The sequence below is a fragment of the Halomonas elongata DSM 2581 genome (genome assembly GCF_000196875.2).
Taxonomy (GTDB): Bacteria; Pseudomonadota; Gammaproteobacteria; order Pseudomonadales; family Halomonadaceae; genus Halomonas; species Halomonas elongata.
Window position 1 is genome coordinate 2,268,439 of sequence record NC_014532.2, and the last position, 230,686, is coordinate 2,499,124.

The 230,686-nt window shown below is 63.1% G+C and carries 203 protein-coding genes and 4 tRNA genes (2 of these 207 running past the window's edge); 78 read left to right on the plus strand and 129 right to left on the minus strand.

Going from position 1 to position 230,686, the window contains the following annotated elements:
• The 5 genes from HELO_RS10675 to HELO_RS10695 form a co-directional block, all read left to right on the plus strand.
• Positions 1-790 carry the 3' portion of a C4-dicarboxylate TRAP transporter substrate-binding protein gene (locus tag HELO_RS10675; protein ID WP_013332692.1) on the plus strand. It extends 350 nt beyond the left edge of the window, so only the last 790 of its 1,140 coding nucleotides appear in the window; its start codon lies beyond the left edge, outside the window; it ends in the stop codon at positions 788-790.
• 66 nt (positions 791-856) lie between these two features.
• A complete protein-coding gene (locus HELO_RS10680) occupies positions 857-1,486 on the plus strand; it encodes a TetR/AcrR family transcriptional regulator (RefSeq protein ID WP_013332693.1) in 630 nt (209 codons plus the stop codon).
• On the plus strand, positions 1,483-2,007 hold the full coding sequence (locus HELO_RS10685) for a TRAP transporter small permease (RefSeq protein ID WP_013332694.1): 525 nt from the start codon (positions 1,483-1,485) through the stop codon (positions 2,005-2,007). The genes HELO_RS10680 and HELO_RS10685 overlap by 4 nt, the downstream gene beginning before the upstream one ends.
• Positions 2,008-2,016: 9 nt before the next feature.
• On the plus strand, positions 2,017-3,324 hold the full coding sequence (locus HELO_RS10690; protein ID WP_013332695.1) for a TRAP transporter large permease: 1,308 nt from the start codon (positions 2,017-2,019) through the stop codon (positions 3,322-3,324).
• Positions 3,325-3,365: 41 nt separating this feature from the next.
• A complete protein-coding gene (locus HELO_RS10695; RefSeq protein WP_013332696.1) occupies positions 3,366-4,610 on the plus strand; it encodes a metal-dependent hydrolase family protein in 1,245 nt (414 codons plus the stop codon).
• A gap of 87 nt (positions 4,611-4,697) precedes the next feature.
• Here HELO_RS10695 and HELO_RS10700 read toward each other — a convergent pair whose 3' ends face one another.
• The 14 genes from HELO_RS10700 to HELO_RS10765 all read right to left on the minus strand — a co-directional run bounded on the left by HELO_RS10700 (position 4,698) and on the right by HELO_RS10765 (position 19,114).
• On the minus strand, positions 4,698-6,899 hold the full coding sequence (locus HELO_RS10700; protein WP_013332697.1) for an OsmC domain/YcaO domain-containing protein: 2,202 nt from the start codon (positions 6,897-6,899) through the stop codon (positions 4,698-4,700).
• Between the two features lie 220 nt (positions 6,900-7,119).
• Complete coding sequence (locus HELO_RS10705; RefSeq protein ID WP_198410707.1) at positions 7,120-7,563, minus strand: hypothetical protein; 444 nt, start codon at positions 7,561-7,563, stop codon at positions 7,120-7,122.
• Positions 7,564-7,595: 32 nt separating this feature from the next.
• The gene (locus HELO_RS10710; RefSeq protein WP_041602083.1) at positions 7,596-8,486 is read right to left on the minus strand and encodes a hypothetical protein; all 891 of its coding nucleotides are present in this window, start codon (positions 8,484-8,486) and stop codon (positions 7,596-7,598) included.
• A gap of 82 nt (positions 8,487-8,568) precedes the next feature.
• Positions 8,569-9,747: a DUF4062 domain-containing protein gene (locus HELO_RS10715; protein ID WP_109637451.1), complete on the minus strand. Its 1,179-nt coding sequence runs from the start codon at positions 9,745-9,747 to the stop codon at positions 8,569-8,571.
• 28 nt (positions 9,748-9,775) lie between these two features.
• Positions 9,776-10,282: a GNAT family N-acetyltransferase gene (locus HELO_RS10720; protein ID WP_109637453.1), complete on the minus strand. Its 507-nt coding sequence runs from the start codon at positions 10,280-10,282 to the stop codon at positions 9,776-9,778.
• An 86-nt stretch (positions 10,283-10,368) separates the two neighbouring features.
• Positions 10,369-11,157 (minus strand): aminoglycoside nucleotidyltransferase ANT9, encoded by a 789-nt coding sequence (locus tag HELO_RS10725; protein WP_041602085.1) that lies wholly within the window; start codon positions 11,155-11,157, stop codon positions 10,369-10,371.
• A 77-nt stretch (positions 11,158-11,234) separates the two neighbouring features.
• A complete protein-coding gene (locus tag HELO_RS10730) occupies positions 11,235-11,867 on the minus strand; it encodes a hypothetical protein (RefSeq protein WP_041602086.1) in 633 nt (210 codons plus the stop codon).
• Positions 11,868-11,889: 22 nt separating this feature from the next.
• Entirely contained in the window at positions 11,890-13,083 is a 1,194-nt protein-coding gene (locus HELO_RS10735; RefSeq protein ID WP_109637455.1) for a DUF3800 domain-containing protein, read from the minus strand.
• 103 nt (positions 13,084-13,186) lie between these two features.
• Positions 13,187-13,801: a poly-gamma-glutamate hydrolase family protein gene (locus tag HELO_RS10740; protein WP_109637456.1), complete on the minus strand. Its 615-nt coding sequence runs from the start codon at positions 13,799-13,801 to the stop codon at positions 13,187-13,189.
• A gap of 591 nt (positions 13,802-14,392) precedes the next feature.
• Entirely contained in the window at positions 14,393-14,779 is a 387-nt protein-coding gene (locus tag HELO_RS10745) for a tautomerase family protein (RefSeq protein ID WP_013332698.1), read from the minus strand.
• A gap of 62 nt (positions 14,780-14,841) precedes the next feature.
• Positions 14,842-16,512: a dihydroxyacetone kinase subunit DhaK gene (locus HELO_RS10750; RefSeq protein ID WP_013332699.1), complete on the minus strand. Its 1,671-nt coding sequence runs from the start codon at positions 16,510-16,512 to the stop codon at positions 14,842-14,844.
• 57 nt (positions 16,513-16,569) lie between these two features.
• Positions 16,570-16,995 carry an N-acetyltransferase gene (locus tag HELO_RS10755; protein ID WP_013332700.1) on the minus strand — a complete coding sequence of 142 codons (426 nt, stop codon included), beginning with the start codon at positions 16,993-16,995 and terminating at the stop codon, positions 16,570-16,572.
• Positions 16,996-17,069: 74 nt separating this feature from the next.
• Positions 17,070-17,807 (minus strand): carbon-nitrogen hydrolase family protein, encoded by a 738-nt coding sequence (locus HELO_RS10760; RefSeq protein ID WP_041602087.1) that lies wholly within the window; start codon positions 17,805-17,807, stop codon positions 17,070-17,072.
• A gap of 431 nt (positions 17,808-18,238) precedes the next feature.
• Entirely contained in the window at positions 18,239-19,114 is an 876-nt protein-coding gene (locus tag HELO_RS10765; protein WP_109637458.1) for a LysR family transcriptional regulator, read from the minus strand.
• Between the two features lie 123 nt (positions 19,115-19,237).
• Between HELO_RS10765 and HELO_RS10770 the strand changes: the two genes are divergently transcribed.
• On the plus strand, positions 19,238-20,524 hold the full coding sequence (locus HELO_RS10770; protein ID WP_109637460.1) for an MFS transporter: 1,287 nt from the start codon (positions 19,238-19,240) through the stop codon (positions 20,522-20,524).
• Between the two features lie 101 nt (positions 20,525-20,625).
• On the opposite strand, the gene HELO_RS10775 is transcribed toward HELO_RS10770, so the two are convergent.
• The 6 genes from HELO_RS10775 to HELO_RS10800 all read right to left on the minus strand — a co-directional run bounded on the left by HELO_RS10775 (position 20,626) and on the right by HELO_RS10800 (position 26,507).
• Positions 20,626-22,143, minus strand: a complete 1,518-nt coding sequence (locus HELO_RS10775; protein WP_013332701.1) for a sodium:solute symporter family protein — start codon at positions 22,141-22,143, stop codon at positions 20,626-20,628.
• Positions 22,136-22,369 carry a hypothetical protein gene (locus HELO_RS10780; protein WP_013332702.1) on the minus strand — a complete coding sequence of 78 codons (234 nt, stop codon included), beginning with the start codon at positions 22,367-22,369 and terminating at the stop codon, positions 22,136-22,138. The genes HELO_RS10775 and HELO_RS10780 overlap by 8 nt, the downstream gene beginning before the upstream one ends.
• Before the next feature lie 48 nt (positions 22,370-22,417).
• Positions 22,418-23,815, minus strand: a complete 1,398-nt coding sequence (locus tag HELO_RS10785) for an amidase (RefSeq protein WP_013332703.1) — start codon at positions 23,813-23,815, stop codon at positions 22,418-22,420.
• A gap of 105 nt (positions 23,816-23,920) precedes the next feature.
• A complete protein-coding gene (locus HELO_RS10790; RefSeq protein ID WP_013332704.1) occupies positions 23,921-24,823 on the minus strand; it encodes a LysR family transcriptional regulator in 903 nt (300 codons plus the stop codon).
• Positions 24,824-24,826: 3 nt separating this feature from the next.
• Complete coding sequence (locus tag HELO_RS10795; RefSeq protein ID WP_013332705.1) at positions 24,827-25,309, minus strand: GNAT family N-acetyltransferase; 483 nt, start codon at positions 25,307-25,309, stop codon at positions 24,827-24,829.
• Between the two features lie 169 nt (positions 25,310-25,478).
• On the minus strand, positions 25,479-26,507 hold the full coding sequence (locus HELO_RS10800; RefSeq protein ID WP_013332706.1) for a GlxA family transcriptional regulator: 1,029 nt from the start codon (positions 26,505-26,507) through the stop codon (positions 25,479-25,481).
• A gap of 123 nt (positions 26,508-26,630) precedes the next feature.
• On the opposite strand from HELO_RS10800, the gene HELO_RS10805 reads away from it, so the two are divergent.
• Positions 26,631-27,710 carry a class I SAM-dependent methyltransferase gene (locus HELO_RS10805; protein ID WP_013332707.1) on the plus strand — a complete coding sequence of 360 codons (1,080 nt, stop codon included), beginning with the start codon at positions 26,631-26,633 and terminating at the stop codon, positions 27,708-27,710.
• Between the two features lie 47 nt (positions 27,711-27,757).
• On the opposite strand, the gene HELO_RS10810 is transcribed toward HELO_RS10805, so the two are convergent.
• Positions 27,758-28,234: a VOC family protein gene (locus tag HELO_RS10810; RefSeq protein WP_013332708.1), complete on the minus strand. Its 477-nt coding sequence runs from the start codon at positions 28,232-28,234 to the stop codon at positions 27,758-27,760.
• 62 nt (positions 28,235-28,296) lie between these two features.
• The gene (locus tag HELO_RS10815; protein ID WP_013332709.1) at positions 28,297-28,650 is read right to left on the minus strand and encodes a DUF1428 domain-containing protein; all 354 of its coding nucleotides are present in this window, start codon (positions 28,648-28,650) and stop codon (positions 28,297-28,299) included.
• A gap of 182 nt (positions 28,651-28,832) precedes the next feature.
• Between HELO_RS10815 and HELO_RS10820 the strand changes: the two genes are divergently transcribed.
• Together HELO_RS10820 and HELO_RS10825 are read left to right on the plus strand one after the other, a co-directional pair.
• A complete protein-coding gene (locus HELO_RS10820) occupies positions 28,833-29,738 on the plus strand; it encodes a cation diffusion facilitator family transporter (RefSeq protein WP_013332710.1) in 906 nt (301 codons plus the stop codon).
• A 64-nt stretch (positions 29,739-29,802) separates the two neighbouring features.
• The gene (locus HELO_RS10825; protein WP_013332711.1) at positions 29,803-30,216 is read left to right on the plus strand and encodes a RidA family protein; all 414 of its coding nucleotides are present in this window, start codon (positions 29,803-29,805) and stop codon (positions 30,214-30,216) included.
• Here the strand turns inward: HELO_RS10825 and HELO_RS10830 are convergent.
• Positions 30,203-30,802: a LysE family translocator gene (locus tag HELO_RS10830; RefSeq protein WP_013332712.1), complete on the minus strand. Its 600-nt coding sequence runs from the start codon at positions 30,800-30,802 to the stop codon at positions 30,203-30,205. The two genes, HELO_RS10825 and HELO_RS10830, sit on opposite strands and share 14 nt — an antisense overlap.
• Positions 30,803-30,901: 99 nt before the next feature.
• Here HELO_RS10830 and HELO_RS10835 point away from each other — a divergent pair, with 99 nt between their 5' ends.
• The 5 genes from HELO_RS10835 (at position 30,902) to kduD (ending at position 37,233) form a co-directional block, all read left to right on the plus strand.
• Complete coding sequence (locus HELO_RS10835) at positions 30,902-32,296, plus strand: aminotransferase-like domain-containing protein (protein ID WP_013332713.1); 1,395 nt, start codon at positions 30,902-30,904, stop codon at positions 32,294-32,296.
• A 223-nt stretch (positions 32,297-32,519) separates the two neighbouring features.
• The gene (locus HELO_RS10840) at positions 32,520-34,298 is read left to right on the plus strand and encodes a chloride channel protein (protein WP_013332714.1); all 1,779 of its coding nucleotides are present in this window, start codon (positions 32,520-32,522) and stop codon (positions 34,296-34,298) included.
• Positions 34,285-35,421 (plus strand): extracellular solute-binding protein, encoded by a 1,137-nt coding sequence (locus HELO_RS10845; RefSeq protein ID WP_232519593.1) that lies wholly within the window; start codon positions 34,285-34,287, stop codon positions 35,419-35,421. The genes HELO_RS10840 and HELO_RS10845 overlap by 14 nt, the downstream gene beginning before the upstream one ends.
• A 198-nt stretch (positions 35,422-35,619) precedes the next feature.
• The gene (gene kduI / locus HELO_RS10850) at positions 35,620-36,456 is read left to right on the plus strand and encodes a 5-dehydro-4-deoxy-D-glucuronate isomerase (protein ID WP_013332716.1); all 837 of its coding nucleotides are present in this window, start codon (positions 35,620-35,622) and stop codon (positions 36,454-36,456) included.
• Between the two features lie 18 nt (positions 36,457-36,474).
• The gene (kduD, locus tag HELO_RS10855) at positions 36,475-37,233 is read left to right on the plus strand and encodes a 2-dehydro-3-deoxy-D-gluconate 5-dehydrogenase KduD (protein ID WP_013332717.1); all 759 of its coding nucleotides are present in this window, start codon (positions 36,475-36,477) and stop codon (positions 37,231-37,233) included.
• A 70-nt stretch (positions 37,234-37,303) separates the two neighbouring features.
• On the opposite strand, the gene kdgR is transcribed toward kduD, so the two are convergent.
• Positions 37,304-38,113 (minus strand): DNA-binding transcriptional regulator KdgR, encoded by an 810-nt coding sequence (gene kdgR, locus HELO_RS10860; RefSeq protein WP_013332718.1) that lies wholly within the window; start codon positions 38,111-38,113, stop codon positions 37,304-37,306.
• Between the two features lie 285 nt (positions 38,114-38,398).
• On the opposite strand from kdgR, the gene HELO_RS19180 reads away from it, so the two are divergent.
• The 8 genes from HELO_RS19180 (at position 38,399) to HELO_RS10900 (ending at position 45,629) form a co-directional block, all read left to right on the plus strand.
• Positions 38,399-39,139: an oligogalacturonate-specific porin KdgM family protein gene (locus tag HELO_RS19180; protein ID WP_157953417.1), complete on the plus strand. Its 741-nt coding sequence runs from the start codon at positions 38,399-38,401 to the stop codon at positions 39,137-39,139.
• A 113-nt stretch (positions 39,140-39,252) separates the two neighbouring features.
• A complete protein-coding gene (locus HELO_RS10870) occupies positions 39,253-39,738 on the plus strand; it encodes a TRAP transporter small permease (RefSeq protein WP_041602092.1) in 486 nt (161 codons plus the stop codon).
• 2 nt (positions 39,739-39,740) lie between these two features.
• Positions 39,741-41,039, plus strand: coding sequence for a TRAP transporter large permease (locus HELO_RS10875; RefSeq protein WP_013332719.1), 1,299 nt, complete (start codon positions 39,741-39,743; stop codon positions 41,037-41,039).
• Between the two features lie 28 nt (positions 41,040-41,067).
• The gene (bglB, locus tag HELO_RS10880; RefSeq protein ID WP_013332720.1) at positions 41,068-42,207 is read left to right on the plus strand and encodes a beta-galactosidase BglB; all 1,140 of its coding nucleotides are present in this window, start codon (positions 41,068-41,070) and stop codon (positions 42,205-42,207) included.
• Positions 42,208-42,264: 57 nt separating this feature from the next.
• Positions 42,265-43,269 (plus strand): TRAP transporter substrate-binding protein, encoded by a 1,005-nt coding sequence (locus HELO_RS10885; protein WP_041602094.1) that lies wholly within the window; start codon positions 42,265-42,267, stop codon positions 43,267-43,269.
• 74 nt (positions 43,270-43,343) lie between these two features.
• Positions 43,344-44,180, plus strand: coding sequence for a sugar phosphate isomerase/epimerase family protein (locus tag HELO_RS10890; RefSeq protein ID WP_041602553.1), 837 nt, complete (start codon positions 43,344-43,346; stop codon positions 44,178-44,180).
• 123 nt (positions 44,181-44,303) lie between these two features.
• Complete coding sequence (locus tag HELO_RS10895) at positions 44,304-44,723, plus strand: secondary thiamine-phosphate synthase enzyme YjbQ (RefSeq protein WP_013332722.1); 420 nt, start codon at positions 44,304-44,306, stop codon at positions 44,721-44,723.
• Between the two features lie 189 nt (positions 44,724-44,912).
• Positions 44,913-45,629 (plus strand): lipopolysaccharide kinase InaA family protein, encoded by a 717-nt coding sequence (locus tag HELO_RS10900; protein WP_013332723.1) that lies wholly within the window; start codon positions 44,913-44,915, stop codon positions 45,627-45,629.
• A 36-nt stretch (positions 45,630-45,665) separates the two neighbouring features.
• On the opposite strand, the gene HELO_RS19400 is transcribed toward HELO_RS10900, so the two are convergent.
• Entirely contained in the window at positions 45,666-46,124 is a 459-nt protein-coding gene (locus HELO_RS19400) for a pilin (protein ID WP_013332724.1), read from the minus strand.
• Between the two features lie 260 nt (positions 46,125-46,384).
• On the opposite strand from HELO_RS19400, the gene pilB reads away from it, so the two are divergent.
• Both pilB and HELO_RS10915 read left to right on the plus strand, forming a co-directional pair.
• On the plus strand, positions 46,385-48,133 hold the full coding sequence (gene pilB, locus HELO_RS10910; protein ID WP_232519594.1) for a type IV-A pilus assembly ATPase PilB: 1,749 nt from the start codon (positions 46,385-46,387) through the stop codon (positions 48,131-48,133).
• A 22-nt stretch (positions 48,134-48,155) separates the two neighbouring features.
• Positions 48,156-49,382 (plus strand): type II secretion system F family protein, encoded by a 1,227-nt coding sequence (locus tag HELO_RS10915; protein WP_013332726.1) that lies wholly within the window; start codon positions 48,156-48,158, stop codon positions 49,380-49,382.
• A 38-nt stretch (positions 49,383-49,420) separates the two neighbouring features.
• Here HELO_RS10915 and HELO_RS10920 read toward each other — a convergent pair whose 3' ends face one another.
• Positions 49,421-50,089, minus strand: coding sequence for a TetR/AcrR family transcriptional regulator (locus HELO_RS10920; RefSeq protein WP_013332727.1), 669 nt, complete (start codon positions 50,087-50,089; stop codon positions 49,421-49,423).
• A gap of 293 nt (positions 50,090-50,382) precedes the next feature.
• Between HELO_RS10920 and lexA the strand changes: the two genes are divergently transcribed.
• On the plus strand, positions 50,383-51,048 hold the full coding sequence (lexA, locus tag HELO_RS10925) for a transcriptional repressor LexA (RefSeq protein WP_013332728.1): 666 nt from the start codon (positions 50,383-50,385) through the stop codon (positions 51,046-51,048).
• Between the two features lie 24 nt (positions 51,049-51,072).
• A complete protein-coding gene (gene dinB / locus HELO_RS10930) occupies positions 51,073-52,119 on the plus strand; it encodes a DNA polymerase IV (protein ID WP_013332729.1) in 1,047 nt (348 codons plus the stop codon).
• Between the two features lie 48 nt (positions 52,120-52,167).
• On the opposite strand, the gene purU is transcribed toward dinB, so the two are convergent.
• The gene (purU, locus tag HELO_RS10935; RefSeq protein ID WP_041602096.1) at positions 52,168-53,022 is read right to left on the minus strand and encodes a formyltetrahydrofolate deformylase; all 855 of its coding nucleotides are present in this window, start codon (positions 53,020-53,022) and stop codon (positions 52,168-52,170) included.
• Between the two features lie 228 nt (positions 53,023-53,250).
• On the opposite strand from purU, the gene HELO_RS10940 reads away from it, so the two are divergent.
• The gene (locus HELO_RS10940) at positions 53,251-54,837 is read left to right on the plus strand and encodes a ribonuclease J (protein WP_041602097.1); all 1,587 of its coding nucleotides are present in this window, start codon (positions 53,251-53,253) and stop codon (positions 54,835-54,837) included.
• Between the two features lie 117 nt (positions 54,838-54,954).
• On the opposite strand, the gene HELO_RS10945 is transcribed toward HELO_RS10940, so the two are convergent.
• The 6 genes from HELO_RS10945 to mobA all read right to left on the minus strand — a co-directional run bounded on the left by HELO_RS10945 (position 54,955) and on the right by mobA (position 59,007).
• On the minus strand, positions 54,955-55,254 hold the full coding sequence (locus HELO_RS10945) for an H-NS family histone-like protein (protein ID WP_013332732.1): 300 nt from the start codon (positions 55,252-55,254) through the stop codon (positions 54,955-54,957).
• 240 nt (positions 55,255-55,494) lie between these two features.
• The gene (gene moaA, locus HELO_RS10950; protein WP_013332733.1) at positions 55,495-56,487 is read right to left on the minus strand and encodes a GTP 3',8-cyclase MoaA; all 993 of its coding nucleotides are present in this window, start codon (positions 56,485-56,487) and stop codon (positions 55,495-55,497) included.
• Complete coding sequence (gene moaE, locus HELO_RS10955; RefSeq protein ID WP_013332734.1) at positions 56,484-56,939, minus strand: molybdopterin synthase catalytic subunit MoaE; 456 nt, start codon at positions 56,937-56,939, stop codon at positions 56,484-56,486. The genes moaA and moaE overlap by 4 nt, the downstream gene beginning before the upstream one ends.
• A 4-nt stretch (positions 56,940-56,943) precedes the next feature.
• Positions 56,944-57,753 (minus strand): cyclic pyranopterin monophosphate synthase MoaC, encoded by an 810-nt coding sequence (gene moaC, locus HELO_RS10960; RefSeq protein WP_041602098.1) that lies wholly within the window; start codon positions 57,751-57,753, stop codon positions 56,944-56,946.
• Positions 57,754-57,823: 70 nt separating this feature from the next.
• Positions 57,824-58,405 (minus strand): molybdopterin-guanine dinucleotide biosynthesis protein B, encoded by a 582-nt coding sequence (mobB, locus tag HELO_RS10965; protein ID WP_013332736.1) that lies wholly within the window; start codon positions 58,403-58,405, stop codon positions 57,824-57,826.
• On the minus strand, positions 58,402-59,007 hold the full coding sequence (gene mobA, locus HELO_RS10970) for a molybdenum cofactor guanylyltransferase MobA (protein WP_041602099.1): 606 nt from the start codon (positions 59,005-59,007) through the stop codon (positions 58,402-58,404). Before mobA ends, mobB begins: the two co-directional genes overlap by 4 nt.
• A 164-nt stretch (positions 59,008-59,171) precedes the next feature.
• On the opposite strand from mobA, the gene HELO_RS10975 reads away from it, so the two are divergent.
• Positions 59,172-59,774 carry a cupin domain-containing protein gene (locus tag HELO_RS10975; RefSeq protein ID WP_013332738.1) on the plus strand — a complete coding sequence of 201 codons (603 nt, stop codon included), beginning with the start codon at positions 59,172-59,174 and terminating at the stop codon, positions 59,772-59,774.
• A gap of 32 nt (positions 59,775-59,806) precedes the next feature.
• On the opposite strand, the gene HELO_RS10980 is transcribed toward HELO_RS10975, so the two are convergent.
• The 14 genes from HELO_RS10980 to HELO_RS11045 form a co-directional block, all read right to left on the minus strand.
• Positions 59,807-61,048: a uracil-xanthine permease family protein gene (locus HELO_RS10980; protein ID WP_013332739.1), complete on the minus strand. Its 1,242-nt coding sequence runs from the start codon at positions 61,046-61,048 to the stop codon at positions 59,807-59,809.
• Positions 61,049-61,106: 58 nt separating this feature from the next.
• Entirely contained in the window at positions 61,107-62,756 is a 1,650-nt protein-coding gene (locus HELO_RS10985) for a glycerol-3-phosphate dehydrogenase/oxidase (protein WP_013332740.1), read from the minus strand.
• Positions 62,757-62,880: 124 nt separating this feature from the next.
• Positions 62,881-64,617 carry an ABC transporter substrate-binding protein gene (locus tag HELO_RS10990; RefSeq protein ID WP_013332741.1) on the minus strand — a complete coding sequence of 579 codons (1,737 nt, stop codon included), beginning with the start codon at positions 64,615-64,617 and terminating at the stop codon, positions 62,881-62,883.
• Between the two features lie 79 nt (positions 64,618-64,696).
• Positions 64,697-64,969 (minus strand): DUF2160 domain-containing protein, encoded by a 273-nt coding sequence (locus HELO_RS10995; RefSeq protein ID WP_013332742.1) that lies wholly within the window; start codon positions 64,967-64,969, stop codon positions 64,697-64,699.
• Positions 64,970-64,980: 11 nt separating this feature from the next.
• Entirely contained in the window at positions 64,981-65,874 is an 894-nt protein-coding gene (locus tag HELO_RS11000) for a carbohydrate ABC transporter permease (RefSeq protein WP_013332743.1), read from the minus strand.
• Position 65,875: 1 nt separating this feature from the next.
• Complete coding sequence (locus tag HELO_RS11005; protein WP_013332744.1) at positions 65,876-66,757, minus strand: carbohydrate ABC transporter permease; 882 nt, start codon at positions 66,755-66,757, stop codon at positions 65,876-65,878.
• Positions 66,754-67,851, minus strand: a complete 1,098-nt coding sequence (locus HELO_RS11010; RefSeq protein WP_013332745.1) for an ABC transporter ATP-binding protein — start codon at positions 67,849-67,851, stop codon at positions 66,754-66,756. The genes HELO_RS11005 and HELO_RS11010 overlap by 4 nt, the downstream gene beginning before the upstream one ends.
• A gap of 2 nt (positions 67,852-67,853) precedes the next feature.
• Complete coding sequence (locus HELO_RS11015) at positions 67,854-68,942, minus strand: ABC transporter ATP-binding protein (protein WP_013332746.1); 1,089 nt, start codon at positions 68,940-68,942, stop codon at positions 67,854-67,856.
• A gap of 359 nt (positions 68,943-69,301) precedes the next feature.
• Positions 69,302-69,931, minus strand: a complete 630-nt coding sequence (gene upp, locus HELO_RS11020; RefSeq protein WP_013332747.1) for a uracil phosphoribosyltransferase — start codon at positions 69,929-69,931, stop codon at positions 69,302-69,304.
• Between the two features lie 120 nt (positions 69,932-70,051).
• Complete coding sequence (gene ung, locus HELO_RS11025; protein ID WP_013332748.1) at positions 70,052-70,735, minus strand: uracil-DNA glycosylase; 684 nt, start codon at positions 70,733-70,735, stop codon at positions 70,052-70,054.
• 3 nt (positions 70,736-70,738) lie between these two features.
• Positions 70,739-71,218, minus strand: a complete 480-nt coding sequence (gene gpt, locus HELO_RS11030) for a xanthine phosphoribosyltransferase (RefSeq protein WP_013332749.1) — start codon at positions 71,216-71,218, stop codon at positions 70,739-70,741.
• Between the two features lie 7 nt (positions 71,219-71,225).
• Positions 71,226-71,771: an adenine phosphoribosyltransferase gene (locus HELO_RS11035; RefSeq protein ID WP_013332750.1), complete on the minus strand. Its 546-nt coding sequence runs from the start codon at positions 71,769-71,771 to the stop codon at positions 71,226-71,228.
• Between the two features lie 22 nt (positions 71,772-71,793).
• Complete coding sequence (locus tag HELO_RS11040) at positions 71,794-73,098, minus strand: NCS2 family permease (RefSeq protein ID WP_013332751.1); 1,305 nt, start codon at positions 73,096-73,098, stop codon at positions 71,794-71,796.
• Between the two features lie 175 nt (positions 73,099-73,273).
• Positions 73,274-73,903, minus strand: a complete 630-nt coding sequence (locus tag HELO_RS11045; RefSeq protein WP_013332752.1) for a riboflavin synthase — start codon at positions 73,901-73,903, stop codon at positions 73,274-73,276.
• A gap of 439 nt (positions 73,904-74,342) precedes the next feature.
• Between HELO_RS11045 and HELO_RS11050 the strand changes: the two genes are divergently transcribed.
• The 4 genes from HELO_RS11050 (at position 74,343) to HELO_RS11065 (ending at position 77,483) form a co-directional block, all read left to right on the plus strand.
• Entirely contained in the window at positions 74,343-75,401 is a 1,059-nt protein-coding gene (locus HELO_RS11050; protein ID WP_013332753.1) for a methionine ABC transporter ATP-binding protein, read from the plus strand.
• The gene (locus HELO_RS11055; protein WP_013332754.1) at positions 75,382-76,035 is read left to right on the plus strand and encodes a methionine ABC transporter permease; all 654 of its coding nucleotides are present in this window, start codon (positions 75,382-75,384) and stop codon (positions 76,033-76,035) included. Before HELO_RS11050 ends, HELO_RS11055 begins: the two co-directional genes overlap by 20 nt.
• A gap of 117 nt (positions 76,036-76,152) precedes the next feature.
• On the plus strand, positions 76,153-76,941 hold the full coding sequence (locus tag HELO_RS11060; protein ID WP_013332755.1) for a MetQ/NlpA family ABC transporter substrate-binding protein: 789 nt from the start codon (positions 76,153-76,155) through the stop codon (positions 76,939-76,941).
• 89 nt (positions 76,942-77,030) lie between these two features.
• Positions 77,031-77,483: a GAF domain-containing protein gene (locus HELO_RS11065; protein ID WP_041602100.1), complete on the plus strand. Its 453-nt coding sequence runs from the start codon at positions 77,031-77,033 to the stop codon at positions 77,481-77,483.
• A 152-nt stretch (positions 77,484-77,635) separates the two neighbouring features.
• Here HELO_RS11065 and HELO_RS11070 read toward each other — a convergent pair.
• The 3 genes from HELO_RS11070 to glpK all read right to left on the minus strand — a co-directional run bounded on the left by HELO_RS11070 (position 77,636) and on the right by glpK (position 79,438).
• Positions 77,636-77,712, minus strand: a tRNA-Val gene (locus tag HELO_RS11070).
• Positions 77,713-77,745: 33 nt separating this feature from the next.
• A tRNA-Val gene (locus tag HELO_RS11075) sits at positions 77,746-77,822 on the minus strand.
• Between the two features lie 107 nt (positions 77,823-77,929).
• The gene (gene glpK, locus HELO_RS11080) at positions 77,930-79,438 is read right to left on the minus strand and encodes a glycerol kinase GlpK (RefSeq protein WP_013332757.1); all 1,509 of its coding nucleotides are present in this window, start codon (positions 79,436-79,438) and stop codon (positions 77,930-77,932) included.
• A 222-nt stretch (positions 79,439-79,660) separates the two neighbouring features.
• On the opposite strand from glpK, the gene HELO_RS11085 reads away from it, so the two are divergent.
• The gene (locus HELO_RS11085; protein WP_013332758.1) at positions 79,661-80,419 is read left to right on the plus strand and encodes a DeoR/GlpR family transcriptional regulator; all 759 of its coding nucleotides are present in this window, start codon (positions 79,661-79,663) and stop codon (positions 80,417-80,419) included.
• A 198-nt stretch (positions 80,420-80,617) separates the two neighbouring features.
• A complete protein-coding gene (gene glpD / locus HELO_RS11090) occupies positions 80,618-82,135 on the plus strand; it encodes a glycerol-3-phosphate dehydrogenase (RefSeq protein WP_041602555.1) in 1,518 nt (505 codons plus the stop codon).
• 170 nt (positions 82,136-82,305) lie between these two features.
• Here the strand turns inward: glpD and HELO_RS11095 are convergent, their stop codons facing one another.
• Complete coding sequence (locus HELO_RS11095) at positions 82,306-82,899, minus strand: histidine phosphatase family protein (RefSeq protein WP_041602101.1); 594 nt, start codon at positions 82,897-82,899, stop codon at positions 82,306-82,308.
• A gap of 107 nt (positions 82,900-83,006) precedes the next feature.
• Here HELO_RS11095 and phnD point away from each other — a divergent pair, with 107 nt between their 5' ends.
• The 5 genes from phnD (at position 83,007) to HELO_RS11120 (ending at position 87,689) form a co-directional block, all read left to right on the plus strand.
• A complete protein-coding gene (gene phnD, locus HELO_RS11100) occupies positions 83,007-83,999 on the plus strand; it encodes a phosphate/phosphite/phosphonate ABC transporter substrate-binding protein (RefSeq protein ID WP_013332761.1) in 993 nt (330 codons plus the stop codon).
• An 80-nt stretch (positions 84,000-84,079) separates the two neighbouring features.
• Complete coding sequence (gene phnC, locus HELO_RS11105; RefSeq protein WP_013332762.1) at positions 84,080-84,889, plus strand: phosphonate ABC transporter ATP-binding protein; 810 nt, start codon at positions 84,080-84,082, stop codon at positions 84,887-84,889.
• Positions 84,876-85,676, plus strand: coding sequence for a phosphonate ABC transporter, permease protein PhnE (gene phnE, locus HELO_RS11110; RefSeq protein WP_013332763.1), 801 nt, complete (start codon positions 84,876-84,878; stop codon positions 85,674-85,676). Before phnC ends, phnE (HELO_RS11110) begins: the two co-directional genes overlap by 14 nt.
• On the plus strand, positions 85,670-86,482 hold the full coding sequence (gene phnE / locus HELO_RS11115) for a phosphonate ABC transporter, permease protein PhnE (protein WP_013332764.1): 813 nt from the start codon (positions 85,670-85,672) through the stop codon (positions 86,480-86,482). Before phnE (HELO_RS11110) ends, phnE (HELO_RS11115) begins: the two co-directional genes overlap by 7 nt.
• A 142-nt stretch (positions 86,483-86,624) precedes the next feature.
• The gene (locus HELO_RS11120; RefSeq protein ID WP_013332765.1) at positions 86,625-87,689 is read left to right on the plus strand and encodes an endonuclease/exonuclease/phosphatase family protein; all 1,065 of its coding nucleotides are present in this window, start codon (positions 86,625-86,627) and stop codon (positions 87,687-87,689) included.
• Between the two features lie 102 nt (positions 87,690-87,791).
• Here the strand turns inward: HELO_RS11120 and ppc are convergent, their stop codons facing one another.
• The 5 genes from ppc to cysM are packed head-to-tail and all read right to left on the minus strand — an operon-like array spanning position 87,792 to position 95,951.
• Entirely contained in the window at positions 87,792-90,440 is a 2,649-nt protein-coding gene (ppc, locus tag HELO_RS11125; RefSeq protein ID WP_013332766.1) for a phosphoenolpyruvate carboxylase, read from the minus strand.
• Positions 90,437-91,327, minus strand: coding sequence for a nucleoside triphosphate pyrophosphohydrolase (gene mazG, locus HELO_RS11130; RefSeq protein WP_013332767.1), 891 nt, complete (start codon positions 91,325-91,327; stop codon positions 90,437-90,439). Before mazG ends, ppc begins: the two co-directional genes overlap by 4 nt.
• Positions 91,324-93,609 (minus strand): GTP diphosphokinase, encoded by a 2,286-nt coding sequence (relA, locus tag HELO_RS11135; protein WP_013332768.1) that lies wholly within the window; start codon positions 93,607-93,609, stop codon positions 91,324-91,326. Before relA ends, mazG begins: the two co-directional genes overlap by 4 nt.
• Complete coding sequence (locus HELO_RS11140; protein WP_013332769.1) at positions 93,602-95,053, minus strand: TRAM domain-containing protein; 1,452 nt, start codon at positions 95,051-95,053, stop codon at positions 93,602-93,604. Before HELO_RS11140 ends, relA begins: the two co-directional genes overlap by 8 nt.
• A gap of 1 nt (position 95,054) precedes the next feature.
• Positions 95,055-95,951, minus strand: a complete 897-nt coding sequence (gene cysM / locus HELO_RS11145) for a cysteine synthase CysM (protein ID WP_013332770.1) — start codon at positions 95,949-95,951, stop codon at positions 95,055-95,057.
• A 143-nt stretch (positions 95,952-96,094) separates the two neighbouring features.
• On the opposite strand from cysM, the gene HELO_RS11150 reads away from it, so the two are divergent.
• A complete protein-coding gene (locus HELO_RS11150) occupies positions 96,095-98,830 on the plus strand; it encodes a hybrid sensor histidine kinase/response regulator (protein ID WP_013332771.1) in 2,736 nt (911 codons plus the stop codon).
• Here HELO_RS11150 and acpS read toward each other — a convergent pair.
• From acpS to HELO_RS11195, 9 genes are all read right to left on the minus strand, one after another.
• Positions 98,770-99,147 (minus strand): holo-ACP synthase, encoded by a 378-nt coding sequence (acpS, locus tag HELO_RS11155; protein ID WP_013332772.1) that lies wholly within the window; start codon positions 99,145-99,147, stop codon positions 98,770-98,772. The genes HELO_RS11150 and acpS overlap by 61 nt on opposite strands.
• Positions 99,144-99,968: a pyridoxine 5'-phosphate synthase gene (gene pdxJ, locus HELO_RS11160; protein WP_013332773.1), complete on the minus strand. Its 825-nt coding sequence runs from the start codon at positions 99,966-99,968 to the stop codon at positions 99,144-99,146. The genes acpS and pdxJ overlap by 4 nt, the downstream gene beginning before the upstream one ends.
• 81 nt (positions 99,969-100,049) lie before the next feature.
• Positions 100,050-100,751 carry a DNA repair protein RecO gene (gene recO, locus HELO_RS11165; protein ID WP_013332774.1) on the minus strand — a complete coding sequence of 234 codons (702 nt, stop codon included), beginning with the start codon at positions 100,749-100,751 and terminating at the stop codon, positions 100,050-100,052.
• 81 nt (positions 100,752-100,832) lie between these two features.
• Entirely contained in the window at positions 100,833-101,732 is a 900-nt protein-coding gene (era, locus tag HELO_RS11170) for a GTPase Era (RefSeq protein ID WP_013332775.1), read from the minus strand.
• A complete protein-coding gene (rnc, locus tag HELO_RS11175; protein WP_013332776.1) occupies positions 101,729-102,418 on the minus strand; it encodes a ribonuclease III in 690 nt (229 codons plus the stop codon). Before rnc ends, era begins: the two co-directional genes overlap by 4 nt.
• Before the next feature lie 43 nt (positions 102,419-102,461).
• A complete protein-coding gene (lepB, locus tag HELO_RS11180; protein ID WP_013332777.1) occupies positions 102,462-103,268 on the minus strand; it encodes a signal peptidase I in 807 nt (268 codons plus the stop codon).
• A gap of 15 nt (positions 103,269-103,283) precedes the next feature.
• On the minus strand, positions 103,284-105,101 hold the full coding sequence (lepA, locus tag HELO_RS11185) for a translation elongation factor 4 (RefSeq protein ID WP_013332778.1): 1,818 nt from the start codon (positions 105,099-105,101) through the stop codon (positions 103,284-103,286).
• 253 nt (positions 105,102-105,354) lie between these two features.
• Positions 105,355-106,503 carry a DUF1501 domain-containing protein gene (locus HELO_RS11190; RefSeq protein ID WP_013332779.1) on the minus strand — a complete coding sequence of 383 codons (1,149 nt, stop codon included), beginning with the start codon at positions 106,501-106,503 and terminating at the stop codon, positions 105,355-105,357.
• 35 nt (positions 106,504-106,538) lie between these two features.
• Positions 106,539-107,948 carry a DUF1800 domain-containing protein gene (locus tag HELO_RS11195; protein WP_013332780.1) on the minus strand — a complete coding sequence of 470 codons (1,410 nt, stop codon included), beginning with the start codon at positions 107,946-107,948 and terminating at the stop codon, positions 106,539-106,541.
• Between the two features lie 258 nt (positions 107,949-108,206).
• Between HELO_RS11195 and HELO_RS11200 the strand changes: the two genes are divergently transcribed.
• Complete coding sequence (locus HELO_RS11200) at positions 108,207-108,653, plus strand: DUF2501 domain-containing protein (RefSeq protein ID WP_013332781.1); 447 nt, start codon at positions 108,207-108,209, stop codon at positions 108,651-108,653.
• A 289-nt stretch (positions 108,654-108,942) separates the two neighbouring features.
• Here the strand turns inward: HELO_RS11200 and HELO_RS11205 are convergent, their stop codons facing one another.
• From HELO_RS11205 to rpoE, 4 genes are all read right to left on the minus strand, one after another.
• Positions 108,943-110,367, minus strand: a complete 1,425-nt coding sequence (locus HELO_RS11205; protein WP_013332782.1) for a DegQ family serine endoprotease — start codon at positions 110,365-110,367, stop codon at positions 108,943-108,945.
• A gap of 173 nt (positions 110,368-110,540) precedes the next feature.
• Entirely contained in the window at positions 110,541-111,566 is a 1,026-nt protein-coding gene (locus HELO_RS11210) for a MucB/RseB C-terminal domain-containing protein (RefSeq protein ID WP_013332783.1), read from the minus strand.
• Positions 111,566-112,312, minus strand: a complete 747-nt coding sequence (locus tag HELO_RS11215) for a sigma-E factor negative regulatory protein (RefSeq protein WP_013332784.1) — start codon at positions 112,310-112,312, stop codon at positions 111,566-111,568. The genes HELO_RS11210 and HELO_RS11215 overlap by 1 nt, the downstream gene beginning before the upstream one ends.
• Before the next feature lie 191 nt (positions 112,313-112,503).
• Positions 112,504-113,112: an RNA polymerase sigma factor RpoE gene (gene rpoE / locus HELO_RS11220; RefSeq protein WP_013332785.1), complete on the minus strand. Its 609-nt coding sequence runs from the start codon at positions 113,110-113,112 to the stop codon at positions 112,504-112,506.
• Between the two features lie 327 nt (positions 113,113-113,439).
• Between rpoE and HELO_RS11225 the strand changes: the two genes are divergently transcribed.
• Positions 113,440-114,519, plus strand: a complete 1,080-nt coding sequence (locus HELO_RS11225; protein ID WP_013332786.1) for a 3-deoxy-7-phosphoheptulonate synthase — start codon at positions 113,440-113,442, stop codon at positions 114,517-114,519.
• Positions 114,520-114,583: 64 nt separating this feature from the next.
• On the opposite strand, the gene HELO_RS11230 is transcribed toward HELO_RS11225, so the two are convergent.
• The 3 genes from HELO_RS11230 to rhlB form a co-directional block, all read right to left on the minus strand.
• A complete protein-coding gene (locus tag HELO_RS11230; protein ID WP_013332787.1) occupies positions 114,584-115,432 on the minus strand; it encodes an Nmad3 family putative nucleotide modification protein in 849 nt (282 codons plus the stop codon).
• 36 nt (positions 115,433-115,468) lie between these two features.
• Positions 115,469-117,610, minus strand: a complete 2,142-nt coding sequence (gene dinG / locus HELO_RS11235) for an ATP-dependent DNA helicase DinG (RefSeq protein WP_013332788.1) — start codon at positions 117,608-117,610, stop codon at positions 115,469-115,471.
• A gap of 206 nt (positions 117,611-117,816) precedes the next feature.
• Entirely contained in the window at positions 117,817-119,091 is a 1,275-nt protein-coding gene (rhlB, locus tag HELO_RS11240; RefSeq protein WP_041602102.1) for an ATP-dependent RNA helicase RhlB, read from the minus strand.
• A 148-nt stretch (positions 119,092-119,239) separates the two neighbouring features.
• Between rhlB and HELO_RS11245 the strand changes: the two genes are divergently transcribed.
• The gene (locus HELO_RS11245; protein WP_013332790.1) at positions 119,240-119,488 is read left to right on the plus strand and encodes a hypothetical protein; all 249 of its coding nucleotides are present in this window, start codon (positions 119,240-119,242) and stop codon (positions 119,486-119,488) included.
• Between the two features lie 2 nt (positions 119,489-119,490).
• Positions 119,491-120,324 carry an exodeoxyribonuclease III gene (gene xthA, locus HELO_RS11250; RefSeq protein WP_013332791.1) on the plus strand — a complete coding sequence of 278 codons (834 nt, stop codon included), beginning with the start codon at positions 119,491-119,493 and terminating at the stop codon, positions 120,322-120,324.
• A gap of 47 nt (positions 120,325-120,371) precedes the next feature.
• On the opposite strand, the gene HELO_RS11255 is transcribed toward xthA, so the two are convergent.
• The 8 genes from HELO_RS11255 to HELO_RS11290 form a co-directional block, all read right to left on the minus strand.
• Positions 120,372-121,505 carry a tetratricopeptide repeat protein gene (locus tag HELO_RS11255; protein WP_013332792.1) on the minus strand — a complete coding sequence of 378 codons (1,134 nt, stop codon included), beginning with the start codon at positions 121,503-121,505 and terminating at the stop codon, positions 120,372-120,374.
• Between the two features lie 4 nt (positions 121,506-121,509).
• Positions 121,510-122,301 (minus strand): energy transducer TonB, encoded by a 792-nt coding sequence (locus HELO_RS11260; RefSeq protein ID WP_013332793.1) that lies wholly within the window; start codon positions 122,299-122,301, stop codon positions 121,510-121,512.
• Positions 122,301-122,705, minus strand: coding sequence for an ExbD/TolR family protein (locus HELO_RS11265; protein WP_013332794.1), 405 nt, complete (start codon positions 122,703-122,705; stop codon positions 122,301-122,303). The genes HELO_RS11260 and HELO_RS11265 overlap by 1 nt, the downstream gene beginning before the upstream one ends.
• Positions 122,698-123,234 (minus strand): MotA/TolQ/ExbB proton channel family protein, encoded by a 537-nt coding sequence (locus HELO_RS11270; protein WP_013332795.1) that lies wholly within the window; start codon positions 123,232-123,234, stop codon positions 122,698-122,700. Before HELO_RS11270 ends, HELO_RS11265 begins: the two co-directional genes overlap by 8 nt.
• Entirely contained in the window at positions 123,215-124,603 is a 1,389-nt protein-coding gene (locus tag HELO_RS11275) for a MotA/TolQ/ExbB proton channel family protein (RefSeq protein WP_013332796.1), read from the minus strand. Before HELO_RS11275 ends, HELO_RS11270 begins: the two co-directional genes overlap by 20 nt.
• Positions 124,600-125,367: a DUF3450 domain-containing protein gene (locus HELO_RS11280; RefSeq protein WP_013332797.1), complete on the minus strand. Its 768-nt coding sequence runs from the start codon at positions 125,365-125,367 to the stop codon at positions 124,600-124,602. The genes HELO_RS11275 and HELO_RS11280 overlap by 4 nt, the downstream gene beginning before the upstream one ends.
• A 168-nt stretch (positions 125,368-125,535) precedes the next feature.
• Positions 125,536-126,462 (minus strand): electron transfer flavoprotein subunit alpha/FixB family protein, encoded by a 927-nt coding sequence (locus HELO_RS11285; protein WP_013332798.1) that lies wholly within the window; start codon positions 126,460-126,462, stop codon positions 125,536-125,538.
• The gene (locus HELO_RS11290; protein ID WP_013332799.1) at positions 126,459-127,211 is read right to left on the minus strand and encodes an electron transfer flavoprotein subunit beta/FixA family protein; all 753 of its coding nucleotides are present in this window, start codon (positions 127,209-127,211) and stop codon (positions 126,459-126,461) included. The genes HELO_RS11285 and HELO_RS11290 overlap by 4 nt, the downstream gene beginning before the upstream one ends.
• Positions 127,212-127,600: 389 nt before the next feature.
• Between HELO_RS11290 and HELO_RS11295 the strand changes: the two genes are divergently transcribed.
• On the plus strand, positions 127,601-129,271 hold the full coding sequence (locus tag HELO_RS11295) for an electron transfer flavoprotein-ubiquinone oxidoreductase (RefSeq protein WP_013332800.1): 1,671 nt from the start codon (positions 127,601-127,603) through the stop codon (positions 129,269-129,271).
• Between the two features lie 51 nt (positions 129,272-129,322).
• Here HELO_RS11295 and HELO_RS11300 read toward each other — a convergent pair whose 3' ends face one another.
• Positions 129,323-129,667, minus strand: coding sequence for a glutaredoxin family protein (locus HELO_RS11300; protein ID WP_013332801.1), 345 nt, complete (start codon positions 129,665-129,667; stop codon positions 129,323-129,325).
• A gap of 23 nt (positions 129,668-129,690) precedes the next feature.
• Positions 129,691-131,892 carry a bifunctional 23S rRNA (guanine(2069)-N(7))-methyltransferase RlmK/23S rRNA (guanine(2445)-N(2))-methyltransferase RlmL gene (rlmKL, locus tag HELO_RS11305; RefSeq protein WP_041602103.1) on the minus strand — a complete coding sequence of 734 codons (2,202 nt, stop codon included), beginning with the start codon at positions 131,890-131,892 and terminating at the stop codon, positions 129,691-129,693.
• Between the two features lie 261 nt (positions 131,893-132,153).
• Here rlmKL and rmf point away from each other — a divergent pair, with 261 nt between their 5' ends.
• Positions 132,154-132,360, plus strand: coding sequence for a ribosome modulation factor (gene rmf / locus HELO_RS11310; RefSeq protein ID WP_082995084.1), 207 nt, complete (start codon positions 132,154-132,156; stop codon positions 132,358-132,360).
• Positions 132,361-132,427: 67 nt separating this feature from the next.
• Here the strand turns inward: rmf and HELO_RS11315 are convergent, their stop codons facing one another.
• On the minus strand, positions 132,428-133,456 hold the full coding sequence (locus HELO_RS11315; protein ID WP_013332803.1) for a quinone-dependent dihydroorotate dehydrogenase: 1,029 nt from the start codon (positions 133,454-133,456) through the stop codon (positions 132,428-132,430).
• A gap of 182 nt (positions 133,457-133,638) precedes the next feature.
• Here HELO_RS11315 and mgtE point away from each other — a divergent pair, with 182 nt between their 5' ends.
• On the plus strand, positions 133,639-134,991 hold the full coding sequence (gene mgtE, locus HELO_RS11320) for a magnesium transporter (protein ID WP_013332804.1): 1,353 nt from the start codon (positions 133,639-133,641) through the stop codon (positions 134,989-134,991).
• Positions 134,992-135,092: 101 nt separating this feature from the next.
• Here mgtE and HELO_RS11325 read toward each other — a convergent pair whose 3' ends face one another.
• From HELO_RS11325 to HELO_RS11340, 4 genes are all read right to left on the minus strand, one after another.
• Positions 135,093-139,934, minus strand: a complete 4,842-nt coding sequence (locus tag HELO_RS11325; RefSeq protein ID WP_013332805.1) for an NAD-glutamate dehydrogenase — start codon at positions 139,932-139,934, stop codon at positions 135,093-135,095.
• A gap of 175 nt (positions 139,935-140,109) precedes the next feature.
• Positions 140,110-141,216, minus strand: a complete 1,107-nt coding sequence (gene trmA / locus HELO_RS11330) for a tRNA (uridine(54)-C5)-methyltransferase TrmA (RefSeq protein ID WP_013332806.1) — start codon at positions 141,214-141,216, stop codon at positions 140,110-140,112.
• 76 nt (positions 141,217-141,292) lie between these two features.
• Positions 141,293-142,069, minus strand: a complete 777-nt coding sequence (gene murI, locus HELO_RS11335) for a glutamate racemase (protein ID WP_013332807.1) — start codon at positions 142,067-142,069, stop codon at positions 141,293-141,295.
• A gap of 152 nt (positions 142,070-142,221) precedes the next feature.
• Complete coding sequence (locus HELO_RS11340) at positions 142,222-142,767, minus strand: hemerythrin domain-containing protein (RefSeq protein WP_041602558.1); 546 nt, start codon at positions 142,765-142,767, stop codon at positions 142,222-142,224.
• 180 nt (positions 142,768-142,947) lie between these two features.
• Here HELO_RS11340 and HELO_RS11345 point away from each other — a divergent pair, with 180 nt between their 5' ends.
• Positions 142,948-144,288 carry a replication-associated recombination protein A gene (locus HELO_RS11345; RefSeq protein ID WP_013332809.1) on the plus strand — a complete coding sequence of 447 codons (1,341 nt, stop codon included), beginning with the start codon at positions 142,948-142,950 and terminating at the stop codon, positions 144,286-144,288.
• A 1-nt stretch (position 144,289) separates the two neighbouring features.
• Here the strand turns inward: HELO_RS11345 and HELO_RS11350 are convergent, their stop codons facing one another.
• A complete protein-coding gene (locus HELO_RS11350; RefSeq protein WP_013332810.1) occupies positions 144,290-145,672 on the minus strand; it encodes an aminotransferase-like domain-containing protein in 1,383 nt (460 codons plus the stop codon).
• A gap of 128 nt (positions 145,673-145,800) precedes the next feature.
• On the opposite strand from HELO_RS11350, the gene HELO_RS11355 reads away from it, so the two are divergent.
• Positions 145,801-147,000 (plus strand): MFS transporter, encoded by a 1,200-nt coding sequence (locus HELO_RS11355; RefSeq protein WP_013332811.1) that lies wholly within the window; start codon positions 145,801-145,803, stop codon positions 146,998-147,000.
• A gap of 39 nt (positions 147,001-147,039) precedes the next feature.
• On the opposite strand, the gene lolA is transcribed toward HELO_RS11355, so the two are convergent.
• Together lolA and HELO_RS11365 are read right to left on the minus strand one after the other, a co-directional pair.
• A complete protein-coding gene (gene lolA / locus HELO_RS11360; RefSeq protein ID WP_013332812.1) occupies positions 147,040-147,672 on the minus strand; it encodes an outer membrane lipoprotein chaperone LolA in 633 nt (210 codons plus the stop codon).
• Positions 147,673-147,783: 111 nt separating this feature from the next.
• Positions 147,784-151,002, minus strand: coding sequence for a DNA translocase FtsK (locus HELO_RS11365; protein ID WP_013332813.1), 3,219 nt, complete (start codon positions 151,000-151,002; stop codon positions 147,784-147,786).
• Between the two features lie 150 nt (positions 151,003-151,152).
• On the opposite strand from HELO_RS11365, the gene aat reads away from it, so the two are divergent.
• The 3 genes from aat to infA all read left to right on the plus strand — a co-directional run bounded on the left by aat (position 151,153) and on the right by infA (position 153,001).
• Positions 151,153-151,890 (plus strand): leucyl/phenylalanyl-tRNA--protein transferase, encoded by a 738-nt coding sequence (gene aat / locus HELO_RS11370; RefSeq protein ID WP_013332814.1) that lies wholly within the window; start codon positions 151,153-151,155, stop codon positions 151,888-151,890.
• A gap of 30 nt (positions 151,891-151,920) precedes the next feature.
• Positions 151,921-152,658: an arginyltransferase gene (locus tag HELO_RS11375; RefSeq protein ID WP_013332815.1), complete on the plus strand. Its 738-nt coding sequence runs from the start codon at positions 151,921-151,923 to the stop codon at positions 152,656-152,658.
• 124 nt (positions 152,659-152,782) lie between these two features.
• Complete coding sequence (gene infA, locus HELO_RS11380) at positions 152,783-153,001, plus strand: translation initiation factor IF-1 (protein WP_013332816.1); 219 nt, start codon at positions 152,783-152,785, stop codon at positions 152,999-153,001.
• A gap of 100 nt (positions 153,002-153,101) precedes the next feature.
• On the opposite strand, the gene clpA is transcribed toward infA, so the two are convergent.
• The 3 genes from clpA to HELO_RS11395 form a co-directional block, all read right to left on the minus strand.
• Positions 153,102-155,381, minus strand: coding sequence for an ATP-dependent Clp protease ATP-binding subunit ClpA (gene clpA / locus HELO_RS11385; protein WP_013332817.1), 2,280 nt, complete (start codon positions 155,379-155,381; stop codon positions 153,102-153,104).
• A 139-nt stretch (positions 155,382-155,520) separates the two neighbouring features.
• Positions 155,521-155,886 (minus strand): ATP-dependent Clp protease adapter ClpS, encoded by a 366-nt coding sequence (gene clpS / locus HELO_RS11390; protein ID WP_013332818.1) that lies wholly within the window; start codon positions 155,884-155,886, stop codon positions 155,521-155,523.
• Positions 155,887-156,243: 357 nt separating this feature from the next.
• Entirely contained in the window at positions 156,244-158,478 is a 2,235-nt protein-coding gene (locus tag HELO_RS11395; protein WP_013332819.1) for an NADP-dependent isocitrate dehydrogenase, read from the minus strand.
• Between the two features lie 279 nt (positions 158,479-158,757).
• Between HELO_RS11395 and HELO_RS11400 the strand changes: the two genes are divergently transcribed.
• The 10 genes from HELO_RS11400 to HELO_RS11445 all read left to right on the plus strand — a co-directional run bounded on the left by HELO_RS11400 (position 158,758) and on the right by HELO_RS11445 (position 168,201).
• A complete protein-coding gene (locus tag HELO_RS11400) occupies positions 158,758-159,345 on the plus strand; it encodes a pseudouridine synthase (RefSeq protein ID WP_109637466.1) in 588 nt (195 codons plus the stop codon).
• The gene (locus HELO_RS11405; RefSeq protein ID WP_041602104.1) at positions 159,342-159,791 is read left to right on the plus strand and encodes an NUDIX domain-containing protein; all 450 of its coding nucleotides are present in this window, start codon (positions 159,342-159,344) and stop codon (positions 159,789-159,791) included. Before HELO_RS11400 ends, HELO_RS11405 begins: the two co-directional genes overlap by 4 nt.
• Positions 159,792-159,988: 197 nt before the next feature.
• Entirely contained in the window at positions 159,989-161,101 is a 1,113-nt protein-coding gene (gene mnmA / locus HELO_RS11410; RefSeq protein WP_013332821.1) for a tRNA 2-thiouridine(34) synthase MnmA, read from the plus strand.
• Complete coding sequence (hflD, locus tag HELO_RS11415; RefSeq protein WP_013332822.1) at positions 161,098-161,736, plus strand: high frequency lysogenization protein HflD; 639 nt, start codon at positions 161,098-161,100, stop codon at positions 161,734-161,736. Before mnmA ends, hflD begins: the two co-directional genes overlap by 4 nt.
• Before the next feature lie 18 nt (positions 161,737-161,754).
• A complete protein-coding gene (gene purB / locus HELO_RS11420; RefSeq protein WP_013332823.1) occupies positions 161,755-163,125 on the plus strand; it encodes an adenylosuccinate lyase in 1,371 nt (456 codons plus the stop codon).
• A 113-nt stretch (positions 163,126-163,238) separates the two neighbouring features.
• Positions 163,239-164,414: a cupin domain-containing protein gene (locus HELO_RS11425; RefSeq protein WP_041602105.1), complete on the plus strand. Its 1,176-nt coding sequence runs from the start codon at positions 163,239-163,241 to the stop codon at positions 164,412-164,414.
• A gap of 4 nt (positions 164,415-164,418) precedes the next feature.
• The gene (locus tag HELO_RS11430; protein WP_013332825.1) at positions 164,419-164,853 is read left to right on the plus strand and encodes a GNAT family N-acetyltransferase; all 435 of its coding nucleotides are present in this window, start codon (positions 164,419-164,421) and stop codon (positions 164,851-164,853) included.
• 332 nt (positions 164,854-165,185) lie between these two features.
• The gene (locus tag HELO_RS11435) at positions 165,186-166,784 is read left to right on the plus strand and encodes an isocitrate lyase (protein WP_013332826.1); all 1,599 of its coding nucleotides are present in this window, start codon (positions 165,186-165,188) and stop codon (positions 166,782-166,784) included.
• Between the two features lie 456 nt (positions 166,785-167,240).
• Positions 167,241-167,441 (plus strand): hypothetical protein, encoded by a 201-nt coding sequence (locus tag HELO_RS11440; protein ID WP_013332827.1) that lies wholly within the window; start codon positions 167,241-167,243, stop codon positions 167,439-167,441.
• 292 nt (positions 167,442-167,733) lie between these two features.
• A complete protein-coding gene (locus HELO_RS11445) occupies positions 167,734-168,201 on the plus strand; it encodes an outer membrane lipoprotein (RefSeq protein ID WP_013332828.1) in 468 nt (155 codons plus the stop codon).
• 100 nt (positions 168,202-168,301) lie between these two features.
• Here HELO_RS11445 and HELO_RS11450 read toward each other — a convergent pair whose 3' ends face one another.
• Positions 168,302-168,583: a hypothetical protein gene (locus HELO_RS11450; protein WP_013332829.1), complete on the minus strand. Its 282-nt coding sequence runs from the start codon at positions 168,581-168,583 to the stop codon at positions 168,302-168,304.
• A 209-nt stretch (positions 168,584-168,792) separates the two neighbouring features.
• Here HELO_RS11450 and HELO_RS11455 point away from each other — a divergent pair, with 209 nt between their 5' ends.
• Positions 168,793-169,275, plus strand: coding sequence for an FKBP-type peptidyl-prolyl cis-trans isomerase (locus HELO_RS11455; RefSeq protein WP_013332830.1), 483 nt, complete (start codon positions 168,793-168,795; stop codon positions 169,273-169,275).
• A gap of 94 nt (positions 169,276-169,369) precedes the next feature.
• Here HELO_RS11455 and HELO_RS11460 read toward each other — a convergent pair whose 3' ends face one another.
• On the minus strand, positions 169,370-170,008 hold the full coding sequence (locus tag HELO_RS11460) for a CDP-alcohol phosphatidyltransferase family protein (protein ID WP_013332831.1): 639 nt from the start codon (positions 170,006-170,008) through the stop codon (positions 169,370-169,372).
• 128 nt (positions 170,009-170,136) lie between these two features.
• Between HELO_RS11460 and msrA the strand changes: the two genes are divergently transcribed.
• Entirely contained in the window at positions 170,137-170,760 is a 624-nt protein-coding gene (gene msrA, locus HELO_RS11465; RefSeq protein ID WP_013332832.1) for a peptide-methionine (S)-S-oxide reductase MsrA, read from the plus strand.
• On the opposite strand, the gene HELO_RS11470 is transcribed toward msrA, so the two are convergent.
• Positions 170,682-171,977, minus strand: a complete 1,296-nt coding sequence (locus HELO_RS11470; protein WP_013332833.1) for an MFS transporter — start codon at positions 171,975-171,977, stop codon at positions 170,682-170,684. The genes msrA and HELO_RS11470 overlap by 79 nt on opposite strands.
• Before the next feature lie 87 nt (positions 171,978-172,064).
• Here HELO_RS11470 and HELO_RS11475 point away from each other — a divergent pair, with 87 nt between their 5' ends.
• Complete coding sequence (locus tag HELO_RS11475; protein ID WP_013332834.1) at positions 172,065-172,943, plus strand: LysR family transcriptional regulator; 879 nt, start codon at positions 172,065-172,067, stop codon at positions 172,941-172,943.
• Positions 172,944-172,950: 7 nt separating this feature from the next.
• Here HELO_RS11475 and HELO_RS11480 read toward each other — a convergent pair whose 3' ends face one another.
• On the minus strand, positions 172,951-173,436 hold the full coding sequence (locus HELO_RS11480) for a C40 family peptidase (protein ID WP_013332835.1): 486 nt from the start codon (positions 173,434-173,436) through the stop codon (positions 172,951-172,953).
• A 467-nt stretch (positions 173,437-173,903) separates the two neighbouring features.
• Positions 173,904-176,363, minus strand: coding sequence for a DUF1266 domain-containing protein (locus HELO_RS11485; protein ID WP_013332836.1), 2,460 nt, complete (start codon positions 176,361-176,363; stop codon positions 173,904-173,906).
• Between the two features lie 197 nt (positions 176,364-176,560).
• On the opposite strand from HELO_RS11485, the gene HELO_RS11490 reads away from it, so the two are divergent.
• Together HELO_RS11490 and gabT are read left to right on the plus strand one after the other, a co-directional pair.
• Positions 176,561-178,006: an NAD-dependent succinate-semialdehyde dehydrogenase gene (locus HELO_RS11490; RefSeq protein WP_013332837.1), complete on the plus strand. Its 1,446-nt coding sequence runs from the start codon at positions 176,561-176,563 to the stop codon at positions 178,004-178,006.
• A 33-nt stretch (positions 178,007-178,039) separates the two neighbouring features.
• Complete coding sequence (gene gabT / locus HELO_RS11495; RefSeq protein ID WP_013332838.1) at positions 178,040-179,338, plus strand: 4-aminobutyrate--2-oxoglutarate transaminase; 1,299 nt, start codon at positions 178,040-178,042, stop codon at positions 179,336-179,338.
• Positions 179,339-179,433: 95 nt separating this feature from the next.
• On the opposite strand, the gene HELO_RS11500 is transcribed toward gabT, so the two are convergent.
• Positions 179,434-179,676: a GlsB/YeaQ/YmgE family stress response membrane protein gene (locus tag HELO_RS11500; protein WP_013332839.1), complete on the minus strand. Its 243-nt coding sequence runs from the start codon at positions 179,674-179,676 to the stop codon at positions 179,434-179,436.
• Between the two features lie 51 nt (positions 179,677-179,727).
• Positions 179,728-180,279, minus strand: a complete 552-nt coding sequence (locus HELO_RS11505) for a DUF924 family protein (protein ID WP_013332840.1) — start codon at positions 180,277-180,279, stop codon at positions 179,728-179,730.
• A 243-nt stretch (positions 180,280-180,522) separates the two neighbouring features.
• Here HELO_RS11505 and HELO_RS11510 point away from each other — a divergent pair, with 243 nt between their 5' ends.
• The 5 genes from HELO_RS11510 to HELO_RS11530 all read left to right on the plus strand — a co-directional run bounded on the left by HELO_RS11510 (position 180,523) and on the right by HELO_RS11530 (position 186,938).
• The gene (locus HELO_RS11510; protein WP_013332841.1) at positions 180,523-182,118 is read left to right on the plus strand and encodes a solute:sodium symporter family transporter; all 1,596 of its coding nucleotides are present in this window, start codon (positions 180,523-180,525) and stop codon (positions 182,116-182,118) included.
• A gap of 169 nt (positions 182,119-182,287) precedes the next feature.
• Positions 182,288-183,307: a GlxA family transcriptional regulator gene (locus tag HELO_RS11515; RefSeq protein ID WP_013332842.1), complete on the plus strand. Its 1,020-nt coding sequence runs from the start codon at positions 182,288-182,290 to the stop codon at positions 183,305-183,307.
• Positions 183,298-184,467 (plus strand): MFS transporter, encoded by a 1,170-nt coding sequence (locus HELO_RS11520; protein WP_013332843.1) that lies wholly within the window; start codon positions 183,298-183,300, stop codon positions 184,465-184,467. Before HELO_RS11515 ends, HELO_RS11520 begins: the two co-directional genes overlap by 10 nt.
• 27 nt (positions 184,468-184,494) lie before the next feature.
• Entirely contained in the window at positions 184,495-185,886 is a 1,392-nt protein-coding gene (locus HELO_RS11525) for a YcjX family GTP-binding protein (protein ID WP_013332844.1), read from the plus strand.
• Positions 185,883-186,938 (plus strand): TIGR01620 family protein, encoded by a 1,056-nt coding sequence (locus HELO_RS11530; RefSeq protein ID WP_013332845.1) that lies wholly within the window; start codon positions 185,883-185,885, stop codon positions 186,936-186,938. Before HELO_RS11525 ends, HELO_RS11530 begins: the two co-directional genes overlap by 4 nt.
• 21 nt (positions 186,939-186,959) lie before the next feature.
• On the opposite strand, the gene HELO_RS11535 is transcribed toward HELO_RS11530, so the two are convergent.
• The 14 genes from HELO_RS11535 to HELO_RS11600 all read right to left on the minus strand — a co-directional run bounded on the left by HELO_RS11535 (position 186,960) and on the right by HELO_RS11600 (position 204,510).
• On the minus strand, positions 186,960-188,198 hold the full coding sequence (locus HELO_RS11535; protein ID WP_013332846.1) for a YbiU family protein: 1,239 nt from the start codon (positions 188,196-188,198) through the stop codon (positions 186,960-186,962).
• A 13-nt stretch (positions 188,199-188,211) separates the two neighbouring features.
• Positions 188,212-189,333 (minus strand): ABC transporter ATP-binding protein, encoded by a 1,122-nt coding sequence (locus HELO_RS11540; RefSeq protein WP_013332847.1) that lies wholly within the window; start codon positions 189,331-189,333, stop codon positions 188,212-188,214.
• 19 nt (positions 189,334-189,352) lie between these two features.
• On the minus strand, positions 189,353-190,231 hold the full coding sequence (locus HELO_RS11545; RefSeq protein WP_013332848.1) for a carbohydrate ABC transporter permease: 879 nt from the start codon (positions 190,229-190,231) through the stop codon (positions 189,353-189,355).
• Positions 190,224-191,165, minus strand: coding sequence for a carbohydrate ABC transporter permease (locus tag HELO_RS11550; RefSeq protein WP_013332849.1), 942 nt, complete (start codon positions 191,163-191,165; stop codon positions 190,224-190,226). The genes HELO_RS11545 and HELO_RS11550 overlap by 8 nt, the downstream gene beginning before the upstream one ends.
• 59 nt (positions 191,166-191,224) lie before the next feature.
• Positions 191,225-192,502, minus strand: coding sequence for an ABC transporter substrate-binding protein (locus HELO_RS11555; RefSeq protein ID WP_013332850.1), 1,278 nt, complete (start codon positions 192,500-192,502; stop codon positions 191,225-191,227).
• A gap of 258 nt (positions 192,503-192,760) precedes the next feature.
• Positions 192,761-193,945, minus strand: coding sequence for an AGE family epimerase/isomerase (locus HELO_RS11560; protein ID WP_013332851.1), 1,185 nt, complete (start codon positions 193,943-193,945; stop codon positions 192,761-192,763).
• 135 nt (positions 193,946-194,080) lie between these two features.
• Positions 194,081-195,571: an ATP-binding protein gene (locus HELO_RS11565; RefSeq protein ID WP_013332852.1), complete on the minus strand. Its 1,491-nt coding sequence runs from the start codon at positions 195,569-195,571 to the stop codon at positions 194,081-194,083.
• The gene (locus HELO_RS11570; protein ID WP_013332853.1) at positions 195,568-196,293 is read right to left on the minus strand and encodes a response regulator; all 726 of its coding nucleotides are present in this window, start codon (positions 196,291-196,293) and stop codon (positions 195,568-195,570) included. The genes HELO_RS11565 and HELO_RS11570 overlap by 4 nt, the downstream gene beginning before the upstream one ends.
• Before the next feature lie 136 nt (positions 196,294-196,429).
• Positions 196,430-197,227, minus strand: a complete 798-nt coding sequence (locus HELO_RS11575) for a Cof-type HAD-IIB family hydrolase (protein ID WP_013332854.1) — start codon at positions 197,225-197,227, stop codon at positions 196,430-196,432.
• Between the two features lie 120 nt (positions 197,228-197,347).
• A complete protein-coding gene (nagE, locus tag HELO_RS11580) occupies positions 197,348-199,042 on the minus strand; it encodes an N-acetylglucosamine-specific PTS transporter subunit IIBC (protein ID WP_013332855.1) in 1,695 nt (564 codons plus the stop codon).
• Positions 199,039-201,579 (minus strand): phosphoenolpyruvate--protein phosphotransferase, encoded by a 2,541-nt coding sequence (ptsP, locus tag HELO_RS11585; RefSeq protein ID WP_013332856.1) that lies wholly within the window; start codon positions 201,577-201,579, stop codon positions 199,039-199,041. The genes nagE and ptsP overlap by 4 nt, the downstream gene beginning before the upstream one ends.
• Positions 201,580-201,618: 39 nt before the next feature.
• Positions 201,619-202,638 (minus strand): SIS domain-containing protein, encoded by a 1,020-nt coding sequence (locus HELO_RS11590; RefSeq protein ID WP_013332857.1) that lies wholly within the window; start codon positions 202,636-202,638, stop codon positions 201,619-201,621.
• Positions 202,622-203,743: an N-acetylglucosamine-6-phosphate deacetylase gene (nagA, locus tag HELO_RS11595; protein ID WP_013332858.1), complete on the minus strand. Its 1,122-nt coding sequence runs from the start codon at positions 203,741-203,743 to the stop codon at positions 202,622-202,624. Before nagA ends, HELO_RS11590 begins: the two co-directional genes overlap by 17 nt.
• A gap of 32 nt (positions 203,744-203,775) precedes the next feature.
• Positions 203,776-204,510: a GntR family transcriptional regulator gene (locus HELO_RS11600; RefSeq protein WP_013332859.1), complete on the minus strand. Its 735-nt coding sequence runs from the start codon at positions 204,508-204,510 to the stop codon at positions 203,776-203,778.
• A gap of 225 nt (positions 204,511-204,735) precedes the next feature.
• Between HELO_RS11600 and HELO_RS11605 the strand changes: the two genes are divergently transcribed.
• From HELO_RS11605 to HELO_RS11615, 3 genes are all read left to right on the plus strand, one after another.
• Positions 204,736-206,676: an exoribonuclease II gene (locus HELO_RS11605; protein ID WP_013332860.1), complete on the plus strand. Its 1,941-nt coding sequence runs from the start codon at positions 204,736-204,738 to the stop codon at positions 206,674-206,676.
• Positions 206,677-206,855: 179 nt separating this feature from the next.
• On the plus strand, positions 206,856-207,974 hold the full coding sequence (locus HELO_RS11610) for a glycosyltransferase family 4 protein (protein WP_013332861.1): 1,119 nt from the start codon (positions 206,856-206,858) through the stop codon (positions 207,972-207,974).
• A complete protein-coding gene (locus HELO_RS11615; protein ID WP_109637468.1) occupies positions 207,967-209,088 on the plus strand; it encodes a lysylphosphatidylglycerol synthase transmembrane domain-containing protein in 1,122 nt (373 codons plus the stop codon). Before HELO_RS11610 ends, HELO_RS11615 begins: the two co-directional genes overlap by 8 nt.
• Here the strand turns inward: HELO_RS11615 and HELO_RS11620 are convergent.
• The 10 genes from HELO_RS11620 to sdhC all read right to left on the minus strand — a co-directional run bounded on the left by HELO_RS11620 (position 209,003) and on the right by sdhC (position 222,534).
• Entirely contained in the window at positions 209,003-210,751 is a 1,749-nt protein-coding gene (locus HELO_RS11620) for a sodium:solute symporter family protein (protein ID WP_013332863.1), read from the minus strand. The genes HELO_RS11615 and HELO_RS11620 overlap by 86 nt on opposite strands.
• Positions 210,752-210,976: 225 nt before the next feature.
• On the minus strand, positions 210,977-211,849 hold the full coding sequence (gene sucD, locus HELO_RS11625) for a succinate--CoA ligase subunit alpha (RefSeq protein WP_013332864.1): 873 nt from the start codon (positions 211,847-211,849) through the stop codon (positions 210,977-210,979).
• Entirely contained in the window at positions 211,849-213,015 is a 1,167-nt protein-coding gene (gene sucC / locus HELO_RS11630) for an ADP-forming succinate--CoA ligase subunit beta (RefSeq protein ID WP_013332865.1), read from the minus strand. The genes sucD and sucC overlap by 1 nt, the downstream gene beginning before the upstream one ends.
• A gap of 138 nt (positions 213,016-213,153) precedes the next feature.
• Positions 213,154-214,593, minus strand: a complete 1,440-nt coding sequence (lpdA, locus tag HELO_RS11635) for a dihydrolipoyl dehydrogenase (RefSeq protein ID WP_013332866.1) — start codon at positions 214,591-214,593, stop codon at positions 213,154-213,156.
• Between the two features lie 48 nt (positions 214,594-214,641).
• Positions 214,642-216,225, minus strand: coding sequence for a 2-oxoglutarate dehydrogenase complex dihydrolipoyllysine-residue succinyltransferase (gene odhB, locus HELO_RS11640; protein WP_013332867.1), 1,584 nt, complete (start codon positions 216,223-216,225; stop codon positions 214,642-214,644).
• A 42-nt stretch (positions 216,226-216,267) separates the two neighbouring features.
• Entirely contained in the window at positions 216,268-219,099 is a 2,832-nt protein-coding gene (locus HELO_RS11645) for a 2-oxoglutarate dehydrogenase E1 component (RefSeq protein WP_013332868.1), read from the minus strand.
• A gap of 216 nt (positions 219,100-219,315) precedes the next feature.
• Complete coding sequence (locus HELO_RS11650; RefSeq protein ID WP_013332869.1) at positions 219,316-220,026, minus strand: succinate dehydrogenase iron-sulfur subunit; 711 nt, start codon at positions 220,024-220,026, stop codon at positions 219,316-219,318.
• A 13-nt stretch (positions 220,027-220,039) separates the two neighbouring features.
• Positions 220,040-221,812: a succinate dehydrogenase flavoprotein subunit gene (sdhA, locus tag HELO_RS11655; RefSeq protein WP_013332870.1), complete on the minus strand. Its 1,773-nt coding sequence runs from the start codon at positions 221,810-221,812 to the stop codon at positions 220,040-220,042.
• A gap of 3 nt (positions 221,813-221,815) precedes the next feature.
• Complete coding sequence (sdhD, locus tag HELO_RS11660; RefSeq protein ID WP_013332871.1) at positions 221,816-222,163, minus strand: succinate dehydrogenase, hydrophobic membrane anchor protein; 348 nt, start codon at positions 222,161-222,163, stop codon at positions 221,816-221,818.
• On the minus strand, positions 222,157-222,534 hold the full coding sequence (gene sdhC, locus HELO_RS11665; RefSeq protein WP_013332872.1) for a succinate dehydrogenase, cytochrome b556 subunit: 378 nt from the start codon (positions 222,532-222,534) through the stop codon (positions 222,157-222,159). Before sdhC ends, sdhD begins: the two co-directional genes overlap by 7 nt.
• A gap of 455 nt (positions 222,535-222,989) precedes the next feature.
• Between sdhC and gltA the strand changes: the two genes are divergently transcribed.
• The gene (gene gltA / locus HELO_RS11670; RefSeq protein ID WP_013332873.1) at positions 222,990-224,276 is read left to right on the plus strand and encodes a citrate synthase; all 1,287 of its coding nucleotides are present in this window, start codon (positions 222,990-222,992) and stop codon (positions 224,274-224,276) included.
• Between the two features lie 120 nt (positions 224,277-224,396).
• Positions 224,397-225,281, plus strand: a complete 885-nt coding sequence (locus HELO_RS11675) for an NAD(P)-dependent oxidoreductase (RefSeq protein WP_013332874.1) — start codon at positions 224,397-224,399, stop codon at positions 225,279-225,281.
• A 422-nt stretch (positions 225,282-225,703) separates the two neighbouring features.
• Here HELO_RS11675 and HELO_RS11680 read toward each other — a convergent pair.
• From HELO_RS11680 to HELO_RS11700, 5 genes are all read right to left on the minus strand, one after another.
• Positions 225,704-225,779 (minus strand) — tRNA-Glu (locus HELO_RS11680).
• Positions 225,780-225,802: 23 nt separating this feature from the next.
• Positions 225,803-225,878: transfer RNA gene (locus HELO_RS11685), tRNA-Ala, on the minus strand.
• Between the two features lie 157 nt (positions 225,879-226,035).
• Positions 226,036-227,514: a glutamate--tRNA ligase gene (gene gltX / locus HELO_RS11690; RefSeq protein ID WP_013332875.1), complete on the minus strand. Its 1,479-nt coding sequence runs from the start codon at positions 227,512-227,514 to the stop codon at positions 226,036-226,038.
• Between the two features lie 124 nt (positions 227,515-227,638).
• On the minus strand, positions 227,639-228,199 hold the full coding sequence (locus HELO_RS11695; protein ID WP_013332876.1) for a hypothetical protein: 561 nt from the start codon (positions 228,197-228,199) through the stop codon (positions 227,639-227,641).
• Between the two features lie 172 nt (positions 228,200-228,371).
• Positions 228,372-228,932, minus strand: coding sequence for a CBS domain-containing protein (locus HELO_RS11700; RefSeq protein WP_013332877.1), 561 nt, complete (start codon positions 228,930-228,932; stop codon positions 228,372-228,374).
• 873 nt (positions 228,933-229,805) lie between these two features.
• Here HELO_RS11700 and dusA point away from each other — a divergent pair.
• Positions 229,806-230,686, plus strand: the 5' portion of a protein-coding gene (gene dusA / locus HELO_RS11705; protein WP_013332878.1) for a tRNA dihydrouridine(20/20a) synthase DusA. It continues 130 nt past the right edge of the window; only the first 881 of its 1,011 coding nucleotides appear in the window; its start codon is at positions 229,806-229,808; its stop codon lies beyond the right edge, outside the window.

Here is a 230,686-nt window from a genome sequence, read left to right on the forward strand (position 1 = left end):
CCCACTGGTCGCCATCCTCGCGGTCACCGACTTCAGCACCCACAACCCTATCCAGCTCCAGGAGTGGGAAGACCTCGACATCGTCTATCTCGGCGCCTATACCACGCCGCCCTACGTGCTGTTCTGCCGCGAGCCGGTGCGTAATCTCGAGGAATTACAGGGCAAGCGCATCCGCACCGCCGGCTCCACCGTCTCGGCCTGGGTCGAGCAGGCCGGCGGCATCCCGGTCAACGTGCCCTCCAGCGAGATGTACACCGGGCTCGATCGCGGCTCGCTCGATTGCGCCACCAACGCCGCCAATGACCTGATCGATCGCTCTCTCTGGGAAGTTGCCGAGCACACTACCCTGCTGCCCACCGGCATGTATTGGTCCGGCCCGCAGTGGGGCTTCAACGAGGACTTCTGGTCCGGTCTGACCGATGATCAGCGTGATGTCTTCAAGCAGGCTTCCGCCAAGGCCATGACGCGCATGATCGTGCAGTACCTCGCGACCGCCGACGCCGCCCTGGAGGAAGCCCAGGAGAAAGGCAATCACGTCTACCAGCCCGAAGCAGATCTGATGAGCTCGGTGGATGACTTCCGAGAGCAGGCCCTGACCGATGTCTACGACATCGCCCGCGATAAATACGGTGTCGACGACCCCGAAGCACTCATCGACGACTTCCTGGCCACCTACCGGAAATGGCAGGAACTACTCGCCGACATCGACCGCAATGATGAAGCGGCCTTGGCCGAGCTCGCCATGCAGGAAATCTACAGCACCCTGCCAGACGACTACGGCATCTACTGAGTCGCCCGCCGACGGCCGCTCACGGTGTCATCATCCGACGAGCGGCCCCCCTTCCGAGAGGTCCCGATGAGCCAACGCCAGACCCAGGAACAGCGCTCCCGCCAGACCCAGGCCAAGATCATGCAGGCCACGCTGGAATGCGTGCTGAACCAGGGCATCCGCGCCACTTCCACGGTCGATGTGGCCCGCGCCGCCGGCGTATCCCGCGGCGCCCTGGTCCACCACTACCCGACCAAGGAATCGCTGATGCAGGCCGCGCTCGCCGACCTCCTCGAACGCGAGGTGGAAAGCGTGCGCGAACTGGCCCAGCGCCTGCGGGAAGGCGAGTTAGACGTGGACGGTCTGCTGCAGGCACTGCACGAGCACTTCAAGGGCGACCTGTTCATGGTCACCCTGGAATACCTCACCACCGCCCGCACCGATCCCGCCATCTTGAGCGTGCTGGAACCGCTGGCGGCACGCTTCAATGCATCGCTGGAGCAGATCTGGGAGCAGCTCGTCGCCAATGGCGCCCACGCCAGCGACGAGAATCGCGTCGCCCTGAACGCCACCCTGTGCATGATGCGCGGCATGGGCGCCCAGAGCATCTGGCGCGACGACCCGGCGCTCTACCGCGACATGCTGCTGTTCTGGAAGCGCATGCTGCTCGAGACCGGCTACATCGGTGTCTCTCTGAGCCCGGGAGATGCCACATGAACCGTCCCCCCACACTTCGTTCTCTCGCCCTGGGCATCGAAACCCTCAGCGACTGGATCAACCGCGCCACCCTGATACTGGGCGCCTTGTTCCTGATACTGATGGCCCTGCACGTGACCCTGGATGTCGCGCTGCGCTACTTCGTCGGGCGGTCGTTCCCCGGCACGCTGGAGATCGTCTCCTTCTACTACATGGTGGCGCTGGTGTTCCTGCCGCTGGCCTACACCGAGCGCATGGGCGAGCACATCAACGTCGACGTGCTGGTCGGCCGCTTCCCGCCCTCCGTGCAGCTCTCGCTCTACCTGTTCGCCGGCACCCTGGGTGTGATCTATTTCGCCATGCTCGGCTACCAGGGCTACCTGGACGCACTGGAGGCCACCGCGTCCCAGGAGACCGCCATGGCCAATTTCACCTTCTACCTGTGGCCCAGCCGCTGGGCGCTGCCGCTCGGCTTTGGCGCCATCTGCCTCGCCATCGTCGCCAACATGTTGAAAGCCATCCGCCTTCGCCAGGCGCTCTAGGAGCCTGCCATGAGTCATCTCGAGATCGGCGTGGCCGGCATCGTCGCCGCCCTCTCCCTGATCGCCCTGCGCGTGCCCATCGGTGTCGCCCTGGGGCTGGTCTCCATCGTCGGCATCGGCCAGCTGGTCAACATGCGCGTCGCCTGGGGCATGATCTCCGCCACCCCTTTCGACTTCGCCGGCACCTGGGAGCTGACCGCCGCACCCATGTTCCTGTTCATGGGCTACCTGTGCACCGCCACCCGCATGACCGAGGGCCTGTTCCAGGCCATGCGGCTCTATCTCGCGCGGCTGCCCGGCGGGCTCGCGGTCGCCAGCGTGATGGCCTCGGCCTTCTTCGCCGCGGCATCCGGATCCAGCGTGGCTACCTCCGCGGCCATGTCGCGCATCGCCGTGCCGGAGATGCTCAAACGGCACTACGACAAGGGCCTGGCCACCGGCACCGTGGCCGCCTCCGGCACCCTGGGCTCGCTGATCCCGCCCAGCGTGCTGCTGGTGCTCTACGGCGTCTACGCCCAGGTCTCGGTGGGCCAGCTGTTCATGGCCGGCTTCCTGCCCGGGCTGCTCTCGGCGCTGCTCTATATCCTGATGATCATGGCTCGGGTCAAGGCCAGGCCGGGGCTGGCCGGTCACGCTCAGGTCACCTCCACCTGGGACGAAAAGTGGCAGGCCTTCCGCCATATCTGGCCGCTGCCGCTGCTGATCAGCGCGGTGCTGGGCGGTATCTTCCTCGGCGTGTTCTCGCCCACCGAGGCCGGAGCGGTCGGCACCACCATCGCCGCGCTGATCGCCCTGGCGCGCCGTACCCTGACCTTCACGGCGATCCGCGAGGCCCTGGTGCGCACCGCCGTCAACACCGCCAGCATCTTCATCATCCTGATCGGCTCGCTGTTCTTCACCCGCTTCCTGGCCATGAGCGGCGTACCCGCCGCCTTCTCGGAGCTGATCCTCGGCGTCAGCACCGAGACCTGGTGGATCATCCTCGCCGTGGCGCTGATCTACCTGGTGCTCGGCATGTTCATCGACTCCATCGGCCTGATGCTGTTGACCCTGCCGCTGATCCTGCCGCTGGTAGAGGGCGCAGACCTCAACCTGGTGTGGTTCGGCATCATCGTGGTCAAGCTGCTGGAAGTCGGCCTGGTCACCCCACCGATCGGCCTCAACGTCTACGTGATCAAGGGCGCACTGGGCAAGAGCGTGACCCTGCCCGAGGTGTTCCGCGGCGTCAGCTGGTTCATCGCCATGGACATCGTCACCCTGCTGCTGATCGTGCTGATCCCGGCGCTCTCGCTCTATCTCCCCCAACAGATGCTGTGATCCGACACAGAACGCCAACAAACGCCCCGAGGAATTTGCCCATGACCACCACCCGCTTCATCAACGCCAACGTCATCGACACTCGCGCCGGTCGCGTGCTGCCCGGCCGCGAAGTGCGTATCCGGGACGGCCGCATCGTCGAGGTCAGCGACACCCCCCTCGTCGGCGAGGACGACCGCGTCATCGACGTGAACGGCCACTACCTGATGCCCGGCCTGGTGGATGCCCACGTCCACGTCACCGCCATCACGCCCAACTTCGCGCTGCTCGAGACGCTCTCGCCCTTCTATGTGGGCGCCAAGTCCAGCGAACTGTTGGAGGCGATGCTGATGCGCGGCTTTACCACCGTGCGCGACGCTGGCGGCGCCGACTACGGCCTGGCCAACGCCGTCGACGAGGACAGCCTGATCGGCCCGCGGCTGCTCTACTGCGGCAATGCCCTCTCGCAGACCGGCGGCCACGGCGACATGCGCGGCCCGGGCCAGCAGACCTTCGAGGGCTGCTTCTGCTGCGCCGGGCTTGGCCGGGTCTGCGACGGGGTCAGCGAGGTGCGTCGCGCGGCCCGCGACGAAATCCGCAAGGGCGCCACCCAGATCAAGATCATGGCCTCCGGCGGCGTATCCTCGCCCACCGACCGCATCGACAGCACCCAGTTCTCGTTGGAGGAGATCGACGCTATCGTCGAGGAAGCCACCGCCGCCAACATCCACACCATGGCCCACGCCTACACTGCCCGCGCTATCAACCGGCTGATCCCGCGGGGCGTGAAGACCATCGAGCACGGCAACCTGATGGACGAGGAGAGCTGCCGCCTGTTTCTGGAGCACAACGCCTACCTGACGCCGACGCTTGCCACCTACGACGCCCTGGCCAAGGAAGGCGTAGCGGCCGGCATGGCCGAGCACCTGCAGCGCAAGGTGTTCGACGTGCTGGAGGCCGGCGGCCGCGCGCTGGAGATGGCGCAGAGGCACGGCGTGAAGATGCTCTACGGATCCGACCTGCTCGGCCGCATGCAGCGCCACCAGCTCAACGAGTTTCACCTGCGCAAGGACGTGGTGCCCGCAGATGACTTGATCCGCGCCGCCACATGCAACGCCGCCGACGCCTTCGGCTACGTCGGTGACTTCGGCGAGGTCATCCCCGGCTCCCGTGCCGACCTGCTGGTGGTGCACGACAACCCACTGGAGGACATCACCACCCTCACCGATCCGGAGGCGCAACTGCTGATGATCATGAAGGGCGGCAAGGTCTATCGCGAGGGTAGCGTTGCCCTCACCTCAAGATAGGAACGCCCCAAACGCAAAGCCCCCGAGCCGGGTGTCCGGCTCAGGGGCTTTGCATCATGGGCGTTGATGAAGCTATCTAAATGAACATCAAGCCTCGGCGACCATCATCTCCGCCTTGGCGGCCCGGTGGGCATGCAGCTTCTTGTAGCTCTCGATCAAACGCTGGTGCCGCTCGAGGCCTTCCAGCCGCATATTGGTCGGCTCCAGGCCGTGGAAGCGCACCTCGCCGTTCACTGAGCCAACCACGGCTTGCATGGTCGCTTCGCCGAACATGCGCGTGAAGTTGTAGAGGTAGTCGTCCAGCTCGAGTTCGTCGTCCAGAGCGATTTCCAGCACCGCGTTCACCGCCTGGTAGAAGAGCCCACGCTCGACGGTGTTGTCGTTGAACTGCAGGAACATCTCGACCCGTTCCAGGGCTTCCTCGTGCTGGCCGAGCGCCAGGTTGATCAGCAGTTTCAGCTCGAGGATGGTGAGCTGTCCCCAGACGGTGTTCTCGTCGAACTCGATGCCGATCAGGGTGATGATGTCCTCGTGGTCATCGATCTGGGTCTCTTCCAGGCGCTCCAGCAGGTCGCCCAGTTGCTCGTCACTCAGCTCGTGGATGTGCAGGATATCCTCGCGGAACAACAGCGCCTTGTTGGTGTTGTCCCAGATCAGGTCCTCCACCGGGTAAACCTCGGAATACCCCGGCACCAGGATGCGGCACACCGGCGCGCCCAGGTCCTCATGGACAGCCATGTAGGCTTCCAGCCCCAGTTCCTCAAGGATACCGAACAGGCGCTCGGCCTCCTCCTCGTTCGTGCCCGAGAAATCCCACTCGACGAACTCGACATCGGCTCGGGCACTGAAGAAACGCCAGGAGACCAGCCCCGAGGAATCGATAAAGTGCTCGACGAAGTTGTTCGGCTCGGTGACAGCGAGCGAATTGAAGGTCGGCGGCATGAAGTCGTTCAGGCCTTCGAAGCTACGGCCCTGCAACAGTTCAGTCAGGCTGCGCTCCAGTGCCACCTCGAAGCTCGGATGCGCACCGAAGGACGCGAAGACCCCGCCCGTGCGCGGGTTCATCAGGGTGACGCACATGACCGGATACTGTCCGCCCAGGGAGGCATCCTTGACCAGCACCGGGAAGCCCTGCTTCTCCAGTGCCTCGACACCCTCGAGAATCTCGGGGTACTTGGCCAGCACTTCATGCGGCACGTCCGGCAGCGCGATCTCTTCCTCGATGATCTGCTTCTTCACCGCCCGCTCGAAGATCTCCGACAGGCACTGCACCTGCGCCTCATGCAGGGTGTTGCCGGCACTCATGCCATTACTGAGGTAGAGGTTTTCGATCAGGTTCGAGGGGAAGTAGATCACCTCGCCATCCGACTGGCGCACGAACGGCAGCGAGACGATGCCGCGCTCCACCTTGCCGGAATTGGTGTCGATCAGGTTTGAGCCGCGCAATTCGCCATCCGGGTCGTAGAACTCCCGGCAGTAGGCATCCAGGATGCCCTCCGGCAGCTCGTCGTTCGGTCCCGGCTGGAACCACTTCTCGTCGGGGTAGTGGACGAACTCGCTGTTGGCGATCTCCTCGCCGAAGAACTGATCGTTGTAGAAGAAGTTGCAGCTCAAGCGCTCGATGAACTCGCCCAGAGCCGAGCACAGCGCGCTCTCCTTGGTCGAACCCTTGCCGTTGGTGAAGCACATGTTGGAGTGGGCATCGCGAATGTGCAGCGACCACACATGCGGCACGATGTTGCGCCAGGAGGCGATCTCGATCTGCATGCCGAGTGACTCGAGAATGCTCGTCATGTTGGCGATGGTCTGCTCCAGCGGCAGATCCTTGCCCTCGATCCAGGTACTCGCGCCCTCCTCCGGCTCGGCCATCAACAGCGCTTGGGCATCCTCGTCCAGGTTCTCGACCGTCTCGATCTGGAACTCGGGCACGTTCTGCACCACTCGCTTGACCGAGCAGCGCTCGATGGAACGCATGATGCCCTGGCGATCCTTGTCGGACAGATCCTCCGGCAGCTCGACCTGGATCTTGAAGATCTGCTTGTAGCGGTTCTCCGGGTCGACGATGTTGTTCTGCGACAGCCGGATATTCTCGGTGGGAATATCGCGCGCATTGCAGTAGACCTTGACGAAATACGCCGCGCACATCGCCGACGACGCCAGGAAGTAATCGAAGGGGCCAGGCGCCGAGCCATCGCCCTTGTAGCGGATGGGCTGGTCGGAGATGACCGTGAAGTCATCGAACTTGGCCTCCAGCCGGAGGTTGTCGAGATAGTTGACCTTGATTTCCATTGACAAAGCACCGGATTCGTGGTTTCGGTCGGCCGTAGCGCGTAGGCCGCCATTATCCAGCTTTTGAGGCACCTCGTCTTGGGGCCGGAGCAAAAACCCACAAGGTGACGGGATATGCAGGCGGGTATGTTAGTGGTTATCGGGGTTACCAGGCTCTAACGTCTGGGCTCAGCCGCTGCTTTGGAGCGACAGCGGAAAACCGGTCGGCTGAAGCCCTTTGTTAACGATATAATGTCAAAATCTTTCGCAAAGTCAACCTTGCAATGGCTAGTAAAAAGACCGTCGTTGCTGAGATTGAGATAGCAGCAGTCAAAATCCCGCCGAGCGCCGCATCACCCATATTAGTTGGATTAAGGTAGAAAAAAATTACAGAGATTGAACATAAGATGCAGATTATCAATGATCCGTAAAAACGATGTTCTAGCATCCAATAGTAAGGCCACTCATAAAGGAGCTTATTTTCTTCTTCATCTCCAGGCCTAATAACTCCCATGCCAAGCTGATAGCTAATAGCTACAAAAGAGAATGGGAGCACACTAACAATATCAGGAATATTTGAACCCTCCTTTATTTCCGCTGTTATATTTACAAAAATTTCAGGATACTCGCTAAAAAAACAAAAAACCAAAACTCCAATCAAAAGCTCCGGAGAAATCAAAACCATTCTCTTTAGATCCACTATCTTTGAGACTATCATTAATGCTCCATGTGTCTTTCTTCCCGAATCCTCTCGAGGATTTCTACTGTTTTGCGATATAGATCTTCGGGCTCAGGATCCCTAACAAATGAGAAATTCCTTACGGTCTCTGATGTTCTAATAACAATGAAATCTTCGCCCTGCTTGCCTCTTACATACCCCTTTCCATAACCGTCTGCAGCCATCAAAATCGCAGCATCTCCAATGGGAAGAGGGTCAGGCTCGTAAGGCCTATCCACTGCCTGATCAAGCATTCCCTGCACATGCTCTGCTAGATCGGTGTCGATAGGCGTTCCATGCCCACTATCCTCTTCAACTTTCATTCGTTCCGTCCTCCGTTGCTCGAGATATTTTTTCAACTTTTCCCATAGCGGACCAAACATCGGATTTGGAGGCGAAACTGATGCAGATACGCGATAAATACCATCCAGCGATTGCAGCTTTCGCACAAAAGAACGAAGATCGGCTATCGGGTCTACAGCGCATTCTGCAAGCATTTGGTGATGAGAAGCATTAACCACTTCTGCCCATCGATTCATGAAAGCGGAATACTCGATTTGATTAGATATATGAAGAAAGGCCACCCCCTGGTATTCAGGCACATAGACGAAAGGGCTGGAGGCAATGGTGATGTTCGGCTCACTCTGCCGAACTTCTGTTCTTTTTTCCGGATCAACCACAGATACTTCGCCCTTCGGATCATATTTCACCAGACGACCGAAAAAATAAGCAGTTCGACCGTCGATAAACTCCCGAACATCGACAAACGTCCAAGAACACCCGTATCTCGTAACACTATTCGGGGATCGCAGCGCAGCTTTGACGTGATCAGTATCGAGCGCCCCTGTTTTTACAACGCGCCCAAGATAGTAAGTCCCTTTTTTCGGCATAATCCCCTCAAATTCCTACTTTTTACAATCTGTTCGGACAGGCTCGTTAACGCTTGAGTTAAACGGCGACTGCATGGCTTTGTTATGTGTTACCTGATCCATCCAGAAGATCAATTACCACTTTCTCAGACTCTGTTAACAATTGGTCGCTATTTGTTAGCTCCTCCAGCAATCTGTCGATAGCGTCAACGGAAATCCGCTTCGCCTTGTTCAATGTAGTAGTCATTCTCGGAAGTCCTGCTATTGATTCGCGAAACTCCACTGTAGTCTGCTTAGACGTTGCAATTTTGCTATGTAAGGTTTGAAGTGCCCCCAATCCACTTCTTACATCTTCGGGATCATTTTCTAGATCTACAGACCTGGTTGCAGCTTTGATGAATAAATTCATCCCGGTATTCATGGCATCATTGTACAGGGGTAGCTCTGCCTCGATCCTTGCCGTAAAATGGTTCATATCAGAAGCAGCCATAGATATTAGCCGTTTCGCTTCCTGGGGATCTGCATTGCCCTTTGAGTCTCTTGGTAGATCCTTTATCTCAGCCGTTCTTTCTGTAATTTTGGCCCCCAGTTCTTCAATGGAAGCCGCGATTCTTTTTGTAATCTCAGTAAGCTCTAAAAACTTATCTTGAAAACCCTCCATTAAGTCCAAAATACCGGCATCGTCATATTCAATAGCTGCGACTTCTTTCTCATTGCTCGTAGCCTCATCCCTCGCAGCTAAAGTTGACTGTGATTTGAATGCTTGAACTTGCCTCGTTAAGTGAAGACGGATTAGCTTTTCAAACTGATCGATTCCTGCAAACTTCCAATACAACCCACCTTCGGCACCCAGCGAATTTTTAAATGCGTTCACTTTTACAAGTTGATCTGGATCTAAGTGACTAGGAGGTATTGGCTCATCCTTAAAATAAACCATCAAATTAACAGAACTCTTGTCAGTGTCGTAACGCGATTTAGCGCGCTCAAATTCCTCAACAGTACCAGACCCCGCTCTTCCAGTCGGAGTTCCGTACCGACACCACATGATTCCAACGAACAAATCGTAGTCTTCAGGTATTTGCTCATTGACTAGGTCTTGAGCGTCTACTCCAAATCCGGGGTAGGCGTGAGTTTCCCAGCGGACCAGATCAAGCCTTATACCAAGCTCTCGACTCCAAGTAATATTCAATTCTCGGATCACGTCTTCCAGTCTTCCGCGTTCGGCTTCTACGTCGCTAGGTGAAGCCACGAACACCGTCAACACATGTTCTTGTCTCGCCACATCGCCTCCTTATTTAGAACATAACGGCCTAATCAGCCGACACGTCAGCGGTCGGCTGCATTTGATTGTTAGGGTGTAGACGTCTTTCCATTGTGAAATTAACCAAAGTTACGCCATGCCTTTTGACTTCATCTCTCTGAATTATAGAAAAACCACGATTTTCAAAAAATGGCCTTGCTACGCAAGATGCTTCAACATACAAACGCTCCAGATTTAGTGACATGGCTTGTTTAAGCAGGTACTCAAACAACACAGAAGCCACCCCGCAGCCCAGGAAATCAGGATGTGTGTAGATATAATCAATATGGCCATCCGGGTCGAGCTCTATAAAATCGGCAATGCGATTGTCGATAATAGCTATAAATGGCTTCTTTTCTTTCAGACGCTGCGACCAACGCTCATAGTCCGGAGGCGTCGGCTCCCATACTTCCTGTTGCTCAGGCGAATATACCGAAGGATCGATGCTATGCACCAATTGATGGAACAGATCCGCAATCTCTTTCGCTCTTTCTTCAGAGTAAATTTTGACTTCCATGAGACTCCCAACGCCCACAGCACGGGAAAATTTGTAGTGCAGCGGAAAATTTGTCCCTGTGCTTGTGATTGTTAGGGCTTTGGTAACTACAGATCATCAAGACTCTCCGTAATTTTATTTTCCATATAGGAAACAAGCTCTTTCATGTCCTCATGCTTATCCTCCCACCTATCTTCAATCCTTCCTAGGTAGCCTTCTCGGGCATACTTCAACAACCTTGCATGCTCAAGAGGAACCTGATTTTCAGCCCACGCCGTGGCAACATCCTTCGGAGCGATTTCACCAGTAGTCGCGGTCAGCCACATTCGCGACAATGTCAAAACCACATTTCGCTCATCGCCCACGACCTCGGTTAATAGATTGGGTAAAGAATCACGGATGGCCTTTTGGATATCAGCTAGTGGAACCGGCTCAAAAGTCTCAGAAGCATCGCCTCCATACAATGGCAAGCTATTATCGAGTACTTTTTTCAGAACAATGGTTAGGTCGGGATCGCGTGCAGGTTCCGGCACACTTCCAGTCTTGAACTCCTCTCGCAACCACTCTCCGTAGATAAACTCAGCCCGAGGCGGGAATCGCCAAGGAACAACATCAGACACCGTTACCACTGTCAGCTCTACCGGCCTAGTGCCTTTCGGGTTCTCGATCGCACCGGATACCTTCATCAGCCGAGCAACTAAAGATTTCCTTTGCAGAAAGGTAGGCGAATGATTGACCACGACCATGATGTCAACGTCACTGTCACGCTTAAGGCCACCAACGATAGCCGATCCGAAAAGGTAGACACCGACGATCGCATCACCAAACACGGCTTCAACGACGGACTGGGCCTGCTTTGCTTCTTCTGGGATCTCTGGCTCTACCATATCTCTCAAAATTCCTTTCGTCCTAACATCTTGCCCACCGGAAAATTGGGAGCGCAGCGAGTAATTTCTCCGAGTGCAGCAACTTGTTAGCCACTGGCTGACACCTTATGAAGTGCCGCTGCATATCTTTCCATAGCACTCACTAGCGATAGCAAGTAGCCTTCTTCGATGATCAAGTGCAACCTAGCAAATACTTCAGCATCCAAGTTATCACTGGCCCTAACTACTTTCAGGTGCTTGGCATGCTTGACCTCATCAAGATGACCGGCATTGTGTGCGACTATGTTTCTGATCAACTGCGCCTCGACTATTTTCTTCCATGAATCGCCATCCAAAGGAAACGGGATACCAACTGCCTTTTTCAAATAAGTCTTGGCTCGATCGATGCCGCTGCCTTTGATATCAGTTAATGCGACATCCAATGTATTTTCCGCCTTGAAGCTTACGCACAGTTGATTGAGGTAGTCTTCAAATAACGAGACAATCATTATCAGTTGTGACTGCCGTTGATATTGAGGAAATTCTTGATTGATGTTTGCCGCCAAGTCATTCCTGTAGCCGTACCTATCCCAGCTCAGCGATTCGTGCTCATTGACTAATGATCGCTCATATGACGATGACTCTTCTCGCCATTGACGTTCAGACAGCTCAATGAAAATCTTCATACTTCCAAGCTTCTGTATGAAATAGCTTGATACTTGCACCGGGGATAATTTCATCCTGCTCCTCTGACTGGCTTTGTTAAGTGGTTATTTCAGCATTAGCCTTTGCCTTCATCAAGAAATATGCACCATGATTCGCTGCATTTAGCCCGCCATCGTGGACCGTACCTAGATCGCTTGGAGTAACATTCCGCGTTGGCCATATTTTGTTATTTGTAGTTAACTTATCCAAATTCAACTTATTTAACTCAAGAAACAAGTAGTCTTCTTTTTCACCTCTTGCAACACCGTCTGCCCAATAAGCCATCGAGCTAGCAATAATGTCTGCAACCTGTAATTGAGGATGCGATTCAGAGCTTGAAAATTCCAAACCCTTTCCTCTTAAGGGTAATTTAAACTTCCGTCTGTCATAACCAAGCTCTATAGGACTTTGGGTCCAATCCATAAACTGGGAAAACATAATTTTTTGTTTTTCAATACTATGGGAATCATCATGAATGATATAAAACCCTTTTGGATGCACGTTTCCCCAGCTTACACATTGTGAAAATAATGCTGGTATTGATGGGTCAAGTGATGTCTTATCGATCCCATTCAGCGCATCATGCACATAATTCCGAGTATGCAGGATCAAATTAAGGTCTTCTTTAAAATCCTCATTAATTGAATTTTCTTTAAGGACCTCTACACTCTGATAAAACGAATCTATTGATTCTTCAGACTGTTCTTTAACCATGTTAACGAACGATTCATACATAGCCTGGACTCGATCCTGACCACAAAACGCAGGCATGCAATAGAACCACATATTTGAAAGCCCTATGTTTGCTCCATTTACATATAAATCATGGCCATTTAGGTGGAGCATGTGTTCAATTAGGAGGTCAACTATCTTGGTAGTCACCATAAAGCTTTTATAAAAAAGCTCTACTTTCACATAATCTTTATTTATAAGTCGATGGCTCATTAGCCTTACAATTCCATCTTGTCCAGACTTCCGGCGCTTTAATTTTTTGAAATGAGCCTCTAAAGGTGATTTTGAGCCTGTCAGTGCAAGCAACTTCTCAGCTTCGCTATTAGAATATTTACAGCCCGAGAGCGTGAAAACCGGTTGACTTTCGTCAACTATATTATGACCAGTATTTCCAGACTCATCCAAGTAAATAGTTGCTATCTTGGATTTTTCAGCATTAGCTTTGGCCCTACAAGCCCTCAGCTTATCTCTTTTATTTGCTAACTTCTTTTTCCTATTAGTTTGACTATTACGACTCATTCAACTCCCCTGTGAGGTCACTTAACGTAAAGGTAACCGGCGCCGGAGCGACAGCGGAGGGAACCAAAAGCGCCACGCTTTTGGCGTCCGGTTGACCGCTTGGTTAGAGCAGGCCTGCACGGCTTAGCCCCTGGTGCACGGCATCGACGAATTGATGGAACTCTTGAGTCTGGCGCGCTCTTCCAGCTGCATTGAGAGACTCGAAGAAAGTATTCCTCAGTCCACGGGATAGCTCTAATTGGACACCAGCTCCGTTCGTTCCGCGATTGCAGATATTCAGTGGCGATTTCCCTTGAAGGTTAGGGTTTTCATGTTCTCGCACAGTAAAGCCTGCATCTAAAAGTGCGTTGTTTATATGGGAGCGAAGCATCATGTCGGCACCGCCGGTAAATACCGTAGCCTCTTGGCTGTTTTCTCCATGTATCGCCACCGCAGTACGAGCCCCCGCGACTACTTCGATACAACGAGGTTCATCGAAGTTTGTGCTGGTAATATGCAACTCCCTGTTCTGCGTTGCCTTTGTGCCCTCAAAAACCGCGAAACTAAGTTGATTACCAGCAATAGCGATGGCCAACTCTGATGTGCCCGGCTCAATTGCCCCTCCATGAGGTGCGATTGAAGCCACCATCGCCCCTTCTCGCAACGCCACCCGAACGCGGAAGTCACGTCCTTCGGTTTGCTCTGCTATTAGCGCTTCAAAATTCGAGTATTTATCCATCAAGTCGCTCTAACAGATATTAGATAGCACACTCGTTTATTAACTTAAACGAGAACGCGCGTTTAACAATATTATTAATTTGACTATATCCCGCATAACTATATGATCTTGAAAGAGAATATAAGTACCCCTGCAGCCTATCCAAAATTCGCGTGCTTGCGCGTTTTGCTGAAACCAAAAAACTGTACATACATCCATATGAAGAGCAACGGATATGGGTATGCACAGCAGGTCGCCGAAGCTGATGGGTCGGGTCAAGGCGAGCCATGCGGATGAAGCGCTTCCCCGCACCGTGAAGAGTTACTGCTATTGGCTTTCTCTATCGCTATGTGATGGGCAGCGAGTTTGCGGGTGTTTCGTGGCCCTCTGGGATGAATCGGCTGAGGCGCGGTCACGCTACCGCCACCTACCCTGCACGTCGCGATGGCGCTCCCTGCGGTAGTCCCCGGCGTATTTTGATTATGTCGTTATCACGGCGATCTCGGTCGCCTTGAATTTGAGCCTAATCAACCAGGCATATAAGTGCAAAACGAGGATGGGCGGGATGCAGGCCGTCCTCGCCCATTAGGTCATTCCAGTAATATGGTATGGCTATACCTTGACCGAGTATTTGAGGTCTCGCGCCTCGTCGCCGGTCATGCCTCGGAAGCCCCAACAGTGCGGGGGTTGTTCCTTGAGCGTCACTTCCACATCCACGGGGGCGAGACCTACCTCAGCCTCCAGACTCTGAAAGAGCGTCTTGATCAAGGCTTTCTGGGTCTCCGCCGAGCGTCCCTGCATCATATTGATTTCTATGGCCGTATAGGCCGGCGTTCGGCCACCCGGGTAGTAGAAATCCTCGGCGTCCATCGGAATGAAACGATGCGCCCTCTTGTCCTCCGGCATTCCCAGTACCGACTGCATGCAGCCATGGATAACATCGGAGAGCTGGGCCTTGATGGGGTTCAGGTGTTCCTTGATGCCATAGATGACTATCACGATGTCTCCTGTACGGTATAACGCCGCCTTCGGCGAGAAAGATGTCCGGCGGCCATATCACATTATGGTCGTGCCAATGCCTCGAACACGCGTGCCACGGCTTCAGCACCGGGGTCAACAATGCCTTCCAGCGCGCTCTCCGGCACATAGGCCGAACGCCCTGCCTTGGCAGTGGTCAGCGAGGCGGTGGCTTGCGCACCGGTACGCGCCGCCTGGGCGGCTTCCGCCAGCGTATTACCGTGTTGCAGCGACTCGATCGCCGGCATCAAGGCATCGAGCATGGTGCGGTCCCCAGGTCGAGCACCTCCGTATTCCTGCATCTTCCTGACACCCGCCGCGAGCGCTTCCCCCGGATTGTCACCACGCTCCAGTGCTCCGCCCGCCGCCGTGAACAGGATCGACAGCAGTACGCCGCTGGAACCGCCCATGTCGCGAGCCAGTAGCTGGCCGATACCCGTGAATAATGGAGACAGGGAGCTGGTGTCCAGGCGCTGGGCGTCGAGTGCCTTGGCAATGCTGTCGGCGCCACTCTGCATGCTGGCCCCGGCATCGCCGTCACCACTTTTGGCATCCAGGGCGTCCAGTTCCTCGCGCGACTCGCGCAATGTCTCGATCACCCGCCACAGTACCGCCGTCGACTCGGCATCCTGTGGGGCATCCTCAAGCAGGGCCGCGTTGCCTTGCGCCGTGTCCGGCTTGAATGTGACAACGTTGCGCACCGCCTGAATACCCGGCCAGGCCGGCGCCGTGGTCGGTGCTGTCAGCGCTTCGATCAGCTCGGGCTCGCTGGCCACCAGCGTGACGGAGAAGCCGTGCATGTCCAGCGATGTCATCAGCGGCGCGGGGCCAATCAGATGACTTACCCGCTCCTCACCCAGTTGGCGTAGCAGACACTCAGCCAGCACACCCATCTCCTGGGACGAGCAACTGCCCAGGTTGTTGAGCATGGCAACCCAGGCAGTGCCGGACGACGAACCAGGGGCAGCCACAGGCGCCACTGCCTGGAGCAACGGCTCCAGCACCCAGCGCATCGCGTCATCTGCACTTTGGGGATCGACGGCACGGGTGCCGGGTTCGTTATGAATGCCGAGCCCCAGTTCGGGGGAACGCGTTGACGCCGGCTGACCGGGCTGTGCGGCGGGTTTGAGCGCCATGCCCAGTGACCCCATCCGCTCGCAGAGTGCCCGGGTGTGCTGTTGAATCTCGGCAAGCGACGCGCCCTGGCTTGCCAGATAGCCGGCCAGCTTGTGTACCAGCAGTGTGCCGGCGATACCGCGTGGCTGCGGTGCTTCGGCGATGGCGACATCATCGGCGACGATCACCATCTCGACATCGAGCCCTTCACCGCGAGCACGCTCGGCCGCCAGGCCAAAATTCAGACGATCGCCGGTGTAATTCTTGACCACCAGCAAGCAACCGGCATCGCCACAGACTTCACGGATGGCCGCCAGAATCGGCTCGACGCTGGGCGAGGCAAACAGACTCCCGGAAATGACACCGGTCAGCATGCCATCGCCGATAAAGCCGGCATGCGCGGGCTCATGGCCGGCACCACCGCCGGATAGCACGGCCACCTGCCGGCTGCCCTCTCGCTGCCTGTCCCAATCGCCCCTGACCAGAATCCGCAGACCGCTTTCCGGCTCGGCAATGCGCAGGTCCGCGGTAGCAGCCGCCACATGAAGAATGTCGTCGACGACACGCTCGGGCGCGTTATAAAAGCGTTCCAGTTCCATAAGTTCTCCGCAGGTACACAAGGACGAACGACGTTAAAGCCCACAGTTTACGCATGATCAAACACGATATCTCATGACAATCTCGGCATGACCGGTATTTTCATCGACTTGATCACCAAGCGGAATAAAACCATGCTTCTCATAAAACCTGACGCTTGGCGCATTCTCTCTGTAGACCGTCAGGCGCAGCTCCTCTCTTCTGCCCTTGGCATCATCCAGCAAGGCAGCTCCGATCCCCTGCCCCTGCAGGTCGGGATCCACAAAAATGGCCGCCAGGGTGTCCTCGAACAGGCTATAGAACCCGACGACTCGATCATTGCGTTCATAGACGAATGTCTCCGAAGCGGGGATATACCTGTCGCGCATTTCGTCGACTTTCGACTCCCAGAACTCTGGATCGACAAACCCATGGGCCTTAATTGATGCTGAAAGCCAGATATCCAGAACTTGATCGATATCCGCTTCTCGATACGTGCGAATCATCTACTTCTTCCTTGCAGATAGCAACAGAGAAACTCCAATTTTTAGCGGCTAAAAAAGCCTATGACCAACAAAAATCATGAGTTCTTGATCTTATGAATGCTGACAGTTTCGCGATAAGTGTCCAGCAAAATAATTCCTTCTGACTCAGCATCCATTTGGCCAAGAAGATCGCCACTGGCATTCCAGGCAGCAGATTGCCCAACGCTCAAAAAGTCACCGCTCGGACCAAGCGAGTCGGCCATGATCACATGCATGTTATGTCGTCGCGCAACAGTAGCATAATGCTTCATGGCCTTATCCAAGTTGCTGGAAGATTCAGCAACACTTGCAAGATAGATGTTAGCCCCCAGAGAAGCAGCATTGTCAGCGTGGATCATTTGAAGAGATTCATAGCAAATGGCAGGAGCAAGCTTAAACCCGGCACTATCGATAAATATCTGCCCTTCTCCCGCTACGAAGTAAGGGGCTTCATCGGCATGGAGAAATTGTTTCGCATAGGCACGGCGAGGTGCATTAGGCTGGAGCCACAGCATCCCGATCTGCACACCAGAATCAGCGTCGAATGGCATGCCTATTCCTACCACCAAGTTATTCGTATCGCTAAGATACTGAATCTCATCAAGGCAACAGTCGGCTGCTTTTCTAGCGAGTGATCTTGCTAAGCTAGGCTCATACCCTGTAAGCGATAGCTCGGGAAAGAACACCGAGTCAGCGTCATTATCGATAGCCAATTCAACAAGCTCAAGGTGCTTATCAATATTTTTCGACAAATCACCTATAACGGGTCGAAGCTGAGCAGCACAGATCTTCATTGATGAACTCCCATTCTGTTCTATCTTTTTCGTTTAATCGACACCTAACCCTTGCCATGACCATCAATAAAACCATACCACAGGAGTTTTAATATACACGAAACGACTTGACCACGCACTTCCAAAGATTCTGCTCGCCCCGCACAAGGACACCCAGCAACAACTAACCACTCAGACAATTTCAACCTTATTTCACTTTTAACTTTGAAGTGAGCGTTTCTGTCACCGAGCCGTGTGGGGCGGCACGGCTTTGTCTACTTTGATCATTGTCCCTGCCATCCATCTGAAAAAACGGACTCACCATAAACCACTGGTCGTCTCTTTAAGCGTATTCTCAATCTCTCTATCCTGGCATATCAGCGATTTCGAGCTGGAGACAAAGAGCGATCTGGCCCGTGTTCATAGCTCATTCGAGGGAAGAAACCTCCCCTTCAGTGCAGTGGGCCGAGTAGGTTGGAGAGCCACTGAGTAACGGCGTCTCGGTTCGAGATATTCCTTCGATGCGAGGAGTGAATAATCCTGTAATGGCCCTCTCCGCGAGTACCTGTTCCGAAAGGAGCAACCAATTGACCGGATTTCAAGAATGCATTCACTAGTGGTGTGCGGCCAATGGCAACTCCCATCCCCTGGATTGCAGCACCTAGCGTCATTTCTGACGAATCAAAACTCATGGTTGGCTCATCAGATAGTTGGACAGTACCGGCTTGGCGGGTCCAGAAGCTCCAATCTTCGGTATGCGCGTTATTGAGGAGACGGCGCTGCCCCCGAATATCCTGTGCCCTCCCCTCCGCAAGGGCTGGTGCGCAGACAGGGAAAGCGTACTCATCGAAGGTAAGCAGCTCGTTAGGATCCGCAGGCCCGCGTACATAGCGCAGAGCCAAATCGATGTCATTTCCATTGAGGTCGAGTTGCTTCGTCGTTGTCACGAGGCGCAGCATCAACTCTGGATGATCAGCCTCAAGCTGCTTGATGCGCGGTATCAGGCTCAAAGTGGCAACGACAGGTACCGTAGTGAGGGTGACAGCATCTGCGCTTCGAGTCCCAAAGAGGCGATCCGTGACTTGGGCAATCTCTGACAGCGGCTCATCAAGCGCCTCAGCATAGCGTCGACCGATAGGCGTAAGTCTAACTCCTCGCCCATGCCGCTCCATAACTGGCGTTCCCAGATACTCCTCAAGCTTACGCAGCTGGTGGCTGACCGCTGAATCGGTCACATTCAGTGACCGAGCAGCCTTCCGCACACCGCCTGTGCGGGCAACAGCCAAGAAGGTTTCAAGCGCGGGAAACGGCGGCAAAGATAGTTTCATCACCCTTCCTTCTTACAGTTGAGCATTATCGAACGATCAAGGTTGATATCGTCACACGACAATTGAGTCAAGAATACTGTAAATTGGACACTTATCCTAAATTCTCAAGACATATCAACATGTATGACGAATATCCATAAAATATCATCCATAAATTCAGCGCGCCGATGCGTGACTTTCGTTTTAATTCCATTCACTTTTGCGTACCTTTTATCCGAGCTAGTTCGCAACGTGAACGGCGTGCTCGCCCCTTATCTGCAACAGGAATTCACACTCTCGGCTTTCCAGCTAGGGCTTCTAACTGCCGCGTTCCTCGCAGCTCTAGCCGGTTCACAAATTTTCATCGGTGTCCTGCTCGACCGTTACGGGCCGAAGCGTGTGGTAGCAACGACCATGGGATTAGCTGCCATCGCCTCGACTGGTTTTGCCTTGGCGGATGGACTCGTACAACTCCTCACTGCACGCTTCTTCGTCGGGCTTGGGCTATGCGCCTGCTGGACTGGCGCTTATAAAGCTAACGCTCTCTGGTGGCCCAATGAGCGACTGCCGCTCGTCAATGCCATGACCATCGGCCTCGCCAGCCTGGGCTCTCTCGTAGCGACTTGGCCAACGGAAGCAACCCTCCAGTTAATCCCTTGGCGGTGGCTGTTTGCAGGGCTATCTTTGGTTATCGCTCTCCTAGTCTTGCTTATTGTTACTCTAGTACCACGCCATCCAAAGGAAGCCCGAGAGACGGAAACCTCCTTGAGCGAGCAGGTTCATGGGGCTCTTGCCATAGCACGGAGCCGAATATTCTGGACTATTGCCCCTTTGTCCTTTCTGACACAAGGAGTGTGGATTGCCTATCAAGGACTCTGGGCAGGTGAATGGCTAAGGGAGGTAGGCGGCAAGACGGATGGTACCGCCGCCGCTATTCTGACCGGATTAGCCGTCGGCGTGGTGGCTGGTCAAATGGGGTTCGGGCTAATGGCGGACCGGAGAGCCCGTGACGAGAAGGCATTTTTCCGTATGACAGCCACTCTCACGGCACTCTTCGTGACGACGCAGATAATTCTCCTCCTCCATCCAGAAGGCTACAAAGGAGCTGTGTGGTTCGCCTTTGGCGCATTCACCGCAGGTCCCATATTCGGCTATGCACTCCTTACCCGTCTCGTCCCGCCATCAGTCTCAGGCAGCGCAATCGCCTTGTTAAATTTTTTTGCTGTTCTCTGCGGTGCCATCTTCCAAGGTTTCGTCGGCTTCCTCGTTGACCGCGTGCCAGGCGGATTCCCTGGTCTTACCGGACATGAAATTGCTCTGTGGGGGCTCGTAGTTGTGCAAGCTGGAGCGCTACTCTGGATGCTAGTCAGTGCTTCCTGGACAAGAACAATCGTACGGAGAGAGCCACCATCCCGCTGCAGCTGCCTATAGCCATCAGCGGGATAGAATTGAAACGTACCGGGATTCCTGAAGGCTCCCAACCTTGAGGGGACGGGCGGGACGCAGACGCGCCCGCCCGGAGGGTTGGTGATTCACTGCTGCAGGCAGTCGCTGGGGCGGTGAACGTTTCCGTCACCGAGTCGGGTGAGGCCGTGGGGGGCGGCGATGCGGAAGAAGCGCTCGACGACATCGGCCTGGGTGGGCGCGGTCACCAGCGAGACGATGACGAACACCGGCAGGTTGATCATCAGCCCCCAGAAGCCGGCGTGGATGCCCAGCGGGTGCTTCCAAAGCGTGGTGAAGGCCACGGTCACCAGGAACCCAGCGACGATGCCCGCCAGCACGCCCAGCTTGGAGGCACGCGGCCACAGGAACATGCCGATGAAGGCCGGCATCACCTGGGTGGCGAAGCCCAGCCCGACCAGCAGGATCATCACCAGGCTGCCCGGCTCGGCGATGGCCAGCGGGGCAATTACCAAGGCCATCAGCGGCAGGATCATCCAGCGCGCCAGCCGGCCGGTGGTGACATCCGTCAGTTTAAGCAGCGGTTGCAGCACGTCCTTGCTCCAGGAGAGCGCCACCGAGTGGATGAAGGGTTCGCTGGAGGACATCGACGCGGCCAGTGTGCCGGCACCGAGCAACCCGACCAGCACGACCGGCAGGTGCTGCATGGCGTACTCCAGCACCACGGTGTCGGCCCGCGCCAGGTCGGGCAACGCGAAGATGCCGATGAAGCCCACCACCACCATCGGCAGGATCACCACGTAGTAGGTCGGCAGCCAGGTGGCACTGCGTCGAATGGTGCGCGCCGAGGAGGCACTCATCCACTGGGTCCAGACCGGCGGCATGAAGGAGAACATCGAGACGATGACCGAGGTCGTCCAGAAGCTGAAGCTCATGTCGCCACCGGCGCCGGGCAGGGTCAGGAACTCGCCATGCTCGGCCTGGAGTCGCGTGAACAGCGCACCGACATCGAGCCCGCCGGTGGCGCTATGCAACGCCCATAGCCCCACGGCCCAGGCCACCACCAGCATCAGCACACCCTGGAAGGCATTGGTCCGGCCGATAGCGCGCTGGCCACTGATGAACAGGTAGACGGCAATGCAGGCCAGCACCAGCAGCACGCCCAGCCACACCGGAATCACCCCGCCGCTCATCACGTTGAGGATGTAGGCGGAGCCGATGGTCTGCAGCACCGCGTAGGCGATCGAGCCGATCGACATCACCAGTGCCGCCAGAGCCCCCAGCAACGGGCTCTGGTAGCGGTCGGCGATGGCACTGGCCTGGGTCACATGGCCGAAACGCTCGCCGAACTGCCACACCTTGGGGCCGACGTACCAGGCCACCAGCGCCAGATAGGCGAGATAGACGGCCACGTAGAATACCGGCACGCCCTTGGAATAGGCCCAGCCCGGCGCGCCCATGAAGGTGTAGGCGCTGACGCTGCCGGCGGCGATCAGCAGGTAAAGCGTTACCGGCCCCATGCTGCGCCCGGCCACGCCCCATTCCTCGAGGCTGTTCATGCGCCGCCCGCCCCGGGCACGCAGGCCGATGAACATGGCGATGGCAACGTAGGCCAGGGTGATGAGCAACGGCCAGGGACTAGTCATGCTCATCCTCCTTGTGCTCGAGGACGCGATTGGCGATCAGCATGACGGCGAAACAGGCGAAGATCACCACATAGCTCCACACCACCAGCAGCGGCAGGCCCAGCACCAGCACGGCGCGGTTCACCCAGCCGATGACCGGCCAGATGCCTGCCGCCACCACGGCGACGAAGACGATCAGCAGCACCCAGCCGGCGCGACTGGTGGGCAGGACGACAAGACGGGACATGAGGAAAATTCTCCCACGATGACAAGACGAGACAGTTGACCGAGAACCTTACTGCGCGACGGGCGGCGACGGCCAGCGTGGTTCGAGAGCCAACCGTGTTTCCAGGGTCTTGGCCAGCTTGAGCACCCGGTGATCGGCAAAGCGCGGACCGATCAACTGCACGCCGAGCGGCATGCCCTCTCTGGAGAACCCGGCATTGAGCGATAGCGCCGGTTGCTCGCCCATGTTCCACGGCACGGTGTAGGCGATGTGCTCGAAGGGTTGCTGCGGATCATTGGTCGGCGAGACCCAGTCGGCGGGAAAGGCAACGTTGGGCGTGGTAGGCGAGATCACGGCATCGACATCATCGAACACCGCCTCGGTGGCGCGGCGCATGGCCAGGGTCTGCTCGAAGCCGCGCACCGCCTCGACACCACTGATCCGCCCGCCGTCGTCGGCCCAGGCGAGAATCGCCGGCAACACGCGCTCACGTTGCTCGAGCGTCAGCGCTTCCAGGGCACTCCATTGGCGGGTGCGCCAGAAGCGATCCAGGCCATCGAGCATCTCGCGGGTCAGCACCGGCGCCAGCGGCACCAGGGTGGCGCCTGCTGCCTCGAGATGCACGGCGGCCCCTTCCACGGCGCGGGCGATTTCGTCGTCCAGCGGCAGACCGCAGCCAGCCTCCAGCATCACGCCGATGCGTAGTCCCGAGACGTCGAGCCCAAGATCCGTCCAGTCGATCGACTCCGGTGGCAAGCGCGTGGCGTCGCGGCGATCGGTACGAGCCAGGGCCGTCATCATCAGAGCGGCATCGTCCACGCTGCGGGTCATCGGGCCGGCACAACGCCCCACATAGTAGGGATCGATGGGAATGCGTCCCTGCGTCGGCTTGAACCCCACGACTCCGCACCAGGCCGCCGGCAGGCGTACCGAGCCGCCGATGTCGGTGCCCACGTGCAAGGGGCCATAGCCGGCCGCCGCCGCGGCCCCTGCTCCGGAACTCGATCCCCCTGTATTGCAGTCGAGCCGCCAGGGGTTGCGCGTGGTCCCGTGGAAGGAGGAACGGCCCGAAGAGAGCATGCCGAAATCCGGGCAAGTCGTCTTGGCCAGCAACAGCGCGTCGTCCTCGGCCAGTCGCGCCGCCGGCGGCGCATCCTCGACGGCCGGTGCCTGCTGGCCCAGGCCTGTGCCATTCGGTATCGGCGTGCCACGCGTCGCAATCAGTTCCTTGAGAGTGATCGGCACGCCATCCAGCGGGCCGCGCGGCTCACCGCGCACCCAACGATCGCTCGAGGCGCGCGCCGCTTCCAGGAAGGCTGCCGGGTGGTATCCGTAAAGCGCATTGAGGTGTGGCTCCCAACGGTCGATGTGCCGGACCAGCGCCTCGGCGACATCCAGCGGCGACAGTCTCTTTTGGCGATAGGCATCCAGCAGTTGAGTGGCAGTCATCAGATGGAGAGCAGTCATGGGCGGTTCCACGTCTTGTTATTGGTGCCCTCAGCTTGGCGTCGCCTGGTGTCTATCGCCATCACAATCATGGTGCCAGGGTGTCCACTTTTTGTGTGCACACCTTCAAGGCTCGCTCAATGTCTGAAGCGATGCGGCCAGCAATCCGAGGCAGGCTTCGGTGGCGAAACTGCGCTGCCGATGCCGGTGGAGGCAAAGGTCCAGCCGGGTATGTTCGAGTTCGCCCCGGGCCAGGGGCACGCTGACCAGTTGGCCGTCCCGACACTCCCGGGCCACCGCCATGGGCGGCAGGATCAACAGCCCGGCGCCCGACATGGCCAACGCCTTCTGGGTCTCCAGAGAGGCCGTGTGAAAGATGGGATTGAGCGTCACATCCTGGCGTCGTGCCGCTTCGTCGAGCGCTTGCCGCACTCCATAGTGCTCATCGGGCAGCGCCAGGGAATACTCGGCCAGTTCGGCCAGCCGCAACTCGGCCCTCCCCGCCAGCGGATGGCCAGGTGCCATGACCGCATGATGCTCCAGGCGACTGCTGGCGAACGGCAGGATGTCGTCATGGCGCGGCATGAAAAAGGTCAGGCCGATATCGGCATCGCCACTGCGCAGCGCCTCGACGACCTGGCCGGCACTGGCGATCTGAATATCGAACTGCAACTGCGGATGGCGTTGGTTGAGCTCGGTCAGCGCCGGCACGAGCAAACCGGCCACCACGCCTTCGGCCACCCTCAGGCTCACCTTGCCGGTACGCAGGCCCTTGAGGTCGCTAATGTGCTCCTGCACCCGCTCCAGATCGCGCAAGGTGCGGCGCGCCTGGACCGCCAGCAATTCCCCAGCGGCGGTCAGGCGAATGCCACCGGGACCGCGCTCGATCAACGGCGCCCCGAGCTGATACTCCAGCAGGTCGATCTGGCGGCTGATGGCGGTCGGGGCGATATGCAACCGAGCCGCCGCCTCGCGCAGTGAGTGGCTGCGGGCCACGGTGTCGAAATAGCGCAGGGCTCGCCAGTGCATGGCTCAGACCGGAGCCGGAAAGTCGCGTTGCATGATGGTCACCATCTCGCCGCGATATTCGCGCTCCTCGACATCCTGCCAGCCCAACCGGCGGTAGAGCGCCTGCTGATCCGGTGTGTAGAGGTAGAAACGCTCGATGCCGTGTGCCTGGGCCTCTTCCTCCACTCGGCGCACCAGCCGTGAGGCGATGCCGCGACCGCGCCACTCGGGCAACACATAGACCGAGGCCAGCCAGGGTGTCAGTTCGCGACGGTCGCTCATGTCGTCGACGACCAGACTGGCCGTGCCCACCGGCCGCTCACCGTCCATGGCGGCAAATACCGAAGGCACTCCGGCCAGGCCGCAGTCGCCGCGAAAGTGCCCGACGGCAGCGGCGAAATCGCGGCCGGCATGCAGATGCCCCCATTCGGCATGGATCCAGCCGGCCAGGGTGGCAACATGAGACGAGTTAGCGTGGATGCGGACGAGAGGCAGGCCTGAACCCATGGCGAAAAAATCCTGTCAGCGATGCGTGGCGATGCCGGTGTTCCCCTGGCACAGGGGGCACGGCGAAACGCCACAGTATCCCCGTTCTCGGCGCCACTCGCCAGGGTTGGAGCCACCACTCAGCCAGCCGGAAGATCGTGCAACCACCCCGCTCCCGTATGCCATCGAGCTACTGCAGACGCAGCCGCATGCTGCGAAAACGCCGTCGGTACTGACTGGGCGTCAGGCCGACCCGGCGGACGAACAGCCGTCGGAAGAAGCTCGGGTCGGCGTACCCCACCTCCTCGGCCACTGCGTCGATGGGGGCATCGCCGCTTTCCAGCACCTGCTTGGCTTCCTCCAGTCGCAGGGTATGGACATAGTCCATCGGCGTCATGCCGGTGGCAGCCTTGAAGCGTCGCTTGAAGGAGCGCTCCGTCAGGCCGCTGACCGCCACCATGCCGGCCACCGGCGAGGGGGTGTCGTAGTGCTCGGCCACCCATACCTGGCAATTGGCGATACCGGCATCCTCTACCTGGCGCGAACTGCTCAGGGCGGCATAGGGCTGCTGGCCCTCAAGGTGCCAACCGATCAGGTTGAGCCGCGCCAGATGCATGGCCTCGTCCACGCTCACCAGCCGCGCGACCAGAAACAGCGCCAGATCCTGCCAGGTGGTGCCGCCACCGGCCATGATCAACCGCTGCCCTTCTCCGCTGATCACCAGGCTGCGATGGGCATGCACCCGCACCTTGGGAAAGCGTTGCGCCAGCACGTCACAATAGGCCCAGTGGGTGGTGGCATCCTGGTCGTCAAGCAGCCCCGCTTCGGCGAACAGCAGGGCGCCGGTACAGGCCGCCGCCATCAGCGCCCCCGACTCCTCACAGGCGCGCAACCAGGCTATCTCGGGCACGTAGCTGGCCAGGCTGGCGCCGGGGGCGATCATCAGATCCGGTACGCACACCGCCAGCGGCGCAGGGCAGTCGGCCAGGGCGACATCCGGCTCGACCCAGGCCCCATTCGCGGTACGGAAGCCGCCGCCATCCCGCGAGACGATCAACGGCTCGAGCAGCGGTTCGCCCGGTCGACCGTGCATCAAGAGTTCCCAGTCTCGACCCGCCGAACCGAAGATGTCGTACATACCGAAAAGCGTCGAGGCGGTCACATCAGGACCGGCCAGCAGGGCGATGATTGCCTTGTCTCGGGGCTCGATTTCAGTCATGGCAGAAACCCCTCGTTTGCGGCGCAATGCGCCTGAGTATCGGCGGCCTCCCGGTCGTATCGTGAAGCTGTCCTCATCGACGACACGCATCACCAATACAACAACGACCGGAGGACCCTGATCATGTGCGATACCACTCTTGCCATCCAACCGACGACCGACGATTTCGAAGCCCGGCTGGTTCAGGCCCTCAATCACGGTGGCCTGCTGCTATTGACCTCGCTCGGCTACCGCACCGGACTGCTGGAAGCCATGGCCGGGCAACCACCGATCACCAGCCAGGCCCTGGCCGAGCGCACGGGGCTCCAGGAGCGTTACGTTCGCGAATGGCTCGGCGGCATGGTGGCAGCCGAGGTGGTCGAAACCGACTCCGCCACTGCCAGCTACTGGCTACCGGACGAACGCGCTGCACTGCTCACCGACCGGGGCGAGGCAAACCTGGCCGTCTATGCCCAGTTTATGCCCTTGTTGGGCAGCGTGGAGGATGACGTGTTGCGCTGCTTTCGTGAGGGCGGCGGCGTACCCTACTCGCGCTATCCACGCTTCCAGGAGGTGATGGCCAGCGACAGCGGCCAGACGGTGCTACCGGCACTGTTCGACGGCATCCTGCCGCTGGCCCCGGGGCTGATCGAGCGCCTGGAGAGCGGTATCCGGGTACTGGACTGCGCCTGCGGTCGCGGCCGGGCCCTGCTGGCCATGGCCGAACGCTTCCCCGCCAGCCGCTTCACGGGTTACGACCTCTCCGAGGAGGCCATCGGCTGGGCGCGCGCCCAGGCTGAACGGGCCGGGCTGACCAACCTCAACTTCGAGGTACGTGACCTGAGCGACTTCGACACCACCGCCACGCCCGGGGCCTTCGAACTGGTGACCACCTTCGACGGCATTCACGACCAGGGCCAGCCGCGCCGGCTGCTCAAGGGGATTCACCGCAGCCTGACCAGCGACGGCATCTACCTGGTGCAGGACATCCACGCCTCGAGCCATCATCACCTGGATCGCGAGCACCCGTTGGGCGCGATGCTCTATGCGGTATCGATCAGCCACTGCATGACGGTCTCGCTGGCCCAGGGCGGCGAAGGGCTGGGGACCATGTGGGGCCGCGAGCGCGCCCTGGCCTATCTGGAGGAAGCCGGCTTCCGCGATATTCAGGTCCACCAGTTGGAGCACGATATCCAGAACGACTACTTCGTCTGCCGGCCTTGATCCCGAGGCCCGGCGTCATCCTCACGGCGCCGGGCCGGGATATGCCCTCACCCGCCGTCCGCGGCGCGTTCCAGGTCAGCGATGATGAGTTTTTCCATCTGCATCATCGCCTCCATGGCCCGCCGGGCACGCTCGGGATCGGGGTCGTTCAACAGCTCGTGCATCCGGGTGGGCACCACTTGCCAGTGGAGCCCCCAGCGGTCCTGCAGCCAGCCACACTGAATCTTGCGACCGCCCTCGCTCAGGGATTCCCAGTAGTGATCCACCTCGGCCTGGTCGGCACAGTCGATATGCAGCGACACCGCCTGGTTGAAGGGCACATCGGGACCACCGTTCAGGCCCGCGTAACGCGCGCCGTCCAGGGTGAATTCAACGAGCAGTACCTCACCGACCGGCACGCTCGGCGTATCGGTCGGCGTCCGTACCACCCGCTCGATGCGGGAATCGGGAAACACGGAAACGTAGAAGCTGGCCGCCTCTTCCGCCTGGCCATCGAACCACAGGAAGGGAGTGATCCGGTGCATGAAAGCCTCCTCCCGGCAGGCAGGCCTGCCGCTTGATGGATCTGATGCAACAGTAAGACCGGCTATTCGTCGAAGATGACCTCGAATCCTCCATAGATCAGCCGCTTGCCATCGAAGGGCATGGGATTGACGTCAGGCTGCATGCGCGGGTCTTCCATGATCTTGGCCATGGCCTGGTCGCGCACCTCACGAGAGGGCCAGAGCAGCCAGCCGAAGACAACGGTTTCATCCGGCTGACGCTTCACGGCCATGGGAAAGGAGGTGACTTCGCCCTCGGGAACGTCATCGCCCCAGCACTCCACCAGCTTGAGGACACCGTGCTCCTTGAACACCCCCGCGCAATCGCGCACATGCTGCAGGTATTTTTCCCGATTGGCGGTGGGAACGGCGGCCACGAATCCATCGACGTACGTCATGCTGTGCTCCTCCTATGTCGCTCGAAGTGAACTGCGAACAGATTCTGTCGCAGGCTTTCATGAGTCGTTCCGGGAGCACGCAAATCGACATCGCCTCGTGCCGACATATGCCCTTGGAGGTATTTCCCCCCTCGCTGAACCTCGACTAGACTGCAAGCTTTTGATGATCAGGCGAAAACTTTATGTCATCGGCCCTCGAGCAACGCGCCCTCAGAATCTCCATCCTCATGGCTCTGCTGATCGCTGTGCTGGGGGTCATCTTCGGCCTGCAGGCGGGCTCACGCTCGATTCTCTTCGACGGGGTCTTCGCGGCCATCGATGCGGTCATGTCGCTCCTGGCGCTGGTGGTTACACGGCTGATCGCCAGGGAAGTCAGCCAGCGCTTCCAGCACGGCTACTGGCACCTGGAACCCCTGGTGGCGGCACTCAACGGCGCCGTGCTGCTGTTGCTGTGCTTCTATGCCTTTCTCAATGCCGTGCAAGGGCTGATGACCGGCGGCCATGACCTGGCCTTCGGCCTGGCCAGCCTCTATGCCGTGATCGTGGCGATCATCTGCTTCGTCATGGCCGTCTACCAGCACCGCCTCAATCGCCATGTCGATTCAGAGTTCGTGCGCATCGACATGCATAGCTGGGTGATGTCGGGCCTGATCACCAGCGCCCTGCTGATGGCCTTCATCGTCGCCTTGATCCTGCAGCGCACCTCCTACGCCTACCTCACCTCCTACGTGGATTCGCTGTTGCTGACGATACTGACGGTGGCCTTCATGCCGGTGCCCATTGGCATCATCCGCCGCTCCATGAAGGAGGTGTTCCTGATGGCGCCAAGCGCCATCGATCGGGAGGTGCATGCCGCCATGGCGCCGGTGATGCAACGCGCAGGCCTGCTCGAGTACCGCAGTCATGTGGCCAAGTCCGGCCGCGGCCATTTCATCGAGATCCACATCGTCACCACGCCCGAATTCGCCGCCGAGCGAGGCGTGAGTGAACTCGACGAGATTCGCGAGATCATCACCGCCAACCTGAGCATTCCCGCCGAGCGACGCTGGTTCACGGTGTCGTTTACCGCCGATAAGCGTTGGCTGTGAGGAACATCGGTGCACGGCCGCATGTCGCAGGCCATGAAAGGCCATGCAATACACGGGAGCCAGAATGCCGACTTTCCATAATGATGCCACCCTGCCAACGCCCACCTTCCCCGGCAGCCATGTGGTGCTGGATGACCGCTATGTGTATCTCTCCGGCCTGACGGCGGCGGACATCCAGGGCAGCGAGGCGATACTCGGCGACGTGGGCGAGGAGACCCGCTGGATCATGCGTCGCGTCCAGCACCTGCTTGACTCGGTGGACTGCGAACTTGCCGATATCGTGCGGGCTGACGTGCACCTTACCAACCTCGAGAAGATCCACGAGCTGGATGCGGCCTACGCCGATTTCTTCGAATCGCCGCATTACCCTGCCCGCACCTGCACCCAGTCCCCGACCCTGCTGGACGGCGCCAACGTCGAGATCACTCTGGTGGCGCGTCGTTCGGACGATGACGACCTCGCCGTCAACCGAGGATGAAGAACACGCAGGCCGCGGTGAGCGCGCCCATGGTGCCGTTGAAGATCCGCCATGCGCGCGGCCCCTTGAGCCAGCGTCCGATGGCGGTACCGAACCCCGCCCAGAGGGAGATGCAGGGCAGCCCCACCAGTTCCGCGAAGCCGGCCAGCAAGAGCGCGTTGACGACGCTATTGCCGTCTTCCGGCAGAAAGCTCGCCATCAGCGTCAGCCCCATGACCCAGGCCTTGGGATTGGCAAACTGAAAGGCCGCCGCCTGCCAGAAGCCGAAAGGCCGCCCCTCGGCATCGCCGAACTCGGGCGGCGGCGCGGTGGCGATCTTCCAGGCCAGATACAACAGATAGAGGCTGCCGATCACCCGCAGCGCCGTCTGTACCAGCGGATAGCGCTCGAAGAGGATACCCAGTCCCAGGGCAATGGCGGCGAACAGCACGAAGCATCCACCGAGAATGCCCAGCACATGCGGCATGGTACGGCGAAAGCCATAGTTGGCGCCGGAGGCGGTCAGCATCACGTTGTTGGGGCCGGGCGTGATAGTCATCGAGACCATGAACAGGGTCACGGGCCCCAGGTAGGCCAAGGTATCCATCTCTATTGTACCCATACAATTTTATGAAAACGGGTTAACTTTCCTCGTTTCTCTGAGCATAATGAGGACAAATTTGGCGTCAAAGGTTTTATTGTCACCATGACAATCTGGACACCCGAGCTGCCCGAAGACGGTCCGCGCTACCGACGCATCGCCGATGCCATGGCCGAGGCCATCACCCGGGGCGAGCTGGCACCGGGAGAGCGGCTGCCGCCCCAGCGCCGTCTCGCCGACAAGCTCGGCGTGACCATCGGCACCATCACCCGGGCCTATGCCGAGGCCCAGCGTCAGGGCTGGGTCGAGTCACGCGTCGGCAGTGGCACCTATGTCCGACACAGGGAGGCGGAGTCGACGGCCACGTTCCGCGCCGGCCAGCCGGTCGAGAACGGTGTCGTCGACATGAGCATGAGCCTGCCTCCTCCCCATCCGCTGCGCCCGCAAGGGCTGCGCGACACCCTGCTTGCCCTGGCCGACGATCCGGCGAGCCTGCAGCGCGCCGTGGACTACCAGCCGGAATACGGCCTGGAAAGCCACCGCCGGCAACTCGCCGAGTGGCTCGGCCACCTGGGCATGTCGGCCGAACCCGAATCGCTGGTCATCACCCAGGGCGGACAGCATGGCCTGACGCTTGCCCTCCAGGCCCTGACGCGACCGGGCGAACTGGTCGCCGCCGATGCCCTCACCTATCCCGGCTTCATCGGCGCGGCCCGACAGGCGCATCTCAAGCTGCTGGGCGTGCCTCTGGATGAGCACGGCATGGATATCGAGGCCCTGAGCCGGCTGTGCGCCCGCCAGCCGCCACGGCTGGTCTACACCACACCGGAGCAGAACAACCCGACCGGGGCCTGCCTCACCGAGGCGCGCCGGGAACGACTGGTCGCCCTGGCCCGCGAGCACGATTTCTGGCTGATCGAGGACAACGTCCAGTATCTGCCCGAGGCCGACCGAGGCACGCCGTTGATCGAACTGGCCCCGGAGCGAACCCTGCGCATTTTCAGTACCTCCAAGGTGCTGGCCGGCGGTCTGCGAATCGGCACCCTGGAGCTTCCCGAAGCGCTGCTGGGGCGAATCGGCAGTGCCCTGCGCGCCCAGACCTGGATGGTGCCGCCGCTGATGGTGGAGACAACCTGCCGCTGGATCGCCAGCGACACCAGCCGCCGCTTGCTCGACTGGCAGACCCACGAGCTCGAGGCCCGTCAGCGACTGGCCAGGGAGCGACTGGCGGATTACCCGACCAGCGGTCGCGAGCGCTCCTCCAATCTCTGGGTGACCCTGCCCGCCGGCCGGCGGGGCAGCGAGGTTCAGGAACTGCTGGACCAGCGCGGAGTGCGCGTCTCGACGCCGGAACCCTTCTGCGTCGGCAGCGAACCGGCCCCCCAGGCCCTGCGCCTGTGCCTGGGGCCGCCGGCAAGCCGGGAAGAGCTCGACCGGGGGCTGCGTATCATCCTCGAGACGTTGGCGGAGCCGCCCTGCTCTCCCTGGCACACCATGTGACGCGGCAGCCCATCTTCCCCTGGGCCTCTCACCCTGATTCAACGACGACGGTCGGCGCATGGACGGTGAACCAGCGCCGCCGTGGTGGCATTCGGGCACGTCCGTCGGTCGGTTTGGTCCCTGCGCTGCGTCACATCCCCCCGCCCGAACGACTTGCCCAGTTCCCGGATTCCCCCTACACATGGACTAAGCACCATGCAGCGGGCACAGGGACGCATCTGACGTGGCAGGCGAACCGGAAACCAGGCGTGCAAACGACGCCGGGCGCCCCACCCAGGGTGCCCGGGGCATGCTGCGTTTTCTCGGTCTGGTGGTTCTCGGCGCGTTGATCGGCGGTCTGGCGGCGCTCGCCGCCGTGGGCTTCGTCAGCGCGGTGCTCTGGCTCAATGATCTGCTGCTGATCTCGCCGCGCGGGCGCATGATGTTCGCCCACCCCGAGGCGCTGGCCATCGCCACCGTGCTGGTGCCCGCCCTCGGCGGCCTGGTGGTGGGACAACTGCACCGCGCCATCCGCGAGCGTCGTCCCCATACCCCTGCCGACGTGATTGCCGCCGTACAGACGCGACGCGGGCGCCTGCCGGCGCGAGCCGGTTTCCTTTCGGCAGTATCTGGGCTGGTGTCGCTTGGCGCCGGCGCTTCCGTGGGCCAGTACGGGCCACTGGTGCACCTGGGGGCCAGCCTGGGCTCGCTGGGCGCCAGGCTGCTCAAGCTGGGGCGCTCCGACGACAACGTGACCATCGCCTGCGGGGTCGCGGCGGCTATCGCCACGGCCTTTCATGCGCCGCTGGCCGGCATCGTCTTCGCCCACGAGGTGATCCTGCGCCACTATGCCCTGCGCGCCTTCGCCCCAGTGGCCGCCGCCGCCATCGTCGGGCATGTCATCGCCACCAATGTGCTGTCGCAGGGCGCGCTCTTTCATGTCGCCGACACCGCCGTGCCCCAGCCCTGGGAGTTCGCGGCGTTCATTGTCATCGGCGGGCTCGGCGCCCTGGTGGCCGGGGCCTACATGCATGCCATTCTCGCCGTCGGCCGCTGGGCCGCTCGACTGCCCGTGGTACCCTCGCTGCGCCCCGCCCTGGCCGGTGCGGCACTCGGCCTCGTCGCCCTCTGGGTACCGGACATCCTCGGCATGGGCCAGGAGACGCTGCGCTTCGCCACCATCGAGGGAGCCTTCGGTGGTTTCGAACTGGTCATCGTCCTGGTGCTCAAGCTCGCCGCCACGGCACTGTGCATCGGCATGGGCTTCGGCGGCGGCGTGTTCAGCCCGGCGCTGGTGATCGGCACCCTGTTCGGCGCCTTGTGCGGCACCCTGATCGGCAATACCGGCCTGGCCGGCGATACCTTCGTCTTCTACGCCGTATGCGGCATGGTCGCGGTGACAGCACCGGTGATCGGCGCCCCGCTGACCAGCCTGCTGATCGTCTTCGAACTCACCGGCAGTTATGTGCTGACCACCGCCGCCCTGGCCAGCGTGACCCTGGCCAGCCCCATCGCCGCACAGCTGTTCGGTCGTTCGCTGTTCGATATCCAGCTCGCCAACCGTGGCCTGGACCTCTCGGCGGGTCGCGGCCGCGCCTTGCTGCAAAGTGCCAGACTCAAGCACCTGCTGAGCCAGGACTGCGTGACGCTGAATCCGCGCGGCAGCATTGATGACGCCGTGGCCTCCCTGGGGCACCACGGGCACGGCGAGGCCTATCTGGTCGACGACAAGGGTCGCTATCACGGCAGCGTGACGCTGGCCGACCTCGAAGTGATGCGCGGTCGCGGCCAGGGCCAACGCCGGGTGCGCGACTGCCCGCGCACCCCACGCCCGGTTCTGGGCCCGGAGGCCTCGGTATGGAGCGCCATGCATCAGCTTCAGGATGTCACCGGCGAGGCGATCGCCGTGGTCGACGACAAGGCCGACGATGCCTTCCTCGGTGTGGTCTACGAGGCGAGTATCGCCCGCGCCTACCTGCAATACAGCGAGGAACTGCGACGGGAGGAACATGGCACGGGTTGATCACGGTATGCGACGCGCCTGCATGGGGGCCCTGGTCGGCTTGACGATCATGCTGGCACCTTGCGCATACGGCGATGAGTCGGCAACGGAAACACTGACCGTGCTCAGTTGGGGCGGTGCCTACGAGCGTGCCCAGCAGCGCGCCCTGTTCGCTCCCTTCACCGAGGCCACGGGCATTCCGGTGGAGGTTGAGCAGTACGACGGCGGTATCGCCGAACTCCGCCGGGCCGTGGCCAAAGGCGACATGACCTGGGACCTGATCGACATGACCCGCAGCCAGGCCAAGGCCGCCTGTGCCGAAAATCTGCTCGAACCATTGGCCCCCGAATTGCTGGCCCCCGCACCGGATGGCACCCCGGCCGAACGCGATTTCATCGATGGCGCCCTGAACCGCTGCTCCATCACCCACTCGGTCTTCGCCACCGTCATCGCCTATCGCCGCGATGCCTTCCCCGGTCGTCGCCCCACCTCGATCGCCGATCTCTTCGACCAGCAACGCTTCCCCGGCCCCCGTGCCCTGCAGCGCACACCCGCGGTCAACCTGGAGTGGGCGCTGCTTTCCTACGGCGTTCCCAAGGAGGAAATCTATCGCTTGCTCAGTACCCGTCGCGGCCTATCGCTCGCCTTCGAGCGGATCGACAGCCTCGAGAATCTGCACTGGTGGGAAGCCGGCGATACCCCGGTACGGCTGCTCGCGGAGAACGAGGTGGTCATGGCCTCGGGCTACAACGGGCGTTTCTTCGACGCCATGATCAACCGCGACCTGCCCATCGAGATCCTCTGGGATGGCCAGGTCCAGGAGCACGAAACCTGGGCCGTGCCCCGCCATGCCGCCCATCCCGACATCGCCCGCGACTTCATCCGTTTCGCCACTTCCAGCGAACGCCAGGCCGCCCTGGCCCGGCTCATTCCCTACGGCCCCTCGCGCCGCTCGGCGACCCTGCAGGTCACGACCCATCCCGACAGCGGCGTCGACATGCGCCTGCACATTCCCACCCACCCACTGAACACCGAACGCGCCATCACCAAGGATGACGACTGGTACGCCCGCAGCCATACCCGCATCAACGACTACTTCCGGGATGCCCTGCTCGATGACCGCGAGGACAGCGGGGACCGGTAACCGGTGCCTTCCCCACCTTCATACCATCGCCGCCTTACTCCTCTGCCGACAGGTACCTCGTCTTTGGATCGCTCTTTGTCGTCGTCCTCTCCTGGTGGCCCAAACCGGCCAAGCGACAGCCGCCTTGATCCCTCATTATCTCGATGATATTTTGAACCTGCATTTTAATTTTATAGAACCACTGATCCTGGAGGCCGCATGGAGATTCGTCAGGCGATCCACAGCGAACACGCCAAGACTCTCGACACCCAAGGACTTCGTGACCAGTTCCTGATCGAGGAGCTGTTCGTCGATAATCAGCTCAAGCTGGTACATAGCCACATTGACCGCATCATCATCGGAGGCGCCCAACCCGTAGAGGAACCCGTGACCGTCCCCGCGGCTCTGGGCAAGCAGACCGGGACAGACTTCTTCCTCGAACGCCGCGAACTCGGTACCATCAACATCGGCGGCCCGGGGAGCGTGGTCGTCGATGGCACTCGACATGACATCGATACCCACGAAGGCCTCTATATCGGCAAGGGCAGCCGTGACATTCAGTTCGAAAGCCAGAACCCCGATAAACCGGCCGCTTTCTACATGGCTTGCGCTCCTGCCCACCAGGCGCATCCAACCCGCAAAGTGACGCTGGAGGATGCATCCCCCCAGACCCTGGGGGACACGGCAAACAGCAACCGTCGCACCATCTACAAGTACCTGGTACCGGATGTTCTGCCGACATGCCAACTCCTGATGGGAATGACACGACTCGAAGAAGGCAGCCTGTGGAACACCATGCCCTGCCATACCCATGAGCGACGCATGGAAGCCTACTTCTACTTTGATATGGCCGACGACAGCCTGGTCTTTCACATGATGGGAGAACCCCAGGAGACCCGGCATCTGGTGGTGCGCAACCGCCAGGCTGTCCTTTCTCCAAGCTGGTCGCTGCATTCCGGCGTGGGCACCGGCAGCTACACTTTCATCTGGGCCATGGTCGGCGAGAATCAGACGTTCCCCGATATGGATCATGTCGCGATGTCGGATCTGCGCTGAGCCTAAGGAGGCCTATCCATGAGTCAGCTTTTCGACCTGAGCGGCAAGACCGCTATCGTCACCGGATGCAATACCGGCCTGGGCCAGGGCATGGCGTTGGGCCTGGCAAGCGCGGGATGCAACATCGTGGCCGTGAACCGTCGCTCACCGGAAGAAACCCAGCGGCAAGTCGAAGCAATGGGGGGAGCGTTCTTGCCCGTGGAGGCCGACCTGGCCAGCACGACGCCGATCAACGATATCCTCGAACGGGCACAGGAACACTTCGGCGGTGCCGACATCCTGGTCAACAACGCCGGTATCATCCGACGCTCGGATGCACTCGACTTCACGGAAAAGGACTGGGATGACGTCATGGACGTCAATCTCAAGAACCTGTTCTTCCTTTCCCAAGCCTTCGCTCGCGCCTGCATCGAAGGACAACGACGCGGCAAGATCATCAACATCGCCTCGATGCTGTCCTTTCAAGGCGGTATCAGGGTTCCTTCGTATACAGCTTCGAAAAGCGGTGTCCTGGGATTGACCAGGCTGATGGCAAACGAGTGGGCCTCACACGGCATCAATGCAAACGCCATCGCCCCCGGGTACATGGCAACCAACAACACGGAGGCACTGCGAAACGACCCCGAGCGCAGCCGCGAGATCCTGGGCCGAATACCCGCTGGACGCTGGGGGGAACCCGAGGATCTGGCCGGTGCGGCGGTATTCTTGGCCTCGGAGGCCTCGAACTATGTTCATGGCCATACGCTGGCGGTAGATGGAGGATGGCTGGCCAGGTAGGGCCTGCACAAGAAAGGCCGGGCACAGCAGATCGGCTGTGTCCGGCGGAACTCATGACGGCAATCTGTCATCAACCTGTTTGGGAATGGGCCTCGAAGGAATACTCGTGGAACCCTTGACCTGCAGAAATACGCCTCCCGGCCTCATGCAACAAGCGTACATATTCGGCTCGTTTCTTTGCGTCATAGCGCACCACGGGGAATGACAAGCTCAAGGCCGCCACGGCGTGACCGAAGCGATCAAAGACCGGAACCGATAGGCAACGAACGCCAAGCTCGGCTTCTTCCCGATCTTCTGCAACACCTTCTTTCCGGATCTCTGGCAACTCACCCATGACTGCCTCTACGCTGGTCAAGGTGTGTTCGGTATGGGATACGAAATCCACGGATTCCAGAACCTCCCTTGCCCGCTCCTGATCCATCCACGCTAGAAGAACCTTCCCCATTGCAGTGGAATACACCGGGTTGCGACGCCCGATACGTGACTGCATGCAAAGGTTGTACTGGGAACTGTACTTGTGGATGTACATGATCTGCCTTGGATCATCATCCAGAACCCCCAAGTGAATTGCCTCGTGGGTCTGCTCGGAAAGCTTGCGCATTTCCACATCGGCCAGGCGCGTCAAGTCGACATGCTGCAGTGCCGAAGAGCCCAGCTCGAAAAGCTTCAGGGTCAGGGCATATTTCTCCGACTCTTCCTCCTGACTGACATAACCCAGCTCCTTCATCGTCTGCAGGAAGCGATAGGCGGTGCTCTTCGATGTAACAGCACGCTGGGAAAGCTCGGACAACCCGATCTCCCTTTGCTCGGCCAGCCCCTCGAGAATCCCGAACACCTTCATGACGGCGGCTACGTTATCGGGTTTTTGCGACGTGGCCATAGCCCCACACCTCGTTTCATAAAAATTGGAATCATGGTCTGAATTTAACGCAAAACGTCTTCTGCCGCCACCGGTCTCCTCGCATCGCCCTGCCCCATAGGACATTTGGCATCGACCAAAGTATAAAAGAAACGCCATTTCATTTTTATAGGAACATTGTTACTTTTTTAGTGGCCCAAGGGATTAAAACGTGAAAAGCCTTCTTTTCCCACCACGCTGGACCGGTAAGAACAAACCCTTTTGGCCTGATCATGACAATTCACAAAAACCAACAATGGAGCTGACATGCGAGCCACACACCAGTCGAGATGGTTCATCGGTACCGCCACAGCCTGCATGACGATGTTTCTGGCAGGACCTTCTCTCGCTGCCGAAGACATCCTGACAATGAAGCTGGAACACACTACCAATAGCCATGCCCTGACCTTGCCCAAGGTGGCTATCACTCGAGTCTTTGATGACACTTCATCCCTGACCCTTGAAAAATCCTGGTACTGGCAGGAAGGCGTCCATGAGAATGGTTGGCCAAAACACGATGAGGGATTTGTCAACTACTCCTTTCCTTCCCAGGGTCTGGGCGAAGATAACAGGTGGTCCTTGACACCGCAGCTAGGTGCAAAATTTCGCCCGAATGTGACTCGTGCCTTGGCTGCTATAAAGCTAGGTTATCAAGGCAATGGTTGGAATCTTTCCGGGCGCTATCGTTACGAACAAGAAACGACTCATAAAACAGCAAAAGAAGGTACGGCAGGAAGGATAGATCTATATGCCAGTTATGACATCAACGATGAATGGATGCTCCTATATAACCCTCATTACCATTTCAAGCATGAAGACGATTCACCTGATTTCGGCACCGGAGATCGTGACTATCTCGAGCAGGAGCTACTAATCTTTCATAAGCTCGATGCCAAAAACACGCTCTTCGGCGGTTATATTCAACGGGACAAGAATAGCGACCAGGCATCAATGGATCCCGGTCAGCGAAACAGTTCCTGGCTGATTGGCTATCAACACAGGTTCTAATCATTTCAGGCATGGGAAAATATTTCCCATGCCATAATCGATCGAATTTTGAGAGCAAGATGATCCATCAAACCTGACAGATCGGCACAACATCATGACCCAGGAGAGAAAGCATGCAAAAAGTACGCACAGTAATTGATCGAAGCATACAGCTCGTTTGTTGCTTTCTATTCATGGTGATGGTGGTAACAGCCAGCTGGCAGGTGATCAGCCGTTATATTCTCAACAGCCCCAGCACAACATCAGAAGCTTTTCTTCGCTGTTCCTTGATATGGCTTTCCATGCTCGCCATCGCTTATGTTGCGGGCCGGCGAGAGCATGTCAGCTTGACACTATTCACTGATAAGCTGACCGGATCCTGGAAAATGGCTTCCGACCTTTTAACCGAACTACTTTTCATTGTTTTTTCCATCTTTATCATGATACATGGCGGTTTTCATGCCGCATCCAACACGATGTCACAACTATACCCCATGTTGAACATCCCGAAAGGGTTGATTTATCTATCTCTGCCTGTGTCCGGCTGCATCATCGTTGCATATAGCATTATCAACTGCTTGAAAATAATCCAAAACTCACAGACGATCAGGAGTCAGTGATCATGATACTGGACGCAGGCCTTGTTCTCGTCTTGTCTTTCCTTGGACTTCTTGTCATTGGAGCGCCAATTGGAATCTGTATCGCGGCCTCTTCGGCGATAACGATACTTCTGGAGCTTCCAGCAGATATTGCCATTTTCACAACGGCTCAAAAAATGGCATCAAGCCTGGATAGCTTCACACTGCTGGCCGTGCCTTTCTTTATATTTTCCGGAGTTCTCATGAACAACGGAGGAATTGCCCTTCGCCTGGTCAATTTCGCCAAACTATTCAGTGCCAGGATTCCTGGATCGTTGGCACACACGAATATTGTCGGCAACATGATGTTTGGAGCGATCTCAGGATCCGCGATTGCCGCCTCGACCTCCATCGGGGGAGTCATGGTTCCCATGAGCGAGAAGGAAGGTTATAGCCGACCATTCTCTGCATCTGCAAATATCGCCTCTGCCCCTACGGGAATGCTGATCCCTCCGACAACCTCTTTTATTCTCTATGCATTGGCCAGTGGCGGAACCTCAATATCTGCTCTGTTTGCCGGAGGGCTCGTAGCCGGCAGCCTATGGGGTGCAGGATGTATCCTGGTCGCTCTGATCATTGCCAAGTACCGGAACTACACAGTCAAGCTGGACTTGCGCGATAACTCCATCAAGACCGTCATCTTTCAGGCACTTCCCAGCCTTCTTCTGATTGCCATCATCGTCGGTGGCATCGTATTTGGCATCTTTACGGCTGTCGAAGCATCTGCCATTGCTGTTATCTACACAATATTCTTGACCGTCATCGTCTATCGAACCATTAATCTAAGTTCCTTCATCGATTCATTGATCAAAGCAACCGAGACGACTGGCGTGATCATGTTTCTTCTCGCGGCCTCTTCGGCCATGTCGTTCGCCATGTCCATCACAGGATTGCCTACAGCAATCAGCTCCGCCATTTTAGGGTTTTCCGATAATCCAGCTACCGTATTGTTAATCATCACGGCCTTGCTCCTTATCATCGGATGCTTCATGGACATTGGCCCTGCCATCTTGATCTTTACGCCGATTCTCCTTCCCATTACATCAGCAATTGATATCGATCCAATACATTTCGGCATTATCATGGTATTCAACTTGTGCATCGGAACCATCACTCCTCCTGTGGGAACCGGGCTTTTCATTGGTGCCGGCATCGCCAAGGAAAAGGTCGAAAATTTGCTTATCCCTCTTTTACCTTTCTACTTTGTCATCCTTTCAGTCCTGCTACTAATCACTTTCATCCCGGAAATTACATTATTCCTTCCCGTCATGATGGGACTCTAGCTTTAAAACCCGAAAAGGTGAGAATCACATGAAGACATTCAGCGTCAAGCACAGCCCGCTTTTGAGGCAGGAAGAGCGTTTCATCTCCAAGAATGAAGTCACTGAATTGATCAGAAAGACTATCGACAACCTGATCAATATACAGGATGAAACTGGTGAATTTCTGCTTCATCTGGATGATGGTCGAACCATAGACACAAAAGGATGGGCTGGCTGGGAATGGACCCACGGCATCGGTCTTTATGGTATCTACAAGTATTACGAACAAACCGATGACAACGAGGCATTGGCCATCATCGACTCCTGGTTCCATGACCGCTTTACCGAGCGACTGGCAACCAAGAACGTCAACACGGTATGCCCCTTTCTCACACTCGCCTACCGCTACGAGGAGACAGGTCGCAAGGAGTGGTTACCGTATCTGCAGGCCTGGGCAGATTGGGTCATGCACGATATGCCCCGTACCGACAAGGGCGGACTACAGCATGTCGTTTACAACAGCGAGAATCATCAACAACTCTGGGACGACACACTGATGATGAGCGTGCTGCCGTTGGCCAAGATCGGGCAGCTCCTCAACAGGCCAGATTATGTGGAAGAAGCGAAATACCAGTTCCTGGTACACGTCCAGTATCTCATGGACAGGGAAACAGGCGCCTGGTTTCATGGCTGGACGTTCGAAGGCAACCATAATTTCGCCAGGGCACGCTGGGCGCGTGGCAATAGCTGGTTGACAATCGTCATTCCCGAATTTATCGAGCTTCTCGATCTTCCTCCCCACGATCCTATTCGACGTTTTCTCATCCAGGTTCTGGAATCCCAGGTAGAGGCACTGGCCAAGTGGCAATCGGAATCAGGGTTGTGGCATACGCTACTTGATGACCCATCCTCTTACCTGGAGGCATCAGCAACAGCCGGCTTCGCCTATGGCATTCTCAAAGCCGTCAGAATGCGCTATCTCGACGCTTCCTATTACGACATCGCCGAGAAGGCCATCAAAAGTATCATTCACCACATCACCCCTGATGGAGAGTTAGAGCAAGTCTCTTTCGGAACCGCTATGGGAGATGATCTTGACTATTACCGAACGATTCCCTTGACATCCATGCCCTATGGCCAGGCCATGGCAATCCTGTGCCTATCAGAATACTTGAGGACATATTTATAACGTTCACCTGGCCCGCTGGGCCTCGAACTCACCAACAAGTTCAAGAAAGGAGCCGTCATGACTAAACCAGCTCATACAAAGGCGTTTTTGGCTGCCACGCTTACCGCCCTCTCTCTTGGAGCATCAGCGGTTCATGCCGAAAACAAAGTTAATATCAAACTAGCATATGCCCAAAACTCCCAACCTGTAAAAGATGCGCTAGCCAAGTTCGGCTCACTCGTCGAGGAGAAGTCAGGAGGCTCAATAAGCGTCACCTACTTCCCCGATAGCCAACTAGGTGGAGAAAGCGAACTCGTCGAGCTCCTGCAGACCGGCGCAATCGATATGACCAAGGTCTCCGGCGGGCTCATGGGAAGCTTTTCACCACTTTACAGCGTCTTCTCCATGCCTTATTTATTCGATGGAGAGAAGCACTTTCATGATGTAATGAGCAATCCTGACATCATGAATGACGTATATCAGTCGACAAAGGACCAAGGATTCGTGGGTGTTGGCTGGTACGACTCTGGACAACGAAATTTTTACACAACAGATGAGCCAATCCACGAAGTCTCTGATCTGGAAGGTAAAAAAATTCGGGTCATGCAGAGCGAAAAGGCCATCAACACCATGAAGCTGCTTGGAGCTTCGCCCGTTGTGATGTCCCAGGAGGAGGTATACACCGCACTACAACAGGGTATTCTTGATGGCGCGGAAAACAATGAATTCGCATTGACTGCGGCACGCCATGGAGAGGTGGTCAACTACTACACCCTCGATGGTCACACTAGAATCCCCGACATCATTCTTTTCAACAGTAACACGCTTTCCAGCTTGACGGATCCACAGCGTGAAGCCGTCATGTCGGCTATCGATGAGTCGATTCAATTTCAGCTTGAACAGTGGTCTCAATCCGTCGAGGAAGCGAGAAAAAGTATCAAGGATGACTTTAACGTTGAGATCAATGAAGTGGATATTTCACCTTTCCAGGATGCCGTACAACCGATGTATGACAACCTAAAAAGCCATCCAGAACAATATTCACTTTACCAAAAGATAAAAAACACCAGCAGCAACCAGTAACCTTCCCCTAGAGATATTGCCGAAACGCTTGGCAATATCTCTTCATCAACACACAAAACACCGAAGTAATGAAAATGAGCACAACCTTGAATATTGGAATCAGGGCACACGACCTGCCCAAGCAGCCCATGGAAGGCCTGATAAAGGATATCGCCCGCCGAGGGCTTGGATCAGTACAGTTAGCACTGAACAAGTCTTTCGACCTTGATATAAAGCCTGGGACATTAAACCCAGGAATGGCCTACTTGATTGGGTCAGCGTTCCGGCGCCACGATATCCAAATTGCTGTTCTTGGCTGCTACACCAACATAATTCATCCGGACCCCGAAGAGCGGCACTCTGCATTATCGAGATTCAAGGAGCACATCCGTTTTTCGAGAGACTTCGGCTGTGGAATCGTTGGAACCGAAACAGGCAATGTCAACCCAGACATCATATACACTGAAGAAAACTTTCATGAGAAGCCATTCCAGGATGTTTTATCAAGTGTAAGAGAGCTCGTGGAGGAAGCCGAAAAATTCGGTGTCATCGTAGGTATCGAACCGGGTGTCAATCATCCCATATACTCTCCCGAGACAATGAAACGCTTGCTCGATGAGGTGCAATCCAACAACCTTCAGGTGATATTCGACCCGGTCAATCTCATGACAGCGGAGAATCACGAGCGACAGAATGAAATATTGAGAGAAGCCTTCTCATTGTGGGGAGACCGCATAGCGGTCATCCACGCCAAGGACTTCATCATCTCGGAAGGACGCTTGGTTCCCGCGTCCGTGGGGAAAGGACTGATGGACTATGAGTTCATCATTCAGCAGCTTAGTCCCCACATCAATATCATTCTGGATGAAACAAGCCCCGAGCATATCGAGGATGCCATTCATTTCCTGAAATCCTGCGAATCGACCTCATGAAAATCTAGCGGGTCCTGATATCACCCGCACTGGAGCGTGCCAAGGATAGGGGGCATACCTATCCCTGTCGTATGGTTTCCCCTATCCTGCGGCGAATATCCGTGCAACCAAGGGAAAGCCATCATGTGGGACCAGCAAGAGATTCGCCTCGCGCCGCGTTCGCGGGGCTTTCACTTGATCACCGACGAGGTCATCGAGGCGGTTCCTCGCATAGCGAGCTTGCAGGTTGGTCTGCTGCACCTGCAGCTATTGCATACCTCGGCCTCGCTGACTCTCAACGAGAACGCCGATCCCGATGTGCGCCACGACATGGATGCCTTCCTGCGCGACCGAATACCGGGCGATCTTCCCTATTTCCGCCATACGCTGGAAGGGCCGGACGACATGCCAGCCCATGTCGCGGCGAGCCTGTTCGGTACTCAGCTAACCCTGGCCGTGCGTGACGGCCGCCTGGCGCTTGGTACCTGGCAAGGTGTCTGGTTCGGCGAACATCGCGACCATGGCGGGCCCCGGCGCCTGATCGCCACCCTCAACGGAGAGTGAAAGGCCAGGCATCGTCACGGGAGCCATTGGCACTCCGGCGGCCGCGGCTAGGCGACCTCATCGCGAAGCGGTAAAATAGGCAACTTTGCATCGGCAGACGTTTCAGGGTGAAGTCTCGGCATGCCGATCCCGACATTGCTCACGGCCTGCCCCGGCGCGGGTCGTGTGTAACGCTATAAGAGCCCGCTCGTGAAACTGCTCGACATTCCCTTCGATGATCGCCGGCGCCGTTATCTGGTCTTTCGCCCGAGGGACCTGCCGGATCGCCTGCGGCTGGCCAGTACCTCCACTACCGCAGCTTTCGAGGCCATGGGCAGCAGTCGCTTCTATGTCTCGCAGGATCAGCGCATCCTGGCCAAGGTGGTGCCGGATAAATTCAGCAAGAGGCGGCATCCGCTGAAGTGGTTGTTGCACGACTACCTCGAGAAACGCTGGTTGATGCAGTCCGATGCCCGCAAGGAGTTCCTCAGCTTGCGCATCCTGCAACGTGCTGGGCTGCGCGTTCCCCATTGCCATGGCTGGGGCCTGTCCTTCAATCCCGCCAACCGGGCTCCTTCACTGTTGCTGATGGAGCGGCTGCACGATGCCCGCACAGGCGGCGAGGTCTTCGATGCCCTCGATGAGACGGGACGCCGGCATTTGCTCGATACCTTCTGCCGTGAGGTGGTACAACTCGCCCACGCTGGCTACGTGCATCGCGACCTGCACTTCAACAACCTCCTGGTGGACGACCAGGGGCGTTTGACCTGGCTCGATGCCCATGTCCGCCCCCTGCCACGGCGGGTCAGCGACCACTGGCCGGCCATTCGCGACTCCCTGACTGCCGGCAAGCTGCGTGGCGAAGCCTACCGAGCCCTCGCCGAGCGTCGTATCGCCGAGCTCTGGGCCGGCGAGCCGACCAGGTAAACCGCCAGGATTGAATCGCGCCACCGTGAACGTCTCTCACTCATCATCCCAGTCATTCGGCGTCCAGGTAATGCCGTTGTCATTGGTGGCATCCCATTCCAGCACAGCATTGCGATGGAAGTTTTTCGAGCCTGAGTCGTTATTGTCCGAGGTATTCTTGATGGTGCCGCTCACACTATCACCGTTACAGCCCCAGCCCACGTCTTCACAGGGATCCTCCAGTCCCTCGGCGATATTCACCGAGACGCGCAATTTCGCCGCACTCAGTTCCGACAGCGCGGCGCTGTGCTCTGCACGCTCGGTATAGTCCTGGTAACGCGGCACCGCAACCGCCGCCAGTATCCCGATGATCGCCACCACGATGAGCAGTTCGATCAGAGTGAAACCTAACTGACGCGGCGCCAGGGTCGCCGTCGCTCCGTCTTTCTGCCCTTCTTGCGCCCTTTCCCTCGCCCTTTCTTGAGTATTTTCTTGAGTACTTTCGACCCTTTCCATGGTCCATCTCCCTGATTGGCTGGACATTCTTCTCAGGAGACTCGTGGCTTGCTGCTCCCATCAAGCCACGTCTGCCGCTCCTGTCTTGACGGTAGGTAGCGGCCCCGAAGCCAACAAGGACGATTCTCTGGCTTTTCGGCGTCGTCATCTCGCATGGCGGAGTCGGTGAATTCGTCGCCATGACACCGCAGAAAGCGTCGGGCCGCGAACACACTGACTGCCTAGACTCGGCGATATCCTCAGCCGTATCGCGAGACGTCATGAGCGACTATCCAGCGTGTGACGACATGGACCGGAATCCCGATCGCCCCACCGATGGCCTTGGTGGCCTGGCTCGTCGGCTGGTCGAAGACGGCCTGCTCGATGCCCGGGAGGCCCGGCGACTGGAGCAGCAGGCCCGACACAGCGGATGCTCGCTACTGACGCTCGCCGTCGATGCCGAGGCCGTGTCGGCGTGGCAAGCCGCCGAGGCGGCCGCCAGGGAATACGGGCTGGGCTTCGTCGATCTGGATACCCTGGAATTCGACGAACTGCCGCCCGTCGCGGACTATCCAGAAGCCCTGTTGCGTCGACTCGGCGTACTGCCCCTGCGTCGCCATGGCGGACGTCTCAGCGTCGCCGTGAGTCAACCCGCGACACTCGCCGAGCTCGATGAACTACGCTTCGCCACCGGCCTGACGCCCGAGGGCGTCCTGGCACCCAGGGATCAGCTCGCTGCCTGGCTGGAACGCTACCTCAGCTCCACGAGCGGTACCCTTGCGGCAATGGCTCGCATGGAGTCGATATCCGGAGCACCGGGCACGAGCCATGAGGAGGAGATCCCGACATCCAGCGCGACGCACGACGATGCGCCACTGGTGGCCTTTATCGACGGAGTCCTTCAGGACGCCATCCGGCACGGTGCCTCGGACATCCACTTCGAACCCTATGCAGCTCACTTTCGCATTCGCCAGCGGATCGACGGCATCCTGCATGACGTGGCACACCCTCCCTTCGCGATGCGCTCGCGCATTGCCGCCCGACTCAAGGTAATGGCGCGCCTGGACATCTCGGAACGTCGTCTTCCCCAGGATGGCGCCATCAAATGGCGCCACCTCGGAGGTCCCGGTGTCGATTTCCGCGTCAACACCATGCCCACCGTGCATGGCGAAAAAATCGTCCTGCGCTTGCTCGACCCGACTTCGGCGCAGTGGAACATCACTCAACTGGGCCTCACCACGGCACAACAGCAGCTCTACGAAAGCGCCCTGTCTTCCCCTCAGGGAATGATCCTGGTCACCGGCCCCACCGGCAGCGGCAAGACGGTGACGCTGTATAGCGGGCTGGGACGGCTCAACGAGGCCAGCCGCAACATCTGTACTGCCGAGGATCCGGTCGAGATCAAGCTGGAAGGCATCAATCAGGTCAATGTCCAGCCACGCATCGGGCTGGATTTCGCCAGCACCCTGCGCGCCTTCCTGCGGCAGGACCCGGACGTGATGATGGTCGGCGAGATTCGTGACCGGGAAACCGCGGACATCGCCGTCAAGGCATCCCAGACCGGCCACCTGGTGCTTTCCACGCTGCATACCAATTCCGCGGCACAGACGCTGACACGACTGGTCGACATGGGCATCGCGCCCTTCAATATCGCCGATTCGGTGAGCCTGATCATCGCCCAGCGCCTGGCGCGCCGACTCTGCGAGCGCTGCAAGCGGCCTACGCGACCGGACCATCAGGCCCTGCTGGATCTCGGCATCGACGCGCGCATGGCCTGTCGCGCCGATCTCCACGACCCCGTCGGTTGCGGCTATTGCACGCAGGGATTCAAGGGACGCATCGGCCTCTACGAAGTCGTGCCGATCGACGCGGCAATGCGCGAACGCATCCTGCATCGCGGCACCGCCACCGAACTGGAAGAGCAGGCACGCCGCAGTGGCCAGCCGAGCTTATGGCACGACGGGATCGACAAGGCCATGCAGGGACTGACCAGTCTCGGCGAAGTACATCGCGTGACCGGCAATCATTGAGACAAAACGACACGGAGGCTCGATGCCCCATTCCCATCACGGTGATGCCCCCAGGCCGTACCGTTGGCGCTGGGCGGGACGGGATGCCGATGGCCGACGCATTTCCGGCGAGAGCGTCGCCACGCGGCGTGAAGACGTCGCGCGACACCTTGCCGAACAACGCATCCTCGTCCGACGCATCCAGCGCAAGCGGGGCATGGGCGCGCGCGTGGGGCGTATCGGCCCCCGCGACATCACGCTCTTTGCACGCCAGATGGCCACCCTGCTGCGCGCCGGCATTCCGGTGCTGCAAGGCCTGGGCGTTGTCGCCAAGGGTGTCGAAAAGCCTGCCATGCGGCTTCTGGTCGAAGCGCTGAGCAAGGAGGTGACCGAAGGCGCCAGCGTGGCGGAGGCCCTGGGCCGTCATCCCCGGCACTTCGGAGGGCTCTTCATACATCTGGTGGCAGCCGGCGAACAGTCCGGCACCCTGGAGCGCATGCTCGATCGCGTGGCCACCCACAAGGAAAAAATCGAAAGGCTTCAGGGGCGTGTCCGCAGGGCGCTCTGGTATCCGGCCGTTGTCCTCGTCACAGGCGTAGCGGTCGCCGCTCTGCTGCTGGTCAAGGTCGTACCGCGCTTCGAGGGTCTGTTCAGGGATTTCGGTGCCGAACTGCCGGCATTGACGCGCTTGACGCTGTCGCTATCCCAGGCCGTGCAGCACTACTGGGGCTGGGGACTCGCCCTCGCGATCGGCCTGCCCCTGCTGGTGCACGCCGGGCAGCGACGCTCTGCGGCTTTCGCCGGCCACCTGCATGCACTGGCCCTGGGCTTGCCGGTGCTCGGCGATATCCTCGACAAGTCCTGCGTGGCCCGATATTGCCGGACACTGGCAACGACCCTCGGCGCCGGCGTGCCCCTGGTGGAAGGGCTGGAAAGTGCCGCCGGCGCTACCGGGAATCGCACCTTCAGCACTGCCATCGGCCACATTCGACGCGAGGTGCTCGACGGTCAGCCGCTGCATGTCGCCATGCGCCACTCCCGACATTTTCCAGCGCTGGCGACTCAGATGGTCGCCATCGGCGAGGAATCAGGCACCCTGGATCAGATGCTAGAGCGCATCGCCGACCATTACGAGCAAGAGGTCGATGACCGTGTCGACGTCCTGACCTCATTGCTCGAACCCGCCGTCATCGTGATTCTCGGCGTGATGGTCGGCGGACTGGTGGTGGCCATGTATCTGCCCATCTTCGCGCTCGGGGGCGCCATTTGAGCAATGCTTTTACGCATCGCCCATTCAATGCAGCCGCATCAACTCGCTTCCTGCTGCGCCGGCGGCTCGGGCAACGGGGCCTGCATCGCCGAGACCACCACGGGGCGCAGGCGCCGTACCAGGTCACGCACCGAGACATGTTCGTGATAATCCTGCTCGGCGATATCGCGTAGCGCATCCAGTCCCGAGAGCGTGAAGATCACCGTGCCAAGCACGAAATGCAGGCGCCAGAAGCGTTCGGCATCGGGCAACTCCGGCGTCGCCCGCCTCACCAACTCGGTGAAGCGCGTGAAGACACTGCCGTACTCTTCCTGGATATAACGACGCAGATGGCCCTGGGCCTGGCTGTAGGCCAGACCCAGCAGGCGCATGAACACTTTCAGGCTATTGCGCTCCGCCGGCACCTCGAGCACGGTGCGGGCCATGGTCTCGAGCAGTTCTTCGAGCGGAATCTCGCTGCCATCCTGGCGATGTCGTGCTTCCAGCTCGTCAAGGGCGGCATGGAAGCGTGTGGTGAAAGGGTCCAGATAGCGCGCGAAAACGGCCTGGATCAACGACTTCTTGGAGCCAAAGTGGTAATTCACCGCGGCCAGATTGACCTTGGCCTTGCTGGTGATGTTGCGCAATGACGTCTCGGCGAATCCACGCTCGGCGAACAGCACTTCGGCGGTATCGAGAATGCGCGTGACAGTGTCAGGCTGGGCCATGAATCGGGTCCAAAGTTGGAAACAATTGTTTGAATATGGCCCGAGTGTACGACAGGCCACGCACTGCCTCAATGTCACAAATTATGAACCGTTTTAAACGTTGCCTCGCTAAGGAGTCGTTGTCGCGATATGGGATGCGCTTTTACTGGATGGATCACCATGCTGTATACTTGACCAATAGCATGGCGGTCGGATCTGACGCTGTCCGAATCCTGGCTGCGCTCGCGGCTTTTCGGATAAGAGCCCGGGCCCACCGATCCGTCCCTTGAACAGGTTCTCGACCCGGAGGTCGCATGACTCGCTCCCTCACGCCCCGTCAGCAGAACGTCTTCGATTTCATCGTCAAGACCATGAACGAGCTGGGCTATCCCCCGACCCGGGCCGAAATCTCCCGCGCGCTCGGCTTTCGCTCGCCCAACGCCGCCGAGGAGCATTTGCGGGCCCTGGAACGCAAGGGGGTCATCCGGGTGATTCGCGGCACATCGCGGGGCATCCGCCTGCCTGCGCAGGAGGCCGACCCCCAGGCCGCCGGCGACACCGCCACGGACAGCACGCCCTCCCAGGGGCTGCCCATCATCGGCGAAGTCGCGGCCGGCAGCCCGATCCTCGCCACCGAGCACATCGATCGCTACTGCCCGCTGCCTCCTGAATACTTTACCCCGCGCGCCGATTACCTGTTGCGGGTACGCGGCCTGTCCATGCAGAACATCGGCATCCTGGAAGGCGACCTGCTCGCCGTGCATCGCACCGAACGCATCCGCGACGGCCAGATCGTGGTCGCACGCCTCGAGGAGGAAGTCACCGTCAAGCGCTTCCATCGCCAGGGCCACCGGGTGGTCCTGGAAGCCGAGAATCCCGATTTCGCCCCCATCGAGGTCGACCTGCGCCACCAGGAACTGGAGATCGAGGGTATCGGTGTGGGCGTCATTCGCGGGGGCAACGGCCAGGCCCTGGCCTGATGCCTGCGGGGAGCGGAGACGGCCGTGCGCAAGATACTGCATGCCGACTGCGACTGCTTCTATGCCGCCGTAGAGATGCGCGACAATCCTGCGCTGCGTGACATTCCACTGGCCATCGGCGGAACGCGGGAACAGCGCGGCGTGATCGCCACCTGCAACTACCCCGCCCGGGCCTACGGCATCCACTCGGCCATGCCCACTGCCCGGGCGTTGCGCCTCTGCCCTCACCTGACCCTGCTGCCCGGCGACTTCGACAAGTACCGGGCGGTGTCCCGACAGCTCCAGGACATTTTTCACGAATTGACGCCGGTGATCGAACCCCTGTCGCTCGACGAAGCTTTCCTGGATGTCACCGATGTCGAGAATTTCCAGGGCAGCGCAACCTGGATGGCCCAGTGGCTCAAGCGGGAATGCCTGGCCCGCACCGGCATCACCGTCTCGGTGGGCGTTGCACCGGCCAAGTTTCTGGCCAAGATCGCCAGCGACTGGGAGAAACCCGACGGGCTCACGGTGATTCCCCCGGAACAGGTCGACACCTTCGTTGCCACGCTGCCGGTGCACAAGCTTCACGGCGTCGGCCCCGCCACCGCGGCACGGCTGGAGGCCCTGGGAATCGCCACCTGCTCCGACCTGAGACGCTTGCCCTTCGAGCGCCTGATCGACGAATTCGGCAAGTTCGGACGCCGTCTGTTCGAGCTCGCGCGGGGCATCGACGAACGTCCGGTGCGTACCGAACGCGAGCGCAAGTCGATCAGCGTCGAGACCACCTTCGAACAGGATCTGCCCGACCTCTCCAGTGCGCAGCAGGCACTGGCGCCGCTGTGCGAACGCCTGAAGGAACGACTCGCCCGGTACGGTCAGCCCCCCCTTGCCGGTCTGTTCGTCAAGGTACGTTTTGACGACTTCAGTCTCACCACCCTGGAGAGTCGCGGTCTTCCAGCCGCTCCCGAAAGCTTCTCGCAGTTGCTCGAACAGGCCTGGTCACGCGCCCATCGCCCGGTAAGGCTGCTCGGCGTCGGCGCGCGCCTGATACCCGAAGAAGCCCGCCAGCAGCTCCCGCTGCCGCTGTAATCCATCCTGTCTCAGAGGATGTATACAAAGGTCACGGGCGACGACATCTCAGGCAAAGACCACCGTCTTGTTACCATGCAGCAAGACACGATCCTCCAGATGCCAACGCACGCCCCGCGCCAGCACTGCCTTCTCGACATCGCGGCCGAACCGCACCAGGTCATTAGGCGTATGGCAATGGCTGACCCGGTGAATGTCCTGCTCGATGATGGGACCGGCATCCAGCTCTTCGGTCACGTAATGACAGGTGGCACCAATCAGCTTCACCCCTCGTCGATACGCCTGGTGATACGGCTTGGCACCGGCGAAGGACGGCAAAAAGCTGTGATGGATATTGAGCACGCGTCCGGCATAGCGCTGGCAGATTCCCGGCGGGAGAATCTGCATGTAGCGCGCCAGCACCACACAGTCGGCGTCCGCCGACTCGACCAGTTGCTCGATCTCGGCGAACGCCGGCGCCTTGTCTTCGGCCGGTACCGGCACATGGTGGTAGGGAATCTCGTGCCATTCCACCAGACTGCGCAGATCGTCATGGTTGGAGATCACCGCTGCAATGTCGCAGTCGAGCTCACCGGCGGTCCAGCGGTAAAGCAGATCCACCAGGCAATGACTTTCCCGGGAGACCATCAGCACCACGCGACGACGCTGCCGGGTATCGGTGAGTGCCCATTGCATGTCGAATTCCCGGGCGATCGGTTCGAAAGCCTCGCGCAAGGCCTCTGGCGTCATGCCGACGGTATCGGCCAGGATTTCGTAGCGCATGAAGAAACGCCCGGACTCGAAATCGGAATGCTGGCTGGCCTCGGTGATGGAACCGCCATGGCCGGTGATGAAACTGGAAACACGGGCCACGATCCCCAGACGATCAGGGCAGGAAATCACCAGACGATAATAATGTGACATCGCGAAAGCATTCCATTGGGATAACAGCAGAAGGCGGCATTGTAACGAAACCCGGCCAACACTACACGGTACGAAGCGGCGCATTGTGGGGCATGGCAGCGATCCCGTATAGTGGACATCACACTTACTGCCCAGCCCCTCTCGATGCCCCAGCCCCGCGTTCAGATCCGTTCCCGCCGCCGTGCCCCCCTTCATCTTCTCCCCCTGGGCGGCTGTGGCGAGATCGGGATGAACCTCACGCTCTATGAACACCGTGACCGCTGGATCGCCGTGGACTGCGGCATGATGATTCGCCAGGACCTGCCGGGCAGCCCCCTGCAAGTACCCGACCTTACTCCCCTCGAGACTCTGGGCATCGCCCCGGAAGCCCTGGTCATCACCCATGGCCACGAGGACCATATCGGTGCTGCGGCCTGGCTCTGGCCGCAATGGGGCTGCCCGATCCACGCTACTCCCCTCGCCGCCGGGCTGCTGCGCAGCAAGTTCGCGGAACGCGGCCTGCGTACCGATGCCATCCATGTCATCGAGCCAGGGGAAGCGATCGAGATCGGCCACTTCGCGCTGCGCTACCTGCCCCTGACGCACTCGATACCGGAAAGCTGTGCTCTGCTGATACAGGCCGGAGAACGTCGGATCCTGCACACCGGCGACTGGAAGCTCGATCCCGCCCCCTTGCTCGGCGCCCCCATCGATGCCGATATCTACCGGGCGATCGCGCCGGTCGACCTGGTGGTCGGCGATTCCACCTGCGCCCCGGAGCCAGGACACTCGCGCAGCGAAAGCGAAGTGGCGAACGCCCTGGAAGAGGCCATCGCCGCCCTCAGCGGCCGCGTGGTGGTCAGTTGCTTTGCCAGCAACCTCGACCGGGTTCTGGCGATCGGCCGGGCGGCCGAGCGTTGCGGACGACGGGTGAGCCTGATGGGGCGCTCCATGGAACGCATGGTGCGGATCGCTCAAGGGCTCGGCTATCTGGAGGACTTTCCTGCCCTGGTCCCGGTACACGACCTGGGCTACCTGCCCCCCGATGAGGTGCTGGTGATCGCCACCGGCAGCCAGGGCGAACCGCGCGCCGCCCTGTCACGCCTGGCGGCAGGACGTCATCCGCATTTCGAGCTGATGGAGGGCGACAGCGTCATCTTCTCGGCCCGGGCCATTCCCGGCAACGAACGGCTCATCGAGCGCCTGAAGCATGCCCTGAGACTGACCGGCGTCCGCTTGCTCGACGACACGCACCAGCCGGCACTGCATGCATCGGGCCACCCTTATCAGGACGAGTTGCGCACCTTCTACGACTGGATTGCACCGTGCAACCTGCTGCCGGTACATGGCGAGGCCCGTCATCAGCAGGCCCACCAGGCTCTCGCTAGCGAAATGTCGATCGAAGCGCCGCTGACGCCGCGCAATGGCGATCTGATCCGCCTGGACGACCAGGGCCTTCACCTCCAGCGACATTATCGACTGACACCACGCATCATCGATCAGGACAAGATCGCCCCGGTTGCGGGGTCGGGAGGCGAATCCACGGCACGCCATGACCAGTTGTTCCTGGCCATTTCCGTGGCCGCCAGCGGATGGGGATGGACACGCATCGGCCGCCTCATGCTGGACGACAGCCACGCCAGCCCCCTCGACGAGACGGAACTGGCCGACCGGATCGATGAATGTCTGGATGATATCCAGGCAGACTCCCTGGCGGAACTGCGTGAAGCCCTTTACCCGGACATGATGGCCTGGTTAGCCGACCATCTCCACCGCGTACCCGAAGTGCACCTGCAGATCTTCGCAGTGGAGACCCAGGCCGCGGTGGGGAAGTAACAGGGAAGTTCGCGCACTATTGCGCCGTACAGACTGAAAGCGTCTTGCGCTCGTCTCCGGCACGCGCGTTTTCTTCAACGCCACCCTATCCTTCCATGCCTCTCGCTCACATGCCCATCATGCCTTGTCGGCATCCTTGGCATTCTTCGGCGGACGCCCACGCTTGCGCTTGGGCTGATCGGGCACCAGGTCATCAATGGAAAGACCGGCTTCATTGATTTGCTCGCGAATTTCCGCAAGCTTGCGCGCCTTTTGCGCCTCTTCTTCCTGACGGCGCTTTTCCTCGTCGTTCTTCTGCTCGATCACCTCGCCGATCACCTCGGCCAGTTTGTGCAGTTGTTCCATGCTCAACTGGCGAGCCGCTGCGCGTGCCACATTCTTGTTTCGAGCGATTCGCTCCAGGGTTTGATTGGACATTACCCCCTCCATGACGAATTTAGACGTGCCGGAAAAAGCTGAGTGAACCTTCCACGAGTCTCGGCATGTTCGCTTGACCGCCGAGCTCGTGTTGCACCGGACCATTCAGTTTTCCCCAAAAGCCGATCGGCCGGCCTAAACAAAAGTATATTCGTCAATGCAAGTTTGGCAAGAAAAGCCTGGGAAAAATATATCCAATCATTGGCCATAAAAGACGGACAATCGAACTGGCTGAAAACTTCAGCCACCGGTCATGTTCATGAACCTAACCACTTGTACATCGCCATCGGTGGTGAAGTGGTGACGCTCCGGCTTGAGGGGCATCGCCGCCACGATGGCGTTCTTGAGCTCGTCAATATTGCCGGGATGACGTCGCAGCACTTCCCTGAGATCGACCGAATGCTCGTTGCCCAGACATAGCAGCAGACGACCTTCCACCGTCACGCGCACCCGATTGCAAGAAGAACAAAAATTGTGACTATGCGGCGATATGAAGCCGATACGGGTATCGCTGTCGGGCATGCGGAAATAGCGAGACGGGCCCGGAGTCGTCTCGGTGGTGGGGATGAGCTCGTGCTGCTGTTCGATCAGTGCCTGGACTTCATCACTCGAACAGTAGGTTTCGGCACGAGAATGATCGGATACATCACCGAGCGGCATTTCCTCGATGAAGCTGATATCGACCCCTTCGCGACGAGCGAAGTCGACCAGAGGTATCACCTCGTCATCGTTACGCCCCTTGAGGATCACGGCATTGAGCTTGATGCGTTCGAAACCAGCCTCGCGTGCGGCACGCATGCCATCGATGACCTTGTGCAAGTTGCCAGTCCGCGTCAGCCGCCGAAAACGCTCAGGGTCCAGGGAATCGATGCTGATGTTGAGACGCTGAAGCCCTCCTTCGCGCAGGAGCGATGCGTACTTGCCGAGCCCTGCCCCATTGGTCGTCATGGCGAAGTCCTTGAGACCCGGCAAGGAGCCGATGTCGGCTACCAGTCGATCGATGTCGCGTCTGACCAGAGGCTCGCCACCGGTCAGGCGAATCTTCTCCACCCCCAGTTCGGTGAAAGCCCTGGCAACCAGACTGAGCTCCTCGAGTGTCAGGACCTGTTCGCGTGGCAGAAACGTCATCTCCTCGCTCATGCAATACACACAGCGGAAGTCACAGCGATCCGTGACGGAGATGCGCACATAGCTCACCCGTCTGCCGAAATCGTCGATGAGTTCGTCGGTCATGATGATGTCTCCCAGCGTCGGGCGTCTCGATGGTCGGTCTCGCGTTCGGCGACCCAGTAATCGCCACTGGCGGTGTGTTCCTTTTTCCAGAAAGGGGCGCGCGTCTTGAGATAGTCCATGATGAAATCGCAGGCTTCGAAGGCCGCGCGTCGGTGTGCGCTGGCCACCAGTACCAGGACAATGGGATCTCCCGGTTCGAGGCGCCCCACACGATGCACCAGTCGCACGTCCTGCAACGGCCAGCGAGCCTCGGCCTCGGCGACGATCTCGGTCAATGCGGACTCGGTCATGCCCGGATAATGCTCGAGGCTCAGCGCCTGGACTTCGGGGCGCTCGTTGAAATCTCGCACCAGTCCCGTGAAGCCGACCACCGCACCGATATCGTGCCGTCCGGCCAGCAGGTCCCTCTGCTCATCACCCGCATCGAAAGCTTGTTGTTGTACGCGGATCATTCGCTCAGCCTCCGGTAACCGGGGGAAAGAAGGCCACTTCGTCATCGGCGGTCAACGGCGTGGCGCCTCCCGCCATGACCTGGTTGACGGCACACAGTACGCGCCCCTCGTCGAGTCCGGCAAAACGCGCATCCATGTCTTTCAGCACCGCCTTGAGACCATTGATGTCGGCGCTCTCGAGCCGTTCGAAGGGCACCGCTACTTCTCCGACACCGAGACGCTCGCGTAGCTCCGCCAGACACTTGACGCGCACGCAGGGCTCGCCCAGATCGCAGCGCACGCCCAGGGACACTTCACCGCTGGCACCCTCCCCCGTGACGATAGGCGAAGCTTCGACCGGTGCCGCACGACGGTAATCGCCGGAAGCACCGCCACTCTTCTCGTCCAGGTGGATGGCGCCGATTTCCATGTCCTTGTCCACCGCCTTGCACATATCGTAGAGCGTCAGGCAGGCCACGGATACCGCCGTCAACGCTTCCATCTCGACGCCCGTGCGACCGTTCAGCCGACAGCGCGCGGTGACATGCACCCCGCCTCCCGCTTCGTCGAGCTGGAAGTCGACCTCGACCTTGGACAAGGGCAGCGCATGACACAGAGGGATCAGCTCATGGGTGCGCTTGGCGGCCTGAATGGCGGCGATACGCGCCGTGGCCAGAACATCGCCCTTGGGCAGGTTGCCCTCGGCCAGCAACTGCAATGTTGCCTGCCGCATATGGATGACGCCGGAGGCACAGGCCTCCCGGCGACTCTCGGGCTTGTCGGCCACATCGACCATGCGGGCCTCGCCGCGTGCGTTGAGATGGGTCAGGGTCATGGATTCAATGCCTACAGTCACGGTAGAGATTGGATGGCCACCTTGTCGATGACCTCGCAGCAGGATAACGTCATGCCTTCCCGGTCCGCGGCGCACGCTCGTCGGGCCAGCGTAACGGCCAGGCCGCCACCCAGTCGACCAGGGCACCGAGGTCGTCGAGATCCAGCCGCTCGACATCGGGCGGATGCGGCGCGTCTCCCTTGGCGGCCACGGCCTTGATCCAGGGATCCTCCGCAGCGCGCGGCGGCTTGCCCAGCTCGCTCCGGTACAATTCCAGCTTGGGCAAGGGCCAGGCCTTGAAGCCTTCCACCAGGATCAGGTCCGGCGACTGCGGGCGCACCATCTCGATCAGTTGCGCCAGATCCGCTTCTTCGCGATCCGGGGTTTCCAGCATCATCGCGATCCGCGCCCGGGAGGCCACCAGCATCGGTGTCGCTCCGGCCTGACGCAGACGGTGGCTATCCTTGCCCGGTTGATCGACGTCGAAATCGTGATGGGCATGCTTGATCACTGCCACTCGCAGGCCGCGCTGCCGCAAGGCGGGCAGCAATTGCTCGAGCAATGTCGTCTTGCCCGTTCCGCTCCAGGCAGCGATGCCCAGCAAGGCGGGCGATTCGGGCAATGCCAGTGTCGCGGGTACTCCATCGGTCATGGCGATGCCGCCTCCCTGCCGAGCTCATGTGCCAGACGCTGCCGCTCGGCATCGGTGTTGAGATTGGCGAAGGCCTCGGGGCAGTCGGAAACATCGACCCAGACGCGCTCATGCCGCGCCTGCCAGGTTTCGACCTTGCGCACGCCCTCGACCAGGCAATGCGCCAGGTCATCGGCCAGGGCAACACGCACCAGGGCCACCACCGGATGGGCACGATGTCCATCATGGGCGACGGCAATGTCGGCCTCGCCGATACCGGCGACCAGGCGGTCGACCAGCGAAGGCGGCAAAGCCGGCGTATCGCACGGCACGACTACCAACCAGGGAGTGCGGGCGGCACGCAGGCCACTGTAGAGGCCCATCAGCGGCCCCTGATACCCGGCTTCGATATCAGCGACGACCCGGTCGGCCAGCGAGGCATAGTCCTCATGATGCCGATTGGCGGTGATCAACAGCTCGCTCACGTGGTCACGCAGCACGTCGCCGGCATGGGCAGCCAGGGGGCGACCAAGAAAGAGCTCGAGGCCCTTGTCGCGTCCCCCCATGCGGCTTCCCCGACCACCGGCCAGCACCAGGCCGGTCAGGTCGTCGCGACGGATCATGACGTCTCCTGCGTTCGGTAACTCTTCAGCCATGATGCCTCACCCAGCGGCTCGGTGCCATGGCTCTGGGCCTCGATGGTGACCCGAAGGCACTCGAGCGGGTATCATGCGTCAAGAATTTTCCACAATGCAGGATGGCGGCAACGCCGCTCACGGGACACAGGATGGAAGAAGGATTCGATGTCGGAGCGCGTCTGCGCCAGCTCCGACAGGAACGACAGCTCTCGCAGCGCGAACTCGCCAAGCGCGCCCAGGTCACCAACAGCACCATCTCGCTGATCGAGCAGAACAGCGTCAGCCCCTCGGTCAGCTCGCTGAAGAAAATACTCGACGCCTTGCCGGTATCGATCACCGCCTTCTTCGCCGGGGAGGAACCCAGCCATCCTCGCCCCTTCTACCGGGCCGAGGAACTCACCGAGATCGGCGATGGCGTACTCTCGTGGCGCCTGGTGGCGGCACGCCGCCCCGATCGACGCATGTCGGTACTCCATGAGCGCTACCCGCCCGGCGCCGACAGCGGCGAGGACATGCTCGAGCACGACGGCGAAGAAGGCGGCGTGGTCATCTCCGGCCACATCGAAATCACGGTCAATGGCGAGGTCGCGGTCCTCTCGGCCGGCGATGCCTACTACTTCGACTCCCGGCTCCCCCACCGCTTCCGCAATGCCGGCGACACCGAATGCGTGATCGTCAGCGCCAACACCCCGCCCTCCTTCTCGGATGGCGGCGAGGTACTGCACCACGGGCAGAGCGGCGCCGAGGGCTGAGCCACCACTCTCAGCCCTTGCAACGTGCCCACTCAGGCTTCGGGCTCAGGCGGCAACACCCAATTGAGCCCGATACCGACCAGCGCCGCGAGGCTCACGCCCTGCAGGGTGAACTGACCATCGCCGAATTGCATGCCGCCGATGCCGAACACCAGGATCAACGACACCACCACCAGGTTACGCGAAGCGGTCAAGGCGCTGCCCGCCCGCACCAGGGTATTCATGCCCACCACGGCGATGGAACCGAACAGCAGCGTCATGATGCCCCCCATCACCGGCGCCGGAATGGTCTGCAACACGGCTCCCAGCTTGCCGAGGAAGGACAGCACGATGGCGATGGCAGCGGTGACCAGCATGATGCGCGGATTGAAGGCCCGCGTCAGGGTGACGGCACCGGTCACTTCGGAATAGGTAGTGTTGGGCGGCCCCCCGAACAGCGCCGCCGTGCAGGTCGCCAGGCCATCGCCCAGCAGGGTGCGATGCAGACCCGGCTTTTCGAGATAATGGCGGCGCGTCACCGAACCAATGGCGACCATGTCGCCGATGTGCTCCACCGCCGGCGCAATGGCCACCGGAATCATGAACAGCACCGCCGCCCAGTGGAAGGTCGGCGCCGTGAACTCGGGCAGCGCCAGCCAGGACGCCTCGCGAACCGGCGTGAAATCCACCACGCCCATCATCATCGACAGCGCATAGCCGGTCACGATGCCGCCCATGATCGGTACCAGGCGGATCAGGCCACGGCCGAAGACCGCCAGCACCAGGGTCACCAGCAGGCTCGCCATGGACAGGGTGATGGCACGCCCGTAGCCGATGGTTTCACTGGTCTGACCGGTCGCCATGTCGACCGCCACCGGCGCCAGCGCCAGGCCGATGACCATGATCACCGGCCCGACCACCACCGGCGGGAGCAGCCGATGCAGCCAGGCGGTGCCCTTGAGCCTCACCAGTTGGGAAATGAGGACATAGACCAGACCGGCCGCCAGCATGCCGCCCAGGGTGGCGGGAATGCCGAAGCTTTCCACAGAACTCTGGATGGGTGCGATGAAGGCGAAGGATGACGCCAGGAAGACCGGCACGCTGGCACCCGTGACAGCATGAAAGACCAGGGTGCCGACACCGGCAGTGAACAACGCCACATTCGGATCCAGACCGGTGAGCAGCGGCACCAGCACCAGGGCACCAAAGGCCACGAAAAGCATCTGCGCGCCCACCAGCAAGGTGCGCAGCGGGGTATCGGTCGGCATGGCCGGGGCCGTCGTATCGTCGGTCATCGGAGAGGCTCCTGGTATGGGCGAAAGCAAACGGGCGGCATTCTAGCAACCCCGACCGTTAAGAGGGCAGCTTGCCGCGGACGGAGTCGGCTTCGATCTCTCCCCTCTCGGCCGACCAGTACTCCGCCAACCGCTGCTGTGCCTCCTCGCCGAACAGGATCGTGCAGGCTTCCTCGAGGCCCGGCGAGTCACGCAGCATGGCCCGGGGCACCACCTGCTCGACCTTGGAACGCCGTCTCAGGAAGTCCTCGAGGCGCGTGACCATTTCACGCCGCCGAATCAACTCGAACTCGCAACGCAGATAGTCGGCACCCTCGATGAGTCGTTCGCCCTGGCGCGGATCCCGATGAATCGCCTCGAGCAGATCCAGGGCCTTCAGGCCGTAGCGTCGCCACAGGCGCGTGCTCAAGGGTTCGATGGCCTGTTCGTCGGTAAGCTCGTCGAGCCCCATCAGGTGCGCCCGATGCAGGAAAGCATCGCGTACCGAGGCCGGCGGCTCGCCATACCAGCGATAGTCGGGATACGCCACTTCGATACCCAGCCGCTGCACCGTCGCCACGACCTCCTCGCCGACGTTCAAGCAATCGGTGAGCTTGCCACCGAAGATGCTCAGGTGCCGCCCCGACTCATCGACGTCGATGGCATGCTTGCGCGATAGATTGAGAAAGTCGCGGTCGCCTCCCCCATTCGGCTTGACGGCCAATGGCCGCACGCCGCACCGGGTGGCAATGACATCCAGCTCGTTCAGCGGCGTCGTCAGCGCCAATCGCTTGTTGATGTTGTCGAGCACGAAACTCACGTCTTCGTCGGTGACCTCGACCTCGGGGCTGTCGACCCGGGTGTCGGTCGTCCCGATGCAGGTGCGGGGCCCCATGGGAATGACGAAGAACAAGCGGCCATCGTCGTCGAAGAAGGCCAGGATCCGCCGACTCTCGGTCAGCCGGGGCACGATCAGGTGAATGCCCTTGGAAAAGACGTGACGATGCTCGGTGGTCTGGTGCGTCAACTGATTGTGCTCGTCGACCCAGGGGCCGGCCGCATTGATCAGCACCCGCGAGCGTACGTCGAAGGTCTTGCCAGCGATGCGGTCATGCACCCGCACGACCCAGAGATCGCCCTCTCGATGAGCGCCCAGCGACTCGACATAGTTGGCAGCCACGGCGCCATAATCCAGGGCGCTGCGCACGAAGTTGAAGACGAAGCGCGCATCGTTGTCATGCAGATAGGCGTCGGAATATTCGAATCCCCCCAGGGCATTTCCGGTCTCAATGACCGGCTCCCGGGCCTTGAGGGCCGCGGGGCGCAGGTAATGCGGCAGGCGCGTGAAGCCACTGCCCATCAGCCAGTAGAGCCAGGTACCGAGCCAGGGCACCAGGGGATGGTGACGAAAGCCCCGTTCGATGGTCGTCAGAAAGCGAATCTCGCGTACCGCGGAAGGATAGTTCTCGAGCAGATGGTTGCGGCTCTTGCAGAGCTTGCGCACCAGGGAAAACTCCCCGCTCTCCATGTACTTGATGCCTCCCCACACCAGATTGGAGGAATGCATGCTGGTCCCACCGGCGAAATCGCCGCGATCGATAAGCGCTACATCGACGCCCTTGCCGCTGAGCGCCGCGGCCGCCGAGGCACCATTGATGCCGCCGCCGACGATCAGTACATCGAAGACTTTCTCATCCAGCCGGCGAAGATTGTCATCACGAAGTTGCATATCAGGCCCCTTGAAAGACAAAGACCCCACCCGGCGTCGCCGAGCGGGGCCTTCCCGTTCAGGCAACCGATCACACTGTCCATTGTTTCCGGAAAGGCCGAGGCGCAAGCCCCGGCCGGATTCATCAGCGTGTACCGGCGGCCATCCAATCCTCCATCATCTTGTCGTAGGGAACCGTCTTCCCTTGCGGCATCTCGTCGTCCAGCTTGGGCTTGGGCGCGCCCGGCTGGGAGAGCCAGTACTCGGGGTCACGCTCCTCGTTGAGCTTGGGTTCGAAGGTCGAGAACACCTTGGCCCGTGCCAGGCGCAGCATGATGTTGTCGAGATCGCCGGCCAGATTATCGAGCGCTTCCTGCGGCGAGATATCGCCGCTGACCGCAGGCGACAGGTTCTGCCACCACAGCGGTGCCATGCGCGGATAGTCGGGCACGTTGGTGGAAGACGGCGTCCACATGGACTCGTTGGGGCTGCGATAGAACTCCACCAGACCGCCCAGTTTCGGCGCCATCTCGGTCATCTGGTCGGAGAAGATATCCGACTCGCGAATCGGCGTCAGGCCGGCCATCAGCTTCTCCAGCGACACCGTCTTGGAGACCGTGAACTGGGCGAACAGCCAGGCTGCGGTACGACGATCCTCGGGAGTGGACTTGAAGAAGGTCCAGGCCCCCACGTCCTGGTAGCCGACCTTCATGCCCTCTTCCCAGTATGGGCCGGTCGGCGACGGCGCCATGCGCCACTTGGGATTGCCCTCATCATCGGTCACGGCCACATCCGGATCGGTCATGTCGGCAGTGAAGGCGGTGTACCAGAAGATCTGCTGGGCGATATTGCCCTGCGCCGGCACCGGCCCTGCCTCGCCGAAGGTCATGCCCTGGGCCTCGGGCGGCGCATAGTCGCGCAGCCAGTCGACCATCTTGGTCACCGCGAACACCGAAGCCGGCGAGTTGGTAGCACCGCCACGGCTCACGCTGGCCCCCACCGGGCGACTCTGTTCGTCGACACGAATGCCCCAGTCATCGACCGGGTTGCCGAACGGCACGCCGGGACTGCCCATGCCGGCCATGGAGAGCCAGGAGTCGTGGAAACGCCAGCCCAGCGACGGGTCGCGACGACCGTAGTCCATGTGGCCATAGACCTTCTGGCCGTCGAGCTCACCGACATGCTCGCTGAAGAACTCGGCGATATCTTCATAGGCCGTCCAGTTGACCGGCACGCCCAGATCGTAGCCGTAGATGTCGCGGAATTGCTTCTGGAGGTCCTCGCGCTGGAACCAGTCGTAACGGAACCAGTAGAGGTTGGCGAACTGCTGGTCGGGCAACTGATACAGGTTGCCGTCCGGCCCGGTGGTGTACTGGATACCGAGGAAGTCATCGAGATCCAGGGTCGGCAACGTGTAATCCTTCCACTCGTTGGCCATCGCCTCGGTCAGGTTGACGGTAGCGCCATAGCGGATATGGGTACCGATGGCGTCGGAATCGTTGACGTAGCCGTCGTAGATATTGCGCCCCGACTGCATCTGGGTCTGCATGTTCTGGACGACATCGCCCTCGCCGATGATGTTGTGCGTGAGCTCGATACCGGTCAGTTCGCGGAAGGCCTTGGCCAGCACATCCCGTTCATAGGTATGCGTGGTCAGCCCCTCGGCCACGGTGTTGATCTCCATGCCGCGGAAGGGTTCGGCCGCCTTGGCGAACCATTCCAGCTCAGCGATCTTTTCCTCGCGGCTGAGCGTCGAATGCTGGAAGACTTCGTCCGCCAGGCGTTCGATGGTCGCACTGGTATCCTCGGCAGCGTGCAGGTGGCCGCTGGCCAGGAAGACCCCGACGGCCAGTAGAGAGAGTCGCGTTCTTGTCGCTTTCATATTGACCTCTTCTTGGTGGTTGAATCGTCCTTGATGGCGTTTCCGTGTTCCCGTTTTTTCCTCTCCGTTTCCTTTCCAGTCATCCCCAGCGCATCAGTATCAGCATCCAGAGGACCGAGATCCCCAGGGCGACCCAGACGCTGAGCGGGGTGAAACCGATGATGATCAAATGGATATAGGCGGCACTGAGCAGCGAGATGAAGAAACGATCACCGCGCGTCGTGGCAATCGGCAGAAAGCCCCGGCGTTCCACCGTCGGCGAGATGACCTCCCAGACGGTCATGCCCGCCAGCATCGCCGCAATGGCGGTGAAGAACAGCGCCGTGGGCAAGGTCCAGACCATCCATTCCATGATGCCCTCCTTCAGGTACGGCCCAGGGCAAAGCCCTTGGCGATGTGGTTGCGCACGAAATAGACCACCAGGATGCCCGGCACGATGGTCAGCACACCGGCGGCGGAAAGCGTACCCCAATCGATGCCCGAGGCCGTGGAGGTTCGGGTCATCACCGAAGCGATCGGCTGGGCCTGCGTCGAGGTCAGGGTGCGAGCCAGCAGCAGCTCGACCCAGGAGAACATGAACAGGAAGAACAGGGTCACGCCGATCCCCGAACGAATCATCGGCAAGAAGATCCGCACGAAGAAACGCGGGAAGCTGTAACCGTCGATGAAGGCGGTTTCGTCAATCTCCTTGGGCACCCCGCTCATGAAGCCTTCAAGAATCCAGACCGCCAACGGGATATTGAACAGGCAATGCGCCAGCGCCACGGCGACATGGGTATCGAACAGCCCCACGGTGTAGTAGAGCTGGAAATACGGCAGCAGAAATACCGCCGGCGGCGCCATCATGTTGGTCAGCAGCCAGAAGAACAGGTGCTTGTCACCGATGAACTTATAGCGGCTGAACGCATAGGCGGCGGGCAATGCCACCACCATGCTGATGGCCATGTTCATCAGCACATAGGCGATGGAATTCACATAACCCATGTACCAGTTGGCATCACCGAAGATATTGGCGTAGTTGTCGAGCGTGAAATTCTGCGGCCAGAGCGTCAGCTCGCCGAGAATCTCGTTGTTGGTCTGAAAGGACAGGTTCAGCAGCCAATAGATCGGCAGCAACACGAAAACGATGTAGGCGGCCATCAACAGACCCCGACGCCAGCGTCGCGTCTGGGGGCGCGCCTTGCGGCGGCGCCGGGCATCGGCAGTAGCGGCCCGTGTGCGCACAGCCTCCGGAGTCGTGGGCATGGAATCGCTCATCTCAGGCCTCCCCACTCTGTTTGTCTTTCTGCATGTTCATGATCGCGGTGTAGAAGACCCAACTGACCAGCAGGATGATCAGGAAGTAGATCAGCGAGAAGGCCGCCGAGGGTCCGACATCGAACTGGCCGGTCGCCATGATCGCCAACGACTGGCTGAGAAAGGTGGTCGAGCTGCCGGGGCCGCCGCCGGTGAGCACGAATGGCTCGGCATAGATCATGAAGGAATGCATGAACCGCAGCAGGATGCCGATCACCAGCACATTGGTCAGCTTGGGCAGCTGGATGTAGCGGAACACTGACCAGCGTGAGGCCCGGTCGATCCGCGCCGCCTGATAGTAGGCCTCGGGAATCGCCCTCAGGCCGCTGTAGCACAACAGCGCGATCAATGGCGTCCAGTGCCAGACATCCATGATGATGATGGTCACCCAGGCATCCAGCGGACTGCTGGTGATGTTGTAGCCGTAACCGAGCTCACGCAGGCTCCAGCCCATCAGCCCGATGTCGCCGCGCGTGAAGAGCTGCCAGATGCTGCCCACCACGTTCCAGGGAATCAGCAGCGGCAGGGTCACCAGGATCAGCACCGCCGAGGCCCGCCAGCCCCGCTTGGGCATCAACAAGGCGATGCCGATGCCGAGCGGCACCTCGATGGCCAGGATGGTCAGCGAAAACGCGAACTGGCGCAGCAGCGCGGACTGCAGCACCGGGTCGTTGAGCATCTGCACGAACCATTCCGTGCCGGTGAAATAACGGGTCTGGGCATCGAAGACGTCCTGTACCGAATAGTTCACCACCGTCATCAGCGGGATGATCGCCGAGAAGGCCACCAGCAGCAGCATCGGCAGGATCAGCCACCAGGCCCGGTTGTTATAGACCTTGTTCATGCTTGAACCTCCACGCGAAATTCATCGACGTACAGACCGACGCGCTCGCCGGGGAAGCGCAGGTAGGCAATCTCGCCGGGCGGCGGCTGGTCCTCATCGATACGTGCCTTGAGCGGCATGTCGCCGAGCCGCAGATCGATGATCGAGTAGGTGCCCAAATCCTGGATGTGCTCCACCCTGGCCTGCATGCCCCCCTCCACCGGAGCGTCGTGTACCTCCACGAATTCGGGACGGATGCCCAGCTTGACGTTGGTCGTCTCCGCCTCGGCCACCGCAGCGCACAATGCTTCGCTGACCGGCAAGGGAATTTCTCCGGCCATGACGCGCCCGTCACGCACGGCCACATCGAGAAAGTTCATGCCGGGGCTGCCGATGAAATAACCGACGAAGGTGTGGTTGGGGGTCTCGAACAACTCGCTTGGCGTGCCGAACTGCACCACCTGCCCTTCGTACATCACCGCGATCTTGTCGGCGAAGGTCGACGCCTCCAGTTGATCGTGCGTGACATAGACCATGGTGATGGCGAAGCGCTTGTGGATCTCCTTGAGCTTGCGCCGCAACTTCCACTTGAGCTGCGGATCGATGACGGTCAGGGGTTCATCGAACAGGATCGCCGAGACGTCATCGCGCACCAGACCGCGCCCCATGGACACCTTCTGCTTCTCGTCGGCGGTGAGGTTCTTGGCCTTGCGGCCGAGTTGGTCGGTCAGCTCGAGAACCTCGGCCACTTCCTTCACACGCTCGGCAACATGCGCCTCCGATGCGCCGACATTGCGCAGCGGAAAGGCAAGATTGTCGCGAACCGTCATGGTGTCGTAGACGACCGGGAACTGGAAAACCTGGGCGATGTTGCGCGCCTCGGGAGGCAGGTCGTTGACCGTCTGGCCATCGAACAGCACCTCGCCGCGGGAGGGAGACAGCAGGCCCGAGATGATATTGAGCAGCGTCGACTTGCCGCAGCCCGAGGGACCAAGCAGCGCATAGGCGCCGCCCTGCTGCCAGACATGGTCCATCTCGCGGATGGCGTAGTCCTCGGCACCGCGCGGTGCTGCCACATAAGAGTGCGCCAGCCCCTTCAGAGTGATCTCCGCCATCGTCAAACGCCTCCCAGGTGCGCCGGTATGTGTTTCACGTCACCCCGTGCATCGAAGGCATAGGCACGATGGGCGGGGAAGTAGAGCGTCACCGGGTCGTCGACCTCGAAGCGATGCACGCCGGTCAGGTGCGCCGTCATGGAAAGTCGATCATTGCGCACGTGCAGAAAGGTTTCGGACCCACTGATCTCCGCCAGGTCGACGATCATCTGCATGGCGATGTCATGCTCGGACTGGCGTTCGAGGGACAGGTGGGATGCCCGAATACCGAACCGATAGTTACCGGCGGCCAACTCCTCGAAGCCGGCGGTGGCCGGGAAGGCGTTGCCATCGCCGAAGAACACCGAGGTACCATCGATGGCACCGTCGATGATGTTGATGGGCGGCTCGGAGAACATTTCGGCGCTCAGGATATCCCGGGGGCGGTGATAGACCTCCTCGGTACGGCCATACTGGAGCAGGCGCCCTTCGTGCAGCACGGCGGTATTACCGCCCAGCGCCAGTGCCTCGGCAGGCTCGGTGGTGGCATAGACGGCGATGCAGTTGCGTTCGCTGAACAGGCTGCGCAACTCATCCCGCAAGGATTCGCGCAGCTTGTAATCGAGATTGACCAGCGGCTCGTCGAAAAGCACGACATCGGCGTCCTTCACCAGGGCCCGGCCCATGGCGGTGCGCTGCTGCTGACCACCGGAAAGTTCCAGTGGCTGACGATCCAGCAGGTGTTCGATATGCAGCATCTCGGCGATGCTGCGCACCCGGCGATCGATCTCGGCGCGCCCGACCTTGGCCAGCTTCAGCGGCGAGGCGATGTTGTCGTAGACGGTCAGGCTTGGGTAGTTGATGAACTGCTGATAGACCATCGACACATTGCGATGGCGCACGGAGCGGCCGGTCACATCCCGGCCATCCATCAGGATTCGACCGCGGGTCGGCGTATCGAGTCCTGCCATCAGCCGCATCAGCGAGGTCTTGCCGGCCAGTGTCCGGCCCAGCAGGACGTTGAACGATCCGGGTTCGAGGGTCAGGTTCATGTCGGCGATATGCGTCTCGCCACCGACCACCCGATCGATGCTTTCTAGGATCAATGACATACGGATCTCGGCTGTTCTTTGTTATGCGATCACGCTTGGCAGGCGTGTACCGCCACGTTAGCCGAGATTCGATTTCGGACACAAATGTAGTTTCGCGAAAACAGCTTTCCAGTGGCTGAAAAACACCGAAAAACTCATCTAATATACTGTTTTACAAATTATTTTTTTAATATTAAGACTTTTGTCTACACATAAAAGCGCCGCACACTGCCAGGCAAGCCGATCCACTATGCGGTCCATTTTTTCGAATTCGAACACAAAAAAAGAGGCCGTTCAGAACGGCCTCTTTAGCACTCCCTTCGAAGCCCAGCGGAATGAAGCGGGCTTTCCCGGCAAAAAGTCCTGTCAGCACCGCGTCATCAGCGCGTGCCGAAAATCTTGTCGCCCGCATCCCCCAGTCCCGGCACGATGTAGCCGTTCTCGTCGAGATGGTCGTCCACCGAGGCAGTGTAGATTTCGATATCGGGATAATCGCGCTGCACGCGTTCGATGCCTTCCGGTGCCGCCACCAGCACGATCACCTTCATGTGCTTGCAGCCCCGGTCACGCAGCATGTCCAGGGTCGCGACCATGGAACCGCCGGTGGCCAGCATCGGATCGATGACGATGGCCATGCGCTCGTCCATGTCACCGGCGAACTTCGAGAAGTACGGTACCGGCTGCAGCGTTTCCTCATCGCGATAGAGCCCCACCACGCTGACCCTGGCGCTGGGAATCAGATCGGTCACGCCGTCCAGCATGCCGAGACCGGCACGCAGGATCGGCACGATGGTGACCTTCTTGCCCTTGAGCTGATTGACGGCGATCGGCTCACCGCTCCAGCCCGGGATATCCTGCGATTCCAGCTCGAGATCCTGGGTCGCCTCGTAGGTGAGCAGCTTGGCCACCTCGCCGGCCAGCTCACGGAAGCTCTTGGTACTGATGCCAGCTTCGCGCATCAGCCCCAGCTTGTGCTGGACAAGGGGATGTTGAATGGCGTGAACACTCATGGGAGGAAACCTCTTCGGCGACGATGGGATCGATGGCGGCCTTTGTCGCATGGGGCATGCGCAAATTGCGCGCCATTCTACCCGTATCCCGCGTTGAGGTTAAGTTGGAGGAGTGCTGGCTCAGGGTTGTTGGGGCAATTGCCAATCGATAGGCGTACGCCCCTGCTCGGCCAGAAAGGCGTTGGCCCGCGAAAAATGCCGGTTGCCGAAGAAGCCGCGATGGGCCGACAACGGCGAAGGATGAGGCGACTCGAGCACCAGGTGCCGGCTGGTGTCCACCAGGGCCTTCTTCTTGCGGGCGTGACTGCCCCAGAGCAGAAATACCGTGGGGCCAGCATGCTCGTTGACCGTGGCGATGGCCCGGTCGGTAAAGGTCTCCCAGCCTCGCCCCCGATGGGAGCCGGCATTGCCCTGCTCCACCGTCAACGAAGTGTTCAGCAGCAGAACCCCCTGGCGCGCCCAGCTTTCCAGAAAGCCGTGATTGACCGGCTGAAACCCGACATCGGCTGCCAGTTCCTTGTAGATATTGACCAGCGAAGGCGGCACCTGCACGCCGGGCCGCACCGAAAAGCACAGGCCATGCGCCTGATTCGGGCCGTGATAGGGATCCTGACCGAGGATGACCACCCGCACCTCTTCCAGCGGCGTCAGCTCGAAGGCGCGAAACCAGTTCGACGAATGCGGATAGATGACCTTTCTGGCCGCTTTCTCGCCGGCCAGAAAGTCTCGCAATGCCTGCATGTAGGGTGCCTCGAACTCGGCACCCAACCATTGTTGCCAGCTATCGGGCAGCGGAATACTCATGACTCACCGCTTGATCTGATCCGCCAGGGGTTCGACATAGGCCACGCCCATGTCCCAAGGAAACTGAATCCAGCAATCCTGGGCGACCTCGGTCAGGTACTGGTCCACCAGCGGCCGCCCCTCGGGCTTGGCGTATACCGTCACGAAGTGCGCCTTGGGCAGCATTTCGCGCACCCGCCGCGCCGTCTTTCCGGTATCGACCAGGTCATCGACGAGCAACCAGCCATCCCCGTCGTGCTCGACGCCCTTCATGACCTCCAGGCCGCCCTGCTCCATGTGGTCATAGCTCTTGATGCAGACCGTGTCGATCAAGCGCACATTGAGCTCACGTGCGATCAGAGCCGCCGGAATCAACCCGCCCCGAGTGATGGCGATGATGCCCTTGAAGTCGCGCTCGACGAGCTGATGGCAGAGCTCACGCACATCCCGGTGCAGCTGATCCCAGGAAACGGTGAAATGCTGGTGATAACGATGAGTACTCATGACCGGTTCACTCGTCCTCGGTAAAGGAACAGACCGCGAAGACGCCGTAACCGGCATCGCGGATGCGCTGGGCACCGCCAAGATCCGGCAGGTCGACGATCGTCGACGTCTCGACCACCAGACCTCCGCTACGGGTGATCAGCTTGGCCGCGGCCAGCATGGTGCCGCCGGTGGCGATCAGGTCGTCCACCACCAGGATACGATCCCCTTCGCGGAAGGCATCGGAATGCAGCTCCACCTCGGCTTCGCCGTATTCCAGCGTATAGGTCTCGCTGATGGTCTTGAACGGCAGCTTACCCTTCTTGCGTACAGGAACGAAACTGCAGCCCAGCTCATAGGCCAGCGGCGCCCCGACGATGAAGCCTCGAGCATCGATGGCGGCGATGGCATCGAGATCCATCTCCTGGTAGCGGTGGACGAAGCTGTCGATCAGCTTGCGAAACGCCGCGCTGTTCTGCAGCAGCGGCGTGATATCGCGAAAGTTGACCCCCGGCTGGGGCCAGTCGGGAACGGTACGGATCACGGACTTGATGTAGTCGCCGTAGATGCTCATCACGAATCTCAGTCGGTAAGTGTCAGTCGAGGAACAGGAACTTGGCGGCGAAGATCAGCGCCAGCACCACCACGGCCGGATTCAGGTCCCTGAAGCGGCCTGAAAGCGCCTTGATGGCCGCATAGCTGATGAAGCCAAGCGCGATACCCTCGGCAATCGAGAAGGTCAACGGCATGGCCAGCGCGGCGATCAGTACCGGCGCCGCCTCGGTGGCGTCTTCCCAGTCGGCGTGGGCCAGGCTGCCGGCCATCAGCACCGCCACGTAAAGCAGCGCCCCGGCCGTCGCATAGGCAGGAATCGAACCGGCCAGCGGCGAGAAGAACAGGCTGATCAGAAAGAGTGCGCCCACCACCACAGCGGTAAGGCCGGTACGTCCGCCCGAGGCGATACCAGCCGTGGATTCGATATAGCTGGTCGTGGTGGAAGTCCCGAGCGCCGCGCCCGCCATGGAGGCACCACTGTCGGCCATCATGGCGCGGCCGATGCGCGGCAGTTTGCCATTCTCGTCGAGCAGCCCTCCACGGTGCGCCACCCCGACCAGGGTACCGGAGGTATCGAACAGGTCGACGAACAAGAAGGCGAAGACCACGCTGAGCATCGCCACGTCCAGCGCACCGGCGATATCCATTTGCATCAGGGTGGGAGCGATGGAGGGCGGCATGGACATCACGCCGCCGAACTCATTGTGGCCCAGCAGGATGGCCAGGATGGTCACGCCGAGAATGCCGATCATCACCGCCCCGGTCACCCGCAGGTGCGCCAGCGCCGTGATCACGAAAAAGCCGAGCAGCGCATAGAGAGCCGAAGGCTCGGTCAGGTCGCCAAGTGCCACATAGGTGGCGTCGTTGGCCACCACGATGCCGGCGTTCTGCAAGGCGATCATCGCCAGGAACAGGCCGATACCGGCGGCGATGCCCAGCCGCAGCGACATGGGAATCGAATTGATGATCCACTCGCGGATGCGAAAGACGCTGAGCAGAAAGAAGGTGAAACCGGACAGGAACACCGCCCCCAGGGCCGCCTCCCAGCTGTAGCCCATACCCATCACCACGCCATAGGTGAAAAAGGCATTGAGCCCCATCCCCGGCGCCAGGGCGATCGGATAGTTGGCCCACAACCCCATGATCAGACACCCGATGGCCGAAGCCACGCAGGTCGCCACGAATACCGCGCCATAATCCATCCCCGACTCCGAGAGGATGCTCGGATTGACGAAGATGATATAGGCCATGGTCAGAAAGGTGGTGATGCCGGCGATCACCTCGGTCTTTACATCGGTACCATGTTCGGCAAGCTTGAAATGGTTATCGATCAGGCGTTTCAACATGGGATGCGTCCTTCACGCGGGCACGTCGTGCGTCCGGGGTGCGAGAAAAGCCGCACATGGTAGCGGATGGCGTCCCAGGATGCGAGACGCCGCCCGCCGGCACGGCACATGACTTGTCATATAAGCGGCTTCCGGTGCGAAGCGCCACTCCGGCCACCAACGCAACCAGAACGACTCAGCGATCCCGATCGGCCAGAACCCGCTCGACCGTCTCGACGATCGCCTGGGTCTGGGGATCGATCTCGATATTGACGCGATCCCCCACCCCACGCTCGCCCAGCACGGTGCGCGCCAGCGTCTCGGGAATCAGGTCGACGCAGAAGCGTACCCCATGCCCGGCGCCGCCATCCCGTACCTCGCCAATGGTCAGGCTGGCCCCGTCCACGCCGATGTAGCCCTTGTCGAACAGGAAGCGTCCGAGCCGCTCGGGCGGCGCAAACCAGAGCCGCCGATTATTGGGGGCTTCCTCGATCTCCACCAGCTCGGCCATCCCCATGACATGACCCGACATGGCATGACCGCCGATCTCGTCGCCGAAACGCGCCGCGCGCTCGATGTTGACGCGATCCCCGAGCTCAAGATCGCCCAGATTGGTCAGCCTCAACGTCTCGCGCATCAGATCGAAACCGACACGCTCCCCGTCGATGGAGGTCACCGTCAGGCAGGCGCCGTTATGTGCCACCGAGGCTCCGATGACAAGCCCCTGCCGCAACGCTTCCGGCAGGCGCAGCACATGGGTGCGAAAGTCCTCTGCCTCCTCGATGGCCACCACTTCGGCGGTCCCCTGGACGATACCCGTGAACATGACGAACCCCCACTACTTGAGCCAATGCCGAAAGGCGGAAAGTGACCAGTCTATGAAAACCGCCCTGCCGGCGTCCACGTCATCTCCCTCGCTACTGCTCCATGCGATGCCATCCAGAGCCCCTGAAGCCATAAATATTACTACCCATTTCTGTTCTGCAGTCTTTTTTGCTATATCAAGGCCTTGCCGCTGCCAGACTCGCCCAAAACGTTTGACAAACACCCGTATGACACCTAGGATTTCGCGCTACATTTCGTAGGCGCCGATTTGTACCCGGATTGCGGGCGCCGACGATGCGGCGGCACTGCCGGCGCGTTGTGAAATGCAGCTAAAAGGGTGTGTCCAGCGTTGATGGCCACCCGTCAGGGTGGCCTTTTTTTGGCCATCCGAACCTGCCCGCCCGCTCCGCGACCCAGCGGCGCCACCTCCGGTGGCCCAGATGATCCGACTGCAGAACGTTTCAAAGACGTATTTCCCCACGAGCAAACGCCGCAATGCCCGGGCCGTCGAAGCCCTCAAGGCGGTAGACCTGCATGTACCCCAGGGACAGATCCATGGCGTGATCGGCCTGTCCGGCGCCGGCAAGTCGACCCTGATCCGCTGCGTCAACCTCCTCGAGCGCCCCACCACCGGCACGGTCAGCGTCGACGACCAGGAACTCACCGGACTGTCCGGCGAGGCACTCAACCAGGCGCGCCACCGCATCGGCATGATCTTCCAGCACTTCAACCTGCTGACCTCGCGCACCGTATACGACAACATCGCCCTGCCCCTGGAACTCATGGGCATGAAACGCGGCGACATTCGCGAACGGATCACGCCATTGCTCGAGCTGGTCGGCCTGGACGACAAGGCACACCAATATCCCGCGCAACTCTCCGGCGGCCAGAAACAGCGCGTAGCCATCGCCCGCGCCCTGGCCAGCCGCCCGCGGGTCCTGCTCTGCGACGAGGCGACCTCGGCGCTGGATCCGCATACCACGGGCGCCATTCTCGAGCTGCTGCGCGACATCAACCAGAAGCTGGGCCTGACGATCCTGCTGATCACCCATGAGATGGAAGTGGTCAAGTCGATCTGTCACCGGGTCAGCCTGATTTCCGGAGGCGAACTGGTGGAAGAAGCCGATGTCGGCGACTTCTTCACCTCACCGTCCACCCAACTGGGGCGCGATTTTCTCAACGACTTCCTCGAGCTCGAGCCACCCGCTGCGCTCATCGAACGTCTCGAGGAAACACCAGGCGAAAACAGCCACCCGGTCGTGCGACTGGCGTTCTCCGGCGATGCCGTCTCGACACCGCTGATCTCGCGCCTGGCCCGGGAGTGCGGCGTCGATGTCAGCATCCTTCAGGCCAAGGTGGAGTCGATCCAGGATCGCACGCTGGGATTGATGATTGCCGAACTGATGGGCGATGCGCACGACACGCGACGCGCCCTCGACTATCTGCAAAACCACGACCTACAGGTGGAGGTGCTCGGCCATGTCCAGCGCGATGATTAACCTGATTCTCGACGCCACCCTGGACACCCTCTACATGGTGGCAGTGTCCGGGCTGATCGCCGCGGCACTCGGCATTCCGCTCGGGGTGATGCTCTACGTCACTCGACCGCGCCAGATACTCGCCCAGCCCGTGCTCAACAGCGTACTGGGTATCGTCACCAATATCGGCCGCTCGATTCCTTTCATCATCCTGATGGTGGCCATCATTCCGTTCACTCGCGCCCTGGTCGGCTCATCGATCGGTACCAACGCGGCCGCCGTGCCGCTGACCATCGCCGCCATCCCCTTCATCGCCCGACTGGTGGAGGGCGCGCTGAACGAGATATCCCCCGGACTCGTCGAAGCCGCCCAGTCCATGGGCGCCACACCCTGGCAGATCATCACCAAGATGCTGCTGCCCGAAGCCCGCGGCGGCATCTTCACCGCACTGACCGTGACGATCGTCACTCTGGTCAGCTACTCTGCCATGGCCGGCGCAGTGGGCGGCGGCGGCCTGGGCGACCTGGGCATTCGCTATGGCTACAATCGCTTCAACCCCACCATCATGCTGATCACCGTGGCGATACTGGTGATCATGGTCCAGGGCTTTCAGAGCCTTGGCGACTACCTGGTGCGCAAGAGCGATCACAAATGATGCCCCTCGGGTCTTGATAATCAGAAGGTCTTGATAACCAGAAAGAATTACACATAGCCTGGTTATTCCAATAACATTGGTAACGATCTGACGTCCTACATGCAAGGGAGACATCACATGCGCAACATCCTGATCGGCGGCCTTGCCGCCTCCGTCCTGGCCTTCGGCCAAGCCAATGCCGACGAGCAGACCCTCAAGATCGGCACCGTCGCCGGCCCGGAAACCGAAGTGATGCAAGTGGCGGCAGACATTGCCGAGCGCGAGTACGGCCTGAATGTCGAGATCACCGAATTCACCGACTATGTGACCCCCAATGCCGCCCTGGCCGACGGCAGCCTGGACGCCAACGCCTATCAGCATGAGCCCTACATGCAGTCGATGGTCGAGGACCGCGGCTACGACTTCGCCATCGCCGGGCGCACCTTCGTCTACCCGATCGGCGCCTACTCGGAGAAGTACGACAGCATCGAGGAACTGCCGGACGGAGCGACCATCGCCCTGCCCAATGACCCGTCCAACGAAGGCCGCTCCCTGATCCTGCTGCACAATGAAGGGCTGATCACGCTGGACGACCCGGAAAACCTCGAAGCCACGCCGCTGGATGTGGTCGAGAATCCGCATGACTTCAAGTTCCGCGAGATCGAGGCCGCCCAGCTGCCCCGCGTGCTGCCCGACGTCGACATGGCCTTCATCAACAACACCTTCGCCCAGCCGGCCGGCCTGACCCTGGACGACGCCCTGCTCAAGGAAGGCGCCGAGTCGCCCTACGTCAACATCATCGCCGTGCGTGCCGGTGACGAAGACAAGGAAAGCATCCAGCAGCTGGTCGACGCCTACCAGAGCGACGAAGTGGAAGCCAAGGCCAGGGAGCTGTTCGGCGCCCAGGCAGTACCCGGCTGGAAGTAAGGGAAAGCGAAGACGCCTTAAGACCACCCTCAGCATCAAGCATCTCGGGGCCGGCCGCTGTGCCGGCCCCTCGCGTTGGAAGAGAGCTCATGACCGATTACCCACTTCTCGCCCGACAGCTGGACGCCCTGCTGGACACCCCCGACTGGCTGACCAACAGCGCCCAGACCTGCGCCTTGCTCATGCAGGAAGTTCCAGACCTCAACTGGGCTGGCTTCTACCTTCAGCGCCAGCCCGACATGCTCCATCTGGGCCCCTTCCAGGGCAAGCCGGCCTGCCACCCCATCCCCTTCGACAAGGGGGTCTGCGGTGCGGCGGCGCGAAGCCGTCAGACCCAGCGCATCGAGGACGTCCACGCCATCGCCGACCACATCGCCTGCGACAGCGCCTCCCAGGCCGAACTGGTCGTGCCTATCGTCGTCGACGGACACCTGTGGGGCGTGCTGGATCTCGACAGCCCCGTACCCGGCCGTTTTTCCGAAGCCGACCAAGCCGGCATCGAAGCGCTGGTCGAAGTGTTCATCGCACGCACGACGTTCTGACCCTCACGCCGATCGCCCTGGTTTCCACTGCAATAAAAGCCCGGAGGAGCGCTCCAGACCCGGGGCGCTCCTCCCGCTCGTACCGCTGGCGCAAGGAGCGGATGCACACGAAAAAGCCCCGTGACAGTAACGTCACGGGGCTTTCGGGGATCTGGTAGGACCAGGCGGATTTGAACCGCCGACCTCCACGATGTCAACGTGGCGCTCTAACCAACTGAGCTATGGTCCTGAAATGTACGCGTCGAGAAGCCGAAAATCTTCTTGGTAGGACCAGGCGGATTTGAACCGCCGACCTCCACGATGTCAACGTGGCGCTCTAACCAACTGAGCTATGGTCCTACGTCCCTCGGCGATGTTCGCCTCGACAACGGATGCGTATTCTACGCATCCCGAGCCGAAATGCAACCCCTGATCGCCACGAACCGACACCGGCAAGGTCCCGGGGATCAGTGACTTGAGTCATGCTCCGCGGGCGCCGAGCGCACCCTGTCCACCGCTTCCAGCCAGCCGTCGTAGAGCCGGCTCCGTTCCTCCTCGGGCATTTCCGGCTCGAAACTGCGCTCGCAGCGCCACAGGCCGGCGATCTCCTCGAGGTCTCGATACCAACCGAGCCGCAGCCCCGCCAGATAGGCGGCTCCCAGGGCCGTGGTCTCCAGCACCGTGGGACGATCGACCCGGACGCCGAGCATGTCGGCCAGAAACTGCATCACCCAGTTGTTGGCCACCATGCCCCCATCGACTCTCAGGGTACCGGGAGCGGCCGTCATGTCGTCATTGATGCACATCTGCAGGTCCCGAGTCTGGTAGCAGACTGCCTGCAGGCCGGCGGCAACGATCTCGGCAATACCGGTATCGCGGGTCAGGCCGAAGATGGCGCCGCGTGCCTTGGGATCCCAATACGGCGCCCCAAGCCCGGTGAAGGCCGGCACCAGATAGACGCTGTGCCCACGGCGCGTCTTGCGTGCCAGGGCCTCGGTCTCGGCGGCATCGGCGAACAGCTGCAAGCCGTCCCTCAGCCACTGCACGGTGGCCCCGGCGACGAAGATACTGCCTTCCATGGCGTAGGTCGTCACACCATTCAGCCGATACCCGACCGTCGTCAGCAGTCGGTTGCGCGACACCCCCGCCTCATGGCCGGTATTGACGATCATGAAGCATCCGGTGCCATAGGTACTCTTGCCCATGCCGGGGGCAAAACAGGCCTGCCCGACCAGCGCCGCCTGCTGATCGCCCGCGACTCCCGCGATGGGCAGCTCTCCCCCCAGCCATTCGGCATCGGTCTGGCCGAAATCGTCGCTGGAATCCTTGACCTCCGGCAACAGGCTCTCGGGAATGCCAAAGAGTTCGAGCAGCGATGGATCCCAGCTCTGCTCATGAATGTTGAACAAGGCGGTGCGCGACGCATTGGTGGCATCCGTGGCGTGCACGCGCCCACCGGTCAAGCGCCAGATGAGAAAGGTATCGACGGTGCCGAAGGCCAGCTCGCCTCGCTCGGCGCGCTCCCGGGCGCCGGCCACGTTATCCAGGATCCAGGCCAGCTTGGTGGCCGAGAAGTAGGGATCGATCAACAAACCGGTACGCGACTGCACCACCTCGGTATGTCCCGCCTCGCGGAGTTGCTCACACGTTTCGGCGGTGCGCCTGTCCTGCCAGACGATGGCATTGTACAAGGGCTTGCCGGTGGCACGATCCCATACCAGAGTGGTCTCCCGCTGGTTGGTGATGCCGATGCCGAGGATGTCGTCGATACCGATGCTCGCGTTTTCGATGGCCTCCCGGCAGGTATCGACCACCGTCTCCCAGAGCGCCTCGGGGTCGTGCTCGACCCAGCCATCCTCGGGAAATTGCTGCGGGAACTCACGCTGGGCGGTAGTGACGACATGCCCCTCGCGATCGAAGAGAATGGCGCGGGAGCTGGTAGTGCCCTGATCGATGGCGAGCAGATGAGAAGCCATGAAAGCGTCCTGTCGTTGTGAGAAGCGCACCCTTCCGCGCTTCCAGGTCGGCCAATTTCGTTTTGCAACGGCAATGTTCGTTTACGATCATAAAGCCTACTCCAGTGATCCGGGCCACTCAATTGAAGAAAGCCCGTCACCTCTACGACCTTCGGCGCATACCGGCGACTCGCTGCATCGCCGCCATCGATACAGTAGAATCGTCGACATCAAGGAGTCGCCATGAATCAACAACAACGCCAGGCCAGTATTCTCGAACTGGTAGGACGTCAGGGCTATGCCAGCATCGAGCAGCTCACCGAGCACTTTGCCGTCACGCCACAGACCATACGCCGGGACCTCAACCAGCTCTCGGGCGAGGGTCGCATTCGCCGCGTGCACGGCGGCGCCGGGCTCGAGTCGAGCACCGTCAATACCGCCTACTCGACCCGCAAGACCCTGAATCTCGAAGCCAAGCAGCGCATCGCCGCCCTGCTCGCCCGACAGATTCCCGACCATTCTTCGCTGTTCATCAACATCGGCACCAGCAACGAAGTCATTGCCGAGGCACTCCTGCATCACCACGGCCTGGAAGTCATCACCAACAACCTCAATGTCGCTGCCATCCTGCAGCACAAGGAGGACTTCAACGTCATCATCGCCGGCGGCCAGATTCGCTCCCGGGATGGCGGCATCATCGGCGAAGCCACCATCGACTTCATCAACCAGTTCAAGGTCGACTTCGGCATCATCGGTATCAGCGGCATCGACGAGGACGGCTCGTTGCTCGAGTTCGATTACCAGGAAGTGCGCGTCGCCCAGGCGATCATCCACAATTCCCGGCAGGTCTTCCTGGCCGCCGATCATTCCAAGTTCCAGCGCAATCCCGTGGTCCGTCAGGGCAACCTTTCCCAGCTCAACGCTCTGTTCACCGATCGCGAGCCCCCGGAGAGCATCAAGCGGCTGTTGAAGCAGCACGACGTGACACTCTACCTGGCCTGATCCCTCGATCCGTGGCGCTTGTGCCACCGGCGCCGCCCTCCCTCGCTGCATCGCTCAACGACATCTCACCCAGCCCTTCGTCGCGCCCGCTTGCATGAGCGGGTCGGCTTGATGTTCGAATTCGATTGCTATATTTTCGTTTTCAAACACATCATGTTCACCTATGAACCCGGCGACTCGCCGGTCGGAGCTTGCGCGATGGGCACTTCCATGGACGATACCCTGGATCTTTTCGTGATCGGCGGCGGCATCAACGGCACCGGTATCGCGGCCGATGCCAGCGGCCGCGGCCTCTCGGTCGCGCTATGCGAACAGGCCGACCTGGCCAGCGCCACTTCCTCGGCCAGCAGCAAGCTGATCCATGGCGGCCTGCGCTACCTGGAACACCACGAATTCCGACTCGTCAGGGAAGCTCTGCGCGAACGCGAGGTACTGCTCGCCAAAGCGCCGCACATCATCCGCCCCCTGCGCTTCATACTGCCGCATCGCGCGCACCTGCGGCCTGCCTGGATGCTGCGGGCCGGCCTGTTCCTCTACGATCATCTCGGCAAGCGCCAGCGACTCTCCGGCTCGCGAGGCATCCGCCTGTCGTCATCACTGGGTCTGAAACCGGACATCCGTCGCGGCTTCGAATACTCGGACTGCTGGGTCGATGACGCCCGGCTGGTGGTACTCAACGCCATGCACGCCAGGCAGCATGGCGCCGACATCATGGTCAGAACACGCTGTGTGGCAGCTCACGATCATGGCGATCACTGGGAAATAGAACTGGAAGACGGCGACAGCGGCCGACGCTTCACCCGCCGCGCCCGGACGCTGGTCAATGCGGCCGGGCCCTGGGTCGATGGCGTGGTGCGTGGTCAAGCGGGGCGCACTTCACGCTACGGTGTGCGCATGATCCAGGGCAGCCATTTGATCGTGCCGCGTCGCAACAACGACGAACGGGCCTTCATCCTGCAGAACACCGACCAGCGCATCGTCTTCGTCCTGCCCTACGAGGAAGAGTTCAGCCTGATCGGCACCACCGACCGCCGCTACCGAGGCGATCCGTCACAAGTCGAGGCCAGCGAGGAAGAGATCGACTATCTGCTCGATGTCGTCAACGACCACTTCACCACCCCCCTGACACGCCAGGACGTCCTGCGCACCTTCTCCGGCGTACGCCCGCTGTGCGACGACGAATCGGCGGATCCCTCCGCCATGACCCGCGACTATACGCTGGACCTGGACGACACCAGCGGCGCGCCATTGCTGTCGGTGTTCGGCGGCAAGATCACCACCTATCGCAAGCTCGCCGAAGCCGCTCTCGATGCCCTCTCTCCCCACCTGCCCGGAATGGGGGCCTGCTGGACGGCCGACTCCCCGCTACCCGGAGGCGACATCGACGATCAGGAAAGCTTCACCGCACGCCTCGAGGCCGATTTCCCCTTCCTCGGCACGGCCCGAGCACAGCGCTTCGCACGCAGCTACGGCACCCTGTGCCTGGCATTCCTGAACGGAGCGCGTCGTGCCGAAGACCTCGGCGAGTCATTCGGTGCCGGCCTGACTGCCGCCGAAGTCGACTACCTGGTGGACCATGAATGGGCATGCAGCGCCGAAGACATCCTGTGGCGACGTACCAAGCTGGGGTTGCGGCTGACGGCCGATCAACAACGACGTGTGGCGGAATACTTGTCTCGCAGTCGACCCGCCGTCGCCTGGTGCAATGTCTCGTAGGTACTGTCCGCAAAGTGCCTGCACTCGACCATACCGCGTTAAAAATTGTCTCAAGAGCCTCATTTACTGCTCGTAAACTCCGGACTTTCGACAATTTTTGCCTTGCCTGGTCATCGCTCGTCGACTTTTCAGGCAGCGCCTAGGTACGGCGTGTTGCCATGCCATGATGATCACTCGGACAACACCACCACCTCGGCAGGCTGCAACGGCGGTCGGTCGCGGTGGTGGCGAAGATCGACACCAGCCAGGGCGCTCAGCAGGATCTGCAACGGGTCGCCATGGCTCACCAGCAACACCACCTCACCCTCGTAACCTTCCTCCAGACCTTGCAGGACCGCAATCATGCGTTCGGCAACCGCATCGACGGGCTCGACGCCGAATCGTTCATGGCCCGCATCGACGGCATCCCAGGCCCAGACGTCTGCGTAGCGGGCATCTTCACCGCCTTCGAGCTCGCCGAACTCCCGTTCGCGCAAACCGGCATCCACGCTCGTGGCAATGCCGAAGTGTTCCGCCACGCGCATCGCCGTCTGGGTCGTGCGCAGAAAATCGGAGTGCACGATTCGTGTCGGCCGCGGCCAGCGCCAGGCCGACAGGACCTCGCTTACCTCTGCGCGCCCCCGGGCCGATAAGCCGAACGAGGCAATGCCCTGTACCGGGGAGCTGATGATGCGCCCCTGCCGATTGGCTTCGCTGTGACCATGGCGCATCACCAGGTAGCGATTGCGGCGGTTCGGCAAGTCCAACGGTAAAGTGTTTGACATCAATCTGAAACAAACCCTAGATTGCAAAAGAGGCTTTCGAAAAAACACATTCATGTCAATTTTCGAAAAAAGTGCCTTTTTTATAACAACAAACGTCGAGGTACGCCATGCGACGCATCCCCTCTCCTGCGGCCAGGCCTGTACTGGCTGCGTCCGCCCTGCTGCCCTTCCTGCTGGCTACCGGCCCCGCCATGGCACAGGAAGACTGCCCCCGGGGTGACCTGGATGCCATCTACTGCGACAGAGATGGCGATCTGGTCGCCGATCGGCCAGAAGACGAGTCCGAATGGGCCAATCCCGATACGCTGATATTCGCCTATACGCCGGTCGAGGATCCGGCGATCTATTCGGACATCTGGCAACCCTTCATCGATCACATGGAAGATGTGACTGGACGCGACGTACGCTTCTTCGCCGTCCAGTCCAACTCGGCCCAGGTCGAGGCGATGCGCAGCGGGCGCCTGCACGTTGCCGGCTTCTCCACTGGTCCTACGCCTTTCGCGGTCAATCTGGCGGGTGCTGTGCCCTTCGCCCTGATGGGCTCCGACGACGGGCAGTTCGGTTATACCCTGCAGCTCTATACCCATGTCGACTCGGGCATCGACGAGATCACGGATCTCAAGGGCAAGCGCGTGGCACATACCTCGCCGACATCCAACTCCGGCAATCAGGCACCGCGCGCCCTGTTCCCCGAACTCGGCATCGTTCCGGGTGAAGACTACGAGGTTCTCTATTCCGGCAGCCACGACCAGTCGATGCTCGGCGTGGTCGCACAGGACTACGACGCCGCTCCGGTGGCTTCGGAAGTCGTCGAGCGCATGGCCGACCGGGGCCTCTACGACCCTGATGACGTGAAGATCATCTACGAATCCGACCGCTTCCCGACCACCTCCTATACCTACGCCCACAATCTGCATCCCGATCTCGTCGACAAGATCAAAGAGGCCTTTTTCAGCTTCGATTTCAAGGGCACCGAACTCGGCGAAGAATTCGAAGGCGTGGAGAAGTTCATCCCGATCAACTATCAGGACAACTGGAAGGTGATACGCACCATTCAGGCTTCCAACGGTGTCGAGTATACCCCCGACAATCTGCAGTGAGCCTGTTGCTCGGTTGACAACCACGGGCGGTTCGCCAGAACCGCCCTCTATTCCTTGCGCCTTCCCGGTCGGATACTGCCATGCTCGAGATTTCCCAGCTGACCAAACGCTACGGTCAGGACGACCCGGTGCTCACCGGCCTGGACCTGACGGTTGAAGGCAACAGCGTGGTTGCCATCGTCGGCGCGTCCGGTGCCGGCAAGAGCACCATGCTGCGCTGTATCAATCGCCTCGTCGAACCGACATCCGGCTCGATCAAGCTCAACGGCCATGAGCTGGTCGGCCTGAAGGGCGCCGAACTCAGGCGCGCCCGGCGCCGCATCGGCATGGTCTTCCAGGGCTTCAATCTCATCGATCGTCTCAGCGTGATGGAGAATGTGCTCGCCGGACGCCTGGGCTACGTAAGCCTCTTCCAGGCCGTGACCCGACGCTACCCCCAAGCGGATATCGAACGGGCCTTCCAGCTCATGGAAAGAGTCGACATTGCTCACTACGCCAACAAGCGAGCCGACGAGCTCTCCGGTGGGGAGCGCCAACGTGTCGGCGTGGTCCGCGCCCTGATGCAGGAGCCCGAGGTACTGCTGGCCGACGAGCCTACCGCCTCGCTCGACCCACGCACCTCCGAACAGATCATGATGCTGCTGCAGAGCCTGGCCAGCGAGTTGTCGCTGCCGGTCCTGATCAACATTCACAACGTCTCGCAGGCCAAAACCTATACCGAACGCATCGTCGGTCTCCGCCACGGCAAGATGATCTTCGATGGCCGGCCGGCCGATTTCACCAGCGACGCTCTCGCCGCCATATATGGCGGCATCGAGGCCGCCCAGGACGAGCCTCCTGCCCCGCCAGCGACGACACGCAAGCACGAGGCGCCCCATGAACCGTTCTGACACGCCGCATACCTGGCGCAAGCCACCGTTCATCGCCAACCCGCTGCTGCGCTACGGCATCCTGGCCGTTACCGCGACCTATCTCGTCTGGGCCTTCGCCACCCTGCCGTTCAACTGGCAACGCATCGCCGAAGGCCTGCCCCGTTCCGCGCGTATCTTCGGCGGCGGCTTCCCGCCGGACTTCTCGCGTGCCGACCTGCTGTTGACCGGCTTCGTCGAGAGCCTGCAGATCGCCATCCTGGCCACCCTGCTCGGGGTCGCCCTGTCGATCCCCTTCGCCATCATGGCGGCACGCAATATCGCCCCGCTACCCGTCTACCTGCTGGGTCGGGCGGTGATCATCGTATCGCGCAGCTTCCATCCGGTGATCGTGGCAATCCTGTTCGTCGCTGCCGTGGGCTTCGGCCCTCTCGCCGGCATTCTGACCCTGACGCTCTACTCCATCGGTTTCGTCGGCAAGCTGCTCGCCGAGGAAATCGAGGAGATCGACTGGGGACAGGTGGAAGCCATTCGCGCCGCCGGGGCCGGCTATCTGGCCACCCTGATCTATGCCGTCTTTCCGCAGATCCTGCCACGCCAGGTGGGGCTGTCGATGTATCAGCTCGACAGCAATCTGCGTGCCTCCGCCGTGGTCGGCATCGTCGGCGCCGGCGGGATCGGCAGTACCTTGATGAATGCCTTCGGGCGCTACGACTACGATTTCGCCTTCGCCATCCTGCTGGTCATCATCGCCGTGATCCTGGTCAGTGAAGGCATCAGTGGCTGGGTGAGGAAACGTCTATGGTAGAAGAACAAGCAGAACACCCCGCCGACCGTATTTGGCGCCGCCATGATCGCCGCCAGCGACTGATCCGCTATGCCGTCGTCCTGACCGTGACGATGGCAGTGGTCTGGGCGGTCCATGACATCGACATCTTCTGGCCCTGGGTCTGGGATGCCCCTAACCAGATCTCGAGCCTGGGGGCACGCATGTGGCCCCCCGACCCGACACGGCTTGGCGCAATCGTCGCGGCCATGCTGGAAACCGTACACATCGCGACCCTGGCCACCATGCTGACCGTCTTCATCGCCTTGCCGGTCTCCTACATTGCGGCCCAGAACACGACACCCAATCGTGCCTGCCTGTGGCTCGGCCGCTTCATCCTGGTGGCCAGCCGCTCCGTCAACACCATCATCTGGGCCTTGCTGTTCGTGGCCATCTTCGGCCCCGGCGTGCTGGCCGGCATCCTCGCCATCATGTTTCGCTCGGTGGGATTCATCGGCAAGCTGATGGGCGAAGCCATCGAGGAGATCGACCGCCGCCCGGTGGAAGCCATGGAAGCCACCGGGGCCTCCAAGGCCAAGGTCATCGTCTACGCGGTGGTGCCCCAGGTCATGCCGGCCTTCTTCGCCATCCTCATCCTGCGCTGGGACATCAACATCCGCGAGTCCACGGTGCTGGGCCTGGTCGGTGCCGGCGGTATCGGCGTGATCCTCCAGGGCGCCATCGACACCTTCGCCTGGCCTACCGTGGCCACCATTCTCGTCGCCATCATCGTCCTGGTACTGCTCGGTGAGGCATTGACCAGCCTGCTGCGGCGCAAGGTGCTTTAGCAACGGCAACCACAGAGACGGCAACGACAGCGAACGACGACAGCACATAACGACAACAGTCAGCACGGCGGCCCTCCCATCGCCGTGGTATCCGGGGTATGCTCCGCTGGACACCCGCAGGCATCGACATGGAGGACGAGCCATGCTGTCCATCGTCATCGCGACCCTCGCCATCCTGCTCCTGGGCATCACCATCCTGGCTCGTCTTCCAGTCCACTGGTGGTGGATACGCAGCTGCGAATTTCCGCGCCTGCAGATCGCCACCCTGGCACTGCTGACCCTGCTGTTCGCTCCCTTCAGCGAGGCGCCCTGGCGCTGGCTGATCGTCTCGAGCAGCCTGGTCACCCTGGTGGTCCAGGCCTGTTACATACTGCCGTGGACACGCCTCTGGCCCGTCCAGGTCCAGCGCGCCGAGCCCGGCCATGACGAACGCTGCCTGCGCCTGCTGATCGCCAATGTGCTGACGCCCAATCGCAACGCCGAAGGCCTGATCGAACTCATCCGCCGGCACTCGCCGGATATCGTCCTGACCCTCGAATCCGACGACTGGTGGGGGCAACAGCTCGACACCGCCCTGGCCAGCCAATGGCCTCACGCCGTTCGCATTCCTCAGGACAACCTTTACGGCATGCATCTCTATTCGCGACTGCCACTGGTATCGCCGCGCGTCGAACGCCTGATCCAGGACGACATTCCGTCCATCTCGACCGGCATCACGCTGCCCTGCGGGGACGACATCCAGCTCTACGCCGTTCACCCCCGCCCGCCGGCACCCAACGAAAGCGAGGAGTCACTGTGGCGCGACGCCGAACTCCTGCTGATCGGCAAGCGCATCCATGATGCCCCCGTCCCGACCCTCGTGGCCGGCGATCTCAACGACGTGGCCTGGTCGCGCACCACCCGACTCTTCTGCCGCATCAGCGGCATGCTCGATCCACGTCGCGGCCGCGGCATGTTCAGCACCTTCCATGCGCATTACCCGGTTCTGCGCTGGCCGCTAGACCATGTCTTCTCCAGCGAACATTTCACGCTGCGCGACATGCAACGCCTGCCGGGCTTCGGCTCGGACCATTTCCCGATACTCACCACGCTCTGTTACCGCCCTTCCCGCGCCGACGAACACGAGACGCCTGACGCCGACCGCGACGAACACCGGGAAGCACATGCCACGATACGTGAGGGAAAGGAGAGGGAGCAGGAAACCTAGACAGAAACGAGTGCCCTGAAATACCAAACCCTCCGAGGCATGCCTCGGAGGGTTTTCGTACGGTTTGCCGTCAGGGTGCGACGCAGCCCGGCCCTTCGGGCATCAGCCGGTGTTGCGCAGCCCTGCGGCGATGCCGGCCATGGTCACCATCAAGGCCCGTGACAGGTCGGCGCTGATGGCGCCGTCGGCATCCCGGTTACGCTGCAGCAGCTCGGCCTGCAAACCATGCAGCGGGTCGATATAGGGGTTGCGCACCTCCACGGCCTGACGGATCAGCGGCGTATTCTCGAGCAGTTCCTGCTGGTCGAGTATCTCCAGCACGACCTGATGCAAGCGGCCGAAGCGTTCGCGCAACCGCTGCCCCAGCGCTTCCAGCGCCGGCTCGTCCACCAGGCGGTGCTCGTAATAGGCGGCAATGCTGACATCGGCCTTGGCGAGCAACATCTCCAGCATTTCCAGATAGGTGCCGAAGAAGGGCCAGCGATCGCGCATGTCGCGAAGCACCTCCAGACCACCCTCGTCTTCCAGACGTTTCGCGAAGGCCTCGCCGCTGCCCAGCCATGCCGGCAGCATCAGGCGAGTCTGGGTCCAGGCGAAGATCCAGGGAATCGCCCGCAGCGTCTCCACGCCACCATCCTGGCGACGCTTGGCCGGCCGCGAGCCGAGCGGCAAGCGTCCCAGGGCACTCTCGGGCGTCACCGAACGGAAATAGGGCACGAAGTCGGGGTCCTCGCGCACCACGCTCACATAGGTGCCATGCGCCACTTCCGCCAGACGATCCATCTCTTCCCGCCAGGCCGGTTCCGGAGTGGGCGGCGGCAGCAGCGAGGCTTCCAGGACCGCGCAGGCATAGATCTCCATGGAACGCAGGGCGATCTCGGGCTGACCGAACTTGAAGCGGATCATCTCACCCTGTTCGGTCACCCTCAGGCTGCCGTTCACCGAGCCGGGAGGCTGCGAGAGAATGGCGGCGTGGGCCGGGCCACCGCCACGCCCCACGGTGCCGCCCCGACCGTGGAACAGCGTCAGGTAGACGCCGTGGTGCCGACATACCTCGACCAGGGCCTCCTGGGCGCGATACTGGGCCCAGGCAGCCGCCAGTTGGCCGGCGTCCTTGGCCGAGTCCGAGTAGCCGATCATCACTTCCTGGCGGTCGCCCGTCAGTTCGCGGTAGCCGGGCAGCGCCAGCAGACGGTCGATGACATCCCCCGCCCGATTGAGATCGTCGAGAGTCTCGAACAGCGGCGCGATGGGCAGCCTGGCATCACCGCCGACCTCCTTCATCAACAGCGCCACGGCCAGTACGTCCGAGGGCTGCGCGGCCATCGAGATGATGTAAGTGCCGAGCGCCTCGGCATGTTCGCCGGCCGCTACCTGGAAGGTATCGAGCACCTCGCGGCTCTCGGCGGAACACTCCCAGCGCCGGGGAATCAGGGGACGGCGCGAGGCCAGTTCGGCAAGCAGGAATTCCTGGCGCTGTTCTTCATCCCACTCGCGGTAGTGGCCGAGCCCCAGCCCGTCGGTGAGCTCTTCCATGACCTGTTCGTGGCGCCCGGCCTCCTGGCGCAGGTCGAGCTTGGTCAGTGTCACGCCGAATACCGCCACGCGGCGCAGGGTGTCGAGCAGCACGCCATTGGCGATGGTGTCCAGCCCCACATCGCAGAGCGAGCGATAGCAGGTCAACAACGGCGCATAGAGCTGATCCCGGGTCTCGATGATCGGGCCACCATCGTAGCTCTTGCCATCGAGCTGGGCCTTGGCCCAGTCCCGGGTCGCCTCGACCCGCGCCAGCAGCCGCTTGAGCAGCTCCCGATAGGGCTCGGCGACATCGCCGACCTCGGCCCTGAGCGCGCTGTTGGCCTTCCACATCGACAGCTCGGTCTTGAGCTGATCGAGATCGCGCAGATAAAGATCGGCGGCCATCCAGCGCCCCAGTAACAGGACTTCGCGGGTCACCTTGGAGGTGACGTTGGGATTGCCGTCGCGATCGCCCCCCATCCAGGAGGCGAAGCGGATCGGTGCGGCGTCCAGCGGCAAGCGTTCGCCAGCGGTATCGAGCAGCAGGTTATCCAGGTCGCGATGAAAATCCGGTACCGCCTGCCACAGGGAGTTCTCGATCACCGCGAAGCCCCACTTGGCCTCGTCGACCGGCGTAGGTCGCTCGTGGCGAATCTCGTCGGTGTGCCAGGCCTGGCCGATCAGCTCTTCCAGGCGTCCCTTGGCCCGGGCACCACGCTCGGGATAGTCCGCCGAGGACTCGATGGCCGTCAGGCAATCATCGATGGCGTCGTATTTCTGGATCAGGGTACGCCGGATGACCTCGGTGGGATGCGCGGTGAGCACCAGTTCCACACGCATGTTGGCCAGGCTCTCCACCAGCTTGCGCGGCGAATGGCCTTCGCCGCGGGCACGTTCGAGCAGTTCGCCCAGTGCCGGCTGGCTGCCCGGCTTGTAGTCCTCGACCCGGCGGAAACGCGCGCGATAATGCTGCTCGGCGATGTTGGCCAGGTTGAGGAACTGGTTGAAGGCCCGCGTCACCGGCAGCAGCTCGCTGTCGGGCAGCTGTCGCAGGTACTCGATCAGTTCGCGCCGTCCATCGGCTTCCCCCTGGCGTCCCCGCTTGGCGAGCCCGCGAATCGTCTCGATACGGTCGACGAACCCCTGCCCCAGGTCATCGGCAATGGTGCGCCCCAAGCTGTCACCCAGGATTCGGACATTGTCGCGCAGTGATTCGTGCAGGTCGTGACTCATGATCGAGACTCTCCTTCTGACGATGACGTTGGCGTGGTTTCTTGTTGACAGACGTCTTGTTGATCGACTTCTCGTTGCTTGGCGACTTGCCAGTGTCGTTCCATCCGCGGCAGCCCGGCCTCGGCGAGCGGCACGCCCTCCTCGGCCAGCGCGGACTCCACATGGCGAAAACGCCGCTCGAACTTGGCGTTGGTGGCACGCAGACAGCGTTCCGGGTCGGCATCCAGGGTACGCGCCAGGTTGACGGTGGCGAACAGCAGATCGCCGATCTCCTCCCTGACATGCTCGTGATCCCCCGCATCCAGCGCTTCGGCGACCTCGTCGAGTTCCTCGCGCAGCTTGTCGATCACCCCGCGGGTATCGGGCCAGTCGAAACCGACCCGGGCGGCACGCTTGGAAAGCTTGGCGGCCCGGGACAGCGCCGGCAGGTTCAGCGGCACGTCGGCGAGTACCGAGCGAGCCTCGCGGGCATCGCGCTCCTCGGCCTTCAACGCTTCCCAGCGGGAATGCACCTGATGCGTCTGCACCTCGGCGGCACTGAGGTTCTCGCGACGCGATGCCAGAGTGCCGTCAGGGAAGACGTGCGGATGGCGCTTGAGCATCTTGGCGGTGAGCACATCGACCACGTCGTGGAAGTCGAACCGCCCCTGCTCGGCGCCGAACTGACTATAGTAGATCACCTGGAACAGCAGGTCGCCGAGTTCACCGGGCAACTCGTCGAAGGCACGACGCTCGATGGCATCGGCCACCTCATACGCCTCCTCCAGCGTATGCGGCACGATGCTGTCCCAGTCCTGCTTGACGTCCCAGGGGCAGCCCTGCTCGGGATCACGCAGCACCGCCATCAGGGTCAGCAGGTCGTCGAGTTCGTAGCGCTGCCGGCTCATGAACGCTTGCCTCCGCGTTTGCCGCCACCCTTGATCGAGTCCTTGCCCCCAGAGCGCAGGCGACGCACCTCGATGACATTGGGCAACTGCTGAATGCGCGAGAACAGCCGACCCAGGGTCTCCAGGCCATCGACCTCCACGGTGATGGCCATGCGCGCGATGCCATCGTCGGTATCGGTCAGGGTATTGACCGACAGCACGTTGACCCGATCATGGCTGAGCACTGCGGTCACGTCACGCAACAGCCCCGCGCGATCCCAGGCCTGAACCTCCATGTCCACCGGATATTGGGTGCGCGCCCGTTCGCCCCATTCCACCTCGATCACCCGCTGGGGCTCATCGAGTTGCAACTGCAGGATGTTCGGGCAGTCCTGGCGATGCACGGTCACCCCGCGTCCCTGGGTGATAAAGCCGACGATGGCCTCGCCGGGCACCGGATGGCAGCAGTTGGCCATGCTGGTCTTGAGATTGCCGACGCCCAGCACGGTGATATCGCTGTCGCCCTTGTCCGCCGAGCGACGGGGCTTGGCCAGCAGCTTGTCGAGCTGCTCCTGGCCGTCGCTTTCGCCGAACAGTTGCTGGGCCTGGTGCAGGACCTGACCGATGCGCAGATCGCCGGCACCCAGGGCGGCGTACATGTCATCGGGGCCGTTGTAATTGACCTTGTTGGCCAGCCGGGTGAGATCCATGTCTTCCACATCGAGACGCTTCATCTCGCGCTCGAAGAGTGCCCGGCCCTCCTCGAGGTTGCGGTCCCGCGCCTGATGCTTGAACCAGGACTGGATCTTGGCCCGGGCGCGCGACGTGCAGACATAGCCGAGGCTGGGGTTGAGCCAGTCGCGGCTGGGCCCGCCCTTGCTGGCGGTGAGGATCTCGACCTGCTGGCCGGTATGCAGCTGGTAGGTCAAGGGCACGATGCGTCCATTGACCTTGGCACCGCGGCAGCGATGCCCCACCTCGGTATGCACCCGATAGGCGAAGTCGATGGGCGTCGCCACGCGCGGCAGGTCGATGACGTGGCCATCCGGCGTGAAGACGTAGATGCGGTCCGGCGCCACATCGCTGGAGAGCCCCTCGCGCAGGTCGCCGAAATCGCCGACCTCCTCCTGCCATTCCAGCACCTGGCGCAACCAGGCGATCTTTTCCTCGTAACTGGCGCTGCGCGCACTGGTATCGTGCCCCTTGTAGCGCCAGTGGGCGCACACCCCGAGCTCGGCCTCCTCATGCATGGCGAAGGTGCGGATCTGGATCTCCAGCACCTTGCCTTCCGGGCCGAAGACCGCGGTGTGCAGTGACTGATAGCCATTCTTCTTGGGATTGGCGATATAGTCGTCGAATTCGTTGGGCACGTGATGCCAGCGCGAATGCACGATGCCGAGCACCGCATAGCAGTCGCTGACATCGGGCACCAGGATGCGCACCGCGCGGATATCGTGGACCTGGGAGAAGTCGATCCGCTTGCGTTTCATCTTCCGCCAGATCGAGTAGATGTGCTTGGCACGACCATCGACCTGATGCTGGATGCCCTGGGCATCCATCAACGACTTCAACGTCTCGACCACATCATGAATGTAGCGGTCGCGATCCAGGCGCTTCTCGGCCAGTTGGCGGGCAATGGCCTTGTAGTCGTCCTCGTGCAGGTAGCGGAACGACAGATCCTCGAGTTCCCACTTGAGATGGCCGATACCCAGCCGGTGCGCCAGCGGCGCATAGATATCGAAGACCTCGCGGGCCACCTGCAGGCGTTTCTCCCGCGGTGCATCGCGCACCTGGCGCAGCGCACAGGTACGCTCGGCGATCTTGATCAGCGCCACCCGCACGTCATCGATCATGTTGACCAGCATCTTGCGCAGGTTGTCCTGCTGGTCATGCTGGCTCAGCCCCTGGGTCGGCATCTGGGTCGTACTGATGGCCGCCATCTGCAGCACGCCCGATATCAGCCCGGCGACCTCTGCGCCGAAGCGCTTTTCGACCTCATCCAGCCCGAGCAGCCGCTCACGCACGGCGCGGTACAGCACCGCGGCCTCCAGCGCCGGCTGGTCGAGACGCAGCTCGCCCAGGATGTCGGCCATCTCGAGCCCCATGCGAAAGCTCGAGCCGTCCTTGAGCCAGGCCTTGTGAGGGCGTTCGGATTCCAGCTCCAGGCGCTGGGCGATATCGCAGGCCGCACGCATCTCGTCGGGCGCGCGCAGCTTGACGTCTTCCTCGAGGCGTTCGACCCAACGGCCGACATCGACCCGTCCATCGGGATCCAGCGGCTGGTCTTCCCGCACTTTAACCATCGGTTGACGCTCCTTGCTGCCGCCGCGCCGAGTCCGGATGCTCGAGCAGCAGCATGGATTCGAGATGTGAGGTATGGGCGAACATGTCGGCCACCGCACTGCGCCGGACGACGTAACCGGCGGACACGAGCCAGGCCGCGTCCCGGGCCAGGGTCGCCGGATCGCAGGAGATGTAGAGCACCCAAGGCACGGGATGTTCCACCAGTTGGCGGCACAGTGCCTCGGCCCCGCTGCGAGGCGGGTCCAGAACCAGCACCTCGGGTGCCGTGGTCGCCAGCAGTCGCCGGCAGGCCTCGGCATCGTTGAGATCGGCCTGGCGCGCCGTCACCGCCACTTGGTTGCGAGCCGCATTGCCTGCCAGGCGCTCGACCATCGCCGTACTGCCCTCCACCGCCGAGACCTCGGCTCCCTGAGTCGCCAGCGGCAGACTGAAGTTACCAATACCGGCGAATAGATCAAGCACCCGCGTTCCCGGTGCCACCGGCGACAACGCTGGCGCCAGCCAGCTCAGCGCGGTATCGACCATGCGCTGGTTGACGGCCTCGTTGGCCTGCAGGAAATCGCTCGGTTCGAGTCCCAGGACGAGCGTACGTCGCCCCGCCGTCAGCCGACAATGCAGCGCGGGGGGAGGTGTCAACCATTCGAAACGAGGCGACTCGCGACCCAGCCAGGCCCCCAGATGCAACCCCTGGGCCTCGGCGAAGGCCCGCCAGCGGCGTTGATCGGCGACATGCTCGCGCAACTGGCGCACGACCAGGGTCACGGCGCCGTCGCTGGCCAGCAGCTCCAGATGACCGACATGGCGCGGCGCCTCGAGGCTTTCGACCTGCTCGCGCAGAGGACGCAGCAGCGACGACAGCGCCGGCAGCAGCACCGGGCAGTCGTCCAGGTCCACCAGCCGGTGGCTGTGCCGGGCCCGAAACCCCAGGCGCACCTGCCCGTTGCTGTCGACACGCACCCCGATCCGGGCGCGTCGACGATATCCCTCGCCGGCATCGGCCAGCAGGGAGCTCGCTCCGGGCAGCTCGATGCCCTGTCGCGCCAGCAGCTCGCGCAGCACCTCGCGCTTGTGATCGCGCTGCGCCTCGAGCGACAGATGCTGCAGGTCGCATCCGCCGCAACTTCCGTAGTGCCGACAGGGCGGCGCGACACGCGATGCCGAGGCCGCGATGACCTCGCTCACATGGGCTTCATCGAAGCGCTTGCGGCGGCGATGCACGCTGGCCTGGACACGTTCGCCGGGCAACGCGCCCTCGACGAAGACGGTCTTGCCGTCGACGTCCCGCGCCACGCCACGGCCATCGTGGGCCAGCCCCTGAATCACCAGCTCCCGGCGGCCCTCCGAACCGGCGGAACGCTCGACGCTCGCTGGCTGTCGACGTTCCCGCAGACCGGAGACACCGGAGCGTGACCGTGCGGGCCGACGCTTGCCGAGTCCCGTCACCTCAGATCTCCGGAGCGAACAGACCGGTGGACAGATAGCGATCCCCACGGTCGCAGACGATGAAGACGATCACGGCATTCTCGACCGTTTCGGCAACGCGCAGCGCGCCGGCCAGGGCGCCTCCAGAGGAGACGCCGGCGAAGATGCCTTCCTCCCTGGCCAGGCGACGCATGTGCTCCTCGGCCTCGTACTGGCCGATGTCCAGCACCTTGTCGACCCGCGAGGCGTCGAAGATACGCGGCAGGTACGCCTCCGGCCAACGACGGATACCGGCGATGCTCGCCCCATCCTCGGGCTGCAGGCCGACGATCTCCACCTCGGGATTGTATTCCTTGAGACGCTGCGACACGCCCATGATGGTGCCGGTGGTGCCCATCGAACTGACGAAGTGGGTGATGGTGCCGCCGGTCTGCTCCCAGAGCTCCGGCGCGGTCGTCTGGTAATGCGCCAGCGGATTGTCGGGGTTGGCGAACTGGTCGAGCGGCTTGCCTTCGCCCCGGGCGATCATCGTCTCGGCCAGGTCGCGGGCCTCTTCCATGCCGCCTTCCTTGCTGACCTCGATGAGCTTGGCGCCATAGGCGGCCATGGCTTGCTTGCGCTCGTTCGAGGCGCTTTCCGGCATGATCAGCACCATCCGATAGCCCTTGATGGCGGCGGCCATCGCCAGCGCGATGCCGGTATTGCCGGACGTGGCCTCGACGAGGGTGTCCCCGGGGGCGATGGTGCCACGCTTCTCGGCCTGATCGAGCATCGACAGCGCCGGACGATCCTTCACCGAGCCGGCGGGATTGTTACCCTCGAGCTTCGCCAGCAGCGTGTTGTTGTGCCCGGCGGTGATACGCTTGAGGCGAACCAGCGGCGTATGGCCGATGGTGTCCTCCAGGGTGGGGAATTGCATGCAGCCTTCCTTATGGAAAAGTCTGTGGCCCATTATATCCTTGGCCGCCCGGACTGGACAGGCGTCCGCCCCGGCTATGGCATACTGAGCCACGACACACGCTTCGACTCTAGGTTTCAACACACTCTTCACGAGACGCGCCGATGTCCGTCAAGACACGCCTGATGCTCTGCATTCTCGTTCTGCCGCTGATCCTGCTGGGGCTGCTCATCGTCGCCGTCACCGAACTGGAGCATCGGCATCATCAACAGCAACTCGCCCAGCGCCTGAGCCAGGTCGCCGGCATGCTGGCCCCCGAGCTCGACGCAGCATTGGCCGAGGAGCGACAGCACGCCCTGTCGCCCCTTGCCACCCGGCTGCTCGACCTCGACGAGGTACGGGCCCTGGCCATACGTGACGCCGAAGGCAAGGCCCTTCTGGAGCTGGGCCGGCTGCGCAACATGCCCGACGGCCTGCTCGCCAGGGAGGATGCGCTGGTCAAGGACGGCGCCCAGTGGCGACTTCGTCTGCCATTGTCGGCCGCCAACGCCCGTCTGCTCCTCGATATCGATGCCTCGGCACTGCCACTGGCCTATTATCGCCAGTTGGCCAGTGGCGGCCTGCTGCTGCTGCTCGTCGGACTGCTGTTGTTCCTGGTCGCCTACTCGACGGCCCGCCGACTCAGCCAGCCCCTCGAGGAGGCCAGCGAGAGCCTGGCACGCCTGGCCGCCGGCATGACTCCCGAGCCACTGCCAATGCCTGTCGAGGCCGAATTCGTCCAGCTCGTGCAGCGTCTCAACACCCTGCGGGATCACCTGGCCAATGCCCACGACGACCTGCAGACCCAGGTCGAACAGGCGACCCAGGAACTGCAGGAGTCCATGGAAACCATCGAGGTCCAGAACATCGAGCTCGACCTGGCCCACCGTCGAGCCCTGGACGCCAACCGTGCCAAATCGGAATTCCTGGCCAACATGAGCCACGAGATCCGCACGCCCCTCAACGGCATCATCGGCTTCTGTCGGCTGCTGCACCGCTCGGAGCTGAACGCACGACAGCGCGAATGGCTGGATCACGTTCGACGCGCCTGCGACAACCTGCTGATGCTGGTCAACGATGTTCTCGACTTTTCCAAGATCGAGGCCGGTCGTCTGGAACTGGAACACCGCCCGCTGGACATGGTCGCCCTGGTCGATGAAGTGCTGGGCCTCCAGGCCCCCCAGGCGCAGCAAAAGAACCTGCAGCTGCTCGGCCTGGTGTATGACGACGTCCCCGGGGAGCTGTTCGGCGATCCACTGCGCATCCGGCAAGTGCTGACCAACCTGGTTCACAATGCCGTCAAGTTCACCGACCGGGGCGAGGTCATCGTGCGCGTCTCGGTGGAAGACACCAGCCACAACCAGACCACGCTGAATGTCTCGGTCAGCGACACCGGCATCGGCCTGTCGCAGGCCTGCCAGCGGCAACTCTTCGACGCCTTCCGTCAGGGCGAGACCAGCCACCAGCGCCAGTTCGGCGGTACCGGCCTGGGGCTGGCCATCTGCCGCCAGCTCGTCGAACAGATGGGCGGCGAGATCAGCGTCGACAGCGAGTCCGGCCAGGGATCGACCTTTTTCTTCACGCTACCCCTGGATGCCCATGACACCAGCGAGCGTCCCAGCGAAATGGACCTGGCCGGTGCTCGCGTGGCGATCGCCGAATCCCACTCCCTGACCCGGCGCACCCTGCACCACCTCGTATCGCGCTGGGGAGGCCGCCCCCTCGGACTCGACGCTGCCGAAACCGACGGTGCCGAGCTCGCCCTGATCGGCCTGACCGGCGAGGACTTGAACGGCGACGCCCTGGCCGGCTGGCGGGAGCGACTGTCGCGGCTCGACTGCCCCGCCCTGTTGATGGTCAATGCCAGCCCCTCCGATCTGCCCGACGACCCGCCATTGCCTCATGGCGGCGAGCTTTTGAGCAAACCGCTGTCGCGCCACGCCCTGACCGAGGCGATTCGTCGTACCCGGCAAGCGACGCTGCCCGCTCTCCCGGAAGTGGCGGCGGATACCGCGACGCCTCCCGAGGATGCCTCACGCCCCTGGCATATCCTCTGCGTGGACGATACCGAGTCCAACCGGCTGCTGCTCAAGGAGTTGATCCTGGGCGCCGGCAGCGGGGTCGAGGTCAGCCTGGCGGCCAGCGGCGAGGAAGCCCTTGCCCTGGCCCGACACACCACCTTCGATCTGGTCCTGATGGACATTCGCATGCAAGGCATGGACGGCGTGGAGACCACCCGCGAGCTGCGCCGCCTGGGCGGTCACTGGCGACGCCTGCCGATCATTGCCGTCACGGCTCACGTTCAGGACAATCAGCGCCGCGACCTGCTGGACAACGGCCTGGACGGCATGCTGGAAAAGCCGATCGATACCGCCCAGCTATCCCAATTGATGCAGCATCATCTCGGCATCGGCGTCGACAGCGACGTGGCCGAACCCACGGCATCACCCCGCGCGATCCGCGAGGAAGACGCGGAACTGGCCGAAGTCGACCTGGCACTCGGCACGCGCCTCGCGGGAGGGCGCGAAGCACTGGCCCACCAACTGCTCGATCAATTGATCGCCTCGCTCGACGAAACCGAGGCGAATATCCGCGACGCCACTGCAAGGGGCGACGACGAAGCGCTGCTCAACACCATCCACGCCCTCAACGGCGCCTGCCGCTACTGCGGCGTGCCGCGCCTGGCCCTGCTGGTGGAAACGCTCGAAACCCGACTGCGCTCACGCGGCGGCGAAGCCGTGGAGCCCCTGCTGCCGGATCTCTACGCCGCCATGGAAGGCCTGCGCGCCCGGGGCACCTATCACGCTTCCAGTACCACGAAGGCCACGGCAAACGCGACCTCGTCCGACAAGGACACATGAAGCCCCCGCACCCCCGAGGCCGTGGCCAGTTCCTCGGCCCGGCCCGACAGCTTCAGGACGGGACGCCCCGATGCATCATTGATCACCTGGATTTCGGTCCAGCGCATGCCGTGGCGCAGGCCGGTGCCCAATGCCTTGACGAAGGCTTCCTTGGCGGCGAAGCGTTTGGCCACATAGTCCGCCGACAGCCCACGGTCGCGAAATACCGCACGCTCGTCCTCGCCCAGCAGCCGTGTGACGAAACGTTCGCCATGACGCTCGATGGCGCGCTCGAAGCGCGCCACCCTGGCAATATCGGTCCCGATTCCGATGATCATGCGCCGTCGTCAGCCGTATCGTCATGCCCATGTTCGTGGTCATGTTCGTGGTCATGGTCGTGCTCGTCGAGCGCGGCCAGCAGTCCCGCCTCCTGACCGGCGATCGCCAGCCGCTTCATCTCGGCCACCGCCTCCTTGAGACCGACGAAAAGCGCCCGGGCGATCAAGGCGTGACCGATATTGAGCTCGTGAATACCCGGAATCGCCGCGATGGCTTCAACGTTGTGATAATTCAGGCCATGGCCGGCATTGACGATCAGACCCAGCTCGGCGGCCATTTCGGCGGCGGCCACCAGCCGGGCATGCTCCTGACGGGCCGCCTCGCCGCTCGCCTCGGCATAGGCGCCGGTATGCAGCTCGATCGTCGGTGCGCCGGCCTTGGCAGCCGCCTCGACCTGCTCCGGCGTCGGATCGATGAACAGCGAGACCTCACAGCCGACCGCCGCCAGCCGGCGACAGGCATCGCTCACGCCGTCCAGGCCGCCGGCCACGTCGAGGCCGCCTTCGGTGGTCAACTCCTCGCGCTTCTCGGGCACCAGGCAGACATGGGCCGGACGTACTTCCTCGGCAAACGCCACCATCGCCTCGGTGACGGCCATCTCCAGATTCATGCGCGTGTTGAGTACCTCGGCCAGCAGCCGCACGTCGCGCTCCTGGATATGCCGACGATCCTCGCGCAGATGAACGGTGATGCCATCGGCACCGGCTTCCTCGGCCAGCAAGGCCGCCTGGACAGGGTCGGGATAACGCGTGCCACGCGCCTGGCGCAGAGTGGCGACATGGTCGATGTTGACACCGAGCAGGATGCGGGGAGGATGCATGAAACTCTCCTTGTAGACGGAAAAAGCAGGCCGGAAGATAGAAGATAGAAGATGAGAACAAGGATATGGCGAAGCCACGCCTCATGTCTCGCGGCGAAGCCGGGAGGTGGCGAGTTGGCGCATCAGTTCACGCGAGCGCAGCGGTCGACTGCCCAGCAGAGGTGCCAGGGCCGCCCGCATCACCGCCTTGGCCGGTCCAGCGAGACCAGCGGCGTTCCAGTCGCCCGTCGCGAGCAGCTTGAGGGTGCGCCCGTCGATTCCGCGTTCGCCGGGGACGAAGGCCCGCGAGGCGGCATCGAAGACGTAGCGCGTCTGCGACTCCAGCGCCTGGCCATCGGGGCCGCCGAAGCGAGGTTCGGCATCCAGCGCCTCGAGCAGGGACAGCTCGAGACGCCGCAGCGCCACCGCCCGGCCACTTGGCTGGGGCAGCGCATCGAGAGCGGCGGCATAGAAGGCGAAGACATCGTCGACCGGCATCTCGACCGGCAGCAACCGCGCCAGCAGCTCGTTGGCATATAGCCCGCACAGCAGCCCCTCGCCCACCAGCATGGCGGCCGAGCCACGACTCTCCATCAGCCCCAGGCGCTTGAGGTCGCCGCTGCCGCTCCAGGTGACATGCAAGGGGGCGAACGGCTGAAGCACGGCACGCAGTCGGCTTCCCGGCCGCTGCACGCCGCGCGCCACGGCCCGTACGCGCCCATGATGGAAGGTCAGCAATTCCACCAGGGCGCTGGTCTCGCGGTAAGGGCGTTTATGCAGCAGATAAGCCGGTTCAGGAGTCATGGGACGCCGTTGTGAAGACGAGCTGCGAGAAACGGGATTCGCAGAGCCCCGAAAGCCACTTTCGAGTCCTGAAGCCCGAAATCAATCTAGATCATAGCCGAGGCTCTTCAAGGCCCGGTCGTCGTCGGACCAGCCCCGCTTGACCTTGACCCAGAGATTGAGCATGACCTTGGTACCGACGATCCGTTCCAGCTCGAGCCGGGCGTCGCGACCGATCTTCTTGATCCGCTCGCCACGATCGCCGATCAGGATCTTCTTCTGTCCTTGACGCTCCACCATGATCAGCGCACTGATGTGCGTGACCTTGCCCTCTTCCCGGAACTCCTCGATCTCGACGGTCATCTGGTAGGGAAGCTCATCACCGAGCTGACGCATGATCTTCTCGCGCACCAGTTCGGCGGCCAGGAAGCGCAGGCTGCGATCGGTCACCTGGTCGTCGGGGAAATAGTGCACGCTTTCAGGCAGATACTTGGCCACTTCGGCCTCGAGCTCGGCCACATTGGTACCGTGCTTGGCGGCGATGGGCACGATGGCGGCGAACTCGCGGCGTCCACGCACCTCATCCAGCCAGGGCAGCAGGGTCGACTTGTCGTTGAGCCGGTCGACCTTGTTCACTGCCAGGATCACCGGCGCCTCGACCGTGGCCAGCCGCTCCAGGACGACCTGATCCTCGGCGGTCCAGCGGGTGCGATCGATGATGAAGATCACGCAGTCCACATCCCGCAGAGCCTGGGTGGCGGCCTGGTTCATGAAACGGTTGATCGCCTTGTTGCGATCCTTCTCGAGCAGGTGAATGCCCGGCGTGTCGACATAGATGAACTGGGCGTCACCCTCGGTCTTGATGCCCATCACCTGGTGGCGGGTCGTCTGCGGACGCCGCGAGGTGATCGAGATCTTCTGGCCGAGAATATGATTCATCAGTGTCGACTTGCCGACATTGGGGCGCCCGACGATCGCCACGAAACCACAGGTCTGGGTCATGCTCGCGGTCCCCCTTTCTCGAGTTGCGACAAGGCTTGTTCGGCGGCCTGCTGCTCGGCATGGCGTCGGCTGGAGCCGATGCCCAGGGTGTGCTCGTCGAGCATCTCCACATGGCATTCGACCGTGAAGGTCTGGGCATGGGCCTCGCCTTCCACCGATATCACCTCATAGCGCGGCAATGCGACCTGCCGGGACTGCAGGAACTCCTGCAGGCGGGTCTTGGGATCCTTCTGGGTATCCTGGAGGTTGATGGTTTCCAGGCGCTCGGCGAACCAGGACAACACCCGGGTCCGGGCGGTATCCATGCCGGCATCCAGATAGATGGCGCCGATCACCGCTTCCACGGCATCGGCCAGTATCGAGTCACGGCGATGACCGCCGCTTTTCATTTCACCCGACCCCAGGCGAAGGCATTCGCCGAACGACATTTCCCGGGCCAGCTCGGCCAGGGTCTGCCCCTTGACCAGGCGGGCGCGCAGGCGCGAGAGCTGCCCTTCACGCGCCTGGGGGAAACGCTGGAAGAGATCTTCGGCGATGACGAAGTTGACGATGGAGTCGCCGAGAAACTCCAGGCGTTCATTGTTGCGGCCGCCATAACTGCGATGGGTCATGGCCAGTTCCAGCAGTTCTGGCTGGGCAAAACGATGCCCTATACGGCGGCTGAAAATATCGAGGGAATTACTCACGAAGCTCCTGCTATGTCATGACAGCGATGCCGATCCTGGCATCTCAGTGGATACCACGCACGTCAGTGAAACTCGGCAGACCACCATCCCAGTGCATCCACACGGCAAAGGCCTTGCCCACGACGTTGGCTTCGGGGACAAACCCCCAGTAGCGGCTGTCGTTGGAGTGGTCGCGGTTGTCTCCCATGGCAAAATAGTGATCCTCCGGCACCACGATTTCACGTACCTGCGGCCCCGGGTCACGAGGATTATTGTAGATATCGTGGGTCACCTCGCCCAGTTGCTCTTCCATCAACAACTCATCGGGTTCCTCTTTCGGCCCCGCTTCGAGCAACTGTTTGGGCACCGGTTCGCCATTGACGTAAAGCTGCTTGTCCTCATAGCGAATATGATCGCCCGGCAGGCCGATCACGCGCTTGATGAAGTTCACCGAAGGGTCCTCGGGAAAGCGAAATACCATGACATCGCCACGCTCGGGCTCGCCTAGCTCGACGACCTTGGTATTGATGACCGGCAGCCTCAGCCCATAGGCGAACTTGTTGACGAGGATGAAATCCCCCACTTCCAGCGTCGGACGCATCGATCCAGAGGGAATCTGGAACGGCTCGACCAGGAAGCTGCGCAGCAGCAGGACCACCAGCAGCACGGGAAAGAACGAGCGAGCGTAATCCACCGGCCAGGGGTCCTTGAGTGCCTTCTCGCGCGCTGCGGGGTCGATGCCCTCGGTGGTGCCGGCCTCTACGTCGGCGGTCAGGCGCGCGCGGCGCGCCGGACGCCACCAGACCAGGTCGAGCAACCAGATCAGCCCGGTGACCGCCACCGCCACTACCAGCAGAAGTGCAAAATCCATTGTCTCGGTCCTTCCCTAGTCATTCACCTTGAGCACGGCAAGGAAGGCATCCTGGGGAATTTCCACCCGGCCGACCTGCTTCATGCGTTTCTTGCCCGCCTTCTGCTTCTCGAGCAGCTTCTTCTTGCGGGTCGTATCGCCGCCATAACACTTGGCGGTCACGTTCTTGCGCAACGCCTTGACGGTGGAACGCGCCACGACCTGGCCACCGATCGCCGCCTGGATGGCGACATCGAACATCTGCCGAGGAATCAGTTCCTTCATCTTCTCGACCAGCGCCCGACCCCGGGAGTGGGCATGGTCGCGATGGATGATCACCGCCAGGGCATCGACGCGGTCACCATTGATCAGCACGTCGAGACGCGACAGATTGGCAGCCTCGAAACGCTCGAAATTGTACTCGAGCGAGGCATAGCCCTTGGAGATGGACTTCAGGCGGTCGAAGAAGTCCATGACCACCTCGGACATGGGCAACTCATAGGTCAACTGAATCTGGCTGCCCAGGAACAGCATGTCCAGTTGGGTGCCGCGCCGTTGCTCGCACTCGGCGATGACATTGCCGACGAAGTCCTGCGGCACCAGGATGCTGGCACGCACGACGGGCTCGCGCATCTCCTCCACGTCGGCCATGTCGGGCAACTTCGAAGGATTGGAGACATAGCGGATCTCGCCATTCTTCATGACGAGCTCATAGACCACCGTCGGCGCCGTGGTCAGCAGATCCAGGTCATACTCACGCTCGAGGCGCTCCTGGACGATCTCCATGTGCAGCGTACCGAGGAAGCCGACCCGGAAGCCGAAGCCCATGGCATCGGAGTTTTCCGGTTCGTAATCCAGGGAGGCATCGTTGAGGGCCAGCTTCTCCAGGGCGTCGCGGAAGTCCTCGTAGTCATCGGAACTGACCGGGAACATGCCGGCATAGACCTGGGGCTTGACCTTCTGGAAGCCCGGCAGCCGCGGCACGTCGGGCGTCTTGGCATGAGTGATGGTATCGCCCACCGGGGCACCCTGAATGTCCTTGATGCCGGCGACCACGAAGCCCACCTCGCCGGCACGCAAGACATCGGTCTGGCGGCGCTGCGGCGTGAAGATCCCCACTTCGGTGGCCTGCCAATCACGGCCGGTCGAGCTGATGCGGATCTTGTCGCTCTTCTTCAAGGTGCCATCAAAGATGCGCACCAGCGACACCACGCCGAGGTAATTGTCGAACCAGGAGTCGATGATCAATGCCTGCAGGGGCTTCTCGGGGTCGCCCTTGGGCGGCGGAATATCGCGCACCAGGCGCTCCAGCAGCTCATCGATGCCCAGGCCGCTCTTGGCGGACACCTGGCAGGCATCGGTGGCATCCAACCCGATGATTTCCTCGATCTCTTCGCCCACCTTGGCCGGATCAGCCTGGGGAAGATCCATCTTGTTGAGCACCGGCAGAACCTCGAGCCCCTGCTCGATGGCCGTGTAGCAGTTGGCCACCGACTGGGCCTCGACGCCCTGGGCAGCATCCACCACCAGCAGTGCCCCTTCGCAGGCATACAGCGAACGCGACACTTCATAGGAGAAATCGACGTGCCCCGGCGTGTCGATGAAGTTGAGCTGATAGACGTTGCCGTCCTGAGCGTGATAATCAAGCGTCACCGACTGGGCCTTGATGGTGATGCCCCGCTCACGCTCGAGATCCATCGAATCGAGCACCTGCTCCTTGAGTTCACGCTCGGTGAGCCCGCCGCAGGTCTGAATCAGGCGATCGGCCAGGGTCGACTTGCCGTGGTCGATGTGCGCGATGATCGAAAAATTCCGTATTCCGTTGATTATCTTGCGATTATCAGTATCTGTCATTCAATAAGGTCCGCTTCGTGTACGCGCTTCGTAAAGGCTTGGCCATGGCCACCGATCGAACGGGCGCGACGAGAAAGATGCGCGCATTGTAGCGTGAGGGAGGCAGGATGTCGCCAACCCCTACCCTGGGCAGGCAACTCTCAGCCCATGAGGGCCTGCATCCAGAAAATGGCCTGGATCGAGTGCCATTGATGGAATGGGTTATTCGCCTGCTGCATCGCAAAATGCCAGCGTCAAACGGAACGCGACAGCGCTATACAATGAGCCCGTCCAGTGGTCGAGCATCACGGCTATCGGGAAAGACCCGGGCATCCAGTGCCTGGACATCGATATGCAGATGATCTCGCAGCACCCCCTTCAACACGCTGCGCATATCCTGGGCAGCGATCAAATCGCGGTTATCCCGTAACCTCGACAATCCGGGCCAGTCGCCATGCACCTTTCCTCCCTTCACGGCCCCACCCGCCAGCAGGACGCTGCTGGCCGTGCCGTGGTCGGTACCTCGCGTACCATTGATACCCACCGTTCGACCGAACTCGGTGACGACGACGACGGCCGTATGACGCCAATCATCTCCCAGGGTGGCCTGCAGTCGTTTCATACCGGCATCCAGCCCTTTCAACTTTCGCTTCAGCACCGCATTCTGGCGCGCATGGGTATCCCAGCCTCCGTCCTGCACCATGGCAATTCGTGGCGCATTCTCCGCCGACAGAAAACGCCCGGCAGACTGCATGACGCCTGCCAGTTGTCCTCCACCACCGCGACCATCAGGCACTATCTGTTGCGAGAGCAGGGCCTGGGCAAAGGGTTCGGACAATCTGGCATCCTCGGCATAGAGATCGGCAACGCGCTTGGCAAGGTCCTCGGGGCCATGCTTGCCCGGCGTGGGCGACCACGTCATGAAAGGTGCGTCGCCTCGCACCAGCAGCGGCCTTGCTGAAGAGATGCTCAACCCTTTCTGCCCCTGCAATTCTCCCACGGTACGGTTGAGCCAACCCGTACGGCTGCCATCCGGCGAATCGCTGCCATTCTCCAGGCAGTCCTGCGCGTCGAAATGCGAGCGCCCCGTGTAGGGCAAGCCGCAGGCATGCACCACGGCGAACTCCTGGCGCCGAAAGAGTTGATGACAGAACCCCAGGGAAGGATGCAAGGCAAAGGTGTCGTCCAGCCTGTACATGGCTTCTTGCCCCTGCCCCGGAAATGCCAGCTCGCCCCGCAGCTCCTCGAAGCGTGGCTCGCCATAGCTGGGCACCGCGGCCAGTCCATCCATAGCGCCGCGCAGCAGAACGACCAGCAGACGTTGTGGCTGCCTGGCGCCGTCGGCGAGCGTCGTCACACCGGGCCAGAGCAACAGGCTGCACCCGCCGGCCAGACGAGCAAGGAATTGACGTCGATTCAACATGGGCAATTCTCCATGTGGCGCTGAAGAAGCGCTGTTCAGCGCCACTGAAACTCCGGGCTCGCCAGCACAATCGCGGCCCCCTGACGACGACCTGACTGGCTGATGGCGACTGCCGTCGCTTCCTGCAATGTCAGGCCAAGACTGTCCTGCGCAAGCTCCATGGGATCACGCGCCCGAGGCAGATGCTCGGCATATCGCTGAGCGAGCAACATACGTTTCCATAACGCATCGGCACCGATCCAGTCATCGGCAGAGTCCCCCCAGCCTGCAGGCGAGCCGGGGCGAAAGGCCTGCTGGCCCAGCAACCGCAACTCGCGCTTCCAGTGGGGGCCTTGCGAGGCAGGCAACTGTCCCAGGGCACGATGCAACGCGATCAGATATTCGTCGGGACGCCGAAACTTTCGGGGGCTCTCCTGCCATGCCAGTTCATGCGTGAACAGGGCCCGATACACTGGCAGAAGTCGTCCTTCGTGACGGCGGTATGTCTTCGCCAAGTGTTCCACCAGCTCGCTCGGAGGATCATCGGCAACATAATGTCGAGCAAGCGCTGTGGCCATGTGGGCTGCTGTCGCCGACCGATCGGCCAGATAACGCAGCATTGTGCGCCCCTGGGCGGCATAGCGCTGGCTGAATGTCTGACCCAGCAGCTTTCGGCTACCCGGCTCATGAGCGCGACGCTGAAATACACTGCCATAGGGTGCCAGTGTCCGCCCCTTGCTGCTGTCAGGGACCTGCAAGCGAGTGCGCCACCCCGTCAATGCGCGCGCCAGCTCCAGGACATCCTGCTGGCTATACCCGCCATCCACACCGAGACTATGTAGCTCCATGGCCTCGCGCGCGAGATTTTCATTGATGCCGGCCGGCTTGCCACGCCCCTTTGCCGCACGTCGGTTACGCCTCCTGCCCATCCGCGAACCCGGACCGATGGAACTCACGTTATCCAGATACAGCAACATCGCAGGATGCTGCTCGACACTGAGCAGCAGGCTGGCAAAGTCATCATCGATATTCGGACGAATGGCCTCTCGTTCAAATGCACCGGCAAGCAGTCGCACGGTCGGCTTCTCGGCCGAGACAGTGAAGTGGTTGCTCCAGAACATGACCAGCCGTTCATGCACCGGCGAGGCAGTGCCACATTGCTGACGGGCGCGAAGCTGGATTTCGGCCAGAATATCGCCATTGAAACGCCGGCCGAACTTCGGCACGGCTGCTTGTTCACCCTGCCGTCGTGCCTCACGACGCTCGCGGCGGTACTGCTTGAAGCGATCCAGATACTCCCGACTCCCCGGAAGCCCCAGCAATGCCTCATCGGGAGGCGCTGGCTGCTCCAGCTGTGCCAGCACCCACTCCTTGGGATCATGCGCTATCTCCTGCAGCTCTCCCGGCCTGGCCCCAAGCCCGAAGCGGTTAGCAGCTATGATGGCGCGGCCAAGGCCGTTATCCATGCATGATTCCTCCCTTTCGCCTGTCGCATTAGGCCAGTCCTGTATCAAGAGAGTTCACCTCTCGACAACATTTCTCGCTCGATGCCATCGACTCACTGCACGATCGATGCACCCCTGGCCCACCACGCCTGGGACATGGCGATAGAAATGGATGACCACCGATGCGAGGACAGGCAGGAACACCGTGGCGAGTGATGGGTCACAGGGATGGCCGCCCACGCTGGTGGCCACCCCTTACCCGCACATGGAGACGATTGTATGGACACACGCTTCAAGACTCTTGCCCTCGCCGGTCTGTTCGGCCTCATGTCGATCGGACAAGCCCAGGCTTCATCTCTCGACAGCATGAAAGACAAGGCCGGCGACATGCTGTCCGGTGGCGGAAGTGGTGAAGGCACCAGCCTGCTGAGCACACTATCTAGCGGATCCTTCAACCCCGGCAGTCTTACCAACCTGACGGGCGTGATCAGCTACTGCCAGGAGAACGGGTATCTCGGCAGTACCGCCGATGTCGCGAAGAACCAGGTGATGGAGCAGTTGGGCGTCAGCTCCGAGCCCACGGATGACAGCGACTACCAACAAGGTTTGAGCGGCATCCTTCAGGGCGAGGACCAGACATTCAATCTGGCGTCTCTCGGTGATCAGGTCGGCGAAAAAGCCTGTGGCATGGTTGCCGACAAGGCCATGTCGTTCGTCGGAGGCTAACGCTCCGCCACTGCCCCGCCACGGCGGGGCATCCTTGATCGGATCAATAGCAGTCCCCCCTGCCACACGGCCCCTCCCCAGGCGAAGGCACCCGGTACCACAATGCCTCCCGGACTTGTCCTGCCACTTCCTGACTGACATGACAGTAACCGTCTCTCCGACATCAGGAGCGAGCATGCACGCAGGCAAGGACAGCCGTATTTAGCAGGATACCCTGAAAATACAGCGACCCGACGGTCGGGCCGTCGGGTCGCTGTTCAGGGCTCAATGAGAAGAAGGGAAGGCCTCTTCACTTCTGCGCCAGGCGCAGCGCCACATAGTAGGAGTGACCGCTCCGATAGAGGCGCACCGGTACCGCGCGGTCCTCGGGCAGCTCGCCGATCAGTTCGCTGAGCTGCTCGGGGCTCTCCACTGCATGCTCACCGATGCTGACCAGGATATCACCGGCCCGGATGCCTGCCTTGGCGGCGACACCGGTGGGGTCGACCTCGACCACCCGCACACCGTTGTCGATGGCCTGGTCGTGCTGCCCCTCTTCCAGCGGCCTGACCGCAAGCCCCAGGCGCGCAGGCGCAGTATCGCCGGCCGAGCCGCCGGCGCCCTTCTGGGAGTCCGGCCAGTCACCGACGGTGACGGTCACGTTCCGATGCTCCCCGTTGCGCAACACCTTGAGCTCGACATCGTTGCCCGGCGACACCCGACCGATCAGTCGCGGCAAGGCACTGGAACTATCCACTGTCTGGCCATCCACCTCGAGCACGACATCACCAGCCTTCAGGCCATCCCGCGCAGCCGGCCCATCGGGATCGAGATCGGCAATCAGCGCACCCTGAGGCTTATCCATGCCGAAGGAATCGGCCAGTTCGCGGGACACCGGCTGGATCATCACGCCAAGCCAGCCGCGGCTCACCGAGCCGTCGTTGCGCAGTTGATCCGCCACATCCATGGCCACATCGATCGGAATGGCGAAGGACAGCCCCATGTAGCCACCGCTGCGGGTGAAGATCTGCGAGTTGATGCCGATCACCTCGCCATCCAGGTTGAACAGCGGCCCACCGGAGTTGCCCGGGTTGATCGCCACATCCGTCTGGATGAAGGGCACATAGACATCCCGCGGCAGAGTACGATTGATGGCACTGATGATCCCGGAAGTCACCGAATGGTCCAGGCCGAAAGGCGAGCCGATGGCGGCAACCCACTGCCCAACTTTCAGATCCTCGGAGTCACCCAGGGTCAGTGTCGGCAGGTTGTCGGCATCGACCTTGAGCACGGCGACGTCGGTCTTGGTGTCGGCACCGACCAGCTCGGCCTTGAGTTCGCGACCATCGTTGAGGCTCACGAGGATTTCATCGGCTCCCTCGACCACATGGGCATTGGTCATGATGTAGCCGTCCTCGCTGATGATGAAGCCAGAGCCGAGCGAGCGACGTTCCTCACTATGGCCCTGCGCTCCCGGCGGCATCGGCATCTGGTCGCCGAAGCGCTCACCGAAGAAATGCTTGAAGATCTCCGGCAGTTCCTGACCGCCGAACTGGCCAAACGGCATGTTGCGGGTTTCCACCGTACGTGACGTGGAGATATTGACCACCGCCGGAGCCGCTTCCTCCACCAGACTGGTGAAATCCGGCAACTTCTGCGCCATGGCAGACTGACTGGCAAGAATTGCCAGGCTGAGCAACATCCACAGGGCTAGGTGTCGCGTCATGCGTGTCATGAAAGACTCCTGTGACAGGATTGGATTGAGCGAGAATCTCGCATCCCTCTAAACCACAGTGGTGCGAAAAGGTTCAGCGAGCCGAAAGCACTCCCCCTGGCGAACACGACATCACGGCCATCCGCCCGCCCCGCCAGGCCGGCGGGCGTCGCTATCGGCCATGCACGACAGGTTCATGGGGGAGAAGCGCTATCCAGGGAAGAAGCAGCGGCACTGCGCTCGCCGCGCCATTCGACGGACTTGGCCACCCGCTGCAGTACCGATGGCGGCAGTTCGCCCATGACCACGACCTGGCGCGGGCGTCCACCGAGTTCTCGATGCTGAACGGCGGCATGGGACACTCCCAGGCGATGCACGCCCGGCTTGAGCAGTTGTTGCCCGGAAACGGGCTCGACGAACAGGCTGAGGGTGGCAAGCCCATCGCCGTATACCCGTTGCTCGACATTGGCGTGCGAAACCTCGGACGCCGCGACGATCTGCGGCTCGAAGCCGGCGGGCAACCAGCCGGGGCGCCAGGAATGCTCGACCTGATCGGCCTGTCCTGATTCGCCTTCGATCTTGCCTTGATACAGTTGGGGATCTTGCAGCTCGGTGATCTGAAAGGTCTCGATGGCGCGGCCATCCTCATCGAGCAGCACCTGCTTGAGCGGCAGGGCCGTGGACGCATCCAGCCACAAGCGACGCCCGTAGCGCTGATCGTCCAGGGGTTCGATCTCGAGGCGAACAGCACGGCGACTGGCGATCCGCGACTCCCCAGCCAGGCGCAGGCGATAGAACTCCTCGAGGTGGCGGGCACTGGATTCGAGACGCACCGCCCCCTTCGCGCCGCTGAGACGACCGGCCCCGCCGCGTCGCTCGTGGACCGCCGGCGGGCCATCCAGGAAGCGGGCCACCTCACGCTCGACACCTTTCGAGATGTCATGGGACAACGCCAGTGTACGGACACCGTCGACACCGATACGCACCGCACGAGCCTGGAAGATATAACAATGGCCGGCCCAGCGACTGCGCACGAACCAGGCATCGGCCGACGACGGCGCATCACGTTCGGCAAGTGAGGCACAATCGAAAGGCTCGCTGCCGGGCGCAGGTGACGCGTCCTCTTGAGCCAGCGCCGGCAAGGCGACGCAACCGGCCAGCAGGAAACAGGAGGTCCAACCCGGCCGCACCCGGTCCGACTGTTTTCGCCAACGCCACATCAGCGCTGTCCCAGCGGCTCGCTTCCGGTGGAGCGCAGCAGTGGCATCCAGACATCGGCGCCACTGGCGGCAGCGCCTTCGGCATGCCGATCCAGGTAGGACTGCAACAAGCGGGCCTGCTGCTGATCCATGCGCACCGACTGACGCTGGCTCGGCGACATCATCATCGGATAGGCGTCGGCGCCCACCGTCATCAAGCCGCGGTTATTGCCCGACGACGACTGGAACATCGGCAAGTCGGCCAGCGACGGGCCCTGGCTCGCCCGCATCGCGCCACTGTTGACGGACGCGGTCGGGGTGGACGCGACAGTGGTCGCCGAAGCTCCCCCGGAACCGGAGACACCGACGGAAGTGGGCACACCGGATGAAGAAGCCAGCGATGTCGTCTCGTCACCATCGAGCGGGGAGGCACCGTTATAGAACTGCACGCCGGTGATGACCATCAGCGATACCGCCGCCGCGACACCGGCACTGCGCGCCAGAGGCAGGGACCGTCGCCCCTGGGACGCCGGCTCGGCGACCGGCAACGGCTCCTCCTGCAAACGTGCCATCACGCCCACCGAAAGATCGGTGCTCGCATCGATGTCACTCTCGCGACGCAGCATGCTGCGCATCAGGTGATAGCGGCGCCAGGTGTCCGCCGCATCGGGTTCATCGTCCAACGACTTCAATACACGACGCAACTCGAGCTCATCGCCCTCGTTGTCCATCAGTGCAGAAAGCGATTCCCGTGCGTTCTGACTCATCTCTTCACACCCTCACACTCATCAAGGCTGGCCCGCCTTGCATCCATTGGAAGCCCGGTAGTCCGGCATCGAAGCTGTCATGCCGGTCGCGCCGGGGAGCCACTGCCCCACCGCATGCAAGCCGGTCACCGCATATGACGTCACAACGGCGTGACAGTTCAGCCAATCGACAAAAACCATGCAAATTCGCCTCATTCGGTCATCGTCTCCTGGTTGCGGGACGTCGTGACCAACGGTCGGATATGCTGATCCACGGCCTCGCGCGCACGGAATATCCGCGAACGAACCGTGCCGACCGGACACTCCATGATATTGGCGATATCCTCATAGGAGAGCCCATCGAGTTCGCGCAGCGTGATCGCCGTGCGCAGGTCTTCCGGCAGGCCCTCGATGGCCTCGAACACGGCCGCTTGAAGCTGGTCGCGAGCGATGGATGCCTCCGGCGTCTCGATGTCGGCCAATCGACCGCTGTGGTCGACGACCTCGGCATCCACGATATCCATGTCGCTGCCCGGTGGGCGTCGCCCCTTGGACACCAGATGATTCTTGGCGGTATTGATGGCGATCCGATACATCCAGGTATAAAAGGCGCTCTCGGCCCGGAACTTGCCCAGTGCCCGGTAGGCCTTGATGAAGGCTTCCTGAGCCACATCCTGAACCTCGGCATGATCGTGCACATAGCGGCCAATCAACCCAATGATCTTGTGCTGGTATTTCTTGACCAGCAAATCGAAGGCCCGGGTATCCCCCTTCTGGGCACGCTCGACGAGTTGCTGATCGGTCTCCCGAGTCGTCCCCATTCAAGACCTCCCCGGGGTGGGAGCGTGGCGAGACGCCGGATCGCGGCGTCGCAATGAAACGGGTGTCGCTTGCATAAATGTCAACCTGAAGCCCTGGCCGCTGGGTACAATGTCATTGTGCGCCCGTGAAAGAAGTGCTCAAGTGTTCCTGTTTCTCGGGCATCCATCAAGCCGGCGGCCCCGAACCGCCCTGCCGGCGGTCTGACAACCGATAAGCGTCACGGTTCCCAGACGATTGAATTTACACGACTCGCGGGCGATAGTAGGCGCCATTCATCATGAAAAGCCTCGTTTTTCCATCAGCGCTGACACGATACAGGTAGCAACATGTCCGAACGACAGGTCAACAACCTCAACGTCCTTGGCGAGGACGTGCTCATCACCCCCGTGGAACTCAAACGGGACATTCCCCTGAGCGAGCGGGCAGAACGCACGGTGATCGAGGGACGCGAGACCATCCAGAACATCCTGGAAGGCCGGGATCCACGGCTGCTGATGGTGGTCGGCCCCTGCTCGATCCACGATGTGGATGCCGCCATGGACTATGCCCGTCGCCTGCGCAAGCTGGCCGATGAAGTCCAGGACAGCCTGTATATCGTGATGCGCGTCTACTTCGAGAAGCCCCGTACCACGGTGGGCTGGAAAGGCCTGATCAACGATCCGCACCTCAATGGTTCCTTCGAGATCGAGCAGGGCCTGCACACCGCCCGCCGCTTGCTGGTGGACCTCGCCGAACTGGGCCTGCCGCTGGCCACCGAGGCCCTGGATCCGATCTCGCCCCAGTACCTGCAGGATTGCATCAGCTGGTCGGCGATCGGCGCTCGCACCACCGAATCCCAGACCCACCGTGAAATGGCCTCCGGCCTCTCCTGCCCGGTGGGCTTCAAGAACGGCACCGATGGCAGCCTCGACGTAGCCGTCAATGCCTTGCAGTCGGTGGCCCATCCCCACAACTTCCTCGGCATCGACCAGACCGGCAAGGTAGCGATCATCCGCACTCGCGGCAATGCTTACGGCCATGTCGTGCTGCGGGGCGGCAACGGCAAGCCCAACTATGACAGCGTCAGCGTGGCGCTCGCCGAGCAGGAACTGCGCAAGGCCGGCGTCACGCCCAATATCATGATCGACTGTTCCCACGCCAACTCCAACAAGGACCCCGGTCTGCAGCCGCTGGTGCTGGAGAACGTCACCAACCAGTTGCTCGAGGGCAATCGCTCCATCATCGGCCTGATGGTCGAATCGAACATCAACTGGGGCAACCAGAAGATTCCCGAGGACATCGACCAGCTCGCCTACGGCGTCTCCATCACCGATGCCTGCATCGACTGGGAAACCACCGAGAAGTCCTTCAAGGAAATGAACGAGAAACTGACGGCCACCCTGGCTTCGCGTCGCGACGGCGCCTGACGTCGCGTTCCGCTCGCCCCATGATTCCGCCGGGGCGAGCGGCTGCCGCCATTCCCACCCCAGCTCAATTCCGTATCAGTTCACGCGCCCAGGGCAACGCCTCGGGATACTGCTCGGTATCCAGCACGAACTCCTGCCCCCGCGCTACGGCACGCAACGCGGTCTGCCCTCCCGAGCGGCGCCAGCGCTTCGGATCGCCGTGGTAACTCAAGGGGGCACGCCCATCACCGGGATACCACCAGGCCGGCAACTCCCAGTCGGAAACCCGGGCCGCATTCGCCGCCGTCAGCCGGCGCTGCGCGGCATAGTGCGAAAAGATCCCCGCCCCGGGCAGGTCGTCCCCGCTCTCTGCCAGTTGCAGGCGACGGCGCGCGATATACAAGGCATTGCCGGCCTCGCCGAGCCGCTGGCAATGCGGATGATAACCGGTCCATGAGTACGCCGACGGCAGCTCCTCGCCCAGCGACAGGACTTCCGACACCTGCATCCAGCCCCACAACACATGACAGGGAGCGGCATCGCTGACCCAGCGCCAGCGTTCCGCGACCCGCTCGACACGCCGGAAAAGCCCGAAGAACAGAAACAGATCCCCCGGCCCGACGCCCTGGTTGCGCAAGTGGCCGAGGGCCTGGCCCATCTGCCCGAACACGGGGCGCCAACCGGGCTGGCGCGGCAGGCTTTCCTTGGTCAGGTCGGGATCCAGGTGGGCCCTCGCATCCGCCGCGATTCGCCCTCGCGTGAGGTCGGAGACGAGCGGCCCCAGCGGCTCCCCGGCATGGGAGATGGCTGAGTACGGAATGGTGGAGCGGGCATCCGGAATGGGCAGGACGACCAGGCGGCCATCGGGCAATATCGGGCTTGGCACCCCACCGGCGGAGGAGTCGAATCCCTTGCGGCTCAGAATCAGTTTCATGCGGCATCCCGCTTCATTGCGAGCACGGCAGTCGCGTCAGTCCTGCACCAGGCCATCGATCTCGCGCGTGAACGGCGGCAACGCATCGAGCAGAGCCCGGCCGTAACGTCGGGTCAGGACCCGCCGGTCGAGCAGGGTGATACGGCCGACATCGGCCTCCTTGCGGATCAGCCGGCCACAGGCCTGCACCAGCTTGATCGACGCATCCGGCACGCTGATGCGCATGAAGGGGTTGCCGCCCTGGCTCTCGATCCACTCGGCCAGCGTCGCCCCCACCGGGTCGTCGGGCACGGCGAAGGGCAGCCGGGTGATGACCACATGAGTCAGGTACTCCCCCGGCAGGTCGATACCCTCAGCGAAGCTCGCCAGCCCGAACAGGATACTGCCCTCGCCCTTGTCGACTCGCTCGCGATGCCGTTCCACCAGTTCGCGCTTGGGCAGTCGATCCTGGGCCAGCACCCTGTCGCGACGCTCACGGCTGAGGGCCCGCTCCACCCCGCGCAACTGGGCCCGGGAGGAAAACAGCATCAGCACGGCTTCCTTGTCGTCGAGTGCCTCGACGAACTCGACGATGGCGCGTTCGTGCCCTTCCCGGTCGGCGGGATCCACCGCCTCGCGCGGCACACTGAGCACCGCGCGGGAATAGTCGAAGGGGCTCGGCAGGCGCTGATAGCGGTAGCGATTGGCCAGTCCGGCGCGCTCCTGGAGGCGCTCGAACCGCCCCAGCGCCGTCAAGGTCGCGGAGGTCACCACGGCCCCGTGACAACGTCCCCAGAGCGACTTGGCCAGGGTGTGCGCGGCGGAGACCGGACTGGCCGCAAAGGTCAGTTCCGGCTCGCCACCGAAGCGCTCCAGGGTCAGCCAGCGCGCCCGGGGCGGCTCGTCCGCGGAATCCGATTCGGCGAAGGCGAGCCACAGGGCGTGGGCCTCCAGCGCGCGGCCATGCAGCAGCGCCACCAGCGGCAGCCAGGGTTCGGCCTGCTCGCGGGGCAGGCCGGTGGATTTCTCGGGATCCAGGCTCTCGCGCAGGATATCGCTCATCGATTCCAGCGTGCGCGACAGCTCGGCAAAGATCGTCACCAGGGCGCCGGACGTTTCGCGCAGGGCATCGGGTACACGGCCCATCTCGAAACGATGCTGAGCGCCCTCCTCGGCCTCGCCGAGCCCCTCCGGTCGACCGGCCAGTTGATGGCCCAGCGAGAAGGCCTCGCCGAGGCGCGGCTCGAGCGCCTCGATGGCCTGGGGCAGACCGGATAACAGCCGCGCGAGCGTCGGCTGCACGCCGAGTTGCTGGTTCAGCTCCGAGAGCGATTTCTTGAGGGTACTCAACCAGCGCAACCCGCCGCCCACGGCGAAGCGATGGGTGAAGTGGTTGATCGCCTTGTCCGGCAGGTGATGCCCCTCGTCGAAGACGTAGAGGCAGTCGCCGGGATCCGGCAGGACCACGCCGCCGCCCAGGGCGAGATCGGCCAGCACCAGATCGTGGTTGGCGACGATGATATCGGCGCTGTCCAGATCGCGGCGCGCGCGGAAGAAAGCGCAGGCGCCGAAGTGCCCGCAGCGCCGATTGGTGCACTGGCGATGATCGACGGTGAGCTTGCGCCAGTGGGCGTCGTCGATGGCCTCCGGCCAGCTGTCGCGGTCTCCCTGCCAGCGGCCGTTGCCGTAGGCCTCGCCGAGGGACTGCACCAGCTTCTGGAAGTCATCGCCGCCGCTGTCCAGCGACTGCTCGAACAGCGACAGGGCGGGATTGTCCTCACCGCCTTCCATGGCCTGGTCGAGCCGCGCCACGCAGACGTAACGCCCGCGCCCCTTGGCCAGGGCGTAGTCGAAGGCCAGGCCGCTGTGCGCCTTGAGTGCCGGCAGGTCCTGGTGCAGCACCTGCTCCTGGAGCGCCACGGTCGCGGTGGCCACCACCAGACGCTTGCCCCGAGCCTTGGCCACCGGCAAGGCCGCCAGCAGATAAGCCAGGGTCTTGCCGGTACCGGTGCCGGCCTCGAGCACGCAGACATGCTCATCGCTGGTACGCCGCCCGGCGTCATCGGTCTCGATGCCGGCCAGGGTGCGGGCGATCTCGGCGATCATCAGCCGCTGCCCGTAGCGCGGCGTGAGTTCGAGGCCCTCGAGCACGCGGCGATAGGCGGTCTGTATCTCGTCCTTCAGGACCTCGTCAAGCATGATGCACCCAAGCTTTAAGCTTTAAGCCGTAAGCTGTAAGAGAAAACCCACCACACGGGGAGTGCGGTAACCTGAGACCGGCAGTACCAAAACGTACCAAGTAGAAAACCTGCTCGCAGCTATAAGCCCTGATACTGCTGCCGCCCTCTCGGGCGGCATGGATTTTGATTTTACTTAAGGCTTACAGCTTATCGCTTACAGCTGAATCAGAGCAGTCCTTCCGGCGGGTGCTCGCAGGGCAGCTTGTCGTTGATGAAGCGCTCGATTTCCGGCAGCGAGAAGGCATCTTCCTCGCCCACGAAACTGATCGACACACCCTTGGCGCCGGCCCGGCCGGTACGGCCGATACGATGGACATAGTCCTCCGGATCCTCGGGCAGGGTGTAGTTGATCACGTGGCTGACATCCTCGATATGGATACCACGCCCGGCCACATCGGTGGCCACCAGCACCTGGATCTCGCCTTCACGGAACTGCTCGAGGGTACGGATACGCTGGTTCTGGGGCACATCGCCGGACAACATGGCGACATTGATGTCCGCCTTGCGCAGCAGGCCATCGAGCTTGCGCACCAGGTCGCGACGATTGCCGAACACCATCACCCGATCGAAGCTTTCCTGCTGCAGCAACTTGACCAGCAAGCGCTCCTTGTCGTCATCACTGACCAGATAGACGCGCTGGTCGATGTCGGCAGCGTTGTCGACGGTCACCTCGATATCCACATGGGCCGGCTCATGGGTCCACTGCCCGGCCAGGTTGAGAATGTCGTCGGTGAAGGTCGCCGAGAACAGGAAGGTCTGGCGTTCTTCCTTCTTCGGCGTATGGCGGATGATGCGCTTGACGTCGGGGATGAAGCCCATCGACAGCATGCGATCCGCCTCGTCGAGCACCAGCACCTCGACCTGGGTGAGATCGACGTCGCGCTTCTGATGGAAATCCAGCAACCGGCCGGGCGTGGCAACCAGCAGGTCCAGCTTCTTGCCCAGGCCGTCGCGCTGCTTCTGGTAATCCATGCCGCCAACGACGCTGGCAACATTGAGATTGGTGAAGCGTGCCAGTGCCTTGGCATCCTTCTCGATCTGCAGCGCCAGCTCGCGGGTCGGCGCGACGATCAGTGCGCGAGGTGCACCGGGCTTCTGACCATCGGGCGCTTCTTCCTCCAGGAAGTAGGCCAGGATGGAGATCAAAAAGGCAGCCGTCTTGCCGGTTCCCGTCTGGGCCTTGCCCACCACATCGCCGCCGAGCAGGGTATGGGTCAATGCCTCGGCCTGGATCGGCGTGCAGTACTCGAACCCCTGGGCATGGATGGCCCGCATCAGCGGCAGCGGCAGATCGAAGTCGTGAAAGCGCCACTTGCCCGCCACCGCGGGCACCTGGAACTGACGGAGATCCCAGTTCGACTGGCGGCGACGCGGCTTGCGGCGGCGACGCTTGGGCTTGCGGTTCTGGGCCGGTGCTGTGGTCTGTTCCGACTCGCTCATAGGCTGTGCTGTCTCGTCCGTGTTGTGGATGGATGCGTGACACAAACGGCCATTGTACCAGTTCTCACGCCTCAAGGGCGCACCCCTCGCTGTCGATGGTGCGTCCGGGCCTGCTAGAATGGCGACATTATCCAAGGAGCCATGCGTCATGACACGCCGAAAGAAGACCCGCTCGCTTTCCGACAAGGTGACGATCCGTACAGGACGGCGCAAGGACTACAAGCAGTGGCGTCACGACAACCCCGACCAGGTCGGCCCGTCACGGCGATTCACCCAGAAGAAACGCCAGCAACGCAAGCTGCAGGCCGCCCGCAAGCAGGCGCGCCAGGAGAGCGGCCAGCCGATCGACATCCATCCGGACAACTCCCAAGACAATTCCCACGACAAGGACGACTGACGATGCGCCTGGTGTCATTCAACATCAACGGTATTCGGGCCCGCCTGCACCAGCTCGAGGCCCTGGTCGAGCGTCATCGACCGGCGGTGATCGGCCTTCAGGAAACCAAGGTCCAGGACAGCGAGTTCCCGGCCGAGGCGGTGGAGGCATTGGGCTATCGTGTCTATTACCACGGCCAGAAAGGCCACTATGGCGTGGCCCTGATGTGCTGCCGCGAGCAGTGCCCGGAGCCCGAGCTCGTCCAGCGCGGCTTTCCCGATGACGAGGACGACGCCCAGCGCCGCCTCATCGGCGTGCGCCTGCGTGGTGCCGACGGCGAGCCGTTGACGGTCTGGAATGGCTACTTTCCCCAGGGCGAGAACATCGAGCATCCGGTGAAGTTTCCGCACAAGCGGCGCTTCTATGCCCAGCTCAGCTCATTGCTGAAGGAACAGCATCGCCCGGACGAACGCCTGGCGATCATGGGCGACTTCAATATCTCGCCTGCGGACATCGACATCGGCATCGGCGAATCCAACCGCAAGCGCTGGCTGCGCGAGGGCAAGACCAGCTTCCAGCCTGAAGAACGCGAATGGCTGGACGCCATCAAGGCCTGGGGCCTCTCGGACAGTTACCGGGACCGCTACCCCGAGGTCGACGACCGCTTCAGCTGGTTCGATTATCGCTCGAAGGGCTTCGACCGCGACCCCAAGCGCGGCCTGCGGATCGACTACATCCTGACCACCGCGCCCCTGGCGACGCATATCGCCGATGCCGGGATCGACTATGACCTGCGCGGCATGGAGAAGCCGTCGGATCATGCGCCGGTGTGGACGGAGTTCGATCTGAACGCTTGACCCGGCAAGCATTCGGGTCGGGGCAATAGCCGAGTGAGCGCAGGCGCTCAACCATCCGCTTCTGCGCTCGCCTGCCCGTCCAGCGCTTCGTCTTCGTTCTCGGGCAATGACGCCAGCCAGTCGCTCGCTTCCGTTGCACCGCCCTGACGGGCACGCTTCAGGGCTTCCCGGGCCAGCTCCAGACGGTCCCAGCCGGAGGCCAATTGCCCCAGCCGCAGCCAGTCCTCGGCGGTATCGCTCCGCTCGGCGACCTCGCGCCAGGCGCTCAGCGCTCGGTCATGATCCCGAGCCGCCTGCCAGGCCTCGGCCAGCAGGCGGCGATTTTCCAGGGAATCGTCCAGGCTGCCCTCTTCCAGCGCGCGACTCAGGATCTCCGCTGCCCGAGCCGGCGTGCCCGCCGCCAGATGCAGCCGAATACGCTGCATCAGATCGTCTGAGCCGCTGAGAACACCGCGCCGCCAGGCCGTCTCCCACAACGCCGCCGCACGGCCCGGATCGCCCATGCGCTGCGCCAGCCCCGCTGCACGGCGCCAGGCCTGAGGATCGTCCTCGGCACCCGCCAGTTGACGCTCCAGCACCGCCAGCGCTTCTTCCTGCCGACCGGCACGCTGCAAGGCCGTGGCCGCCAGCCCCAGGCGCTGCTGCGAGGCTGACGCATCGCCTGCCAGGGCGCGCTGCGCCCAATCGGCGGCCTGCTCCCAGCGGGAAGACTCGGCCTGAAGCTGTGCCATCAGCCAATGCGCATCGGCGTCGCCATCGTGGCGCTCGAGCCAGTCACCCAACAGTTCCCTGGCCCGCTCCGTGTCGCCGAGGCGGGCGCGCAGCCCTGCCTCCTGCCTCAGCCAGCGATCCGCCTGAGCAGGCTCAACGCCGCGGATGCCACGGGCGGTCGCCAGATGCTCGACAGCCGCCTGCACATTGCCACGGCGCACCTCGGCATTGGCGGCGAGCTGCAGATACAGCGCTCGTGCCCAGCGATCCGAGGCATTACCGCCCGCGAGCCGCTCGGCCTGACGGGTCGCCTCCGCCTCGACGGCCGCATGCTCGCCGGACTTGAGGCGAGCCTCGAGAGCCTTGAGGTCATCGATGATGCCACCGGACAGCGTCGGCGCCGCCCAGGCCGACGACGCAAACAAGCAGGCGCCGGCGATCAGGATGCAAGCATAGGGGGCATGACGCATGCGACTACCTCAAGTTGAACTCGAAACGCTGACGGGCCCGCCGACGCTGGTCGGCCTGCTGAAACTGCCATTCGACGATCGACTGTCTGGCGGCACGCTCGAACACCCTGGGCGGATTCGCCTCCAGCACTTCGACACTGCCAGGGTCCACGCTGCCATCGGGGCGAATGATGAACTGCACCACGACATGCCCCTCGATGCCCCGGCGCTGGGCCCGCGGCGGATACGTCGGCTTGCCCCGCCGCGTCGCCTGGGCCGACGTTCCCACATCCACGGGCTCCTGCGTGGCGGCCGGGGCCGACGCTGCGCTTGCCGACTCGCTGGGCACCGCTGCGGTGCTGGCGGCCGCCGGCTCGGAGGTCGGTTCCGGCGAAGGCTCGGGAGCCGGTTCGGGCTGCGGGGTCGGCTCAGGTTCTGGTTCGGGTTTCGGCTCGGGCTCCGGCTGAGGCTCGGGTGGTGTCTCCTGCAGTTCCGGCAGCGACTCGTCCAGCGGCACCTCGGGAGCCTCCATCGGCGGTAGTTCGGGTTCCGGCAAGGCGATATCGCTGCTGATACTGGGTGCAGGCGCCGGCTGGGGTGGCGTTGCTGCCGCCGGCGGTGGCGGAGCCGGTGCATTGGCGGCAGGGGCCGGATTCGGCTCGGCTTCTTCGGTCGGCGCCTCGGCCATGTTCATGGTCATGGTTTCCAGGCGCTGCTCGGGTTCGGCCTCCGGCGGCACCACCAGCAGCGCCAACAGCATGAAGAGCACCAGCGCCAGGGCCGCGCCGGCGACCAGGGAAAAAGGACCACGCAGCATCAGGCGCCGCTCCGCTGCGCCGCCACCGCGACCTGTTCGACATCGGCCTCGCGCAGGCGGTCCATGACCTCGATCAGCACGCCGGTGGTGGCCTCACGATCGGCCTGGATCACCACCGAGCCCTCGTCGCTGACCATGCCGGCCACCTTGGGGCCGACCCGATGGATATCCACGGGCTCGCCGTCGACCCAGACGGCCCCCTCCGGGGTGATCGCCACCAGGACCTGAGCATCGGGACGCGGCGTGGCCGCGCTCGATTCGGGGCGCTCGATCTCGACGCCGCTTTCCTTGATGAAGCTGGTGGTGACGATGAAGAAGATCAGCATGATGAACACCACATCCAGCATCGGCGTCAGATTGACCTCGCTGGACTCGTCAACGGTACCGAGTCGACGTCTACGCATGTGCGTCCTCCGCGGCGCGGGCGAGACGATCGTGCAACCGCTGGTCCTCGCGCCGGATGATGTGTTCCAGGCGTGTGATGAAGAGCAGGCCCACCACCGACACCGCCATCCCGCTCAGGGTGGGCAGTGTGGCGCGCGCCACGCCATCGGCCATGGCCCGGGCCTGATTGACCTCGCTGATCGACAGGCTGTCGAAGACCGTGATCATGCCGGTCACGGTGCCCAGCAGGCCAAGCAGCGGGCAAATGACCACCAGGAGCTTGAGCCAGGGCAAGGGCCCGCGCAGCGAGGCGATCAACTCGCGCACCCAGACCTCGCGCAGGGTCATGGCGCTCCAGCTGACGCGATCGCGTCGCGTCACCCAGCGTTCCACCAACTCTCGGCGCGCCGGGCGATACTGGAAGCGAAAGAACCACCAGCGCTCGAGCGCCACCGAGAACAGCAGCATGGCGACCCCGGCAATGACCACCAGGACCGGGCCACCGGCATCGATCAGCCGAACGAGGGGATCAAGCCAGGGCATCGGCATGTCGCTTCGTTGCCGCAGTGGCGGAGGCCGCAGCCTGGTCGGCCTCCAGACGATCCGCGAGCACCGCGCTGGCGCGCCCTTCCATGGTGCCGATCAACGCACGGCTACGGCTGCTCAATGCGGTATGGGCGAACAGCAAGGGCACGGCGGTGATAAGGCCCAGCACCGTGGTCACCAGGGCCTGGCTGATGCCGCCGGCCATCAACTGCGGGTCGCCAGTGCCGAACACGGTGATCGACTGGAAGGTCACGATCATGCCGGTCACGGTGCCCAGCAGACCGAGCAGTGGCGCCACCGCCGCCAGCATCTTGACCAGTGACTGGCCCCGCTCGAGACGCGGTTGCTCGGCGAGCATGGCCTCGTCGAGCCGTGCCTCCAGCGCCTCGGGGGCATGTCCGCTGCCGAGGGCATGGAAGCGCTTGAGAACCCGCCCGAGCGGATTGTCTTCGCGCAACTGCTCCAGGTCGCCGAGCTGGCGCTTGAGGGTAACCGTGACGCGCAGCAGGTAGAGGTACTGGAACAACGCCACCAGCAGGCCGAGCACACCGAGCACCACGACTACATAGCCCACAGCGCCACCTTGCTGGAAGCGTTCCAGCAGGCTCGGCTGCTGAGCCATAGCCTCGAGCACCTGGCCGTCGGTGGGATCCAGGGAGATCACATCGCCCTGCCCGGCCTGGAAAGCGTTCAGACGATCACTGACCGCGCCAGGCGTATGGTCGAGTACCGACAGATTTCCTTCGTCGCCGGTCCGCTGCAGCAGTTGACCGTCGCTGAAGGCCAGCAGGTCGCCGACCCTCGTCACCGACCGCTCGCTGCGCTGGCCATCCTGCCCGGCCACGGGCGCGGTCAGGTTCACGATCCGGGACGTCTCGCGGGTCATGCCCATCAGGCTATCCGCCAGGGTCTCGACCTGGCCGGGGCGCAGTACCCCGTCGCTGTCCAGGCGCGGTGGCAACGCCGCCTCGGCGCCCAGCGTCAGCCAGCTCTGACCAAGATCGTCGCGCAGCTCGCCGCTCACGCTCGCCACCGCATCGAACACCGGACCGAGATCGCCGCCCTGCTCATCGATCTGGGTGGCCAGTTCCTGAAGCTCGGCTTTTTGCGACTGCTGTTGCGCCTCCAGCTCCTGACGCCGTTCGCGAGCTGCCTCGAGATCGGAACGCGCTTCCTGCAAAGCGGACTCGAGCGCCTGGCGATCATCCACCAGCTCGGCGAGGCGCGCTCGGTCGCGCGCCTCGGCCGCTTCGCGCTCGGCCTGGAAGGTCTGCAATGGATCCTCGCTGGACTGCGCCAGAGCAACCCCCGACGGCAAGGCCGCCAAGGCGACAATGGCCAGAATGCGGAGCACGGAGTGACGACCGATCATGAGGCATCCTCCACAGGCTGGGAAACGGGCAGATCGAGCATCGCCGGGGCTCGCTGCTCGCGTACGATGCGCAGCCCCTTGCGGATTTCCGCCAGGGCCGACTCGTCGAGGGATTGCCATTCACCGGCCTCGGCCTTCCAGACCCCGCCCTGATGGCCATCCGGCGTCAGGTAATACCAGCCGATCCGCCCGATACGCAGGAAGTTCACTTCCCGGGGCGTGTCGCCCGGCAGCTCGCCGCGCCAGGCATCCAGTTCGCGACCATAGTCGAGCTCGGCGCGCCATGCCGCCAGCACCCGCTCCAGTTTCTCGGCGCTGCTCAGGTCCGCCGCCGACAGCGTGGACTCGAGCGAGGCCACCCGGGCCAGGCGCTCGTCGCGCAGAAACGGCATGTCGTGCTCGACCCAGGCCCGCAGGCGCTCGACCATCTCGCGCATCATCCCGGGCAAGGCTTCGCGGGTCTCGGCCAGCGATTCGACGCCGGACCGGCGCTCCTCGAGGGTCGCAGCCTGGCGTTCCACGACCGGCGCCAGCTCCTCGTTGTAGGCCCGCAGGCGACGAGTCTCTTCCCGCGCCTGACGAAGTTCGCGCAGTTGCTCGCGGACCGCCTCGTCGGCATTGTCGATGCGCTCCTGCAACTCGGCCTGGGTACGTTGGGCGTCTAGCGCCTCGTCGCGAAGCGACGACTGGGCCGACGCCGAAGCCGCCAGGGTCAGGGCGAGCCCCGCCACTCCCCAGCGAATCCATGGTTTCCTATACGGCACGCTCGTCTCCCGGAAGGTGCACTGAACGCCTGGCACATTACTTCAAACAAGAATTATTATCAATACCTCGACCGTTGTGGCGATACCATGAAAAAACCGGCCTCCCCGATGGGAAGGCCGGCCGTTGAACCAGCAGCGGCTGGTAACTATCGCGTGCCTGAGAGTGCCTTACAGCTTCTGCTCCAGCTCGGGCAAGGCGTCGAAGAGGTCAGCCACAAGACCGTAGTCAGCCACCTGGAAGATCGGCGCTTCCTCGTCCTTGTTGATCGCCACGATCACCTTGGAGTCCTTCATGCCCGCCAGGTGCTGGATGGCACCGCTGATGCCCACGGCGATGTAGAGCTCCGGGGCGACGATCTTGCCGGTCTGGCCGACCTGCATGTCGTTGGGCACGAAACCGGCATCCACCGCCGCGCGAGAGGCGCCGATGGCCGCGCCGAGCTTGTCGGCGATACCGTCGAGCAGCTTGAAGTTCTCGCCGTTGCCCATGCCGCGGCCACCGGAGATGACCACCTTGGCCGCGCCCAGTTCGGGACGGTCACTCTGGGCCAGTTCCTCGCCGACGAAGGACGACAAGGCGTTGTCGACCACGGTGTCGACGGCTTCGATGGTCGCGCTGCCGCTGGCGCCGACCGCGTCGAAGGCGGTACCCCGCACGGTGATAACCTTCAGGGCATCCTCGCTCTGCACGGTGGCGATGGCATTGCCGGCGTAGATCGGTCGCTTGAAGGTGTCGGCACTCTCCACGGCAATGATCTCGGAGATCTGCGAGACGTCCTTCAGCGCGGCGAGACGCGGCATGACGTTCTTGCCGGTGGTCGAGGCCGCCGCCAGCACATGGCTGTAGTCATCCGCCAGCGACACCAGCAGCTCGCCCAGCGGCTCGGCCAGTTGGTGGGCGTAGACCGCGTGATCGGCCACGCGCACCCTGGCGACGCCCTCGAGCTTGGCCGCCGCCTCGGCGATGGTGCCGACGTTTTCCCCGGCCACCAGTACGTCGATGTCACCGCCGATGGCCTGGGCCGCGGCCACCACATGGGCCGTGGTCTCGGCCAGCTGGCCGTCGTGATGTTCGGCGAGTACCAGAATGCTCATGAGATCACCTTGGCTTCGTTCTTGAGTTTGTCCACGAGCTCATCCACGGAGCCCACCTTGACGCCGCCCTGGCGCTCGGCCGGCGGCTCGACCCCGACCAGCTTGAGCTTGCCGGCGACCTCGACGCCCAGTTCTTCCGGCGTCTTGGTGTCCAGCGGCTTCTTCTTGGCCTTCATGATGTCGGGCAGCTTGGCGTAGCGCGGCTCGTTGAGGCGCAGGTCGGTGGTGACAACGGCCGGCAGGGCCAGCGAGAGAGTCTGCAGGCCGCCGTCGATCTCGCGGGTGACCTTGAGCTTGCCGTCCTCGACCGCGACCTCTGAAGCGAAGGTCCCCTGGGCTCGCCCGGTCAGGGCGGCCAACATCTGGCCGGTCTGGTTGTTGTCGCTGTCGATGGCCTGCTTGCCGAGAATCACCAGCTCCGGCTGCTCCTCCTCGACCACCTTGGCCAGCACCTTGGCCGCGCCCAGCGACTCGACACGCTCGTCGGTCTGCACGTGGATGGCGCGGTCGGCCCCCAGCGCCAGGGCGGTACGCAACTGCTCCTGGGCGGCCTTGGGACCGACGGTGACCGCGACCACCTCGGTGGCCGTACCGGCCTCCTTCAGGCGCACGGCCTCTTCCACGGCGATCTCGCAGAAGGGGTTCATGGCCATCTTGACGTTGGTGAGGTCAACGTCGGAGTTATCCGGCTTGACCCGGATCTTGACGTTGTAGTCGATGACGCGTTTGACCGCGACGAGTACCTTCATATTGTCCTCGCTTGGTTCAGTCTCGGAACCGGGTTATGAAGAAGGCGAAACGCCCCTTAGAACCGATCGGCATGCTTTTAGATGTTTCATGCGAGCGTTTGATAGGCGCTGCGCCGAAAAAACCTTTTCAATGTGCCACAGCCCCGGTGACGGCAACAATCCCGCCATGCCAGTCGAAGGGCCCGTTCGGCAGATCCCCATCGTAAGGGGTGCCCCTTTGCGGCTATTATGCCTATCATGGAGCACCCCTAGAAGCAAACGACCGTTTAAAATTGACGAGACGTCGGAGGGTGAACGCCGCACGGGCAAGCGCGGCAGTTGGCCGACACCCTCTCGGTGCCCGCAAGAGCAAGAGGCATGACGTCTCGCCATGGGAGGAGACCTCAACAATGACAGAACACGTAGAGCGCGACAGCATGGAAGTCGACGTGGTGATCGTCGGCGCCGGTCCGTCCGGGCTTGCCGCGGCCTGCCGGCTGATGCAACAGGCCAACGAGGCCGAACAGGAACTGACCGTGTGCGTGGTCGAGAAAGGCTCAGAGGTCGGCGCCCACATCCTTTCCGGTGCCGTCTTCGAACCCCGTGCCCTGGATGAGCTCTTCCCCGACTGGGCCGAGCGTGGCGCGCCCCTGACCACCCCTGCCGTGCGCGACGAGCTCTACCTGCTCCGCGATGCCGAGAAGGCCCAGAAGCTGCCCAATGCCCTGGTGCCCAAGAGCATGCACAACACCGGCGGCGACATCACCCGCTACGTGATCAGCGCCGGCAACCTGTGCCGCTGGCTCGCCGAGCAGGCCGAGGAACTCGGCGTCGAGATCTTCCCCGGCTTCGCCGCCCAGGAAATGATCGTCGACGAGGACGAGACGGTGCGCGGGATCATCGTCGGCGACATGGGCGTGGCCGCCGACGGCACCCCGAAGGACAGCCACATGCCGGGCATGGAGCTGCGCGCCAAGTACACGCTGTTCGCCGAGGGCTCGCGCGGCCATCTCGGCAAGCGCCTGATCGAGCGTTTCAAGCTCGATGAGGGCAAGGACCCGCAACACTACGGCATCGGCCTCAAGGAACTCTGGGACGTGCCCGCCGAACAGCATGAGCCCGGCCTGGTCCTGCACGGTTCCGGCTGGCCGCTGGACAAGCACACCCATGGCGGCTGGTTTCTCTACCATGCCGAGAACCAGCAGGTGGTGGTCGGCCTGATCATGGATCTAGCCTACCAGAATCCCTGGCTGTCGCCCTTCGACGAATTCCAGCGCATGAAGCACCATCCGGTGCTCAAGCCCTACCTCGAGGGCGGTTCGCGCGTCGCCTATGGCGCCCGCGCCATCACCAAGGGCGGCATCAACTGCCTGCCGAAGATGACCTTCCCCGGCGGCCTGTTGATCGGCTGTGATGCCGGCACCCTGAACTTCGCCAAGATCAAGGGCCTGCACACCGCCATGAAATCCGGCATGGTGGCCGCCGAGACGGTCTTCGAGGCGCTGGCGAGCGGCGACGAGGGAGGCACCGAACTGGCCGCCTTCACCGACAAGTGGCAAGCCAGCTGGGCCTGCAAGGAACTCGAGGAAAGCGCCAGCTTCGGCCCGGCGATCCACAAGTACGGCACCGTGGGCGGCGGCGCCTACAACTTCCTCGACCAGCTGGTCGGCGGCAAGCTGCCTCGGGTGCACGACACCACGCCGGACCATGCCACGCTCAAGCCGGCGGCCGAGTGCGAGAAGATCGAGTACCCCAGGCCCGACGGCAAGCTGTCCTTCGACAAGGCCTCCTCGGTGTTTCTCTCCAACACCAATCATGAGGAAGACCAGCCCTGCCATCTCAAGCTCGACGATCCGGACCTGCCGATTCGCGACAACCTGCCCGAATACGCCGAGCCGGCCCAGCGCTATTGCCCGGCGGGCGTCTACGAGGTGGTCGAAGGCGACGACGGCAAGCCGCAGTTCCAGATCAACTTCCAGAACTGCGTGCACTGCAAGACCTGCGATATCAAGGACCCGGCCCAGAACATCACCTGGGTGGCACCGGAGGGTGGCGGCGGCCCCAACTATCCGAACATGTGACGCCCCGCTCTTGCACAAGGCCCCCGCCGAAGCGGGGGCCTTGCATAGTGTTCATCCTCCGAGATAACGGCGTCCCTGGCGCATGACCGCACCTCGTCGTCGCTCTCCCCCGCCGTCCGGCGGCTGCGTGATCTCGCGCCACGCCGCCGCATCCAGCCAATCCCTGTCGGCCAGCCAGGCGGCAAGACGCTCGGGCTCGTGGCCGCCGTCCAGTTCGCAACCCGCCGCATCCGCCAGGACCGGAAGCCGCGTCCCGTAGGCCGCCACCAGCGCTTCATCCTCGGCCACTTCCACGCGAGCGAGTCGTAGCTCCTCGTTGGCCAGGCGACCCAACCAGGCCTCCAGCGCCTCGCAGAGATGGCAGCCACTCGTGGTATACAGGGTCAGCTGGATCATCTTCCCTTCTTTACGCTCCGTCCTTACGCCTCTTCCCCGTCACGATGTCGGATCAGGAAACAATGGTGCAAGTCCGGGCGACGCTTGAAGTCAGGATCGAAGGTCTTCGCCGAGATATCTTCCACGACGAAGGCCTCGGCCAGGTCGGCATCCAGCTTGAAGCGCCGCTGGTTGTTGGAGAACACCAGGGTGCCGCCGGGTGCCAGTCTCGCCATGGCCAGCCGCACCAGCCGACCGTGATCGCGTTGCACGTCGAGAGTATCGGTCATCTTCTTGGAGTTGGAGAAGGTCGGCGGATCGAGAAAGATCACATCGAACTCACTGCCGGCAGTCTCCAGCCAATGGAAGCAGTCGTCGCGCACCACGCGATGCCGCGAGGGATCCAGCCGGTTCAGGCGGAAGTTCTCCCGGGCCCAGTCGAGGTAGGTGTTGGAAAGATCGACACTGACGCTGTCGCTGGCACCCCGCCCTTCGTCCTGGCCGAGCGCGGCCTGCACGGTAGCGGCGGCCGTGTAGCAGAACAGATTGAGAAAGCGCTTGCCCTCGGCCAGCTCGGCCAGCAGGCGACGCACGGGACGATGGTCGAGGAAGAGTCCTGTATCCAGATAGTCGCGCAGATTGACCCATAGCCGCGCCCGGCCCTCCCGGACCTCGAAACGCTCGCCACTGGTATCCTGCCTCTGGTACTGAGCCCGCCCGCTCTGACGCTGGCGTTGCTTGATCACCACCTGGGAAGGCTCCACGCCGAGCACCTCGGGTATCACGCCGAGCGCTTCATGCAGACGCTTCTGCGCCTGGCCGGGATCCACGGAACGAGGCGGCGCATATTCCTGCACATGCACGCGATCCCCATAGACATCGATGGCCAGCGCATACTCGGGCATGTCGGCGTCATAAAGCCGATAGCAGCTTTCACCGGATCGCTTCAGCCACTTGTTCAATCGCTTGCGATTCTTCAGCAGGCGATTGGCGAACATCTGGGCGCCTTCGCTGCGAGACGGCTTGCTCGTCGCCTCGCCCTTCTCTTCGTCCGTCCCGGACGGGATGTCCATCAGCAACAGGCGCGCATCCAGAGGACCGTTCTTCAGCGAATACTGCTTGTGGGCACGCAGCCCCGTGCGATGACCGAGGTCGGGATTGGCGGTGAACAGCGCCAGGCGCCAGCCCGGGAAGGCCGCACGGGCCCGCTCGCCCAGTTGGGCGTACAGCTCGACGAGTTCCGGCAGTTCGCCCAGCCGTTCGCCATAAGGGGGGTTGGTGATGATCAGGCCCGGGGGCGCCTCATCCAGCCCTCCGGGACGCTCGAGCTCACCGAGCGCGCCCCCGGTCAGCTCGATCAAGGCCGGAATCCCCGCCCGCATGGCGTTGGACTTGGCCGCCGCCAGTGCCGGCGGACTGCGATCGAAACCGAACAACCGGTTGCGGCAACGCTTGCGGCCGATGCTCGCCCGGGCCTCGGCCTCGCGCTTGAGTTCGCGCCAGCTGGCCTCATCATGACCGACCCAGCCATGAAAGCCGAAACGTTCGCGCTGCAGGTTGGGCGCCATGTCAGCGGCCATCATCGCGGCCTCGATCAACAGGGTGCCAGCGCCACACAGGGGATCGACGAGCGGAGCTCCCTCCCGGGCCATCGCCGGCCAGCCGGCACGAATCAGCAGGGCCGCCGCCAGGTTCTCCTTGAGCGGTGCGTGTCCCGTGCCGCGTCGATAGCCGCGCCGATGCAGGCTCTCGCCCGACAGGTCGATCCCCAGCGTAAGACGACCGCGATGCAGGTTCGCGTAAAGACGCAGGTCGGGCGCCTGAGGGTCGACCCGGGGTCGCGCGCAGCCATCGGCCTGCAGTCGCTCGACCACACCATCCTTGACGGTCTGGGCCCCGAAGCGCGTGTGGCGGATGGCATCGCTGCGCCCATGGAAGTCCACCGCCAGGGTCGAGCCGACGGCCAGGTGAGCCTGCCAGTCGACACCTGCGCTGGCCTCACGCAGCCGTTCCGGGGTCTCTACACCGTCCTCCTGGATCAGGCAACGCACCACGCGATTGGCCAGTCGCGACCACAAGCAAGCGCGATACGCCGTGACCAGCTCGGCCTGGAAGTACACACCGGCCACCGTCGTCTTGGTCGGCTCGGCGCCGAGCGCGGCCAGCTCATCGGACAACAACGCTTCGAGCCCCTTGGGGCAGGTAGCCAGATACGCCCCGGGGGCGGTGGATCGTCTATCGATCATGGGATATCCATCGACGTGGCCGGATATCCGGCCGTTCATTACAGGCGTATGCGAGCCTTGTTACAAATCATCGGTCGACAGAACCGACCGATCTGGGCTATGTATTAACCAGTAGCTACTCGTTTGTAAACGCATGCGTTCCTGTCCATGGGTCCCGCTCCCCCTCGGCCTCGGTCGAGGGGGACGTCAAGACCCGTTATCACGGGACCGGTGCCGTACGCACCGGATTCCATATCGGCACCTTCACCAAGAGGTAGTCCAATGAAACGACAGAAACGTGATCGCTTCCAGCGTGCCTATGTACATGGGTACAAGGCGGGTCTTTCAGGTCGTTCCCGTGACGACTGTCCGAATCAAAACATCAACCTGCGCGAATACTGGATGAGCGGTTGGCGTGAAGGTCGTGGGGATCAGTGGTCCGGCATGACGGGTGTTTCCGGTATCCACAAAAACCCCATGGTGGTCTGATTCCCGACCATCGTTTCGTCAGACAAGATGACGACCCGTCAAGCCCATGGCCATGCCGTGGGCTTTTTTACGCGCCTCCCATGTGCCGTGCCTGCAGCGCCCGCACACATTCGCCCACCAGGGCCGGCCCGCGATAGATGAAACCGGAATAGAGCTGTACCAGATCGGCACCCGCCTCCTGTTTTTCCAGAGCCGCCGCACCGCTGTCGATACCGCCCACGCCGATGATCGGCAAATCCGGCAACCGGCGACGCAGCGCTCGAATCACCGTATTGGAAGGCTCGAACACCGGACGACCGGAAAGCCCGCCCTGCTCCTCGGCTCCCGGCAGTCCCTCCACCGCATCCCGCGACACCGTAGTGTTGGTGGCGATCGCGGCGTCGACACCATTGGCCTCCAGGCTCTGCGCCACCAGGGCAACTTCCGCTTCGCTCATGTCCGGGGCGATCTTCACCGCCAGGGGAACCCGCCGGCCGGTGGCACGATCGAGCGCGAGACCCTCCTCGCGCAGGCTGCCCAGCAACTGGTCGAGGTGCTCACCGAACTGCAGATTGCGCAGGCCCGGCGTGTTCGGCGAGGAAATGTTCACCGCGACATAGTCGGCATGACCGTGCACCTTGCGCAGGCAGTACAGATAATCGTCCACCGCCCGCTCCACCGGCGTCGTCAGGTTCTTGCCGATATTGATACCGATGACGCCAGTGTAACGCGAGCGCCGCACCCGCTCGACCAGGTGATCCACGCCGGCGTTGTTGAAGCCCATGCGATTGATGATCGCCCCGGCCTCGGGCAAGCGAAACAACCGCGGCCGAGGATTGCCGTCCTGGGGCTTCGGAGTAACGGTGCCCACTTCGACGAAGCCGAAACCCAGCGCCCCCAGGGCATCCAGGTGATCCGCATTCTTGTCGAGCCCCGCCGCCAGCCCGACCCGATTGGGAAAGCGCAGTCCCATCAGCGTCACGGGATCCTCCACGCCGCCTTTGCCGAGATGGGCTGCCAGGCCGAGGCGCTGGGCCATGTCCAGCGCCGAAAGCGCCACGCCATGGGCCTTCTCGGCATCGAGGCGAAACAGCAGCGAACGGGCGAGCGAATACATGGCAACTCCTGGCAAGGCAACGGACAAAACGGGCGCGAGTATAGCGCAGCCATCCCCGAACGACGAAACGCGTGGCTACCCGGCCCCTGCTCATCTGCCATGCGGCATGGCTTTTATGATCTACTTGGGAGACGGCGGGCCGAACTCGCCGGCCGTGATGACGCGCCGCCAGGGAGAAGGACATGACCGATACGACCGAAACGCTGGAAAACCGCCTGTCGCGCATTCATCTGGCACTCGAGCAGGAACGACTGGAATGGGTCGATGATGTCATCGCCGACCTCGAGCCCGCCGAAGTCGCCCTGTTGCTGGAGTCTCTCCCGCCCAACGAGCGCTTCCGGCTATGGGAACGGGTGCCCCAGGAGATCGATGGGGAAGTCCTGCTGCATGTCCACGACGAGGTCCGCGCGACGCTGATCGAGGACATGGATCATGCCGAGATCGTCGCCGCCACGTCAGGGCTGGACACCACCGACCTGGCTGAACTGTTCGAGGATCTGCCCCCTCAGGTCGCCGAAGACATGCTGCGCTCCATGGACGAGCTGCAGCGAGCGCGCCTGCAGGAGACGCTGGCTTTCGAAGAGGACAGCGCCGGTCGCCTGATGCGCACCGACACCATCGCCGTGCGCGCAGACGTCAACCTGGAGACAGTACAACGCTTCCTGCGCTGGAAGGAGTCGGTGCCCGACAACACCGACGCCCTGATGGTGATCGACCGCGAGGGCCGTTTCATGGGCACGCTGCCGCTTGCCCGCCTGGTGGCCAACGAGCCGGACATGGCCGTGGTCAACCTGATGGACAGCGACGTGGACAGCATCCAGGTGACCATGAAGTCCCGCGATGTGGCCACACTCTTCCAGACCCACGACCTGGTCTCGGCGCCGGTGGTGGATGACCGGGGCATGCTGCTCGGTCGCATCGTCATCGACGACATCGTCGACGTGATTCGCGAGAACTCGGAGCAGGCCTTGATGAACATGGCCGGCCTCGACGAAGAAGAAGACCTCTTCGCCCCGGTGCTGCCCAGTGCCAAGCGCCGTGCCGTCTGGCTCGGCATCAACCTGCTGACGGCCTTCCTGGCCGCAGGGGTCATCGGCCTGTTCGAGAATGCCCTGGAGAAGATCGTGGCCCTGGCGGTCCTGATGCCCATCGTCGCCAGCATGGGTGGCATCGCCGGCAGCCAGACGCTGACCCTGGCCATACGCGGACTGGCACTCGGTCAGATCAGCCGTACCAACAGCCAATGGCTGTTGCGCAAGGAAGTCGGCATCGCCGCCTTGAACGGCCTGCTGTGGGCCCTGGTCGTGGCATCACTCGCTGTACTGTGGTTCGACAGTCTGGCCATCGGCGGCATCATCGCCTCGGCCCTGGTCATCAACATGCTGGCCGCCGGGGTGGCGGGCATCGTCATTCCGCTGCTGCTCCGCCGCTTCGGCCTCGACCCGGCCCTGTCCGGCTCGGTGGTGTTGACCACGGTCACCGATGTGGTCGGCTTCATGTCCTTTCTGGGACTGGCCACGGTATTTCTGCTGTAGGGACGAATTCACGTCCACGAAACGCAGGAAGGGCGCCATCTTGGCGCCCTTCCTGTATCTGCCAGGCCAGGCGCCTCCCGCCAGGGAGGCGCCCGTCACGTTCAGGCCTCGCTGTTGCTCTCGGCCAGGTCCACCAGCTCACGCACCGCCACGGCGAACAGCGGGAAACCACCCTGGCTTCCGCTTCCCACTTCCTCGAGCAGGTGGCGCCAGCGCTGATGCATGCCCTCATGCAGGCTCAGCCAGCGGTCGACACGCTCGGCGCTGTCGCGCGGACCACCGTCCATGCCCAGCACGCTGGCAGTCAATGCCAGTTGCTGGCGATCGATATCATCGCGGAAGGTATCCCGCGCCTTGGCCTGCCAGCCATCGCGGACCTCGAGCCGAGTGACCTGCTGGATGATCCAGGGCAGCTCCAGGCGAGCGCCAACCTCGTAGAAGATCTCGGCGACCCGCTGGGGCTTCTCGTCGGTCTGACGCGCGGTCTGGATGATGCCGAGCGCGGCATAGAGGCTGCCTGCCGCCGCCACGGTGGATGCCAGGGCCTCGGGCACACCCGCCTTCACCAGCTCCTGGCGACGGGCCGACCATTGCTCCTGCTCCTCGCCACGCAACCGCTTGCCGATATTCTCCTGCAACTGCGCCAGGCGCGGCGCGAAGTAGTCGATGGTATCCCGGGTGCTCATGCCGGTGCGCTGGCGCAGGAACCAGCGTGTGGAGCGGCGCAGCATGCGCATCAGATCGAGCATCATCGAATACTGCACCTGGCTCGGTACCTTGTTGTCCAGGGCCTCGATCTGCTCCCACAGGCGCGGCAACTGGAAGCTGTCGCGGGCGATGACATAGGCTCGGGCGATGTCGGCGCGATCGGCACCGGTCGAGTCCATCAGGCGCCGCACGAAGACCACGCCCATGTAATCGACCAGATCGTTGGCCACCTGGGTGGCGACGATCTCGCGCTTCAGGCGATGCTCGTACATCTCGTCGCGATAACGCTCGGCCAGCATCGACGGGAAGACGCGCTCCACGAAACGCATGATGGTCGGGTCATCGGGAACGTCCGAGGCGATCAGGTCTCCCTTGAGCACGCTCTTGGCGTAGGAGATCAGCACCGACAGTTCCGGCAGGGTCATGCCCTGATTGTGCTGGGTACGCTCGAGCAGTTCCTCGTCGGAAGGCAGGAACTCGAGCTCGCGGTCGATCTGGCCGGCCGCCTCCAGCTCGCTGATGAACCGCCGATAGGGGCCGATGCCCTGACGCGACAGCAACTCGGCGAGATCCAGTGCCTGGGTCTGTCGATAGTTGTCCAGCAGCACCAGTTCGCTGACCTCGTCGGTCATGTCGGCGAGCAGCTGATTGCGCTGCTTCTCGGTCAGATCGCCCCGTGACACCACCTCGTCGATGAGGATCTTGATGTTGACCTCATGGTCGGAGCAGTTCACGCCGCCGGCGTTGTCGATGAAGTCGGTATTGACCCGCACACCCTTGGCGGCGGCCTCCATGCGCCCACGCTGGGTCAGGCCGAGGTTGCCGCCCTCGCCGACCACTCGGCAGTTGAGTTCGCGACCATCGATGCGCAGGGCGTCGTTGGCCTTGTCGCCGACCTCGGCGTCGGTTTCCTCGCTGCTCTTGACGTAGGTACCGATCCCGCCGTTCCAGACCAGGTCGACCTTGGACACCAGCATGGCGCGGATCAGCTCGTTGGGCGACAGCTTGTCCTCGCGAATGCCGAAGACCTTCTTCATCTGCGGCGTGATGGTGATCGACTTGGCACTGCGGGGAAAGATACCGCCACCCTCGGAGATCAGCTCGGTGTTGTAGTCTTCCCAGCTGGAGCGCGGCATGTCGAACAGGCGCTGACGCTCGGCGAAGCTCGCTGCCGCATCCGGCGTCGGGTCGACGAAGATGTGCAGGTGGTTGAAGGCACCCACCAGGCGGATCTTGTCGGAGAGCAGCATGCCGTTGCCGAAGACGTCGCCGGCCATGTCGCCGATACCGACCACGCTGAACTCGTCTTCCTGGGTGTTGACGCCCAGGCCCCGGAAATGGCGCTTGACCGACTCCCAGGCCCCCTTGGCGGTGATCGCCATCTTCTTGTGGTCATAGCCGTTGGCGCCGCCGGAGGCAAAGGCATCGCCCAGCCAGTGTCCGTATTCGGTGGAGATCTCGTTGGCGATATCGGAGAAGGTCGCCGTGCCCTTGTCGGCGGCCACCACCAGATAAGGGTCGTTATCGTCGTGGCGTACCACGTCCCGGGGCGGCACGACCTCGCCGCCGACCAGGTTGTCGGTGACATCCAGCAACGCGCGGATGAAGATCTGGTAGCAGGCGATGCCTTCCTTCTGGGTCGCCTCGCGGTCCGCGCCTTCGGGCATGCGCTTGCAGACGAAACCGCCCTTGGCGCCCATCGGCACGATCACCGCATTCTTGACCTGCTGGGCCTTGACCAGACCAAGCACCTCGGTGCGGAAATCCTCGTGACGGTCGGACCAGCGCAGCCCACCCCGGGCCACCTTGCCGCCACGCAGGTGCACGCCCTCGACGCGCGGCGAGCAGACGAAGATCTCGTAGGCCGGGCACGGCTTGGGTATGCCGGAAACCTGGGAGGGATCCAGCTTGAAGGCGAGGTAGTCCTTGTAGCGACCTTCCTCGGTACGCTGGTAATAGTTGGTGCGCAGGGTCGCCTTGATCAGCTCCATGTAACGACGCAGCAACTGGTCGTCGTTGAGGCTCGGCACCTCGTCGAGCAGTGTCAGGATGCGCGACTCGCATTCCTCGATGTCCCCTTCGCCGGGACGCTCGGCCGGATCGAAGCGCAGCTCGAACAGGGACACCAGCTCGCGGGTGATCTCGGGATGGCTGCCCAGGGTGGTGGCGATGTAGTCCTGGGACATGCCGAAACGGATCTGCTTCAGGTAGCGCGCGTAGGCACGCAGCATCGCTACCTCGCGCCAATCGAGGTTGGCACCGATGATCAGCCGGTTGAAGGCGTCGTTGTCGGCCTCTCCTGCCCAGATCCGCTGGAAGGCCTCGATGAAGGGGCCGCGCATCTCCTGGAGATTCATCTCCACACTGGTGTGGTGCTCCAGGTTGAAATCATGAATCCAATAGGAGGCGTCGCTGGCCTGTACCTCGTAGGGGCGCTCGCCGATGACCCGCAGCCCCAGGTTCTCCATCATCGGCAGCACGTCGGACAGCGGGATCGGCGCGCCCCGATGGAACAGCTTGAGATTGACGCCGCTGCCCTCTTCCTCGATCAAGCGATACAGCGAAAGCGCCAGCGGCGCGCCCTCGTCCAGCTCGCCGATATGCTGCAGGTCGTAGACCGCGGTACGGGCGCTGAAGTCCTCGCGGTAGCTGGCCGGAAAGGCATCGCGAAAGCGGCTCATCAGCAGGTTGGCGCTTTCCTCACCGAACCCTTCGATGGAGGCATTGAGCAGGTCGTCGCGCCAGTTGCGCGCCAGCTTGACCAGCTTTTCCTCCAGGCGCTTGATGTCGTACTCCACCGGCTTCTCGCCGTTGAAGCGCAGGATGAACTGAATGCGCGCCAGCACCGATTCGGAGAGATAGGTGTTGAAATCGCCGAAGGTGGCATCGAGCTCCTCGCAGAGCAGTTCCTGGAGACGTACCCGCAGCTCGGTGGAAAAGACATCGCGCGGCACGAACACCAGGCAGGAATAGAACTTGCCGAAGGTATCCTCGCGAATGAACAACCGCACGCGGCGGCGCTCGCGAATGTCGAGGATTCCCAGCGCCGTCTGCGCCAGTTCCTCGATATCGATCTGGAAGAGATCGTCGCGCGGATAGACCTCGAGAATCTGCAGTAACTGCTTGCCGTTGTGGCCCTTGGGACTGAAACCGGCGATGTCCATCACCGCCTGCAGCTTGCGGCGCAGGATCGGCACGTTGCGCGGCGATTCGTTGTAGACCGTGGCGGTGAACATGCCGAGGAAGCGACGCTCGCCGATCACCCGCCCCTGGTCGTCATAGCGATCGATGGAGATGTAGTCGGGATAGGTGGGCCGGTGGATCCTGGCGTGATGGGCGCTCTTGGCAAACGACATCAACTGCGGCATCGGTACGTAGTGATCGCCCTCGACACCGAGGTCGGTACGGATGCGCTCGCGATAGCGCGGCTGGTCCAGGCGGAAGACCCCGAGCTCGCTGTTCTGGACCTTGTCGAGGCGCTGGCGGCCCTGGTCTTCGCGCACCTCGTACTCGTCATAGCCCAGGAAGGTGAAGTTGTCCTGGAGCAGCCACTGCAGGAACTCGATGGCTTCACGATGATCCGCCGGATCGACCTGCGCCGGCCGTGTGGCCTCGAGCTCCTCGATAGCCGCCCGGGCCTGGGCACGCATGGGATCGAAGTCGCTCACCGCCGTCCGCACCTCGCGCAGGACCTCCAGCAGGCTGGCTTCGATTTCCTCGAGTTCGGCAGGATTGGAGTGTCGATCCACCTCGATGGCGATCAGCGATTCACGGGCCTCCGGAGCGTCGGTTTCCTCCGGCGAGGCGACCCGCTGCAGGCGATGCTCGTCGTCGCGGCCTACCGCCAGTACGGCGTTATGAATGGCATGAACGGTCATGCCGCGGCGGTTGAGTTCCACCCGCACCGAATCGACGAGAAACGGCATGTCCTCGTGGAGCACGGCGATGAAGGTATGCGTGGATTGCCAGCCGTGCTCCTCGAAATCCGGGTTGAGCACCCGAACCTTGGGGGCCTCGGGGTCGAACTGCTGGATGAAGTGCCACACCGACAGGGTCGCGCCGTAGAGATCGTCCAGACGTCGGTCGGCCAGGTCCTCCAGGGGTACGGCGGCATAGAAGAGGTGAGCGAAGGTATCGACCTCGGCGGCCTTGTCCTTGTCCAGACGGCTTTGCAGCCGTTCCTTGAGCTGCTTGAGAAGATCCAGGCGGGCCTCCTCCTGTGCGACGTGTAGCATCAATCACCTCGACTGCCGAATGTACATATGTAGTTGCGGGAGCTTTCACTCTCCTGCCCCGGGAGGTTACGCCAATCGACGCCTCATCCCCAGCAACATGCCCCTTTGCTCATGGTGCATGTCGGTTGCGCATCGGACCTTGACAATACCAGTTCACTTACAACAAAAGTCGCAATCAGGCTCGTCGCTCCAGCAGCACCCCGCACTCGCAATGATGGGTCCAGGGAAACTGATCGAAAAGCGCAAAACGCGTCACGGCGTGCGTCTGTGTCAACGTTTCCAGGTTGTGCGCCAGCGTATCCGGGTTGCATGAAATATAGACGATACGCTCATACTCGCTCAGTTGGCGACAGCTCGCCTCGTCCAATCCGGCGCGGGGCGGGTCGACCAGCACCGTGGAGAAATCGTACTCGTCGAGCGCCCAGGCCTCGACACGCCGGCCGCCCTTGTCGCCCTTGAGCGCCTGGGTGAATTCCTCGGCGGACATGCGCCCCACCGTCACGTTGTCGATGCCATTGGCCTCGAGATTCTCCCGCGCACTGGCCACCGAGGTACGCGAGATCTCGGTGGCCAGAACCCGCCGGAAGTTGTCGGCCAGGGCCACCGTGAAATTGGCATTGCCGCAATACAGCTCGACAAGGTCGCGTTGCTGGCTGCCGGCGGTGACATCCCTTGCCCAGGTGAGCATGGCGCGGCAGATCTCGGCATTGGGCTGGGTGAAGCTGTTCTCGACCTGCTGGTAATGCAGGCGGCGGCCATCGACCTCCAGGCATTCCCAGACGTGATCCCGGGTCAGAACCCGGCGCTGCTTGCGGGCACGCCCGATGATCATGATATCGAGTGCCTGCTCGAGCTCGCGAGCGGCCTCGTCCCAGTCCTCGTCGAGCTGGCGATGATAGATCAGGGTGACCAGCGCCTCGCCGGACAGGGTGGTGAGAAATTCCACCTGAAACAGCTTGTGGCGCAACACCGGCCGGTCGCGCACCGCATCGAGCAGCCGCGGCATCAGCTCGTTGATGCGCCGGCCGGCGACCGGATAGTCGTCCAGACGCACCACACGTTTCTTGCCGGGCTCGTCGGGGTCGACCTCGAACATGGCATAGAAGAGATCATCACCCTCGTGCCAGAGGCGAAACTCGCAGCGCTGACGATAGTGACTGGGCGGCGACGGATAGACCTCGAGTGCCGGCGGAGCGAAGGGAGCAAAGGTCTCGACGAGACGCGCGCGCTTGGCGTCGAGCTGCTCGTCATAACGGGGAGGATCGACAACGGGAATGGCCACAGCGGCTCCTGATGGTCGGAATGGGATAGCGTGAACGATAAAGACGCAACGCCAGGGGATGCAGCAGTCGGGCGCGTCAGCTCAGCGGCAGCAAGCGGGTCTCGGCGAAACCGAAGCCGGAAAGCCCCCGGGACAACGCCTCGGAGGGTGCCGTGACCCAGCCTGTCTCACTGCCCCGGCGTCGCTGGTGATCGGCCATCACCTGGCCGGCGCGGCGGGCGATGGCGTCGCCCGAATCGACCCAGCGCACGGGGCGCGGGGCGAACTCGATGAGCCAATCGCGCAGCAACGGGAAGTGGGTGCAGCCCAGCACCATGGTATCCAGATCCGGCATCTGCGCCATCGGCGACAACGTGCGGCGCAGGACATCCAGGTCGGGACGCTCGCCCGCTACCCAACGCTCGGCCTCGGTCACCAGCGGATCGGCGGCGATGCGCGTCACCCGGCAGTCGCCGGCGAACTCGCGAATCAGGCGCAGGGTATAGGCCCGCCCCACGGTGGCGCTGGTGGCCAGCAGACCGATGTGACGGGTCTCGCTCATTCCGGCTGCCGGCTTGATCGCCGGCACGGTCCCCACCACCGGCACCGTCAACCGCTCGCGCAACGCTTCGAGGGCCAGGGTGCTGGCCGTGTTGCAGGCCACTACCAGCCCGGCACAGCCACTGGCCGCCACTGCCGACTCGCAGACCTCGAGGATACGGCCTACCAGCCAGTCATCCTCACGCATGCCATAGGGCAGCATGGCATTGTCGCAGGCGTAGGCCAGCGCCGCCTCGGGGAGTCGCCGGCGCAGCGAGGCCACGACCGACAGACCGCCAACGCCGGAATCGAACACCAGGATCGGCCCCGCCATCAGCGCACGCTCCGGTCGTCCCCGGTCCTGACCGGACCGGGGAGCGAAAGGGTGGCAAAGGCAAGGGATCGCGGATGATGATGCATGGCGTCGCGCCTCGTCATTGAAGTGCGACGCATTCTACCCCAAGGCAAGGCGGACGCAGAAGGCGCTCAGGTCACGGGTTCCGGTGCATCGCGCAGTTCGGCATAGAGTTCCGGATAGGCCGCCTGGAGACGCTCCAGTTCGGCGGAGGCACCGGCCGGCAGGGCCTTGGCGAGGTTGTCGAGGTCACTATCGTTGAAATGTTCCCGGATCAGCGGGAAGAGTCGTTCGCGCTCCTCACGGAGATAGTTGCGATGTGCCTCGAGGTATCCCTTGAGGTCATCGGCGAAGCAATCCATCGGCACCACGGCATCCATCAGGATCATGTCGAGATCATTGGACAGCCGCTTGAGCCGGGCCCTGAGCGCACGATAATCCTTGGACAGGCGCTCGGTGACCTCATCGCACTCCGGGGCGAGCTCGCGCAGGCGTTCCGAGCAGATTTCCTCCAGCGGCAAGGTGAAACCGTCCATGTAATCGAGGATATAATCCACGACTTCACGCACCAACTGGAAGTTGGGACGTTCACCACCAGCCAGGGTCTTCTGCTTGAGCTGCAGAACGTGCAACATGCGCGCCATGTTGGCATGATCCTGACGCAGTTGGTTCAGCATGGGCATGGCGAAGGCCTCCTCTGTATCGGTCATGGACGGAAGGCACCTTGAATTTGACGCGCCTTCTCGGCATGGGTTCCCCAAGTCGGGACGACGGAGTTATCAAGCTAGACCCTGGACGCCATCTTTGCCCGCTCCCGACCATCATGTCATTCAATCGGCAGCCCCAAGGAGTCACACATGGACTTGTTCCAGCAAGCCACCTCCGATCAGCATGCGCCCCTGGCCTGGCGCATGCGGCCGCGCCGTCTCGCCGACTATGTGGGCCAGCAGGCGCTGGTCGGCCCGGACAAGCCGGTGAGGCGCATGGTCGAGACCGGCACGGTGCGCTCGATGATCCTGTGGGGACCGCCCGGTACCGGCAAGACCACCCTGGCGGAGATACTCGCCGAGGAATCCGGCGCCCACCTGGAACGCCTCTCGGCGGTGATGGCGGGCGTCAAGGACATCCGGGAAGCCGTCGACCGTGCCCGGGTTGCCCAGGGCCAGGATCGTGGCACCCTGCTGTTTCTCGACGAGATCCACCGGCTCAACAAGAGCCAGCAGGACGCCCTGCTGCCCCACGTGGAATCCGGCCTGCTGACGCTGATCGGCGCCACCACCGAGAATCCCTCCTTCGAGGTCAACTCGGCCCTGCTGTCCCGGGCCAGGGTGCATGTCCTCAAGGCACTCACCGATGACGACGTGGTCGAGGTACTGCGTCGCGCACTGGCCGACGAAACACGCGGCCTGGGCGCTCGGCGCATCGCCGTGGATGATGAGGTGCTCAACCTGCTGGCCCGTGCCGCCGCCGGCGATGCCCGCCGCGCTCTGGGCTTGCTGGAAACCGCCTGCGACTTCACCGAACCCGAGGGCAACGGCGAGCGGCTTCCCCGCGAAGCGCTGGAAGATGTCATCGGCCATCAGGCCAGTGCCTTCGACAAGCAGGGCGATCACTATTACGACCTGCTGTCGGCAATCCACAAGTCGGTGCGCTCCTCGCGTCCGGATGCCGCCCTGCTCTATATCGCGCGCTTCATGCAGGGCGGCGGGGATCCCCTGGACGTGATCCGCCGCCTCACTGCCATTGCTTCGGAAGACGTCGGCAATGCCGATCCCCGCGCCCTGCCGCTGGCCATGGCCGCCTGGGACGCCTACCTGCGGCTGGGCGACTACGAAGGCCAGCGCGCCATCGCCCACGCCGCCATCCACCTGGCGGTCGCCCCCAAGAGCAACGCCATCGACCAGGCCTGGAAGCGCGCCAAGCAATTCGTCGCCGCCCAGCCACGCCTGGAAGTGCCCACCTACCTGCGCAATGCGCCGACCCAACTGATGGAGTCCCTCGGCCACGGCGAGGGCTACCGTTACGCCCACAACGAGCCCAACGGCTATCCTGCGGGCAGCCAGCATGATTGCTGGCCGGACGAAGTGCCCTTCGAGCGCTTCTTCGAACCCAGCGAATATGGCCAGGAAAAGCGCTTTCAGCAGATGCAGGCCTGGCGAGCCAGTCTCGACGACGCCGCGGATCGTGGAGAAGGCTGAATCAGAGCGGCGCGCGCAGGAAGGCCGCTGCTTCGGGATCACTGGTGTAGGCCACATTGATCCGCAGCCAGGGCGAATCGTCGGCGTCGGGCAAGAAGACATGGCCCGGCGACAGGCGAATGCCCCGGCGACGCGCCAGAGCCACCAGTTCGCTGGACGACTCGACGTCCGGGTGGCGCACCCACAGGAACATGCCGCCCCGGGGCACGGCATATATTTCCCAACCGCCCTCACGCACCAGTTGCATGGCACGGGCCATCTGCGCGGCAAGCCTGACCCTCAAGCGTTCCATCAGCTTGCGATAGGCGCCGTTGCGCAACAGGGTCGCCACCACCTGCTCGGCGAACGGCGAGGTGGCGATATTACTCAGCATCTTCACATCCACCAGCGGCTTGAGCATGCCGGGTGGCGCCGCGATGAAACCGACGCGCAACGAGCATGACAGGCTCTTGGAGAAACTGCCCACGTAGATCACCCGGCGAATGCCGTCCAGGGAGGCCAGCCGGGGTGTGGGATCGTGCTGGAAATCGGCATAGATATCGTCCTCGACGATCCGCATGTCATGCCGCTCGGCCAGTTGCAGCACGCGATGGGCCACGGCGGGGCTCAGCGTGGTTCCGGTCGGGTTGTGGAAGACACTGTTACAGAAGAACAGCTTCGGCGAATACCGCTCGAGCAATGCCTCGAGGTGCTCGGGGTCCGGCCCTTCCGCGGTGCGCCTCACCCCAATGATCCTGACACGCTGCAGATGCAGCAGGCCGAACAGGTTGTAATACCCCGGCGTCTCGACGAAGACGGTGTCCCCGGGGCGCAGCAGCCAGCGCACGATGATGTCGAGCGCCTGGCTGGCACCGCCGGTCATGAGCAGCTGGTTGGCATCGGCGTCGATGGCCAGCCGCCTCAGACGCTCCTGTATCAAGGCGCGCAGCTCCGGCGAACCGAGCGGCGTACTGTAGTCGAAGAGACCACTCGAGGCATGCCGCGTCACCTGGCGCACGGCATGGGCGAAGACCTCTTCCTCCCGCCACTCGCTGGGCAGCCAGCCACATCCCAGCCGGAGGGAGTTCCCGTCGTCCTGAAACTGGTTCCACATCTCGCCCGACACGTCCGCCATACCGCTGCGTGCGCCCTGCTCGTCCGCCTCCATGGGACGTTCGGCGACATAGAACCCCGAGCCCGGCCGGGAGCGAACCCAGCCCAGGGCAACGAGCCGCTCGTAGGCTTCGATGACAATGTTGCGACTGACATTCAGTTCCGAGGACAGGCGCCGGATCGACGGCAAGCGCACACCACTGCTTGCATGTCGCTCGATCCATTCCCGGAGCCCCTCGGTCACCTGCTGAACCAGCGGCCTGTCTCCATCCGGCTCGATCTGCAACTGCATACCCTGTCTCCGTCCACCGTTCCGCCAAAATCCTGAACAGTTCCCGTAAAATCGTTCGTGAGTGTATCTTATCCGGCATGGGCATCAGTGAGAGCTTGGCAGCTTCATGTCTGCCACCGGGATATCCCATGCGCTCTTCCAATGCCTTGCGACTCGCCTTCGCCTTATGCGTGATCACCAGCGCCGTCAATCTTCAGGCCCCCTATTACGCCGCCCTGGCGGCCCACGATGGACTCGGTGTCGCCGCCACCTCGGTGGCCTTCGCCGCCTATGTGCTCGGCATCCTGCCGGTACTGATATTGCTCGGCGGTCTGCCGGATCGCGTCGGCCGGCGGACACTGATCCTGACAGCGCTGTGCCTGTGCGCCATCGCCACCGCCTTGACCCTGGTGGTGCCTGGAGTCGTCAGCCTCGGCGTGGCCCGGCTGCTGATGGGCATTGCCGCCGCCCTGACGTCCATATCGGCTCCCGCCTACATGCTAGCGTTGTTCGACACCGCGGACAGCCGAGGCCCGACGAACTGGGTCACGGCCAGCACATCTCTCGGCTTCGGGCTGGGTGCGGCTGCGACCAGCCTCTTCCTGCTGCATGAGCCCAGCCTGACGCCGCCCAGCCTGTGGGGGTACCTGGGCATGGCAGGGCTGGCCCTGATACTGCTGCTGGGACTCAAGGACGAACCCGGCGTGGCAACTCCCAACGGCCAGCTCCTGCGCCTTCCCGCCTATCCAGCAGGCAGCCTGCCGTTCGGCCTGTCGATCCTGCTGGCCTGGGCCATCGTGGGAGTGGTCATCGCCGTACTTCCGGCCATCCTCGACCGACACGACCTTGCCGCCTGGTCCGGATTCGCGACCCTGGGCATCTGCAGTGGCGGCGTGCTGTTCCAGCCCTTGGCAAGACGCCTGAACCCGGTGACTTCGGTTCGGCTAGGCCTGTGCATCCTGCCGTTTGCCTACACGATGCTTGCCTGGGGCTCCCTCACCGGCAGCCTGACTGGCGTACTGGCCGGGGCACTCGCCGCCAGCAGCGCCTGCTACGGTTTCATCTATCTCGGCGGGCTGAGTGGTGTCCTCGATGCGGCCGATGGTCAACATTCCCGCGCCAGCGCCGGTTTCTTCCTGATGGCCTATATCGGCTTCAGCGTACCAGTCGTGGTGACCGGCACGCTGGTGGACCGGCTCGGCCACACTGCGGCCCTGACGCTGTTCGGCGTGCTCCTGCTCGGCTCGGTACTGCCGGTGAGCCGGCACCTCGGTCGCCGGGGCTCCATCCGGCCGGAGACCGTCGAAAACGACATCGCCCCCGACGGATGCAACCGACAGGGGCGATGACAGCAAAGTTGGCGGGATTCACACGACCCCGGGAATGGTTCAGGGCGATTCGCGAATCACATCGGTCCCCTCGGGCAGATCGAGCTGGAAGCGGGAATCCGCCACCTCGACGTTCTGCTGGGCGTCATCGAATCCGATGGCGGTACGCTGCCCCGTGCTGTCGGTCATCTGCAGCCGACCGAGGGTTTCGCCGTAGAAGGTCATCTTCAGCGACTCGAACAGGGTATCGGCATCGTGCGGCGTCAGGGTGAAGGTTTCGGCGGTTCCCTGTTGCGAGCGAGTCACCTCGTAGCTCTCGGTCAGCTCGTCGGTGCTGCCGGACAACAGCAGCGCCGGCGTATGGGTCACGCGCTCGTCGAGGGCCTGGATCGTGGCCTGCTGCAGATCGGGATCGTAGAGGGTGACCTCGTCACCATTCGACACCACGATCTGCTCATAGGGGGCATCCACTTCCCAGCGGAAGCGACCCGGACGCGCCAGCCACATGCGGCCGCTCGCTTCCTGGAGCCGCTGACCGCTGCTGTCGAGAATCTCCTGGTCGAAATCGGCCACATAGGTCTTGACCGGCTCGAGCAGGTGCGTCAGCCGTTCGGCGGCCTCGTCGGCCATCGCCGTGAGCGGCGTCAGGGCCAGCAAGGTGCAGGCGGCGGCGAGGCTCTTTTTTACTGTCATGTCGTCATCTCCCTGAAGGGGTCCGGGGTGGCATCCTGTCTCGTTCGGACCCCGGTGATTCGGGCGAGTTGCGCACCCGCCCGAACTTGCATGGTGGTTGCACGATAGCCTTCAGTCACCCACGGGCGGCGGCGCCAGCACCTCGCGGGCGCCGTTGGTGCCCATGGTCGAGACCACGCCGGCCGATTCCATGGATTCGACCAGCCGCGCGGCGCGGTTGTAGCCGATCTTGAAACGCCGCTGCACCGCCGAGATCGAGGCCCGCCGGCTCTCGGTGACGAACTGCACCGCCTCGTCGTAGAGGGCATCCTGCTCGGCGTCATCGCCATCGCCGCTACCTTCGGCCTCGAGACCGGCCAGGGCATCGGCGGACACACCGCCGGACAGTATCTCGTCGATGTACTCCGGCTCACCGCGTCGCTTCCAGTCCTCGACCACGCGATGCACCTCGTCGTCATCGACGAAGGCACCGTGCACCCGGCTGGGCATGCCGGCCCCGGCGGGCAAGTAGAGCATGTCACCGTGCCCCAGGAGGTTCTCGGCGCCCCCCTGGTCGAGGATGGTGCGCGAATCGACCCGGGACGAGACCTGGAAGGCCATGCGGGTGGGGATATTGGCCTTGATCAGACCGGTCACCACGTCCACCGACGGACGCTGGGTCGCCAGGATCAGGTGGATGCCGGCGGCCCTGGCCTTCTGAGCCAGGCGTGCGATCAGCTCTTCGACCTTCTTACCGACGATCATGAACATGTCGGCGAATTCGTCGATCACCACCACGATGTAGGGAAGCTTCTCGAGTACCGGCGGCGCCTGGTGCATTTCCCAGGGCTGCGGCTCCCAAAGCGGATCGGCGACCTGGGCGCCGGCACGCTCGGCTTCGTCGAGTTTGTCATTGAAACCGGCGATGTTGCGCACCCCCATGGCAGCCATCAGCTTGTAACGGCGCTCCATCTCGGCCACGCACCAGCGCAGGGCATTGGCGGCTTCCTTCATGTCGGTGACCACCGGCGCCAGCAAGTGCGGAATGCCGTCATAGACCGACAGCTCCAGCATCTTGGGGTCGACCATGATCATGCGGACCTCATCCGGCTGCGCCTTGAGCAGCATGGAGATCAACATGGCGTTGACCCCCACCGACTTGCCCGACCCGGTGGTCCCGGCCACCAGCAGGTGCGGCATCTTGCCGAGGTTGGCCACCACCGCTGCACCGCCGATGTCCTGCCCCAGGGCCACGGTCAGTGCCGAGGCCTCGTGCTGATAGCGATCGGAATCGATCACCTCGCGCAACCGAATCATGGCGCGGTGGGGGTTGGGAATCTCGATACCCACGGTAGGCCGCCCCGGGATCACCTCCACCACCCGGACGCTCTTGACCATCAGCGAACGCGCCAGGTCCTTGGCCAGGTTGCTGATCTTGGAAACCTTGACCCCGGCCGCCGGCTTGATCTCGAAGCGCGTGATCACCGGCCCCGGCCAGGTATCGACCACCTCGGCCTTGACGCCATACTCGCGCAGCCGCGTCTCGAGCAGCTCGGCCATCTCGGCCAGTTGCTCGTCGGTATAGTTGGGCTGATGCGGCTCCGGAGGCGTCAACAGGCGCAGGCTCGGCAGTTCACCGTCCGGCTCGGAGAATTCCTCGAAGGAAGGCCGCTGGTTCTGCAGATGCTCCACGGTCCACAGTGCGGGGCCCGTTGCGTCGGCAGCTTCTCGCGCCTGATCGGCCGTGGCGGTTCGCGGCGCTTCGTTCTCCTCGGCCTCCCCGTCCACATCGGCCGTCATGGGCGAACGCGCTTGTTCCGGCATCGACGGTGAAGGCGACGGGGAGGCGGTGGCTTCACCCGCCCCGGGAGCTTCGGCGGCAGCTTTATCGCCCTCACCCGCGGGCTCGGTGGGAGCCGCCGGCTTAGACGGGGCCGGCTCCCGGGGCGTCTCGACCGGACGCGACGCCGTATCATCGTGTGCGGACTCACGCTCGGGAGACGAGGCATCCGGGGCGCGCCGCAGGGAGGACGGAATCTGATCGTCATCCGGCAATATCGGCTCGGGAACGGTTTCCGGTTCCCGACGCGGCGTTTGCGATTCGCGCGGCGATGGAGCCTCGCTTGCCGGTGCGTCGGCTGTCCTGGCCGGTGCATCGGCTGACTCGGAAGCGCTCGAATCGTCTTCTCGGGCCGAGATCGACAACTCGGCAGAGGACGGCGCACTGGGCGACGATTCAGCAGGAGGCTGCTCGGCAGAAGACGGCGCGACGAAGGCCGAGGCTCGAGGAGCCGGGCTCTCGCTCGGCGCACGCTCGGCCTGTGTCGGCGTGGAGGCTTCCCTCGGCGACAACGAGATGGTCGGCTCCTTCGGCCCCTGGGAAGCCTGGGCGGTATAAGCTGCCTCAGGACGCTTGGCCGAAGGCGTGCGATCGGGAACCTCCCAGGGAATCTCGGTCTTGCCGTCGTCCCCGAAGCCGGGATCGCGACGGCCCGCACCCTCCAGCACCGGCGACTCGCCACTGTCGAATCCCGGCACCAGGCGTCGCCACCAGGCCCCGCGCAGCGGCCCGCTTTCGGTCTCGGTTTCGGCTTCCTTGGCCGTCACCTCATCGTTGTCGGATGACGACGCTCGACGGCTGCGCGACCGGCTCGGCTCGGACGAGGCCTCCTCGGCATCGGACTCTCCTTGATTCAGGGCAAAACGGCTCGCTGCCCAACGCCACACCAGCACGGCACGCTGCCCCAGCTCATCCATGATGGTCAGCCAGGACAGCCCCGTGAACAGCGGAACCCCGCACAGCATGGAGGCCAATGCCAGAAGCGACGTGCCGCCACTACCCAGCATGGGCAGCAAGGCCCCGACCAGCCCTTCGCCGAGGATTCCCCCTGCTGCATAGGGCAAGGGGCTGTCGGGACGATAGAAATGCAGGGCGCCCAGCGTCGTGGTGCCCAGCAGCAGCAGCACCAGCCCGCCACAGCGAACCGCCAGCAGGGTGGCATCCCACTCGAAGTCCACCTGCCGGGAGCGTATCAACCACCAGGCGGCAAATCCGAGCATGGCCGGCCACCACAGGGCACTGGCACCAAACAGTGAATACAGCACATCGGCGAGCCAGGCCCCGATGGCGCCCATCCAGTTGGCCACCTCGGTTTCCGGTCCGCTGCGCGACCACCCGGGATCACCGGCATTGAAACTGAACAGGGCCAGCAACAGAAACACGCAGGCCGCCAGCAACAGGATCACCACGCCCTCGCGCGCCGATCCCTGCAACCGCAGGCCGAAGCGCCTGGCCCTCTCCTTGGCATTCGCCGCACGACCGTGCGACGCGGACTTCTTATTGGCAGTCAAGCGGCCATCCCCTTGCGCCACATGGCGTCTTCCAGATTCCACAAAGGTCAATCATACCGAGCCTGGCCGCGCCGTCACAGGGGCTTCGATGCTTGAGTGGCGCCCTGGCGCCCGTCACACTGGCGCTCCCGACGCAAGGAAAGGTCTCTCATGCTTCCCTGGCTGCCCGAGCATCCCATCCACTTCCCCCCGGTCGACACCGCCCTGGACGATCCCGGCGGCCTGCTGGCGGCGGGCGGAAATCTGAGCCCTGCCTGGCTTCTCACCGCCTATCGACACGGCATCTTCCCCTGGTACAGCGAGGGGCAGCCGGTCCTCTGGTGGAGCCCGGATCCCCGCATGGTACTCTTGCCCGACGAGATCCGGGTCCGTCGCAGTCTCGCCAAGCGTCTGCGCAACGGTGGCTTCCAGGTCACCGCCGACACCGCCTTCGATGCCGTGGTCAGCGCCTGCGCGGCACCGCGTCGCGACCAGCCGGGAACCTGGATCACCGACGAAATGCGCGCCGCCTATGGTCGCCTTCACGAACTTGGTCCAGCGCATTCGGTGGAAGTCTGGCATGACGGCAGCCTCGTGGGAGGCCTCTACGGCATCGCGCTGGGACCGGTCTTCTTCGGCGAGTCGATGTTCTCGCGCGAGGCCGATGCCTCCAAGATCGCCCTGGTGGCGCTGGCCAGGGCCATGGCCCGCGAGGGCGGACGACTCATCGACTGCCAGATGCATACCGCCCACCTGGCAAGCCTGGGCGCCCGAGACATCGCCCGAGCCGAATTCATCGGCTATCTTGAACAGTGGCTGGGCGATATGCCGGAAGGCGAGCACATTCTAAAAGCGAATGCCATCGCCCCACCAACCTGGTCGTTCACACGGCTCGGCGAGGTAACATGACAGGGCCACGAACGAGAGGAGACGGCAGCCTTGAGCAGTAACACTCCCCGGCAGCCGATACGCGATCTGCGTTTTTTCCTGACGGTGCCGCACTCATGCAGCTATCTGGAGGGACGCGAGGCAACCACGCTGTTCCTCGACCCCCAGCAATCTCCGGGCGTCGGCGTCTATGACGCCCTGACACTGCTGGGATTCCGGCGTAGTGGCCACCATCTCTACCGCCCTCATTGCGAGGGATGCAGCGCCTGCGTCTCGGTACGCATTCCGGTGGACGACTTCACGCCGAGTCGCACCCAGCGCAAACTCATGCGTCGCAATGCCGACGTGAGCGAGCACGTGCGCCCCGCCGTCTTCGATGCCGAACACTACGCGCTCTATGCCCACTACATCCGCACGCGGCACAGCGACGGCGACATGTATCCGCCGAGTGAGGACCAGTACCGCACCTTCCTGACCCTGGACCAGGATTACGCCAAGTTGCTCGAGCTGCGACTCGGCGACCGCCTGCTCGCTGTCTCCGCCTTCGATCAGCTTGAACATGGCCTGTCGGCGATCTATACCTTCTTCGACCCGGCCAGCCAGTTCGAGCGCCGCTCACTCGGCACCTACGCGGTCCTCAGCCTGGTCGAGCGCGCCCGCTACCTGGGATTGCCCCACGTCTACTTGGGTTACTGGATCCAGCAATGCCGCAAGATGGCCTACAAGCAGAGTTTCCGCCCTCTGGAACGGCTCGACGGTCGACACTGGCGACGCCTGATCCTCGACTGAAACGCCCCATCTTTTGCCTTGGCGGGCGGCATGCGGCACAATATCGCGCTATCCTTATCGGCACAGCCGGCTTTCCGCCGTGTGCCGCTTTGTTGTTCGACATCACCAGCGAGGAATCGCCTATATGGCACGCGAAGACCATATCGAAATGGAAGGCGTCGTCGTCGATACCCTTCCCAACACCATGTTCCGGGTCGAACTCGAGAACGGCCACGTGGTGACCGCCCATATCTCGGGCAAGATGCGCAAGAACTACATCCGTATCCTGACCGGCGACAAGGTCAAGGTCGAGCTGACCCCCTATGACCTGTCCAAGGGGCGTATCGTCTACCGCTCCCGCTGAGCCCTCGAGGCGCCAAGAGGCGCCCTGCCACGAGCCCGGAACGAACGACGCCCCGTCCGGAGACAGGGCGTGGGTTCACGGGAACGGTTGACGCGCCGCCTCAGGGCGCGTCGGCCAACTCTGATTCCGAGGCCAGGTGCAGTTCGTCGTCCTCGACGCTGACATGCACCACACCGCCGTGCTCGGCCAGTTCCCCGAACAGGATCTGCTCAGCCAGCGGCTTCTTGAGCTTATCCTGGATCAGGCGAGCCATCGGACGCGCCCCCATATCCGGGTCGTAGCCGCGCACCGCCAGCCAGTCGCGAGCCGCCTCGTCCACTTCGAGCTGCACGCGCTTCTCGTCCAGCTGGGCCTGAAGCTCGACCAGGAACTTGTCCACCACGTTGCGCACCACCTCGGTGGGCAGCGAATGGAACTGGATGATCCCGTCCAGGCGGTTGCGGAATTCCGGCGTGAAGGTCTTGCGGATCTCTTCCATGGCATCGGTGGAATGGTCCTGCACCTGGAAACCGATGGAACGACGCGTGGTCAGTTCGACGCCGGCGTTGGAGGTCATGATCAGGATCACGTGACGGAAATCCGCCTCGCGCCCGTTGTTGTCGGTCAGCTTGCCGTGATCCATGACCTGCAGCAGCAGGTTGAAGACCTCAGGATGCGCCTTCTCGATCTCGTCGAGCAGCAGCACGCAATGCGGCTGCTTGGTGATCGCCTCGGTCAACAGACCGCCCTGGTCATAGCCGACATATCCCGGCGGCGCACCGATCAGTCGCGACACCGTGTGGCGCTCCATGTACTCGGACATGTCGAAGCGCACCAGATCGATGCCCATGATGTGCGCCAGCTGGCGCGCCACTTCGGTCTTGCCGACACCGGTCGGCCCGGCGAACAGGAAGCTGCCCACCGGCTTGTCCGGCGACTTGAGCCCGGCACGGGACAGCTTGATCGCCGCGGACAGGCTGTCGATGGCCTCGTCCTGGCCGAACACCAGCATCTTGAGATCGCGATCGAGGTTCTCGAGCAGCTTGCGATCCGAGCTGGACACGCTCTTCGGCGGAATCCGGGCAATGGAAGCCACCACCGCCTCGACCTGATCCACGTCGATGCAATCGACCCGCACTTCCGGCGGCAACAGGCGCTGATGCGCCCCCGCCTCGTCGATGACATCGATGGCCTTGTCCGGCAGGAAGCGATCATTGATGTAACGATCCGCCAGCCGTGCGGCCGTCTCGAGGGCCTCGTCGGTGTACTTGAGCTGGTGATGCTCCTCGAAACGCGAACGCAGCCCCTTGAGGATACGCACGGTATCGTCCACCGAGGGCGCCATGACATCGACCTTCTGGAAACGACGCGCCAGCGCCCGATCCTTCTCGAAGATGCCCCGGAACTCCTGGAAGGTGGTGGAACCGATGCAGCGCAGCTCGCCCGAGGAGAGCAGCGGCTTGAGCAGGTTGGAGGCATCCATCACGCCTCCGGAAGCCGCACCGGCACCGATCACCGTATGGATCTCGTCGATGAACAGGATGGAGTTGGGTTGCTTGCGCAGCTCGGCCAGCAGCCCCTTGAGACGCTTCTCGAAGTCGCCCCGATACTTGGTGCCGGCGAGCAGCGCACCCATGTCCAGGGCATAGACCACGGCATCGGCGATCACGTCGGGCACGTCCTCCTCGACGATGCGCTTGGCCAGGCCCTCGGCGATGGCGGTCTTGCCGACACCGGCCTCGCCCACCAGCAGGGGATTGTTCTTGCGCCGGCGCGCCAGGATCTGCACGACCCGCTCGAGCTCGTGATCGCGACCGATCAGAGGATCGATCTTGCCGATGCGCGCCTGCTCGTTGAGGTTAGTGGCATAGCCGGTCAACGGGTTGCCGCTCGTCTCGCTGCCCGCCTCCTCGGCTTCCTCGGCATCCGGCGACGGCGAGGAAGAAGCGTTCTCGTCGTGACCGGAGACCTTGGAAATGCCATGGGCGATGTAGTTGACGGCATCCACCCGGGCCACATTCTGCTGCTTGAGGAAATAGACCGCCTGGCTTTCCTGCTCGGAGAAGATCGCTACCAGCACATTGGCGCCGGTGACCTCGCTCTTGCCGGAGGACTGCACATGGAAGACGGCACGCTGCAGCACGCGCTGGAAACCAAGCGTCGGCTGCGTCTCGCGATCCCCCTGGTCCTCGGGAATCAGCGGCGTAGTGGAATTGATGAAATCCTGCAGGTCGGACCGCAACTTGTCGATATTGGCCCCGCAGGCCTTGAGCACATCCGCCGCGGAGGCGTTATCCAGCAGAGCCAGCAGCAGGTGCTCCACGGTCATGAACTCGTGACGCTTGGAGCGCGCTACGGTAAAGGCCGTGTTGAGGGTCAGTTCAAGTTCTTTGCTCAGCATGGCAGTCCCCTTCTCGCCGCTTAGGGCTTGCGTCGGATCTTTCTCGGTCCGGCATCATCAACATCGGGTACAAACGGCAACGTTGCAAGTGACATCTCCAACGTTGTTTCGCCACCTTCCCCTTGGACCATGCCGATGCTCAATCGTCCGTCGCTTCGATATCGCACAGCAACGGATGCTGGCACTCTCGTGCATATTGATTGACTTGGTGGCTTTTGGTTTCCGCGATATCCCGGGTAAAGATGCCACAAGTGGCCTTGCCCTGGGTATGGACCGCCAGCATTATCTGCACGGCCGTTTCGCTATCCATGTGGAAAAAGGTCTGCAGCACCTCTACAACGAACTCCATTGGGGTGAAGTCGTCATTATGCAAGACCACCTTGTACATCGGTGGATGCGCCAGCTCCGGCTCGGACGACTGCACGGCCACATCACCGTCGCCCTCCTCGTCGGGCTCCGGGGGGCGTGTCATCCCGGCCCGGTACGGAGCGAGGCGGTCCGCCATCACTTTCTCCTCTTTTCTGAACATAAGCACCACTTCGCTTCTCGACAAGCCACCGTCGACGCCTTTCGACGAATATTGGACGTCGACGATGCACGCAGGTTCACCATGGTTTCATCCTGCTACCGCCTCGTGCGCCCCTCAATGCAACGACCCCGTCCTTGAACCAAGACGGGGCCGGAACACGTCAGTTCACGCTGATCAGGGAAGCGCTCAGGGAAATGCTGAACAAATAGCCGAGCGTAGTAAAGCGCAAGGCGCCCGGAGCACAGAAAGCGAGACATAACATGTCGTTAGGCGAGCTTTCGCGCACCGCGCAACACAGCAATTTGCACGCGCAGGCATTTCAGCAGCGTTTCCTTAGCGCTTGGCCACCAACTCCAGGGCAGCATTGAGGGTCCGGCTGGGACGCATGACGGCATCCGCCAGCTCACCGTCGACATGATAGTAGCCGCCGATATCCACCGACTGCCCCTGCACGCCGTTGAGCTCTTCGACGATGACCGCTTCCTTGGCTCGCAGTTCCGCGGCGAGCTTGCCGAACAGCGCCTTGAGCTCGGCGTCCTCGTCCTGGGCGGCCAGCGCCTCGGCCCAGTACATGGCCAGATAGAAGTGGCTGCCGCGGTTGTCCAGCTCACCCACCTTGCGCGAAGGCGACTTGTTGCTGTCGAGGAACTCGCCGTTGGCTTCGTCCAGCGCCTTGGCCATCACCCTGGCACGCGCGTTGTCGAAGGTCTTGCCCAGATGCTCCAGGGAAGCGGCCAGCGCCAGGAACTCGCCCAGGGAATCCCAGCGCAGGTGATTCTCCTCGAGGAGCTGCTGGACGTGCTTGGGCGCGCTGCCGCCGGCACCGGTCTCGAACAGGCCGCCACCGTTCATCAGCGGCACGATGGAGAGCATCTTGGCACTGGTGCCCAGCTCCATGATCGGGAACAGGTCGGTCAGGTAGTCACGCAGCACGTTGCCGGTCACCGAGATGGTGTCCTCGCCCTTGCGGATGCGCTCGAGAGAGAACTGCATCGCCTCCATGGGCGCCATGATGCGAATGTCCAGACCGCTGGTATCGTGCTCCTGGAGATAGGTCTCGACCTTCTCGATCAATTGAGCGTCGTGGGCGCGCTGGGCATCGAGCCAGAACACCGCCGGCGTGTCGCTCTCGCGGGCACGGCTCACGGCCAGCTTGACCCAATCCTTGATCGGGGCGTCCTTGGTCTGGCACATGCGCCAGATGTCGCTCTGCTCGACCTCATGCTCGAACAGCACCTCCCCGGCCGCATCGGTGACACGCACGGTACCGTCGGCAGGAATCTGGAAGGTCTTGTCGTGGGAGCCGTACTCCTCGGCCTTCTGGGCCATCAGACCGACGTTGGACACGCTGCCCATGGTGGTCGGATCGAAGGCGCCGTGCTGCTTGCAGTCGTCGATGACGGCCTGGTAGATACCCGCATAGCAACGGTCGGGAATCACCGCCTTGGCATCATGCAGCGCGTCATCGGCGCCCCACATCTTGCCGGAATCCCGGATCATCGCCGGCATGGAAGCATCGATGATCACGTCGCTGGGCACATGCAGGTTGGTGATGCCCTTGTAGGAATCGACCATGGCCAGACGCGGCCGCTGTTCATAGAGCGCCTCGATGTCACCCTCGATCTCGGCCCGCTTGGCCTCGGGCAGCTTGGCGATCGTGGCGTAGAGGTCGCCGATGCCGTTGTTGGGATCGAAGCCGACTTCCTCCAGGGCCTCGGCATGCTTTTCCAGCACGTCACGATAGAACTCGCTGACCACCATGCCGAACATGATCGGGTCGGAGACCTTCATCATGGTCGCCTTGAGATGCAGGGAGAACAACACGTCCTGCTGCTTGGCATCGTCGATCTGCTCGGCGACGAAGGCACTCAGCGCCTTGCGGCTCATCACCGCGCCGTCGACGACCTCGCCCGCCAGGACCGGTGTACGCTCCTTGAGCAGGGTGACGCTGCCGTCCTGTCCGATCAGCTCGATCTTCACCTCGCCGTCGGCGGCGATCCGGGCGGATTTCTCGCTGCCGTAGAAGTCGCCCTCGCTCATGTGAGCGACGTGGGAGCGCGAGTCGGCCTGCCACTCGCCCATGCGGTGCGGATACTTGCGGGCATAGTTCTTGACCGAGCCCGGCGCGCGACGGTCGCTGTTGCCTTCACGCAGCACCGGGTTGACCGCGCTGCCCTTGACGCGATCGTAGCGTGCCTTGATGTCACGCTCGGCATCGTCGCTCGGCTCGTCGGGATAATCCGGCAGCGGGTACCCCTGGCCCTGCAGCTCCTTGATGGCCGCCTTGAGCTGCGGCATGGAGGCGCTGATGTTGGGCAGCTTGATGATGTTGGCTTCCGGCGTCTTGGCCAGCTCGCCCAGTTCGGCCAGGTGATCGCCGAGTTGCTGCGCGTCGGAGAGGCGATCGGGGAATTGCGAGATGATACGCCCGGCCAGGGAGATATCACGAGTCTCGACGGTGATGCCGGCCGAGTCGGTGTAAGCGTCGATGATCGGCAGCAGGGAACGGGTCGCCAGGGCCGGCGCTTCGTCGGTAAGCGTATAGATAATCTTCGGCGTTTTTGACATGTTGGCGTAGATCTCTCTGAACACTGCGGTGCATGAAACGGGATCGGTAGCGCTCGCTCGCGATGTCTGGAAGACAGGGACCATGGGTGAGAACAGCCCGGCACAACAGTCGCAACGAGGCATCGGCCATCCCTCGGGGCTGATCACGCCAGATCCAGAAAAGAAACGAAGGCGCTCCGGCAAGCGAGGCGCAGTATATCAGCCCGCCGTCGCCAACGCATGAACCCGGATCGGAGACGATCCCTGCCATCCCGACACAGTGATCGGTAAGATAGCCTCATGAGCCGCTTATATCTCTTCCACAAGCCCTACCGCACGCTTTCGCAATTCACTGACAGCGAAGGGCGCGCGACGCTGGCCGAGCACATCGACGTGCCCGGCATCTATCCGGCCGGCCGGCTCGATCACGACTCCGAGGGCCTGTTACTGTTATCCGACGATGGCGAGCTGATTCACCGCATCAGCCACCCGAAACACAAGCAGCCCAAGACCTACTGGGTCCAGGTCGAAGGGCAGCCGAACGACGATGCCCTGGCAGCACTGCGCGACGGCGTCGAACTGAAGGACGGACGCACCCGCCCTGCCCGGGTTCGCCGGCTGGAAAGCGTCTCACTGCCCGACCGCCAGCCACCGGTGGACCCGCGTCGCCACCCCGTCACCCAATGGCTGGAGCTCATCATCACCGAAGGACGCAATCGCCAGGTACGCCGCATGACCGCCCATGTCGGACATCCAACACTGCGGCTGGTGCGCACGGCCATCGGCCCCTGGACGCTCGACGGCCTGGCACCGGGACAGTGGCGCTGCGAGACGCTCAACGCGCCACGTCGCAAGCCTCGCCGCTCATCCACGAGGAGACGCCCATGAGCCGTTGGCATCCCATCGTCAGCGTAGCCACCGTGGTGGAGCGCGCCGGCTGCTACCTGATGGTCGAAGAAGACCGCGGCGGCCCGCATACCCTCTTCAACCAGCCCGCCGGCCACCTCGAGCCCGGCGAGCGCATCCGCGATGGCGCCCTGCGCGAACTGCGCGAGGAAACCGCCTGGCAGGTAGGCATCACCGACTACCTGGGGCTTTACATCTACCAGGCGCCCGACGGCAAGACCTTCCACAGCCACGGTTTCCACGGCATGGCCCTCGCCCATCTCGGCAACGAGCTCGACCCGGCGATCCGCGCGGTACACTGGCTGTCGCTGGACGAACTGGAAACCCTGGAACGCGAGGACCGCATGCGCAGCCCACTGGTCATGCGGCGCATCCGCGATGCCATCGCTGAACGCTTCTACCCCATGGACACGATTCACGAGCGTTGAAGAGGGAAGACAGGCTAGCCCGAGATTTAAGGCGTCAACGGTTTTCTTCCCTCTTAAAGGCGCCAAGGCGCCGTTCTTATCTCTTCCAGCGGCGTCAGCCGCGATCTTCCCCTGGCGTCAAGCGCCGGTCTTCGAGCTTCGAGCTCGAATCAGGTATAATTCCTCCCCATTTGAGACCCATTCAATCCGAGAGCGCCATGTCAGCCAGCAACGGCAAGGTCATCGTCGGCATGTCCGGCGGTGTCGACTCCTCCGTATCCGCCCAGTTACTGCTCGAACAGGGCTTCGATGTCGAGGGTCTGTTCATGAAGAACTGGGACGAGGACGACGGCACCGAATACTGCACCGCCAAGGAAGACCTGGCGGATGCCGAGGCCGTGTGCGCCAAGCTCGGCATCCATCTGCATACCGCCAACTTCGCCGCCGAGTACTGGGACAACGTCTTCGAGCATTTCCTCGCCGAGTACCAGGCCGGGCGCACTCCGAACCCGGACATCCTCTGCAACCGCGAAATCAAGTTCAAGGTCTTCCTCGAGTACGCCGAAATGCTCGGCGCCGATTGGATCGCCACCGGTCATTATGTGCGCCGTGCCGAGCGCGACGGCCATGCACGCCTGCTCAAGGGGCTCGACGCCAACAAGGACCAGAGCTATTTCCTGCATGCCGTGCCCGAAGCCGCCATCGCCCGCAGCCTTTTCCCGGTGGGCGAGCTGGAAAAGAGCGAGGTCCGCGACATCGCCGAGCGCCACGGCCTGGCAACGGCGCGCAAGAAGGATTCCACCGGCATCTGCTTCATCGGCGAGCGCCGTTTCCGCGATTTCCTGCGCCAGTACCTGCCCGCCCAGCCGGGCACCATCGCCACGCCGGACGGCGACGTCATCGGCGAGCACATGGGGTTGATGTACTACACCCTCGGGCAACGTCAGGGCCTGGGCATCGGCGGGCTGGCCAACTACTCCGACGCGCCCTGGTACGTGGCCGGCAAGGATCTCGAGCGCAATGTGCTCACCGTGGTGCAGGGCAAGCATCATCCCCTGCTCTACACCGACAGCCTGGCTACCGAGGCCATGGACTGGGTGGCCGGCACGCCTCCCGCGCGTGAAGGGCGCTATCATGCCAAGACCCGCTATCGCCAGGACGACGTGCCCTGCACCATGCGAGTCGCCGAGGATGATGGCGTCGAGGTGCATTTCGACGATCCGCAGCGCGCCGTGACCCCCGGCCAGTCGCTGGTGCTCTATGACGGGGACATCTGCCTCGGCGGCGGTGTGATCCGTGCTACCTGGAATGCCACGGAGGCAGCCGCATGAGCGCATCCACGCCCATCCACCCGGCTCCCGACACACCGGTCGGGCGCCAGGCCCTGGCCTTGGCCGGCGTCTTCCAGGCCGCCAGCCTGGTCGATGAACTGGCCCGCACCGGGCAGGTCGACCAGCGCGCCTGGGACACCCTGATCCACGCCACCCTGGACACCAACCCCGAAAACTTCGAGGCCATCTACGGCGGGCATCCCAACAACCTGCGCCTGGGGCTCGACACTCTCGAGGGCATGCTCGGACGCCGCCAGGCCAATCCGGTGGTCATGCGTTACGGCTTCTCGCTGCTGATGCTGATGAGCAAGCTGCGTGGCAACAACGCCATGATGGACGACCTCGGGCAGCGCCTGACGCGCGCCCAGGGGCAGGCCGAACATTTCGGCGAGACCCACGAGAACATCATCGCCAGCCTCGGCGAGGCCTATCAGCAGACCCTTTCCACCCTCAAGACACGCATTGTCGTCCAGGGCGATCCTTCCCTGCTGCAAAGCCGCATGATGCCGGAACGCGTGCGCGCCTGCCTGCTGGCAGGCGTCCGCTTCGCCCTGCTCTGGCATCAGCAAGGCGGACGCCGCTGGAAGCTACTCTTCCAGCGCAGCGCCCTGAAGAAAGCTCTCGACACCCTGTAACCGACCGGAACACGAACCATGTCTCTTCCTCTGTCCGCCCTCACCGCCCTTTCCCCCGTCGATGGCCGTTACGGCAGCAAGGCCGATATCCTGCGCGAGCATTTCAGCGAATTCGGCCTGATCCGCGCCCGTGTCACCGTCGAGGTTCGCTGGCTGCAACGCCTCGCCGCCCACCCCGACATCACCGAGGTGCCAGCACTTTCCGCCGAGGCCACCGAGGTGCTGGATACGCTGGTACGTGACTTCTCGGTGGCCGACGCCGAACGCATCAAGGACATCGAGCGCACCACCAACCACGACGTCAAGGCGGTCGAATACTTCATCAAGGAGTGCATCGCCGACACGCCGGAGCTGCACGCCATCACCGAGTTCGTGCACTTCGCCTGCACCAGCGAAGACATCAACAACCTCTCCTACGGCGTGATGCTCACCGACGGCCTGGCCACCCTGCTGCCGGTGATGCACCGGGTCGCCGACGAGATCGCGCGCCTGGCCGACGAGCACGCCGAGCAGCCGATGCTCTCGCGCACCCACGGACAGACGGCCAGCCCCACCACCCTGGGCAAGGAAATGGCCAATGTCGCCTATCGCCTGCGTCGTCAGTTGAAGCAGATCGAGTCGGTGGAGATCCTCGGCAAGATCAACGGTGCGGTGGGCAACTACAACGCTCACCTGACCACCTACCCGGAGATCGACTGGGAGGCCAACGCCCGCACCTTCGTCGAGGAGCTCGGCCTGACCTTCAATCCCTACACTACCCAGATCGAGCCCCACGACTACATCGCCGAGCTGTTCGACGCAGTGTGCCGCTACAACACCGTACTGATCGACTTCGATCGTGATGTCTGGGGTTACATCTCGCTGGGCTACTTCAAGCAGAGCACCGTGGCCGGCGAGATCGGCTCCTCGACCATGCCGCACAAGGTCAACCCCATCGACTTCGAGAACTCCGAAGGTAACCTGGGGCTCGCCAACGCCATCCTCGGCCACCTGGCGGAGAAACTGCCGATCTCCCGCTGGCAGCGCGACCTGACCGATTCCACGGTACTGCGCAACCTGGGCATCGGCCTGGCCTACGGGCTGATCGCCTACCAGGCATCGCTCAAGGGCATCGGCAAGCTCGAGGCCAACGCCGCGCGCCTGGCCGAGGACCTGGACGCCAGCTGGGAAGTCCTGGCCGAGCCGATCCAGACGGTGATGCGCCGCTACGGCATCGAGAAGCCCTACGAGAAACTCAAGGAACTGACCCGCGGCAAGCGCATCGACCAGGCCGGCTTTGCCGCCTTCATCGATACGCTGGAACTCCCCGCCGCGGTGAAGGAAGAACTCAAGGCGTTGACGCCGGCGACCTACATCGGCAACGCCAGCGAACAGGCACGCAAGCTTTGAGCCGCAAGCCGTAAACGAAGAATATAGCCCCCGCTTATCAGCGGGGGTTTATCTTATGGCTTACAGCTTCTAGCTTACAGCTAGCCTTCAACCTCTCGACGACCCGGTAGCCTATGTCACCCGATTCCCCCCTCACGATGCTGGGCGGCCTGTCCGCCGCCGACTTCCTGCGCGACTACTGGCAGCAACAGCCCTTGCTGATCCGCGGCGCCTTTCCCGATATCGAGAGCCCGCTCTCCCCCGACGAGCTGGCCGGGCTGGCCTGCGAGGACAACATCGAGGCGCGCCTGGTCGAGGAACACGGCCCCGAAGGCCCCTGGCAGGTCAGTCACGGCCCCTTCGACGAAGCCACCTTCGCCCGGCTGCCCGAGCGGGACTGGACGCTGCTGGTCCAGGCGGTGGACCACTACGTTCCCGAGGTGGCCGAACTGCTCGAACGCTTCGACTTCCTGCCCCGCTGGCGCCTCGACGACATCATGATCAGCTATGCGCCTCCCGGCGGCAGCGTCGGCCCCCACGTGGATCAGTACGATGTCTTCCTGCTGCAGGCCAGCGGTCAACGCCATTGGCAGCTCGGCGGACGCGTGCCGGAAGACGCCCCGATCATCGCCGGAGTCGACCTGCGCATCCTCGAGCGCTTCGAGGTGCAGCCCGGTCAGGACTGGGTTCTGGAACCCGGCGACATGCTGTATCTCCCGCCGGGCTGGGCGCACCACGGCGTCAGCCAGTCCGATGACTGCTTGACGTTCTCGGTCGGCTTCCGCGCCCCATCGGCGGACGAAGCCATCACCTCCTTTGCCGACTACATCGGCGAACAGCTCCCCGCCTCGCATCGCTACGCCGATGCCGGCATGGACGTCCCCGAGGATCCCGCGCAACTCGACGACGCCGCGCTGTCCCGCATGCGCGCCCTGATCCTCGAGACGCTCGACGATCCCACCCAACTGGCCCAATGGTTCGGCCGGGTCATGACCCAGCCCAAGTATGTCGACCAACTGGTGCCCAACGAGACACCCACCGAAGAAACCGAGCTTGTCGCCGCACTACAAGCCGGCGAGACGCTGGAGCGCAGCCTCGGTTCACGCTTTGCCTGGCGCGCCCTGGACGACCAGCGCGCGACCCTGTTCGTCGATGGCGATGGCCTCGACTGCCCCACCGGGCTGGCCCGGGAACTGGCCGGGACTGCGACGCTCGACGCCCACCTGCTGGAGCATGCCGAGGCCCCACGGGTCCTGGTCCATCTACTGGATGCCGGTAGCCTCGACTGGACCGATCCCGACGAGGAATGAACGCATGACGCACACACTGGAAATCCGCGAAGGCGACTGGAGCGAGCTCGGTGACATTGCCGGCGAGATTCGCCGAGTGGTGTTCATCGAAGAACAGCAGGTTCCCGAGGACGAGGAATGGGACGGCCGCGATGACGAGTGCCGGCACTTCCTGGCACTCGACGCCGCCGGCAAGGCACTGGGCACCGCACGCCTGTTGCCCGACGGTCATATCGGCCGGGTCGCCGTGCTCGAAGAAGCTCGCGGCCGGGGTGTCGGCCTCGCCCTGATGGAAGCCGCCATCGCTTCGGCACGCCGTCGTGGCGATGCCACGGTGGCGCTGTCCGCCCAGACCCATGCCCTCGCCTTCTACGAACGGCTCGGCTTCCACGCCCATGGAGAAACCTTCCTGGACGCCGGAATTCCGCATCGCAACATGACGTTATCTCTGCACGACTGACCCTTCTTTCTCACCTTCCTCCGCGAAAAAAGACTACAGGAACCCCTCGTTCAAACGGGTTCCTGTCGTCGAGCTACAACCCTCTCTGCTCCCAAATACCAATGGTGAAAGCCCGTCATACGGGGCCATAGTGATCCACAAGACGAATGCACCAACACTCGCTGAGCGCTGTTTTCCTCGTCCAGCGACGTGACATGAGCACTCGTCAGGGGAAGAGCAAGGCACGCAAGACCGCCATGCCACCCCCCACGAAAGAGAACTCCATTTCGCAGTTGCAGCACAGACGTGACGCAAAGCAGCAGTTCCTTGAACTCGAACGAGAGGATCACCCCATGGCAGCTTTCAACGACGAACGCCAGGCACTGGCCCAGCACCGCGAGGCCCAGCGCGGCAAATGGGACAACATCAACCCCGATCACGCCGCACGCCTGCGCCTGCAGAACCGCTTTCGCACCGGCCTGGACATCGCACGCTACACCGCCGCCATCATGCGCGACGACATGGCCGCCTATGACGCCGACACCAGCCGTTACACCCAGTCGCTGGGCTGCTGGCACGGTTTCATCGGCCAGCAGAAGATGATCTCCATCAAGAAGCACTTCGGCGAGACCAAGGGGCGCTACCTCTACCTCTCCGGCTGGATGGTCGCCGCCATGCGCTCCGAGTTCGGCCCGCTGCCCGACCAGTCGATGCATGAAAAGACCAGCGTGCCGGCCTTGATCGAGGAGCTCTACACCTTCCTGCGCCAGGCCGACAGCTGGGAGCTCAACCACCTGTTCCGCGAACTCGACGCCGCCCGACAGGCCGGTGACGAGCTGAAAACCAAGGAGCTGCTCGGCAGGATCGACAACTTCGAAACCCATGTGGTGCCGATCATCGCCGATATCGATGCCGGCTTCGGTAACGCCGAGGCCACCTATCTGCTGGCCAAGAAGATGATCGAGGCCGGCGCCTGCTGCATCCAGATCGAGAATCAGGTCTCCGACGAGAAGCAATGCGGCCACCAGGACGGCAAGGTCACCGTGCCCCACGAGGACTTCATCGCCAAGCTCAATGCCGTGCGCTATGCCTTCCTGGAACTCGGCGTGGAGGATGGCGTGATCGTCGCCCGCACCGATTCCCTGGGCGCCGGCCTGACCCAGAAGATCGCCGTCAGCCATGAACCCGGCGACCTGGGCGATCAGTACAATGCCTTCCTCGACGGTGACGAGATCGCCTCCGCAGACGATATCACCAACGGCGATGTGGTCATCAAGCAGGGCGGCAAGCTGGTCAAGGTCAAGCGCCTGGCGTCCGGCCTCTACCAGTTCAAGCCCGGCACCGGCGAGGATCGGGTGGTGTTGGACTGCATCACCAGCCTGCAGAATGGCGCCGACCTGCTGTGGATCGAGACCGAGAAACCCCACGTCGGCCAGATCAAGGGCATGGTGGATCGCATCCGCGAGGTCTGCCCGGACGCCAAGCTGGTCTACAACAACTCGCCGTCCTTCAACTGGACACTGAATTTCCGCCAGCAGGTGTTCGACGCCTGGGAAGCCGAGGGCAAGGACGTCTCCGCCTACGACCGCGCCAACCTGATGAGCGCCGAGTACGATGAGACCGAGCTGGGGCGCCTGGCCGACGAGTGGACACAGAACTTTCAGCGTGACGGCGCCCGCGAGGCCGGCATCTTCCACCATCTCATCACCTTGCCGACCTACCACACCGCCGCCCTGTCGACCGACAACCTGGCGCGCGGCTACTTCGGCGACGAGGGCATGCTGGCCTATGTGGCAGGCGTGCAGCGCCGCGAGATTCGCGAGGGCATCGCCACGGTCAAGCACCAGGACATGGCCGGCTCCAATATCGGCGACGACCACAAGGAATTCTTCCACGGCGAGGCCGCTCTCAAGGCCGGTGGCCAGGACAACACCATGAACCAGTTCGGTTGATCAAGATATCACCGAGATTTTCCGGGGAGGCCTTCGCCTCCCCTTTTTCATGCCTTCCTGTTCATGCGTTCACGCGTTTTTTCGGTCCTGCCATGAAACTCACCGACAATAACGCTCGGTTCTTGTACGACATGTAGTCGAGTTACAACCGCAAGTGCGCCCAAGGAGGCATTGTGGCATTTGCTGTCCTGCACCATATTGAAATCACAGCGCAGGCAAGAGTTTCGTTATCCCGATTCGCGATCCTGCTCTGGGCTACAAACCGCGGCGCTTTCCTGATGATCCGGGCGCCAAAGGCGATGGTCTTTCCAAGCTTGTGACCATTTCGCAACTGCAGCACCGGGCGCTTACCCGGCCCGGCATGAGTAGCAAGATTATGACAATGCCATCGCCGGTGGCGGACTCACACGAGACGTTACCCTGGCAACAAATGGCCCTTATCAAGAGGTGTTACACATGAACTGCAACGAACTGAGCCAACAAGCCGACCTCATTGCCAGCACGTTCAGCAAGCAGGATCTGGCCAAACTGGTACTGGCCCTGAAGGGAAATCGCGAATCTCTGCAACACGCCGTCAAGGTCATCGATACCATCGACAATCGCGCGGGCTACTCGCTCGACGATGCCTGGGACGAAGTGTTGACCGGCGATTCCTGAACACGGAACAAGACGGGGATCGGCACCCCATCGTCTGGAGTGACGACTTGCGCAGCCTTGCTGCAGACTTCACCACACCCCCGCCATCCGGCGGGGGTGTTTTTATGAGGTACGGGCCGGGATGCCGACCATGAGCTCGGCGCCGACGCCAAAACGCACGACTCCGCCGATCACTGGTCAAACCCATACCTCCGAGATAGACTCGGAAACGCATCCATTCATCGTTTGCCGCGTTCAGACAGCAGGTTATCGGTCCACTGTCACGCATACCATTTTGGCAAGGAGGTCACACATGAAGCGTCTTCTCCCCGTACTGGTCCTGAGCACCCTGACACTCGCCGGCTGTGCCAACACCTCGCCCTACTCGGGCAACGTCTATTCCGGCAACCAGGCCAAGTCTGCCCAGACCGTCACCATCGGCACCATCACCGCCATGCGCCCGGTGCAGATCCAGGCCGACAGCCGAGCCGGCGGTCTGCTGGGTAGTGGCGGCGGTGCCATCATCGGCGGCCTGCTCGGCAACCAGATCGGCGGCGGTTCCGGACGTCAGCTCGCCACCGCAGCCGGCGCCATCGGCGGTGCCGTGGCCGGCACCAAGATCGAGGAATCTTCCAACCTGATCAATGCCACGGAACTCGAGATCCGCAAGAACAACGGCGAGCAGGTCGTCGTGGTGCAGAAAGCGGACCAGAACTTCCAGGTGGGCCAGAAAGTGCGTCTGATCGGCTCCGGCCGTAACGTCAGCGTCGCGCCCTACTGATTCGCGACACCTGTCAGTTCACTGCATCGATATACGCAAAAGGGCCCGCGGATCACTCCGCGGGCCCTTTTCGTCTTCGGTCAGCGTCGAGACGCGAACGTCAGTGGAAGTCGATCCGCTTCATCGCCCAGCACACCAGCTTGCCGCCGACCAACGCCAGCAGAGCGATGATCAGCAGCGTCATCAGCATGTCCACGGGACGCACGATGGTGGTAGCACCCAGCACCGCGATGGCTGGACTCCAGACCCAGCGATCATCCTCGCTGCGCAGGGCATCGGGCAGCAGCTTGTCGAGCACGCCGCTGACGGACGCCTCCCAGCGTTTCAGGCACAGCCACAGGATCACGGCGAAAGCGATCACCCAGATCAAGGTCACGATCATGAGGTTCTCCACAAAAAGATCGGGAAGACGTCGGGAAAATTTGGTTCACAAAGGGTATCCCCGCCCGCCACGGCACGCAACCGAGGACTCATGACGTGAATCCACTTCAGGCACGCACGCGATAACCTGAAAAATCCCCAGAGCCGCTGACAGAGCCGGATATCCCACGTTACCATGCCATCTTACATGCACTCACCAAAGGTTCATCAATGCAGATTGCGCAAAATTCGGTTGTCGCGTTTCACTACACCCTGACCAACGATGCAGGTGAGGTGCTGGACAGCTCAGAAGGTCGCGAGCCGCTGACCTACCTCCATGGCGCCGGTAACATCATTCCGGGCCTCGAGAAGGAAATGGAAGGTCGCGCGGCTGGCGACAAGCTTCAAGCCCAGGTCACGCCGGAAGAAGGCTACGGCGAAGTTCAGCCGCAGCTGGTGCAGGAAGTCCCGCGGGATGCCTTCCAGGGTGTCGAGAGCGTGGAGCCCGGCATGCAGTTCCAGGCGCAGACCCAGGGTGGACCGCTGATGGTCACCGTGACCAAGGTCGAAGGCGACACCGTCACCGTCGACGGAAACCATCCGCTGGCCGGCCAGCAGCTGAACTTCGACGTCGAGATCGCCGAAGTCCGCGAAGCCAGCCAGGAAGAGATCGAACATGGCCATGTGCATGGCGAGGGCGGCCACGAGCACTGAGTGCTCATGCCCGAGCCGATGGTTCGATATCGGGAGCGGCCGACGGGTCGCTCCCTTTTTTGTGCCTGCCTTTCCGCCTCCCCCGGCACTGTTTTCAAAGCGCATCGCCCTTCGCGGCCGGTAACGTAGCCAGCGTACGATACCCGCCCCACAGACGCGTTGCGGTCGTGACCAGGCAGGCCACCGCGAACAGTGTCGCCAGGATCGGAAACTGCCCCGGCCACAGGCAGAATGCCACCAGTGCCAAGACCGTCTCGGTGCCCTCGGTCAGGCCATGCAGGTAATAGAAGGCCTTGCGCTGGAAGCTCGGCCTCTCCAGCCCATGGCGGGCCGCCATGATGGCGAAGGCCAGAAAGGACGTCCCGGTGCCGATGAACGAGAACAGCAGGAATGCCCCAGCCAGGGCGTTGACGGCCGGATCGGCCAGGACGAACCCCAGCACCACGGCGGCATAGAAGACGAAGTCCAGGCCGATGTCGAGAAACCCGCCGGCATCGCTGTCACGACCGGTATATCTGGCCAGGGCACCGTCCAGCCCATCGCCCAGCCTATTGAGCAGGATCATGACCAACGCCGCCGTGTAGGCCTGCCATATCAGCAACGGCAAGGCCAGCATGCCGACCAGAAAGGCTACCAGGGTCACCTGATCGGGCCGCACACCCAAGCGCGCCAACCCCTTCGCCATCCACTTCAAGGGTGCCTGGGTCAGCGGCATGGTCCAGCGGTCGAGCATAGCGAATCTCCTTGTGGTGCCTTTACGAGGTTTGCGGAACCCTGACAGCCTATACTCATCGAATCGATAGGGTGCTCGCCAGCTCTTGACGGGTATCGTCCGACAGACGCCGTCCGGAGGACCACCATATGCCAATCTCGCCACTTTCCGCACGCTGCTGCTCGCTGCTGCTGATCGCCGGTTTCGCGTCGCCTGCCATGGCCGACAACACCGATACCGCCAGTGCCGTCTTCGCGGCCGGCTGTTTCTGGTGCGTCGAGGAAGCCTACGACAAGGTCGAGGGCGTGGTATCCACCATCTCGGGCTTCAGCGGCGGCGACGTGGCCGATCCCAGTTACGATCAGGTCGTCGCCGGCGGCACCGGCCACGCCGAGGCGGTCAAGGTCGAGTACGACCCCAGCCGGGTAGACTATGACACCCTGCTCTACGTGTTCTGGCGCAATGTCGATCCTTTCGCCGAAAATCGGCAATTCTGCGACGAAGGCCCCTCCTATCGCAGTGCCCTCTTTCCGATGGACGCCGAACAACGGCGACTGGCCGAGGCCAGCCGCGAGGCGGTGGCCGAGCGCTTCGATCGCCAAGTGGCCACCGAGATCAGCGACTTCGAGGCTTTCTATCCGGCCGAGACCTACCACCAGAACTTCTACGACAAGAACCCGCTGCGCTACCGTTTCTACAAGTCTGCCTGCGGACGCTCGGATCGACTCGAGGAGATCTGGGGCGACGAAGCCGAAGCCAGCGCACGCTCCTGATGCCGCCGTCCGCCCCCGGCCGGCTCGTTCGCCATGGGATGGCGACGCTCGCCGCGGCGTAACCACCAGGCGAGTGCGAAGGTGATGGCCAGAATCAGCCAGGAAGCGACCACCACGCCCATCCAGTTCCCCAGCAACCAGAAAGGCTCCAGCCAGAAACCGCCCAGGCTCGCCCCCGTGTAATAGAACACCAGATACAAGGCCGAGGCGCTGCCCCGATCACGCTGCGCATGGCGCCCTACCCAGCTCGAAGCCATCGAATGGGCGAGAAAGAAACCGAAGGCATTGACGGTCAGCCCCGCCAGGATCAGGAACACTCGATCGGAAAGCGTCAGGGCCGTGCCCGCCATCAGCAGCAGAATACCGAACGCCATGCACGTCGGTTGGGAAATCGCACGCGAGAGGCGACCGGACAGCGTCGAGCCCAGGGTACCGCTGAGATAGGTCAGAAACAGCAGCCCGAGCCACCGCTCTCCCAGCTCGAAGGGTGGCGCCGCCAGGCGGAAGGTGATGTAGCTGTACTGGTTGATGAAGATCAGAAAATTCAGCCCGCCCAACAGATAGGCCCCCAGCAGCACGGGATTGCGCAGATGCCCGGCGAGGCCGGCCCGCGCCTCGCGCAGACGAAAGCGGCGCGGCTCGAAGCGCCGTGCCGGCGGCAGCAAGCGCCAGAACACCGCGCCCCCGACCAGGGTCAGCGCCCCGACCGCCAGGAAACTGGCCGACACCCCACCGACCTCGGCCATCGAGCCACCGATCACGCGCCCGCCGATGCCCCCCAGGGTATTGGCACCGATATAGAGCCCGACCGCCGACAACAGGGCCGGCCTGTCGAACTCATCGCCCATCCAGGCGATCGCCACCGCCGGCAGACCACCCAGCACGAAGCCTTGCACGGCACGCAGGATCAGCAGGGTTTCGAAACCCGGCGCAAAGGCCAGGGCGATCGACAACAATCCGGCAAGCATCAGCGTCAGGCGCATGATGCCGGCACGTCCGATGGCATCCGACAAGGGGCCAAAGACCAGCAGCGACGCGGCCAGGGCCAGCGTCGAGACCGACATCGCCAGACTGGCCGCCAGCGTCGAAATCCCGTAAGCCTCGCGCAACAACGGCAGCAGCGGCTGCGGGACATAGAGATTGAGAAAGACCAGCAAGGATCCCAGGCACAAGGCCAAGGTGGCGCGCCACCAGGCGCGACTGCGAACGACGATCATGAATACCTCCGACTTGGAGGGCCATGATCGTCCGGTTAAGATGATAAGCCAAACAGAATATTATGATGACTTCCATCATCAAGGCTTATGACTCTACCCTTCGACCTTCGCGCCCTGCAGGTCTTCCTGGCGGTCGTCGACCAGGGCGGTTTCGGGGCCGCCGCCAGGGAGCTGCACATCGCGCAATCCGCGGTGAGCCAATCCATCGCCAACCTGGAGCGCCGTCTCGAGCTGACCCTGTTTCATCGCCACGAACGTCGTATCGCGCTCACCACGGAGGGCGAGGCGCTGGTCGCGCATGCCCGTCAGCTGCTCGAGCGCGCCGAAACCGCTCACCTGGCCATGCGCGAACTCCACGACCTGGTCAAGGGCGAGGTCCGCATCGGCATCCCCTCGATGCTCGGGTCCTATTATTTCCCGCCGCTGCTGATGGGCTTCAAGGCACAGCATCCCGGCATCCGGCTGACCGTGGTGGAAGCCGGCGCGCGACGCTTGCAGCACATGATCGCCAGTGGCGAGCTGGATCTGGGCGTGGTCATCGATGACGGTGCCAGTCGACACCTGGCAAGGCGTCACCTGACGCGGGAGGAAATGGTCGTCTGCGTACCGCGGGAGCACCCCTTCGCCGAATACTACAGTGTGACGCCGGAAGCCTTCTTCGCCGAACCCCTGGTGCTGTTCCAGGACGGCTACTTTCATCGCGAGTTCATCGACACCTTGTCGCAGCGCTGCGGCACCGAGGCGAATATTGCCTTCGAATCCAACCTGATACCGCTGACCAAGGCCATCGTGCGGCGCGGCTTCGGCATCACCACCTTCCTGCGACGCGTCGTGGAGGAGCCCGATCTGGCAGCCGTCTCCTTCGATACGCCGAGCTGGATGGATCTCTCACTGGCCTGGGCCGAGGGGGCCTACCTATCCCGGGCGGAACAGGCCTTCGTCGACTTCGTGCTCGCCAATCGCTAGGCGCCCATCACCCCTCGCCGGAAGCGATCACACTGCTGTCGAGACGCTGCGCCAGGTGCCGGGTATCCAGCGCACGCCGACTCTGCCAGTAATAGCGCTGCCAGTACTGGTTATCCAGGGAGGAGAGCTTGACGCCGCGCGAGGACGACGCATGCAGGAAACGGCCTTCGCCGACGTAGATCCCCACATGCCGATAGGCACCGGGAGGACGGAAGAACACCAGATCGCCGGGACGCAATTCATCCCGCGATATCCGTCGACCTTCATGAACCTGGCGGGCCGTGGTGCGCGGCATTTCGAGACGGAAGGTATCGGCGAAGACATTCTGCACCAGCGCCGAACAATCGATGCCGCGACGCGTGGTGCCGCCCAGTCGGTAGGGAGTGCCCAACCAGCGCTCATGCTGGGCCAGCAAGGCCCGGCGAATCAGGGTGGGTGGCGGATTGCCCAGTTGGCGCGCCTGCAGGATGGGATTATCTGCTGGCGACATCATCGGGCCTCCGGGCAGGCCCGGCAGGTCACGGGCAAAATAATTGCCCGTTGATTCTTCCGGTGACGGGGAACCGCCCGAGGCGGCACAACCCGCCAGCATGAGACACGATAACGCCACGGGAACGAGGCGACGCGACCCTGGATTGATCATCCCTGCTCCCTCACCCTGTCATACTCCTTGATTGCTATCCTGGCTTGGCTTTCTAGGCATCATTCAGGACGAGCCACATCCGGCCATCTCAGGCAAAAACCGGCCCAGCGACATCGTTTGCTACTCGTGACTGTCCACTCTCACGGCATCTTGCCCCGCCTGGCATTGGCGATGACCCGGCCGGCCAGACCCGCTCATGCGCGGATGGACTTATCGCGCCTCAGCATAGACATTTTTTGCATAATAGCCAAGAACAACGACTTATACGTTCCGCTATTTAACAATATTTCTTGGATGCGCGTTCCCTGAACGCACGATCAATGCAGTAACCGCTCATCCCCCGGTAGCGTATCCACATGCATCGGCGCCCAGTGACGCGGGCGCGCACCGGGAAAGTCCAGGGTCGCCCAGGGGCCTGCCAGTGGCGGCGCGGCGGCCAGCCAGCTCGCCAGAGCCTGGCGAAAGCCGCCCAGGAATGCCTCGCGCTCGGGCGTTTCCCCCATGAAGAAGGAAAAGCCCGCATAGAGGCCTCGTGCGTACTCCTCCCATCCTCCGTAATGGCTGGCGGCCAGGGCATGAGCACGCCGCAGCCTGGCAAAGAACGCCTCCTCGCTCAGCCAGTCCAGTTGACGACCGGCAATGGCAAGATCCACGGCCTGGGCCAGATCCCAGGCGGTGAGATCCAGGTCGTTGCAGCCATCCTCATTGGCGCGTACACGCTTGAGACGCAATAGATGATTGCGCTCCTCCTCGCCGCACTCGTCGCTCTCAAGCGTCGCGATCTCCGAGGCCAGGCGAGCCGGGTTCAGGGTATAAGGCGCATAGTTGATCTGGTATTCCTGACGGTCGCCGACCTCCAGCAGGTAATCGATGAACTCCGCCAGCCCTTCCGGACCCTGCACGGCATAATGGCCATCCACCCACTCGCGGATCGAGGCGCACTCGCGTTCGCTCTCCGGCTGCGGCAGGCTCCAGATCGCGCTGTTGAGCGGCCCGACCAGAGCCATGGCGGTGAACTGGCTGAGCCCCGGACGCGGCCCCGGCTCCCGCCACTCGCCACTGCGCCAGTCGAGCCAGTGGAAGAGACTGCCCGGATCATCGCGATGCCAGAGGATCTCCGCCACCAAGGAGGGTTGCTCGGGCTCGGGCAACAAGGCCTCCCATTGTGCCCAGGCCGACAGCAGGCGGCGGGCATCGGGATAGAAACGGCACAATGAGCCCTGCAACGCCGCCGCCAGCTCCGCCAGGCGCGGTGCCTCGAACCACTCGCTGTCCATGGCCATCTGGAGGTGGAAGGCGAACTTCTCCGCCATGTGGATGGTGGCGGCATGACGGCTGGCACGTCCCAGCGCATCGCGACCGGTCAGGTCGTCACCCGCAACCTCGCCGAAGGGCGTCCGGGATGGCGGCAAGGCGCCATGGGCCGCATCCGCCGCGAGCTGGTTGAGATGATGGGCCTGGGCCGGCAACCAGTAGCGCGCCAGCGCCTCGACACCTTCATCGGCATGCAGGTCGAGGGTCTCGGTCAGATGGCCGCGCGCATCCTCGCAACGCGCCAGCGGCAGACTCGGCGCCACCCCCTGGCGCAATGCCAGCTCGGGCTCGCGCACCGCCGCCAGGGCCAGCACCCAATGACGCGGCTCACGACGCCATTCGCGTATGCGTTTCCGAGAGGCTTCGATCTGTTCGGCATCGATCAATTCCTGCAGAGCGGGCTTCCAGGGGCTCACCGGTGCATGCAGGAGCAATCGCCAATCGGCCTCGAAGTCGCCCAGCAGGTCCTGCCCTTCGAACAGGCTGCGCCCTCGCTGATAGGCCCTGGCGAGCGCCGGCCAGTCGCTGTAGCGGCGCAGTATCAGATCCGCACCATGCAGCGCCACGTCCCGGGCCTCGTCGTCGGCAAGCCAGCCGAGGCAAGCACCGGCCCAGGCCAGATCGATCAGTCGCAGCCAGTCCCAGGCGGCCCATTCCAGCGGCTCGCCCCTTTCCACGAAGCCCAGCAGGACACGACCAAAATCGCGGTCCCGGGGAGCCAGTCCGGCATGCCAGCGGCGGCGCGCCTCGGCATCGGCCTCGAGTAATCGGTTGGCATCGAGATCCCAGCCCTGCCGGTCGCCCTGGGCTCCCAGCCACAGGAGCAGACGAATCAGCTCATCGCGCCCCGTCACCTGCCAAGACTCGGCCAGCCAGGTCTCGAGCCCCTGCCAGTCAAGCGCGCCAGCCGACGTTTCCAGCACCGGGCTGAAGGCGGCTCTCAGCCGCCATACCCGAGCCTCGGCCTCCTCGGGCCACAGCGCCGGCGTCCGTCGATTGGCCAGCAGCCAGTCGCGCAGCATTTCCCAGGTCACGCCTTCGCCATCATGCTCCAGGGTGGCCAGGGCTTCGCAGGCCTCGGCAAAGCCGTCATCGCCGCGCACCCAGCCTTCATCGTTGCGCGCGCGACGCAACGCCGCCAGCCAGTCGTCAAGGCTGGCATGGTGAGCATGAATCTCCTCGGCCAGGCGCTGTCCCCATTGCCGGGCCCGCGATTCACTCAGCCATCCGACCGCCCCAGCCAGGGCCACCACATCCAATGCAGCCAACAGGCGGGCCGGATCGGGGTGGGCGCTATCCAGTGCCTCCAGCAGGCGCCAACCCAGTTCCCCGCGATCGACGACGTCGAGATTCGCCAGGCGGGTGCGCGCCTCCTCCGGCTCGAGTGCCAGGGGGTCGGGCGCAAAGGCCCAACCGCACAACACCAGTTGCTGGGCCCACCAGGCATTCAAGGGATCGACCAAGGCACACCTCGCCACACATCAGGATCGGGGAACGCAAGACGCGTCCTTTGTGAATTCGGCGACATAGTGTAACGGAAAGCAGGCGTCGCGCCGATGCTCGAAAGCCGTTCGAGGAAAGATATCGCGGGGACTTGGCGGCATGTTGTAAATAATGCACACTCGTCAAACAAGATAGTCATTCACGTGAGTCCGCTGCCATGAACACCGATACTTCCCTGCTCATCGACAAGGCCTATATAGCCGGCCAATGGCGTGACGCCGAGCGTCGCTTCGCCGTCACCGATCCCGCTACCGGCGAGACGCTGGCCAATGTCCCCGACCTCGATGCCGAAGACGCTCGCCAGGCCGTGGCCGCCGCCGAGACGGCCTGGCACGACTGGCGCCGCAAGACCGCCAAGGAGCGGGCCGCGTTGCTGCGCGCCTGGTTCGAACGCATCATGGCCAATCAGGAAGCCCTGGCCCGCTTGATGACCCGCGAGCAGGGCAAGCCGCTGACCGAATCCCGCGGCGAAGTCGCCTATGGCGCCAGCTTCGTCGAGTTCTACGCCGAACAGGCCAAGCGCGTGGCCGGCGAGACGCTGCCCGGCAATGGCGCCGACAAGCGCATCCTGGTGCTGCGCGAATCCATCGGCGTAGTGGCAGCCATCACGCCCTGGAACTTCCCCCTGGCGATGATCACCCGCAAGTGCGCCCCGGCACTGGCGGCCGGTTGCACGGTAGTGGTCAAGCCCGCCGAGGCGACGCCCTTGACCGCCCTGGCCATGGCCAAGCTGGCCGAGGACGCTGGTATTCCCGCAGGCGTCATCAATGTGGTGACCGCCAGCCGTCCCGCCGAAATCGGCGAGGTACTCACCACCGACCCGCGGGTACGCAAGGTGTCCTTCACCGGCTCCACCGCCGTGGGCAAGCGGCTGCTGGCCCAGTGCGCCGGCACGGTCAAGAAGACGTCCATGGAACTCGGCGGCAACGCGCCGTTCATCGTTTTCGACGATGCCGACCTCGACGCTGCCGTGGAAGGTGCGGTGGCCTCCAAGTTCCGCAACTCGGGCCAGACCTGCGTGTGCACCAACCGCATGCTGGTGCAGGCCGGCGTCTACGAGACCTTCCTCGACAAGCTGGCCACTCGCGTCGCCGAACTCCAGGTAGGCAATGGACTGGAAGACGGCGTGGTCCAGGGTCCGCTGATCAACGATGCCGCCGTGGACAAGGTTCGCGAGCATATCGCCGATGCCCTCGACAAGGGCGGCCGACTGATCTGCGGCGGCCAGCCCCACGAGCTGGGAGGCACCTTCTTCCAGCCCACGGTGATCGGTGACGTCGACGACAGCATGCGCGTGGCCACCGAAGAGACCTTCGGTCCGCTGGCACCGGTGTTCCGCTTCGACACCGAAGAAGAGGCCATCGCCATGGCCAACGCCACCGAATTCGGCCTGGCCGCCTACTTCTACGCCAATGACTATCGCCGTATCTGGCATGTCATGGAAGCGCTGGAATATGGCATGGTGGCGGTCAATGAAGGCCTCCTCTCCACCGAGCTTGCGCCCTTCGGCGGCGTCAAGGAATCCGGGCTGGGACGCGAAGGGTCGCACCACGGTCTGGATGAATACACTGAACTAAAATACGTCTGTGTCGGCGGCTTGTAATCGCCCCCATATTTTCGATCCCAGGAGACAGCCATGAACAACGCCCAACTCAACGAACTCAAGCAGCGCTATGTCGCCAGCGGCGCCGCCAGTCCCGCCACCGCGTTCGCCGATCGCGCCGAGAACGCCGAGATCTGGGATGCCGACGGCAACCGCTTCATCGATTTCGCCGGTGGCATCGGCGTGCTCAACATCGGTCACCGTCATCCCAAGGTGGTCGAGGCGGTCAAGGCACAGCTGGACCGCGTGATGCACACCTGCCAGACGGTGATGCCCTATGAAGGCTACGTGAAAGTGGCCGAGAAGCTCAGCCAGGTCACGCCGGTACGCGGCCATGCCAAGGTCATGCTGGCCAACTCGGGCGCCGAGGCCCTGGAGAACGCCGTCAAGGTCGCGCGTGCCGCCACCGGCAAGAACAACGTGATCTGCTTCGACGGCGGCTATCACGGCCGTACCTTCATGACCATGGCCATGAACGGCAAGGTCGCCCCTTATGCCACCGACTTCGGCAGCATGCCGGGCAATGTCTTCCGCGCGCCCTTCCCGGTGCCCTACCACGGCGTCAGCGAAGACGAAGCCCTGCGCGGCTTGAAGATGGCCCTCAAGACCGACGCCAACCCCAAGGACACCGCAGCCATCGTGCTCGAGCCGGTACTCGGCGAAGGCGGTTTCTATCCGGCGCCGCCCAGCTTCCTCAAGGCGATCCGCGAGATCTGCGACGAGCACGGCATCCTGATGATCATCGACGAAGTACAGTCCGGCTTCGGCCGTACCGGCAAGCTGTTCGCCATCGAGCACAGCGGCGTCGAGCCCGACATCATGACCATGGCCAAGAGCATGGCGGACGGCATGCCGATCTCCGCCGTGGTCGGTACCGACAAGGTGATGGACGCCTCCGGCGGCAACTCCCTGGGCGGCACCTACACGGGCAGCCCGGTATCCTGCGCGGCGACCCTGGCGGTGCTCGAGGTCTTCGAGCAGGAGAACATCCTCGAGAAGAGCCAGGCGCTGGGCGACAAGCTGGCCGCCCGCTTCGCCACCTGGCAGAACGACTTCGCCTGCATCGACAACGCCCGCAACATGGGCGCCATGGCCGCCTTCGACGTGGTCGCCGACAAGAACGCGCATTCCCCGGACGCCGAACTGACCGGAGCCCTGTGCAAGAAAGCTCGCGAAAAGGGCCTGATCCTGCTGTCCTGCGGCATGTACGGCAACACCATCCGGTTCTTGATGCCGGTGACCATCGAGGACGCGGTCCTCGAGGAAGGCCTGGACATCATCGAGACCTGCCTGAAGGAGCTGGTCGGCCAGCAGAGCGCCGCCACCGCCTGAGCCAGGATCTGATCTTGCTGCCACAGCAAAGCGCCGCCCCGAAGGGCGGCGCTTTTTCATGCCAAACGTGCTTCATGACGGACAAGGCGTCCGCGTCAGGCCTTCTTGACCTTGGCGATGACCCACAGCAGCACCACGGCTCCCACCACGGCGGTCACCAGTGAACCGATGAACCCGCCGGATGACAGCCCGAGCAGGCTGAACAGGAAACCGCCGACCACTGCGCCGACGACTCCCACGCCGATATTGCCCAGCAGCCCGAAACCGCCGCCACGCATGATGTTGCCGGCAATCCAGCCCGCCAGTCCTCCAATGATCAACCATGCAATGATACTCATGCCGTTCTCCTTTCCGGTTGGTGGCTCCAATGATGGTGCCTTGCCAGGATGTCAGAAGGAAGACCCTGGCTGCTCGAGAAATGCCAGTTCCTCGACCGTCGAATGCCGGCCCAGGATGACGTTGCGATGGGGATAGCGCCCGAAGCGCTCGAGGATCGCGCGATGCCGATGTTCGAACTCCAGGTTGCGCTCCAGGCCGGGCTGATCGAAAAGGCGCAGCGCTTCGTCATGAACGACCCGCGACTCGCTGTGCATGTAAGGCATATAGAGGAAAGCGCGCTCCCCGGGTTCGAGCGCCCGATCATCGCCCCGAGCCACGGCTTCCTGGGCCAGGACCAGGGCAACGGGATCGGCGGCGAAGGCCCGAGGCGTGTCACGATGGATATTGCGCGAGAACTGATCGAGCACGATCACTTCCGCCAGCCTGCCCCGGGGTGTCTCGCGCCAGCGCCAGAGCTCGCCGCGTAGTGCCGCTTCCAGCGTATCGGCGAAACGCTCGGCGATCTCGGCATCCAGGGCCGGATCCTTGCGAAACCACTGGGCCGGCTCCAGGGTCTCGAACCAGAACGCCAGTACCTGCCTCGGCTCTTCGTGCATCGTCATCTCGTCATTCCCTGCCCGTTCGGCTCATCATCCAGCTTAGCAGCTCGCCATGATGGGTAAGCGGTGCAATACCCCGATCAGTAGCAGACGAAAGGTACTAGCCAAAAGGCACTAGACGAAAGGCGTATGGCATCTGCTTGCACGGCTCCTAAACTCCCCGCGTCGCTGTAAATTTACGAAATTTAATTTTTAAAAGTGCGAGCGACACGGCAATAAACCCCGACATTTACGGAACCTTCTGACATGCATGCCCTGACACTCGCTTCTTTCCTGTTCTTCACGGGTCTGGTGGCCCTCATCACCTGGCGGATCACCCGCCGCGACGACCACAAGAGTACCAACGGGCTCTTCCTGGCCGGTCGCAGCCTGACCTTCCCGCTGATCGCTGGCTCACTGCTGATGACCAACCTCTCCACCGAGCAGATGGTCGGGCTCAACGGCTCCGCCTTCAGCGACGGCCTGAGCGTGATGGCCTGGGAAGTGGTGGCCGTCATCGCCCTGGTGCTGCTGGCACTGTTCTTCCTGCCGCGCTTTTTGCGCAGCGGCATCGCCACCGTGCCGCAGCTGCTGGAGATACGCTTCGACAAGGCCACACAGCGCATCACCAACGTGATCTTCCTGCTTGCCTATGCGGTGATTCTGCTGCCGATCATCCTCTACTCGGGGGCCATGGGCTTGCAGGGCATGCTTGACCTGCATGGGCTGACAGGCATCGAGTCGCCGACACTGCTGCTGTGGCTGACCGTCTGGCTGGTGGGGCTGATCGGCTCGGTCTATGCCCTGTTCGGCGGCCTGCGTACCGTCGCCGTTTCCGATACGCTCAATGGCATCGGCCTGCTGGTCGGTGGCTTCGTCATCGTCTACTTCGGCCTGCAGGCGATCAGTGATGGCAGCGGCATCATGGCCGGCTGGGATACCCTCAAGCAGACCCATCCGGACAAGCTCGATTCCATCGGCGGGTCCGACCAGCAGGTGCCCTTCTTCACCCTGTTCACCGGCGTTTTCCTGATCAACGTCTTCTACTGGACCACCAACCAGCAGATCATCCAGCGCACCTTCGCCGCCAAGAACCTGGCCGAAGGCCAGAAGGGCGTGCTGCTGACCGGCTTCTTCAAGCTGCTCGGCCCCATCTACCTGGTACTGCCCGGCATCATCGCCTACCACCTCTATGCCGATCAGGGCATCAAGGCCGACGAAGCCTACGGTCACCTGGTGTTCAACGTGCTGCCGCCCTACCTCACCGGCTTCTTCGCCGCCGTGATGGTCGGCGCCATTCTGTCGTCCTTCAACTCGGCACTGAACAGTACCACCACCCTGTTCAGTCTCGGCTTCTACAAGGGCGTGCTCAACAAGGATGCCAGCGAGGCACAGGTGGTGCGCGCCAGCAAGATCTTCGGCTGGCTCATGGCCGTGATCGCCATGACCATCGCCCCGCTGCTGGCCGGTCAGGAAAGCCTGTTCGGCTACCTGCAGAAGATGAATGCCATCTACTTCATCCCCATCCTGGCGGTGGTTCTGGTCGGCCTGCTGACCAAGCGTGTGCCGGCCATGGCCGCCAAGATCGCCCTGGTCGGCGGCTGTCTGCTGATCTTCGCCGGTTATTTCATTCCGCCGTTCGACAAGCTGCCCCAGGTCATGCATGAGTTCCACTTCGTCGGCGCCGTCTTCGTGCTGCTGGTCGTGGGCATGCTGATCATCGGCAAGCTGCGCCCCCGGCCCGAGGCCTGGATTCACGAGGACAGCGGCGCGGTCGATCTCACGCCCTGGAAGGGAGCGGTACCCGTCGGCATCATCCTGGTGGTCCTGGTCGTCATCATGTATGCCGCCTTCGCCGGCTGACGACGCCAACCTTTTGCGCGACCTCGATGCCCCGCTTCCACGCGGGGCATCGTCGTTTCGCCACCGCATGCACCTGACCACCATGTCCCTATCGGTGGGATATCGGTCATTGTGGACACTCCTGCCTTCCGCCAGACTCAAGCCACTGCGTTGAGTTCCGGAGCCACCCATGACCTCCCCATCGCCCCATGCACGTCGCGTGGTACTGCTCGCCTATCCCGATTGCCAGGTTCTCGACGTTTGCGGCCCCTGGCAGGTCTTCGCCAGCGCCAACACACTCGCCGACCAGCCGCTCTATGAACTGAGCCTGGTCGCCCACTCTCCCGGCACCCTGGTCACCAACGGTGGCCTGGCGATGATGGCCGATCTCGACTGGCAGGGCCTGGAGGCACTCGGCGCCCCGGATACCCTGCTGATCGCCGGGGGCAGTGGCGTCTTTCAGCAGTGCCGACAACGCCACCACATCGACGGGCTGCGCGAGCTCGCTCCCGACATCCGGCGGCTGGGGGCCATCTGCAGCGGTGCCTTCCTGCTGGCGGAAGCGGGGCTACTGGACGACCGCCAGGCCACCACTCACTGGCGCCACTGCGACGCCCTGGCCCGAACCTATCCACGACTCCGCGTCATCCCCGATGCCCTCTACGTGGAAGACAAGGGCCGCTACACCAGCGCCGGCGTCACTGCCGGCATCGATCTCGCCCTTTCGATGGTCGAGGACGACCACGGCTCCGCCCTTGCGGGTCGCGTTGCCCGCGAGCTGGTGATGTTCCTGCATCGCCCCGGTGGCCAGGCCCAGTTCAGCGAGGCGCTTCTGGGCCAGCAACGCGCCACTGGCCCCTTGCGTGAACTGCTCGACCAGTTGCATGCCGATCCTGCCGCCGATCACGACCTGGAGAACATGGCGGCGCGCATGTCGGTCACGCCGCGCCATCTGTCGAGGTTGTTTCGGCGTCACCTGGACACCACGCCCGGCGCCTACCTGACTCGCCTGCGACTGGAGGGCGCACGCATGCACCTGCTCGACGCCCGCCCCGCTCCATCGCTCGAACGGCTGGCCGCGCAGTGGCGGCTGGGGCGCGCCGAACAATTGCGGCGCCTCTTCCATCGCCAGTACGGCGTCTCGCCCTCGGTCTACCGCCAACGCTTCGGCCCCGCCACGACACCCGCCAAGGAGGTTCCATGCCCCTGACCGTCTCCCTGCTCTCGCTATGCCAGGCCTTGCTGGTGAGCGGCAACATCCTGCTGATCGCCGTCTCACCGCTGATCGGCGCCCAGCTCGCCCCGGCCCCCGCCTGGTCCACCGCCCCGGTGGCCACGCAATGGCTCGGCCTGATGTGCGCCACCATTCCGGCTTCCCTGATCATGGCCAGGCTGGGCCGTCGTCGGGGCTTCGTGCTCGGCAACCTGATGGGCATCGCCGGCGCGGCTCTCGCCGTATTGGCCCTGCACGCGCAACGCTTCGACCTGTTCCTGGTCGCCACCTGGCTGATCGGCATCGGTATCGGCTTTGGCCAGCTCTATCGCTTCGCCGCCGTCGAGGCCGCGCCCGAGGGCGGTCGCGATCGTGCCATCGGCCTGGTGATGGGCGGCGGCGTATTGGCGGCCTTCTTCGGCCCCTGGCTGGCACGGCACAGTCACAGCCTGGCCGACACGCCCTACCTGGGCAGCTTCATCGGCCTCGGTGTGCTCTATCTCTGTGCCCTGGTCTTGCTGGCCTTCGTGCGCATGCCTGCCGGCACCCACGACACCAGCACCGGCGAGCAGCGCCCGCTGGGCGAGATCGTTCGCCAACCGGTCTTCATGCTGGCGGTCATCAGCGCCATGGTCGGCTACGGGGTGATGAACCTGGCGATGACCGCCACCCCGCTGGCCATGGCCGAGGCCGGCCACGATTTCAATCACGTCTCGACCACCATTCAGTGGCACGTGGTGGCCATGTTCCTGCCGTCCTTCGTGACCGGCCGCCTGACGGCCCGCTTCGGCGCCTCGCGCATGATCGTCTGCGGCTGCCTGCTGCTGATCGCCAGCGCCCTGACCGCCCAGCTCGATGCCGGATTGGCCGGCTTCTATGCAGGCCTGGTGCTGCTCGGCGTGGGCTGGAACTTCACCTTCCTGCCGGCCACCGGCCTGCTCACCGAAGCGCATGGTCCCGCCGAGAAGGCCCGCACCCAGGCCGCCAACGAATTCCTGGTGTTCTCCACCGTGGCCATCACCGCGCTGCTGGCCGGACCTGCGGTCTCCAGCCTGGGCTGGCCGCTGCTCAATGTCGTGCTGATCCCCTTGTGCGCCGTGCCGCTGGTGCTGCTCGGTCTTGCCTTCCGCGTCCATCGCCCACAAATTAGAGGCTGACGACATGGACGCCAGGCGGAACCTTGAATGCCCCAGGATTTGACACGCGACCTGCAGGACCTGATTGAACGCGGCCGTGACCGCCAGCTACGCCTGGCGGTCACCGGTCTGTCACGCGCCGGCAAGACCGCCTTTCTCACCTCGCTGGTCGACCAGCTTCGACACGCCGGCCTCGAGGCTCGGCTCGACCTGCTCGGCGCCGCCCGCGAGCAGCGCCTGCTCGGTGCCCAGCGCGTGGCCCAGCAGGATCTCGGCGTACCGCGCTTCCCCTACGACCAGGCCATGCAGGCCCTCGGCGCGGACCCGCCGAGCTGGCCGACGCCGACCCGCGGCATCAGCGAATTGCGCCTGAAGATCCGCTACCGCCGCGCCCATGCCAACTGGTGGCGCGGCAACACCGCCGAACTGACGCTCGATCTTTTCGATTATCCCGGCGAATGGCTGCTCGACCTGCCGCTGCTCGATCATGACTTCGCCAGTTGGAGTCGCACGCAATGCGAGGGCAACGGCCCCGCCCGACGCGCCCTGTTCGCCGACTGGCATGCCGCCATCGCGGAGCTCGACCCGGCCAGCGAGGTCGATGAAGCACGTCTCGCCGAACTGGCCGAACACTACGCCGAGGGGCTGCGTGCCGCCCGCGAGGCCGGCTTCTCCGATCTGCAGCCCGGCCGCTTCCTGCTGCCCGGCGACCTGGCCGGGGCGCCGGTGCTGCAGTTCTTCCCCCTGCCCGGCCTCGACGACTGGTCGGCCGAGGCCCTGGCAGCATTGCCCGACACCAGCCTCTACGCCACCCTGGCGCGGCGCTTCGCCTACTACCAGCAACGCATCGTGCGGCCCTTCTATCGGGATCATTTCCGACGCTTCGACCGCCAGATCGTGCTCGTCGATGTCCTCGGGGCGCTCAATGCCGGCCCGGAACGCTTCGAGGACCTGTCGCGCGCCCTGTCCCGCCTGATGCAGAGCTTCGACTACGGCCAGCGCAGTCTGCTGTCACGATTGTTCACCCCGCGCATCGACCGTCTGGCCATTGCCGCCACCAAGGCCGACCACGTCACTCCCGAGCAGCATGTGCGCCTGGTGGCATTGCTCGAGGCCCTGCTGGTCGAGCCACTCAAGGATCTGCGCTTCGCCAACGTGCCCGTCAAGGCGCTCTCCCTGGCCTCGGTACGCGCCACCGAGGTACGCGAGGTTACCCAGCACGGACGGACGACACCGGCCCTGCGCGGCACCGACCTGAACGGCGAGAGCGTGCTGACCTTCCCCGGCGAGGTGCCGACGCGACTGCCCGATGCCGATTTCTGGGCGCGCCAGGGTTTCGACTTCACAGCCTTTCGCCCCCTGCCACGCGAGCCCGGCCCCCTGCCCCACATTCGCATGGATGCCGCCCTCGACTGGCTGATCGGAGACAAGTTGACATGAACGACGCCCCACGCCAGGACACGCCGGATCCCCGGCCGGGCCAGCGATTCGATTCCCGGGCGCCCTCTCGCGAGCCGGACCCCGCCCCGGCCCATCGCTTCGAAAGCGACCTGTCGAGCCGCGCCCTGGCCCCGAGCGACGAGTCGGATGCCCCTGGACAGCCGGACCCGGCGGTACACCTCGGCCGCCCTCGCAAACGACGCTGGGGACTGCTCGGCGTGCTCACCGGCGCACTGGGCCTGGGAACCGCCGAATTCATCACCGGCCTGCCCGCCAGCCTGGCCGGCGGCGACTGGCTGACCGCCGGCTGGCAATTGCTCGGCCTCGCCGCCGTGGGGCTCGGCAGCCTGGCGATTCTGCGCGAGCTCTGGCGACTGCGCCGACTCGGCCGGCACGATCGCCTGCGCGAGGCGCTGGCACGGCTGCCCGAGTGCTCACCCGAACAGGCCATGACCTTGGCTCGTCACCTCAAGACCCAGCTCGACCTGCATGACGACCACCCTCACTGGCAGGCCTTTCTCGCCGCGCGCGAGCCGCATCACGACGGTCAGGATCTCGCCCCGCTGCTGGCCCATCATCTGCTTGCCCCGCGCGACCGCGAGGCACGGCGGCTGATATCGCGCATGAGCGGCGAGACCGCCGTGATGGTGGCGGTCAGTCCGCTGACCCTGGTCGACATGGGCCTGGTCGCCTGGCGCCACCTGGCCATGATCGACCGCTTGTGCCGACTCTACGGGCTGGAGCTCGGCTACGCCGCCCGCATTAGCCTGCTGCGCGACGTCTTTCGCCAGATGGCCTTCGCCGGCGCCACGGAACTGGCCAGCGACGCCAGCATGCAGATGCTCTCGCTGGATCTCGCCGGCCGACTTTCCACCCGGGCCGCCCAGGGCCTGGGCGTCGGCCTGCTGGGCGCGCGACTCGGGCTGCGCACCCAGCGCCTGACCCGGCCGCTGGCCTTCGACGAGGCCGAACGGCCCCGCCTCAACGACCTGCGCCGCGATCTCTGGCAGCAACTGCGCCGCCTCGAGAACAAGGACAAGCGTCCGTCCTGAGGCACCCTGGCCACAGGCGCTTCACCCGCCCATCTGCTGGCGGCCCAGGGCATCGAGATCCGCGGGCCGGGCACGACCGGTGAAGTCGACCTCGAAGTCGTCCGGCGCGAAATCGGGCGGCGTGCGTCCTTCGACGAAGGCCTGCCATTGTCCCGGCAGGTAGGCCGCATTCTTGTCGCACCAGGGCGCGGCCCCGATGTACATGACGTTGCTGTCGTACTCGCCGTCATGCTCGGGATCAACGGCGTGCACCACATCGCAGTGCCACCAGATGGTGTCGCCGGGCTCGAGATCGGGAATCGGCGTCAGCGCTTCCAGCAACGGCGCGTGCCAGTGGGGATCGATCGACAGCGCGCGACCGGGTCGGGCACCGCACAGGTCATCCTCCGGCACATCATCCTGCAATGCCCGCAACAGCAGATAGCTCATCACATTGGCGATGGGAATCAGGTTCAGGGTTCCGGCGCCCGAGCGTTGCGGTGTCAGCGCCGTCCAGCCCTGGAAGGTGCGGAACATCGAACATACCGCCGGCGAGGCGATCTCGCGCACCTGGGTACGCCCCAGGGCGGCGAAGGGATCGAAGCGCTCGGGCACCCCGCGAAAGACATGGCGATAGACGTAGCGGAAGCCGTCGTCGAGCCAGCGCTCCACGGAGCCACCATCGACATGAGGCGACAGCCCCAGGCTTCCCGAACCCGGCGGTCGGCGACGCAGCCGGTCGGCATAGCTGGCTAGATGGCCGGGATCGAACTCTTCGCCGGCATCCCACAGGCGATTGAGAAACACCTGGACGTCACACAGCCGCGCGTCCTGGCGCGCCTGTACCTGGGGCGATGACCAGTAGACGCCGTAGATCTGCGGCTTGCCCTGTTCGAGCTCGCCGAAATAGGGATCATCGGCGGCATTCGCCAGGCGCTGCATGAAGCGATTGCGCTCGAGGTAGTCACCGATCTCGGCATTCCAGTGTCGCGCGCGCTCGGCCGGGAAGACACCGGCGACGGCACAGGCACCGCGCTGGCGAATGCGCTGTCGATCGGCCTCGGAGAGTCGGCCGGCGATGATGTCATCGGCCGCGAAGCGGGGAATCGGATGCTCGCCGGCGGCGCGTTCCGCCCTGATGCGTTCGACCTGCGTCAGGATGTCGTCCCGGGCGCGCTCGAAGGCGCCACGGTAATCCGGCAGGTCGCGTTTCAGGCGCTGTTTGGTGTCACGAATCGTCGCGCGGAGCGTATCGGCAGAATCGGGGCATTCTCGTGTCATGGCGGCTTCCCTCTCAGGCAAGGCGAGCTTCGGTGTCGGCATCGAACAGCACGGCGCGTCGCATGTCGACACGCAGGCCGAGCCGTTCACCCGATGCGACCCGGCAGTCCGGGCCCACCCGGGCGGTGATCTCCGTATCGCCGAGCGGCAAGCGCAGCAGGATATCGGCACCGGTGGGCTCGACCACACTGACCCTGGCCGAAAGCGGCGTGCCCTCGGCCCGATCGCCCAGTCGGGTGTCTTCCTCGGCGAAGTGTTCGGGGCGCAGGCCGAGCGTCACTGTCTGCCCGACACGTTCGGCCAGCACCGGCGTCTCACGGGAATCCGGCCACGGCAGCGTCAACGCCGCCTCGCCTTGAGTGGCGACATACAGTCGATAGGCGCCGGGCCCGCCCGCCAGTTCCGCCTCGATGAAATTCATCGACGGCGAGCCCATGAAACCCGCCACATACTTGTCGACCGGATCGTTGTAGACCTCGTCCGGCGTGCCCAACTGCAGGATTCGGCCATCGCGCATCACGGCGATGCTGTCGGCCAGGGTCATGGCCTCGATCTGGTCGTGGGTCACGTAGACGATGGTGGTGCCCAGCCGCTGGTGGAGCTTCTTGATCTCGGTGCGCATCTCGACGCGCAGCTTGGCGTCCAGGTTGGAGAGCGGCTCGTCGAACAGGTAGATCTGCGGCTCCCGGGCCAGGGCACGCCCCATGGCCACGCGCTGACGCTGTCCGCCGGAGAGCTGCGACGGCTTGCGATTAAGCAGATGCGAGATCTGCAGCAGGTCGGCGACGCGCTCCACCGCCGCATCCCGCTCGGCCTTCGGCACCTTGCGCATCTCCAGACCGAAGGCGATATTGCCGTGCACCGTCATGCTCGGATAGAGCGCATAGGACTGGAAGACCATGGCGATGTCGCGCTCGGCGGGGGTTCGCCAGGTGATGTCGTCGCCGCCCACCTTGATGCGGCCCGAAGTGACCGGCTCCAGGCCGGCGATGGCATTCATCAGGGTCGACTTGCCGCACCCCGAGGGGCCCACCAGGATCAGGAACTCCCCGGAGTCGATGGCCAGGCTGACCTCCTCGAGCACCCGGGTCGTACCGAAATCCTTGCAGACATTGTCGATTTCCAAAGCTGACATGGCGAATTACCTCGCGTTGTTATCCTTTTACCGAACCGGCGGTGAGCCCCCTCACGAAATACTTTCCTGCCAGCACATAGACCACCAGGGTCGGCAGCGCGGCGATCATGGCGGCGGCCATGTCGACGTTGTATTCCTTCACGCCGGTGGAGGTGTTGACCAGGTTGTTGAGCGCCACCGTCACCGGCTGGGTGTCGTGCCCGGAAAACGCCACGCCGAACAGGAAGTCGTTCCAGATCTGGGTGAACTGCCAGATCACCGAGACCACGATGATCGGCTTGGAGACCGGCAGCAGGATTCGCCAGAAGATACGGAAGAAGCCCGCGCCGTCGAGCTTGGCCGCCGAAACCAGCTCGTCGGGGATCGAGACGTAGAAGTTGCGGAAGAACAGCGTGGTGAAGGCGATACCGAATACCACATGCACGAATATCAGGCCGGCCCGCGAACTCGACAGCCCCAGCCAGCCCAGCGTCTGGGCCATGGGCAGCAGGATGACCTGAAACGGTATGAAGCAGCCGAACAGCATCATCGCGAACACCAGCTCGGCCCCCTTGAAACGCCACTTGGTCAGGGCGTAGCCGTTCAGGGCACCGATCAGGGTGGCGATGATCACAGCGGGAATCACGATGGCGAAGGAGTTCCAGAAGTAACCGCTCACCCCATCGCAGCGCATGCCGGTGCAGGCCGATCCCCAGGCCTTCAGCCAGGGGGCCAGCGTCGGGTTGTCGGGCAGGGCCAGCAGGCTGCCGGCGCCGATCTCGTCGAGGGGCTTGATGGAGGTCAGCACCATTACCGCCAGCGGCAGCAGGTACCAGAGCGCCGCCACGAGCAGCGTCAGGTGGAGCATCAGGCGCCAGACACGCGCCGCCGGGGTCCGGGATCGAATCACGTTATCCATGTCGACGGCTCCGCAATTCCGCATAGAGATAAGGCACCAGGATCGCCAGCACGCCACCCAGCATCAGGATGGCACTGGCCGAGCCCATGCCGATCTGGGCGCGGGTGAAGGCATGGGCGTACATGAAGGTCGCCGGCAGATCCGAGGAATAGCCCGGACCACCGCCGGTCAGCGCCACCACCAGGTCGAAGCTCTTGATGGCGATGTGCGAGAGGATCATCACCGCGCTGAACACCACGGGACGCAGGCAGGGCATCACCACCCGCCAGTAGATGCGAGGCAGGCTGGCCCCATCGAGCTGGGCGGCCTTGAGGATGCTGTCGTCGATGCCGCGCAGCCCGGCCAGAAACAGCGCCATGACGAAGCCCGAGGCCTGCCACACCGCCGCGATGACCAGGGTATAGACGGCCATGTCCGGGTCCACCAGCCAGTCGAAGGTGAAGGACTCGAATCCCCAGCCACGCACCATGGCCTGGATGCCGAGACCGGGATTGAGCAGCCATTTCCACACCACCCCGGTGACGATGAACGACAGTGCCATGGGGTACAGATAGAGAGTACGCAGCATGCCCTCGCGACGGATGCGCTGATCGAGCAGGATCGCCAGCCCCGCCCCCAGTACCAGGCACAGAGCGACGAAGAGCACACCGAACACGCCGAGGTTGGTGGCCGCCACCCACCAGCGTTCATTGTTCATCAGTCGCGCATACTGGGCGAAGCCGACGAAGTCGTAGCTCGGCAACATGCGCGAATCGGTCAGGGAGAGGACGAAGGTCCACAGCATGAAGCCATAGACGAAGCACAGCGAGATCACCACGGACGGCGCCAGCACCAGTTTGGGCAACCAGGCCTGGAGATGACCGGCCACGCTGGGGCGCGAGATCGTCGCGCCGCCGGGCCGCGCCGCCTCCCCGGGAGTCGAAACGGATTTCATAGGACTACCTCAGGCTCGAGAAGAATACGACGCCCGCTCCCGCGGGCGCCGTAAGGACATCACATGGCCAGCTTGGCGGCCTGCCCCAGCCGCTCGGCGGCTTGCTCGGCGGTCATGTCGCTCGAGTTGAAGTAGTTGGTGATGATGTCGAAGAAGGCACCCTGCACATCGCTGCGCATGGCCATCCGGTGCGCCATGCTGGGCACCAGGGTGTCGGCGTCACGCGCCGCCTGGAAGTCTTCCATGGAGCGCTTGGCGCAACTGTCGAAGCCGCTCATGTCGAGATCGGGACGCGCCGGGATCGAGCCCTTGATCTGGTTGAAGGTCTTCTGGAAATCCGGCTCCAGGATCAGGCGAGCCAGGGTCTGCTGGGCCTGCTGTGCGGATTCGTCGCCGAGCTGGAACATGGCGAAACTGTCGATGTTGAAGGTGAAGGCATCCTCGGTGCCCGGCACCGGCGCACAGACATAATCCTCGCCGGCCTGCATCTCGGCGGCGGTGAATTCGCCCTTGGCCCAGTCGCCCATGATCTGCATGGCGGCTTCGCCATCGATCACCATGCCGGTGGCCTGGTTCCAGTCGCGCCCCGGCATGCCCTCGTCCATCAGCCCGCGCAGGCGCTTGAAGGTGGTCAACGCCTCGATCATGGTGTCGCTCTGCAGCGCCTGCTCATCGAGATCGACGAAGGCACGACGATAGAAGTCGCTGCCGCCGAGACTCAGTACCACGCTCTCGAAGGTGGTGGCATCCTGCCAGGGCTGCCCGCCGTGGGCCAGCGGCACATATCCCGCCTCACGCAGGGTCTCGCCGGCGGCGAACAGCTCGTCCCAGGTGGTCGGCATCTCGACGCCAGCGTCATCGAGCACCTCGGGATTGGCCCACAGCCAGTTGACGCGGTGCACGTTCACCGGCACCGCCACGTAATGGCCGTCGTGCCGCATCATGTCGGACACTACCTCGGGCAACAGCTCGTCCCAGTTGCCTTCTTCGGCCACATCGTCGAGGTTGCCGAGCAGGCCCAACTCGCCCCACTCCTGGATCTCCGGCCCGTTGATCTGCGCCGCCGCCGGCGGGTTGCCGGACATGGCGCGCGACTTGAGTACCGTCATGGCGCTGTCGCCGGCACCACCGGCCACGGCGAAGTCCTTCCATTCATGGCCCTCCGCCTCGAGCAGGTCGCGCAATTCGCCCACCGCCTTGGCCTCCCCGCCGGAGGTCCACCAGTGCAGGACTTCCACCTCACCGGCCTGGGACTGGCCGGCGGCGCCCAGGGTACCGGCCACGGCCAGTCCCAGCAGGGTGTGGCGGAGTGGTGAGAATCGCATCAATGCGCGCATAGAACGTGCCTCCTGAATTGTTGTTGTCTTGCGCCGCCGAAGCGGCTCTCATCACGCTAGCGCACTCCTCCGCCCCGGGGGATTACCAAGTACTGAATAGTGTTGCCGGACTATTGCAATGCCGAAACAATGTTAAACACCGGTAACATAATTCCTCGCCTGCAAGGCCCAAGGTCATTGCAGACAGGGGGATCGTCCGGGGCTGATCCGTCGACAAGCCTGCAAGGAGGCGTCCTCTTCGGCTTGTCCCCGGCGCCCCTAGCGGTATGGCCTCGCCTTCAATGCGGCCATGGCGTCCTGACAGGCCCCCATGGTGTGATAATCGACCTTGCCCGCCGGACTCTTGACGTCGGAATAGCGGTGATTGTCGGCATCGAGCAGGCGATACCAGGCGCCGTGACGATGATCGATCATGTGCTGCCAGCTGAAGTCCCAGATGCGTCGATACCAGCGCCAGTAGATATCGCGGCCGGTCCGCTCGCCCAGCATGGCCGCCGCGGCGAAACTTTCGGCCTGCACCCAGAAGTACTTGTCGGCGTCGCTGATCCGCCCGTCCAGATCGAGCCCGTAGACCAGGCCCCCCGTCTGCGGATGCCAGCCGGCCTCCACGCTGCTCGAGAACAGGCGCTCGGCGGTGGGCAACAGCCAGTCCTCGGGCCGGTATCGATCGAGCATGACCAGCAACTTGGCCCATTCGGTCTGGTGCCCCACCTGATAGCCCCAGGGGCGGAACAGGTGGCTCGGGTCATCACGGTTGTAATCCAGGTCTCGACGCCATTGGGCATCGTAGTGCTCCCAGATCCAGCCATGTTCATGGTCGCGATTGGCGTCGATGATGGCCCGGGCGACGGTCATCGCCTGGGTCAGGAAATCCGCGTCTCCGGTGGCCTCGTAAGCCGAGATCAGCGCCTCGCAGGCATGCATGTTGGCGTTCTGGCCCCGATAGCCGGACACATGCCACTGGCGGTCGGCCTCGTCGGCGAAACGCCCGTGCTGTGGTTCCCAGAACCGGCGCTGCAGCATGGCGTGAGTCGCGTAGAGGCCCTCCCGCGCCCCGGGCACCTCGGTCTTGAGCGCTTCGGCATAGGCCAGCAGCACGAAGGCCAGCCCATAGCAGTGGTTGGTGTCGTCCTCCACCTCGCCATCCGACAGGGTCCAGGCGTAGCCTTGATAGGCCGTCTGGAAATGGGCCTGTTCCAGGTAGTCGAGCCCGTGCCGTGCCCAGTCGCGATACTCCGACTCACCGCTGTGCCGCGCGAAGCGGGCATAAATCACCACGAAGCGGGCGCTCGACACCAGATGGCGATGCTGTCGGTCGAGGATGGCGCCATCGTCACGCAGGTAATGAAAGAAGCCACCCTGCGGGTCGATGGCACGCGGATGATAGAACGCCATGGTCGTGCGGACATGGCCATCGAGAAAAGCGGGATCGAAGATGTTCACGATATTCCCTCCGAATGGTTTCGAGACTCTGGCTTGGCGGCGCGTCCTTCCCGCCACATGAATGTATGTTGCCGAATCCGCAATCGATCTGCCTGGCGCGGCTTCCCCAAGTGCCAGGCGCTGCCTGAAAAATGGCTAGAGCTCTGCACTCCCGGAATCCTGGCGGGGCAACATCAAGCTCACCACCAGCCCGCCTTCGGGATGGTTGTCCAGCGCCAGCCGGCCGCCGTGGGCCTGGATGATGTGCCGGGCGATGCCCAGCCCCAGGCCGCTGCCGCCGGTGTGACGGCTGCGCGACGGTTCGAGCCGCACGAAGGGCGAGAAGACCCGTTCGCGCTGTGCCGGCTCGATGCCGGGGCCATGATCGCGGATCGCCATCTGCAGGCTGTCCGGCGTATCCTCGAGCCGCACCTCGGCGCGCCGGCCATAGAAGACGGCATTCTCCAGCAGGTTGGTCAGGCAACGCTTGAAGGCCAGCGGCTTGACGGCCACAGGCGCGGCCTCTCCCATCACCCGCACCTCGCCGCCCTGCAATGCCATCTCGCCGGCCAGCTCATCGCACAGTGCGCGCGGCTCGATGATCTCGACCTCTTCGTGCATGTCGAGGCCCTTGACCGAATCCAGCGCGCCCCGGACCAGTTGATCCAGTTCGTCCAGGGAAGCGCAGAAACGCTCGCGCAGCATCGGGTCGTCGAGCATTTCGGCACGCAGGCGCAGGCGAGTGATGGGCGTCTTCAGATCGTGGGAAATCGCCGAGAAGAGCCGCTCGCGCTCCTCCACCTGATGCTGGATGCGCCGCTGCATGCGATTGAAGGCGATGGCGGTCGCCGCCACCTCGCGGGGCCCGCCTTCGCTGAGTGGCGGACTGTCGAGATCGTCGCCCAGCCGACGAGCGGCCCGCGACAGCCGTGCCAGGGTTCGAGTGGCGCTGCGGATACCGAGCCACGACAGGCCGATGACCGTCAGCAGCACCATCAAAGCCACGAACAACCGGTCCCCGGACAGCCAGCCGCCGTCATGGAAGACATCCGACACCGGCAGCAGCGTAGCGACATACAGCCACTGGCCGCGCTCCAGCGGCAGCTGTACCACCAGAATCGGCTGCGACAGCGGCGCACTCATCAGGCTGTGCTGCCCCCAGCGCGGCGGCATGTCGCGCAGCAACACCTCGTTGTTGAGCAAGCGCAGGGTATCGGGCCGGGTAAAGGTCACCTCGGCGTCCGTCACGCCGATTTCATCGCGCAGCACATCGTGAAAGTTGTCGATCACCAGCGCCTTCGCCGACCCTTCGCCGATATCGTCCACCTCGATGCGATGGTCGTTGACGCTGACGAAGAATCGCGTGCCGCCCATGTCGCGCAGTTGGTCGAGCACGATGTGGCGATAGTCATACGGCAGGGAGCGAAAGAAGCGCACCGTGGAGGCAACGCTGTAGGCAATATTACTCGACAGTTCGTCGAGCCGGGCGAGCTGGCCATCACGTGCCTGGGCCGTCCAGATGGAATAGCTGGCGAGCTGCGCGCCCAGCACCCCGACCACCATGATCAACAGGAAGCGGCCACGCAGGGAGCTCGGTAACCCTCGCGCCAACGAACGACGCCAGCGTCGCCAGGTGGCGCGCCTCACGCGATCACATCCACCCGGGCCGCCAGCACATAGCCCGTGCCGCGCACCGTGCGAATCAGCTGCGAATGCTGGGCGTCTTCGCCCAGCCGTTGGCGCAACCGGCAGACGTGCACATCGATGGAACGATCCAGCGGCGGCGCCGGACGCCCACGGGTCAGGTCGAACAGGGCCTCCCGCGAGAGCACCTGTTCGGCATGCTCGAGGAAGACCTGCAGCAGCGAGAAATCAGCCCCCGACAGGGCACTGCGCATACCGCGCTCGTCGATCAGCTCACGCGTCACGCGGTCCAGGCGCCAGTCGCCGAAGGCCACGATCCGGGCCATCCCCGAACCGGCCGAGTCGCCGCGGGGCCGGCAGCGGCGCAATACCGCCTTGACCCGCGCCAGCAACTCGCGGGGATTGAAAGGCTTGCCCAGATAGTCGTCGGCACCGAGCTCCAGCCCGAGGATCCGATCGGTCTCGTCGGGGCTGGCGGTCAACATGATGATCGGCACCTCGCTGTCCCGGCGTACCTCGCGGCAGATGGCAAACCCATCGTCGCCGGGCAGCATCAGATCGACGACCAACAGGTCGGGGCGCTCGGTGGCCAGCAAGGCACGCAACGCCTCCGCGTCCTCGGCCATCAGGGCACGGTAACCGTGGCGCGTCAGGTAATCGGCGAGCAGGTCACGGATCTCCGGGTCATCGTCGACCACGACCAGGGTGGCGGCAGGCGTCGTCATCGGCACTATCACCGGCAGCGGTGGCGCTCGATAAGCGCCGTGTCGAACATCGTCATGCCCGATACTCTAGGCCCCTACCCGCACGCTGGCGATACCACCAAGGTGGCAACAGTGGACAACGCCGGCCCCGGAGCTCCTAGAGCGCGAAGCGCTCGATCAGGCGTTGCGCCACGGCGGCCTGGTCGTGGGAACCGATGCGCAACGCGCCGGGCACAGCTTCCATCAGGGCCGGGTGGGCATTGCCCATCACATGGGCCTCGCCGGCCAGGTCGAGCATTTCGATGTCGTTGCGATTGTCGCCGAAGGCCAGGCAGCGCTCGGCCGGGATCTCCAGTTGCGCCAGCAAGGCGGTCAGCGCCGTGCCCTTGTTGACCCCGCCGGCCATGATCTCCAGCGAGTTGTCCATGGAGTAGGTGATGTGCAGTTCCCTCTCCGCGCGACGCCGTGCCTGTTGCTCCAGTTCGCCGAGCGCGGCGGGCTCACCGATGTAGAGCACCTTGCCCACGCCCTCGCCATCCAGGCCGTCGAGTTCGGCCACCCGATAGCCGAAACCGGTATGCGTATGCAAGGCCAGCAACTCAGGCGCCGGCGCATCGATCAGCCATTCATCGTCATGGTAGAGGTTGAGTCGCACCGCCTCGGGGCGCGGCAAGCGGATCAGCTCGCGCGCCAGCCCTGCCGGCAGGTAGCGCGCCTCGATCAGCCGGCCATCCGGTGAATGGGTATAAGCCCCGTTGGTGCTGATGATGTGGGCCTCGATGCCGAGATGATCGCGAAACGCCAGGATGTCGCGATAATGTCGACCGGAGGCCAGCACGATGTGATGCCCCTGCCCCGCCAGGGCGCGCAGGGTATCGACCGTCACATCCGCCAGGGCGTGATCGGCGCCGAGCAGGGTTCCGTCGAGATCCGTGACGATCAGGTGAGCCGTCATGCGTTGTCCCTCACACGATGAATGAGACGCCAGTCTAACAGCCCGTCCGGGGCGATGCCCCGAACGGGATGACCAGCATTTGCCGTGCGGCCATCGTGCTAGCCGACCAACGATCGACGCTCAGCCGCGCGCCGCCAGGGAAGCGGCGATGTCAGAGGCCTGCGGGCCGACCACCAGATGCCAGGTGCGCTCGCCGACGGCCATGGAACCGAGACAGCCCAGCGTCTTCAGTGCTGCCGTATCGAGGGATGCCTCGTCATGCAGCTCGACGCGCAGGCGAGTCCCGGCCCGGGCGGCAAGGTCGCGAAGGTTGTCGCGTCCGCCGAGCGCGGCCAGCCAGGCGGCGACCTGATCGTCGGACAGCGATGCCTCGGCGGTTTCTTCCACCGGCTGATGTGGCGTGTCGTCCTCGGATACCGGCGGCTCGACACCGGCAGCGGCCACGGCGGCACGAATCTCGTCGGCCACGCCATCGGCGATGGGCCCCAGCACGACCTGCAGACCGCCACCGCCGAGGCGCATCACACCGCGCGATCCCAGCGACTTGAGGGCAGGCTCGTCGATGGCATCGGCATCGGCCAGCACCAGACGCAGCCTCGTGGTGCAGGCACCGACGCTGCGCAGGTTGGCTGCCCCGCCGAGCGCGGCAACGAAGGCAGGTCCCCGCTCGCTGGCCTGCCCCTCCGCCGGGCGGGACATGGCGGTCTCCTCGTCACGGCCCGGCGTGGGCAGGTCGAAGCGCTGGATCGCCCAGCGAAAGACGCCGTAGTAGATCACGAACATGGCCAGGCCGACCGGCAACATCAGCCAGCCATTGGTGGAAAGGCCATAGGAAAGGGCGTAGTCGAAGGCGCCGGCCGAGAAGGTGAAGCCGAGCTTCACGTCGAGCAGCTGCATCAGTGCCATGGACAGGCCGGTCATCACCGCATGGAACACATAGAGCAGCGGCGCCAGGAACATGAAGGTGAACTCGATGGGCTCAGTCACCCCGGTCAGGAAGGCGGTCAGCGCCAGCGACATCAGCAGGCCGCCCACCTGGGCACGGCGTGCCTTGGGCGCGGCGTGATACATGGCCAGCGCCGCGGCCGGCAGGCCGAACATCATCACCGGGAAGAAGCCGGCCATGAAGCCTCCGGCACCGGGATCGCCGGCGAAGAAGCGATTCAGATCGCCGGTGGCGCCATCGAAGCTGCCGAACACGAACCACACGAAGCTGTTGAGCACATGGTGCAGCCCGGTGACGATCAGCAGGCGATTGAGCGCCCCGTAGACGAACTTGCCGAGCGCACCGGCCTCTATCAGCCAATGCCCCAGACCATCGATGCCCGCCTGGATCGCCGGCCAGCCCCAGCCGAAGACGATGCCGAGCAGCACCGCCGCCAGGCCCGTGGCGATCGGCACGAAACGCCGCCCGCCGAAGAAGGCCAGGTATTCCGGCAACTGGATGGCCCGGTAGCGGTTGTATATCAACCCTGCCACGGAGCCGATGATCACCCCGGCCAGTACCCCCATGTTGATGTCGGGGTTGATGGTGTGCAGCACCGCGTCCAGCACCAGGTAGCCGACCACCCCGGCCAGCCCCGCCGCACCGTTGCTGTCATCGGCGAAACCGACCGCCAGGCCGATGGCGAAGATCAGCGCCAGATGGTCGAAGATCGACTGGCCGGCGGCAGCCACGAAACCGATATCCAGCAGGTCGGGCTGGCCCAGTCGCAACAGCAGGCCGGCTACGGGCAGCACCGCGATGGGCAGCATCAAGGAACGTCCGAGCAATTGCAGCCCGGCCATGAGGCGGGAGCCTAGTTCGCGAGTCATGATGGGATCCTCTCGGGAGTTGTTGTTGTGGCGTCGGACACGGATTCATGGATCTCGGCGAGACGCCGACGCACGCTTGCGGCATCGGGCATCGCCAGCAGATCCGGCAGTTCGCGGGCCAGCGAAGCGGCATCGAGTCGACGAATCGACGCCTTGATGGCAGCCACCCGGGCCGGCTCGACGGACAGCTCATCGACGCCCATCGCCACCAGCAGGGAGGCGGCCAGCGGATCACCGGCCGCCGCACCGCACACCCCCACCGGGCAGCGACCGGCGGCGCCCTCGACGGTGGCCTGGATCAGGCGCAGCACGCCGGGATGCAGGACATCGGCGCGGGCTGCCAGGTGCGGGTCCTCGCGATCCATGGCCAGGGCATACTGGGTCAGGTCGTTGGTGCCGATCGACAGGAAGTCGGCCTGTTCGGCCAGGTTTGCCGCGCACAGGGCGGCGCTGGGCACCTCGACCATGGCGCCGAGACGCGGCCGCTCCGTGAGGCCACGTTCCACGGCAACGGCCTCTAGCCGCTCGCGCACCCAGGCCAGTTCTCCGACCTCGCTGACCATCGGCACCATGATGCGCAGGGCATCCAGCGGCACGACGCCGAGCAAGGCGTGCAATTGGGTATCGAGCAGTGCCGGCTGGTCATGCCACAGCCTCACCCCGCGCACGCCGAGCGCCGGATTGGGCACCTCGGGCAGGCGCAGATAGGGAAGCTGCTTGTCGGCACCGATATCCAGGGTACGAATGATCACCGGCTTGCCGCCGAGCGCCGTCAGGCTGGTCTGGTACTCGTGGCACTGCTCCGCCTCGTCGGGCGCGGTATCGCGGCCCAGGAACAGGAACTCACTGCGCATCAGGCCGACGCCGTCGGCACCGGATTCGGCCGCCAGCCGCGCTTCGCTGCTGTCGCCGATGTTCGCCGCCACTTCGATCTCGCGACCGTCGCGCGTGACGGCCGGTTCGAAGGCCTCGGCACGCTCGACCTCCCGGCGCTCGGCATCGCGGCGCAGGGCCTCGCGCACCGCTGCCAGGCGCGCCTCGTCGGGCGCGGGCTCGAGACGCCCGGCATGGGCGTCGAGCACTGCATGCTCTCCGCTCACGTCCTCGAGTGCCTCGCCCATGGCCACCAGGCAGGGAATACCACGCGCCCGGGCCAGGATCGCCACGTGCGACGTCGTGCCGCCGGCCTTCAGGCACAACCCGGCAGGACCGCGCTCGGCGAGGTCGACGAACTGCGAGGGAGAGAGATCATCGGCCACCAGGATGGCCCCTTCGGGAACATCGGGCAGCGGGGCCGCACCGGCCTCGGCGAACTCGGCCATGACATGACGCTGCAGGTCGCGCAGATCGGCCACGCGTCCCGCCAGCAAGGCATTGCCGGTGGCTCGCAGTTGTTCGGCCTCGTCATCCAGCGCCTCGCGCCAGGCCTGACCGGCACTGCGACCGGCCTCGATGCGAGCCGTGGCCGACTCGAGCAACCCCGGATCGTCCAGCCAGGCCAGGTGCGCCTCGAAGATATCCGCTTCGGCGCGCTGCCCCTGCCGTTCGGCCTGCTCGCGCGCGTTTTCCAGGGAACGCCCGACCCGCTCCAGGGCGGCCCGCAGATCCTCGCGTTCGACCGCCTCGCCACGTCCGTCGTAAGGCACCGCCGGCAGCGGCAGGCTCAGCGTCACCAGCGGGCCGATCGCCAGGCCCGGACTGGCGACGAGGCCGGCGAACTCACCTTCGGCCACGGAGGCCGGCATCGTCGCTTCCTGCTGCGGCTCGGCACCTTCCGGCGTGGTCAGCAGCTCGGCGATGGCCGCCAATACGGCCTGGGTATCCTCGCCCCGGGCGTGCAGGACCACCTCGCTGCCTTCGGCCAGGCCGAGGTTCATCAGGGCACTCACGCTGTCGCCACGCGCCTCGGCGTCGCCATGTCCGAGTCGCACCTCGGCGTCGTGCCGCTTCACGATGGCGCGCACCCGGGCTGCCGGTCGGGCGTGCAAGCCGGCCTCGAGTGCCAGCGTCACGCGGCGTTCCTGCCAGGGCCCTGTGCGCTCGGTCGTTGCCGTGTCGGACGCCGTGGCGGGCGTCAGGCTCATCAGCGCGGCGCCACGTTCGACATACCCGCCCGTGGCGTTCGCCTCGAGACGCAGACGCCAGCCGGCGTCATCGGTTACCACCAGCGGCGTGATCAGTGACCTGGCCCGCTCGGCCAGCAGCTCGGGATCGAAACAGCACAGTGGCTCGCCGGTCTTCACCCGCTGCCCCACTGCGACGTTCAATTCGATGCCCTGGCCCTGAAGTTCGACGGTATCCAGTCCCAGGTGAATCAATACCTCGACGCCCTGCTCGGTCTTCAGCGTCAGGGCGTGCCGGGTCTTGGCGCACTGCACCACCTCGCCGTCGCAAGGCGCGTGGAGCACGGGCTCCAGTGGATCCAGGGCGATGCCCTCGCCCAGGGTTCCGCCGGCGAAGACCGGGTCGGGAACATCGGACAAGAGCGTCACGATGCCAGTGGCCGGGGCCACCAGGGTCAGTTTGGAGGAAGACATGATCGACTCCGATACATTGTTGTTGTCGCAGCCCGAGGCTTACAACGTGCAGGTAACCTTGCGCAGGTGACGCGGCTTGTCCGGGTCGCTGCCCCTGGCCTCGGCGAGTTCCGCCGCCATGCGATAGAAGCTCTGGATCACCGACAGCGGCTGCAGGTCCTCGTGGCCAGCATCGCTCAACGTCAGATGGCGTTGTGACACCGACTCGTCGGCAGCCAGCAGCACTCGGGCACCGACTCCGCCGAGCCAGTCGGCGAGCTCCAGCAGGCCGGCCTGCTCGACGCCGGGAGGCGCGAACACCAGCACCGGATAGCCGGCCTCGATCAGGGCCATCGGGCCGTGCCGCACCTCGGCGCCGCTGAAGGGTTCGGCCTGGATGGCGCAGGTTTCCTTGAACTTGAGGGCCGCTTCCTGGGCCACCGCCAGGCCGGCACCGCGTCCGATCACCATCAGGCGATCGGCGTCGACGAGTGCCTCGACCGCCTCGCTCCAGTCCTGATCGGCCGCCCGGCTCAGGCATTCCGGCAAGCTGTCCAGGGCGGCCAGCAGGTCGCTATCCCGAGTCCAGTGCGCCAGCAACTGGGCGGCCGCGGAGAGCGTTGCCAGGTAGCTCTTGGTGGCGGCCACGCTGCGCTCCTCGCCGGCGTACAACGGCACCTCGAGATCGCTGGCCTGGCCCAATGGCGACTGCGGCGTGTTGACCAGCGCCAGGGTGCGAGCCCCGCCCTGCGCCAAGGCTTTCTGGGTAGCCACCAGATCCGGGCTCTGTCCTGACTGCGAGATCGCCACCGCCAGTTGCCCTTCTAGGCGCCAGGGCGCCTTGGCCAGAGTCGAAAGCGAGGGCGGCAGCGAAGCCACCGGAATGCCCAGGTGCTTCATGCAGAGATAGGCGAAATAGGCCGCGGCGTGATCGGAGCTGCCCCGGGCCACGGTCATGGCGCCGGACGGCGGCTGCTCGCGCAGTCGGGCGCCCAATGATTCCAGCACGTCGGCGTTGCGCTGCAACTGGCCGCGCACGCGCTCCGGGGCGTTGCGCGCTTCTTCAAGCATCAGTGACATGAGCGTCTCCTTCGACGACGAGTCGACCGCCGACATGGACGGCTTTCAGGTTCAATCGGGAATCCAGTTCCACCAGGTCGGCACGCGCGCCTTCGGCCAGGCGACCGAGGTCATGGCGACCCAGGAAATCGGCGGGATAGCGGGAAAGTCGGTCGGAAGCCTCGGCCAGCGTCTGGCCGAGATCGACCAGGTTGCGCAGTGCCTGATCCATGGTCAGGGTGCTGCCGGCCAGGGTGCCATCGGCCAGCCGCACGCCGCCCAGGCACTTGGTGACCGCCTGCTCGCCGAGGCGGTATTCACCATCGGGCATGCCCGCCGCGGCGGTGGAGTCGGTCACGGCATAGAGATGCGGAATGCAGCGCAGGGCGGCGCGAATGGCGCCGGGATGCACGTGCAACAGATCGGGAATCAGTTCGGCATACTCCGCATGCGCCATGGCAGCCCCCACCATGCCGGGCTTGCGGTGATGCAGCCCGGACATGGCATTGAACAGGTGAGTGAAGCCATGGGCGCCATGCTCCAGCGCCGCCACGCCCTCCTCGTAGCTGCCCAGGGTATGGCCGATCTGCACGCGCACGCCCCGCTCACTGAGCTGCTCGATCAGCGTCAGGTGACCGGCCAGTTCCGGCGCCAGGGTCAACAGCACGATCGGCGCCAGCCGGCGCAGTTCCTCGACTTCCTCGAGCACGCCGAGCCGGGCATGGGACGGCTGGGCACCGAGCTTGCCCGGATTGATGTAGGGGCCTTCCAGATGCACCCCCAGCACGCGACTGGCCGAGGGGTCCGGCGCTTCCATGTAGGCGCTGACATCCCCCAGCACACGCCGGGTATCGTCATCCGGTGCCGTCATGGTGGTCGCCAGCAGGCTGGTGGTGCCGAAGCGCACATGGGTCCGCGCCACCGTGGCCACCGCCGAGCCGCCTTCCATGACATCGGCGCCGCCGCCACCGTGCACGTGCAGGTCGATGAACCCCGGCAGCAGGCGCGGCAGGTCGTTCTGCTCGGGGTCGACCGGCTCGCCGTCGATGCGGCTGATGCGGCCGTCGTGCCAGTGCAACTCGCCGAGCCGCCAACCGTCGGGTGTCAGGATATTGCCGTAGCGCATGGTGTCTCCCGGTTCGCTCTAAACGTCAGAACTCAGCGTGTCAGCTCGACGATGAAGTCGTAGTAATCGGTGCGGCAGTAGGTGACGGTCAGCTCCGCCGGCGTGCCGTCGATCAGATAGCCCTGGCGGGTCACCTTGAGCAGGGCCTGGCCTTCCGGCACTTCGGCCAGCCGCGCCAACTCGGCATCGGCATTGACTGCCGTGACGTGCTGCAGCGCGCGTGCCACCGGTCGCCCCGCCTCCTCCAGGAAGGCATACAGCGAATCCCCCACCCCCAGGGGATCGTCGAGTACCGACTGCGGCAGGCAGCTCTCCTCGACCGCCATGACCACGCCATCCGCCAGGCGCAGGCGCTTGAGTCGTGCGACGCGGGCATCGCCGCTCAGGCCCAGGCGCAGGCTTTCGTCCGCCGAAGGGGCGGCCAGGCAGCGCGACAGCCAGCACGAGCGCGGCGTGAAGCCACGCTGGGTCAGCATTTCGGTGAAACTCGCCAGGCGCGTCAGGGGCTGATTGAGACGCGGCGTGATGAAGGTGCCGGAGCCGCGGGTACGCCGGATCAGACCGAGCTCGGCCAGCCGGTCCAGCGCCTTGCGGGCCGTGATCCGCGAGACATCCAGCGCCTCGGCCAGGGCCCGCTCCGAAGGCAGCGCCTCGCCGGCCTGCCAGGCCCCCTCCTCGATGGCTTCCTCCAGCCGGCTCGCCAACTGGTGGTACAGCGGCGTGGACAGCTCAGGGTCGAGTCGCAGTTGTTGAAGTCGGCGATCCATGGTCGCTCTCGTGCAGCATCGATATAGGACCAATATAGACCACCAGCAATACCAATTAAATACCACTTGTCTTATACCTTGGTCCGAACCGCTACCCGCAACCCGTGCCAAACGAGTGCATGGCGGAGCCGAGGCGCCAGAAGCCCCGGGAGCGCCCTGCCACGATTGGCGTGGGCCGACGGAATCCGTATAGTGGCCCTCCTATCCCGCCATTCGATCGTTATCATGCTGCAGAACAACTCGGCGCTTGCTCAGCTCAAGCAACAGATTCGCGACAACACGCCTCGAGTCGAAGGCGTGATCAAGGCCACCGAACGAGGCTTCGGTTTTCTCGAAACCGAGGACGGCACCTCTTACTTCGTGCCGCCCCCCGCCATGAAGCAGGTACTGCATGGCGACCGTGTCGGAGCCATCCTCCACGAGGAAGGCGAGAAGAAGTCGGTGGAGCCGGACACCCTGATCGAACAGGGCCTGGAGCGCTTCATTGCCCGGGTGCGCAAGCGCGATGGTCGACTGGCGGTGATCCCCGACCACCCTTCGATCAGCAACGCCCTCAAGGCGCGCGTCAAGCGCAGCCTCGACGAGGCATCGCTCGACGATGGCGACTGGGTCGAGGCCCGTCTCGTGCGTCACCCGCTCAAGCCGGATGACCGCGCCTTCTTCGCCCAGATCGACGAGCTGGTCGCCAAGCACGACAACCCGGCCGTGCCCTGGCGCGTGACCCTGGCTCGCCATGCCCTGGAACAGGCCAGCCCCGACGGCGGCGATGACTGGCCGTTGCGCGACGAGGGTCTGCAGCGCGAGGACCTCACCGAGGCGCCCTTCTTCACCATCGACGACGCCAAGACCCGCGACATGGACGATGCCCTGCGCATCGAGCCCCGGGACAACGGCGGCTGGCGACTGACCGTGGCCATCGCCGATCCCACCGCCTATGTCGCCGAAGGCGATGGCGTCGATCTGGAAGCGCGCACTCGCGCCTTCACCGTCTATTTGCCCGGGCAGAACGTCACCATGCTGCCGGAGCACCTGGCCGACGATCTCTGCTCTCTGTGGGAAGGCCAGGACCGCCCCGCCCTGGCCTGCGCCCTGGATGTGGAAGCCGACGGCTCCCTTGGCGACTACCGCTTCTTCGCCGCCACGGTGCGTTCCCATGCGCGGCTGGCCTACGACGATGTCTCCGACTGGCTGGAAGGCCAGGGCGAGTGGGCTCCCGAGCCGGCCATCGGCGAGCAGCTCAAGGCATTGCGCGACCTGACCGAGGCCCGCACCGCCTGGCGCGCCGAGCATGCCCTGGTCTTCAAGGACCGGCCGGATTACGTCTTCGACCTGGACGATGCCGGCAACGTGCTGAACATCCGCACCGAGCAGCGGCGCATCGCCAATCGCATGATCGAGGAATCGATGATCGCGGCCAATGCCTGCTGCGCCCACCTGCTGGCCGAGCACGTGGGCCACGGCATCTTCAACGTCCATCGCGCCTTCGAGCCGGAAAAGGCCGAAGCCGCCCGCGAATTCCTTGCCGATCAGGACATCGAGGTGGCGCTGGAAGCGCTCACCGAGCTGCCACGCTACAAGGAACTCAAGCGCGAGCTGGAAGGCCGCGACGACGCCTGGCTCGACGCCCGCCTGCGTCGCTTCCAGGGCTTCACCAGCATGTCGGCCCGCCCGGGGCCGCACTTCGGTCTCGGCCTTGCCGCCTACGCCACCTGGACCTCGCCGATCCGCAAGTACGGCGACATGGTCAACCACCGCTTGATCAAGCGCGTGCTCAAGGGCGAACAGGCCCCGGCGGAAGCCAGCCTCGAGCTCACCGAGCAGTTGACCGAGCGCCGCCGCCTGAACCGCATGGCCGAGCGCGACGTCAAGGACTGGCTCTATGTGCGCTACCTCGGCCCCCATGCCGAATCCGGCGAGGCCTTCAACGCCGAGATCATCGCCATCAACCGTGGCGGCATGCGGGTGCGCCTGACCGCCAACGGCGCCACCGCCTTCGTACCGGCCCCGCTGATGCACAGCGACCGCGACAAGGTGGTGATCGACGACAAGGAAGGCCGTATCCAGATCGAGGGTGAGGAACGCTTCAAGCTCGGCGACCATGTCCGGGTCGCGCTGACCGAAGCCCGCGAGGAAACGCGTTCGCTGGTGGGTCGCCCCGCCGACTGAGCGGACGCCCTCGCCCGACGCGACAAGTACGAACGGCGGCCCTCGGGCCGCCGTTTTGCATTAAGCCCCATCAGAAAAGTCGACGAGCACTGGCACTGTTCATCGAAGCCTAGTGTCGTCGAACTGTCGTAAAGTATGCATAGGCTGGAGACAGTCACCGGCACTACCGGGAGGGTCTCTTGCATATCGTCGACGTCACAATGTTCCACGCCCCCGCCAGCGGCGGCGTGCGCACCTACCTGAGCGCCAAGCATCGCTGCCTTTCCGGCCACGACGGCATCCGCACCAGCCTGCTGGTACCCGGCGCCGAGCGCGATGCCCTGGGCGATCTGCACACCTTGCCTGCGCTGCGCCTGCCGCTGGGCCAAGGCTATCGCTTCCCCCTGCGTCGCCGTCCCTGGCGGGCAGCACTGGAGGCCATGTCACCCGACCTGATCGAGGCCGGCGACCCCTACGTCACTGCCTGGGCGGCCCTGGAAGCCGGTCAGCGTCTGGGCGTGCCGGTGGTCGGGTTCTATCACTCCGACCTGCCACGCCTGATGGGAGATCGCTTCGGCGGTGCCGTAAGGCGCCGGCTGCAAGGCTATGTGGCCGATCTCTACGGCCGTTTCGACAGCGTGATGGCACCCTGCCGGGCCATGGCCGAGCGTCTCGCGTCATGGGGTGTGGATAACGTGCGCGTCCAGCCTCTCGGTGTGGACCTGGACACCTTTCACCCGGACTGCGCCGACCCAAGCCTGCGTGCCACCCTGGGTCTGTCCGAGCAGACCCGTCTGCTGGCCTTCGCCGGGCGCAATTCCCGCGAGAAGAATGTCGATGTGCTGCTCGATGTGATGCAACGGCTCGGTTCGCCTTACCACTTGCTGCTGATGGGGCCCGGCATGCCGACCCGGGTTCCCGACAATGTCACCGTGGTGCCCCGCTGCTGCGACAGCCGCGAGGTGGCCCGCGCCCTGGCCAGCGCCGATGCGATGATCCATGCCGGCACCCGGGAAACCTTCGGCCTGGTGGCCCTGGAGGCCATGGCCTGCGGCCTGCCGGTCGTCGCTGCCCGGGCCGGTGCCCTGATCGAGAATGTTCCCCTGGGTGGCGGCATTCTCTGCGAACCGCTGGAACCGATGGACATGGCCCGGGCGGTCGAGGAGCTGTTCATCAATGACGTCAAGGCGAGTGGCCGACACGCACGCCGCTACGTCGAGCGCCGCTTCCGCTGGGAGAACGTCATCGACGGCCTGCTCGACCACTATGCCACCCTGACGCCCCGGGCGCGTGACGCCGGTCTTTCACGACATGGCTGAGCGACGGGACAGGGAACGCAGTGTGATGGCACGCTGGGGCTGGCTGGGCCTGGCCCTGTCCATGGCCCTGGCGGTGCCCTGGATGCTGGGCGGCCAGGACATCCTCGGCACCCTGGCCGAGTTTCCGCTCGACATCCTGGGGCTGATGCTGGTCATGGTGGTGGCCTGCTGGAACCTCAACGCCCTGCGCCTGCGCCTGTTGCTGGACGGACGCGCCGGCCGGCTCGGACAAGGCCAGGCTCTGGCCATCGAGATGGCAGCCAAGTTCGCCCTTTGTGCCACTCCCGGCGGTAGCGGCGGCGCCGTCACCCTGCTGGCCCTGCTGGCACGACGGGGCTTCTCCCCGTCACGAGGGTCGGCGGTGTTCTTGGTCGACCAGGGCTGCGACATGCTGTTCTTTCTGGCGATGCTCGGCGTGCTGATCGGCATATCGCTGAGCGGCAACGTGAACTGGCCGCATCAGGGCCTGCTCGCCATCGCCATGCTGAGCCTGGTCGGGCTGATGCTGCTGGTCGGCCTGTCGCTTTTACGCCTGCCCCAGTTGCTGCGCCAACGCCCGAGCTGGTGGCTGCGCCGCCTCTCCTCCCGGCGGCGCCGCTGGCTGGCCAGACGATTGCTCAGCTGCCGCCTGGCCCTGATCACCACGCTCTGCCTGCCTCCCGCCCGGCTGGCGACCATACTCGGCCTGTGCGCGGCGCACTGGCTGTTGCGCTACAGCCTGCTTTACCTGGCCGTGCTCGGCGTGGGCACCCATGTCGACTGGGCCTGGACCTTCCTGACCCAGATGCTGGCCATGGCGGCCAGCCAGATCAGCATCCTGCCCGGCGGCGCCGGGGCCGCCGAACTCGGCGTCGGCGCCCTGCTGATGCCGTTGATGCCCGCTGCCCAGGCCGCCGCCGCCGTGGTGGTATGGCGACTGGTCACCTACCACCTTTATTTGCTGGCCGGCGCGCCGGCCTTCGCCATCCTGGTGGGACACTGGTTGCGCCGCGCATCCGCTAGTGACGGCACGCGCGGTGCGTCGAGGATCACTCCGCCAGCTCACCGGCGTTCGCGACCTGCCCGGCCTCCCGAGGCGGGCGCGTCACCCGATAGCCCACGGCCCCCGCGATGAGCAGCATGACCGCGCATCCCAGGGCCAGGCCATAGGCTCCCATTACCGCGCCCTGCGGTATTCCATGGCGTTCCGCCATGCCCGCCAGGGTGTCGGCATACTGGTGCCACAGGAAGACGCCGACGCCGATTCCGGAAAGCATGGTGAAGATCGCCACCCGACGAGATCCCTTCCTCCAGTTTGCCTCCAGGCGCTCATCGTGGCGGTGGAGAAAAGCCAGGTAGTCACGTTCCGCCGCGCTCACCCGCGTCAGGCGTGATGCCACCAGGATGACCGCCAGCGCCAGCAGAGTGCTGATGACCACCGGATGCAGATAGACGGGCAACTGGACCCAGCCCGCCTGATCCATCAGTGACAGGACGAGATTGCCGACGAAGCCCACGGCCAGCCCCCATCCGGCACCGGCTGCGGTGATCCGGCGACTCCAGATGCTCATCAGGGCGACCGGCCCCCAGGACGAAGCGAACAGCGTCGCCGCGAACCACACCACGGCCATTACCGCCGGCGGCTGGAACAGGGCCAGTATCAAGGCGATCAACCCGGCTGCCAGGACCGCGATCCGGCTCGCGCGCATGGCGGCCGCTTCGCTGCGAGACGCCGGCAGGATGTCATTGGAGAGGCTGAAGCCGATGATCGACAGGAAGGTCGAGCAGGATGACAGCCCGGCGGCGAACACGCCGGTCAGGATGATCACGCCGAGCCAGGGCGGCAGGATATTGAGCGCCGACCAGACCATCGCCCGCTCGGGGTCGAGCCCGGGGTCGTAAAGATTGATGGCCGCCCCGGTCATCATCATCAAGGCATAGAAGATGGCCAGCGCCACGGCGGTGAGCATGGCCGAACGCATGACGACATGTTCGTTGCGTGCCATCAGATAGCGACTCGCCTGCCAGGGGCTCGCCGCCAATACCGCCGCCCATACCAGGCCGAGCGTCAGGCCCCATGTCAGCGCTTCGCCGGGAGAGCCGAACGTCGCCCCGTCACCTTCGATCACGCCATGCCAGAGGGCAATTCCGGGTTTTTGCGACTGGCTCGACAATCCGTCGATGACCCCTTGCCAACCGCCCAGGTCGTTGATGATATACAGCGATCCCCCCAGGGCGGCCACCGAGAAGATCACGAACATGACGGTGTCGGTCAGCAGCACGCCGGGCGAACCCGAGTAGAGAATGAATCCTGTATAGGTCAGCCATACCAGCACCAGACCGACCCAGTACGGCATGCCGGTCAGCTCGGCGAACATGATGCCGGCCCCCTGCATGACGCCCAGCAGGTAGGCCCCCAGCCCGACCACGGTAGTCAGCCCGGCGATGACCTGGACACGACGCGACGCAAAACGCTTGCCGAAGAATTCCGGCACCGTCAGCGCCCCGCTACGCCGCAGGTAACGACCGAACGCCAGCGCACCGAGCAGACATCCCGAAGTGCTGATGGCGGCGAAGATCAGCATCACGAAAGGATAGCCCTGATAGGCAAAGCCGGTTTCCCCGAGAAAGGCGCTGGTACTCAGGTAACTGGCCACCAGGGTGCCGAGGATGAGAAAGGTCGGAGCATTGCGACCGGCGACCAGATAGTCGTCCAGGTGCTTGACCCGGCGACCGGCCCAGTGACCGATGACGAAGTAGGCGATCAGGCTGAACAGGATCGCAAGTGTATAGATCATGGCGACGAAAACCCTGAGGCTGTTGATTTTGTGCTCGCCATGATGCGGCCTGGCACGAACGGCGCCTTCCCATCAGCGTCATGACCAGCAGCATTCACGACACTTGTATTCACGACACTCTGCGCCAGACAGCGATTCGCCGGGTGACGTCTCGACACGCCCCCTTCAACGAGAAAAGGGCACCCGAAGGTGCCCTTTTCCTGCATCGAAAGACGCTGCTTCGACTTACCAGCCAGCGGCTTCCTTCAGCGCGTCACCGATCTCGGCCAGTGAACGCACGGTCTTCACGCCTGCAGCTTCAAGGGCGCCGAACTTCTCGTCGGCCGTGCCCTTGCCGCCGGCGATGATGGCGCCGGCGTGGCCCATGCGCTTGCCGGGAGGCGCGGTGACACCGGCGATGTAGGCGACCACCGGCTTGGAGACGTTCTCCTTGATGTAGGCCGCGGCCTCTTCCTCGGCGGTACCGCCGATCTCACCGATCATCACGATAGCCTCGGTGGCCGGGTCCTTTTCGAACTCGGCGAGGATGTCGATGAAGTTGGAACCCGGGATCGGGTCGCCGCCGATACCCACGCAGGACGACTGGCCGAAGCCATGGTCGGTGGTCTGCTTGACCGCCTCGTAGGTCAGGGTGCCGGAACGCGACACGATACCGACCTTGCCTGCCTTGTGGATGTGGCCGGGCATGATACCGATCTTGCACTCGTCCGGGGTGATCACGCCGGGGCAGTTCGGGCCGATCAGGCGCGCGCCGAGCTCATCGCACTTCACCTTGACGTCGAGCATGTCCAGGGTCGGAATGCCTTCGGTGATGCAGACGATCAGCTTGATGCCGGCGTTGGCGGCCTCGAGGATGGAGTCCTTGCAGAACGGGGCCGGCACATAGATCACGCTGGCCTCGGCGCCGGTCGCCTCGACGGCCTCGGCAACGGTGTTGAACACCGGCAGGCCCAGGTGCTCCTGGCCGCCCTTGCCCGGCGTCACGCCACCGACCATCTGGGTGCCGTAGGCGATCGCCTGTTCGGAGTGGAAGGTCCCTTGGCCACCGGTGAAGCCCTGGCAGATGACCTTGGTGTTCTTGTCGATGAGGATGCTCATTACTTGCCCTCCGCTGCCTTGACGACCTGCTGAGCCGCATCGGTCAGGCTGGTAGCAGCGATGATGTTCAGACCACTGGACGCCAGTTTCTCGGCACCCAGCTCGGCGTTGTTACCTTCCAGACGCACCACGACCGGGACATTGACGCCCACCTGCTCGACGGCGCCGATGATGCCCTCGGCGATCATGTCGCAGCGCACGATACCGCCGAAGATGTTGACCAGTACGGCCTTCACGGAGGTGTCGGAGAGGATGATCTTGAAGGCTTCGGCGACGCGTTCCTTGGTGGCACCGCCACCCACGTCGAGGAAGTTGGCCGGCTGGCCGCCATGGAGCTTGATGATGTCCATGGTGCCCATGGCCAGGCCTGCGCCGTTGACCATGCAGCCGATGTTGCCTTCCAGGGCCACGTAGTTCAGGTCCCACTTGGCGGCGTCGGCTTCGCGCTCGTCCTCCTGGGAGGGGTCGCGCATGGCCTGCAGGTCCGGATGGCGATAGAGGGCGTTGCCATCCAGGTTGACCTTGGCGTCCAGGCAGTGGAGGTTGCCTTCCTCGGTGATCACCAGCGGGTTGATCTCGAGCAGCGCCAGGTCCTTGTCGTGGAACAGCTTGGACAGGCCCAGGAAGATCTTGGTGAACTGCTTGACCTGATCACCGGACAGCCCCAGCTTGAAGGCCAGCTCGCGGGCCTGGTACGGCTGAGCGCCGACCAGCGGATCGATCTCGGCCTTGAGGATCTTCTCGGGCGTCTCCTCGGCGACCTTCTCGATCTCGACACCACCCTCGGTGGAAGCCATGAAGACCACGCGCTGCGTGCCGCGATCGACCACGGCGCCCAGATAGAGCTCGTCGGCGATGTCGGTGCAGTTCTCGACCAGGATCTTGGCGACCGGCTGGCCCTTCTCGTCGGTCTGGAAGGTCACCAGGTTCTTGCCCAGCCACTGCTCGGCGAAGGCACTGGCCTCTTCCGGGCTCTCGACCAGCTTGACGCCGCCGGCCTTGCCGCGGCCACCGGCATGCACCTGGGCCTTGACGACCCACTTGTCGCCACCGATCTTCTTGCAGGCTTCCGCCGCTTCCTCGGGGGTGTCGACGGCAAAGCCCTTGGATACCGGCAAGCCGTAGTCGGCAAACAGCTGTTTGCTCTGATACTCGTGAAGGTTCATCGATTCATGCCATTGGTTGCATGTGACTCGAACGATGGTCCAGCAGGCTCGCCGCAAGGGCTCGAGGCCGGACCACCACCGTTCGCTTCCGATTCATGGCCGGAAACGACGCGCCACCCGAAGGTGGCGCTTGTTGTCTTACTTGCGCTTCTTGCGGTTGGCCATGTGGATGGCATGGCCGCCCACCGCCAGCGCTGCCTCGTGCACCGCCTCGGAGGTGCTCGGGTGAGCGTAGCAGGTCAACGCCAGGTCTTCGGCGCTGGAGCCGAATTCCATGGCGATCACGCCCTGGGCGATCAGCTCGCCGGCATGCTGGCCGAGGATGTGCACGCCCAGGATACGGTCGGTCTCGGCGTCGGCGACGATCTTGACCTGGCCGTCCGGCGCATTGTTGGCCAGGGCGCGGCCGTTGGCGGAGAACGGGAAGGAGCCGGTCTCCACCTTGATGCCGGCGGACTTGGCCTCTTCCTCGGTCATGCCGACCCAGGCGACTTCCGGCGCCGTGTAGATCACGCTCGGAATGGCGTCGTAGTTCATCTCCGCCTTATGGCCGGCGATGATGTCGGCCACCATGACGCCTTCCTCGGAGGCCTTGTGCGCCAGCATCAGGCCGCGCACGCAGTCGCCGATGGCGTAGACGCTCGGCACGTTGGTGCGGCACTGGTCATCGACGCTGATGAAGCCGCGCTCGTCCAGCTCGACCCCGACACCCTCGCCGATCACACCCTTGGTATAGGGGCGGCGACCGACACAGACGATCAGCTTGTCGAAGGTGATCTCCTGCTCGCCCTTGGCGTCGGTGTACTTGACCACGACCTCGTTGTCCTTGACCTCGGAGCCGGTGACGCGAGCGCCGAGCTTGATGTCCAGGCCCTGTTTCTTGAACAGCTTCTGGGCATCCTTGGCGATGGTCTTGTCGACCATCGGCAGGAAGTCGTCCATGGCCTCGAGGATGGTGACCTCGCTGCCCAGACGGCTCCACACGCTGCCGAGCTCCAGACCGATGACACCGGCACCGATCACGCCGAGGCGCTTCGGCGCTTCCTGGAATTCCAGGGCGCCGGCGGAATCGACGATCAAATCGTCGGTCAGCGGCGTCGGCGGAATCTCCACCGGCACGGAGCCGGCGGCGACGACGATGTTGTCGGCCTCATAGGTCGTGGACTTGCCATCGTGATCGGTGACTTCCACTTCCTTGCTGCCGGTGACCTTGCCGGTACCGTCGATGGCAGTCACGCCATTGGCCTTGAACAGCGCACTGATGCCGCCGACGTTCTTGGCGATCACCTTTTCCTTGAACTCGAGCATCTTGGCGATGTTCGGCGTGGGCGCTTCCATGTCGATGCCAATTTCCTCGAAGTGGTCACGCGCTTCGACGAACTTGTGGGACGACTCGAGCAGCGCCTTGGACGGGATGCAGCCCACGTTCAGGCAGGTGCCGCCATGCACGGTCTTGCCTTCCTTGTTGACCCACTTCTCGACACAGGCAGTCTTCAGGCCCAGTTGAGCGGCCCGGATGGCGGCAACGTAGCCGCCGGGGCCCGCGCCAATGACGATCACATCAAACTTGTCAGCCATGTCGGCTCCTATCGTTGCTCTTCGCTGAGAGGCTCGTTATCCCGCGGCTCAGATGTCCAACAGCAGACGCGCCGGGTCCTCGAGCAGTTCCTTGATGGTCACCAGGAATTGCACCGCGTCCTTGCCATCGATCATGCGGTGATCGTATGACAGCGCCAGGTACATCATCGGACGGATCTCGACCTTGCCGTTCACCGCCATGGGACGCTCCTGGATCTTGTGCATGCCCAGGATCGCCGTCTGCGGCGGATTGATGATCGGCGTCGACAGCAGCGAGCCGAAGATGCCGCCATTGGTGATGGTGAAGGTGCCGCCCTGCATCTCGTCGATGCCGAGCTTGCCGTCGCGTGCCCGCTTGCCGAAGTCGACGATGCCCTTCTCGACGTCGGCGATCTTCATGCTGTCGGTATCACGCAGTACCGGCACCACCAGACCACGGTCGGTGGAGACGGCCACGCCGATATCCTGATAGCCGTGATAGACGATGTCGGTGCCGTCGATGGAGGCGTTGACATCGGGGAAACGCTTGAGCGCCTCGGAGGCCGCCTTGACGAAGAAGCCCATGAAGCCGAGCTTGGTGTCGTGGGCCTTGAGGAAGGTTTCCTTATACTGGGCGCGCAGGTCCATCACCGCACCCATGTCCACCTCATTGTAGGTGGTCAGCATGGCAGCGGTCTGCTGGGCCTCGACCAGACGCTTGGCGATGGTCTTGCGCAGCCGGGTCATCGGCACGCGCTTCTCGGGGCGCTCGCCCTCGACGGCCGGAGCTGCTGCCGCAGCGGCCGGCTTGGAACCGGCGGAGGACTTGGCAGCCGTCTTCTTGGCGGAGCCATCCTTCACGGCCTTCTGCACGTCTTCCTTGAGAATGCGCCCGCCCTTGCCGGTGCCTTCGATCTTGTTGACGTCCAGATCGTGTTCGGCGACCAGCTTGCGCGCCGCCGGTGCCAGGATCTTGTCGCCGACCTTCTCGTCGCTTTCGCCATCATCGGCGGAGGCCGCTGCCTTGTCCTCGCCGGCGCTCGGTGCGGCATCGCCACCGGCACCTTCACCGAACAGCGCCAGAACAGCTTCCGACTCGACCTGGCTGCCTTCTTCGGCCTTGATCTCGATCAGGGCGCCATCGGCGGGTGCGACCACTTCGAGCACCACCTTGTCGGTCTCGATCTCGGCCAGCACCTCGTCACGCTTGACCGCTTCGCCGACCTGCTTGTTCCAGCTGGCCACGGTGCCTTCCTGGATGGACTCGGGGAAGGTCGGCGCCTTCACCTCGTGCTGAGCGCCACCAGCGGCCGGCTTGGCCTCGCCGGCGGCGTCTCCAGCAGCCGGCTTGTCACCCTCGGACTCCTCGGATTTGCCCTCGGACTTGTCCGCATTTCCGGCTTCGCCACTCGCCTGACCTTCGCCGAGACGGCCCAGGACCTGCTCGGATTCCACGGTGTCGCCTTCTTCCGCCAGCACTTCGGTCAGGGTACCGGCCTCGGGTGCCACGACCTCGAGCACCACCTTGTCGGTCTCGATCTCGACGATCAGTTCATCGCGCTCGACGCTATCGCCCGGCTTCTTGTGCCAGGCGGCCACGCTGCCCTCGGCAACGGATTCCGGAAAGGAGGGTGCCTTGATCTCGGTAGCCATGTCGTTTCCCTTATGTGTTCTCTCTCGTCCCGGTGGGTCGCCTCAGAGATTGAAGGCGTCTTCCACCAACTGGCGCTGCTGTTCGGTATGCACGGACATATAGCCCGCTGCGGGAGCGGCGGAGGCCGGTCGGCCGGCGAACTTGAGACGCCCGCCCAATCCGGTCTTCAGACGCTCGACAGCGATCCGCATGTGATGCTGGCTGGGATACCAGGCGCCCTGGTTCAACGGCTCCTCCTGGCACCACACCACCTCGGTGACGTTGGTGTAGTCCTTGATCGCCTCGAAGAGCTCCTCCTCGGGGAAGGGATAGAGCTGTTCGAGTCGCAGGATGGCCACGTCGTCACGGGCGTTTTCCTCGCGCCAGTTGGCCAGGTCGTAATAGACCTTGCCGGCACACAGGATGATGCGCTCCACCTTGGCGGCGTCGCGCTTGCCCTGGTCGGGCAGCACCATCTGGAAATGGCCATTGGCCAGTTCGTCGAGGTCCGACGTTGCTTCCTTGTGGCGCAGCAGGCTCTTGGGCGACATCACCACCAGCGGCTTGCGCAGCTTGCGGATGACCTGACGGCGCAACAGGTGGAAGATCTGTGCCGGCGTGGTGGGCACGCAGACCTGCATGTTGTGTTCAGCACACAGCTGCAGGAAACGCTCCAGGCGCGCCGAGGAGTGCTCGGGCCCCTGCCCTTCGTAGCCATGGGGCAGCAGCATGGTCAGGCCGCACAGCCGCTCCCACTTGGTCTCGCCGGACGAGATGAACTGGTCGACCACCACCTGGGCGCCGTTGAAGAAGTCCCCGAACTGGGCTTCCCAGATCACCAGGTCGTTGGGCGCGGTGGTGGAATAGCCGTATTCGAACGCCAGCACGGCTTCTTCCGAGAGGAAGGAGTCGTGGATGGTGAAGGTCGGTTGTCCTTCGGCAAGATGCTGCAACGGCACATAGGTCGTGCCATCGTTCTGGTTGTGTATGACCGCATGGCGGTGGGAGAAGGTACCGCGGCCGCTGTCCTGACCGGTCAGGCGCACCGGGTGGCCCTCATCCAGCAGGGTGGCATAGGCCAGGGTTTCGGCGAAGCCCCAGTTGACCGCCATCCCACCGGCCTGCATCTTGCGCCGGTCGTCGTAGATCTTGGCGACCTGACGCTGGACGGCGACACCGTCGGGAATCGTGCACATCTTCGCCGCCAGCCGCTGCAGGCGCTTCATGTCGATGCTGGTGTCGGTATAGCCGGACCACTCGTGGCCGAGATAGGGCTTCCAGTCGACGAAAAGGGCGGTGTTGGGTTGCTGGACCAGGGCATTGGCCACATGGTTGCCGGCCACCAGGTCGTCGCGGTAGGTCTCGACCATCGCCTTGATCTCGTCCTCGGAGAGCAGGCCTTCGCCCACCAGGCGCTTGGCGTACAAGGCGCGCGAGGAAGGATGGTCCTTGATCTTGCGATACATCATCGGCTGGGTGCCGGAGGGTTCGTCGGCCTCGTTGTGGCCGCGCCGACGATAGCAGACCAGGTCGATGACCACGTCCTTCTTGAACTGCTGGCGATAGTCCAGCGCCACCTGGGTCGCATGCAGCACGGCATCCGGATCGTCGCCATTGACGTGGAAGATCGGCGCCTGGACCATCTTGGCGATGTCGGTGCAGTACTCGGTGGAACGCGAGTCACGGGGATGCGAAGTCGTGAAGCCCACCTGGTTGTTGATCACGATGTGTATCGTGCCGCCGGTCTCGAAGGCGCGGGTCTGGGACATCTGGAAGGTTTCCATGACCACGCCCTGACCGGCGAAGGCCGCATCGCCGTGCACGTTGATCGGCAGCACCTTGCCGCCATCCGGGTCGCTGCGGCGGTCCTGGCGGGCCCGTACCGAGCCCTCGACCACCGGCGCGACGATCTCCAGGTGCGACGGGTTGAACGACAGCGCCAGGTGAACCTCGCCTCCCGGCGTCATGACGTTGGAACTGAAGCCCTGGTGATACTTGACGTCACCGGAACCACGCTCGACCACTTTCTTGCCATCGAACTCGTCGATCAGTTCGGAGGGGTTCTTGCCGAGGATGTTGACCAGAACATTGAGACGGCCGCGGTGGGCCATGCCGATGACGACTTCCTTGGTACCGTAGCCGCCACTGCGCTGGATCAGCTCGTCCATCATGGGGATGAAGGACTCCCCCCCTTCCAGACCGAAACGCTTGGTCCCCGGATACTTCGAGGCCAGATAGCTTTCCAGACCCTCGGCGGCGGTCAGACGCTCCAGCACATGCTTGCGCACCTCGTCGCTGAACTTCGGTGCGCTGCGCACCGACTCGAAGCGCTGCTGCAACCAGCGTTTCTCCTCGGTGTCGACGATATGCATGATCTCGCAACCGATACTGCGGCAGTAGGTCTGCTGCAGCGCTTCGACGATCTCCTTCAGCGGTGCCTTGTCGGCGCCCAGGAAGAACGAGCCGGTCTGGAATTCGGTGTCCAGGTCGGACTGGGAGAGCTGATGGAAGGAGAGGTCGAGATCGGGAACGGGCGTCGGGCTACGCAGGCCCAGGGGGTCGATATCGGCCTTCTGGTGTCCGCGAACGCGGTAGGCGTTGATCAGCTGCAGGACCTTGACCTGCTTCTTGTTCTCGCCGCTGTCGGGCGAGGTGGCCTGAGCGGTACGCCGCTGCTGGCCTAGCTGATAGAACTGTTCGCGGGTAGGGGCAAGCGGAACGTCGCGGGTGGCGCTGCCTTCGGGTGTCGGCAGTGTATCGAAGTACTCTCGCCATTCGTCGGGAACGGCTTTGGGATCATCCAGATACTGCTCGTAGAGCGCTTCCACGTAGTGGACATTGCTGCCACTGACATGCGAGGAGCGCCACATCAACTCCATTATGCCTTGTTGCATCTCTCGGTCACCCTGCACTGATGGGGTGGTATCGGCGTCGCACGGCTCATCCGTGACGACATCGGTGGCGGCCACCGATGGTGGACCCGCCCTTGATTTCGATGGTCGAAAGCCGGTGCACAGGGCACCGGCTTTCGACGAATCACCGGGTCAGGGTTGCGGCATTACGCCGCAACTCAGGGCCGGTGAGTATGATAACAAGCCGCGAGCCATCATTTAAGTGGCATTGGCCAGCAACATCTCCCGGATCTTGCCGATGGCACGTGTCGGGTTGAGCCCCTTGGGACAGACCGCCACGCAATTCATGATGCCCCGGCAACGGAACACGCTGAACGGATCCTCGAGTTCGGCCAGGCGCTCACGCGTGGCCTCGTCGCGGGAATCCGCCAGGAAACGGTAAGCCTGCAGCAGGCCGGCAGGTCCGACGAACTTGTCCGGATTCCACCAGAACGACGGGCAGGAGGTCGAGCAGCAGGCACACAGGATGCACTCGTAGAGGCCGTCGAGCTTGTCGCGATCCTCCGGTGATTGCAGCCGCTCGATGGCCGGCGCCGGGTTATCGTTCTGCAGATACGGCTGGATGCGCTCGTACTGCTTGTAGAACAGCCCCATGTCGACCACCAGGTCACGGATCACCGGCAGGCCGGGCAGCGGACGCAGCGTCAGCTTGCCCTTCTTGACCACCTCGGACAGCGGCGTGATGCAGGCCAGGCCGTTCTTGCCGTTCATGTTCATGCCGTCGGAGCCACACACCCCTTCACGGCAGCTACGGCGAAAGGCCAGGCCGCTGTCCTGCTCCTTCACCATGTGCAGGACATCCAGGACCATGATGTCACGGCCCTGAGTGTCGATCTGGAACTCTTCCATGTAGGGGGCAGAGTCCGTTTCCGGATTGTAGCGGTACAGAGATACCTGAAGCGTGGACATCGTGACTCCCCTTTTAGTAGGTGCGAACTTTCGGCTCGAACATGTCGACGGTCTTGGGCGCGAAGTTGACCTCGCGCTGCCCCAGACGCTTCTCCGCCGGGAAGTACATCGAATGCTTCAGCCAGTTGGCGTCGTCGCGATCCGGATAGTCGTAGCGAGAATGCGCGCCACGGCTTTCCTTGCGCTCCAGGGCAGCGATGGCGGTAGCCTCGGCGACCTCCATCAGGTTGTCCAGCTCCAGCGCCTCGACACGCGCGGTGTTGAAGGCCTTCGACTTGTCCGGCAGATAGGCGTTGGCGATCCGCTCGCGCAGTTCGGCCAGTTGCTGAACGCCCTTCTGCATGTTGTCTTCCTGACGGAAGACGCCGAAATCGCTCTGCATGATCTCCTGCAGCGCACGCTTGAGTTCAGGCACGCTCTCGCCGCCTTCGGACTCGTCCCAGCGATTGATCCGGCGCATGGCCGCTTCGATGTCATCGTCGCTGGCCGCCAGATAGTCGATCCCTTCATTGAGGGCGCTCTCGATGAACATGCCGGCGGCACGGCCGAACACCACCAGGTCGAGCAGCGAGTTGCCGCCCAGGCGGTTGGCGCCATGCACGGAAACGCACGCTGCTTCGCCCACGGCGTACAGGCCATTGACGATCTGGTCGTTGCCATCGGCATCCTGGGCAATGGCCTGGCCATGCACGTTGGTGGCCACGCCACCCATCATGTAGTGGCAGGTCGGCACCACCGGGATCGGCTCCTTGGCCGGATCCACATGGGCAAAGGTCTTGGACAGCTCGACGATGCCCGGCAGGCGCTTGCCAAGCACTTCTTCGCCGAGATGATCCAGCTTGAGGTAGACGTGATCGCCGTTCTCGCCGCAACCGCGACCCTCGAGGATCTCCATGACCATGGAACGCGCGACCACGTCGCGGCCGGCCAGGTCCTTGGCATTGGGGGCGTAGCGCTCCATGAAGCGTTCGCCGTCCTTGTTGACGAGGTAGCCACCCTCGCCACGGCAACCTTCGGTCACCAGCACGCCGGCGCCATAGATGCCGGTGGGGTGGAACTGCCACATCTCCATGTCCTGCATCGGAATGCCGGCACGCAGCGCCATGCCGATACCGTCGCCGGTATTGATCAGGGCATTGGTGGTAGAGGAATAGATGCGACCGGAACCGCCTGTCGCCAGCACGGTGGCCTTGGCCTTGACGTGCACGACTTCGCCGGTCTCGATATCCATGGCGATGCAGCCCACCACGTCGCCGTTGGCGTTCTTGACCAGATCGACGGCATACCACTCGTTGAGGAAGGTGGTCTGGTTCTTCAGGTTATTCTGGTAAAGGGTATGCAGCAGCGCATGGCCGGTACGGTCGGCCGCCGCACAGGTCCGGGCCGCCTGCCCGCCCTTGCCGAAATCCTTGGACTGACCGCCGAAGGGCCGCTGATAGATGCGTCCGTTCTCGAAACGCGAGAACGGCAGCCCCATGTGCTCGAGTTCGAAGACCGCCTTGGGGCCCTCGGAACACATGTATTCGGCCGCTTCCTGGTCGGTGATGTAATCGCCGCCCTTGACGGTGTCATACATGTGCCAGCGCCAGTCGTCGTTGGGGTCGGCCGAGGCGATGGCGCAGGTGATGCCGCCCTGGGCGGACACGGTGTGCGAACGGGTCGGGAAGACCTTGGAAAGAACGGCGGTCTTCTTGCCGGACTTGGCCAGCTCCAGAGCGGCCCGCATGCCGGAACCGCCACCGCCGATGATGATGGCGTCGAATGTCAGACTACGCATGTTGGACATGAATCAGGCTCCCCACAGAACTTGGATGCCCCAGACCAGGAACACGAAGATGGCCAGGATGATGATGGACTGGGCGGCGACACGGATGCCGGTCGGCTTGATGTAGTCGGTGGTCACGGTCCACAGGCCGACCCAGGCATGAGCCGACAGCGACACGAAAGCCAGCAGCGAGAAGATCCGCATCCAGGTCTGGGCGAACAGACCGCTCCAGGTGGCGTAATCCAGCCCCGGGGAAAACAGCAGGTAGCCGACGATAAAGAGTGTGTAGAGGGCCAGGACGATGGCCGAAGCGCGCTGCACGAGCCAGTCGGAAAGCCCGCTGCGCCCGAGATTCGTGATGTTGGTTACCATACCCAGACTCCCGCCAGAATGATCAGGACCGCACTCACCGCCACGGTGATCTGCGCCTTCTTGACGCCACCCTCGAGGGTCACGCCGATATCGATATCCATCAGCAGGTGCTTGATACCGGCCACGAAGTGGAACGCCAGCGCGGACAGCAGCCCCCAGGCAATCAGCTTCGCCAGGAAGTTATGCGCCAGAGCGTGCTGCACGCTCGCGAAGCCTTCAGCCGACGACAGCGACGCATCCAGCGCCCAGAAGCCAAAGATCAAGCCAATGAAGAGAATGACGCCGGTAATGCGGTGCGCAATGGACGTCAAGGCGGGAAGGGGAAACTGTATCGTGGACAGATCCAGATTTACGGGTCGTTTGCTATTCACGGCTCTATACACACTCTCTTGGCCCGCCGCTGGGCACTCGTGCATGCCCCCGAAGCGGGCGGTGGTTTCGGGAAGGGGCAGTCGTGACCGACACGGTCACGATTGCCGTTTCCTGCCAGTCGCGGGACAAGATTATAGGGTCATGCCCCACCTGTGACAAATCGGCCCCCGGTTCCCACGGCCATGACAGGACATATCAAAGCAGGAAATTTCGATGGCTTCGTCACCGCTTCTTTCCCACCCCGGCGGTTCATGTGGAGGCCGCGTCATGCATGGTGCGAAGCATCATTTCATGTACAAAAGCCATACACCGAACACGAACTGGTAGAACTAATGGCGCCGATAGGCCAATTGACAATCGTGAGCACGCTTCTATAGTGGGCAAACCTTTTTGCCGGCAAGTCCTGCGAGATAGCGACTTATCGGCTCATCATGAACACGCAGAGGAGGCCATCATGGCTGACAGGAAAGCGACTTTGACGGTAGAGGGCCTAGACAAGCCGATCGAGCTGCCGATCTACTCCGGCACGCGCGGGCCGGACGTGATCGACGTTCGCGGCCTGGGCTCGGAAGGTCTCTTCACCTATGATCCCGGCTTCATGGCCACCTCCTCGTGCCAATCCGCCATTACCTACATCGATGGCGGCAAGGGCATGCTGCTCCACCGCGGTTACCCCATCGATCAGCTGGCCCAGAATTCCGACTTCGTCGAACTGTGCTACCTGCTGATGTTCGGCGAGCTGCCGAGCAAGGCCGAGTACACGGATTTCGCGGACCGCGTCACCTCGCACACCATGGTGCATGAACAGCTGGCCAACTTCTTCAAGGGTTTCCGTCGCGATGCCCATCCGATGTCGATCATGTGCGGCGTGGTCGGCGGCCTGGCGGCCTTCTACCACGACCATCTGGACATCACCAAGCAGGAAGATCGCGAGATCAGCGCCATCCGCCTGATCGCCAAGATGCCGACGCTGGCGGCAATGTCTCACAAGTACAACGTCGGCCAGCCCTTCAACTATCCTCGCAACGACCTGAACTATGCAGAGAACTTCCTCTACATGATGTTCAGCAACCCCTGCGAGGAGTACAAGATCAATCCGGTGTTCGCCAAGGCCATGGACCGCATCTTCATGCTCCATGCCGACCATGAGCAGAACGCCTCCACCTCCACGGTTCGTCTGGCCGGCTCCACCGGCGCCAATCCCTTCGCCTGCATCAGCGCCGGCATCGCCGCTCTCTGGGGTCCGGCCCACGGCGGCGCCAACGAAGCCGTGCTGAACATGCTCGACGAGATCGGCGACGAGAGCGAAGAGAACATCCAGCGCTTCATCGACCGCGCCAAGGACAAGGACGACCCCTTCAAGCTGATGGGCTTCGGCCACCGGGTCTACCGCAACTTCGACCCGCGCGCCAAGGTCATGAAAGAAACCTGCGACGAGGTACTGGAGCAACTGGGCCGCGCCGACGATCCGCAACTCCGGATCGCCAAGCGCCTCGAGCAGATCGCCCTGGAAGACGAGTACTTCATCGAGCGCAAGCTGTACCCGAACGTCGACTTCTATTCGGGCATCATCCTCAAGGCCATGGGCATTCCGAAGAACATGTTCACCGTGATCTTCGCGGTGTCACGCACCATCGGCTGGATTTCCCATTGGCACGAGATGCTCAGCGAAAGCTACAAGATCGGCCGTCCACGCCAGCTCTACGTGGGGCACGACAAGCGCGACTACCCCACCGACTGATCGTTCGCTGACGATGCGAACCCCTGTACGAAAAAGGCCACCCCTAGCGGTGGCCTTTTTCGTCTCGACGGTATCGCCGACAACCGACCACTCCATCCACCCCGCACTCGGGAGCGACACATGAGCCAGACAATCAAGCGTATCGCCTTCATCGGCCTCGGCGTGATGGGCCATCCCATGGCCGGCCACCTGGCCAGGGCCGGCCTGGAGGTTCACGTCTACAACCGCACAAGCGCCAAGGCCGAAGACTGGACCGAGCGTTACGGCGGCCACCACCACCCGACACCGCGCCAGGCCGCTGAGCAGGCCGATCTGGTACTGCTCTGCGTGGGCAACGACGACGATGTCCATGAGGTTGCCCTAGGCGACGACGGCGTCCTGCATGGCATGCAGGCGGGCAGCCTGCTGGTCGATCACACCACGGCGTCCGCCAGTCTGGCCGAATCCCTCGACACGGCCTGTCGCGAACGCGGTATCGGCTTTCTCGACGCCCCAGTTTCCGGCGGCCAGCAAGGCGCCGAGAACGGCGCTCTGACCATCATGTGCGGCGGTACCGAGAGCGACTTCGCACGGGTCGAACCCCTGCTCGCCCATTATGCTCGCGCCGTGAACCTGATGGGGCCGGCCGGCAGCGGCCAATTGACCAAGATGGTCAACCAGATCTGCATTGCTGGCCTGGTCCAGGGGCTCTCGGAAGGATTGCACTTCGCCGAACGCGCCGGCCTGGATCAAGCCAGGGTCGTCGAGGTGATTTCTCAGGGGGCCGCTGGCTCCTGGCAGATGGAGAACCGCCATCGCACCATGATCGACGACGAGTATGAACATGGCTTTGCCATCGACTGGATGCGCAAGGATCTAGCCATCTGCCTGGATCAAGCACGCCACCTCCAGGCCCGCCTGCCCGTCACCGCTCTGGTGGATCAATTCTATGCCGACCTTCAGGCCATGGGCGGCGGACGCTGGGACACCTCTGCCCTGCTGCGCCGGCTACGAGCCTTTGACTAAACACTGATACCTCTCCAAGCAGGAGGAACAACACCCCGCTATCCTCCTGCTCGGCGCCCTCCAGCACCCCTGAAGCCTTTTCCACACATTCTGTGGATAACCCTGTTCAAAACCTTTCCAAAACGTCCCTGAATCGCCATGAACAGCGGGTCGCTCTTAAATTGATCAATTTTTAACCCAATGACAAGCCATTGATTTAAAAGGATTTCTCAGAGAAGCCCACTACCATGCGGGCTGGCGGCAAGGCCAGGGACTCGCTGGACAACAGGAACAGAAGACGTGGACAAGTCAAGCCCGAAATCAGGCTTTAGAGGCTTTGAGTGAGATGCATGCGCATGCCGCGAGCGGCATGAACACCATGGCACGACCCACCATCACCCATTCGGTGAGAGGTCACGAGCCAGGGAAAAATCAAGAGGGAGTGGCGTCCCATAGGGGGTTCGAACCCCTGTTACCGCCGTGAAAGGGCGGTGTCCTAGACCACTAGACGAATGGGACGCATTGACTTCGAAATGAGATGGTGGTGGAGCCTAGCGGGATCGAACCGCTGACCTCAACACTGCCAGTGTTGCGCTCTCCCAGCTGAGCTAAGGCCCCACATCTCGTGAAGACGGGGCGTATATTACTCAGAACCCGCCTCTTCGTCAACATGTTTTCAGGCAAAGAGCGAAGCATGAAAAAGGGAAGGCTTGAAACCTTCCCTCTCGAGACGCCAGGCGCCGCTCTTCCTGCTGGCAGGCGTCTCAGCTGCGCCCTACAGCTCCCGGTATTCCTTTTCGAAGCGCTTGGCCTGTTTCTTGGAAACACCGCCCAGCACCTCGATGGCGTGGCGCAGGCGCGCGCGCGTCATGTCGGACCCCAGGATGGCCATGGCGTCCATGACCGAGGTACTCGAGGGCGAACCGGTAATGGCGATGAAGACCGGTGCCAGGAATTCCTTCATCTTGAGCTCGAAATGGGCAGACAGCGCCTTCACCTCACCGAGCAGGGCTTCCTTGTTCCAGGCCGGGACGACCTCGAAACGCCAGACCAAGAACTGCAACAGCTTGAGCAGGGGCTCACGCTCGAGCTTGACCCGGGCGAAGCTCTCTTCGTCGATCGCCGGCAGCCCGGAGAAGAAATGCCCGGCCAGGGGCATCACTTCGGACAGGGTCTCCACCCGCGGGCGCACCTGGGGCAGAATCTGGCGCACATAGTCTTCATTGAAGGCCCACTCCTTCAGTGCCTCCAGCAGTGCATCGTCATCGAGATCCTCGCGAATGTAGAGCCCATTGAGCCAGGTCAGCTTCTGCAGATCGAAGACCGGCCCTCCCAGCGAGACGCGCTGGATATCGAAATGCGCCATCATCTCGTCGAGGGTGAATTTCTCGCGCTCGTCGGGCATCGACCAACCCATGCGGCCCAGGTAATTGGCCACCGCCTGGGGCAGAAAGCCCATGCGACGATAGTAGTTGATCGAGGTGGGATTCTTGCGCTTGGAAAGCTTCGACTTGTCCGGGTTGCGCAGCAGCGGCATATGGCACAACGACGGCATCGGCCAGCCGAAGTACTCATAGAGCAACTGGTGCTTGGGTGCAGAGTTGATCCACTCCTCCCCGCGCAGCACATGCGTGATCCCCATCAAATGGTCGTCGACCACATTGGCCAGATGATAGGTCGGCATGCCGTCGGACTTGAGCAGAATCTGCGCGTCTACCTGCGCCCAGTCCACTTCGATGGTACCGCGCAGCATGTCCTCGACCACGCAGGTGCCATCGGCCGGCACCTTCATGCGCACCACATGGGGCCATCCCTCACGCTCGCGACGCGCAACCTCTGCCTCGGGCAAGGCCAGGTCATCGGGCTTCAACGCCAGGTGCTGGCCGGCTGCCTTGCGCTCATCGCGCAGCGCGTCCAGCTCCTCGCTGGTGCGATAACACTTGAAGGCATGACCGGCATCGAGCAATTGCCGGGCATACTCGACATAGATATCACCGCGTTCACTCTGCCGATAGGGGCCATGAGGACCACCCACATCCGGCCCCTCATCCCACTCGAGCCCCAGCCAGCGCAGAGAATCGAGGATCATCTGCTCGGACTCGGCGGTGGATCGCAGACGATCGGTATCCTCGATGCGCAGGATGAACTGGCCGCCGTGCTGGCGGGCAAAGCAAAGGTTGAACAGGGCAATATAAGCCGTGCCCACATGGGGATCCCCGGTGGGAGATGGCGCGATACGAGTACGTACGGTCATGTCGTCCTAGGTCCGGTCGATGAAAAGTAGCCCCAGCCATCAGGGCGATTGGCCACATTATACGCACCTGGCCAACCCCCGGCAGCACATCCGCAGGCTCATTCTCGATACCCGGCCCTGGATCTCATGGCGTCATCTGCACACCGCCCGGCTCGATACGCAAGGACCACTGCGCCTCGATGACCTGCCCCTGGCCATGCTGGGTGCCCACGACGAAAGGCCCGCTCAGATGCTCTCCCTGCCGTCCCAGCCTGGACTGCACGGAAGCGGGTTGCACACTGGCAGGCGGCATCGTCACGCGAATGCGATAAGCGCCTTCCGGAAGGCCACTTCCCGGCCCGAATGGGCCTGCGGCGAAACCGCCCTCCTCGACCACGACGCTCTCTCGCCAACTCACCCCACTGGCATTCCGCTGGGCCATCACACGCAATCGAGTGCCCGGCGGCAGGTTGGTCGTACCCTCGACCCGCAACCGACTCGTTTCATCCAGCCTCACCGACACTCCGAGGGCAACCTCCTGATCGAAAGGCTCCTGCTCGGGCGCTGGCTCCGTATCATGCTCCTCTTCCGGCTGGGCGACCCCACCGAGGCGTTCGGCAGATCCATCATCCTGTTCCTCGCCATTGCCGCATCCCGCCAGCAACGACAGCATGATCCCCACCATGACCCGACGCCATCCTTTCATGCATGCTCCCTCGACCCGAGGATGAACTGTCAGACTATCATTCCACCCCGCCTCTTCCGATACACTTTGATGAGCGTCAGCCAGCAGGCACGCTCCGCTCCCATAAAGGACGGAGCGCGACGCCTGAGCGGGCCCGGGCAGACCCGCTCATCCGGCCAGGAAAGACTTCCTGTCAACCATGTGCATCCAGCACCTTGAGCACCGAAACCTGGGGCTTGAGTGACACCTGCTGATGCAGACGGGCAGACAGTTCTCCCACGGAGATCAACCCCCGGATCTGGTGATGCGCGTTATCCCGCACCAGGCAATAGGGCTCACCCGCCTCACGCAGCGTCGCCACCAGATCTGCCACGGTAGCTCTCACCAGGTCGTCGTAGTTCAGTGCCGGCATGGCAGAACGGGGCAGCATCAAGTCAGCAACGGTCAGGCTCTTGCGGTCAATACCGAACTTCGCCTGGGCAGCAATCAGGCTCTGCTCCGAGAGGCGTTCCTGAGTCAACAGGCCGATGAATTCCCGCTGGTGATCGACCACCAGCTTGCAATCCACCTGTTCAGTCTCCATCAGGCTGGCGGCCCAGAGTGCCGGCATCGAAGCACTGATGGCATGAGGGTGATGCTGCCGGAAGTCCATCATCAGGCTGAGGGCCGGAGAACCACCCTCGATATCGAAGAATTCCTGGGGAGTGACCAGATGATCGGCAGTATCGAGACGTGACAAGGGCAAGAATTTCATTTGGCAAACCTCTGAATAGAGCCCACGTTGACAAGACACGCGGGGCATTCTCAAAAACGGCTCACGACGAGCCAGGATGTCGAAGAGAAGAATTCAGAGGTGCTGTGGCGGAGCCCGAATGGACTGAGCCGAGCGCTGGCGAAGGCCTTCCGAAGAAAGCGGCGACACCACACCCGACGCGGGAGTGATTCTCGATGCAAGGAAGACGTGCCCTGCAAGCTCGTCGATATCCCCATCGCTTGTATCCGGCAGCACTGCCGCAGGAGCGACCTCTCCACACGCACAGGTTGCCAGCGTCTTGTCTGCAGTCAGCACTTCCCCCGCGCCTGCAGGCGACGTCGAGAGCATGGCTCCGAAAACCAGGAAGGCCAGACAAGCAGTGACAAAACGACGCATAGACAAGCGCATCAACCCAAGAGAGGATAAAATAGGGTACATACCTATACATTCCCAAGTTACTGCAATGACCGCAGTAGCACAAGAATGTTTCATCGCGGCCACCCGGCGATGGCCCACGCTCAGGCCACATCTCGCGCCGAAAACGCAGCCAAGCCCCATCACGCACGCGATCGTCACGGCGGTGAGAGCCTGGCATCCCTGGTGCATGAACCGACAACGTGGCCTAGAAGGCCCCCCCCCCGTCCTTAGTGGCGAAGCGTTCTGGTCTGGGCCGAATAGCCCTTCTTACGTACAATACCCGCCATTGAACACCGCACTGCCGGCATATCACCCATGGAGTACCACTCGACCATGGGGAAACAGACGCTGCGCCATACCTGATACGCATAAGGCGCACCAAGTCCGGTTGTGGGCGGCATGAAAGGATATTAAACGTGATCGGTCGAACACCGGCACGAAGGGTAACTAGCTGATATGTCGATGAATAACGCTGCAGATGGGGCTCGTCGGTTTTCTGTGGCACCCATGATGGACTGGACGACCCGCGATTATCGCGCCTTCGCCCGGACCCTGACGCGCCATGCCCTGCTCTATACCGAGATGGTCACGACCGGCGCCATCCTGTATGGGTCGCCGCGCGAGCGCTTTCTGGGTTATGACGCTATCGAGCATCCATTGGCCCTGCAACTGGGCGGCAGCGACGCCGGCGAGCTCGCCGAGTGTGCCGCAATTGCCGAGGCGTGGGGCTATGACGAGGTCAATCTCAATGTGGGTTGCCCCAGCGACCGCGTGCAGAACAATCTGATCGGCGCCTGCCTGATGGCCTACCCCGACAAGGTCGCCGCGGCGGTCAAGGCGATGCAGGCGGCAGTGTCGATTCCGGTGACCGTGAAGTGCCGAATCGGCATCGACGACCAGGATGAAGACGCCGACCTCGCGCACTTCATCCAGCGTGTCGCCGATGCTGGCTGCAGCACCTTTATCGTGCATGCTCGCAAGGCCTGGCTGGAAGGACTCTCGCCCAAGCAGAACCGTGACGTTCCGCCGCTCAACTACCCACGCATCCACCGCCTGAAGGCACAACACCCCGAACTGCACATCGGGCTCAATGGCGGCCTCAAGACCCTGGAGAATTGCCAGGCGCAACTAGCCCACGTCGACAGCGTGATGGTCGGCCGCGAAGCCTATCAGAACCCCTGGTTGCTGGCCTCGGTGGATTCTCGCCTGTATGGCGAGCCGGACCCGGCGGAGGATCGCCATTCAGCGGCACGCGCCCTGCGTCCCTATATCGCCCAACGGCTCGAGGAAGGTGCCCGACTCAACCACCTCACTCGCCACTTGCTGGGCCTGTTCCA

Coding starts and splice junctions, on each gene's coding strand:
- HELO_RS10680 (WP_013332693.1), top strand. CDS start 857: ATGAGCCAACGCCAGACCCAGGAACAGCGCTCCCGCCAGACCCAGGCC.
- HELO_RS10685 (WP_013332694.1), top strand. CDS start 1,483: ATGAACCGTCCCCCCACACTTCGTTCTCTCGCCCTGGGCATCGAAACC.
- HELO_RS10690 (WP_013332695.1), top strand. CDS start 2,017: ATGAGTCATCTCGAGATCGGCGTGGCCGGCATCGTCGCCGCCCTCTCC.
- HELO_RS10695 (WP_013332696.1), top strand. CDS start 3,366: ATGACCACCACCCGCTTCATCAACGCCAACGTCATCGACACTCGCGCC.
- HELO_RS10700 (WP_013332697.1), bottom strand. CDS start 6,899: ATGGAAATCAAGGTCAACTATCTCGACAACCTCCGGCTGGAGGCCAAG.
- HELO_RS10705 (WP_198410707.1), bottom strand. CDS start 7,563: ATGGTTTTGATTTCTCCGGAGCTTTTGATTGGAGTTTTGGTTTTTTGT.
- HELO_RS10710 (WP_041602083.1), bottom strand. CDS start 8,486: ATGCCGAAAAAAGGGACTTACTATCTTGGGCGCGTTGTAAAAACAGGG.
- HELO_RS10720 (WP_109637453.1), bottom strand. CDS start 10,282: ATGGAAGTCAAAATTTACTCTGAAGAAAGAGCGAAAGAGATTGCGGAT.
- HELO_RS10730 (WP_041602086.1), bottom strand. CDS start 11,867: ATGAAATTATCCCCGGTGCAAGTATCAAGCTATTTCATACAGAAGCTT.
- HELO_RS10735 (WP_109637455.1), bottom strand. CDS start 13,083: ATGAGTCGTAATAGTCAAACTAATAGGAAAAAGAAGTTAGCAAATAAA.
- HELO_RS10740 (WP_109637456.1), bottom strand. CDS start 13,801: ATGGATAAATACTCGAATTTTGAAGCGCTAATAGCAGAGCAAACCGAA.
- HELO_RS10750 (WP_013332699.1), bottom strand. CDS start 16,512: ATGGAACTGGAACGCTTTTATAACGCGCCCGAGCGTGTCGTCGACGAC.
- HELO_RS10755 (WP_013332700.1), bottom strand. CDS start 16,995: ATGATTCGCACGTATCGAGAAGCGGATATCGATCAAGTTCTGGATATC.
- HELO_RS10760 (WP_041602087.1), bottom strand. CDS start 17,807: ATGAAGATCTGTGCTGCTCAGCTTCGACCCGTTATAGGTGATTTGTCG.
- HELO_RS10765 (WP_109637458.1), bottom strand. CDS start 19,114: ATGAAACTATCTTTGCCGCCGTTTCCCGCGCTTGAAACCTTCTTGGCT.
- HELO_RS10770 (WP_109637460.1), top strand. CDS start 19,238: ATGACGAATATCCATAAAATATCATCCATAAATTCAGCGCGCCGATGC.
- HELO_RS10775 (WP_013332701.1), bottom strand. CDS start 22,143: ATGACTAGTCCCTGGCCGTTGCTCATCACCCTGGCCTACGTTGCCATC.
- HELO_RS10780 (WP_013332702.1), bottom strand. CDS start 22,369: ATGTCCCGTCTTGTCGTCCTGCCCACCAGTCGCGCCGGCTGGGTGCTG.
- HELO_RS10785 (WP_013332703.1), bottom strand. CDS start 23,815: ATGACTGCTCTCCATCTGATGACTGCCACTCAACTGCTGGATGCCTAT.
- HELO_RS10790 (WP_013332704.1), bottom strand. CDS start 24,823: ATGCACTGGCGAGCCCTGCGCTATTTCGACACCGTGGCCCGCAGCCAC.
- HELO_RS10795 (WP_013332705.1), bottom strand. CDS start 25,309: ATGGGTTCAGGCCTGCCTCTCGTCCGCATCCACGCTAACTCGTCTCAT.
- HELO_RS10800 (WP_013332706.1), bottom strand. CDS start 26,507: ATGACTGAAATCGAGCCCCGAGACAAGGCAATCATCGCCCTGCTGGCC.
- HELO_RS10805 (WP_013332707.1), top strand. CDS start 26,631: ATGTGCGATACCACTCTTGCCATCCAACCGACGACCGACGATTTCGAA.
- HELO_RS10810 (WP_013332708.1), bottom strand. CDS start 28,234: ATGCACCGGATCACTCCCTTCCTGTGGTTCGATGGCCAGGCGGAAGAG.
- HELO_RS10815 (WP_013332709.1), bottom strand. CDS start 28,650: ATGACGTACGTCGATGGATTCGTGGCCGCCGTTCCCACCGCCAATCGG.
- HELO_RS10820 (WP_013332710.1), top strand. CDS start 28,833: ATGTCATCGGCCCTCGAGCAACGCGCCCTCAGAATCTCCATCCTCATG.
- HELO_RS10825 (WP_013332711.1), top strand. CDS start 29,803: ATGCCGACTTTCCATAATGATGCCACCCTGCCAACGCCCACCTTCCCC.
- HELO_RS10830 (WP_013332712.1), bottom strand. CDS start 30,802: ATGGATACCTTGGCCTACCTGGGGCCCGTGACCCTGTTCATGGTCTCG.
- HELO_RS10835 (WP_013332713.1), top strand. CDS start 30,902: ATGACAATCTGGACACCCGAGCTGCCCGAAGACGGTCCGCGCTACCGA.
- HELO_RS10845 (WP_232519593.1), top strand. CDS start 34,285: ATGGCACGGGTTGATCACGGTATGCGACGCGCCTGCATGGGGGCCCTG.
- kduI (WP_013332716.1), top strand. CDS start 35,620: ATGGAGATTCGTCAGGCGATCCACAGCGAACACGCCAAGACTCTCGAC.
- kduD (WP_013332717.1), top strand. CDS start 36,475: ATGAGTCAGCTTTTCGACCTGAGCGGCAAGACCGCTATCGTCACCGGA.
- kdgR (WP_013332718.1), bottom strand. CDS start 38,113: ATGGCCACGTCGCAAAAACCCGATAACGTAGCCGCCGTCATGAAGGTG.
- HELO_RS19180 (WP_157953417.1), top strand. CDS start 38,399: ATGCGAGCCACACACCAGTCGAGATGGTTCATCGGTACCGCCACAGCC.
- HELO_RS10870 (WP_041602092.1), top strand. CDS start 39,253: ATGCAAAAAGTACGCACAGTAATTGATCGAAGCATACAGCTCGTTTGT.
- HELO_RS10875 (WP_013332719.1), top strand. CDS start 39,741: ATGATACTGGACGCAGGCCTTGTTCTCGTCTTGTCTTTCCTTGGACTT.
- bglB (WP_013332720.1), top strand. CDS start 41,068: ATGAAGACATTCAGCGTCAAGCACAGCCCGCTTTTGAGGCAGGAAGAG.
- HELO_RS10885 (WP_041602094.1), top strand. CDS start 42,265: ATGACTAAACCAGCTCATACAAAGGCGTTTTTGGCTGCCACGCTTACC.
- HELO_RS10890 (WP_041602553.1), top strand. CDS start 43,344: ATGAGCACAACCTTGAATATTGGAATCAGGGCACACGACCTGCCCAAG.
- HELO_RS10895 (WP_013332722.1), top strand. CDS start 44,304: ATGTGGGACCAGCAAGAGATTCGCCTCGCGCCGCGTTCGCGGGGCTTT.
- HELO_RS19400 (WP_013332724.1), bottom strand. CDS start 46,124: ATGGAAAGGGTCGAAAGTACTCAAGAAAATACTCAAGAAAGGGCGAGG.
- pilB (WP_232519594.1), top strand. CDS start 46,385: ATGAGCGACTATCCAGCGTGTGACGACATGGACCGGAATCCCGATCGC.
- HELO_RS10915 (WP_013332726.1), top strand. CDS start 48,156: ATGCCCCATTCCCATCACGGTGATGCCCCCAGGCCGTACCGTTGGCGC.
- HELO_RS10920 (WP_013332727.1), bottom strand. CDS start 50,089: ATGGCCCAGCCTGACACTGTCACGCGCATTCTCGATACCGCCGAAGTG.
- lexA (WP_013332728.1), top strand. CDS start 50,383: ATGACTCGCTCCCTCACGCCCCGTCAGCAGAACGTCTTCGATTTCATC.
- purU (WP_041602096.1), bottom strand. CDS start 53,022: ATGTCACATTATTATCGTCTGGTGATTTCCTGCCCTGATCGTCTGGGG.
- HELO_RS10940 (WP_041602097.1), top strand. CDS start 53,251: ATGAACCTCACGCTCTATGAACACCGTGACCGCTGGATCGCCGTGGAC.
- HELO_RS10945 (WP_013332732.1), bottom strand. CDS start 55,254: ATGTCCAATCAAACCCTGGAGCGAATCGCTCGAAACAAGAATGTGGCA.
- moaA (WP_013332733.1), bottom strand. CDS start 56,487: ATGACCGACGAACTCATCGACGATTTCGGCAGACGGGTGAGCTATGTG.
- moaE (WP_013332734.1), bottom strand. CDS start 56,939: ATGATCCGCGTACAACAACAAGCTTTCGATGCGGGTGATGAGCAGAGG.
- moaC (WP_041602098.1), bottom strand. CDS start 57,753: ATGACCCTGACCCATCTCAACGCACGCGGCGAGGCCCGCATGGTCGAT.
- mobB (WP_013332736.1), bottom strand. CDS start 58,405: ATGACCGATGGAGTACCCGCGACACTGGCATTGCCCGAATCGCCCGCC.
- mobA (WP_041602099.1), bottom strand. CDS start 59,007: ATGATCCGTCGCGACGACCTGACCGGCCTGGTGCTGGCCGGTGGTCGG.
- HELO_RS10975 (WP_013332738.1), top strand. CDS start 59,172: ATGGAAGAAGGATTCGATGTCGGAGCGCGTCTGCGCCAGCTCCGACAG.
- HELO_RS10980 (WP_013332739.1), bottom strand. CDS start 61,048: ATGACCGACGATACGACGGCCCCGGCCATGCCGACCGATACCCCGCTG.
- HELO_RS10985 (WP_013332740.1), bottom strand. CDS start 62,756: ATGCAACTTCGTGATGACAATCTTCGCCGGCTGGATGAGAAAGTCTTC.
- HELO_RS10990 (WP_013332741.1), bottom strand. CDS start 64,617: ATGAAAGCGACAAGAACGCGACTCTCTCTACTGGCCGTCGGGGTCTTC.
- HELO_RS10995 (WP_013332742.1), bottom strand. CDS start 64,969: ATGGAATGGATGGTCTGGACCTTGCCCACGGCGCTGTTCTTCACCGCC.
- HELO_RS11000 (WP_013332743.1), bottom strand. CDS start 65,874: ATGAGCGATTCCATGCCCACGACTCCGGAGGCTGTGCGCACACGGGCC.
- HELO_RS11005 (WP_013332744.1), bottom strand. CDS start 66,757: ATGAACAAGGTCTATAACAACCGGGCCTGGTGGCTGATCCTGCCGATG.
- HELO_RS11010 (WP_013332745.1), bottom strand. CDS start 67,851: ATGGCGGAGATCACTCTGAAGGGGCTGGCGCACTCTTATGTGGCAGCA.
- HELO_RS11015 (WP_013332746.1), bottom strand. CDS start 68,942: ATGTCATTGATCCTAGAAAGCATCGATCGGGTGGTCGGTGGCGAGACG.
- upp (WP_013332747.1), bottom strand. CDS start 69,931: ATGAGTGTTCACGCCATTCAACATCCCCTTGTCCAGCACAAGCTGGGG.
- ung (WP_013332748.1), bottom strand. CDS start 70,735: ATGAGTATTCCGCTGCCCGATAGCTGGCAACAATGGTTGGGTGCCGAG.
- gpt (WP_013332749.1), bottom strand. CDS start 71,218: ATGAGTACTCATCGTTATCACCAGCATTTCACCGTTTCCTGGGATCAG.
- HELO_RS11035 (WP_013332750.1), bottom strand. CDS start 71,771: ATGAGCATCTACGGCGACTACATCAAGTCCGTGATCCGTACCGTTCCC.
- HELO_RS11040 (WP_013332751.1), bottom strand. CDS start 73,098: ATGTTGAAACGCCTGATCGATAACCATTTCAAGCTTGCCGAACATGGT.
- HELO_RS11045 (WP_013332752.1), bottom strand. CDS start 73,903: ATGTTCACGGGTATCGTCCAGGGGACCGCCGAAGTGGTGGCCATCGAG.
- HELO_RS11050 (WP_013332753.1), top strand. CDS start 74,343: ATGATCCGACTGCAGAACGTTTCAAAGACGTATTTCCCCACGAGCAAA.
- HELO_RS11055 (WP_013332754.1), top strand. CDS start 75,382: ATGTCCAGCGCGATGATTAACCTGATTCTCGACGCCACCCTGGACACC.
- HELO_RS11060 (WP_013332755.1), top strand. CDS start 76,153: ATGCGCAACATCCTGATCGGCGGCCTTGCCGCCTCCGTCCTGGCCTTC.
- HELO_RS11065 (WP_041602100.1), top strand. CDS start 77,031: ATGACCGATTACCCACTTCTCGCCCGACAGCTGGACGCCCTGCTGGAC.
- glpK (WP_013332757.1), bottom strand. CDS start 79,438: ATGGCTTCTCATCTGCTCGCCATCGATCAGGGCACTACCAGCTCCCGC.
- HELO_RS11085 (WP_013332758.1), top strand. CDS start 79,661: ATGAATCAACAACAACGCCAGGCCAGTATTCTCGAACTGGTAGGACGT.
- glpD (WP_041602555.1), top strand. CDS start 80,618: ATGGGCACTTCCATGGACGATACCCTGGATCTTTTCGTGATCGGCGGC.
- HELO_RS11095 (WP_041602101.1), bottom strand. CDS start 82,899: ATGTCAAACACTTTACCGTTGGACTTGCCGAACCGCCGCAATCGCTAC.
- phnD (WP_013332761.1), top strand. CDS start 83,007: ATGCGACGCATCCCCTCTCCTGCGGCCAGGCCTGTACTGGCTGCGTCC.
- phnC (WP_013332762.1), top strand. CDS start 84,080: ATGCTCGAGATTTCCCAGCTGACCAAACGCTACGGTCAGGACGACCCG.
- phnE (WP_013332763.1), top strand. CDS start 84,876: ATGAACCGTTCTGACACGCCGCATACCTGGCGCAAGCCACCGTTCATC.
- phnE (WP_013332764.1), top strand. CDS start 85,670: ATGGTAGAAGAACAAGCAGAACACCCCGCCGACCGTATTTGGCGCCGC.
- HELO_RS11120 (WP_013332765.1), top strand. CDS start 86,625: ATGCTGTCCATCGTCATCGCGACCCTCGCCATCCTGCTCCTGGGCATC.
- ppc (WP_013332766.1), bottom strand. CDS start 90,440: ATGAGTCACGACCTGCACGAATCACTGCGCGACAATGTCCGAATCCTG.
- mazG (WP_013332767.1), bottom strand. CDS start 91,327: ATGAGCCGGCAGCGCTACGAACTCGACGACCTGCTGACCCTGATGGCG.
- relA (WP_013332768.1), bottom strand. CDS start 93,609: ATGGTTAAAGTGCGGGAAGACCAGCCGCTGGATCCCGATGGACGGGTC.
- cysM (WP_013332770.1), bottom strand. CDS start 95,951: ATGCAATTCCCCACCCTGGAGGACACCATCGGCCATACGCCGCTGGTT.
- HELO_RS11150 (WP_013332771.1), top strand. CDS start 96,095: ATGTCCGTCAAGACACGCCTGATGCTCTGCATTCTCGTTCTGCCGCTG.
- acpS (WP_013332772.1), bottom strand. CDS start 99,147: ATGATCATCGGAATCGGGACCGATATTGCCAGGGTGGCGCGCTTCGAG.
- pdxJ (WP_013332773.1), bottom strand. CDS start 99,968: ATGCATCCTCCCCGCATCCTGCTCGGTGTCAACATCGACCATGTCGCC.
- recO (WP_013332774.1), bottom strand. CDS start 100,751: ATGACTCCTGAACCGGCTTATCTGCTGCATAAACGCCCTTACCGCGAG.
- era (WP_013332775.1), bottom strand. CDS start 101,732: ATGACCCAGACCTGTGGTTTCGTGGCGATCGTCGGGCGCCCCAATGTC.
- lepB (WP_013332777.1), bottom strand. CDS start 103,268: ATGGATTTTGCACTTCTGCTGGTAGTGGCGGTGGCGGTCACCGGGCTG.
- lepA (WP_013332778.1), bottom strand. CDS start 105,101: ATGACAGATACTGATAATCGCAAGATAATCAACGGAATACGGAATTTT.
- HELO_RS11190 (WP_013332779.1), bottom strand. CDS start 106,503: ATGTTGAATCGACGTCAATTCCTTGCTCGTCTGGCCGGCGGGTGCAGC.
- HELO_RS11195 (WP_013332780.1), bottom strand. CDS start 107,948: ATGGATAACGGCCTTGGCCGCGCCATCATAGCTGCTAACCGCTTCGGG.
- HELO_RS11200 (WP_013332781.1), top strand. CDS start 108,207: ATGGACACACGCTTCAAGACTCTTGCCCTCGCCGGTCTGTTCGGCCTC.
- HELO_RS11205 (WP_013332782.1), bottom strand. CDS start 110,367: ATGACACGCATGACGCGACACCTAGCCCTGTGGATGTTGCTCAGCCTG.
- HELO_RS11210 (WP_013332783.1), bottom strand. CDS start 111,566: ATGTGGCGTTGGCGAAAACAGTCGGACCGGGTGCGGCCGGGTTGGACC.
- HELO_RS11215 (WP_013332784.1), bottom strand. CDS start 112,312: ATGAGTCAGAACGCACGGGAATCGCTTTCTGCACTGATGGACAACGAG.
- rpoE (WP_013332785.1), bottom strand. CDS start 113,112: ATGGGGACGACTCGGGAGACCGATCAGCAACTCGTCGAGCGTGCCCAG.
- HELO_RS11225 (WP_013332786.1), top strand. CDS start 113,440: ATGTCCGAACGACAGGTCAACAACCTCAACGTCCTTGGCGAGGACGTG.
- HELO_RS11230 (WP_013332787.1), bottom strand. CDS start 115,432: ATGAAACTGATTCTGAGCCGCAAGGGATTCGACTCCTCCGCCGGTGGG.
- dinG (WP_013332788.1), bottom strand. CDS start 117,610: ATGCTTGACGAGGTCCTGAAGGACGAGATACAGACCGCCTATCGCCGC.
- rhlB (WP_041602102.1), bottom strand. CDS start 119,091: ATGAGCGAGTCGGAACAGACCACAGCACCGGCCCAGAACCGCAAGCCC.
- HELO_RS11245 (WP_013332790.1), top strand. CDS start 119,240: ATGACACGCCGAAAGAAGACCCGCTCGCTTTCCGACAAGGTGACGATC.
- xthA (WP_013332791.1), top strand. CDS start 119,491: ATGCGCCTGGTGTCATTCAACATCAACGGTATTCGGGCCCGCCTGCAC.
- HELO_RS11255 (WP_013332792.1), bottom strand. CDS start 121,505: ATGCGTCATGCCCCCTATGCTTGCATCCTGATCGCCGGCGCCTGCTTG.
- HELO_RS11260 (WP_013332793.1), bottom strand. CDS start 122,301: ATGCTGCGTGGTCCTTTTTCCCTGGTCGCCGGCGCGGCCCTGGCGCTG.
- HELO_RS11265 (WP_013332794.1), bottom strand. CDS start 122,705: ATGCGTAGACGTCGACTCGGTACCGTTGACGAGTCCAGCGAGGTCAAT.
- HELO_RS11270 (WP_013332795.1), bottom strand. CDS start 123,234: ATGCCGATGCCCTGGCTTGATCCCCTCGTTCGGCTGATCGATGCCGGT.
- HELO_RS11275 (WP_013332796.1), bottom strand. CDS start 124,603: ATGATCGGTCGTCACTCCGTGCTCCGCATTCTGGCCATTGTCGCCTTG.
- HELO_RS11285 (WP_013332798.1), bottom strand. CDS start 126,462: ATGAGCATTCTGGTACTCGCCGAACATCACGACGGCCAGCTGGCCGAG.
- HELO_RS11290 (WP_013332799.1), bottom strand. CDS start 127,211: ATGAAGGTACTCGTCGCGGTCAAACGCGTCATCGACTACAACGTCAAG.
- HELO_RS11295 (WP_013332800.1), top strand. CDS start 127,601: ATGACAGAACACGTAGAGCGCGACAGCATGGAAGTCGACGTGGTGATC.
- HELO_RS11300 (WP_013332801.1), bottom strand. CDS start 129,667: ATGATCCAGCTGACCCTGTATACCACGAGTGGCTGCCATCTCTGCGAG.
- rlmKL (WP_041602103.1), bottom strand. CDS start 131,892: ATGATCGATAGACGATCCACCGCCCCCGGGGCGTATCTGGCTACCTGC.
- rmf (WP_082995084.1), top strand. CDS start 132,154: ATGAAACGACAGAAACGTGATCGCTTCCAGCGTGCCTATGTACATGGG.
- HELO_RS11315 (WP_013332803.1), bottom strand. CDS start 133,456: ATGTATTCGCTCGCCCGTTCGCTGCTGTTTCGCCTCGATGCCGAGAAG.
- mgtE (WP_013332804.1), top strand. CDS start 133,639: ATGACCGATACGACCGAAACGCTGGAAAACCGCCTGTCGCGCATTCAT.
- HELO_RS11325 (WP_013332805.1), bottom strand. CDS start 139,934: ATGCTACACGTCGCACAGGAGGAGGCCCGCCTGGATCTTCTCAAGCAG.
- murI (WP_013332807.1), bottom strand. CDS start 142,069: ATGGCGGGGCCGATCCTGGTGTTCGATTCCGGCGTTGGCGGTCTGTCG.
- HELO_RS11340 (WP_041602558.1), bottom strand. CDS start 142,767: ATGCTGAACCAACTGCGTCAGGATCATGCCAACATGGCGCGCATGTTG.
- HELO_RS11345 (WP_013332809.1), top strand. CDS start 142,948: ATGGACTTGTTCCAGCAAGCCACCTCCGATCAGCATGCGCCCCTGGCC.
- HELO_RS11350 (WP_013332810.1), bottom strand. CDS start 145,672: ATGCAGTTGCAGATCGAGCCGGATGGAGACAGGCCGCTGGTTCAGCAG.
- HELO_RS11355 (WP_013332811.1), top strand. CDS start 145,801: ATGCGCTCTTCCAATGCCTTGCGACTCGCCTTCGCCTTATGCGTGATC.
- lolA (WP_013332812.1), bottom strand. CDS start 147,672: ATGACAGTAAAAAAGAGCCTCGCCGCCGCCTGCACCTTGCTGGCCCTG.
- aat (WP_013332814.1), top strand. CDS start 151,153: ATGCTTCCCTGGCTGCCCGAGCATCCCATCCACTTCCCCCCGGTCGAC.
- infA (WP_013332816.1), top strand. CDS start 152,783: ATGGCACGCGAAGACCATATCGAAATGGAAGGCGTCGTCGTCGATACC.
- clpA (WP_013332817.1), bottom strand. CDS start 155,381: ATGCTGAGCAAAGAACTTGAACTGACCCTCAACACGGCCTTTACCGTA.
- clpS (WP_013332818.1), bottom strand. CDS start 155,886: ATGGCGGACCGCCTCGCTCCGTACCGGGCCGGGATGACACGCCCCCCG.
- HELO_RS11395 (WP_013332819.1), bottom strand. CDS start 158,478: ATGTCAAAAACGCCGAAGATTATCTATACGCTTACCGACGAAGCGCCG.
- HELO_RS11400 (WP_109637466.1), top strand. CDS start 158,758: ATGAGCCGCTTATATCTCTTCCACAAGCCCTACCGCACGCTTTCGCAA.
- HELO_RS11405 (WP_041602104.1), top strand. CDS start 159,342: ATGAGCCGTTGGCATCCCATCGTCAGCGTAGCCACCGTGGTGGAGCGC.
- mnmA (WP_013332821.1), top strand. CDS start 159,989: ATGTCAGCCAGCAACGGCAAGGTCATCGTCGGCATGTCCGGCGGTGTC.
- hflD (WP_013332822.1), top strand. CDS start 161,098: ATGAGCGCATCCACGCCCATCCACCCGGCTCCCGACACACCGGTCGGG.
- purB (WP_013332823.1), top strand. CDS start 161,755: ATGTCTCTTCCTCTGTCCGCCCTCACCGCCCTTTCCCCCGTCGATGGC.
- HELO_RS11425 (WP_041602105.1), top strand. CDS start 163,239: ATGTCACCCGATTCCCCCCTCACGATGCTGGGCGGCCTGTCCGCCGCC.
- HELO_RS11430 (WP_013332825.1), top strand. CDS start 164,419: ATGACGCACACACTGGAAATCCGCGAAGGCGACTGGAGCGAGCTCGGT.
- HELO_RS11435 (WP_013332826.1), top strand. CDS start 165,186: ATGGCAGCTTTCAACGACGAACGCCAGGCACTGGCCCAGCACCGCGAG.
- HELO_RS11440 (WP_013332827.1), top strand. CDS start 167,241: ATGAACTGCAACGAACTGAGCCAACAAGCCGACCTCATTGCCAGCACG.
- HELO_RS11445 (WP_013332828.1), top strand. CDS start 167,734: ATGAAGCGTCTTCTCCCCGTACTGGTCCTGAGCACCCTGACACTCGCC.
- HELO_RS11450 (WP_013332829.1), bottom strand. CDS start 168,583: ATGATCGTGACCTTGATCTGGGTGATCGCTTTCGCCGTGATCCTGTGG.
- HELO_RS11455 (WP_013332830.1), top strand. CDS start 168,793: ATGCAGATTGCGCAAAATTCGGTTGTCGCGTTTCACTACACCCTGACC.
- HELO_RS11460 (WP_013332831.1), bottom strand. CDS start 170,008: ATGCTCGACCGCTGGACCATGCCGCTGACCCAGGCACCCTTGAAGTGG.
- msrA (WP_013332832.1), top strand. CDS start 170,137: ATGCCAATCTCGCCACTTTCCGCACGCTGCTGCTCGCTGCTGCTGATC.
- HELO_RS11470 (WP_013332833.1), bottom strand. CDS start 171,977: ATGATCGTCGTTCGCAGTCGCGCCTGGTGGCGCGCCACCTTGGCCTTG.
- HELO_RS11475 (WP_013332834.1), top strand. CDS start 172,065: ATGACTCTACCCTTCGACCTTCGCGCCCTGCAGGTCTTCCTGGCGGTC.
- HELO_RS11480 (WP_013332835.1), bottom strand. CDS start 173,436: ATGATGTCGCCAGCAGATAATCCCATCCTGCAGGCGCGCCAACTGGGC.
- HELO_RS11490 (WP_013332837.1), top strand. CDS start 176,561: ATGAACACCGATACTTCCCTGCTCATCGACAAGGCCTATATAGCCGGC.
- gabT (WP_013332838.1), top strand. CDS start 178,040: ATGAACAACGCCCAACTCAACGAACTCAAGCAGCGCTATGTCGCCAGC.
- HELO_RS11500 (WP_013332839.1), bottom strand. CDS start 179,676: ATGAGTATCATTGCATGGTTGATCATTGGAGGACTGGCGGGCTGGATT.
- HELO_RS11505 (WP_013332840.1), bottom strand. CDS start 180,279: ATGACGATGCACGAAGAGCCGAGGCAGGTACTGGCGTTCTGGTTCGAG.
- HELO_RS11510 (WP_013332841.1), top strand. CDS start 180,523: ATGCATGCCCTGACACTCGCTTCTTTCCTGTTCTTCACGGGTCTGGTG.
- HELO_RS11515 (WP_013332842.1), top strand. CDS start 182,288: ATGACCTCCCCATCGCCCCATGCACGTCGCGTGGTACTGCTCGCCTAT.
- HELO_RS11520 (WP_013332843.1), top strand. CDS start 183,298: ATGCCCCTGACCGTCTCCCTGCTCTCGCTATGCCAGGCCTTGCTGGTG.
- HELO_RS11525 (WP_013332844.1), top strand. CDS start 184,495: ATGCCCCAGGATTTGACACGCGACCTGCAGGACCTGATTGAACGCGGC.
- HELO_RS11530 (WP_013332845.1), top strand. CDS start 185,883: ATGAACGACGCCCCACGCCAGGACACGCCGGATCCCCGGCCGGGCCAG.
- HELO_RS11535 (WP_013332846.1), bottom strand. CDS start 188,198: ATGACACGAGAATGCCCCGATTCTGCCGATACGCTCCGCGCGACGATT.
- HELO_RS11540 (WP_013332847.1), bottom strand. CDS start 189,333: ATGTCAGCTTTGGAAATCGACAATGTCTGCAAGGATTTCGGTACGACC.
- HELO_RS11545 (WP_013332848.1), bottom strand. CDS start 190,231: ATGGATAACGTGATTCGATCCCGGACCCCGGCGGCGCGTGTCTGGCGC.
- HELO_RS11550 (WP_013332849.1), bottom strand. CDS start 191,165: ATGAAATCCGTTTCGACTCCCGGGGAGGCGGCGCGGCCCGGCGGCGCG.
- HELO_RS11555 (WP_013332850.1), bottom strand. CDS start 192,502: ATGCGCGCATTGATGCGATTCTCACCACTCCGCCACACCCTGCTGGGA.
- HELO_RS11570 (WP_013332853.1), bottom strand. CDS start 196,293: ATGACGACGCCTGCCGCCACCCTGGTCGTGGTCGACGATGACCCGGAG.
- HELO_RS11575 (WP_013332854.1), bottom strand. CDS start 197,227: ATGACGGCTCACCTGATCGTCACGGATCTCGACGGAACCCTGCTCGGC.
- nagE (WP_013332855.1), bottom strand. CDS start 199,042: ATGACTCGCGAACTAGGCTCCCGCCTCATGGCCGGGCTGCAATTGCTC.
- ptsP (WP_013332856.1), bottom strand. CDS start 201,579: ATGTCTTCCTCCAAACTGACCCTGGTGGCCCCGGCCACTGGCATCGTG.
- HELO_RS11590 (WP_013332857.1), bottom strand. CDS start 202,638: ATGTCACTGATGCTTGAAGAAGCGCGCAACGCCCCGGAGCGCGTGCGC.
- nagA (WP_013332858.1), bottom strand. CDS start 203,743: ATGCGCTACGGCAATATCCTGACACCCGACGGTTGGCGGCTCGGCGAG.
- HELO_RS11600 (WP_013332859.1), bottom strand. CDS start 204,510: ATGGATCGCCGACTTCAACAACTGCGACTCGACCCTGAGCTGTCCACG.
- HELO_RS11605 (WP_013332860.1), top strand. CDS start 204,736: ATGCTGCAGAACAACTCGGCGCTTGCTCAGCTCAAGCAACAGATTCGC.
- HELO_RS11615 (WP_109637468.1), top strand. CDS start 207,967: ATGGCTGAGCGACGGGACAGGGAACGCAGTGTGATGGCACGCTGGGGC.
- HELO_RS11620 (WP_013332863.1), bottom strand. CDS start 210,751: ATGATCTATACACTTGCGATCCTGTTCAGCCTGATCGCCTACTTCGTC.
- sucD (WP_013332864.1), bottom strand. CDS start 211,849: ATGAGCATCCTCATCGACAAGAACACCAAGGTCATCTGCCAGGGCTTC.
- sucC (WP_013332865.1), bottom strand. CDS start 213,015: ATGAACCTTCACGAGTATCAGAGCAAACAGCTGTTTGCCGACTACGGC.
- lpdA (WP_013332866.1), bottom strand. CDS start 214,593: ATGGCTGACAAGTTTGATGTGATCGTCATTGGCGCGGGCCCCGGCGGC.
- odhB (WP_013332867.1), bottom strand. CDS start 216,225: ATGGCTACCGAGATCAAGGCACCCTCCTTTCCGGAATCCGTTGCCGAG.
- HELO_RS11645 (WP_013332868.1), bottom strand. CDS start 219,099: ATGCAACAAGGCATAATGGAGTTGATGTGGCGCTCCTCGCATGTCAGT.
- HELO_RS11650 (WP_013332869.1), bottom strand. CDS start 220,026: ATGTCCACGCTTCAGGTATCTCTGTACCGCTACAATCCGGAAACGGAC.
- sdhA (WP_013332870.1), bottom strand. CDS start 221,812: ATGTCCAACATGCGTAGTCTGACATTCGACGCCATCATCATCGGCGGT.
- sdhD (WP_013332871.1), bottom strand. CDS start 222,163: ATGGTAACCAACATCACGAATCTCGGGCGCAGCGGGCTTTCCGACTGG.
- gltA (WP_013332873.1), top strand. CDS start 222,990: ATGGCTGACAGGAAAGCGACTTTGACGGTAGAGGGCCTAGACAAGCCG.
- HELO_RS11675 (WP_013332874.1), top strand. CDS start 224,397: ATGAGCCAGACAATCAAGCGTATCGCCTTCATCGGCCTCGGCGTGATG.
- gltX (WP_013332875.1), bottom strand. CDS start 227,514: ATGACCGTACGTACTCGTATCGCGCCATCTCCCACCGGGGATCCCCAT.
- HELO_RS11695 (WP_013332876.1), bottom strand. CDS start 228,199: ATGAAAGGATGGCGTCGGGTCATGGTGGGGATCATGCTGTCGTTGCTG.
- HELO_RS11700 (WP_013332877.1), bottom strand. CDS start 228,932: ATGAAATTCTTGCCCTTGTCACGTCTCGATACTGCCGATCATCTGGTC.